The sequence below is a fragment of the uncultured Mucilaginibacter sp. genome (genome assembly GCF_913773635.1).
Taxonomy (GTDB): Bacteria; Bacteroidota; Bacteroidia; order Sphingobacteriales; family Sphingobacteriaceae; genus Mucilaginibacter.
Genome location: NZ_CAJYGQ010000003.1, coordinates 230687 through 399237, shown reverse-complemented (window position 1 = coordinate 399237; position 168551 = coordinate 230687). Strand labels below are relative to the sequence as shown.

Below are 168551 nucleotides of genomic sequence, written 5' to 3'. Positions count from 1 at the left end.
CTTGGCACCTATAAAAACGCATATTTCATATCGTGCCAAAAGCATTAAGCAAGACAAACAGCGATTAACCTGTGGTTAAGTTTTCCCCAACTTTACTCAACTGCTGGGGAATTGCGATTCCACAGTTGAGCCCCATCCACTTATTGATGAAGTTTGCGTTAGGGATAGCAGCGAAAAGCCCGGAACGTAGCGTAGCGCAGTGAGGACTTGCAGCAAATAGCCCGGGCCAGATGCAACGCCCAGGTATAAACCGGACTATATTACCAAGTTCTGGGCAGTTTATTAATTCTGCATATTCATCAACTTTTCAACTTCCGGTTCCATGCCTCCTTTTGTCATACTATTCTATTATTAAACGTCTGCAGGTATTTAAGCAAGGCGGCATAAAACTTAAACCAAATATTTTCCGTTACTTTAATTTAAAGAAAGGATAGCACATGCGTGGCTTCGGCTTCTCTAAATATACACCCCGCGAGATACCAAAAGGCGGTTTTGACGAACTTCTGAAACTCTTCCTGGAATTGCTTAATTACACATCGGGCGATGCCGGCGAAGCTTTGCAATGGATGAATGAGCTTGACAAGCAGTATAATATTACCAATGACGAGTACGGCATGGGTGATTTTATTGACGAGTTGAAGCAAAAGGGTTACCTGAGCGAAGACAACGAAAAAGGCGAATTTAATATCACAGCTAAAACCGAGCAAAGCATTCGGCAGTCGGCCTTGGAAGAGATTTTTGGTAAACTAAAAAAATCGGGTAAGGGTAATCACCGTACACCTCAATCGGGTCAGGGTGATGAAAAGAACTCGGAACGCCGTGAGTTTGAGTTTGGAGACAGTTTGGATCAGATAGACATGACTCAATCTATCCACAACGCCCAGGTTAACCACGGCATTGGCGATTTTATGATGACCGAGCGCGACCTTGAAGTGGAGGAGATGGATTACAAAACCCTTACTTCTACCGTGCTCATGATCGATATTTCGCACTCTATGATCTTGTACGGCGAAGACCGGATTACTCCGGCCAAGAAGGTAGCTATGGCACTGTCAGAACTTATAAAAACCAAGTACCCGAAAGATACGCTGGATATTGTGGTTTTTGGTAATGACGCCTGGCCTATAACGCTTAAGGATTTGCCGTACCTGCAGGTCGGTCCGTATCATACCAATACTTACGCAGGGTTAGAACTGGCTACCGATTTGCTTCGCCGCCGCAAAACGCATAACAAGCAAATTTTTATGATTACCGATGGCAAGCCTACTTGTTTAAAGGAAGGCACCAAGTATTATAAAAACAGTATAGGTCTTGACCGTAAGGTGGTGAACAAAACGTTGAACATGGCCGCACAATGTAAACGTTTGAAAATACCTATCACCACGTTTATGATTGCCCGCGACCCGTACCTGCAACAGTTTGTACGCAAGTTTACCGAAACCAACGGCGGCCGTGCTTTTTACAGCTCGCTAAACGGTTTGGGTGAGTACATATTTGAAGATTATATCAAAAACAGACGAAAAACGGTGCGATAATGTGCGAATGCGTAGATATGCGATTGTGCAGATTTTAATAAACATTTACCATTGCTAAAAGCAACAATACTACCATAAAAACTAAATGGACATTAAGAATATAAAAACACTTGGTGAGTTAAAACAAACCGGTTACAAAAGCCGGTCGGTTAAGGAAGAATTGAGAGAAAACCTGATAGCGCAGTTGCAAAAAAAGCACGAAGGCGGCTTTGAGGGCATTATAGGTTTTGAAGATACGGTAATACCCGATTTGCAAACTGCAATTTTATCGCGCCACAACATTTTATTATTAGGCTTGCGCGGACAGGCTAAAACGCGTATTGCACGTTTAATGGTTAACTTATTAGACGAGTATATGCCTTACATTACAGGGTCAGAATTATTTGACGATCCGTTAGCACCAATCTCATGGTACGGGCATAATCAAATTGAATCATTAGGTGATGCCACACCTATATCATGGGTACACCGCTCGGAGCGTTATACCGAAAAGCTGGCCACGCCTGATGTTACCGTAGCCGATTTAATTGGCGATGTTGATCCTATTAAGGCGGCAACTTTGAAACTTACTTACAGCGATGAACGCGTTATTCATTTTGGCCTTATCCCTCGTGCACACCGCGGAATATTTGTAATAAACGAGCTGCCCGATTTACAGGCACGTATACAAGTATCGCTGTTTAACATCTTACAAGAAAAAGACATTCAAATACGTGGCTTTAAGCTACGCCTGCCTTTAGATTTGCAGTTTGTATTTACTGCCAACCCTGAGGATTATACCAACCGCGGCTCAATTGTAACACCGCTTAAAGACCGCATTGAAAGCCAGATATTAACGCATTACCCGCGCTCGGTAGAAATTTCGCGTAAAATAACCCAGCAGGAAGCTTTGTTGACCGATGCGCAACGCAGCGCGGTTGAAGCAGATGGCCTGGTGAAAGACCTGATTGAGCAAATTGCTTTTGAAGCACGTAACTCGGAGTACATCGATAAAAAGTCGGGTGTATCAGCACGCTTAACTATATCGGCTTATGAAAACTTAATAAGCAATGCCGAACGCCGCATGATTATCAATGGCGAGAAAAGCACATTTGTACGCATCTCTGATTTTCTGGGTGTTATTCCGGCAATTACGGGTAAAATTGAGTTGGTTTACGAAGGCGAGCTGGAAGGGCCGGCCAAGGTTGCTAACATCTTAATAGGCAAAGCCATTAAAACGCTGCTGTTGCAATTTTTCCCTGATCCTGAAAAGGCTAAGAAAAACAAAAAAGGCAATCCTTATAACGAGGTAATCAGCTGGTTTGCGGCAGGCAACACATTATCGCTTAATGATGATTTATCATTGGCTGAGTATAAAAAGATGCTTAACTCGGTAAACGGTTTAAAAGATGTTATTAAACAATTCCATCCACGTTTAAGCGAGAACCAGCAATTACTGCTTATGGAGTTTATTTTGCATGGTTTAGCAGAGTTTTCGCAACTTAGCAAAGGCTTTTTAGATAATGGCTTTGCGTTTTCTGACATGTTTGACAGCCTGTTTAACCTGCAGCCTGATGATGAGGACGAGTTAGACGACGACAGGTATTAATCTTAAGTTCACTCTAAGGAGTAATAAATGACAACCAAGCCCTTCCAAAGCAACTCATATCGAGGTAGATTTTGGAAGGGCTGCTTTTTAAAACATACTACAACACATGGAGGGACAAGCCCCTACTATTTTTTTGATTTGTATTGGCCTCATCCTGGCCGACTTGTACATTACCAACGGCTTACGCGAAGGCTTTAAAAAGTGGCGGTTTGTGCAAAGTAAGCTTTTTTTACGCGTTTACTGGGCGGTATCAATTTTGCTTATTACAGGTTTAATAGCCAGTATATATATCAAATTCAGCGTTGGCTTTAAGGGTGCTGTATTACTGCTATTCTTTTTGCTGTTATGCTGCAAGGTGTGTATGCTCCCCATGTTTTTGGTTGATGATATACGAAGATTGTGTTTACGCATTGCCCGTAAACGCAATAAACCCGAGCCTGAGTTTCCGGCAAGCCAGCCTAAACCTGAAACTGACATTACCCGCTCACAATTTTTACTCAAGGCCGGTTTAATAGCAGGCTCTTTACCTCTTGCCGGTTTAAGCTACGGAATTATTAACGGTGTGTATGATTACCGCGTAAGGCGTCGCACCATATATTTGCCTAATCTTCCTAAAAAGTTTGATGGCATTAAATTAGGGCAGGTTTCTGATATACATTCGGGCAGCTTTTACAACAAAAAAGCTGTAGCTGGTGGTGTAGACTTGCTTTTGGGCGAAAAACCCGATTTTATATTTTTTACCGGTGATTTGGTTAATACACTTGCCAATGAAATGCGTGAATATCAAGACGTTTTTACAAAAGTAAAAGCACCTTTAGGCGTTTACTCCGTGCTGGGCAATCATGATTATGGTGATTATGCCTGGTGGCCAAATGCGGCAGCCAAACAAAAAAACCTTAACGATTTGATGCTTACCCATAAAAACATGGGTTGGGATTTGCTCATGAACGAAAACCGACGCTTAAAGGTTGATGGCGAAGAAATTGGTATTTTGGGCGTAGAAAACTGGGGAGCACTAAGCCGTTTTCCAAAATACGGCAAGTTAAATGAGGCTGTTAAAAACACCGATGATTTACCCGTAAAGCTCCTTTTATCACATGATCCGTCACACTGGCGGGCGCAAATATTGCCCAATTACCCTCAAATTGATATGACTTTTTCAGGACATACACATGGAATGCAATTTGGCATACGAACCGAACATTTTCAATGGAGCCCTATTCAATTTGTGTATAAAGAATGGGGTGGTTTATACCGCGAGGGACTACAGCAAATTTATGTTAACGTTGGTTATGGCTTTTTAGGTTACCCGGGCCGGGTAGGTATTTTGCCGGAGATAAGCATATTTGAACTTCGTTCAGGTACTGATCCCAAATTAGGATAGGGTTACTATTATATGGTAGGGTTTAGTAACACTTTATTTGAATTAGGTGTTATGATGTTGCAGCCATAAATGACAACATTTTACTTTGACTTCCTTATCATTGCATAATCAATGAAAAAATTCATGCAAGCCGGCTTAGATGCATTGCTGTTTAGCAATGTATTTATGGCACTTTGTGCGGTTGCACAGGGCATGGTTACATTTCATATTATAGGCTCTAAACCATCCTTACCTGTTCTCGCTTTACTGTTTGCCTCTACTCTTGGCCTGTATAACTTTTGTATACTTATCATTCGCCCCAAAAAGCCCGAATCATCACCTTACAGGCGGGTTCGCTGGTTTTTTAAACATCATAGCTTAATGATAGGCATTACGGTTGCCTGTTTGCTTAGTCTCGTTCCGCTGTTTTTCCTGCTGGCAAATCAATCAAAACTACTGCTTTTGTGTCTTGCTGCGCTATCTTTTGGTTATGGCTTGCCGCTATTCAGTAACAAAGGGCGTAAAACCGGACTGCGTAACATACCTGGTTTAAAAGCATTACTAATTACTTTGGTTTGGGTGCTTAGTTGTGTATTGCTGCCAATTTTTGAAGCTAAATACACCATGAATATAGCGGTATCAAATACTAACACAATTATTATTTTAGCTAAACGCTTCTTATTCATTGCAGCATTAACAGTACCTTTTGATATACGCGATTTATTTCAGGATCAAATTGCCGGTTTAAAAACTATCCCGGTTGCCTTTGGCGAAAAGACAGCCTATATTATTTGTCAGTTTTTGCTGGCGGGCCATATTATTTTACTGTTGCTGCTCCGTAATTACCGTCTTACATCTGATTTTTTTGCCTTGTCATTAGTTGCCGTTCTTACAGGCTGGCTCATTTTCAAATCAAACTGGCAGCGCAACGAATACTATTACTTTTTTTACCTCGATGGCGTACTCATTTTACAGTACGTTGCTTTACAAGCATTTCAAATGTTTTAAAAATGGCTGTGGGTTATGATAATGCTTCCTGGTTTTATGAAAAGCTGTCGAAACTGGTATTTGGACAAGCACAAATCAGAGCACAGGAGTACTTTCTTAGCCAAATAAGTAGTGATGCACACATATTAATTATAGGCGGAGGAACGGGACAGATACTTGAAAGCCTAACCAAAGTTCATCCATCGGGTTTGAGTATTGCCTACGTTGAAATTTCGCCAAAAATGATGGCTTTATCACGTAAGCGCAACACGGGTAAAAACATAGTTGAGTACTACACCGAGGATATATCTCAGATATCCTTCAATCAAAAGTTTGAAGTGATTATTACCGCCTTTGTTTTTGATAACTTCACTGATGAAAACGTAGCCAAGTTATTGCCTCAGGTTAGCAGATGGTGTAAGCCGCACTGTATTTGGCTCGATACCGATTTTCAGCTAACGGGTGCACGTTGGCAAAAATTGATGCTGTACAGCATGTATACATTTTTTAGAACCATTGGCGCCGTAAACGTTAACCAACTACCTGATGTTCAAAACGTTTTCGATGTTTGCAATTATCAGCTTACAGATGAAAAAGAGTTTTACGGCCGTTTTATTTACAGCCGCGTTTATAAAAGGTCATTTTAACCGGTAATTAAAATACCGAAAAAACGCCACGGGTGTAAGGCAAATTGCGTGTAAGCTTTTCCATTTGTCGTTCAAAAACATCTTTAGCCTCAGGCGCTCCTATTTCGTTCATCAGCTTTGTGTAGGCCCAAAGCACTTCGCCATCGGCTCCATTGGCAATTTTAAGCGACATGGTTACCTCGGCAGTTTTATTGTAACCAAATATCGCAGCGGCAACTATGCCTACGTTAGGCGTATTTTCCTTTCTTAAAAAATCTCCGTAAATAACGGCATCTACGCCAAGCGCTTTGGCTACTTCGTCCTTACCATACATATCTAAGCTCCCCTCCATTCCTGCTTGCTTAAGCAATTGATTTGTTTCCTGTATGTTCTGAAAACGCACCTTATACTTGAAAAACTCCTTAATTAAGGCCGTGTAAACATCAAATTGAACCTGTTTGGAAAGTTCAGCTTCGTTACGCAGGTGAGCTGTGGAATCAAAGTCTTTAGGAGTTTTACGGTAAGCAATATGTGTATCAAACGGAAGAATAGCAACTGTGCGATGTGCTTTAATGGCTTGCTTAAGCTTAGGACTTTTATATACTTCTTTACCCGGTTCAAGCAACTGGGCGTTACTATGTAAGCAGGCTAAACTCAGCATTAATATTATCAACACTTTTTTCATGACAAGATCTGTAGGTTTTTACAACAGACTATTTCAAATGAAAAAGGTTACACATCATCATGAAAAAATATAACAATTTGCTTTACGCATAAAAAAGCCGGATAACAGTATATGCTATCCGGCTTAAGATTTAAGTATTACAGTTAATTACTATTTCTTTAAACCAATTTCTCTTAAACGCTCGTCAAGATATTCGCCTGCTGTCATATCGCTGTACACCTTAGGATGCTGGTCATCTATGGTGCTTTCCAGGCTGGTTAAGTCCATTGCCGATTTTGGGTGCAGGAAAAACGGTACCGAAAAACGCGAAAATTTCATTTGCTCGCGCGGAGGGTTAACCACCCGGTGCGTTGTTGATTTAAGTTTGTTATTAGTTAAACGTTGCAGCATATCGCCAACATTAACAACAATATCCTCACCATGTGCTTTAATAGGGAACCATTCGTTATCACGCGTTAACACTTCCAAACCATCGGCACTTGCACCTATAAGTAATGTAATCAGGTTAATATCTTCATGGGCACCGGCACGCACTGCATCGGGTGCCAGGGCATCCGGGTCTTCAATAGGAAAATAATGTAACGTACGTAGTATGGAGTTACCGTTATGAACCTTATCATCAAAATAGTTTTGCGGTAAGCCCAGATAAATGGCTATTGCCTCAAGCAACATAATACCGGTGGCTTCCAGCTTTTGATATATTTCACGTGTTACGGTGTTAAAATCAGGCAACTCATCTACATATACATTATCAGGGTATTGATCTTTAACAGGATCTCCGTCAGTAACCGTTTGTCCAATTTGCCAAAACTCCTTTAAGTCGGGCACCTTAAACCCTTTAGCGGTTTCCTTACCCTTGCTGGTATACCCACGCTGGCCGGCAAGCTCGGGCTTTTCATATTTTAGCTTTGTTTCTTCGGGCAATGCAAAAAGTGCTTTAACCTGCGTATACAAACTATCTATAAGCTCTTTGCTAAGCCCATGATTAGTGATAGTAACAAAGCCTGTTTCATTAAATGCACGGCCTATGGCATCAGAAAATGCCTTGCGGCTTTCAGTATCTCCGTTTTTATAAGAGTTTAAATCAAGCCGCGGAATATTTACTGTACTCATAACAATCAGTTTAAGGTAATATGATGTAAAATTATCTAATAAAGCTAATAAGCAGGTAGCGTTGATAAAATTTTATTTGCCCGGCTGCCGTTTAAATATAATAACAAACGCTTTACACAATAAACATTCACAGGCATTAAACGCTTTTGCTTCAACGGTGTCGAACATTGCAAACACCAGTTAACACAACCAACATGAAAGGTTTACTAAAATATATAAGTATATGCTGCCTGGCATTCATCAGCATTGCTGCCATGCCTCAACAAACAGCAGCACAAGGCGGGCAAATAAGCTTTCAGGATTTTTATGACCAGCTTTCGCCCTTTGGTACCTGGGTGGATGACCCTGAACACGGAACAGTTTGGGTACCTGATGTAGACCAGGACTTTAAACCGTATGCTACCAACGGGCATTGGGTAATGACCGAATATGGAAACACCTGGGTATCAGATTATGAATGGGGCTGGGCAACGTTTCATTACGGCCGTTGGAAATTTGATGATTACTACGGTTGGGAATGGATACCGGGTTACGAGTGGGGACCAGCATGGGTTGACTGGCGCAGCGGCGATGATTATTACGGATGGGCACCGCTAGGGCCCGATGCCAATATAGATGACGCTTATTATTACGCCGATGAACCATCATATGATTACTGGACCTTTATACCACAGGCCTATATTTACAGTCCGGTAGTGTACAATTACTATGTACCGCGTACCCGCATTTCAGTATTTTTTGGCCGCACCAGGTTCATTAATAACTTTTACAACTACAACAATTACCGGTACGTATGCGGGCCGCGCCGCGTTGATATTGAACGTGCAACTCGCACAAGGGTTAACGTTTATAACGTACGTAACATAAGCAGGCCAAACCGCAATTATGTAGTCAATAACAACACCATTAACATTTACCGCCCGGTGGTACGCCGTGGTGACAATGCACGACCCAACCGCGTTATTGACGGCAATGCCTACCGCAACGCTAACCCGGGTGCCCGTATAGGTAACAGAAACGGCCGCTTTACCAACCGCGATAATGCATCGCGACTGGCAAACATTGCACGCAGCAACAACACAGATAATAACAGGTTTATAAAAAACAACAACGATGCTGACAGAGCGCGTCCGGCTCGTCCGTCGACTGATAGAGTACCTAATCGTACCCGTGATGAACAGGATTGGCGCCGCAAACAACAGGAAGGCCAATCCTCAGTTACTGATCAGCAAGCTCTACAGCAACGTAACGAGAGAGAGCGTGACCGCCGTAATAACGAGAACAACAATTCGGAAGGCAGACGACCAAGACCGGCTCAAGGTCAAATGACTGATGAGCAACGTCAGCAATTTGAACAGCGCAGACAGCAACGCGATCAGCAAAATCAGCAGATGACTGATGAACAACGTCAGCAGCAAATGGAACAGCGCAGGCAGCAACGCGATCAGCAAAACCAGCAGATGACTGATGAGCAACGTCAGCAGCAAGAGCAACGCCGCCAGCAAATGGAACAGCGCAGACAACAACGCGATCAGCAGAACCAGCAGATGACTGATGAACAACGCCGCCAGCAAATGGAACAGCACAGACAGCAACGCGATCAGCAAAATCAGCAGATGACTGATGAACAACGTCAGCAGCAGCAGGAACAACGCCGCCAGCAAATGGAACAGCGCAGACAGCAACAAGACCAGCAACGTCAGCAGCAGCAAGATCAACAGCGCCAACAACAAGAACAGCAACGCCAGCAACAACAGGAGCAACGTCGCCAACAAATGGAACAGCAGCGTCAGCAGCAGCAGCAGGATCAACAGCGCCAACAACAAGAACAGCAACGTCAGCAACAGCAGGAGCAACGTCGCCAACAAATGGAGCAGCAGCGTCAGCAGCAGCAGGATCAACAGCGCCAACAACAGCAAGGACGACAAAGACCAGGACGTCCGTATTAAATAACCTTAGCCTGGCGTTTAACTACGCCAGGCTTTTATTATAATATCTCCCCCATGAAGTTTTTAAAATGTATTTGGGTTGTGCTTATACTTGCAACCTCAACAGCTTACGCGCAAAATAATAACGAAATAGCGTTTACAGCTACATCATGGAATGAAGCATTGAAACAAGCAAAAGCGCAAAACAAACCCATTTTTGTAGATGCATATGCTACCTGGTGCGGCCCCTGTAAAATGCTAAAAGCCACCACTTTTAAAAATAAAGATGCTGCTAAATTTTATAACGCCAATTTTATAAATGTTGCACTTGACATGGAGCGGGGTAATAACCCCAAACTTGCGCAACAGTGGGGCATGCGGGCCTACCCTACCCTTATTATTTTTAACAGCGACGGTAAGATACTGCTCAATACTGTTGGATTTATTACGGCCAAAAATTTACTTCGTTTTGGCGAAGAAGGTCTTAAAAGACAATAGCACAAAAAAGTCGGACAACTCTCGCAGTAATCCGACTCTACATCTACCTATGAAAAACAGCCCTTTGAGTAGGGCAGTTATATAAATGCAACACTTGTACCAATGCTTAAAACCTTATTTTAAGCTTAATTTAAGGCAAGCAAAACGGAAAGTATATTTTTTATGAGGAAATATTTACTGTGATTGTAGAAATACATGCTTACGTATTTACTCTCATTGACAACTTGAAAATCTGCAGACAGTTATTTACCAGCGTTAATCAGTTTAGGTATTTAATGAGATTTAGCAGTTTAAGCAGAATTGATAATGCAAAAAAAAGTCGGACAACTCTCGCAGCATCCGACTCTACATCTACCTATGAAAAACAGCCCTTTGAGAGGGCACATTAGTATAGACAAATCTTGTACCAATGGTTTAATTACCTATACCACAAACTTAATTTATTGCTTCAAACGATTCATCTGTAGAATAAAGAGCAATTAAATTCTCAAAACGGGAAAATTTAGCTACACAATTATTGCATATGACCATCAGTACGCGTCCCTACTGAGCTTGTATCTCTTCTAGCCGATGCTGTATCCCTGGCGTTGGATGGTCCTCCAAATTTGTTGTTCGGGTCTTCGTGGCAGGCAGTTAAAATTGTGAGCCACATTGCAAATAATATATATTTAGCTTTTTTCATCTTTAGTGGTTTTAAAAACAACTCGCAAACAAACAGTTTGTTCATACTCTTCGCCAGAAAAATGCCTTCGCGTTAAGTTTAATACGTATTTATCGTTAATTATTAAACTATAAATAAGATAGTATGTTAGCTATTTATGGAACAGGCCGTATTTCTTTTAGCTACAGACCCCAATGAACCTTGCCGCGACGTAATACACTCGCGCGATACCGACTTGAAGGTGAAAGTGTACTGCGTAACAGACGAAAGCTTTACGCCAGACCCTGATGAAATTCAGCTTTATGCCTACGCTAACAACAGGCTATACGCCTTTGAAACCATTAATATTGCACCTGATGATGCGCTGGATGTGGTAAGCGCTATACAGTGGTATGCCACCTACATAAAATTTCCGGAGATGGAAATTTTACCTGAAGACCCGCGAATGGATCAGGATATTGCTATTTGATACGTATTGTGGATAACCTACTTACGTTCGGTAACAACACGCTGCCCGATCTTTGCAATAGGTTAACAAAAATAGACAATGATCTGGCAACCATTGTCGAAAATTTTGGCTATCCGCCCTATTGGTCGCGCAGCAACACTTTCGAATCACTGGTACATATCATACTCGAGCAGCAAGTTTCGTTAGCATCAGCTCTTGCCGCTTTAAATAAGCTTAAAGACAATATACAACAAGTAACGCCTGCCAGATTTTTGCTGTTAAGTGATGAGCAATTACGCGCCTGCTACTTCAGCAGGCAAAAAACCACCTATGTACGAAACCTTGCCGAAAACCTGCTGTGCGGAGCTATTGACCTTGAGGAATTGGAGAGCCTGCCTAACGAAAAAGTTCGCCTACGCCTTACAGCATTAAAGGGAATAGGTAACTGGACCGCCGACATTTATCTGTTAATGGTTTTGCATCGTACAGACATCTTTCCAATTGGTGATTTAGCTATTATAAACGCCCTTAAAAAGTTAAAAAACTTACCGGTTCAAACACCTAAAGAGGAATTATTGCAAATAGCCGAACAATGGAGACCTTACAGGAGCATAGGAGCAATGCTGGTATGGCATTACTATCTATCGTGTTAAAATTACTCTATACTCCGCTGAACATTGAGAAACCACCATCAATATAAACAACTGTGCCTGTAACAAAGGCTGATGCATCGCTCAGCAACCAAATTAAGCCACCTACAAGCTCTTCTGGCTTACCGAAACGTTTATAAGGAGTATTCTGGAGTACAAGATTACCACGCTCAGTGTAGCTGCCGTCACTATTAGTTAAAAGGGTGCGGTTTTGATCGGTTAAAAAGAAGCCTGGTGCTATTGCGTTCATTCGCAAAGTATCGCCATAACGGTTAGCTGCCTCAAGCGCAAACCATTTGGTGTAAATATCAATGGAGGCTTTAGCCATACTGTAGCCCAAAACCTTGGTTACGGCATGTTGTGAAGCCATTGATGATATGTTAACAACGCTACCTCTGCCACCTTTGGCCATAACTTCGCCGAAAACCTGTGTTGGCACAATGCTGCCCCAAAGGTTTAAATCCATTACACGACGCATGCCATCAAGATTCATGGAAAACAAATCGGTTTCGGGTGTAAGCACAGCTCCCGGTATACTACCGCCAGCGCCGTTAACCAAACCATCAATACGCCCGTATGTATCAACTACTTTATTGCGCGCAGCTAATAGGTCCTGCTCATTCATTACATCGGCTACAAGGGCAATGCCTTGCCCTCCCCTGGCTTTTATAGCATCGGCACGTTGCTGTGCAATATCTTCTTTACGGCCCAAAATGCCTACAATACCGCCTGCATCGGCTATTCCATTGATAAAGGCCTCACCTAAAACGCCAGTACCACCGGTTACTATAATTACCTTGTCTGTTAAAGAAAAGTTGCTCATGATGTAATAATATAAAAAGCCACTTAGTTAACTAAGTGGCCCGGCAATATACAAAATCATATGCCTAAACTGGCTCTTTTGGTTTGGTGCTAAGTTTTGTTAAACGCTATTCAACCGTCCAAATGGCATCAACAAACCATTTTTTGCTATCAAAAAAGTGCTGGACTGGCTTAAAGCCCGATACTGAAGCCATATAATCGGTTTGACCTAGAGTGTACTTTTGTGAAATCTCCATATAGATGTACTCATCTTTAGTGAAGGTTACTGTTTGGTTACACAAACTAACTTGTTGATCGGCCAAACTAATTAAATAGCTTTTACAAGCACCTGTCTCAGGGTCATAAGTAGGGTAATGCTCAAATTTAGAAAGGTCGAAGTTTGCACCCAGTTCGCTGTTTATACGGGTAAGTAAATTTAAATTAAAATTACGCGTATGTCCTTCGGCATCGTTATAAGCTGCCAAAATAGTTTTGGGATTTTTTTTCAGATCTACGCCCATCAGTACACTATCGCCTTTGGCCAAATGGTTACGCAACTCAATACAAAATTGCTGAGCATCACTTACTGGCATATTACCAATATTTGATCCTAAAAACAAAACCACCTTACGGCGTGGAGATAGCTCAGCTGCTTCTTTAAGCATGTGAAAATACTCACCTGTTAAACCAATTAATTGTAAGCCTGGTAAGGTAACGGGTAAGGTTTCTTTAAGATAATTAATTACATGCCCCGAAATATCGATAGGCACATATCTGAAATCGGCACTCTCATTAAGTAAATGGCGCAGCAGGTGTGTAGATTTCATAGCGTCTCCGGCACCCAACTCAATTAAATCAAACGGACTATCATCTGCTATCATGGCTTTAGCCAGTTCTTGTGTTTGTTGCGTAAAAATCTCCAGCTCACAATCAGTTGGATAGTATTCGTTACTACCCATAATTTGCTGGAAAATTTCATCGCCGGCAGAATCATAAAAATACTTTGGTTGCAAAAATTTTGGTACCGCTTTTAAGCCTGCTATAACATCGTCGCAAAACTGCTGGTTAAATTCCTGCTCGGCAACGGAAGTATCGGTAAGTACATTGTTCTCAAAATTTTTCATAGGTTAGATTATTGGTATTACTTGGCCAAACGTATGCCGGTAAAGTGCCAGCGCAGGTTAGGGTGAAAAAAATTTCGGTAGGTTATGCGGCTATGTCCGGGTGGTGTGGCTTCTGATGCCCCGCGAAGCACCTTTTGGTTCACCATAAACTTCCCATTATACTCGCCAATTGCACCCGGAGCCTTGCTAAACCCCGGATATGGTAAATATGCACTTTCCGTCCACTCCCAGCTTTTGCCCCAGTTGAATTGCGTGGCAGCAACTTCCCATTCAAATTCGGTTGGCAAGCGCATCCCCTTCCATGTAGCATAAGCGTAGGCTTCATAAAAGCTTACGTGCTGAACGCTATGGTGCAGGTTCAATGCCTCCAGGCCTCTAAAGGTATAAGTATGCCACTCCCCATCAATTTGATGCCAGTACATGGGCGCGGTTACATTATTAGTTTTAACCCAATCCCAGGCTTCGGCATGCCAGTAACGAAAATCCTGATAACCGCCGATGTTTATAAATTCCAGGTACTCGCCGTTGGTAACCAAAGCGGCACTGATTTGATAAGCGTTAAGATACACCTTATGACGGTTTAACTCATTATCAAAGCAAAAGCCATCGCCGGTATGTCCTACCTCATAAACACCTTCGTTTACATTAATAAAGCCATCCTGCTCTGTAATTTCAGGCGATGAGTATTGCGGGTTATATGCAGGGAACAATGGGTTATGCCCTAAAATGTACTTTATGTCGTAATACAGTAATTCCTGGTGCTGTTCCTCATGGTTAAGTCCTAATATAAATAGTTCTTCAACTTCCGGTGATGTCTCCTGGCACAAAAATTTGTAAATAGCCTCATCAACATACTCACGGTAGCGGTAAACATCAAGCACTGTGGGCCTGCTCAGGTTACCTCTGTCAGTACGTATAACTCGTGCACCAACTGTTTCATAATAACTGTTAAACACATAGTTATAATCAGGATTGTAATCCTGATAGCCCATAACATAAGGCTTAAGTATAAAGGTTTCAAAAAACCATGTGGTGTGCCCAATATGCCACTTAGGCGGACTAACGTCCACAACGGGCTGCACCACGTAATCTTCGGTTTGAAGGTAACTGCAAATATCTTCGGTGCGGCGGCGCACGGTTTTATAACGCTCGGCTAAAGTCATGTAAAGTTAATTCCTATCCAAAAAGTGTTTTAGGTCTGAAATTGTTTTGATGCCCAATTCATCGGCTTGTTGCCTGCGCATCATTAAAGCATAAGCATTGTTAAAGCCAATTGGTTTTAGCCATTTTACGCTATATTTTTTATTGAACTCCTGCTGCACATAATTATATGTTTTTTCTTTATTGGAAGTTATTTGCTGCAGCTTAACTGCAGGCGGCTGCAGCAGCACAAGCAAACCCGTACCGGTATATTCGGGGTAAAAGTCAATTTGATTATTAGTAAGTGCGTCAAAACATATTTTAGTGCCACCCAAGCCGGTTTTGGCCGATGTAGTGTAGTTAGTATTACCTTCAATTAGCATTCGGTACATTTCGGCTAAAATGTATTGCTCTCCAAAAACTTTTGAGCCTATACGAATTACGCCCGCTTTACCTTTACGGCTTGGCTTAAACATATTGTTAGCCACTAAAAAATCTTTAGCTACACGCTCTGGCGTTTGATGCAGTTGGTCGGTGCGATAGTTCAACTCGGTCATTACCGAATCGTTGATGTGGCCGGCAAGCAGGTTAAGTGCATCCTCAAGGCCGGGGTATTTTTGCAGCGCATCCGCCCTTACAATAGGTGCAGCGTAGTAGGGTGGAAATATCTTTTTATCATCATCAAGCACCGTTAAATTAAAAGCCTTCAGCCGGCCATCAGTAGAGTACCCGCTTATAACATCAATCTGCTTTTCGAAAGCCGCTTTGTACATCACAGCATCGTTTATAACGGTGGTATGAATTTTAAGCCCATACTTTTGCTGCAGGCCAAGGTTACCATCTTGCCGACCCATAAACTCGGGCGTAAAGCCTGCAGTAAGTTTACCGCCCGATGCGGATGGAACAAGATAGTACACGGCAAACGCAACTATAATTACCGGCAGGGCAAACAAGGCATACTTCAACTTTTTAAAGCTTACACGCTGCACAACCGATAGCAGCACATCAAACAAAATGGCCAATAGTGCCGCCGGAATGGCACCTGCCAAAATCATATTACTGTTGTTAAGCGATATGCCACCAAATATAAATTCACCTAAACCGCCTGCGGCAATATAAGAGGCCAGCGTTGCTACACCTACATTGATAACTGTTGCCGTACGTATGCCTGCTAATATAACCGGCATAGCCAAGGGCAGTTCAACCTTAAATAGTATTTGCCGTGCACTCATACCCATAGCCAGGGCTGCTTCTTTAACAGATGGTTCTACACCTGTTATACCTGTATATGTATTACGAATAATGGGTAACAATGCGTACAAAAACAACGCTACAATAGCCGGTGTAGCACCAATACCCAGCAACGGAATCATAAAGCCCAATAAGGCTATACTCGGAATAGTTTGCAACACACCCGCAATGCCTAATACCGTACCAGATAGCTGCTTTTTACGGGCAATGAATATACCCAGCGGCAAGCCGACAATAATGGCAATCAATAATGAAACCAGTGTTAAACCGATGTGCTCTAATGTTTGGCTTAACAGCTTATCGCTTTGCTGCTGCACAAATTGCCATAGGCTTTGTTGTTGCTGGTTCATGCAGTTAATGTGTTTTGATAATGGTTATACGCGGCCATCAATTGCTCAAACGTTACCAATTTTACCTCATTTGTTTGTGCCGACTTGAGCATTATTTGTTTGACATCTCCTTTAAGCTTCTGGATGGCCTGCCAGATGCTTTCATTTGTATTAAGCGGCAAACCAGAGTCTGGCAAATCATGAGCAGATGGCAAGCTGTACCAAACGTCATGCAAGGTTATAGCCTTTAACTCAAGCTGTAGGCGTTGTGCCTTTAAAAAATTACGTACAAAGTCGTTTTCCGGTTTAAATAGCAGTTGAGCAGGTGTGCCCATTTGCACAATCTGCCCTTTATCCATAATGGCAATACGGTTACCTAATTCAAAGGCTTCGTGCACATCATGCGTTACCATTACAATGGTTTTACGCTGCAATTCATCCAGCTCTTTAAATTCTTCCTGTATTTTGGTGCGTGTAATATTATCAAGTGCACCAAACGGTTCGTCCATTAGTAAAACCGGAGCATTGGTCATGAGTGCACGCGCCAGGCCAACCCTTTGCTGCTGACCTCCGCTTAGTTGTGAAGGGTACTTGGTTAATAAATCAGTAGAAAGATGTAGCTTTTGAAGCAACTCATGTATACGGTTTCGTGTTTTTTCTTTATCCCACTTTAAGAGGCCGGGTACTATGGTAATATTCTCTGCTACGGTATAATGCGGAAACAGCCCGTTGTTTTGTAAAACGTAACCTATATTCCGGCGTAATAACTCGGGCTTTTGAGCAGTGATATCTTCTCCACCAATCCATATTTTACCGGCAGTTGGTTCAATAAGACGATTGAGCATCTTTAGCGTAGTTGTTTTACCGCAACCGCTGGTACCCAGCAAAATCAGGTTATCACCCTCAGCTACTTCAAATGAAATGTTATCAACAGCCATAACCTGGCCGTATTGTTTGCTGAGGTTTTGAACCCTGATCATGCTTTAAAGGTAGTGAAACCACTTGTAAATACTCACTCTTGTGAGGAGCACTTAAGATGATTTTTTGATTAGATTTATTTAAAGTCAATGCTTTACAACATTGCCTTTATCGAATAACTATTTATCGTCTAACGTCATGAATAAATTATTCAATGATTCGGAATATGTTGGATGAGCAAACACACAATAACGAATACGATCATAAGTGATGCCTCCCTGCATAGCCATTTGCAATACCGACATTATCTCACCTCCTTCTTCAGCAAGAATAGCTACGCCAAGTATCTCCTTTGTATCGGCGTTTACAATGGCTTTCATGAGTCCGCGTACCTCTCCCACCTCAACGGCACGGGCAACGCTTTTCATTTTAAGTACAGCAACCCTGTAGTTAATACCCTGCTTTTTTGCTTCCTCTTCGGTTATACCCACGCGGCCCAACTGCGGATCGGTAAACATGCAATATGGTACCGGCCTATCTTCGGTGGTTAAATCTTCATTCATTAAAAGGTTACGCCAAACAACAGTAAAATCGTTATAAGCAATATGCGTAAAGGCCGGCCCACCGTTAACATCACCTAAAGCATATATACCGGGCAAGTTAGTTTGCAGTTTATTGTCAACCTTAATGAAACCCTTATCATCAACCTCTATACCCGATGCTTGTAAATTCAACGCTTGGGTTTGTGGTTTACGGCCCGCAGCTACCAGCACATGGCTTACTTCCATTTGCTCGGTGCGTCCGTTTATATTTAAGGTTGCTTGTATGCGGCCATGAGCATCTTTTTCAAATTTAGTGGCTTGGGTGTTGGTAAATACCGCTATTCCTTCCTCCTCCAAAAAATTATGAACCTCGCGCGATACGTCTTCATCTTCGTGGCTCATTATACGCGGACCGCGTTCAAGTAAAGTTATCTGGCTACCAAAGCGCCTGAACATCTGACCAAACTCTAAGCCTATGTAATTACCTCCAATAACCAAAATGTGTTGTGGTACCGTTTTTAATTCAAGTATGCTTGTTGACGTAAGGTAATCGATACTGTCAAGGCCTTCAATATCCGGAATTACGGTTTGCAAACCTACGTTAATGAAAATCATGTCAGCTGTTATTTCCGCACTTGCACCATCATTAAGGTTTACGGCAACTACCTTATGGCCACTAAAACTAGCTTCACCAAACAACAAATCAATATTCGGATCTTCCTCCAAACTTTTTTGATTGCCGCTGCGCGAATGCATTACAATGTCATCCTTACGCTTTTTAATTTGAGGCATATCAATGCTATAGCCATCAACATGCACACCTAAGTTGTTACAACGCCCGGCAAGATAAGCCGCCCTGGCTGATGCCACCCATGTTTTTGTTGGCGTACAACCATCATTTACGCAAGTACCGCCAACCAAACGCTTTTCAATAATAGCCACCTTTTTACCGGCCTTGGCCATTTTACGCGCCAGCGGACTACCAGCCTGCCCGGCACCTATTATTATAACGTCATACTGTTTCATGCGGTAACTTTTACTCCCTTCCAAAATGCTACGTAGCCTTTGATTTGCGCAGCAGCATCTTTAGGCTCAGGGTAATACCAGGCAGCATCAGGGTTCTGCTTTCCATCCACTTTGAGGTTATAGTAAGATGCCTTGCCCTTCCATGGGCACATAGTATGCGTATCACTCTCGGTTAAAAATTCCTTATTAACGCTATCAACAGGAAAATAATGATTATTTTCTATAACAATGGTTTGATCGCTTTCGGCAATTACCTGGTTGTTCCACGAGGCTTTCATAATTAAAAATTGCTGGGGTTATGAATGCTGTAGCAACACTCAGTTCAACAACAGAAATAAATTGAATTAAGCACATTTTGTTTTCAGGTACACATTTAAAGAATAGGAATAAAAAAATGTAAAAAAATTGGTGAATTATTTTTTAATTTTTCAGATAAACGTCTATCTTTGCAGTCCCAAAATAAGGGATTGTTCTTTAACTTGTAAGCGTAAAACATGATGTAAATCATTACTGCGCATTACCAATTTAACAATTGGTCCATTCGTCTAGGGGTTAGGACGCCAGATTTTCATTCTGGAAACAGGGGTTCGATTCCCCTATGGACTACATTGGTGAGGTATAAATATTTAGGTTAAGTGTTTATTATCCGCCAGTTTAAATTTAATAATTGGTCCATTCGTCTAGGGGTTAGGACGCCAGATTTTCATTCTGGAAACAGGGGTTCGATTCCCCTATGGACTACTAAAATCTTAAAAGCTGCTTACATTGTAAAGCGGCTTTTTTTATGCCTCAGCTACAAATTTAAGTACCATATCATACAGGTTTAGCTGCCATTATTATATCTTTAAGCTTTCGCCCTACATTAAAGCAATCAAGTAAACCAAATACTTTGTTAAGTTTATGGCAAATCACAACGCAAATAGCACTACTACAACGGGATTGATGCTATTAAAGGAGGCACAAACCTATTTACCTGCACTATACATTTTAATGGTTGGCATGGGAATGCTGTTTGAATACCATAAGTACAAAATATTCCACATCAACATATTCCAATATGCCGATATATTTGATTTTTTGATTGCCCCGTTTCGGGATCCTACAATTTTTGCCTTTATCCTCTTATCTATAATCATCGTATCAGCTTTATACACGTGGGATAATCACATGAGGCTCAATAAGCCGGCTCAATATTTAAAACTTTCGTTTGGACTGGTGACCAAACCTTGGTTTAAGCCGGTTCACCATATTGCCTTTGCAACCCTGTTTTTGTTTTACCTGTACGTATCATCAACTGCAATTGCCCAAAACACCAAGCGTAAAACACTCAATCAAAAGCAGCAAATTGCAATAAGGCTGGATGACAATAAATGGATAAAAGCGCAACTGATAGGTAAAACCAAAGAAATGATTTTTATTTACAAGGATAGTAAGGTCTCAATTTTACCTGCCGGAAGCGTTAGAGAAATGATAGTAGCAGGGAATTAGCAATTATGTGGAGGCAAATTAAATAAATATGCTAAACAACGACACGTTTGCCTTAAATGCAGCGTCTTGGCTTTATGAACCGTGTACTTCTTGTCTTCATTAGCCTTCTTGTAAGCCGGTATGCATTAGCTCAGGACTACGTTGCTGATGCAGATAAACTTGCTGCTATTATACAGCAACTACCATCTTATAAAGACCAGATTAAAGGTGATCAAAAACGCTTGTTTGACGCACAAATACAACAAGTAAAACGCGATATCATGAAGGCAAAAGATCCCTATTCAAGGTTCTATGCCTTATCTCAACTAATACTGCCGCTTAGAGATAACCATCTTTATTTCAGCCAAGCCCCGCCTGTTGATATTACTGTTCCATCTTTAAAAGACACAGCATTCATGAACCGATATCGCGGTTCGGTATGGTTTAAGCAGGCACTAAGCAGTAAACTGAACATCGACTCGATAAGTAAAGCTTTATCAGCTACTCCAGCAGACAGCGTTGAGGGAATTTATCATTATGGTGATGCGTTATCTATGGCCTTATACCGCACCACAAAGCGAGACAGCTTAGTAGGCGTAATTACCGATAGCAAAATAAAAACATGGCAACCAGGGCAAATAGCCATGGTGCTGAAAGAATATCAGCCCAAACGCTTCAAGGCCTACACGCTGCATGTTTTGCAAAAAACATGGGGACTGCTTTTAAATGAAAAGCTGATGCATGGTATGCTTACTGAATCGCACTGGAAAAAGTTTAAGAACCAGTCCGACTTTGTGAACATTAAATCAACAGAACCACTTTTTAAATTCAAAAACATTGGCCCGGGTATTAATTATCTACGCTTAGGCAGCTTTGCAACATCCAACAAAAGCCTTGCAAACAGCACTGATTTTTACAATACCATAAAAGATAGCTTAACTGCGCCCACCTTAATTGTTGATTTAAGAAACAATGGCGGCGGGGGTTTTAAATCATCGGGTAAGTTTTTGAAGCTACTTGAAGCATACATCAGAAAAGGGCGCATATATGCATTGATAAACAATCGTACTTTTAGTAACGCGGAGCAATTTGCTATTAAGCTATCACAATTAAAAAATGTAACCTTGCTTGGCGAACCTACAAATGGCACGTTAACCTATGGCAATAATACCGGAGTGACGGAAACTTTACCATCGGGCGAGTTTAAGCTTTATATAACCGACATGCGTGATGATGGAAATTACCTTCCTTTTGAAGGTGTAGGTGTAAAACCGAATACGCTACTTAGTGCGCAAAGCGATTGGATACTGCAAACCATTCAGCTTATCAACAAAAAATAAAAGGTCAACCATGTAATGGTTGACCTTTTATAAAGTATGATATGTTTTAGTACTTCCTAATAATAAACTTAAACGCTCTCTTTTTGTAAAAGTGCCGGTATAGTTTTCATAATGAGTTTTACGTCATTAACCAAGCTATGATTTTGGGCGTAAACGTTGTCGAGCATCAGGCGTTCCTCTTCGCTCATATCGCCTTTACCGCGCTTCTCTACCTGCCATAAACCAGTAATACCTGCCGGAGCGTGAAAACGCAATGCATATTTATCAGTAGTAAGCTTTTCAGCTTCGTATAATGGCAACGGGCGGTTGCCTACTATGCTCATGTCTCCAATAAATACATTCCACAACTGTGGTAATTCGTCAATACTGGTGTTACGTATAAAGTTGCCTACACGGGTAATACGAGGGTCGTTCTTTATCTTGAAGAATGCCGACCCGCCGGCAGTCTTTTTATTGTCAATGTATTCACGTTCGCACCAATGTACATTATCAGCATACATAGGAAACTGACATTTGCCCGAATTCATACAATCGGCGCACAAAAATGAAGTATTTTCGATTACTTTTTCTTCTTTTACCCCTGCTTGTTCCTTTTTTGCCGCGGCATCAGTATCGTATTGATTCAGGTGCTTCAGATCTTTCAAACGCTGATCGGCGTTTACATACATTGACCTGAACTTATAAAACTTAAACACCTGGTAACCCGTACCTACCCGCAATGAGTAATAAAATGCCGGTCCTTTTGATTCAAGCCTTACCAACAAATACACCAGCAAAAAGAATGGCGATAAAAACAACAGCGCCATTCCTGAAAAGAAAATATCAAAAGCACGCTTACCTGGCGGAATGCTGTAATTTACGTTAAGGGTTTTTGTTGTCTCCTGGCGTAGGGCTTTCCAATAATCAATAAGAAAGTTTACGCGGGTTTCAATGTTTTGAGTTGACACAGGGTTGGTAAACACATCGGCCACGCCGGCATCAAGCGCAAGCTGCCTTAGGTTAGCATTAAAATGGTTAACAATTAAAAAGAAGGGAACATTACCCATGTTGTTCTTTTTAAGTGTTTCGAGCAGCGTAATGCCTGATGATGCTAAAATTTCATCTTGCGAAATAATTGCTGCAATGTTAAGTTTATTTTCCTGCCAGGCCGAAAACATTTGCATTCCGTTTTTGAAATGCATCAGCTGCCTGTCTTTAAAATTACACTGGTTAATGGAGATGGTTAGCTCATCACTCAAATTAATCAGCGCAATTACCTGCCGTTGCTGAGTGTAGGGTTGGCTCATAAACTTTGCACATTCTTTCCAATTCTTCTCAATATCGCTCTTACACGTGCTTCAAGTTCGGCCGGGTTAAACGGCTTTACAATAAAATCGTCGGCACCGGTATTTAAACATCTAACCCGCACCTCAGAGCTATCCTCGCCCGATACGATAATTACTGGAATTGATTTAAAAAAGTCGCTGCTGTGTAGTTGCGTTATAAGATCTAACCCGCTTAGGTTAGGCGTATTTAAATCTGAAATAACCAGATCGGGTATATTACCGTTCTGTAAAAACGACAGCGCCTCAAGCGCCGAAGGGCATATCTCTATTTCGTAAGATTTACCTAAAAACTTACGAAGTATGAGCTGCATGTAATTGTCGTCTTCAACAATTAATATTTTGGTTTGTCCCGTGTCTGAAAATCCCATGCGAGTGGATTTGGTATTTGTGCTTAATAGGTTGTTAATAACAGGTATCATACTAACTTGTTTATATACCTTGTTACGAAATTTTTAATGTAAAGGTTCTGTAATTACAAAATTGTTATGAAAAAAACACTCGTTTAAAACGCTTTAGTATCGCCTTCCATAAACCGCCATCAATTTGCAGCCTGCGGTCAGTTGTCCAAACAATTGATTGCGGGCTTGTAACGCGGTGTATACTGCCAAAACCTTTATTTTTTAATTTTAATGCCAGGTAACCATCTTCATTGGTACCGGGCGGGTGATTAAAACTGTCTACCTGCAGCCCTTCTTCGCGCCTGAAACCCGAATCGAAACCATAAACATTTACCGCCTCATTTTTAAAATACTGGTTGTAAACCCTGGTTAAGTCAGATAGGTGCTCATAAAAAAAGTAAGTAAAACGACCTGTGCTACCCACGGGTATAAATGAAAACAAGCCGTGTGTAATGGCAACTTTCCTGCTTTCATCTGCCAGCGGCTTAATCATCTCCTCTATCCAAAACTTGGGGTAAATGGTGTCAGCATCGGCATTTAAAATGTATTTACCTTTTGCTTCGGCCAACCCACGATTGCGGGCTGGTGTAATACCCTGCGTTGTTTCTAAAATACAGTTTACGCCGCAGGCTTTTACCAGTTCTTCTGTTTTATCTTTAGAGTTGTTGTTAATTACATTGATTTCAACACTCCACTTTGTTTCATTGTTACAAAGGGATGCCAAGGTTTGCACAATGGTATCTTCCTCATTGTAAGCCGGTATCGATATGGTTACATCGGGTACTGCTGAGTTTTTACGCAACTTTTGGTAAGCCTCACGCACCTTTGCAGGGTCTTGCTTATTGTAGAAAAAATCGCGCACATAAGCAGGTATCGAAACAGGTCTCATAAAACGAAGCAAATTATAATTTTTCCTTTAACTTTTTATATTTTTTATAAGCTAAACTACTCATTTAATGGAAAATTAATACCAACAGAGCTTTTTAGAGTCTTTGAGTACAATCAGGCTTTTTTAGCTTTAATAACGTTATACGCAAAATGCATATATATGGTGCATTTAATTACAATAAATTTTACTCTCCTATAATTAACTGTTTATGTGCCTTTTACAGCAACATCACTAACCTATACCGGGCATTGCTTAATTATTATTTAATTTAGCCCAATGAGTAAGCAACAACCAACCATTTTAGTAGTAAATGATGATGGTATTACCGCACCCGGTATAAAAGCATTAATGGAAACTGTACAGCAGCTGGGCCGCGTAGTAGTTGTAGCACCCGATAGCCCGCAATCGGGTATGGGGCACGCCATAACCATAGGCAAACCATTACGGTTAGACCGGGTGGAGCTTTATGACGGCGTTGAAATGTACAAATGTTCGGGCACACCGGTTGACTGTGTGAAGCTGGCAGTAAACCGCATATTCCGCGGCAAAAAGCCCGATTTATGTGTGTCAGGCATAAATCACGGGCTTAACAATTCCATAAATGTTCTTTACTCGGGCACAATGTCGGCCGCGGTGGAGGGAGCGATAGAGGGTATTCCATCTATTGGCTTTTCGCTGGATGATTACACCCTGCAGGCAAACTTTAAACCATGCCTACCGTATGTAAGGCAAATTGCTGAACAGGTATTGCAACGTGGGCTACCTTCAGGTACATTACTTAATGTGAACTTTCCGGCGGGTGATAACCTTAAAGGCATAAAGGTGTGCAGACAGGCGCATGGTAAATGGGCCGAGGAGTTTGATGAACGTATGGATCCGCATAAAAGACCTTATTACTGGCTTACCGGCGAATTTCAATTAAACGACCAGGGACAAGACACCGATGTTTGGGCGCTTGATAACAATTATGCATCAGTGGTTCCGGTGCAATTTGATATGACTGCTCATCATGCCATATCGGTTTTAAACAGTTGGGGACTGTAAGCTTGAATCGTGTCAGTTTACAGCGGCGGTTAAGCTGGCGCGTTTTGTAAACACCGGTAACTTAAACGTACCTTTACTAAATGTTTAACAAAAATTCATTGCCTTTAGGCATTTTAGCCGGCTGCATACTGCCGGGTATAGCCTGGCTTATTTTTGAAGTCATATACAAAGGCACCGTAATTATGAACCGACCTGCCATGCCCTATCTTATTGCCATAGGCTTAAATTTGTTACTCATCAGAATCTTGCACTCAAAAGGTGCCGAAGACACCGGCCGGGGCGTTATGCTGGCCTCATTTATTTGCATGGTACTGGTTGTTATTTTTAAAATAAGGCTTTAAGCAAATGAAGTACTATTTGGTAGCGGGCGAGGCATCGGGCGATTTGCATGGTGCCAACCTTATGAAAGCTTTAAAAGCGGAAGATGCGCAGGCAAACTTTCGTTTTTTTGGCGGCGACTTAATGCATCAGCAAGGCGGAACTTTAGTTCAGCATTACAGCACAATGGCTTACATGGGCTTTGCCGAGGTGTTGATGAATATACGCACCATTATGCGCAATATGAAAACCTGTAAGCATGATATTGCTGCGTGGCAACCCGATGTTCTGATACTGATTGACTTTCCGGGATTTAACTTAAAGATTGCCGAGTACGCCCAAACTTTAGGTTTAAAGGTATGCTTCTATATATCGCCAAAAGTTTGGGCCTGGAATCAAAAGCGGGTGCATAAAATAAAACGCGTAGTTAATCACCTGTTTTGTATACTCCCGTTTGAAGTTGCCTTTTACCAGCAATTTGGCATGAAGGTGGATTATGTAGGCAACCCTTTATTGGATGCCATTGCCGCATTTATACCCGATCCGCATTTTATTGAGAACAATAATTTCGGTCATAAAAAAATAATTGCCCTGTTACCCGGAAGCCGTAAACAGGAAATAAGCCGCCTGCTGCCTGAAATGCTAAACATTGCCAAAAATTTTACAGATTACCAGTTTGTAATTGCCGGTGCGCCATCTTTTAGTGCCAATTACTATCAGCAATACATTGGCACCTGTAATATTCCGGTTATTTTTAATAGCACTTATGATTTGCTGCACCATGCGCACGCGGCCGTTGTAGCATCAGGAACGGCAGTGTTAGAAGCTGCTTTGTTCAATGTGCCCCAAGTTGCCGTATATAAGGCCCATCAATTTATGATTACGGCAGCACGCATGTTTTTAAAAATTAAATATATTACGCTGGTTAACCTGATAATGGACAAGCCGGTGGTAAAAGAACTTATACAGGAAGACTGCAATACGAACACCATTAGTGCTGAACTTGAACGTTTGGTGCAGGGCAATTACCGTGAAGCTATGCTTAACAATTATGAAGAGCTGGATTCAAAAATGGGGCAACCTGGTGCTTCGGCTAAAACGGCCAGGCTTATCATAGGATACCTATAAATAAACAAAGCTCCGGCATACGCGGAGCTCTATTGTTTTCATAGGTGATGAAAAAAGCTTTATATAGGTAGATATGTAAATGCTTTATTATGCAGCAGCATTTAATTGCTTGCTAATGAACTGCGATTTGCGTTTATGCGCTTTTAAATCGGCAAGTAGTAAGTTTCTTAAATCTAAGTCAAACTGTTTCATCAGCTTGCTTTCGGTGTTTTGTTTAGCGTTTTTCATGGTAGATGCAGGGTTGATGAGTGTGTAATATATTAAGCAGCCGAAAGGCCTTTTTTAGTACTTATGCTTTGTTTGATAGTATCAATTAACTGATCTTTTGCATTTTTAACCGTTTTTAAGTCCTCCATTAACAGGGCTTTTAATTCATTGTCAAAACGGGCAACCAGTTTGCTTATTGGGGTTTTGCTGTTAGTTTTCATCGTTTCTAAGTTTTAAGGTCAAAAAATTAATTACTCTGTTTTTTTCTCTTTATCAATGTGATCAGTTTCGCTCAGGTTATCTTTTCGGCGCTTTGCCTCTTCAAACTGCCTTTGCACTTGTTCCTGATCGCGCGAATCTGACGGTTGCTCAGGATTTTGAGGATTTTCCCACTCTTGCCCTTGTTGTTCGTCCGGATTAGTTTGATCAGCGGTAATCATATCGTTGTATTTGTTTAATCTTACTCTAATAGGGTGCCAAACTAACCAACACAACCTAAATTATTTTACAAACAACTGATTATTAGGCACAAAATTTACATTACCAGCACAACTGCGCGCTGTTAATGATAGCTAAACTGATACAGGAGGAAACGCCGACTGTATGATAATTGCAAATTTTGTACAGTGCAGCAGCTAGGCTGTAAGCTTTTTTGAACTCGAAAGGTGAACTAACAGTACAATTACGGACAGTATAATTCCAATAGCGCACACACCTTGCCAGTGGTAAACACCCCATATTTTTGCCGCGAAAAACGTGCCTGCAGAACCGCCTGCAAAATAAGAGACCATGTAAACGGTATTGATACGGTTACGAGCCGAAGGATTTAAACCGAATATGATTGCCTGATTAGATATGTGTGTAGCCTGAACACCCATATCCATGAGAATTACGCCTATAACCAGGCCGATGATGCTTTTACCAAAAAACATGAAAATTACAAATGACACCAACAGCATTAACAATGTATAGGTTATAAGCCGGTAAGGGTTAGCTTTATCACTAAGCCGGCCAATAAGTGAGGCTGCAAGCGCACCAAAGGCGCCTATTAAACCAAAAGCACCGGCCACTGCACTACCTTCGTTGAAAGGCGGCTCGCGGAGTAAAAAAACGAGGGTTGTCCAAAATGCACTAAAACAAGCAAAGCATAACGCACCTCTTAATGCAGCTAACCTTAACTCAGGCTCTTGTTTAATTAATGTAACCAGTGATTGCATTAAGCTTTTGTAATTACCTGAGTGTTGAGGCTCAACCTCTGGAACAACAAAAGCAATAAGCAGCCACATAACCATCATTAAAGCGGCTGCTATGTAAAACATGGCGCGCCAGCCAAAATGTTCACCTACAAAACCACTTACCGTACGCGATAACAGTATACCTATTAAAAGCCCGCTCATGATAAAGCCTATTTTCTTACCACGCTCTTCGGGGTTAGCTAGATGTGCTGCCAGGGGCAACAAAATTTGCGGCACAATAGAGGTAACACCAACTAAAAAACTTGCGCCCGCCAAAATCCAAAATGATTTTGCACTTGCTACCATTAATAAGGCTATAAAAACAAAAGCAAGATCAATCAGCATTAAACGCTTTCTTTTAAACATATCGGCCAGGGGTACAATAAGCAGTAAACCAGCTGCGTAGCCTAATTGTGTAAACATGGCTATTTGCCCGGCTTGCCCGTTTGTAATACCAAAAGCTTGCGCTATATCACCTAAAAGCGGTTGGTTGTAGTATATATTGGCAACCACAAAACCCGTTGCCAGGGTCATGGTCCATAGTATAGTATTAGTTAGCTTATTGCTGGCGGTAGTGTGCATTTTTAAAAAAATGTTGTAAGAAAGCAAAGGTTGCAAACGTTTACCATAAAATACACTTTCAAAATCAGTCAATTGTCAAACTGAACTTTTTGTAATTAACACGTTACAACACGTATATAATTTTAACATTTATTAACATATCATATAATTTCATGACAACTTTGTACAACAATTGGCCGCTTGATGAATAATTTGCAATTATTTTGAAAAAACATTTTGCAATCAAACTAGAAAGTGTTACTTTTACACCGTATTCAAAAGATACACAAAAAAGTCTTCTCATAATTTAGGTTTATAATTGGTTAGTAAAAGCTCCTGCCCATCAGGAGCTTTGCTTTTATACAAACATTTCAAAAGCGCTTACCACCTCTCTTTTTTAAATACAACTATTAAGCAATAACTTCATACTTTTACAACATCTGATGAAAAACTCTTTTTTGAGTAGCCCTGTTACACCACCTTGATTAGTAATTAGCCAATCACTTCTCCTTACTACATAAGGAACAATTATTCATTCAATTACTATTTTTTACAGGCTACTATACTAAAATTGATATAGCCTCACAACATAAATATCTTATGGCTGCTCTATTTCGCTTATTTGATTTTTCACAAAAAGTTAATTATAAAAATGAGGTTTTGGCTGGTTTAACCGTAGCCATGACCATGATGCCCGAATCTTTATCATTTGCAATACTTGCAGGTTTTCCACCATTGGTAGGATTGTATGCTGCTTTTATTATGGGTTTGGTAACTGCCGTATTAGGCGGAAGGCCCGGACTAATATCGGGCGGGGCAGGTGCTACTGTAATTGTGCTTATTGCACTTATGAAATCGCACGGTATTGAATACGTATTTGCAGCCGTTGCGCTGGCTGGTGTATTACAAATTACGGTTGGTATTTTTAAACTAGGCAAATTTGTACGCCTCGTGCCTCAACCGGTTATGTATGGCTTTGTAAACGGACTGGCAGTAATAATTTTCACTGCCCAATTTGAACAATTTAAAACCATAGTAAACGGACAATCAGCATGGTTGAGCGGTACACCGCTTTTAATTATGAGTGGTTTGGTTGCGCTCACCATTGCCATAATTATTATACTGCCGCGCTTTACTAAAGCTGTACCGCCATCGTTAGTAGCAATAATTATAATTTACGTTATTGTTTTAGTATTAGGTATACCAACTAAAACCGTTAAAGACATCGCTGCCGTAAGCGGAGGCTTCCCCCCGTTTCATATACCGGCTATACCTTTTAGTTTAGATACGCTTAAACTCATATTTCCTTACTCTCTTATTATGGCGGGCGTAGGTTTAACCGAAGGCCTGCTCACCTTAAACCTTGTTGATGAAATGACAGCAACGCGTGGCAACAGCAACCGCGAGTGTGTAGCACAAGGCACGGCTAACATATTCAACGGTTTCTTTTTTGGCATGGGTGGCTGCCCTATGATTGCGCAAACACTGGTTAACCTATCGGCGGGGTCACGTGCAAGGCTTTCGGGCATCATAGCTGCCTTAACAATTTTGTGCATTATACTTTTTGGAGCGCCTGTTATTGAGCGGGTACCCATGGCCGCATTAACGGGAGTAATGATCATGGTAGCCATTGGCACATTTGAGTGGGCAAGCTTCAGAGTGATTAATAAAATGCCAAGGCAAGATGTATTTGTTGGGATTTTAGTAGCGCTCATAACCATTTGGCTGCATAATCTTGCACTGGCAGTGCTTATAGGCGTAATAATTTCGGCGCTGGTTTTTGCCTGGGAAAGTGCAAAACGTATTAGAGCTCGTAAGTATGTAGATGAGCAGGGCACTAAACATTACGAAATTTACGGACCACTCTTTTTTGGATCAATTTCAGCCTTTAATGAAAAGTTTGATGTAAATGGCGACCCCGTAAACACCATCATCAGCTTTAAAGATAGTCGGGTTGCAGACATGTCGGCAATAGATGCGCTTAACAAGTTAACCGAGCGCTACCACCAGGCTGGTAAAAAACTTCAACTTCAGCACTTAAGTGCCGACTGCCGTAAGTTGCTTAAAAACGCAGATGATGTTATTGAAGTGAACATTATTGATGACCCTGAATATACCGTAGCCACTGAAAGATAATTTGTTGCAGTCATTTTTATATGGATGGTGCACTTTATTCAGCACCATCCATATAAATGCTTTTGTGTAAATGTGGTTAACTTATTTGCCTGTATATACTAGGCAGGTTACGGCCAAGCTCATTATAATCAAGACCATAACCTACTACAAATTCATTCTCAATTTCAAAGCCAACGTAGCGCAGCTCCTCTATCGATGTTTCGAGCTTGGCAGGCTTCAACAGTAATGAACACACCCGTACCGAGGCAGGGCTATAAAGCTTTAATTTCTCAATTAAATATGCCAACGTGTTGCCGGTATCAACAATATCTTCAACAATGATCACATGTCGTCCGCTTATATCAACACTTATATCAATATCTTCACGAATTTTATGTGTAGAGCTGGTGCCTCCAAAGTAAGAAGCAAGTTTGGTAAATGTAACTTCGCACGGAATGTTTACCTGCTTAATGAGGTCAGAAATAAACATAAAGCTACCGCTTAAAACACCAATAAATATAGGTGAGCGGTCGGCATAGTCGGCGTTCAATTGCTCGCTCATTAAATTTATGCGTTTGGCAATAGCATCGGCTTCAATTAGCGGTTCAAATGTGAGGTCGGCAATTTTCATCATGCTCAATTTTATTAACAGAAATAATGGTAAATGTAAATTTAACTATAAAAAGTATTACATTTTATACACAATAATACGCAATAGCCCGCTATTCACACTATCGGCTACTGATAATATTTAGCGTATCTTTGTCCCTCCATGATAGATTACCAGGTACATACACTTGGCAATGGCATAAGACTATTGTTCAAGCACGCACCATCAAATATAACCCACACCTGCTTTATTGTAAATGCCGGTGCCCGCGATGAAAGCCCGGGCAAAGATGGCCTTGCGCACTTCATTGAACATTTGTTGTTTAAGCAAACTGAGCGTCGTAATACCAATCAAATTTTGAACAGGCTCGAACTGGTTGGCGCCGATTTAAATGCCTACACCACCAAAGAGTACACCTGTATACATGCCTCATTGCTTAAAGAGCATCTTGAACGCACCATTGATTTATTCGAAGACATTCTTTTTCACTCTACTTTTCCTGAAGAGGAGCTTACTAAGGAGCGAAGTGTTATTTTGGATGAGATTGCATCGTACCAGGACCAGCCTGAAGAAGCCATTCAGGATGATTTTGAAAGCTATCTTTTTAACGGCCACCCACTTGGCAATAACATATTGGGTACCGAAGATACTGTACAGAGCTTAACCCGCCCCGACATTGATAACTTTACCGCTGCCAACTATAATACACATGAAATGGTATTTGCCGTAACCGGCGACTATAGTTTTAATAAGCTTGTAAAACTTACCGAAAAATACTTCGGCAGTATCAAAGAAAACAAGGCTGTAAAAAACCGCGTTGCTCCCGGCGCACCTCAAAGCCAGCTTATAAAAGTTCAAAAGCCTATTTCACAGCTGCATGGCATTATTGGCAACGTGGCATTCAGTTCATCTCATCCGCATAAAAGCGGTTTATTGCTGGTAAACAACCTGCTTGGAGGCATGGGCATGAGCAGTCGGCTTAACCTTGAAATACGCGAGAAATACGGTATTGCTTACACTATCGAATCAAACTATACACCGTTTACCGATACAGGCATATTTACCATATACTTTGGCACAGACGAAGAAAAGGCAGGCAAAGCCTTAAAGCTAATACACAAAGAACTTAGAAAATTGCGCGAAAATAAACTGGGCACCCTACAATTGCATCAAGCCAGGCAAAAGTTTATAGGGCAAATTGCGCTTGCTGAAGAAAACCGCCTGAGCCTTATTATATCAATGGCAAAAAGCCTTATTGACTTTAATTGCATTGATACCCTGCAACAGGTATTTGATAAAATAAATGCAGTGACTGCCGAGCAAATTTTAGAGATAAGCAACCAGATTTTTGATGAGCAAAGCCTGCTTACCCTATTGTTTGAGCCCAAAGATTAATATTAGCTATTGCCTTTCGGGCGGGCAGGCCTCTGCTCCTATCTTGTAACCGTCTTTGGTAAACAAGAAGCTCATGGGGTTTTCCGGATCCTTAATAATTTCAAGAAGAATAAATCCCCAGCGCTTCCAAAAGTTTTCTAATACCTGTCCGTACGTTTTATTTTGCCAATCATCAAAAACAGGCCGGCCGCTTGTGCCTCTTAAGGCATTGGCTTCTATAAAAATCTCGTTGCCAATGGGCATTATTTCATACTCGGGTAAACGGTTGAATAAAAATGCCGAGTAAAATATCTTTGCACATACTTCCTCAAATTGAATGGGATGCAACGTATCATTCTCAATTTTGCTAATTAGTTCCTGATGATAACGACGATTAGCTCCATTATCCTGCAGGCATATAACTAAGCCGAAATTTTGTATACGTAATGAAAAGGTAAGTGTATTGATTTCGTCGCGATACGAAAACTCGTTCTCAGGGTTATCAACCTTGAACAAAAACAGGCTATACGGGCTAAAACCATCAAATTCGATAGGCTGATTAAGGCTTTGCAGCATTAAGTGCAGGTGACTAAACTTGTGCTTTAACCCTTCCGATAAATGAAAGGATTCACCCTGCGCGTGTTGTTGCCTTATACCGGCCTGCAACTCGTTAAAAATAATACCGTAAAGTAATTTGCCTGCCCATTGAAATAGTTTTAATGGCTCTAACTCTTTAACAGCGTCGTATCCGGCCAAAAAAGCCGTTTCAATTTCACTTTCAAGAGGTGCAATGTATTGCTCATTAACAGCCGACGAGCATGGCAACTTTAAATCTTTATAACCTGTGTAGCTTTCATCCAGCAGCTTTATTACCTTATCTTCAAGATGATACCGCGTCATAAGCCAGGTTGGAAAAACCTGAATCTTTTCTTCCTCAGATGTTAACGGTTGCCCGGTTAAAAAACAATTGCGGTTACTAAAACTAAAGCGCTCAAACGGGTTATATAAATTTGCCGGCATGTTGCAAAGATACGCACCGCACCTAAATCATCATTTATAACCAGTAGATGTAATATGTATAAATTGTAAAATGATTAGTTTAGATAACATGATAATCACTTATAAGCCTTTTGAGCTACTGCTGAAACACCGTTTTACAATAGCTCATTTTTCGCGTACGTATACCCCAATCATGCTTGTTAACATAAATTATGAAGGACATACCGGATACGGCGAGGCGTCTATGGTTCCGTATTTGGGCGAAAGCATAGAATCGGCTACGGCATTTTTGAAAAGTATTGATACTTCAAAACTAACTTTTCCATTCGATTACAATAAGATTACTGCTTATCTTGACAGCATTGCACCTGGCAACCCAGCTATAAAGGCAGCTGTTGACATTGCGTTGCATGATATTGAAGGTAAGCTTTTAAATAAACCCTGCTGGCAATTATTAGGAAGCAACGCCCAAACAATGCCTGTTACAAGCATAACTATTGGCATTGACAAACCCGAGATACTATTGCAAAAAGTAGAGGAAGCTGCAGGCCTAAAGGTAATTAAAGTGAAGTTAAGCGGCGAGGCAGATAAAGTGCTTATTAAAACGGTACGCTCGGTTACTGATGTACCCTTATATGTTGACGCCAACCAGGGCTGGACAAACCGTGAGGCAAGCCTTGATATGGTGCACTGGTTATTTGAACAGGGCGTAAAGCTTATTGAGCAGCCTTTTGCAAAAACAGATTTGCACAGCAATGCCTGGCTTACCCAGCGAAGCCCCATACCAATAATTGGCGATGAAGCTGTACAACGCCTGCCTGATGTTGAACTAGCTGAGGGTATATACCATGGAGTTAATGTAAAACTGATGAAATCGACCGGAATGCATGAGGCAAAACTCATGATAGATAAAGCCCGTAAATTAAATATGAAAGTTTTGATTGGCTGTATGAGCGAAACCAGTTGTGCCACCCTTGCCGCTGCCGCTTTGGCCCCGCAATGTGATTGGGTTGACTTGGATGGCCCGCTTCTGACCAGTAATAACCCATTTGAAAATCCGGTTATGTTTGACGGCAAATGGGCATTGAGCAACGCACCTGGTTTAGGAGTACAACTACCTGTTGCTTAATTAGTTTACTTTGTATAAATTGCAGCCATTATAAACCAATTATAAACTTTTATTTTATGCGCAGCGGACTAACCTTTAAAAGGATAGTTACAGCCTTAATTATAGTTTTGCTTATATCAGTGTTAAAAAACTGGAAAGATGTAAAGCGAGGCTTTATTGATGGCGTTAACGATGGTAGAGCTCATACTGCCAAAACCAGGTAAACTATCACTTACAGCAATTGTAAGCTTCAAAAAAAGGGTGACAAAGCAACAGGATGAGTTTTGTTGCTTTGCCACCTTTTTAATTATCTATTTCTTTGATGCAGGCTTTTGCATGGCACGCACTTCTTTCATAAGCGTGATTTTAAGCAGAAAAAATATAATGCCAACAAAAGCACCGCCTACAATAAACTCCCAGCGCCCGTGGGTAACGCCCCAGTATATGGTGTACAGGCTTATTAAAATGCCAATAGTATACAGTACGTTTAACAGAAGCTTAAAGGCCATATTAATAAACGCTTATAGTAGGATCAATTTCCTGTTGCCAGGCAAGTATACCGCCCTTTAAATTATACAGGTTTTCATAACCTTGTTGCTCCAATTGCATAACAGCCATAGCGCTACGCTTTCCACTACGGCACATAATTACAACAGGTTTATCTTTGCTTATCTTATCAGCTTCAATAACAACGCCGCTTAACGGAATATTATCGCCCTCAAGGTTCGACATCTGGTATTCAAAGTCTTCACGCACGTCGATCAGTTGAAAATCTTCGCCGTTTTCTTTCATCCTTTTCAGGTCTTCTACAGTAACTTCTTTCATGGGTGCCAAATTTGAGGTCAAAGGTATAGTTTTAAATCCTAAAAATTCAGTCGTAAAAGTGTAACATTCAGCAGCCAGCGGCGTTTCACATATATTTACAGCACAATTTTTGTACATTAGTTATAGATGAGAAAAGTAACCCGTTTTTTTTGGTTCTGTTCGGGAGCGCATATTGAAACCCTTAAAAAGTATCCCATTGAGCACAACAGGTACTTTGGTATAGGAGCCACTATTTTCTTTACGGCTTTATTTGCTTCTTTGTCGGGTGGTTATGCTATGTACTTTGTGTTTAGCGGTAACACCTTTGCTACCATATTCGCGTTGCTTTTTGGTGTTATGTGGGGGCTGGCCATTTTTAACATGGACCGCTACATTGTATCGAGCATAAATAAGCAAGGCAGTACCAACCAGCAGCTTTTACAAGCCACCCCGCGTATATTACTAGCCATTATGATTGGTATGGTTATTTCTCGTCCGCTGGAGCTTAAAATATTTGACAAAGAAATAAGAAGTAAACTGAAAGAGGCCTACATAAAAGGGCAAAACCGTAAAATTGATACGCTGCAAAAAACATACTCGCAAAAGTATGCTATGGAGCTAAACAAAAATACAGACCTTAAAAAGGAAAAAGACTCTTTGGAGCGTGATATTAACCGTTCACGTGTGCAGCTTAACCAGGAAGTTTTTGGCGATAAAACCAACCAAACATCAGGCATTACAGGTTACGGCACTTATGCAAAGCAAAAAGAAGCCGTTTTGCAGGAAAAGGAGGCACGGTTAAAAACTGTTACAGAAGATTTGGGACGCATGGAACAATACCTGGGCCAGCGTAAAGATTTTGAAGGCTTAAGTAATACCAGATTGTTTAACAACAAGCAATTGGACAGCCTGGCTGATATTGCCGGTTTTGCCGATCGTAACTGGGCGCTTGGCCAATTATCATTCAGGCAGGATGGTACCCGCGACTTGGACACTTATATGGCGCAGTCATTTATTGGCTACCTATTTATATTGTTTGAATGCTTACCTGTATTTGTAAAATTAATGAGCCCTAAAGGCCCTTATGATGTTGCCGTTGCACGTCTTGCCGAAGCTAATATTCATTACGCCGAACGTGATAAAGACCGCGAAATACTGGTAACAGACGAGGTGTTTGATCACCAGGTTGGGGCAGATATCAACAAGAAGAAAAAGATAATTTCGGCGCAATCTGACTATGACCTCGAGAGGCATAATTACGATTAAAAATATGACTAAATAAAAAACGGCTAAGGAATACTTAGCCGTTTTTTTGTGCTTAAACCATAGTATGTCTAAGCTAATATTTTAAATTGAAGTTATGCCTTTTTAACCTTTACAGCGTTTAAGCCTTTCGGGCCTTTTTCCACCTCAAACGTTACTTTATCACCTTCTTTTATTTGTTCAATTATACCATTAATGTGAACAAATACGCTTTCCTGTGATTGTGCATCGCGTATAAAGCCGTAACCTTTTCCATCATTGAAAAACGATACCTTTCCCGTTCTCACTATATCAACCGGAATATCTTCCTGCTTAGGAGTTCCTATTCTGATTTCGTCAGATGATATAGCTTTTCTCTTAGTCGGATCTGGTGGAGTTGATGTGATGTTGCCATTCTCATCTACATAAGCCATCATATCTTCCAGGCCTCTTCCCTTTACCGCATTTGCTTTACGCTCTTCTGCCTTTTCACGCTTATCGCGTTGTTTTTTTAATCTCTTTTTTTCGTTTTCTTTTTTACTGAATGTTTCTGCCGATCTACCCATATTTTACTTAAATGATGAATAAGCTTCTGAATTTTTCAAAAGCTGTTGCCCCCCGTCCTTTACCGGTGAGATTTTTTATTTTGTGTGAAGTATTTAAAAAAGTACTTGTTTCATTAACAAAAAAGCTGCTTCAAAACTTATTTTGCCAACTAAGGACAACCTGTTTGCTAAAGTTATCCTATCAACATTACGCACCCGGTTGATGTAAGTGATGTATAAAGATTTATGCTATAAATGGCTACACAATTGTTAATATTTGTGACAAGCAAGAAATAGCCAGGTGCCTTTATTTAAGATATGAGTACAAGATACGAATTTATTTTGGAACGTTATACTCTTGGTAAAATTACTTAAATAAAACCTAACATTTATGACATTTTAGAAACCTTACCAACCACAAAGGGTCAGCATTTTGAAAATACCGACCCTTAGCAGTAATATTTTAAACTTATTGAGGTTATTTGGCTAAACGGTAAACTTCGCTTCCGGCCAAAAGAAAACATCCTAAACCATAATCTTCAAAATCAGGGATATGATCATAGCTTACTGGTTGTCCGTCTTTAGGCTCTTTACCCGTACCCTGTACATAGCCTAACATACCATCAGGGTGTATACATTCTTTGCTCATGGCATTCCATGCTTTTGTTATTACAGGGAGATATTTCTTTTTACTGATGATACCATTTTTTACTCCCCATGCCATGCCATAAGTAAACAAAGCTGTACCGGTAAGCTCTTTACCACCATAATTGGCAGGGTCCATTAAACTAACGTTCCAGTAGCCATCGGCGCGTTGTAATGGCACTAAGGCCTCAAGCATATCTTTCAGCATGGTTACATACTCTTGGCGATGAGGGGCGCTTTTAGGCATTACTTCAAGTACACGCACCATGGCCGCTACAACCCATCCATTACCACGAGACCAGTAGCAATTTGCGCCGTTAGGTTCTTTATAAGGTGGCACAAAATCCTTATCTCTCCACCAAAGCTTCTCAGCCGAATTATAAAGTCCGTTGCCACCGTGCTTGGTTTTTGAGTAATTATAAATTTCGTACATACGCTCGTAGTAACGGTTGTCTTTATATATGGTGCCTAATTTGGCAAATACAGGCATTGCCATTTGCAAAGCATCTATCCAGTGCCAGTCATCAATTTTCTCACCGGTCATCATCTTGTCGATGTTTTGCTTAGTAGGCTCAATGTACTCCGCCTTTTTATCCAGCTCATATAGTTCAAGGTAAGTTTGGCTGCAGCACTGGTTATCGGCATTGCGGGTGTTTAATCCATCGCGTGGCTCCCACTTATGATGATTTGACCAGTCTAATGCATACTTCAGATATTGCTGCTGCTTGCTGATTTTATACAATGCCATTAGGCCTTCATAATAAACAGCGCGTGTCCATAAATTACTTGTACGTACCCGGCCAACGTTGGTAACAGCACCCGGATCGGGCCATTTTTTCATAAAGTACTGATTGGCCAAAGCCATATCAATTACTACTTTATTTTTTGACGGCAGCTTTTGCGCTTCAGCGCCTTTAAAAGGAGCTACCAGCATTAAACCTGCGATTATTGCCAGAACGGAAAACTTACTCTTCAGCATATTTATAGTTTATATATTCATTTTTGTTGGGGCCACAAACGCTACCCGTTCTTAACAGCAGCAAGGCAGCCACATACTTGCCGGTCATTTAGGCCAAGACAGTGCTATATTATCAGTGATAGCGAATGTACATTCCACCCCTCTCCAGGTAACACCAACCGCCTATTTAATACAAATAAAAATGAAAGCAGAGGTTTACCTATAACCAGTTATATACAATGACGCTTTAAACAGGCTTTACCCTTGCTTTAACAGGAAATTTAAACGCGGGAAGTTACTTGTTAAGATAACGACTTAAACCAAAACCCTTTGCCTGCTTTATACCCATAGCTACCAATTTGGCATTTAAAACAGCTCCGGCTTCAATGGTATGTGTATGATCTTTATCATTAAAATAGGTTGCTTTAACTTTTGCTTCTCCTTCGGCGTCGTATTTATCCGCTACTAATGTATTCAGATCAATAAACGTTGCTCCTGCCTGTCTAGCCGCTTCGGCAGCCCATTTGCCGTAATCATTAGTACTGCGTACTACTTTACCGTCTTTCCAGCTGTTACGCGGAATAAGTGAACAAACTGCTACAGCAGCACCTTTGGCTTTTGCTTCGGCAATCATTTTACGCAAATACCAGCCATAGCTATGTATAACTTCTGTTTTTTTGGTAAGTGGGTTATATAGTTCTTGCTGCTCGTCGCCGTTACTTTTAATGGTGCCGCGCGCGCGTGACGAATCTACCAGCGGGCTGGAATCATTATGCCCGAACTGCATAATCACGTAGTCGCCCGGTTTAATTTTTTCGGCTACTTTGTTCCACCAACCCTGTGTTTGAAATGTACGGCTGCTGGTTCCGCCCAGGGCATCATTTTCCACGGTAATTTTTGTGGTATCAAAGTGGTTGGCCAAATAGCTGCCCCATCCCCATAAACCACCATCACCTTTCCCTTTACCATTTTTTACGGTAGAGTCGCCAACGAGGTATAACGTTGGTTTAGGTTTTATAATGAACGAAAATAATGCACCTGCTGCTGTAATAACAACTAATGCAAAAAGTACAGACCGGGTATATTTGTTAAGCATATTACTTTTTTAAATATTTATTTAACGTAATCGATTTATTGGCTTTGATACCTTCTACCACAGATTGGGCGTTTACAGTAGCACCTGCCTTATTGGTATGGGTATGATCGCCGGGAAAAAATTTCTTAACAGAATCAGCTCCCCACTTATCATACTTATCGGCCGATATGCTGTTCAGATTAACAAAGGCAACGTTCTCTTGCTGAGCAACCTCTTTAGCCCATTTGCCGTAACTGCTATCGGCACGAAGCACTTTGCCATCTTTAAACTGGTTGCGTGGTATCATTGACAGTACAATAGGTGTAGCTCCTTTAGCCTTTGTTTCACGAATAAACTTGCGCAAATACCAACCGTATGTATGAACGGTTTCCTTAACACCATCTTTCCAGGTAAGTTCAACAGTTTCATTGCCGGTACCGCGCAATACGCCTCTGTAGCCGGCCTTATTGGTATCAGGCTTACTACCCTCGTTATGGCCAAATTGCATCAACACGTAGTCGCCTGGTTTTAACATGGAATCAACTGTATGCCAGCGATTTTCCTTAATAAAGGTACGTGTGCTGCGACCGGCCATGGCTTGGTTATTTACGCTGATTCTATTTTCATCGAAAAAGCTTCCTAAAATTGAGCCCCAACCCCACTGCACTTTATCGTTGTTATGCACGGTTGAATCGCCGATTAAATAAATAACCGGCTTAGACGGCTGCCTGAAAGCCTGCGCTATAACAAGAACCACAAATGCACAAATAGCAAGTTTTAATATCTTTTTCATTTAAGCTTATTGGATTGATTTGAAACTACTTAGTTTAAATATGGTTTATTAAGGTATAACTAATTGGGTACCATCATCGGCGAAGACAGTACTGTTATTCCATTTATTACGGGCTTTCTCATTTAAGCATGCTTGAGTGTGTCTTTAGAAAAGTAGAAGACCTTTGCCAATTATTGATTAATTACCATCGGGTTTGATAGATGAGTTTTTTGGACTTAACGGCCAGTTAAAGGCATCGGGAGCATCAGGCTTTTTGGGCTCAAAACCAGGCATATCTACCAGGTATTTCTTTAATTTTAAGTTACTTGCCTTAATACCCTGAACCACGCACTTTGCTAATTCATATGCCCCGTAAGGGTTGTAATGCGTATTATCTTCAAGTGGCTTTGTTTGCCCCGGGAAGGTATTTGCAGGGTAATGTACAAATCCTTTTTTTGATGGCTCAACACCCCATGCATCATAAAGGGTGGTTGTCATGGCGTTTAAGTCAATCAGAGTAACACCCTCCTCTTTAGCCACCTTACGTGCCGCAGCAGGATAATCGCCCAGCGTATTTACGGTTTTACCGTTTGCATCAAATGAGCGACGCGCTGTTGAAGTTACAACAACAGGGATAGCGCCTTTTTGACGTGTGCGGCTAATGAATGTTTTTAAACGTTCGGTGTATGATTTATATGCACCATCATTGGGCCCTTTTTCTTTTTGATCATTATGGCCAAACTCAATGAATAAATAATCGCCGGGTTTAATAAGGCTCATTACTTTGTCTAACCGTTTGCTGCCCATAAAACTGCCCAGCGTTAAACCCGATTCGGCATGATTAGCAACAGCTACCCCTGGTTTAAAAAATCTTGGAATCATTTGTCCCCATGCGGCCCAAGGTTCGTCATCCTGATCAACCACGGTAGAGTTACCGGCAAGAAAAACGGTTATTTGATTATTGACTTTTTCAATTTGCAATGCTTTAATAGCTGGAATCTGGTCAAATTCAAGCGTTAGCTTATCATCCCAGTCAAGTTTGCCATTTTCACGGGGTTTAAGACTTACCCTGCTGCTATCGCCAATCTGAGGTTTACGTACATTGACGATAAAGCTTACAGTTTTATTCTCACCCGGCTTAGTAGCTATGTTTTCGAGCATTAACCTGCGCGATTCGGCCTTAACCGTTGTTAGGCTTGCATCGTTTCCGCCCAATATTAAAGTTACCTTGTAGTTTCCCTCGGGCACGGCCACCGAGAAATAAAAGGGCTGATTGGAAGTAATGTAATCACCTTTCTTGTCCTTGCCATTAATTGCCTGTGCGCTGGTTTCAAAATCAAAACCATACGTACCGTCAAATTTGTAATCTGCGGCAACCTGGGTATAACCTGCAGCCTTTTGCTGCCGGTTAAAGCTAAACTTGTATGATGATGTTTGAGCCCACGCAATACTTACGCCCATAACGAAGAACGTTAACAAAAACATAAAGCGTATGTATAGCGGTTTAAGCTTCATTATTACAATACTTAGATTTATACAAAATGGATGGCAGGCATTAGCCGCCGGTAATTGGCTTGGGTCAAATTTATTTTACCTGCAAAGCAAACGTATCCTGTACCATCCTGAAAAGGGCACATAATTGTAGCTGTTGCCGTGTTTATAACAGCAATAATACATTAACGCAAGGAGATCATTCAACCAACGGTTTTAATACCTTACCACAAAAACTTCACAGCTAGGTTTTGAAGCATTAGATAAATCGCCGTTACTTTATAGCTTTCAGTTTATCAAGTTCGGCTTGGGTTACTTTGAATATTGTTCCATGACGTATACCCGATGGTAGATTAATGCTATCAGATATGTCTTTCCAATTTTTTAAATCGGTTGATGATACCGCGCCATATTTGTGATTGCGGTACTTGTCAAAATAAACAATCCACTCATTTCCCTTTTGCAATGCTGTTGGCCCTTCTGCCCAATAATTTCCGGTTATTTTATCACCATCCTGTTTGTAAGGACCGGTTATTTTATTGGCGTAAGCTATCTTAATGTTTTTTTGCTCAGGCTTTAGGCGCTCATCTTTAAAAAACATAACGTACTTTTTGCCGTATGGAACTATTGTAGCATCAATTACATTAAAGCCCGGCTCGTAAAGCAGCTTTACATCGCTGAAAGTTTTAAAATCTTTGGTAAGGGTATAATACATACGATGATTATAACCGGCTTCTACCGTTGTATCGGTAGCATAGCGCCCTTTGATAGTGGTTGCCCAGTAAATCATATACTGCTTATTTTTGGCATCATAGGTAATTTCAGGTGCCCATGAGTTACGCGCACCATCTTCTTTGGCCATAACCGGAATAAATTGCTGGTTAGACCAATTAATAAGATCTTTTGAATTGGCGTAGCCAATACCTTTATCGGCCCAGCTTACCGTCCATACCATATGGAATAAACCGTCGGCACCGCGTATAATGCAAGGGTCGCGCATGAGGCGATCTTTGGCTACTGCCGGTTTCAAAAACGAACTGTCGTTTTTAAGTGCTGCCCACTGCAGGCCGTCATTACTGTAAGCCAGGTGCAGGCCATCTGCACTATTGCCTTTAAAGTAGCAAAAAATATAAGCGTCATTACTTTGTGCCATAAGGTTAAACGCCGAAAGCAGCAGCAATAATAAAAGGTACAAGCTTCTCATGTAAAGTTTTGTTTGGTTAGCTTTCAAAGGTAGTGAGATTAGGCAAAGCCCAAAAAGTTTAACTGTCCTACACTGTCTGCCTTAATAAGGCACTTTAAGTATATTTAATTTTAATTTGCGAAGGGCGCAAAATGCCCTTGTAAACCAACCATAAATCAACATTTTTTGTAATGAAAGCATTTAAAGCCACATTACTGCTGTGCAGTGGTTTAGCAGCCTGCAACTTTGCATTTGCCCAAAAAGTAAATGATGTAGTAACCCCGTTGCATGCCATGAAGGTTAATTACCCTACGCCTTATGATATTACTACACCTGAACAGGTTAAACAAACCCTCGACCGTATACTCAATTATTTAGATAAAAACACACCGCCACAATTGGTAAAGCGCGGCACCAATCAGCCGATTGCACTTAATGCCATTGACACCAATACCACATTTAAACCGGGCGATTTTAGGCTTACAAGCTACGAGTGGGGCGTTACTTACGCAGGCATGCTTTTAGCCGGGCAAGCTACGGGCGACACCCGCTACACAGCCTATACCCAAACGCGCCTTAATTTTTTAGCCGACGCTATTGCGGCATTTAAAAAAACCGGAAAAACGGTAGCGCGTCGTAATCCGCTACATTCTGTGATGGAACCTGGCGCACTTGATGATTGTGGAGCTCTATGCGCTGCAACGGTTAAAACAATTGGTACAGCGGGAGCATCGGCCAACTTACGCCCTATGGCCGATAACTTTATAAACTTTGTGAGTAACAAGCAGCAGCGCTTTAATGATGGTACCCTGGCCCGCAACAGGCCGTTAAAAAACACGCTATGGCTTGATGATATGTTTATGAGCGTACCTGCCATCGCGCAATTTGGCAAGTTAACCGGCAATAGTAAGTATTACGATGACGCCGTGAAACAGGTATTACAATTTAGCAAGCGCATGTTTAATAACGAAAAAAACGTTTACATGCATGGCTGGGTACAAGAAATGGATGTGCATCCGCAATTTCACTGGGGGCGCGCAAATGGCTGGGCTTTTATGGCCATGACCGAACTTTTGGATGTGCTACCGCAAAGCCATCCGGGTTATGCTGCTGTTTTACAGCAGTATCAGTCATTGGCTAAAGGATTGGTATCTTACCAGTCGGGTACAGGGTTTTGGCACCAGTTACTTGACCGTAATGACAGTTACCTTGAAACATCAGCTACGGCAATTTATGCTTACTGCCTGGCACGGGGTATAAACAACAGATGGCTTAACGGCCGCGCTTATGGCCCAGCAGCGTTACTTGCCTGGAATGCTACTGCTACCAAGGTAAACACACAAGGGCAGGTTGAGGGTGTTTGTGTTGGAACAGGCATGGCTTTTGACCCGGCGTTTTACTACTATAGGCCTGTAAACGTATACGCAGCACATGGCTATGGCCCGGCGTTACTTGCAGGTGCAGAAATCATTAATTTACTTAAAAACCACACCTTTGAAGTTAATGACAGCGCTGTAATGATGAAAAACTAAAAAACAGCTTAAAATAAGAAAGGGGCGCAAAACTGCTCCCCTATTTTATTTACATCAACCCTCGTTCTCTGAGTTCCTTGCGTCGTTCTTTCTCTAAACGTTTACGTTCGCGGTCAGCTTCCTTTTCACGCTTTTTAACGGCATCAATTGAATCTTGTATAGCTTCTTTTTTCCTGTCGGTACTATCTTTTTTACCACCGCCAAATAAGCGTTGAAAAAAGCCTGGCCTCTTTTCATCATCTTTCGGCTCTTCAACAACACCAGGCATAATCATACCATCTCCATCCGGGTCATCAGGGTTATGCTGCAGCAGGCTATCGGCAACAGCGGTATCAATAGGTGCCATTTTTTGTCTCAGACCTTCGCGTAAGCGCACATTGTAAAATCCGTAGGCGCTGCTATCAGGCTGGGTAAGGCCGCGGCGAGCCATCAGGTTTCCTATGAGCCTGAAATATCCATGCAGCCTGTACCTCAGCGAGCCATCGGGCTCGAAGGCATACAAACCATTTTTAGGATTAGGCACAATGCTGGCCAGGTAAATACTTTCGCCAATATTAAGCTCAGACGGGTGCTTGGCAAAATAGTAACGTGCGGCCTCGCCAATACCATAAATGTTACGTCCCCATTCAATAATGTTGAGGTAAACCTCCAGCATTCGGTCTTTGGTCATTACATCGCCGTTTACAATGAGCCATACAATTAATATCTCTTCAAACTTACGGGTAAGAGTTTTTTGCCGGCTTAAAAAGGCATTTTTAACCAATTGCATCGAAATGGTACTTCCACCACGCTTAAAGCGCTTCTCTTTAAAATCTTCAGCTATTGATTTCCTTAATGATTCTTGCACAAAACCCTTGTTTGTATAAAACGACGGATCTTCGGCGGTCATTACTGCGTTGCGTAAATCAGGAGAGATTGAATGCAATGGCGTGTAGTTGGAGTTTGCAGGCGATATATTACGCGGTGGCATAGGCTTTCCGCGCTCATAAGGCGTGTAAACAAACTCCCGGTTAAGACGGCCAAGATCTACCTTGCCAAACTTCAATATCCTGAAGTCTTTTTTAGCCAACCCCGATTCAAATTGAACGTTATCCGGATCAGTAGTGTTAAGATACAGGTGGGCGTTATAACGAAGCTGCCCAGCTACCTCAATACCTTCCAATGATTCAAATAATCCTTTAGGAAATGAATCGAAGAAGTTTTGAGCATCCTGCCAATCAGTATGAATTTTTACGGTATATGCCTTAACCGGGCGTATTTGATACTTGATATATGGATGAATGTCTAATTTCTTTACATGTATTACCGACGAGCTGTCTAATGACACATACCTGTCACCAACAAATAAATTGGCATCAATTGAACCATCGGGCACAACAACATCAGTATCAGAAAGCGCAGGGTGATTAACCAGCATGTTCTTTACCGCCAGGTAAGTGTAAACCTGGGTTTGATCATCGCTGGCTTCAACCTTGTTTAAACGTGTTGTAAGCGTATCAAAATTAAATTTCAGCTTGAACTTTTTTTCCAGCAGCGGAAACTCCACCTTCTTGCCTTCAGCGTAAAGCTTAACGTCTATTTCTTTATCACCCGGATGCAGTTTGCCCGCAAAATGCCATATGGACTCGTTGTCATTTACATCAATAGTTGACATCAGGTCTCCATCATCAATCTTGGCCGATTTTGCCAAAAGATTTATATGCGTACTATCATCCTCAAAACTCATTTTAAAATTTTGAAGGTCAAGGTTTTCCGGAATTTTGTAGAGTACCTGATTAATAAGATTATCAACCAACTCATTCAAGCCTGAAGATGATTTGGTTTTAGTTGAGTCTCTCTTACGGTGAAATAAAAAATCGAAGTTGCGCTGCCCTTTCTTATCAATCAGGTTTAAATACCCGTCTTTAAGCTTTACATCAGCAAGTTTAATATCACCGGCTATTAAAGGCATGAGCTTTACACTGATTTCGAAGTTATTTATGCGCACCAAGCTGTCGCGCTGCTCGGGTACAACGGTAATATTATTAAACGCAACCGTGCTCAAACCGGTAAACTTGGCCGTGCCTATTTTTACATCTAAATTATAATCACGTTTTGCTTTAGCCTTAGCTTTGTAAATGGCTTTTTGAAGCAAAGCTTCACGTTTTGAGTACGCTACAAAGCCGCCAACAATAAGTATGAGTAATAGTGCACCGGCTACAATTCCGGCTATACGAAGGTATTTTCTAAAGTCAGGGCGATGCATTAGGTAAATTTTTCCAAAACTAAATCTTATCGGCTATAAAACGATTTTCGAACCACAATTATTTCTCTAACAAAAGCAAAGCGCACCTGTTTTAGTATTTTTGTGCCATATTATAAACATGCAAATAACAAAAGAACAAGTACTACAAGCCCTTAGCCATGTAGAAGAGCCGGATTTGAAAAAAGATCTGGTAACGCTGAACATGATTCAGGATGTACATATAGACGGTAATAAATTAGCCTTTTCGGTAGTATTAACTACTCCGGCATGCCCGTTAAAAGGTTTGATAGAGAATGCCTGCCGCAATGCGATAAGCCATTTCATAAGTCCCGAAATTGAAGTTACCGTTAACATGACCTCGCAGGTTACCACGCAAAAAAACACCGGCGTGCCGGGCGTTAAAAATATAATTGCGGTAGCATCAGGCAAAGGTGGTGTTGGTAAATCAACCGTGGCCGCTAACCTTGCTTTGGGTTTGGCTGCAACGGGTGCGCAGGTTGGCTTAATTGATGCTGATATTTACGGCCCATCGGTGCCTATTATGTTTGGCCTTGAGGGTGCACGCCCTAATGCAACACAGGAAAATGGCAAAACCCGTATTGAACCTATTGAAAAATATGGCATAAAGCTATTGTCAATAGGCTTCTTTACAGACCCTAACCAACCAGTGCCATGGCGCGGACCAATGGTTTCAACAGCCGTTAAACAGTTGTTTAACGATGCCGACTGGGGCGACCTTGACTATTTGGTAGTTGATTTACCTCCAGGAACCGGCGACATACATATCACCGTAACTCAAAGCTTCCCTATTACCGGGGCCGTAATTGTAACCACACCGCAAAATGTGGCGTTGGCTGATGCTAAAAAGGGCGTTGGTATGCTTATGATGGAATCAATCAATGTGCCTATACTAGGCGTGATCGAAAACATGTCATACTTTACACCTGCCGAGCTGCCTGAAAACAAGTACTATATTTTTGGACAAGGTGGTGGTGCTAAGCTTGCTGAACTAGTTGGCGCTCCATTTTTGGGCGAGCTACCGCTGGTAAAAAGTGTTAGTGAAAGCGGTGATGCCGGCAAACCGGTTGTACTTACTGAGGATGGTGTTACCAGCGCTGTTTTTAAAGATATTGCCGAACGTGTGGCACAGCAAATATCAATCAACAACGCAAAGGCTACAGGCTATGCCGATGTAATAAATCGTTAAAAATTAATATCTTTACATTAATAATTTGATAAACATGAGTTTAGTTGAAGAGGTAGAAACAGCGCTTGACACCATACGCCCATATCTTGAAGCCGATGGCGGCAATGTTTCGGTGGAAGAGATTACTCCTGAAAAAGTGGTGAGGCTTAAGTTGCTTGGCTCATGCGGTTCATGCCCTATGAGTATTATGACCTTAAAGGCCGGAATTGAACAGGCTATAATGAAAGCTGTACCAGAAATTACTGCTGTTGAAGCCGTAAACCTAACCGATATTGATGACCCTAACGCCGTGTTACCGGCAAACATGCGCTAATGTTAAAAGGTGTTAAATGCTGCAGAGCATACATCAGTTGATTATATTTTTGCGTTATTAAACTATTGTAAACCCGGCAACGTATAAATTGTTGGGTTTTTAAACGTGTATGAGAAAGTGTTTACTGGTAATGGTTATGAGCCTGCTTAGTGCAGTGGCTGCCTTTGCACAAAAGGCTGATAAGCCACTTGTGCAGTTTACCGGTATAACCTACAATGCCGATAGTTCAAAGATTATTGTTCCGTATGTAACGGTTACCAACCTATCTAACAAAAACTCTGTTGTTATAGCTAATTACAAAGGCTACTTTTCCTTTGTAACGCATGAAAATGATACGCTGCAGTTTACTGCTGTTGGTTACGCACCTTTAGAAATGGTTATACCTGCAAACAGGGAAAGTAAAAGCTATACGGTGAAGGTGATGATGAAACCTGAAATAATAGCTTTACCGGCTTTCCATATGTTGCCATGGGCCACAACTGATGAGTTCAGGAAAGACTTTCTGACCATGAAACTGGCCGACGATGATTTAGAACTTGCCCGTAAAAACTTAAATAAAACTCCGCTTACCGGCGTATCGTACAGTGCAATGCCGCGTGATGCTAACGAAATACAATCGGCCGTTGCTCAGGATATGCATCAGCGTATACTTAATTCGCACTCGCTTATACCCAACCCGTTACTCAACCCTATTGCCTGGGGTAGCTTAATTAAATCAATTACCGCGGGCGATAAGAGCCGAAACAGCAACTAACGAAGATTAACTCTAAGGCCTTAAAGCCTGGAATTATAAAAAGTAAAAGCGACGCTGCTTAATCAACGTCGCTTTTGCTTTTTTATGCCTCAATAAAGTTATCTACCTTTTTTAGCGGCAGGGAACTTCATTTTATAATCAACCTTTACGGCACCTTTAGAAATATCATTCAGTCGCTTTTCAATTAACCTTTTGCGTAGCGGGCTTAGCTTGTCGGTAAATAGCTTTCCCTCAATATGGTCATACTCATGCTGAATTATACGTGCCGCCATGCCGTTAAAAGTCTCCTCGCGATGCTGCATCTCTTCATCAAAGTAGCTTAAACGCACTTGTGGCTTACGGTATACATCTTCGCGAATATCAGGAATACTAAGGCAGCCTTCGTTAAACGGCCATTCTTCGCCGGTTTCTTCAACTATTTGCGGATTGATAAATGCCTTTTTAAAGTCTTTCAATTCAGGCTCTTCATCATCAAACGGGGTGGCATCAATTACAAATAATCGTTTTGATAAACCAACCTGCGGAGCGGCCAATCCAACGCCGCGTGCGTTGTACATGGTTTCATACATATCGGCAACCAGTTGTTTAAGACCGGCAATTTCCTGAGGTTCAAAGTCAGTGGCCTTTTTTCTTAAAACAGGATCGCCATAAGCTACAATGGGCAATTTCATAACTGCAAATTTACAGATTTTATGCTTTTTAAAAGCATGGGGGCATTCAATGTTAATCACTCTTGTGTAAATACCAGTTGATAACCAAGTTTTATTAACCATGTTTTCATGAGCGTTAACAATTATCTGCAGGTATGGAGCCGTAATTGGATGCGATTATCCATCAAACCACTTAGCATGCTTACATAGAGTTAACCACTTAATCAAGTGCTGCTATGGTGAGATTGATGATGTTATTAAAAAAGTCTTTGTTGGTGGTTGATTTAGCCGTTACCCGCATGCCTTTTAACGCATTGAGTACAAACCTTGAAAGCGATATTGCATCATGTTTGCTACTCACCTCGCCGTTTTCCTGGCCGGATTGTATCACCTGGTAAATTGCTTTTTCCATTTGCTCGTCGTTGCGGCAAATTACCTCGTTAACCTCCTTATTGGTTGATGCCACCTCAATTTCGGCATTAACCATAAAACAACCACGTTGCTGGCTGTCATCGGTTAAATCATTTGTGGCTAGTTCCAATAAATTCTTTATAGTTTCTTTGGCAGATTTGCCGCTGCTGATGATATTCTGAATTTTGGCAGCACCCGAAAGCTGGTAGCTTTCAAGCGTTTTAAGAAAAAGCGTATGCTTATCTGTATAAGTGTCATATAGGCTTGACCTGCTTATGCCCAACGTATCTACCAAATCCTGCATGGATGTGGCGTTATATCCCTTTTGCCAAAATAGTTGCATGGCCTTACACAATACTTCGTTTTCATCAAAATCTTTACTTCGTGCCATAACAATAAATAGCTTTGCCTACAGTAAGACAAAGCTATTTAAATTTAGTTAGTTATTAAACCAACAATTAACGTACGCCGCCGCTTGCAAGCAGTATTTCGCCGGTTAGCCAGCGTGAATCATCAGAGGCCAGGAATACGGCAACACCAGCAATATCATCTGGCTGGCCAAGGCGACCTAGTGGCGTGGTGCCAACAATCTGCTTTTCAAAATCGCTACCAATAAACCCGGCTGTGTGCGTACCCTCTGTTTCAACCATACCTGGGTTTATTGAGTTTACTCTTATTTTACGGCTGCCTAATTCTTTAGCTAATACGCGTGTAATACCATCAACTGCTCCTTTGGTAGCAGTGTATATTGAACTTGCCGGCGGTGCAAGACTGGTAATAGCCGAACCTATGTTTATAATACTGCCCCCGTTTGTGGAGAAGTGTTTAACCGCCCCCTGTGTAGATAATAGCAAACCCAAAACATTGGTATTAAACTGATGGTGAAAATCTTCGGCGGTAACCTCTTCAATAGCACCAAACTTGTATACACCCGCGTTATTTACCAATACGTCTATAGCACCAAATGCCTCAACGGTATCAGCAAAAAGTTTGGCTACCTCCTGCTCATTTGTTACGTTGGCTTGCAAGGCAATTGCCTTGCCGCCTGCTGCCACAATATCAGCAACTACCTGCTCAGCACCAGCTTTTGCCGATGCATAATTTATTACAACGCTTGCACCTTGCGCTGCAAGGCTCTTAGCTATACCAGCACCAATTCCTTTTGATGCCCCGGTTACTACTGCTACTTTATTTTCTAGTCTTTTCATTTTTGAAACAATGCCCCCTTATTGGAACAATCGTTCCGCAAATGTAAAATCAAAACGGAACGAACGTTCCAAAATAAATTTATATGAGTTATTGATGACACTTTGAGCGTTGCCTTGTTCCTATTGAGACATTTTTGTATGTTTGATATAAGCCCTTGATATGGATAACCGCATAAAATCATTAAGACCTTTTATTGGTGCCAAAAATTTTGACGAGTCGCGCAGCTTTTACCGCGACCTGGGCTTTACTGAAACCAAACTTGAGCCAAAACTATCTGTCTTTCAGTTAGAGAACACAGCATTTTATTTGCAGGATTATTACGCAAAAGACTGGGTGGACAACACCATGCTATTTTTGGAAGTGAATAACGTTGAGCGTTATTATGAGGAGCTTAAAGCACTGAATTTATCTGACAAATACAGCAGTGTTAGGCTACAACCTATCAGGGTAATGGGTTGGGGAAGCGAGTGCTTTCTTCATGATCCGTCTGGCATATTATGGCATATCGGTCAGTTTAACCAGTAGTCATATTCAATATGAATAAGCGGTATAAATTTTATAATAAAAAAAGACCGGCTTTAGTTAAAAGCCGGTCTTTTTTTTATTGTGCATCGTAAATTACAACGCGGTCAAAGTATACCCTGAATCCTTCAAGGAAAGCTTTATGCAAAGGGTGCACCTGGTATACGTCGTGTCCGGCCATATCTTCAAACAACAATATAAGGCTGAAAGTATAAGTTGTGTCAACAACAGCACGCTCAATTGGGGCTGGCGTACCAATGTGCAAGGTTTTAACAGTTTCAACTCCTGCAAGTGTTTCCAAGCTTGCGCGGAAAGCTGTTTTTTGTTCGTCGGTTGTATCGGCTTTAAGCCAAAATATTACGTGGTGTGCTAACATGATTAAATTTTTTCCAAATATATTTATTGATTTATATTAAACGGTGTTTAACAACCTACACATTGCTCTCCAATCATCATTTATCTTTCGAAATAAGTGTTGTTTAAGCATTTTGACCCAATACAGACCTGCTTATTTAAATGAGGTGTATATATTTGCCCCTTTGGTAAAAAAAACTGTATGTTAAAAATTTGCTGCGTAGGTCATATTACATTAGATAAGGTTGTTAACTTAAACGGTGTTAAACACCTATCGGGGGGTACATCCTATTACTTTTCGAAAGCCTTGCAGCACATGGATGTTAGTTATGGTTTGGTAACATCGCTTGGGGAGTCGGAAATGGCGGTTGTAAACGAGCTCCGGTCTGGAGGTACAACTATCAAAGCTTTCAACAGTAAACATTCCGTATACTTTGAAAACACTTACAGTGCAAATCAAAATCACCGTACCCAACGCGTATTACAAAAGGCCGACCCTTTTTTAATTGAGCAGTTAGATGATATAAATGCCGAGGTAGTTCATCTCGGGCCGCTTCTTGCCGACGATTTTGCATTAGATACCATCAAATTTTTAACAAGCAAGAGTAAGCTGTCTTTAGATGCACAAGGCTACCTGCGCGAAGTGAGAGATTGTGAAGTACATGCTATAGACTGGCCCCAAAAGCAGGAAGCACTTCAATACATACACACTCTTAAAGCCAATGAGCATGAGCTTGAGGTGTTAACCGGCAAAACCGATATTAAAGCCGGAGCACTTATGCTGGCAGACTGGGGCGTTAAAGAGGTAGTTATTACCTTAGGCAGTTTAGGTTCTGTTATTTATGCTGATGGGGTATTTTATGACATACCTGCTTATGTGCCTGCAACCATAGCCGATGCCACCGGTTGCGGTGATACGTATATGGCCGGCTACCTTTACCGCCGCGCCAAAGGCGATGATATTGAAAAAGCAGCAAACTTTGCTGCTGGTATGGCCGGATTGAAAATTGCGCAGTCAGGCCCTTTCACCGGCACAAAGGATGACGTTTATAACTTCATTGCCTCTTTTACTAACTAGTCCTTTTTACGGTCTTTGTTAAACCCTATTTTCACTTTGCCTGTTTCATCTTCCTTTGCTGCAAGGTGAAGCACAATACCCCTGTATCTGCGTTTCTTTAGTTCTTCCTTGTCAGTTATCTCCGCATCCTTTTTAGGATTACGTAATGGCACATCAAATGCTATGTTAGTACCTTTTGTAAGTCCGTAAACACCCGCTATGTCGGCGTTGAGTACGCTGGAATTTAACTGCATAGGGTTGATAATGATCTTATCGCCCTGAATATCAAACTTAGCATCAAGCTTAGGTATTTCAATATTTTTTAGATCGCGAAATGGGAAAGCAAACTTGCCTACTTTAATTAACGGCTGGTAATTAAGTAATGCACTGTTGCGCAAGCTTACATAGGTTGTGCCATGTATTGAACGTGGAACCAGTGAGCCATTGTCCTTTATTCCTCCGCTTATGTTTGCTTTGGCAGAGAGGTAACCCTTTAAGTTTTCATAAGTAATATCCTTTATTCCGAAATTATCAAATGAATAAAAGAACTGACGAATGTCAACGCTGCTAACGGTAGTATTTATGTTGAAATTATTAAGGTTGTTTCCCTGCATTAACTTACCGTTTAAGCGCAAAGCTCCGTTTGCATGTTTTAAACCAACATCTTTAATTATAATACCGTCGCCAGTGGTAAGCAGGTTAGCGCGTACGTCAGTTGCCAAAAACTTTTTGTAATAAACCTTGGCAACTTCCATATGCATTTCCACGTTTCCTTTATCTAACACGTTACCTAACTGGTCAATAATGTTACCGCTATTGCCACTTCCTCGGCGCACTGTTCTAGTTTGCACTTGCTTACGAGTACCTAAAAAGCCTAAAAATTCTGCCAGTCTTAACTCCGGACTTTTAATGTTCCAGGTAAGAAGCATTTTTTCAGGAGCATCGTAGTAAAAATTTAGGAAATTGTTCACACGCCCGTTCATCATTACCACGCTGTGCCCGCTTTGCACCCGTATGTTATTTAGTATTAAATCATTCTTTACAAAATTCAGCGACAGGGAGGTATTCTTAAATGCCAGGTTACGCGGCAGGTAAATGGCATCGGCATTCCTGAAATTAATTACACCTGCTATAACCGGCTTATTCAACCTGTAGTTAACAATGTCGGCCTTATAGTGCAAATCCATGTTAGCCGTACCTTTGCTAAATTTGGCAATATCATCAAGCATATAATTGAAGTTTGCCAAAGGAAAATTTGATTTAAAGTTCCCGGTTGCAATAGGTTTTTCAAGATTGATGATACTGCCCGTGTCAATTAAAAACGGCAGGTGATTGTAACGCCCCGTAAATTTAAACAGCCTTATAGCGGAGTTTGCATCATTAAAACCTTTACCTTTTTCAACCTCGTTGGTAAAAACCGCGTTAAAGTTACAGCTATCTATCTGGCCGCCCGGTATAATCAGTGTGTTGTTCCTAATGGTTCCGGCTACGTGCAGGTACGGGTCGCCCTCACCCAGGCTACCTGCAATAGTGGTTTTTAAGTCAATTGGCTTGGCGAGGTTAAATTTATCAAGTGTCTTCTTAATATTATCTGCAAGGAGCAATGACGCACTGCGCCACATTATTTGATTAACTATAAGATGTATGGCAAACGCTGTTTCCTTTTTGCCGGTATCAAACATGGCATTAAGCTGAAATATGTCGTAACCAATTTTCAATCCTTTTGACGATATAAATATCTTATCAGTTTCGTTGTTAAACCCGGCCATCATCTGGCCCGATATAAGCTTATCCTTAATAAAACTTCCCTTTTTTGTGTTGAATGCAAGGCTACGGGCCATTACATCCAGTTGCAAAGCTGCACGCCAACCACTATCAGGGTAAGCCATTTTTCCGGAAAGTTTATTTATGTCAAACGAAAAGAGCTTATTGTTAGCCTGGTTATTTACAGCAAAGCTTACGTTACTGAGCGAAAACTTTCCAAACTCGGCAGAACTACCGCTATCATCATCAGGCTTATTTGTCTTAGGAGCGCTTTTCTTCTTTTTAAATACCGAAGTATTGCTATAGCCCGTACTGTCTTTATATAACTCAATGGCAGCGTTATTTATCCCAATATTACTAATACGTATGGTACCACGCAGCAGTGCCGCAGTATTTATTGATACATCGAAATCTTTGGCTGAAAGCAGGGTGTGTTTATGTTCGGCCCAACGCTTGTCTTTTATAGTTACGTTTTTGAGTGATACTGAAATGCCAGGAAATCCTTTAAAAAAAGTAGTTTCCATGTCGCCAATAGCCAGGTTACCATCGAGGTTTTTATTCAGCGTTGATGTGATTAACGATAGCACTTTAGCCTTATTTGAATTGATGTAAATAAACAATCCTACAGAGAGAAGCACAAAAAGCAAAACAACACCGGCAATTACTTTAAGTATGATTTTTAACCATTTAGGCATTGGGAAACGGAATTTAAGTTAAAAGCCTGAAACCTTACATTTTGTTTGCTTGCAGAACTTGCATGTTTAAAAGAACGCGTTACTTGTAATTACCACGGTAACAATTCTATAACAGAGCGGCCTGCACTGTCCTGAAAGCAAGCAAGGCTGTTTGATTTAATTGTAGCTTAGTATTACCAATTATAATTGAACATACAGGCGGTTTTAGCTTGGTTCACTCTTTTTAAATCATGATAACAAAAATATTAACCGGCATTACGCTGCTTGCAGCAGGTATATTTTTTACCGCAAATGCCCAAATAGGCAAACGGTTTCCGTCTGAACGTAAAGTGGTTAAAGACCCGGTTACAGGTACCATGCTTACTTTTTTAACCAGCACCCCGGCGGGCGACAGTAAAATTTATCAAACGCATCCGCAATGGACTTCAGACGGGCAATGGCTGGTTTTTCGCTCAAACAGGGCAAAAGGTGAAGCTTTAGCTGTAAATGAAAAAACCGGCGATATGGTACAGATTACCGAAGGTGGGTATACCGGCATGCTTAACCTGGCGCGTAAAAGCATGAAGCTGTATTTGTTACGCAGGGTTGATACTCAAACTGAAGTTCAGGGCCACAGGGCACCAACTGCTATGCAACTGGTGGAGATGGATTTGAACAAAGTTTTAACAGACAGCAACGCGGGTAAAATGCAAAAACTATCTACCTATCAACGTGTATGTGGCACTATACCCGCAGAAATGGGTGCAGGTGGCGACATGGCTTTAGATGCTGACGAAGATAAAATCTATTTCCACGTAGGCCGAACTGAGGCAGCTAAGCATATGCAGCCCGGCACCAAGGTTGAAAACGCCTTTGGCCCGCGTAATATGGGTGCCGGTCCCAACGGCCTGGCGAGCATGAACGTTAAAACGGGCGAAGTAAAATACATTGTCACCGTACCATTTCAAATTGGACACATACAGGTAAACCCATGGGTTGCGGGCGAAATTATCTTTTGCTGGGAAACCGGAGGAAAATCTCCGCAGCGTACGTGGACTGTAATGGCAGATGGCACCGGTTTGAGACCACTTTACCCGGAAGCGCCCTATGAATGGGTTACTCATGAGGCTGTAATTACGCCCGATGAGGTAGCCATTGCCATTATGGGCCATCGTAAAATACCAGGGACTAACGCCCAGGGTGAGCCGGGTACTGCAGTTGGGGGAGCCAACCCGGGGCAGGAAAGCGCCTGGGGCCCCTCAGGAACACGCGAAAAACCAACAGGTTTAGGCATAGTAAACATTCACACCCGCGAAATGACCATTGCCGGCCAAACTCCAAGTGGCAGCGGCTTATGGCATGTAGGCGGCTCAAAGGACGGACGATGGGCCGTTGGTGATGATTTTTCGCGTAGTGTATACCTTATTGACAGGCACAGCCGTGAGATGATTATGCTATCAACCGGTCATAAAACTACCGCCGCCGATCACCCTCATCCAACCTTCAGCCCCGATGGTACTAGGATAGAAATACAATCAGCCATGCTTTCAGAAGACGGCAGATCAATGAACATTTGTATAATTCCTGTACCCGACAACTGGTTAAAACGAACTTATAAATAGATGCTAATTTCAAATGGTAAAAACGCTTTAACAAAAGGGATTTGAAATATTAGCGCACAGTTGTATAGCCGCTGTTTATTGCTTGCTTTTATTTTGCTTAAGCCAATAAGTAATGCCTATTTGAACAGACTTGTTGCTCTGTATATAATTTCCTATAGTATTATTTACCTTGTAAGGCGGCAAGCCTATATAACGTGCATCTATACTAAATTGCTTAAAGTTAATGGCTATGCCTCCTGTTAGGCCAAGGCTTACCCTTTTCGTAAGCACAGGGCTGCTTACCAATGTATCAATCGTTTTAGTATACCCCAAAGTATCTCTTAAACCGGCCACAGCTCCAAATGAATACGATTGATTACCAAGCTTACCCGCAAAGCTGGCAATGGCCCCAGCCTTAATACTAATGAGCTTATTTACTCTATAAGTGAGTATAAGCGGAATATCGGCGACTAAAACTTTGTGTTTTTCATTCACAGTAAATGCCGAAGATGAGTCGGGCCTGAAAAAGCTTGGATGAGAATAGCTGCCAACAACCTGGCGGCCAAAATTAACAAGTATACCTGAACCTATAAGCAAACGTTGTGACAAGGCCAGGTTGGATGTTAAACCACCATAAACGCTAGTGTTTTTAGCAATATTAAGTCCGGCTTCAACTCCGATATTAAAGCTTGGGGTATTAAGTTCCTTACCTGATGCGCCTTTCCATCTACTTTGCTTTCCGGTTTTCGCAAATAATGCAGTTCGATCACTTTCAACTTTTCCAGGCAACCAATGCGCTAGTATGGGAGGCTGAAATGCGTTCATTTCATGACCCTTTTTATTGCCAACAAACACCTTTTGAGGTGCTTCTTCTTCCATAGCAATGGAGGATTGATTTACAACATCCCTGTAATTAATTAATTGTTGCGGGAAGTGAGCGGTTTCTTGTTGAATACGCTTAAGCTTTTGCAAAGAGTTATAATCAATGTTGTTGGCTATGCCGCTTTGTTTCTTAATTTCACTAGCATTCAATTTATTAGTTGTAATTGCCTTGAAAGTCCTTTCTTTGAGAAGATAATCATTCCCTGACGGGTATCCAGGCTTATTACTCCTGCCTGCTAATGCTCTTGTGCGTAAATCAGCAATTGACTTGTCTTCTCCAATTGACACTGAGTCTTGTTCATTTAAACTATCCTCATTAGTAGCTGGTGTTGATGTGTTAAGCGTATCTACTGACATACTTGTGAACTCTGCTAAGCTATCACTTGCTATTGAATCACTTGCTGAAGCCTTGCGTCTTTCAATGCGCTCCTTTTTTTCAATTGTTTTATCCTTCACCCTTTGTTTAATTGGGGGCTTAACAGCAAACCAAGTGGCTGCTCCTACCATTGCCGCAGCGGGCAAAACATAACCAACAACCGATATTACTTTTGCAATTAACGGCTTTGTAACTGCCGGTGCAGTAGTTGCGGGGGGCTGCACAGGCAGGTGTACATCCAACATTTTTTGCATACCCAACCAAGCTGCATCGGCATCGGCTCTTACAGGCAGTTCATTTAATTTTTTACGCCAAAGCTTATTATACCATGCTGAATTTTTCATGTTGCCTTGTTTGATTTTTCAGTTGGTTTGTTAAGTTGATTGTTTGACGGCTGCAATAATTCTCTTAACTGCTTTTTAGCTACTGACAAATGCCAGCGCGATGTACTTTCAGAGATGTTCAATTGCTCACCAATATCGTAATGTGAGTATCCTTCAATTACAGCAAGGTTGAATACCAGTTGAGTAGATGCGGGCAGGGTACGTATTGCCAACAGCACATCATCCACATATAGCTTTTCCAAAACCGCTGGTTCTACAAAAGCTTCGTCAATAACATCATTTGTATTCGCTACGTTATTAAAGCGCGCTTCTTTCCGGGCCAGGTCAATGCAGGCGTGCATCATAATGGTGTGTATCCAGGCGCCTAATTCACCCTTTTGTTCATCGTAAAAGTCAATGTTTTGAAAAACCTTAAGAAAACCTGTATTTAAAGCTTCATACGCCAGTTCATCTGTGGATAGGTATCGACAACAAAGCTTAAGCATATCTGCATAAAAAAACTTGTACAAAGCTTCCTGCTCCGGGCGCCTGTTGGCTTTGCAGCCCTCAATTATACCGGGCATTTGCTTGGTAGATTTGCTCATTAAATATTCAGATAACAATAGGCGTGCAGCAACTGCTACTATACCCTACGTAAGTCAACTGCAAAACGCTGGGCAAAATGTGAAATTTATTTTAAGGTCGGCTTACCCAGCATTTTTCATTCTCGCTGCGTAGTAAAGAATATATAAACCTTAAATCATGCACAGCATCAATCAAAAATATACCGAAGGTCTTTTATACTTTTATAAGCTATCATATAAAACAAAAAATAAAGCCTTAATCAGTACTATTAAGCGGCTATTTAAACGCAAACCAAAAACCAATGACTTTTGCAACCGTTACCCCGAAAAATTCACTAACCCCGACCATTATCAATGGCAGGGAGGCCGCCTGCTTACCCGTAACGAACTGGAGAAATTGACAGGCAAATAGCTCAATAACACGTTTCATCACATTTTAAAGCCGGTTGGTCACATTTATTTTTAAGCGGCTAGGATGCTGAGTAAGATTGCAGCATGAAATTTAAACACCTCGAAATTGCCTTAGCCACATTATTGCTGCTCACTCATACTTTTGGGCTGCTTAACACTGCCGATAGCTACATGCACGGCTATTTTACTGCTGATTCTTTTGATGCAGATGTTTTTAGAAAGCATGGATACGTATTTAAGTTTACTAACAATTTTTTATGGCCATCAATTATTGAATACCTGGCTTATTACCTGTCATTTGTATGGGTGGCCTGTATGCTGCCAAATTACTACCTGAGTAAACAAAAATGGGGAAAAGCCATACTTACCATTGCAATTGCATTTGTGGCGGCTATGGCATTATTTTGTGTCAACTATACATTACGCTTTCCTTACCATAACGATTTACTTTACCGGGCAATTGTTAAAAAATTACCCCAGGCTACCATTTGGTTTGAAGCGCTGCTGGCTTACCAGGCAGCAAAACAATTAATAAACTGGTTGCTTACGCAAAAAAAATATGCCTACTCGCTTACACGCATGCGTATAAGCCGCGAAACAGCTTACTTTTTAATGCTGTGGACAACACTGATGGTTGGGTGTTTTATATTAAAATCTCATGTGAGCGTAACGTTTTTTATAGGTCTTATTGTACCATGCGCCTTTTTTTGCCACATAGTTATAATGTATTGGCTTATACCGCAATACTGGGATAAAAGAGCCGAACGAATGGGATTTTGGTTTATCTTATTGCTGGTTACGCTTGGTATAAATTTACCGCTTACCGGTGCATTTGCCTACAAAGCCACGTACTCGGGCGTAACGCGCATAATTTCATTCCTGGTGTTTTGGTTTGGACAGCTATTACTTATAACGCCGCTTAGCTTTTATATCTATCAATACCGTAAAAGCTTGCAGGCTGAGCTCAGCGGTTTAAGAACAGATTTGGGTGCTTCAACAGCAAATTTGCAGTTTTTGCGCTCACAGATAAATCCGCACTTTTTATTTAATGCGCTTAATACCCTTTACGGTTTAGCCCTTACCGAAAAAGCTGAAAAAACAGGTGAAGGCATACAAAAATTGGGGGATATGATGCGCTTTATGTTGCATGAAAACACTTTGGAACGCATTGCATTAACGCAAGAAATTGATTACCTGCAAAACTATATTGATTTGCAAAATATGCGCACAGCATCTTCACCGCTTATTAATATCACCACTGATATGAATGTAGAAGCCGAAGGGTATTTCATAGCACCAATGCTACTAATTCCGTTTGTAGAAAACGCATACAAACATGGCATCAGCCTGAATGAAGAATCGTGGATAAACATAAACTTGCAAATAACCGACGGCACGTTACAATTTGATGTGCAGAACAGCATACATCAACGTGCTACCAACGATCCTGAAAGTGCCCGCTCAGGCATTGGTCTTGAAAACGTACGGCAGCGCCTGCAGCTGCTTTATCCGCAAAAGCATGAACTGGTTATACGCCAAAAGCCAAACGAATTTTTCATTTATTTAACCCTTAACCTCAATTGAAAAACCTTATCACAATTTCTTTAACTATTGGCGTCATCATTACTCTTTTGCTTACTCCAAGTGAAACCCTGGCGCAATTTCAGCTGAGCGGTAAAGTTGAACACCTGCAGCAAGCCGACACTATTCAGTTGAATATCCCATATTTATACGGATATTACTATGAAAATATTAAGCAGATACGGTTAGACAAGCAAGGAAATTTCACAGCTGATATTCCCCTTAGTACCACCAAGTTTGCTACGCTGATGTATCATAGTAGGTTATGGACTATTATGATGAAGCCTGGAAAACAACTAGAGGTAACCATCAATGCAACTGATACCACTTTAAGCACGTTCAAAGGATCGATAGCTGCCGAGAATAAGCTATTGTATCAGGTTAATGCGGGGCAGAAACCTGCTTTTATTGCCGCCGGTACACGTGGAAATAACAGCTATGCTAAAGGTACTGTAGCCGAAATAACCGAAAAGGTAATTAAACCGCAATTAAAATTAGGTGAAACACGGGTTACTCAGGTACGGGCATCCGCACTCAACACCGCCGACAAACGCCTCATAGCGCAGGAAGTACGTACCGAAACCCTCAACTGGCTCAACTTTTTTGCGCGCGGCATTATGAACGTCAACAAAGCCGATTTGATTGGATTATACAAATTACTATACGGCAGCATTAAACCCGAACCCGATGTACTGCCCGCCGGGCCACAATTTTACCAGTTTGCTGATGATTATATTGGCTACATGGAATCGCAGGCGGTAATATATATGCAAGGGCTTGATAAGGCCAAAGCCAATATAACGCCTGTACCCTACTTTAATGTTTCTTTCGATGATGCCATTGCACTCGCTAAATCTAAAGGTAAATTGTATGTAAACTGGTTAGCAGTAAAAAACACCTATAATAAACCTGTAGCTGAAGCGATGCTCGCACAATTTATAAACGCTAAATGTTCTGAAAAAGATCTTACCGAGGCTCGGCCGTTAATGGATGAAATGATTAATCTGTATCCGCAAAGTAAATACCGCCCTCAACTGGCCGCGCGTATTGCGAATATGCAAAGTGCTTTGGTTACCAACAAAAGTAACGAGGGCATACACATAATTGAAGGATTCGAGAAAATAAACTCGATATACGAAATAGTTAACCGATACAAAGGCAAGGTAGTATACCTTGATATATGGGGTACCTGGTGTGGCCCCTGCCGTGATGAGTTACGTTTTGTGCCCGAACTAAAAAAGCAATTTGAGGGCAAAAATGTAGTTTTTATCTATTTGGATATGGACGATGATATTAAAGATGTACACTGGCGTGACTTTATTATGGTAAACAACATGACCGGCATACACCTGCGTAAAAGCAATGCCGATATTCAGAAGTTTTGGGATGAGCTGCAGCCTGACAAAAACAAGCAGGGTTCTTACCCAACTTATTTTATATTTGATAAGAGCGGAAAAGCCATTATAAATGATATTAAACGCCCGAGCAATAAAACGCTGTTATACCAACAAATAGCACAATACCTGTAAATGATAAACGCCATAGCCATTGATGATGAACCCTTTGCACTGGAGGTTATACGGTTGCACGCGGCAAAGGTGCCGTTTATGGAATTGGGGGCATGTTTTACCAATGCCTTTGAGGCTATTGCATACCTGGCGCAAAACCCTGTTGACTTGCTTTTTTTAGACATTAAGATGCCCGATATATCGGGCATCGAACTAATGGAAAGTTTACAGGTTAGGCCGCTGGTTATTTTTACCACTGCCTATGCCGAGCATGCCGTGCAAAGCTATGAGCTTAATGCAGTTGATTACCTGCTTAAACCGTTTGCGCTCACACGCTTTTTAAAGGCCTGCCATAAGGCTAATGATTTACTTCAATCACGTAAAGCCGAAAAAATACCTGCAAGTAGCATTTTTGTAAAATCAGGTTATGAAACGGTACGTATAAATTTTGACGATATACTTTTTTTAGAAGCCGCCGGAAACTACGCAACCTTTATTTTAAACGACGATAAACGCATAACAAGCCGCTTAACTATCACTGAGGCAACTGAGCTTTTGCCTGCAGGCATGTTTGCAAGAGTACACCGGTCTTACATTGTTAATACAAACAGGATAGACAGAATGGAACGGCATCAGTTACATATTGGAACGCACAAGGTGCCGGTTGGAAATTATCCCTTACCAACGTTGGACAAACTCAACTAAACACACCCTTTTATGCTGGCCGCTGCAAAGCGTATTTGAATTAATTTAAACATAGAAAGGCCGTTTCGGATAAACTCCAAAACGGCCTTTAATATTTTATTATCAGCTACGCTACTAATCTAAAACGGTAATTAAACGCGTTTTGATTTGATACGTGCAGCTTTACCGGTAAGAGCGCGCAAGTAAAATAATTTAGCGCGACGAACTTTACCAAAGCTGTTAACTTCAATTTTATCGATGTTTGGCGAGTTGATTGGGAAAATACGCTCAACACCAATACCGTTTGATACTTTACGTACGGTAAAGGTTTCGGTGCTGCCTGCGCTGTTACGTTGAATAACTACACCTTGGTATAGCTGCACACGCTCTTTGTTACCCTCTCTGATTTTATAGTGTACAGTTACAGTGTCGCCTGATTTGAATGCAGGAACTTGCTTTTTTTCAACTGACTGCTCTTCAACAAATTTAATTAAATCCATGATTTTAAGCTCTTAATGCGATTTTTAACCCGTAAAAATCGGATTGCAATAATAGGTATATTTTTTTGATTTTAAAAGACGATTTTGAAAATAATTTATTTGATGTATATAATTCTAAAGCACTGATGTGCAAATAGTAAAACCACTTAACATACATCAAATAAACGCGCTGTCAAACCTCTGCATTTACGCCTCGAAAATGCTATTCTCCCAATAAATCGGGACGGCGCTGGCGTGTGCGTTCCAATGATTGCTCAAAGCGCCACTTTTCAATTTCAGGAGTGTTACCACTCAACAAAACATCGGGCACACGATGCCCATTCCAATCGGCAGGCCGGGTATATACCGGCGCATCTAACAATTCACCCTGAAAAGAATCTGATAAGGCAGAAGTTTCGTCAGATAATACGCCGGGTATCAGCCTCACTATAGCATCAACCAAAACCGCAGCTGGCAATTCTCCGCCTGATAGTACGTAATCACCTATAGACAGCTCACGCGTTACAAATAAATCCCGCACGCGCTGATCAATACCTTTGTAATGCCCGCAAAGTATAATTATGTTGCCTTTAATGGAAAGCTCATTAGCAATACCCTGGTTAAGGGTAACACCATCAGGTGTCATAAAAATCACCTCATCATAATTGCGCTCACTTTTCAGCTTTTCAATACAAGCAGCAAAAGGTTCTATCATCATTACCATGCCGCTGCCACCACCGTAAGGATAGTCATCAACATTTTTATGCTTAAGCGATGAATAATCGCGCAGATTATGTACATGTATTTCGGCAATGCCCTTTTTTTGCGCACGCTGTAATATAGAGTGAGCAAAGGGACTTTCAAGCAAGCCGGGCAATACGGTAAGAATGTCAAAACGCATGATAATGTATTTTATAATAAAGAATGCACGAAAGACTGACTAAGACAACGCTGCTTACCCATTTAAATAAACATCTAACAAGCCCTCAGGCAAGTCAAGGTAAACTTCCCCTCCCTCTATATCAATACCTTTAATAAACTCCGTGTTAAGCGGGAATAACACTTCGCGGTTTTGATAATGCACAGTAGCAATAACTTGTTGAGGATATTCGGTAACATCCGTTATTTCGCCAAGTTCGCCCTGGGTTTCGTCAATGGCTATAAAGCCTTCCAAATCCATCAGTGTAAAATCATTAGGATCTTTTTCGGGCTTAAGTTCATTGGGCAGGTACAAATCTTTTTTAACCAACGGAGATGCCTTATCAATGTGGTCAACGTCTTCCAAAAAAAGGTAAGCCGTGTTAGCCTGCGGATACTTGATCTGGCTTACAAAGTAGGGCACCAGTTTACCTGCCACGTCAAAAAATATGGCTTTAAAGTCAATATCCTGCACCCCGTCAAAATCAACATATACCTGCAGTTCGCCCTTAAGTCCGCGGGTTTTGGTTACGGTACCTATTCTGAAATAGTCTTCTGTTTTCATAAGCCTTTAAACACTTAACCTTTTAAAACAGCAATAGCGAAACAACAGGGTTGTTTCGCTATTGCGTAAATTGATGAACTTTAAAATTACTCAGCAGCAGTTTCTTCAGTTGATTCTTCTGCAGCACCTTCTTCAGTTGCCGGAGCCTCTTCTACTTCTTCAGCTACAGGAGCATTTTTAGCAGCGATAGCTGCAGCTCTGTCTTCATTCTTTTTAGCTTCAGCAGCTAACGCAGCTTTACGCGCATCAGCTTTAGCTGTACTTAAGCTATCTTTTTTACCAGTGATTTGACCTGATTTATTTTCAGTCCACTCAGCAAATTTAGCATCAGCCTGCTCTTGAGTTAATGCACCTTTTTTAACACCACCTTGTAAGTGTTTTTTGTACATTATACCTTTATAAGAAAGGATAGCACGACAAGTATCGGTTGGTTGTGCACCATTGCTTACCCATTCAAAAGTTTTATCGAAGTTGATGTCGATAGTAGCCGGATTAGTGTTAGGGTTGTATGAACCTATACGCTCAATAAAACGACCGTCACGTGGAGCACGTGCATCTGCCACTACGATGTAGTAAAAAGGTTTTCCTTTTTTACCGTGTCTTTGCAATCTGATTTTAGTTGCCATTCTTTTTTTCTTTGATTATGTATTCAACATTCCCCCGGAGCTATTTCTGCGGGGACGCAAAGATAGAAATTAAATATTTAAAGTACAAGAGTGCAATAATATAGATAGTATTATACTATCATCTTCAAAACAAAAAAGACCGTAAGCTCAGCCAACGGTCTTTTTATTTTGATGTAAGAATATTTACAGTGATAAAATATCTACAATTCTCAACAAGTTACTGTCAATATCGGCATTATGCTTAATTGCATTCTCAAATGGTGTATAGGCTATTTGACCGTTGATAACACCAATCATTTCGTGGCTATGACCTGCCATTAAAGCCTCTACTGCTGCAACACCTACACGGCTGGCCAGAACCCTGTCCATACAGGTTGGATGACCGCCGCGCTGCATGTGGCCCAGTACTGATACGCGGGTATCATAGTTAGGGTACTTTTCTTTAATTAAACGGCCAATTTCAAACGCACCGCCGGCCTCATCACCTTCGGCAACGATTAATATTTTCGAAGATTTATCACGACGGCCTTGCTCTAAACGCTGATAAAGCGCCTCAATGTTAGTTTTGGTTTCAGGAATAAGGATAGCCTCTGCTCCTGATGCAATACCGGTACGCAGAGCAATTAAGCCCGAATCACGACCCATTACCTCAACAATAAATAAACGGTCATGTGATTCGGCCGTATCACGAATTTTATCTACAGCCTCTACCACGGTATTTAAAGCGGTATCATAACCAATAGTAAAATCGGTTCCTTGTAAGTCGTTATCAATGGTGCCCGGTAAACCAACAATAGGAATACCAAACTCATTACTGAATACTTTAGCTCCGGTAAACGTACCATCACCGCCGATACCTACCAGGGCATCTACCCCGTAACGCTTAAGTTGCTTATAAGCTTTCTGACGACCTTCAGGCGTACGGAATTCCTCACTACGTGCAGTTTTTAAAATGGTACCGCCGCGTTGAACAATGTTGGCAACCGACTTCCTGTCCATCGGAAACAAATCGCCGGTAATCATGCCTTCATAACCACGGCGTATGCCGGTTACTTCAAGGTTATAATATAATGCCGTTCGTACCACGGCGCGTATAGCCGAATTCATACCGGGCGAATCTCCGCCCGAAGTGTAAACACCAATATTTTTAATCTCTGCCATTGTTTTTCTCATAGGCGGCTTTGCCGCTGTCTAAAAATTCAATATAATTATTAACGTTATAATTAGCGCCTTGTGGTGGCACAAGTACATCGCCTTTTGCATTAACGATTACGTAATACGGCTGCGAATTTACATTAAATTTCGAAGCTTCATAATCGCTCCACTTATTTCCTATTGTTTTGATAGTCTTTCCGCTAAAATCAGACACATGCTGCTCATTTTTAGGCAGTTCAGCTTTTTCGTCTACATAAAGCTCAAGCAATATGTAATCTTCGGCTAAACGCTTGTGTACCTGCGGATCGCTCCAAACCTCGTTCTCCATTTTACGGCAGTTAGCACAAAACCACCCTGTAAAATCGATTAAAATGGGCTTATTTAACTCCTTCGAAACCTGCAAAGCCTGTTCCATGTCATACCACTCGTTTAAGCCGGCATGTTTACCACGGGCAAATAAGTCTTCATATTTTTTTTGCTTAACAGATACCGCGGGGGCCTGAGCAACCTGATTACCGCTTGTTCCGCCGTTACTCAGCACAAAATCCTGAGTAGCCGGAGGCGGCAAAAATCCGCTGATTACCTTTAACGGAGCGCCCCATAAACCAGGTATCATGTAAATGGTGAATGCTAATACGCCTATAGCAATAAACGTACGCGGAACAGATAAATAGGGCAAATCACTATCATGCGAAAACTTAATTTTGCCAATAAGATACAGGAACATCAATAAGCCCAACGCAATCCATAACGACAGGAACACTTCACGGTCAAACCAGTTCCAGTGGTAAGCCAAATCAACCCCTGATAGGAATTTAAGCGCAAAGGCCAGCTCCAGGAAGCCTAATACAACCTTAACGCTGTTTAGCCATCCGCCCGATTTTGGCAGTGATTTTAACAGAGAAGGGAATAAAGCAAATATGGTAAACGGAATTGCCAGTGCCGATGAGAAACCAAGCATACCCATTATTGGGGCAAGCCTCTCTCCTTTTGAGGTAGCTTCTACCAGTAAATAACCAATAATAGGTCCGGTACATGAAAAGGATACTACTGCAAGTGTAGCGGCCATGAAAAATATGCCTGCAATTCCGCCTTTATCTGAGTTGGCATCAAGCTTATTTGCAAGTGAGCTTGGTAGCTGCAATTCAAAAGCTCCCAAAAAAGATATACCAAACACCACCAGTAATAAAAAGAAAAACAAGTTAAATATGCCACTGGTAGCTAATTCGTTTAAAGCATCAGAGCCAAATATTATCGTAATAATTAGGCCGAGCGCAACATAAATTACAATAATTGATATGCCGTAAATAAGTGAGTGCATTATACCCTTACTACGCGAGCCGGCCTTTTTTGTGAAAAAGCTAACCGTTAATGGCAGCAGTGGATATATACAAGGCATAATAAGCGCTGCAAAGCCTCCTAAAAAGCCCTCAATGAATATTTGCCAAAGTGTTTTAGGCTTTTCGGCAGGTTTAACTGCTGTGTTTGTGCTTGCAGCTTTGGGCGCCGATGGTTTTACTACAGCGGTATCGGCGGCCTTTACCTGGGGTTTAGCCGGCTCAACATCAGTAAACTCAATACCTTCTGTTGAAACGGTATCAGCATTCTGAAAAGCAGCAGCTTTAGCGTGGGCTGCAGGCATAAAAAAGCTTAGCCCTGCAATGAGGGCTATAATAACAACAAAAAACAGGCGACTATATTTTATACTCATTATTACAGCGCCTTATTTTACAGTTACACTAAACGCTACTTCATCAGGAGGTAAACATTTACGATCGTTACAGCTCATAAATTCAACCTTGCCTTTAACAGTGGCCGCACCTGCTTTAAGCTTAACTTTTTGCTGAAAAACAACTGAGTTTTCGAAAAAGCCAATATTCATTTTAAACTGATCATCATATTTACTGATTACCTTAGGCTCAATAGTTTTACCTACAAGAGTATAATCTTTACCTAGTGTAAAAGTAAAGGTTGTAGCAATAGGCCCACCCTCTTTAATATGCTGAGAATAAATGTGCCATCCTGGTTCAATGGTAGCTTTAACAAGCACTATGGCTTCGGTAGCGCTTATTTTCTTTGCGGCATAGCTCCATTTAACCGGTTCATCAATTTGGGCAAAAGCTGCAACTGTCAAAAACAGGGCAACCATCATTAATAATACCTTTTTCATTAGGGTTTATTTATTTAAAAATTCAATCTCTTTTAAATTGTACTCAGCTGTAACGCCGTTACAGTTAACCTGCAGTAAACCTGTTTTACTTACGCCGGTAATTGTGCCGCCAAATATAGCATCTTGAGCCTTAAAGCTTCCGGGTTTGTTTAACCAATATAAAGTATTAAGGTAAGCTTCCTCTATCTGACTTTCATCACCGGCCTTTAGTTTAATGTACCACTGGCCAATATGGTTGCAAATGTCAAACATTAACGCTTTTAAATCATAATCTTTATGTAATATCTGCTTTAGCGATACCGCATTAGGTACCCAATCAGGAAAAGCGTGTTGGTTTATATTAAGCCCTATGCCGGCAACCGAGCTTTTTATTTTGCCACCTTGCACCTGGTTTTCAATTAAAATGCCGCCTAACTTTAAATCATTAATGTAAATATCATTCGGCCACTTAATTTTAAGGGCCTTACCAACCAATGGAGACAAAGCATCATAAACACCCAAACTTACTATGCGTATAAGGTTAAATTGATTTTCAAGCGGTAAAAATGAGGGCAGTAACAGCAGGCTGAACGCTAAGCTTTCGTTAGCCGAACTATACCACCGGTTTAGCTGTTGACCCCGTCCTGCAGTTTGGCTCTCTGCCAATATGACTGTACCTTCGTTTACTGGCTCAGTATTTGACAATAGTTTTTTTAAGAATGTATTTGTTGAGTCAACTTCTTTAAGGGTAACCAAATTTTGTGCAACAATTACTTCTGAAAATTTGTTATTTTGCAAAGTATATAAGTCTAAATAATATTTCTTACATTCAAATCGTTCAAAATTAAAGGTTTTTAATGGTAAAAAACAAAGCGTTAAGTGAATCTGCCTACCTATCTGAATTAGCCATACACGGCATACAGGAAAAGAAAGGTAACGACATAGTGAGATTGGATTTGCGAAACATCAAAAGCTCCGTATCTGATTATTTTGTAATCTGCCATGCCGATTCAACTACACAGGTAAAAGCCATTGCCAACAGTATAGAAGACGAAATTTATAAAGCAACGCAACAGGAGCCGTGGCGCAAAGAAGGACTGGAGCATGCCGAGTGGATTTTACTGGACTACATTGATGTGGTAGTGCATGTTTTTAAGACAGACAAGAGAGAGTTTTACGGCGTAGAAGACTTGTGGGGAGACGCCGAGATAAAGTATTATAAAAGCGCCTAACCATCTGCTTTTTAAATTCATCTATCTATTTAAATGATGGTTATGTTTGAGCTCTATTAAATAAAATGAAAGACACTAAATCAGATAATAAGCCCCGTTTCAGAAGGGTTCCGAATAGAAAAATTACTCCAAAGCCACCTCGTTTTAACTTCATGTGGATTTACGCCATTGTTATTTTGGCGTTATTGGTGGTTCCTTACATATTAGGTGGCAGCCCGGGCACTAAAATTGACTTCAATCCTGCCTTTGTTAACATGCTACGCAATGGTGACGTTGAAAAAGTTGTTGCTTACAAAGATGGCGAACGTACTATTGCCGAGGTATATATTAAAAAAGACAGCCTTAACAAACCTGAATATGCTAAGCTAAAAAACCAGCGCTCGTTGAGCATGAATGCCAACAACCCGCAGTTTTATTTTACTGATGCTTCATTTGATAGCATGAAGCAATCAATTTTAGCTGCTGAAAAAGACTTGCCTGATAACGCCAAGGTGCCAATTCAATTTGAACCTGCGCATGATAGCTGGCTGTCAAACTGGCTGGTACAAGGCATTATTATGCTGCTTTTAATGGCCGGTTTATGGATATTCATTATGCGCCGCATGAGTGGTGGTGCAGGTGGTGGCCCGGGTGGTCAGATATTCAACATAGGTAAATCAAAAGCTACCTTGTTTGATAAAGAGGCGCAAATAAACGTTACGTTTAATGATGTTGCCGGTTTACAGGAAGCTAAAGAGGAAGTAATGGAAATTGTTGACTTCCTTAAAAACCCCAAAAAATACACCAATCTTGGTGGTAAAATACCAAAAGGTGCGCTTTTAGTAGGTTCACCGGGTACAGGTAAAACCCTAATGGCAAAAGCTGTTGCGGGCGAAGCCCAGGTGCCTTTCTTCTCACTTTCAGGTTCTGATTTTGTGGAGATGTTTGTAGGTGTGGGTGCATCACGCGTACGCGATTTGTTTAAGCAGGCAAAAGACAAAGCACCATGTATCATTTTTATTGATGAGATTGATGCTATTGGCCGTGCCCGCGGTAAAAACAATATTGTAGGTGGTAATGATGAGCGCGAAAACACATTGAACCAATTATTGGTAGAAATGGACGGCTTTGGTACCGATTCAGGTATCATTATACTTGCCGCAACCAACCGCCCTGATGTATTAGACTCTGCATTATTACGCCCGGGACGTTTTGACCGCCAGATATCAATTGACAAACCGGACTTGATTGGCCGTGAGCAAATATTTAAAGTGCACTTAGGCCCTTTAAAACTTGCTGAAGGTGTTGATGCCAAAAAACTATCAGCACAGACCCCAGGTTTTGCCGGTGCCGAAATTGCCAACGTTTGTAACGAAGCTGCCCTTATAGCTGCACGCCGTGACAAGCCATCGGTTGATATGCAGGATTTTCAGGATGCTATTGACCGCGTAATTGGTGGTTTAGAGAAAAAGAATAAAATCATATCGCCCGAAGAGAAACGCATTGTTGCTTACCATGAAGCCGGACATGCTATTGCAGGCTGGTTCCTTGAACATGCCGATCCATTGGTTAAGGTTTCTATTGTTCCGCGTGGTGTTGCCGCTTTAGGTTATGCCCAGTATTTACCGAGGGAGCAGTTCCTGCATACAACGGAGCAGTTAATGGACGAGATGGTGGTATCAATGGGTGGCCGCGTGGCAGAGGACATTGTTTTTGGCCGTATATCAACCGGTGCACTGAGCGATTTGGAACGTATTACTAAACTTGCCTACGCCATGGTGAAAATATATGGAATGAACTCAAAAGTGGGTAACCTGTCGTTTTACGATCCTCAAGGCGAATACCAGTTTAACAAACCATACTCTGATACTACTGCAGAATTGATTGACGCTGAGGTACGCCAGATGGTTGACGACGTTTATCAACGCACCAAAAACCTGCTTACTGAAAAACGTGATGGTTTAGAGTTACTTGCTGCCAAATTGCTAGAGAAAGAAGTATTGTTTCAGCAGGACCTAGTGGAATTGCTAGGTGAACGCCCGTTTGACAACCGTACTACTTACGATAAATTTGTAAACGGAGAGGCAGCCCTAAACCCTGAGACTGACAATAATGCCATTCCGGAAAGCGTAACCAATCCGGAGACTGCCCGCATAGACGGCACATCTGAAAACAATTAATATAATTTCTTTTTATATTTAAGCCGCTATGCAAATAGCGGCTTTTTATTTTTTATGATGAAGGATAACACTACCTCGAAAGAAAAAATGTTAAAAAAGGTGCGCAAGGCACTTCTTGAACGCCGCGACAATCCATATCCTAACCTCGAAGATCAGCCGTTATATGCAGCCCCCACTGACGACGATTTGCTGGAAGTAATGTTTGCCGAGGAGTTTTTGGCAGTGGCAGGGCAATTCGTTTTTTGTGAAGATGAAATACAGTTCATTGAATCATTGCTTAACCTGGCCGAGGAAAGGAACTGGCATAAAATATACTGTTGGGAGCCGCGCCTGCAAGAAGTGTTAGAGCAGTATGGTTATCCATACTATGAAACCGATAAAGACTTTGACCAGGCTGAGGTGGGCTTTACGCTTTGCGAAGCGCTTGTTGCCCGCAATGGCAGTATATTATTGAGTAATGCAAGCATGGCAGGCCGCAGGTTAAGTATTTATCCACCTGTGCATATTGTATTGGCTTACACATCACAATTGGTGCTTGATTTAAAAGACGGTTTTAAGCTTATAAGCGATAAGTATGGCAGGCACCTGCCCAGTATGATTACAACCGTTACCGGCCCTAGCCGTACAGCTGATATTGAAAAGACTTTGGTACTTGGTGCACATGGCCCTAAGGAGCTTTTTGTCTTTCTGTTAGATGGATAACGTGGTGTTATTTCATTATAAAAAGAGAAAGCCGCAAATTTATGCGGCTTTCTCTTTTTTCATGCTTATCTGTAAAACATGCTTCTAAAACATAATTACCTATAAACGCTGTTACTTTGCTTGTGCAATAATGCTTTCATTAAGGCGTATGTACTCATCGTTTTTTGCTTCTTTAGCTAATGCTACACCTTGCTTTGCAGTAGCAATAGCTCCAGCCTTGTCGCCTTTTTTAAGTTGAACGCGTGCTTTCCAGTACCTGATGTAGTACGCTTTAGGCGCAGCTTTCTCGGCTTCGTTCATCCAATCTAAAGCTTTGTTTAAATCTTTACCGTTTTCAAAATAGTATTGAGCCGCGCCAAAGTAAGGCTTTTTGTCACCTTTCATGGCTTCATCTATATTGGCCATTATACGGGTATCAATATCGGTTTTCAAGTGAATGGTTACTGCAGTGTTTTCCCATGTTAAAACCAAATCAGCAGTGGTTGCTGCCACGTTGGCAAACTGAGCTGTAAAAGTTTCAGTAAAAGAGGCAGATTTTGCAGGTTTAACTTTAACACGTAATACATCTTCGGCCTGCTTGTATTCATATGCCCCCCATTGCTTGGCAGCTTTGTTTAGTATTATGGTCCATTCCTTTGCATCAGGAATAGTGAACAATGCGTATTCACCCGGCACAACTATTTGTCCTTCTATCATCACTTCATCGGTAAAAGAAATTGTAGTTGCAGAGTTGGCCCCGGTACGCCAAACAGCACCGTAAGGCTCTAATGCGCCAAATATTTTACGGCCTTTGGTATTAGGACGTGAATAACTTAAAGTAATTTTACCCAGCCCGAACTCTTGGGTTAATGTTTGTGCAGTGCTTGCCTGTGGCAATTTCAAAGCGTTTTGAGCCTGTGCTGTTGTTGCACCACCTAAAGCTAATGTTAAGCAAACAAGGGTGTAAAGTTTTTTCATATTCTGAATCTTATCAAGTCAAATATACGAAGTGTTGTATAACACAGTAACTCAATGCTCATAATATGACTAAAAATAAAAAGCCCCCCAGTCTTGCACCGGGGGACTTTCAACCTAAACCTTATCACAATTAAATTGGTAAGTTTACCAATTCGTGTACAATATTACAATTCCTGTACCAAACTACAACAAAGTGTAACATTTTTTTTAAAAATCTTTTTGGCTGATTTTAAGGCACTTTTATCAAACCTTGAAAATTTTAAATGTTACAACATTTATGAGTGCCAATTTACTGTACTTTTTTAACTACAAAAGTGTCGATGATTTTATACCGCCTCGCTAATTTTACGCTTACGCAGGTAGCTATCAAAAAAGTAAAGTGCCAGTACCAAATCAAAAAACAGGAAACCGTTTAGCACATTGCCACTAAATAAGTTTTTTAACTCTGACGTGCGAATAATGGGTACATTTATTTGATTTGCGGCCCCTGCAGACCAATTTGCGTTTGCTAAAGCTATTACCACTAGGGTCGTTATAGTTAGTACAAAAAACGCAGCTATACCCTTAATAACCATAGTATTAATAGAGGACTTAAGTGGCTTTTGAGCTTCCTCTGCCCGTACCTGCTCCATCACATTATAAGTAAAAGCCATAGGTGGCGCATCTAACTCTATATCCTGCAATTCAAGATTAAATGCTTTAATTTCTTCAAACTTTAACCGGTAGGCTTCATCAGTAGCAATTAAATGTTCAATAACCTCACGTTCCTGCGGTGTACAGGTGCCGTCCACATAATTCCACAATTGTTCTTCAAAATTCCTCATAACAACTCGTTCACCTCATGTTTTAATGAGCCTTCCAGTTTTTCTTTTAAACGCTGGCGGGCCCTGAATAGTTTAACCTTAACGTTGTTAGGCTCAATACCTAAAGTTAGCGCAATTTCTTCCAATGATTGTTCGCCTTTATAAAACAATGTAATAATAGTGGCATCATCTGGTAGCAATTGCTCAATAGCCTTATTTAAATAATATGACCTTGACTTATTTTCGGCAAGGTTATTTTCAAACCCTGTATTTTGGTTTTCAACCTGTATAAAGTTATTTTCATCGTCTATTGATGATGTATCTAACCTTCGCTTGCGTAAAAATGTCATGGCGGTTGTATAAACAATACTGTATAGCCATGTGGTAAATTTGCTTTGCCCTTCAAAGTTTTGCAATGATCGGTAAGCCTTTACAAAGCTGTCTTGCGCAACCTCCTCGGCATCTTCACGGGTTTTAGTAAAACGCATAGCCAGCGTGAATACAAACCGCTGGTGGCGCTTAACCAAATCAGCATAGGCGGATTGGTTGCCACTTAAAGTTTGCTCAATTAACTCGATATCTGAAAGCTTGCTTTGCATTTACAACATCTATGACCACATGTTATTTAAAGAGGTTACACCTAATGTGATAAAAAAATTAATTATACATGTAAGGTGTGCAATAGCATTAATAGTGTACTAAGCGTTAATGCAAACTCAGCCTGTAATAATCCGTAAAATATATTTAGAAAATTTTTGAAATTGGTGTAACCTCCTTAAAAATCGTGTGGTCATAGTATACAAATCGCCGCAGTTGGCGAGGAAACAAACATTAACAACTTTAAATTTAAATACCATGGACGGCACCTTAGCATTAATGATCCCTATTTTAGTTCCACTTGGCATGTTTGCCATGATTTTTGGAATTGTTTACCTACACAAACGCGAAAAGATGGCCATGATTGAACGCGGTATGGATCCACGCAGATACAAGCCACAATCAGCACCTTATCAAAACTTGAAATGGGGTCTGCTTTTAATAGGAACAGGTTTAGGATTGTTTTTAGCCTTTTTATTAGACAGAACGGTTTTTCAAACATCAAAATCAGAAAGCCCCGCTATTTACTTTGCCCTTATAGCAATTTTTGGAGGCATAGGTTTATTCCTGTCATTTGTAATTGAAAAGCGTGATACCATTGACAAGGGCAAACCATCAATTTATGTAGAAGACAACAAAAGCCTGTAAATGCAATTCTTTGAAGCAAGTAAGCATCTTCTTATAAAGAGGAGGCTTTTTGCTGTTTACAGGTATCGCTCTTTTATAATATTAATGTGGTGCATTTCGTGTCCTGCCATTATAAACAGTAACGCCCTCACTGAAACCGGCTGTCCGTTGGCTACACCCATCAATGACAAGTGATGATCTTTAATTGATTTAAACAGGAATATGTTAGCCTCGCGCACGGCTTTAAATTCTGCAGCAATACTTTGCAGGGTACGGTTGCTTACATCGCTTTGTTCAACATAGGCGTTTTCATCAAACCCTGGTAGCGCTGTGCTATCCCCTCTCATGAAGCACAGCAGCCTGAACGCAAATATCCGCTCTGCATCAATCATGTGGTTCAACAGCTGCTTAATTGTCCATTTGCCCGGTGCGTAGGCGTAATTCCCCTTTTGCTCGTCAATAATAGAAGTGAAAAGCTCATAGGTACTGTCCTTTAAACGGGTAAGTGTTTGAATAATATTTCCGGCAGTAATTGCCGCGTTAACGTATCCGGAATAAAATGGAGCGTATTCGCCGGGCTGAGGTTGCGTTATCATTCTTCTCTACTTCTGAGTATAATTCTGAAGGTGGTACCTTTCCCTACTTCCGAGTCTTTCACAAAAATTTGTCCGTTGTGGTAGTTTTCAACCATGCGCTTGGTTAATGAAAGGCCAAGTCCCCAGCCACGTTTACGTGTAGTATACCCCGGCCTGAAAACCGTAACAAACTTGGAACGTGGGATGCCTTTACCCGTATCAGTAACATCAATATAAACCTGGTTACGGGCTTTGCTTGCCAAAATATCAACCTTAATACTGCCCTTACCTTCAATGGCGTTAACTGCATTTTTAAGCAAATTCTCAATTACCCAATCAAACAACGGAATATTAATGCCTGCTTTAAGATAGCGATCGCCGGTAACTTCAAAAGTTATTTTATCAGTAACCCTAATGCGGAAATAATCCACAAAATCATTAATAACTTCAAACACTGAGTGCGCCTCTAACACAGGTTTCGAACCAATTTTTGAAAACCTGTCGGCTACTATCTCCAAACGCTTAACATCATTGCTCATTTCAGCAATCAGCGGGTCTTCCTCTGCATTAAACTTATCTTTTAAAAGCTCAATCCATGCCAGTAATGATGATATAGGCGTACCTAGCTGATGCGCTGTTTCTTTGGCCAAGCCTACCCATACCTGGTTTTGCTCAGATTTACGCGAGGAACTGAAAGCCGAATAAGCAACGCCTAAAAATATAGCAATGATGGTTAACTGCACATAAGGAAACACACGCAATTGACTAAGTAGCACTGACTCTTTATAATAAACCAACCAAAATGTTTCTCCCAAGCCGGGTATGTCCATTTTTACCTTAATGGGCTCATGCTGGGCCTTCATTATGGCAAGTTCATTTTCAAAATACTTTATATCATAAACTGGCTGCTTTTTATTACCGTTCTCCTGCTCGGGTGGCATTTCAATAAAGGTTTTTGTGGTATCAAGACCACGGGCAAACTTAAAATCGCCTTTATCATCAGTTACTATTGCCGGTACGGTAAGACTATCGCGTACAACAAATACGAAGTTTAAATGATCTTCGTCAACAGTTTTGAAAACCTGCTTCATGGCCTGCGCCCAAACCTGTGCACGCGTACGTTCGCTGGTGGCAATATTTTTTGCCAGATATTGTGTATACAACAAAGAACTGCCTGCAATTAACACGGCAAAAAACAATAACAGGTATTTCCAGCGCTTTTTTCGTTGGTAGGGGTTGCTCATGAGTTGCCCAAATATAGTTCTTTAGTTGCTTAGTAGATAAGTCCGTTAATAATGCCCTGAATGATGATTTTGTTTGATGATGTACTAAACGCTTCCGTTTAATACAAAATATGCCTGCTACATTACACGAATTTTCAACAAATAAATTTATAATACAACGGTAATTAACCACTTACTCATTAACGCATTCACTTGCTCACTGCTTATATTTGCCCTTATGTTACAACAAAAAGTAAGGGTACGTTTTGCGCCAAGCCCTACGGGTGGTTTACACCTGGGCGGGGTACGTACCGTATTGTTTAATTATTTGTTTGCCAAAAAAAACAACGGCACCTTTATTTTACGTATTGAAGATACCGACCAAACCCGGTATGTACCGGGAGCCGAAGAATATATAGTTGACTGCCTTAAATGGTGTGGCCTTATACCTGATGAAAGCCCCCTGCATGGTGGCGAATACGCCCCTTACCGCCAAAGCGAACGCAAACCGCTTTACCGTGAGTATGCCGAAAAATTGGTTATGCATGGCTATGCCTACTACGCCTTTGATACCCCCGAAGAATTGGAGCAGAAACGTAGCAACGTCCCAAACTTTCAATATGGTATGGCGTACCGTAACGAAATGCGAAATTCTCTTTCGCTATCGCAACATGAGGTTGATGCGCTGCTTGATGCAGGCACGCCGCATGTAATACGTATAAAAATGCCTGAAGATGAAACCATATCATTTAATGATATGATACGCGGGCACGTAAGCTTTGACACCAATACTATTGATGATAAAGTTTTGCTCAAGGCTGATGGTATGCCAACTTATCACCTTGCAGTAGTGGTTGATGATTACCTGATGAAAATATCGCATGCTTTCAGAGGAGAAGAATGGTTGCCGTCGGCACCTGTGCATCTTTTGTTATGGGAGTATTTGGGCTGGAAAGAGCATATGCCACAATGGGCGCACCTGCCATTAATTTTGAAACCCGACGGGCATGGTAAGTTAAGCAAACGCGATGGCGCACGTTTAGGATTCCCGGTTTATGCAATGAATTGGACTGATGCTAAAACCGGCGATTTAACTGAAGGCTTCCGCGAAATAGGCTTTTTGCCTGAGGCATTCCTCAACCTGTTAGCCATGCTTGGGTGGAACGACGGTACAGATCAGGAAATATTCACGCTTGATGAGCTGATTGAGAAATTCTCGATGGAGCGCATTAGCAAAGCAGGGGCAAAGTTTGATTTTGAAAAAGCCAAATGGTATAATGCCGAGTGGATAAAAAAACTAGCCCCCGAACGTTTAACGGCTGAAATAAAACCTGTTTTAGCTACCAAAGGTGTTGAGGTTACAAATGACGCGTATCTTACGGCTGTTATTGAATTGATAAAGGACCGCATTGTGTTGCTTAATGATGCCTATGAACATGCCTGGTACTTTTTTAAGCAACCTGAAGAATATGATCTGGCATCAGTAAAACCGAAATGGAATGAAGCGAAATCAGATTTGTTTGATGCATTCATTAGCCATCTGAATCAAAGCAGAGCTTTTGATGCCGCCACTCTTGAGGCCGACTTTAAAGCGTTGTTAACCGAAAAGGGCTTGAAACCCGGTGATGCAATGTTACCGTTACGTATAATGCTGGTTGGCGGCAAATTTGGCCCGCATGTTTTTGATATCGCTGCCCTGCTAGGAAAAGAGGAAGTAATTAAACGTATTAAAAACGGACTGAAAGCTTTTAACGCTTAATATTAACCGCAAGCTCTCAAGCTTACTTACATAAAAAGCTCCACTATTAGTTGGAGCTTTTTTTATTTATAGTTTTAAGAAAGTTTAGCAGGTATGACTCTTATGAAGCTAGGCTATCAGCCAAAGATTTTGGCAGCAACTTATCTGCCAGCCATGCAAGCAAAACCACGCTTAAACAGCCTATTGCATTTAGCCACAGGTAAGCCATTGTTTCGGTGTAGCCGCAGTATATTACAATAACCTCAGCAAACAGGGCGGCTATAAATACAGCATTTCCACGTATTTTTTTTAAATAAAAGGCTACCACAAACACACCTAATATTACACCGTAAATGTAAGACCCCAGTTTATTTACCGCTTCAAGCAAGTTGCCCAATTGCCCTGCATACAATGCCATCAGAAGACAAATTATACCCCAAAAAACAGTAGCCAAACGTGATGCCGTTACATACTGCCCATCGGTGGCGTTTTTATTTATTACGCGCTTATAAATATCAATTACGGTAGTTGATGCCAACGAGTTAAGCGCACTGGCTGTTGAACCCATGGAAGCCAGAAATACAATTGCTATTAAGAGGCCAATTAAGCCACGCGGCAGGTAATGGGTTACAAAATTCAGGAATACGTAGTTGGTGTCGTTTACATCGGCCAGCTTATTATTTTGCTTCATTAGCGCAATGCCACGGTTACGCAAAGTATCTGTTTGAGCTTGCGCCGCATGCAGCCTGCCTTCGGCAAAATAAATAGCATCGTTGTTATTTGTGTTAAGCGCTTCCGTTAGCTTCGTGGCAGCCTCTTTACGTTGTTTAAAAGCATCGGCGTATTGCTTTTCAAGCGTATGATATTGAGTGGCATACCTGCTTTTCTTCACTTGGTCTACCTCGTTTTTATTAAAAAACATAGGCGGCTGGTTAAACTGGTAAAAGCTAAATACTAAAACACCAATAAGCAGTATAAGAAACTGCATGGGAATTTTTATTAGCCCGTTCATGAGTAAACCCAAACGGCTTTGCCCTACCGAGCTACCTGTTAAATAGCGCCCAACCTGGCTTTGATCAGTACCAAAATAGGACAGCTGCAAAAAAAAACCACCAATTAAACCGCTCCAAACATTGTATTGGTTTTTTGCATCAAACTTCCAGTCTATTGCATTTATCCGCCCTAACTTACCAGCTATTTGCAGTGAGTTCTTAAAATGAACCCCATCCGGAAGCATCATCACCACCAGCACTCCGGCCAGAAACATACCGGCAAATATTATACTCATTTGCAGCATTTGTGTATATGATACAGCCTTAGTGCCACCCCAAACCGTATATACAATTACCAGCGTACCAATAAACAGCGTAGTATACACTACGTTAATTTGTAAAATGGCCGAAAGTATTATAGAAGGCGCGTAAATGGTTATGCCTGTTGATAAGCCTCTTTGTATAAGAAACAAAAATGCTGTTAAGGCCCGCGTTTTTAAGTCAAAGCGCTGCTCGAGGTATTCATAAGCGGTATAAACCCTAAGCTTATGGAATATAGGTACAAAGGTTATGCAAAGCACTACCATGGCTAGTGGTAAGCCAAAGTAAAATTGCACAAAGCGCATCCCGTCTGAATAGGCAAGCCCGGGTGCCGAAAGGAAGGTTATAGCACTGGCCTGGGTAGCCATAACCGAAAGCCCGATATGATACCAGGGCAATGACCGCCCTCCAACAAGGTACTGATCGAGGTTTTTACTGCCACTGCTTTTGTATATGCCGTAAGCAATAATTACAAGCAGCGTGACCGCTAAAACAATCCAGTCAATTACACTCATCTAAAATAAATAGTGATGAGCCAAAATACAAAAATTAAAAAAACCAGCCATACGATAATGATACCGTAAAACTGGTTCCAGTTTTTTATAAATGAAGGTAATTCTTTCTCCTTATCAGAATTATACATCGTGGCGGCCTCTTACCAAAAACTTGATAAATAAGGCAGCAGTTAATAATCCCAATACACCACCAATTGGGATGTAAATAGCACCTCTATCAACAATAAAACCAACAAATAAGCCGGCTAAAAGAGCTACAATATAATAGTATTGATCGTTTGATTTATCTTCTTCGTGGTGTGACATAGCAATGTTTAATTTCTTAAACGCAAAAGTAGCTGATTTGCTTACGTATGCAAAATTTCTTTTATTTAAACGGCCGGTTAAGGGTAAATAAAAATCACTTTATGGTTTTATCTATAAAAGAACGCATTACATTTGCAAAGCATCGTATTATACAAGTTAACAACACGTTTTACTTTCATTTATACCTGTATTAATCTATGAAAAATATAAAGCTGGCACTACTAGCCTTTGTACTAATGGTAAGCACAGCAACAACGCTGAAAGCTCAAAAGAAAAATAAGGTGAACGCAAAAAAGCAGGTTGAGGAAACGGTAGAAAGCCTGCGTAAGCTTATGCTCAATCCGGATAGCGCCCGCCTGTCGGCCGCAGCGTCTGAAAAGTTAACGTTTGGACATTCAGGCGGAAAAATTCAAAACAAACAGGAATTTTTACGTTCATTTTTAACCGGCGAAACTGATTTTACCAGCCTGGATTTCACTGATCAAACAGTAACCGTTTCGGGCAGTACAGCTATTGTACGCCATACTCTGGCCGGTGCAACAGCCGATAAAGGTAAAGCCCCTGGCAATGTAAAACTTTGGATAATACTGGTATTTCAAAAAGTTAAAGGACAATGGATTTTACTGGCGCGCCAGGCGGTAAAACCCCCGGTAGCGTAATTTTCAACTAACAATATCATCATACATACATAATGAGCGATTTATTAAACTTATTTGATCTTACAGGCAAAACTGCGCTGGTAACCGGCGGCAACAAAGGTATTGGCAAAGGTATGGCTATTGGTTTGGCCGAAGCCGGTGCTGATATTATTGTGGTATCGGGTTCAATTGCCTTAGAGGGCAGTGATGTAGAAAAAGAGGTAACTGCATTGGGCCGCAAGTTTAAAGCTTACCAGGCTAACCTTGGCAACCGCGAAGGCCTGTACGATTTTGTAAATAAGCTTTTGGCCGAAAACCCGCGCATAGACATTCTAGTAAATAACGCAGGCACTATTATGCGTAAGCCCGCTGCCGAACATCCTGATGAGTATTGGGACAATGTATTATCATTGAACCTTGACGCACCGTTTATACTTGCGCGCGAAATTGGCAAGCACATGATTACGCAAGGTAGCGGCCGTATTATTTTCACCTGTTCGTTACTTAGCTTTCAGGGTGGTATAAATGTACCTGGATATGCAGCAAGCAAAGGCGCCTTAGCCAGTTTGGTTAAAGCGTTAGCCAACGAGTGGACCTCAAAAGGAGTAACCGTAAATGGTATTGCTCCTGGCTATATTGCTACTGATAACACCGAAGCTTTGCGTAACGATCCTGACCGCAGCAAAAGCATACTTGACCGTATACCGGCCGGCCGCTGGGGCGAACCGCAAGACTTTAAAGGACCAGCAGTGTTCCTGGCATCAAAAGCCGGCGACTATGTAACAGGCCACCTGCTTACCGTTGACGGCGGCTGGATGGGGAGATAAGCTAAGAGTCAGGAATCAAGAGCCACACTCTTTAATTTCAACTTTACACTCTTGTCATTTTGAAATTAGGAGAAATCTTTCAAAGCGATAAGCTAAGCAATAGTAATAGATTTCTCATTCCTCAAAATGACAGGTTTTATAATAAACATACAAACTAATTGTAATGGAAATAAGATTTGAACATAGCAAGAAAGAAGTAAGCCGTATGACTACCGAGGAACTACGCGAGTCGTTTCTGGTAGAAAATTTGATGCAGGCTGATAAATTAACCACCGTTTACTCACATTACGACCGTACCATCGTTGGCGGCGTAAAGCCGGTAAACACCGAAGTAACTTTAGATAATCATCCTGAATTGCGGGCCGAGTACTTTTTGGAGCGCAGAGAAATTGGCATAATTAACGTTGGTGGTAGTGGCGTTGTTGTTGCGGACGGCGTTACCTATAATGTTGAGAAAATGAGCTGCGTTTATCTGGGTAAAGGCACTAAAGATGTTAGCTTTAAAAGTGTTGATGCTGAGAATCCTGCAGTATATTATTTACTATCAAATCCGGCACACGCTAACTATCCAAACCGCTTAATGACTAAAGAAGAAGCGGCCCCGGTTCAGTTAGGTGACATCACCACATCAAATAAGCGTACAATTTATAAATACATACACTTAGATGGCATACGCAGCTGCCAATTGGTAATGGGTTTAACTGTGCTTGAAACAGGCAGCGTTTGGAACTCTATTCCGCCGCACACGCACACCCGCCGTACCGAAGTTTACTTTTACTTTGATTTACCGGAGAACCAACGCTTATTCCACTTCATGGGCGAACCACAAGCCACTAAAAGTTTGGTAATGCAAAATCACGATGCTGTAATATCGCCACCATGGAGCGTACACTTTGGTTGCGGAACCAGCAACTACGCATTTATTTGGGGTATGGCCGGAGAGAACCAGGTTTATACCGATATGGATCCCTTAGCAGTGGTTGATGTGAAATAAAACACAATCTGTAATAATAAACTAATGCCGTTTCAACTAACGAGAAATCTATAAGTAGATTATTCTCCAAGTTGAAACGGCATTTTGCTTTAAAGATGACTAATAAAGCCTTTATACAGCATCTTCAATAGTATCCCCGGCACTCATGCTCTCAGTTGTGTGTTGTAAAAAAGCATACCACTGTTGCAGCTTATCCATCAATTCATCGGTTTTCACCGGTTTACTTATATAATCATTCATTCCTGCCAGTAAACATTCTTCACGGTCGCCTTGCATGGTATTAGCTGTAAGCGCAATAATTACGGGCTGAGCACCAAATGCCTTACGTATTACTGTAGTAGCTTCCAGGCCATCCATTTCGGGCATTTGCATGTCCATCAGTATTATATCAAATTTAGCTGAACGACATGCAGCAACTGCCTCCAGTCCGTTTTCAACAATTTGAGGCTGATAGCCCAGTTTGCTTAAGATGTGCTTAATAACATTCTGATTTATTTTGTTATCCTCAGCAACTAATATGTTAAGCGGGTTACGCTGTGCAAAATCAACACTCAGGCGGCTTTTAGTAACCTTCTCCTCGGTATTTTGCTGACTTTTAACCGACAGGCTGTTGAATACATACCGGTTCAAATCATCTTGCCTAATGGGTTTATTAAGTACATATGTAAACAATTTACCATGTTCACGTGCATGCTCATGCCCTATTGAACTAAGCAGGATAATAGGTATAGCCGGATACTGCTTTTTAATACTTTCTGCCAACTGCACACCATGAATATCAGGCATCTGCGCGTCTGTGATTATTAAATCAGGATTAAGCTGATTAGCCATTAATTCAATGGCTTCCATACCCGATTTGGCAATTACAGGTTTAAGTTTCCAGTTTTCAAGCTGATCTTTTAAAATTTTACGATTAATGGCATGATCATCAACTACCAAAACTTTTTTACCCGCCTGATCTAACATCAGCGGAGTTACCGTAGTTTGCAAAACCTTAACGCCCGGTTTGGTTTTAATGCTGAATGTAAATGTAGATCCTTTACGGTCTTTACTGCAAACGCTTATATCGCCTCCCATAAGCTTCACCAGCTTATCGCATATAACCAAACCCAAACCTGTGCCACCGTACTTTCGAGTTGTTGATGAATCAACCTGAGTAAATGCCTTAAATAAGCGGTCTATTTTTTCGGGAGGAATGCCAATACCCGTATCCTTAACCTCAAATCTGAGTTCTATTTCGCCATAGGCGTCTTCAGGTTCGCTTTGCTCTACCTTAATTATAACTTCACCATAGGTGGTAAATTTAAGCGCATTGCCCACCAGGTTGGTAAGCACCTGCTGCAACCTTACCTTATCGCCCACAATTTGCGCCGGTACGCGCTTATCAACCAGGTAAGCCAGCTCAATACCTTTTTGTGATGCCGTTTTACCAAATATGTCAAGCACGTCCTCAATACAGTAATGTAAGTTAAAGTCTTCACGCTCCAGCTCCATATTACCAGCCTCAATTTTCGAGAAATCAAGTATATTATTAATCAACACCAACAGGTTTTCACCGCAGTTGTTAATGGTATCGGTATACATGCGTTGCTGGTCAGTAAGGGCAGTTTCGGCCAATAAACCCGACATGCCTATCACACCATTCATGGGCGTGCGTATTTCATGGCTCATCATGGCCAGAAAAATACTTTTTGCCTGGTTAGCTTTTTCTGCCTCTTCTTTGGCATCAATAGCTTCTTCCTGTGCAGCTATGGCTTCTTCCTGCGCAGCTACCGCCTCTTCGCGTGCCTCTTCGGCCTCGCGGTGTGCAACCTCAAGTTCTTCATTTTTTTGCAGTAGTTGGGCGTTATATAAAGCAAGTGCTTCAGCATTACGCTGACGCTCCATATTCAACATGGCCTCTTTATGCAATTCGCCCAGTTCAATAGCCTGTTTAACCTGTATTTTTCCGTATTTATCTAACTGGTAAGCCCAAAGTCCACTTATGAAAAATATAACACAAGTAAGGGACAAATGAATAATAATGGTTTGCAAATCCAAATCATCAACCTGTGTAACGTAAGCACCATCAACCCCTATATGCTGCAAGTACCCAACCGTAGCATGATGTATGCCTACTACAATGAGCATAGGAATTTGTAAGCGCCAGTTTTGGTAAGTTATTAGTACGGCGCTACCTATAAATGCAAAAAAATGCATTTCAAACATACCATGCATCTGGTATATAAATTGTGCCATAAAAATACCCAAAACGGCACTCAATACATATTGGTACAGGTTTGACTTTGGCAAAAGAAACTTTACGCTGTAATATGCCGAAAGACATAGCGTGGTAATCCACAGTGCCATGCTCAGCGTATCATAATATAATGAAAGCCCAACTCCTGCTGCCGCATAAGCAACCAGAAAATAGTCCATAAGCTTGTCAGAGCGCTTTTTGACTTCTGCGCTCAGTTTTTCCTGATATTCGTTATTGGACATTTCTTTCTGCTTTTAAATTTTCTGCCAGGCTGCATCCGTATGCTTTGGTTGCCATGGGCAACGTTGCCACCGGCATATGCTGCAATACATCGGTTAATGCCAAACGGGCGTATTCGGTTTTTTTATCGGTACAGTACCGGCTGCTATTGTAATTACCGCGGTACATGAGTTGGTTTTGTGCATTTAAAATTACTGCCTGAGGTGTCGAGTAAACGCCGCACGCTGTAGCAAGCGCAGCATTTTTAAATACAGGCACGTTAAGATCATACCTTTGCCTCACCTCTTGTTCTGTTATTTGTTTTTTAGTAACAAGTACAACGGCAAAATCAACCTCGTTACCGTATTGTGCTATTAATGATTTTACATGCTTAAGGTTGAACCTCGAACATGGACAATCGGGATTGAAAAAATGAAGCAGCACAGGCCTGGCTTTAGTTGTTCTTACACCATTTGGAAGCTTAATTATAGTACCGTTGCTTACCGCCTTGTAATTTACTGGTACAGGGGTAGGCAAAGTGTAACGATATTCATTATACCAAAACAAGCCACCCACCGCTATTACAAGCAACAACAACCATATGCCAACCAATAGCTTCCTCATTTCAATACGTGTGCAAGGCCAACTTGCGAAGGCTTTTTCTTTTTCAATCTGTTAAAATGTTATTTGCCTATAATACAAGGCATTCTTCAAATATATTACAATTAATTATTCCCTTTTAATACTTTAACACAACCTTTAAGAGATTAATCATTGGTTACATTTTCAGTAATCAAAAGGCAATTTTAACCTTTATTGCTTGCGGTTATAATTCAGGTTATGTGTTAAAACATCAGTATGTACTAAGTGTTTTAAATTTAAAGTTGCAGGATGTGATTTAACCTCCGAAAATATTAAGGTGTTTAAATTCTCTATCTTTGTACAGCTCAGCAATAAGCAATATGTTCGGATTATTTAAAAAGAAAGCCTCTCAGGCTGTTAAAGCAGACTTTGATTACGATTTTGTTTCGGTAGATATGCACTCGCATGTTTTACCCGGCATTGATGATGGCGCGCAAACTGTAGAGGATTCAGTTATACTCATTAAGGAAATGATGGCTTTAGGCATTAAAAAAATAATTGCCACACCACACATCATGGCCGATTATTTCAGGAACAATGCACAAACCATTAATGATGCACTTAAAAAACTGAATGATCATCTTCAAAGTGAGAATATTGACATTATAGTAGAGGCTGCTGCCGAACATTACTTTGATGAATACTTTTTAAAGCTTATTGAAACAGACTCATTAATGCTTATTAAAGACAAGTATGTTTTATTTGAACTGGCTTTTACGGCTAAGCCGCCTAACTTAATCAACACCGTACAAAAAATAACAGATAAAGGCTTAACACCTATACTTGCCCACCCCGAGCGTTACCCTTACTTAACCATTGAAGAGGTTGAAATGATGCGTAACTGGGGATGCCGCATTCAGCTTAACACCATAAGCCTTACCGGCTATTACGGCAAGGAAGTTAAAGCTGCAGCCGATGCGCTGGTTGATGCCGGACTTATTGATTTTATATCAAGCGATATGCACCATCCGCGCCATGCCCAGGCCTTAAAGGTTGCCCTGCAAACATCGGGGTTAAAGAAACTGAAGGACAGCGGAAATTTGCAAAACATTTCGCTGCTGTAGAGTTCAAGATAACACCTTTCCTTGCTTTTTGGAATTGGTATAAATAAGCATTAAATACACACCTTTTTTAAAAAAACAGGTAGCTTGGTATATACAATCCAATTTACCTATGAAAGACCTCGACAAAGGCTTTCAGGCTGATGAAAACCATGAGCCGAAAGAAAATGCAAGGCGTGATTTTTTAAAGAAATCGTCGCTGCTTACTGCTGTAGCTTTAACGCCGGGTGTGGCCGTGAAAGCTGCAGAAAACCACCTCGACGAAAAAGTTGCTGCTGCATTTGAGAAAATGCCTGTCAATATCATCGTGAACGGAAAGCCTCACAAGCTTTCTATCGAACCACGGGTAACGTTACTTGATCTACTTCGGGAGCAACTTCATCTTACGGGCACCAAAAAAGGTTGTGACTACGGGCAATGTGGTGCATGCACCGTACATGTTGACGGGCAGCGCGTAAACTCATGCCTTACCCTTGCCATGACGGTTGACGGTAAAAAGGTAACCTCCATTGAGGGTTTGGCCAAGGGCGATGAGTTGCACCCCATGCAGGAAGCTTTTATTAAGCACGATGGCTTTCAGTGCGGTTATTGCACGCCGGGACAAATTATGTCGGCAGTGGCTTGTATCCGTGAGGGGCATGCCAATTCTGAAACCGAAATACGCGAGTACATGAGCGGCAACATATGCCGTTGCGGTGCTTACCCCAACATAGTAAACGCCATACAGGAAGTTAAAAACGGAGGGCAGCAAGTATGAAACAGTTTCAGTACATACGCCCGGCCACACAGCAAAGCGTTTTAGACGCTATTACTAAACCAGGAGCCAGAATTTTAGCTGGTGGCAGCAACCTTATTGATTTGATGAAACGTGGCGTAACCTCGCCGGATAAATTGGTTGATATTCAAAAGCTGCCATTAAAAGGTATTAGCAAGAGCACCGGCAACGTAAGTAGTATATCAATAGGCGCCCTGGAACTTAATAGTGCAGTAGCAGAAAACAAACTGATAAAAGAAGAATTTCCTTTGCTTTCCATGGCTTTAAATGCCGGTGCATCGCCGCAATTGCGCAACATGGCAACCGTTGGTGGCAACATGATGCAACGCACCCGTTGCACTTATTTTTATGACACCGCTATGCCTTGCAACAAGCGTGAACCGAATTCGGGCTGTGGCGCTATGGAGGGCATTAACCGCATGCATGCCATTTTTGGCACAAGTGAAAAATGCATTGCCGTGCATCCAAGTGACATGTGCGTTGCCTTGGCAGCGTTAGATGCATCTGTTGAGGTAAAAAGCAAGAAAGGAACAAGGTATATTCCGTTTACAGAGTTCCATCGCCTGCCGGGCGAAACTCCGCAACTTGATAACACCTTAACTACGGGCGAACTAATTACCCGGGTAATCATACCTCATAACAATTTTGCGAAAAACAGTTACTACCTCAAAGTGCGTGACCGCGCATCATACGCTTTCGCACTTATTTCGGTAGCCGTGGGTTTAGATATACAGGGAGGCAATATCAAGGAAGCGCGCTTGGCTATGGGAGGTGTTGCACATAAGCCATGGAGATTAAAAGCTGCCGAACAATTTTTGAAAGGCAAGCCAGCTACGGTTGCTAATTTTGAACAGGCTGCCAGCCTGGCTATGCAAGGCGCTAAAAGTTTTGGCCATAACGACTTTAAATTGAAAATGGCACCGGCAAGTATTATTGAAGCCTTAAGCAACGCTGCCAAATTAAGTTAGTAAGCCAATTACCTACAATCACCATGAAACAACAAGCTCAACATACTCCCCCATTTACCGAGGGTATTAACCGGGTAGATGGCATAATGAAAGTTACCGGTGCTGCAAAATATTCTGCCGAATATGAGTTGCCGGGCATGACCTATGCAGTATTTGCCATAAGTAACATTACTAAAGGAATAATTACCTCTATTGACATTAAAGCAGCCGAACGTGCGCCGGGCGTTCTTGCAGTGCTAACCCATTTAAATGCCCCCAAAGTACCGGGCTATGAATCAGGAAAAGATCCGAGTAAGCCACCTACTACCGGCGGCCCGCTTAAATTTTTTGTTGACAATACGGTAAAATACAATGGCCAGCCTATTGCTATGGTAGTGGCCGACAGCTTTGAAAGGGCAACCTATGCCGCATCTCTTATTAAGGCACAATACAAAAAGGAGCAGCACGAAACAGATACCGAGAAAAATAAATTTAAAGCAGCTGCGCCAAAAGGCGGACGCAATGGAGGCGACTATAAGCGTGGCACGCCTGATGACTGGAAGACAGCAGCGGTTAAGGTTGAGCAGGAATATGTTGTGCCTATAAATGTACATAACCCTATGGAGCTGAGTGTAACGCTTGCCCACTGGACAGCCGATGATAAGGTAACTGTATACGCCAAAACACAGGGCGTAAAATCAACTCAGAATGCAATAGCGCAGGCTTTTAAGCTACCGGTTGAAAACGTACAGGTAACTACCAAGTTTGTAGGTGGCGCGTTTGGTAACGCCCTGCGTACCTGGCCTCACGAAATTGCTACAGTGCAAGCGGCAAAATTGGTTAAACGGCCGGTAAAAACGGTTTTAACCCGCGAGTTACAATTTAATACGGTAGGTTACCGCCCATACACCTGGCAAAAAGTAAGCATGGGTGCATCAGCCGATGGTAAGCTTACCGGCATAATACATGAGGCAACCGCCCAAACGTCAAGCTTTGAAGAGTTTACCGAGGGCACTGTAAATATGACACGCTTTATGTACGCCTGCCCAAGCGTTGGTACGGTATACAAAATTACACCGCTTGATGTAAATACCCCTACCTGGATGCGTGGACCGGGTGAGGCAACGGGTGCCTTTGCACTTGAATCGGCCATGGATGAACTTGCCGACAAACTGGGTATTGACCCTATTGAGTTGCGTATACGTAACCATGCCGATACCGACCCTGAAAACGGCAAACCTTTCAGCAGCAAAAACCTTAAAGAAGCTTATGAGATGGGAGCCGATAAAATTGGATGGAGCAAACGCAAACTTAAGCCGGGCACGTTAACCGAAGATGGCTGGCTGATAGGTTACGGCATGGGTACAGGTGTATTTGGCGCCGGAAGAGGGCGCGCTACCGTTAAAGCAGCTTTGCTTGATAGTGGCACATTGCTTATTCAAACTTCAGTTACCGATATTGGCGTGGGAACAGGCACTGCCATGACTCAAATTGCTTCAGAAATATTTACAGGCATACCCGTTAAAAAAATTAAATTCGAGCTGGGCGATTCATCGCTGCCACCATCACCAACGCAAGGTGGCTCAACTATAACCTCAACTGTGGGCGGAGCTGTGCATGATGCCTGTACACAACTGAAAGAGAAGTTTCAGCAACTTATTGGCAACGGCGGTACGGATAAGCCAGACTATGTAAAGGTGTTAAAAGAAAAGAACCTGCCACAACTGGAGGTTACTGTAACATCATCAGGCAGTACAGAAATGCGCAATTTTTCAAGCTACTCCTACTCGGTGCACTTTGTTAAGGTGAAAGTACATCCTAAAACGGGCGTTGTGCGCGTAGATAATGTTGTATCGGTGGCCGACTCAGGCCACATTGTGAGTCCGAAAACCGCACGCAGCCAAATTATTGGCGGGGCTATTGGAGGTATAGGCATGGCATTAATGGAAGAGGGCATTATGGATCATAGGTATGGCCGCTACGTTAATAATAATTACGCCGATTATCATGTGCCAATAAGTGCCGATATTCCGCAAATTGATGCTCTTTTTGTAAACAAGCCCGATTACCGTGTTAACCCTATGGGAGCAAAAGGCATGGGCGAAATTGCCCTGATAGGCATGAGTGCCGCAGTTGCAAACGCCGTTTACAATGCTACCGGCAAACGCATAAGGGAGTTACCAATTACCCCCGACAAGTTGCTGGCATAAATCTTAACAATAAAGGGCAAAATTATTCGCCCTTTATTTTTAGCTATCAGTTTACGCCCTCAGTTGTCATAATTACTCTCTTGATTGTTCCGTCGGCGTTGTAATACAGGTTATCAATACAAACTGATCGGTGAAAACTACCATGATCGGGAGTTAACGCACCGTTATGATAAATAAAGTAGTCTTTGCCTTTAAAGGTAATAATAGCCTGATGGTTGGTATTTGAATTGCCGGCTATCTCATTAATAATGCCTTTGTACTGCCATGGGCCCTTGATACTTTTACTCATGGCATAGGCAATTTTTTCAGGAAACTCGGTTGCGTATGAGAGGTAATACCAGCCTTTACGCTTGTGAAGCCACGGAGCCTCGGTAAACTTGGGCAAACCTTCTACCTTAATAATGGATCCGTCTAACTCCGTCATGTTTGATTTGAGTTTAGCGTAGTGGCAAGTTGTGTTACCCCACATCAGGTAGGCCTGGCCGTCATCATCAATAAAAACAGTTGGGTCAATATCGTCCCAGCTAATTTTAGCTTCGGTGGTCATGTCGTTTGTAATGATGGCTGATCCTCTAGCATCCTTAAACGGCCCTAACGGATTATCAGCTACTGCTACACCAATGGCCTTTCCGTGTATGCTGCCATGCGTAATAGCCACATACCAATAAAATTTACCGTTACGCTCAATTACCTGCCCAGCCCAGGCATCACCTTTGGCCCAGGCAAAGTCAGATGCCTTAAGCGGCACTGCGTGCTCGGTCCAGGTTTTCATATCGCTTGTCGAAAAAACGGCCCAATCATTCATTACATACCGTGCCTGTTCTTTAGGCGCTACATCATGACCGGTATACAGGTACACCTTGTCTTTATAAACCAATGCAGCCGGATCGGCGGTATATTTATGGGTGATAACCGGATTACCTACCGACTTAAATGTAGTATCGCTGCTGCGAAAAACGTTGTTAGCTTTTTGAGCAACGGCGGCCGAACCTATGCTCATGAGCATGACTGCATTTAAAGCAAATAAATTTATACGTTTCATTAATAATTGGTGTGAAATTGCGTGGCTATATTGAGGCAGACAAATTACACTTTATGCCAAAATGATACAGAATAATTACACAAATTACATGATAGTTCAGGATAGATGTAAATGCATGAGTAAGTACATTGTGCCACAAAACCAATAAAATCTTAGTTAACTAACCGTACTTAGCTTTTAGCCGTAGCAATTTTCCAATGTGCAATTACTGTAATGTAATGCCAAATTGTGAAATGTCAACTACTGATAATAAAGTATAATCAATCGGTTGTTCAACGTAAACTGTTACTATTTATGACATTGAACAATTACCCTGCATTAATTTCACGTTTTAAAACAGCATTGGTAATACTGCTGGCTACAGCAGGTTTGCAGATATCTGACACTTATGCACAAGGCAGGCAGGTTAAATACCTATCGGGTAAAGACAATCGCACCAATACCATGTGGGACTTTTATTGTACCGGCGGACGCAAAAGTGGTTACTGGACCAAAATTGCGGTGCCTTCATGCTGGGAACAACAAGGGTTTGGCAGCTACAACTATGGCCGTGATTATAAAACATATGGCAAAAACTTCAGATTTGCCGATGAGCAAGGCATTTATAAACTGAATTTCCAGGTGCCGCAGGCCTGGAAAAATATGGATATTTTTATTGTGTTTGAGGGCTCAATGACCGATACGGAGGTAAAAATAAACGGCAAAGCAGCGGGCGAAAAACACCAGGGGGCGTTTTATGAGTTTAAGTATGACGTTACCAATAAACTTAAATATGGCGCCAGTAACCTGCTTGAAGCAAGGGTAAGTAAAATGAGTGCAGATGCATCGGTAAATAATGCCGAGCGTTTGGCCGATTACTGGGTTTTTGGCGGCATATTCCGCCCTGTGTATTTAGCCGCATATCCTAAGCAGCACATTAACCGCATCGCTATTGACGCTAAAGCCAACGGCGATTTCAAAATGGAGGTTTACCCTGAACACGTTAAACAAAACCTGCAATGGGTAGCACAAATCAGCGATGCGAAAGGAAAAATTGCAAAGTCGGTTTCAGGAACTGTTAAACCGGCCGATTCTGTGGTCTCTATAGCTACCAATGTTTCAAACCCGCTGTTATGGAATTCAGAAACACCTAACCTTTACAAGGTCAATGTAGCGTTAAAATCGGCAGGAAAAATCATTCATCAACACTCCGAAAAATTTGGCTTCCGTACCATTGAGGTACGTAAAGGTGATGGCATTTACCTTAATGGTGTAAACATTAAAATGAAGGGCATAAACCGCCATAGCTGGTGGCCCGAAACCGGACGTACGCTTAATGACGATATTCAGCTGCAAGACGTTAAGATTATGAAGGAAATGAACATGAACGCCGTGCGCATGTCTCATTACCCGCCCGATAAAAAGTTTCTTGAAATATGTGATTCATTAGGCCTGTATGTGCTTGATGAGCTTGCCGGCTGGCAAAAAGCATACAGCACTGCTGCCGGCAAAAAGCTGGTTAAGGAAATGGTAATACGCGACCTTAACCACCCATCAATTATTTTTTGGGATAACGGTAACGAGGGCGGCACCAACAAGGAACTCGATCAGTATTTTACTCAATACGACTTTTCTAAACGCCCGGTTATTCACCCGCATCATCGTCCGGGTAACGCATTTAACGGTATTGACTGTAACCACTATGAGGATTACTACAGCACTAAGAGCATACTGGCCGATAGCAACATTTACATGCCTACCGAATTTTTGCATGCGCAGGATGATGGTGGTGCAGCAACAGGTTTAGCCGATTTTTGGGATTTGCATTGGAAATCGCAACGCTCGGGCGGAGGCTTTATATGGGCTTTAGTTGACGAGGGCATAGTACGCACCGATCAAAATGGAATTATTGACGTAAACGGTGTTAACGCACCTGATGGTGTAGTTGGCCCTCATCGCGAAAAGGAAGGAAGCTTTTATGCCATGCGCGAGATATTTTCGCCCGTGCACATAACGCTTAAAGATCTTCCTACGGGTTTTTCAGGTAGTATACCGGTGGAAAACCGTTTCCATTTTACCAACTTAAGCCAGTGTACGTTTAACTGGGAGCTGATTGATTACCGTAAACCCAATGAGCAAAACGGCGGCTACACGGTGAAAAAGAAAGGTGTTGCGCTAAGCCCATCTGTAGCGCCACTGGCTTCAGGAAATGTGCAAATCAACCTTCCGGCCGACTGGAAAAGCTACGATGCACTTACCTTATCAGCTTATGATCCGCATAAAGACCTTGTTTACCGCTGGGTGTGGAAAAATAATAATGAGCGCTTACTGAATAATGTTATAAGCTTTACCGGCAAAGACCAGGTAAAAGTTACCGAAACCGATTCTACGCTTTTGTTAAAGGCCGGCTCTATGGGTATAACCTTTAATAAAAAGAACGGACAAATTGTAAACATGACCAACAACAGCGGCGATCCTTTCCTGTTTAGCGGAGGCCCTATGCTGGTAAGTGGTTCATCAGCATTCAAAGATATTAAGCACCGCCAGGAAAATGATGGCGAACTGGTTGAAGTTAGCTACACAGGCGACCTAAAATACGCCCGCTGGAAAATATTTAACAGCGGTTGGGTAAGTCTTGATTATGAATACGAGCTAAAAGGAGATTATCCTTACGCAGGTATAACATTCAACTATCCTGAAAATTATGTTTTAGGTGCAAAATGGCTGGGCCGCGGCCCATACCGCGTGTGGAAAAACCGTTTGCAAGGGGTGGTTGACGATGTATGGAGCAATACCTATAACAATACGCAAACAGGTAGTGCGCCATGGATATTCCCTGAGTTCAAAGGCTATTTTGCCAACATTACCTGGATGGAACTTAACACCGTACAAGGTAAGTTTATGATTGCCGCCAAGGAGCCCGATTTGTATGTTCGTTTGTTCGACTTTTATGGCCTATCGGGCGTAAAACCGTTTCCGGCTTTGCCGTCAGGTAATTTATCTTTCCTTGATGCTATACCGCCGTTAGGTACAAAACTGGCTTTAAATATCGATGGCAATACATCAAAACTTGGTCCTAACAGTGAGCCTAACCATATTAACGGCACAATCAGGCGCACCTTATACTTTTATTTTGGCCAGCTTGAGCAGGAAGGTAAAGGAAAGCAAAACTTTACTCGTCCGGTTAAGGATGAATTGTTTTAAATTTTTATCTCACAACCAAGCCGAAGCTTGCGTTAGGGATAGTAGCGAAAAGCCCGGAGAGCAGCGTAGCGAAACGAGGACTTGCAGCGGATAGCCCGACCCGGAGGGAAACGCCCAAATGAAGTTAAAAGTTAATATTGTTGTCATTTGAACGACAGTGAGAGTGCTTTTTAAACCATAAGTTATCACTTGAAAAGCATTTATTATCACTCGCAATGGCGTGTGTTAATTATAGAAGAAGAAAGCATGCACAAAGTAGCCTTTAAAATGAAGCTGAAACCCGGCTTTAAAGATGAATATAAAAAACGCCATGATGAAATATGGCCTGAGTTATCGGCCTTGCTTAAAGCTAACGGCATAAGTGACTACACCATTTTTTTGGATGAAGAAACCAATACATTGTTTGGCGTTCAAATACAATCAGGGCAATCATCACAGGATTTGGGCAGCACCGAAATTGTACAGAAATGGTGGGCTTACATGGCCGATATCATGGATACAAATCCCGATAACTCACCGGTAAGTACGCCGCTTACTAAAGTTTTTCATTTAGACTAACGCTCATTTTACAATATATGTTAGCAAAGAAATTTTTGTTTATAAGTGCGTTTTGCATAGCAGCAACTGCCGCAGCAGCACAAACCAAACAACCGTTAATTTGGCCTAAAGTTACAGCCCAAACTCGCCCCTGGACCCGCTGGTGGTGGATGGGAAACGCCGTAGACCAAAAAAATATAGGCATGCTGCTAAACAAATATCAGCAGGCCGGTTTCGGTGGTGTTGAAGTAACTCCTATATACGGTGCAATAGGTTATGAAGGCCGGTATATCGACTTCCTGTCGCCCAAGTGGATGGATATGCTCAACTATACTGCCGGCACAGCTGCAACGCTGGGTATGGGCGTTGATATGAACACAGGCACGGGCTGGCCTTTTGGCGGCCCACAAATTAAAACGACTGATGCCGCTACCAAACTCATTATACAAACTTATAAGCTTAACCCGGGCGAAATTGTTAAGGAAGCCATACGTGTTAACGATGTAAAGCAGCAGGGCATAGCCGTTTTGCAGGCCTTGGTAGCGTATGATGAAAAAGGTAACGCTACCGATTTAATGAGTAAGGTAGATGCAGACGGCAATCTCAATATGCAGCCAGTCACATCAAAAACAGAGGTTTTTGCAGCATTTGCGGGCAAAACTCTGCAAAAGGTAAAACGGGCAGCTCCGGGCGGCGAGGGTTTTACTTTAAATCATTTGTCAAAATCAGCAACTGATGTCTATTTAGCCCGCTTTAACAATGCCTACAAAGGCCGCCAACCTAAAGTGCGTGCTTACTTTAATGATAGCTATGAGGTTTACGGTGCAAGCTGGTCGCCAGAGTTATTTGATGTTTTTAAAAAAGACCACGGCTATGACTTGCGCATGCATGTACGCGAGCTGAACAGCAAAGAAGAAAATGAAACCGTTGGCCGCGTAAAAAGTGATTACCGCGAAACTATGAGTAACATGCTGCTGCATAACTTTACTCAAAACTGGACTAACTGGGCACATAGCCTCAAAAGCATTACCAAAAACCAGTCACACGGATCGCCGGGTAACCTGCTTGATTTGTACGGTACCGTTGATATACCGGAGTGCGAAACCTTTGGCTCAAGCAAGTTTCCTATACTTGGTTTACGCCGCGATAGCGCTGATGTGCGTAATGTAGACCCCAACCCCATCATGTTGAAATTTGCTTCATCGGCAGGGCATGTAAACGGCAAACCGCTTATATCAAGCGAAACCTTTACATGGCTTACCGAGCATTTTAAAACATCATACTCACAGTGCAAACCCGAAGTTGAACAGATTTTTCTGTCGGGCGTAAACCATGTGTTTTATCATGGCACAACCTATTCGCCTGGTGATATCAAGTTTCCGGGATGGTTGTTTTACGCCTCAATGAACATGGTACCTGATAACAGCTTGTGGAGCCATGCCAACGGGCTTAACGGCTACATAACCCGCGTTCAATCAGTATTACAGGCTGGCAAGGCCGACAATGAAGTGTTGATGTACTGGCCCATATATGATGCATGGAACCACCCCAAAGGGTTAGACATGCCCATGGCTATACATGATATTAACGAGTGGCTTATTCCAACCGCGTTTTATAAAAATGCCGTTAAACTGCAAAAGCAAGGATACAGCATTGATTTTGCTTCAGACTTAGCCTTAAATAAAAGTTCAGGCAGCAAAGCTGGCATTAAAACAAGCGCCAATGCATTATACAAAACATTGGTAGTGCCTGAGTGTACCATGATGCCTAATGGAACACTGCAAAGCATATTAAAGCTGGCAGAGCAAGGCGCAACCATTATATTCCAGAAGTTACCTGAAGATGTACCCGGCCTAGCTAAAGTAGATGAACGCCGCGCTCAGCAAAAGCAAATTTTGGCCGCGCTGAAATTTACTAGTGACGGCAGCGGTGTAAAACAGGCAAACGTTGGCGCTGGCAAGGTATTGCTGGCAGATAATTTAGATAATGCACTTACTTACGCCAAAATTCCGGCCGAAAAACTGGTAGAAAGTGGTTTACAGTTCATACGCCGCAATGTGGGGGGTAGTAAATACTATTACCTGGTTAACCATACCGCTAAAGCAATTGATACCCGCATTCCGCTGAATGGCATTTTTGCATCGGTAATTACAATGGATCCTCAAAGCAGCGCTTATGGCTTGGCATCCTCGGCTACAGTGAATGGCAAAACCAATGTGAGGGTGCAACTACAATCGGGCGAGGCCATGATTTTATTTGCCAGTACACAACCTAAAACAGGCATATCCAAGTGGCCTTATTTGGAAAAAGTAACCGGCGAAATAGAATTAAAAAACCCATGGACACTACAATTTACTCAAGGTGGCCCGGTTGTGCCGGCTGCTAAAAGGCTTGAGAAACTGAAATCATGGACGGATTTAGGTGACACTGATGCCGTCAACTTTTCGGGAACCGGTGTTTATACCAACACATTTACCGTTCCGGCTAAAACCGGCGGCCAGTACGTGCTTGATTTAGGCCAAGTTGATGAAAGCGCCCGCGTTTGGATAAACGGTAAAGAGGTGGGCATTTTATGGAGTATTCCGTTTAAAGCCCGGGTTGGCAGCTATCTTAAAACCGGTGTAAATACAATCAAGGTTGAGGTTGATAACCTAATGGCCAACCGCATCCGTTACATGGATCAAAATAAAATGGAGTGGCGTAAATATCATGAAATTAACTTTGTAAACATCAATTACAAGCCATTTGATGCCAGCAACTGGACACCTATGCCATCGGGACTGATAGGGCCTGTTAAAATTATAAAATATTAATAAGTTCATATCACAAGCAACCGCACTTGCGGCTGCTTGTGATATACTTTTAGCGCTTTAACATCCCTCCTCTTGTACCTGCGTACAAACGTTCAATTGCCTGCTTGGTAAGTTTCAAAATTTACTTAATTTAACCGCAGATTATAAATCTGCTATCTAAACTCCATAAGCAATTTTTTGTGAAAAAAATTAACCCTCAGGGGCTGAGTTTGTGACGCACACCTTTTTAATTGTAAACTTGACAATTTATGAGAATTAAATTTCTTGCCGCTTGCTGCGCTTCTGTGCTCTCTTTAAATGCAGTTGCTCAAAAAAGTCAGCCCGTAGTTATTAACGCCGATAAGTTAATGGCCAAAATACAGCCAACTATGTGGGGCGTATTTTTTGAGGATATAAACCTTGGTGCTGACGGAGGCTTATATGCCGAACTTATTAAAAACCGCTCGTTTGAATTTACCACGCCGTTAATGGGCTGGACGGTAAAAGGCAAAAAAATAAACGAAGGCGATGTACTTGTGCTTAACAGGCAGGAAGCTGCAGAAAACAATCCGCGCTTTTTAAGGGTAAATTTAAAAGATGCTGATGCCCCAACCGATGCAACCCTTACTAATGAAGGATTTAGAGGAATAGGTATTAAAAAAGGTTTGCGTTATAACTTTTCGGTAATGTACCGCCAGGCATCCAAAGGCCTGAAAATGCACTTGCAGCTACTTGATGAAAACGGCAAATCAGTGGGCAGTGGTATGCTTAACCCGGAGCAAAGCGGAACCGCCTGGCATAAACAAACTACCGGCTTTACCACCAACACTGATGTAAAAAAAGGAAAATTTCAAATTTGGTTTGAAGGAAGCGGAAGTATTGATCTTGACATGATATCGCTTTTCCCGGCTGATACCTGGAAGCAACGCCCCGGTGGCTTGCGTGCCGATATGGTACAGATGCTGGCCGATATGAAACCAGGCTTCGTACGCTTTCCGGGTGGATGTATTGTGGAAGGTCGTGACCTGGCAAACCGTTACCAGTGGAAAAAAACAATTGGCCCTATTGAAGAGCGGGAGTTAATTATGAACCGCTGGAACACCGAATTTAAACACAAACCTGCACCCGATTACTTTCAATCTTTTGGTCTTGGCTTTTTTGAGTATTTCCAAATGTGTGAGGACATAGGTGCCGAACCACTTCCTATATTAAATTGCGGCATGGCTTGCCAGTTTAATACTGCCGAGCTTGTACCAATAGATCAGTTAGGCCCTTACGTGCAGGATGCATTGGATTTGGTTGAGTTTGCAAATGGCCCGGTAACATCCACCTGGGGTAAAAAACGTGCTGACATGGGACACCCGGCACCATTTAACCTTAAAATGATGGGCATTGGTAACGAAAACTGGGGGCCTCAATATTTAGAACGCCTGGCCATTTTCACCAAAGCCATGAAAGAAAAATATCCGGCCATAAAATTAATTAACAGTTCGGGTACTGATCCTGATGGCGCACGTTTTGACCTGCTTAACAATGCGCACCGTAAAAATAAAGCCGATTTTGTTGACGAGCATTACTATCGCTCACCCGAGTGGTTTTTTAGCAACGCTGCCCGTTATGACAGCTATGATAAAAACGGCTCGAAGGTTTTTGCCGGAGAATATGCTGCACACACTAAAAATGAACCAAACGGACCCAACATCAACAACTGGCGTGCAGCCCTTGCCGAGGCAGCATTTTTAACCGGCCTTGAGCGCAATGCAAGTGTTGTTAATATGGCGTCATACGCACCGTTATTTGCTCATACTGATGGCTGGCAATGGTCGCCCGATATGATTTGGGTGGACAATACAAGCATATACGGTACGCCGGATTACTATGTACAAAAACTATACTCGCTTAACAAAGGCACCAATGTGGTTGATATTAAGCAGGGTAAAAAGATAATTGCCGGTCAGGATAGTTTATATGCATCAGCCGTAATAGATCAGAATAAAAATGAACTTATTATCAAGATAGTTAATGCTTCAAACAAAGCAAAAGCTCAAAACTTGCAAATAAAAAGTGGCAAAAAGCTGGGAGCTACCGCTATTGTTACATCAATGAGCAATGATTTAAAGGCAGTTAACTCTTTTGACGCCGCTACAAAAGTAAGCCCGGTTGATGAACGTGTAAGCTTGAAAGGTAAAACGGTAACGCTTGAGCTTAAACCTTATTCATTCAACATTGTACATATCCCGTTAAAGTAAAAAGCTTGCATAAATAATGGAGTAGTATCAGCACAAAAGGTTGTGAAATATTTTAACTTTCCTTTTAAAATATTTCACAACCTTTTTGTGTATATCATCGTATAACAGCACAACCTAATTATTTTAAATTTATTGTGCGTATGACCGATATGCGACTTTACACCTCGCTGTCTAAATTCAGATATTTGGACAGGAACTATTCCTTTAAATACCTTTTCATAGCCTTTGTAGGCGTTCACATTCCTTTAATTGGTATTATCACATTCATTACCCTGTCTGATTTTACTTCACTCACGCCGGGCATGGTAATTTTATCAACCCTTGGCTTTACGCTGGTAGCTTGTGCGGTAACCTTACTTATGCAGAATGCCCTGGCACGCCCCATTGTTGAAACCAAAAATGCGCTTATTGATTATTTAAGCAACAAAAAGCTGCCGCAACTACCAACAGATTTTAAGGACGAGGCAGGCCTGCTAATGAGTAATACCTGCACCGCTTTGCAGGAGTTAGATAACCTGATTAAAGAGAAGCGCGATTTTATTTATCTGCTTTCTCACGATTTAAAAACTCCACTGCACAATGTGTTGACTATCACGCATTTGATGAAGGAAGACACTAATAACGACTCAAAAGAGGAGTTTATTAATTTAATAAGGCAATCTACCCAGTATCAGCTCCAGCTTATCACCTCTGTTTTAAACTTAGCCACTAGCGAGTTTACTGAAGGTAACGAGCCGCGTGTACTGTTTTTAGAACCTATGCTTAGCAAAGTGCTTAAAGACCACTCAACCAGTTTGCAAAACAAAAAACTGCAGATTCTTACTGATGTAGCACCCACCATACAAATTAAAGTTAATGATGAGCTGTTTAGTATGGCGTTAAGCAACTTAATAACAAACGCTATTAAGTTCAGCCGGCGCAATAGCGAGATAATGATACGCGCGGCAGTTATGGATGATCATATCATGATCAGGGTAATTGATTATGGAATAGGTTTTACTGCTGCAAATGCGCCTTCGTTCGAACCATTCACAAAATCGAGTAGGAGCGGCACTATGGGCGAAAGTTCAAACGGCTTGGGACTCTACTTCACCCGTAAAATAATTAAATATCATGGCGGCAGCCTTATTGCCGAAAGTGAGGGCGATGGCAAAGGAGCTAAATTTATTATTAAACTTCCGTTGCCTGCTTAGTAAATACAAAGGGGGCATTACTAGCCCCCTTAATTATTATTGGTAGTTTTCTCTTACTTTGCTGGTTGCTCTTGAAACCGCTTCATCTGTATATTGTTTAGCTTTCTCCATCCATTCCGGAGCTTTTTCGTTCCAGTCATCAATGATAGATTTGCCGTCTTCTTTACGTTTCTCGGTTACGTATTTAATGCCGTAGGCTGCTGCTGCGCCTACAATGGCCCATTTTAATAAACCCATTTTATTTTCGACTTTAAGTTGTTTACTACTAATTATTTCGATAATTAAGTAGCAAGTTTAATGCCAATAAAATTATACGTTAATGATACTTTTGTAACGAATTAATTCAAATTACAACACGTCGCGACGTATGACGTACGTGCGTGCTAATATATCATGTAACGACTGGCGGTATTGCGTAAAGAAAATTGATACAGTACCCAAACCGTATAAACCTATTGATAACAGCTTGGCTAAACCTCTTATAACGGCTTTAAGTACGCTGATTTTTTGCCCGTCGGCATCAACAACCACCAGGCGGCAAAGGTATTGGCCTAAAGTGCTGCTCAATGGCAAACTACATAAAACAATATTGTATACTATTAAACCCACAGCGTAAATTTCCTGTAACCATAGCATCAGGTCAACATTTTTTACATCCCATTCGGTTATTTTGTACGGCAGTTTGTCGGCAAAAATATTGAGGCCAATTCCGATAACGAATGATATGGCGAAATGATCTATAAAAAAGGCAAGGAACCTAATGCCAAAACCTGCTAAATTGGTTTCGGTTGGAAAAAAATAACCTTCAAAACGGAAGTATTCTGAAAAATCGGCTAAATCGGCAGCACGTTCCCACTCAGAGCCGGGCGTACGCACCAAATCATCGGGTTCTAAGCGGCCGTCTGTTAATTCATCAAACGTAAAAGGGCCTTTCTCCCCCTTTTCATCCTTTACAAAAAACTCATCCATAAATACTCAACGCCTTAAGCGGGGCAAAGTTACGTGTTCAATTACGAACTCATGGCATAAACAACAATATTTACGCCGAACTTAGTATTGTCTTCAGCTAAAAAGCGCTTGTTTCTGAAGTCGTAATCCCATTCGCAGCCGTAATCTTTATTACTATACAGCACACCAATGCGCCCGTTTATAGTAATAGCTTTTAAATAGTCGTGCACTAAATCATCGCCCCAACCATTAAGTTCAAACGAAGTATTGGGTGGGCCCTTTTCAAACGTAAAGAATGATCGATACAGCTCATGATTGTTAGGGATTTTTTTTAACGCCTGTGGGCCGAACAATGAAGCCATTTGCGCCTCAAATGATTTGGCAAACAAGCCGTCAATGTCATGATTACAGTCATCTACAAACACAAATCCACCGTTTTGCACATACTTTTTAAAGTTAGCACGCTCTTGAGCATCAAACTGCACCAGCTTATGCCCGCTCAGGTAGCAAAAAGGTGAATTAAAAATATCAGGACTGCTTAAGGCAATTACTTTTTCCTTGGTGTCAATAGGTATGGTGGTATACTCCAACAAAGAGTTGAGTATATTAGATGGCATACGCTGATCGGTATCCCAATCGCCCGAATGGTAGCTTAAACGGGTAAAAGTAAACTTAGCGCTTAATGACATTTGCGTTAAAAACCTAAAAGTAGTACAAAATTTTGTCGGTATACCGTTTTTAATTACATCGTTTGTAAATTTTTGAATACTTAATTCAAATTTTTATAAAATAATTCTGCTTTTAATCTCAAATCACAATATATTGTGATGCCTGATGCATTAACCAAATGTTATTTGGTAATAATACGGCATAATATGCCTGCTTTAACGAAGCACGCTACTTACCTTAATACTTTTAAGCTTTGGAACTAACAGAAACTCACGTTAAATCACTGCTGGCAAAACTTCCGCAGTTAAAAACCGAAATACAAAAAGTAATTGTAGGACAAGAGCATATTCTGGACGAGCTTTTGGTAGCTTTTTTAGCGGGAGGCCATGCGTTGTTAGAGGGTGTTCCGGGTTTGGCCAAAACACTATTGGTTAAAACCATGTCTCAGGCGCTACACCTATCATTTCGCCGTATACAATTCACGCCCGATTTGATGCCTACTGATATTATTGGTACGGAAATTTTAGAAGAAGACCATGCAACTGGTAAGCGCTTTTTTAAGTTTAACAAAGGGCCGCTGTTTGCCAACATTATACTGGCCGATGAAATAAACCGTACGCCTCCTAAAACGCAATCAGCCTTACTGGAAGCCATGCAGGAGTTTGAAGTAACTTACGGCGGGCAAACCTATCCGTTAGATAAGCCTTTCTTTATTCTGGCTACACAAAACCCTATAGAGCAGGCAGGAACATATCCGCTGCCCGAAGCACAATTAGACCGTTTTTTACTTTTAATACAAATAGGCTACCCTACCGAGCAGGAAGAGTTTGCCATATTAAACCGCACTACAGGCACTGCCAAAGCAACCGTTAACCCGGTTATAACAGCCGAGGAGATACAACAGGCTCAGGCCTTGGTAAGGCAGGTTAGCATTAGCGAAGATTTAATACGCTACGTTAGCTTGCTAATTCGTGCCACCCGACCGGATACCTCTACTTATAGCTATGTAAAGGAGTGGGTACGCTGGGGAGCCGGCCCGCGCGCGGGGCAGGCATTAATATTAACCGCCAAAGCAAGGGCGCTGTTAAAAGGCCGGTACGCTGTTATTATGGAAGACATTCATGCTATGGCTACGCCGGTATTACGCCACCGCGTGCTAATGAACTTTAAGGCTGAAGCCGAAGGCATCACATCAGACAAGGCAACAGAAGAGTTGATTAGGCTAATAGAAAGACCAAAGGTGTAAAACTAAGAGACAATAACCAGAGGCCAAGGTTAAAAGGAAGAGCTTTACCACCATTTCTTCTCAACAAGGGAAAAAATACAGTTACTTAAGCAACGCTTAGCAGCCTTAACAAATTTTCCGTTATACTAAATGACAATTTAAATAGGAAAAAAACTAAATCGAACATCCGGACTCCAAATTTAAAACAATGCTCGATCCTAAAGTACTAACTACCATCAAAAACCTGCCGCTGTTAGCTAAATCAGTGATTGACGGGTTTATGAATGGTTTTAATAAAAGTACTGTAAAAGGGCCGGGCTTAGAGTTCAGTCAGTACCGCAGCTACCAACCCGGCGACGATTTACGCTGGCTTGACTGGCGCATGTTTGCCCGCAGCGACAGGTACTACATCCGAGAGTCGGAAGTTGAAACAAGCATATCGGTAAGGTTTTTAATTGATGCCAGCGCCTCCATGAACCATAATGATGGTACCATGACTAAAATTGACTATGCACGTTACCTGGCTGCATCATTGGCTTATTTAGCCAACCTACAGGGCGACGCTGCGGGTTTATACATATTTAAGGAAGGTGGCTTATTTTCATTAGCTGCCAAACCAGACCCGCAACATTTACAGCGGCTGTATCATCAGTTGGAAAACATTGAGCCGGCTGGTACTTTCACACAGCCCATACATTACAAAGAGCTTTTTGCAGGTGCCAGGCGTAAAGAATTGCTGGTTTTTATCACTGACATGTATCAACCCGAAGGTGAAATTTTTAAACTATTAGACTCACTGGCAGCATTGAAGCATGAAATAATTGTTTTTCAATTAATGGCGCAAAATGAACTCGACTTCGATTTCAAAGGCTACTCAGCTCTCGAAGATTTGGAGACAGGTGAGGTGATACAGGTTGGAACCCAGGCCAAACAACAATATAAACAGGCATTACAAACACATTTAGAAAACATACGCATGCAGCTATTGGGCAAGCGTATAGTTTACCGTATGATTAGCACTGCTCAACCTTTGGATGAGGCGTTGCAGGCATTTTTGGTGCAAAGAAATAAAGGCGTTTAAAACACAATGTTCCAATTTTTAAATCCCGTATGGTTTATTGGCGGTGCAGCGGTTATTATACCGGTGTTAATACACTTGTGGAATATCCGTACAGGCAAAGTACTTAAAGTAGGCAGCATTACGCTTATTGAGGCTGCCTCACGCAAAAGCAGCCGCAGTTTTAAATTGCTTGATATTTTGTTATTTATATTACGTTGCCTATTACTGGTGTTATTGGCTTCCTTACTAGCCTCTCCCGTTTGGCAAAAGCGGGTGCAGGCAGCTAAAGCAAAAGGCTGGGTGCTTATTCCACGCGAAAGACTTAGCGAAACCTATCAAAAGTTTAAACCGCAAATAGACTCGCTAACTCAAGCCGGCTACGAATTTCATTACTTTAATTATGGCTTTGGCAAATCTGACCTAAAACAAATTTTCCTGCACCCTAAAGATTCCATAAAAGCTCAAAACTCAACTATAGGCAATTACTGGAATTTAGTTAAAGAGCTTGATTTAAAAGCAGACACCTCCCTCCATATTTGCTTATTTACACCAAACCAAATCAAACATTTTAAAGGCAAAAAGCCCAATGTGGCACTCAACCTTAAATGGCAAACCTATATTCCTGCCGATTCGGTAATCACATGGATACACGATGCATGGTTCACGCCAAACGGCAATATAAGGGTAGTGCAGGGCAAAAGCACGCCATCGGGCAATACCTTTTCTTTTGAAAACGTAAAAGCTAATAATGGCTCAAACGAGTTTTACATTATTCAAACAACGGGCGGCAATGCAAGTGTTAAGCTTAACAACAGCAAACTACCAGCAACTTACATTAATACAAAAACCTTACAGGTAATTATTTATACCAACAACAATAAGCTTGACGCCAACTATCTGAAAGCCGCACTACAGGCCGTAAGCCAATTTAGCCAACGCAATATCAGCATTAAAATAGTGAGTAGTGAAGGTGCTATCCCAAAAAACGCTGACTGGTTGTTTTGGCTATCAGATAAACCAGTTGGTAATGTATTGGCACAAAATATATTCACTTATCAAAGCGGTAAAGTAACCAACATTAATACCTGGACGAGCAACGCAGGTGCGTTTGCCACTTCACTGGCTGAGGATGACAAAACTCAGCTATTTAGAACTATAACAGCGGCCAATGTTAAAGGCATACCTGTTTGGCAGGATGGCTTTGGCAACCCGGTTTTAACCACTGAGCAGCAAGGTTCAAAAAAGCTTTACCGCTTTTACAATCGCTTTAACCCAGCATACAATAATTTAGTGTGGAGCAGCAATTTCCCGGCATGGATGCTTCAACTAATGATTGATGAAAAACCGCTAAACCCTGCTTATGACAAGCGCACTTTAAGTGCGTCACAATACAGGCCCCACATTAGTACTAATCAAACGGCAAGTACGACAGCTAAAATTACCGAGACAAAAAGCCTGAGCCGTTATTTTTGGCTTGCGCTCATTATTGTATTTGCGGCCGAACGTTGGTTGGCTCATTATAAACCTCACCCTTCAGTTGCATAAATGGAGCAGGCAGCAATACATAAACTACATCAAATGCGGCAACGCTATATTTGCTACCAATTGGCAGCAGGGGTGTTTGTTGCTATTGCATGTGCTTTGCTGGCAGGCAGTGTGAGTTACTATTTGCTGCCCGGCAAAACTATAATAGCGGCCATATTAGTATTCTTAACGGTGCTTGCAGTAGTAACATTCATATACCGCCCCTGGAAAACAAGTTTAGAAATCATTTGCCGCTATCTCAACTTTTATTTCCCACAACTTGAAGAGAGCAGCCAACTGATAATTAAACCTGCAGACAATCTTAATTTACTGGAGCGATTGCAGGTGAGTAAGTTAGAAACCGCCATATTACAATTATCCGAAGAGCCGGCTGCGTTTATGCAACAACTAAAAAAAGCAGCATGGTTACTTGCAGGTGCTTTAATTATCAGTATTGCTATTTTAAAGCTAGGTAAGTTTAGTAAAATCACAGGCGGGGCCGATGAAGTTAACACGAACCAATCAACACAAAAAAACCTGCCGCCCGAAAAAGTACTACCTCAAATAGACGGCGTATTGCTTAAGATTGCTCCTCCCGCTTATACGCGCAAGACAACACGTACGCAAGACAAATTCACTATCAACGCAGAAGAAGGTGCTTTGGTTAGCTGGAACATCAGCACCAATATTGACGTTAAAGATGTGTTTTTACTATTTAATGAACGAGAGAAGATAGCACTAAGCAGCGTAAATAAAACAGATTGGCAGGCACGCAGAATAATCACCAAGCCCGGCTTTTACCAGGTAAGTATTAATGGAAAATCATCAGACCTGTATCAAATTCAGGTTATTAAGGATGCCATTCCTGTTATTCACATCAAGTCACCCAAACAGTATACTCACATTGATGCGGGCGAAGCACAACGTGTAGCCATTAACACCACCGTTACCGATGATTATGGCGTTAACAATGCACAAATTTTTGCAACCATAGCCAAAGGCAGCGGCGAGTCGGTAAAATTTAAAGATACGGTTTTCAGTTTCAACACACCGTTTTCGGCGCATAGTCGCCGCTATGATCTGCAACGCACTATTGATCTGCCCAAACTCAATATGGAACCGGGCGATGAATTGTACTTTTACATACAGGCCCTGGACACGCACCAGCAGAAAAGCCGTACTGATGTACTCATCGTTTCCATTCAGGACACGGCCCAATTGTTAAGCATGGACGGCATTGTAGCGGCGGCCAACATTAAACCTGAATACTTCCGCAGTCAGCGACAGATCATTTTGGATACCGAAAAGCTACTTAAAGAAAAAGACAGTCTTAGCACCGCCGCCTTTAAAAACCGCTGTAACGAATTAGGCACCGATCAAAAGCTGCTGCGCTTACGCTACGGCAAGTTTCTGGGCGAAGAAGATGAAAGTGGGACCGAAGGAGAAGATAACCAAGAAATTGGCAAAGCCGAAAATTTTGGCAACGCCAAAATGGTAATGGATGCATTTACTGATAAGCACGATAATGCCGAAGACGCCACTTTTTTAGAGCCTGCGGCCAAGTCACAACTTAAAGCTACACTAAATGAAATGTGGAAGGCCGAACTGCGGTTGCGCCTGTACAAACCACAGGATGCATTGCCTTTTGAGTATAAAGCCTTACGCCTGCTTAAAGATCTACAACAAAAATCGCGCTCGTACGTGGCTAAAACCAATTACAATCCACCACCCATTAAGCCCGAAAAACGACTAAGCGGCGATTTAAGTAAAATAGCAGAGCCGGTTAACCAACAAAAAATAAAACCTGCTACAGATAAGTTTGAGATACTGAAGAAAGCAGCAGTAGTTTTAGAGCATTCCAAACACCAGGTGTTAACCTTAGCCGACAAACGCATTTTGGAACTGGCCGCTCAGCAACTGGCGCAGCAGGCATCAACGCAGCCGGGAATTTATTTAAAAGCGGTTAGTGCCGTACGCCGCATATTGGCATATAACAAACAAATATTGGCAAGCGACCGCGCCCTGGTAGAAAAAGCTATTCAAAGAAGCCTGCCTGAAAGCAAAATAAAGCCATCGGCAACAGGCACTACTGCTGATATGGGTTTGGGCCAACGTTATTTTAACAACTTAAACCGGTAAACGAATATGAGCTGGATTTTAACAGTTGTCATTATATGCCTTTTATTATCACTGTTGTTTACCTGGCAGGAGTTTAGCCGTGCCGATAAACGCCGTTTGATTTGGCGTATTATAGCCGTTTGTATTGCGGTTGGCGCATTGGCCTGTATTACTTTGCCGGTGAGTTACACTAAGCAAACCAATATTAGCGAAGACACCAAGGCTGTACTCCTCACCGAAGGTTTCAATATTGATAGCATTCCCGCTAAAGTTGCTGTGTTCACTATTGATAAGGCTATCCAAAAACAATACGCAAAGGCCAAACTTATTGGCAGTACCGAAGAACTGATTCACTGTAAACCTACAGTTACCCATCTACAAATACTGGGACATGGTTTAAATAAATATGAACTGGAGCCACTTAGCAAATTGCATGTAAGCTTCAATGCGCCCGAACCAGCTACCGGATACACGTCAGTTAACTGGCCCGCTAAAATTAAAGCGGGTGATATATTTTCATTACAAGGTAGCTACCTTAATAAGTATAAAAGGCCTGTTAAATTATTGCTTAAAGGATTGAATACATCGCTCGATTCGACAAGTATAGCTCCCGGCACATCTTCGTTTCAACTTAGCACTACACCAAAACTAACTGGTCCTGTGGTCTACCATCTTTTGGCCTTATCCGGCTCCGATACTTTAAGTAATGACGCGGTACCAATACAAATATTACCTACCAAACCCCTAAAAGTGTTGCTGCTGAATGCTGCGCCAAACTTTGAAAACCGATTTCTTAAAAACTGGCTGGGCGAAAACGGTTATGCCGTAGCTACCAGGGCAACCATCAGTAAAGATAAAAGCAGCACTGAGTTTGTTAATATGAATAAGCTGAATTTGCAACGTATCGATGCCGGCATTTTAAACCGTTTTGATTTGGTGGTAGGCGACCTCTCTACCCTGAAAACGCTGTCAACAGCCGAGGCTTTGGCACTGCGTAATGAGGTAACTCAAAAAGGACTTGGTGTTATTGTGAAAGCTGATAGCTCGTCTAACGTACCTTCATGGCTCCAACGCGACTTCCCCGTGAGTACGTTGAATTTAAAAGAGCAGCCTATAATTGCGTTGACATTACAAGGTAAAGCCACTAAAACCGCTAAACTTAATATCGATGCATCATACATCAACTATCGTAATAACACGCAAACCCTCGTAGCCGATGCACAAAATTATGGTTTAGCTGCTACAACTATTGCAGGTGGCGGCAAAATTGTTTTCACTACGCTTAACCATACTTATGCCTGGTTACTAAACGGCAACCTAAACGATTACGCAGCACTTTGGTCTTTACTTATAAATAAGGCTGCAAAGCAATCATCAACTATTCAAAGTTACAAAGTGGATACGCCCGTACCTAATATTGGGCAACCTGTTGAGCTTATTTATAACGGCACAACATCAGGAGAAGAGACTTCAGTAAATAATGATAGAATATCACCTTTACAGAGCGAAATTTTACCCTATCGGTGGAAATTAAATTACAATCCATCAACAACTGGCTGGCAACGAACCAACTTTAATACGAAAGGCGAAGATTGGCTGTACATTTATGATACTAAGCACTGGAAAAGTATAAAAAACTTAATAAAAGCAAACGAAACGAAAGAATTTGCCGCTAAATCAAATCAAAAATCATCTGTAACAAAACAAATACAGCAAAAAACACAGTCAGAAGTTCCAAAATTCTGGTTTTATGTGATTTTATTATTAGCTTGTACATTCTTATGGATAGAACGCAAGTTTTCCATTCAGCTCTGAAAAAAAACTATTAAACTCAAACTATAACTAACTGCAAAAGGAGGATTAAACCTTGAAACGTAGAAATTTTATTTACCTCTCGGGCGTAGGTGCCGGTGCTATGATGCTGCCTAACCTGCCCGCCTTCGGTACGCCTATTGACCCGGCCGAAGCACTGAACCAGGTAGACGCACGCATTAAGAAAGAGCTTGCCGATGTTGCCCTTAACATGGCAAAATCAAAAGGCGCTTCTTATGCCGATATTCGTATTGGCCGCTACCTTAACCAGGCTGTTGTTACCCGCGAAACCCGAGTACTTAATGTGGCTAATGCCGAATCATACGGCGTAGGCATACGTGTATTGGTTAATGGTTGCTGGGGCTTTGCAGCTACCAACAACGTAACCAAAGATGGTATAGCCAAAACTACCGAACGGGCTGTAGCCGTAGCTAAGGCTAACGCTAAAATTGGCGGCAAACCTGTTCAACTGGCTCCTCAAAAAGGCTTTGGCGAGGTTAGCTGGAAAACACCGATTGAAAAAAACGCATTTGAGGTTCCTATTAAGGAAAAGGTAGACCTACTGATGTCAGTAAACGGCGCTGCACTGGCCGGTGGTGCAAACTTTGTAAACTCAACCATTTTAGCCATTAATGAGCAGAAGTTTTTTGCTTCTACCGATGGTTCATACATCGATCAGGATATTCATCGTCTGTACCCTAACTTCAGCGTTACAAAAATTGATGCCGCCAAAGGAGCATTTGAAACACGCGCAGCTTTAAGCTCACCGGTAGGCATGGGTTACGAGTATTTAAACCCCGTTGAATCTGAAAAAGTAAAGGGTATTGTTACCCGGTACAAAAACAGGTACGACATGCTGGAGGATGTTAAGAACGCTACCAAGAATGCAACAGAAAAAGTCTCGTCAAAATCAGTTGAGCCGGGCAAATACGACCTTGTGTTAGATCCGTCGCACTTGTGGTTAACCATTCACGAATCGGTTGCTCACCCTACCGAGCTCGACCGTGTGTTAGGCTACGAAGCAAACTATGCAGGAACCAGTTTTTTAACCGTTGATAAACTTAAATCGGGCAACTTCCGCTTTGGCAGCAAAAACGTAAACGTAGTGGCCGATCGCAGTCAGAAAGGCTCACTAGGTGCAGTAGGTTATGACGATGAAGGCGTACAACCTAAGCAGTTTGATATTGTAAAAGACGGAATCTTAACCAATTTCCAAACCATACGTGATCAGGCGCATGTTATTGGCCTTAAAGAGTCGCAAGGCTGCTGCTACGCTCAAACCTGGAGCGATGTACAGTTTCAGCGTATGCCTAACGTATCACTGGCACCGGGCAAAGCCAAGTTGAGTGTCGATGACATGATTAAAGGTGTTGAAAAAGGAATTTATATTGTGGGTAACGGTTCATTCTCTATTGACCAGCAGCGTTATAACTTCCAGTTTGGCGGTCAGCTGTTTTATGAAATCAAGAACGGAAAAATTGTAGGCATGCTTAACGATGTAGCTTACCAGGCAACCAACCAGGAGTTTTGGAATTCATGTGCAGCTGTTTGCGATGAAAGCGACTACCGTTTAGGCGGCGCTTTCAATGATGGTAAAGGCCAGCCGGGCCAATCTAACGCAGTATCGCACGGCTCATCAACCACCAAGTTTACCGGTGTGAATGTAATTAATGTTAAACGTAAAATTGGATAATTAAGATATGCCCATACTTAGCAAAGAAGAAGCACAGGCTTTATTAAAGAAAGTGCTTAGTTATTCAAAAGCCGAAGCTTGTGAAGTAAGCCTTGGCGGCAGCGAAGGCGGCAATATACGCTACGCTTTAAACGCAGTATCAACCGCCGGAGATATAGGTACCCTGGGTTTAGCAGTAAGCTCTACCTTTGGCAAAAAAACCGGAACGGCTACCATAAATGAATTCGATGATGCATCGTTAGAAAAAGTAGTGCGCCGTTCAGAAGAACTGGCACAACTGGCTCCACCCAATCCGGAGTATATGCCACCGTTGGGACCGCAAACATTTAAAGATGCCGCCACATATAATGATCAGACAGCCGCTATGACCCCCGAAGGCAGGGCCGAGCTGGTTGCCAAAAGTTTAGAGGTAACCAAAGCTGCAAATTTACAAGCCGCCGGTTTCCTTGAAAACTCTACAGATTTTCGCGCCGTGATGAATTCAGCAGGTTTGTTTGCCTACAACAAATCAACCGATGTTACATTTTCAGTAACTACCCGCAATGCTGAGGGAACGGGTTCGGGTTACGCAGCACGCGGCTTTACTGATGTGAGTAAGCTGGACACCTTTGCCGCAACAAAAATTGCTGCTCAAAAAGCAACTGGTTCAGTTGGTGCGCGCGCCATTGAGCCAGGTAAATACACCGTTATTTTAGAGCCTACCGCTGCTGCCTACATGATGGAAAACATGTTTAGGTTTGATGCACGCAGCGCTGATGAAGGCCGTAGCTTTTTAAGCAAAAAAGGTGGAGGCACGCGTTTGGGCGAAAAATTACTGGACGAAAAGGTTACTATTTATTCAGATCCTTTTAATGCTGAATTACCTTCAGGAACCTGGACCGGCGATGGCTTGCCTTTAGAAAAAACTTACTGGTTTGATAAAGGAGTGGTTAAAAACCTGAGCTATTCACGCTACTGGGCCGAAAAGAAAGGCGTAAAACCACAGCCCGGCCCAAGTAATATTATTATGGAGGGTGGAACACAATCACTCGAAGAAATGATTAAAAGCACGGAGCGCGGCATTCTGGTATCGCGCCTGTGGTACATTCGTATGGTTGACCCTCAGGTATTGGCCTTAACTGGTCTTACCCGCGATGGTACGTTTTATATTGAAAATGGCAAGATAAAATTCCCCATCAAAAATATGCGCTTTAATGAAAGCCCGGTAATTATGCTCAACAATGTAGAAGCCCTCGGCAAACCCGAGCGCGCCATCAGTGTAGAGAGCTACCGAAGCTATCTTATTCCACCAATGAAGATCAGGGATTTTACCTTCTCGTCTTTGTCAGACGCGGTATAAAAACAAAAACGCCTCTCAAATTGAGAGGCGTTTTTGTTTGAGGATATTAAAGGAATTTAAACTTCCTGATCATTAATAATCGGTGCTGTAGCTGCAGGCTCGTCTTCAATAACAACGCCCATTGAACAGAACTTGTCTACACGTTCGCTAACCAGTTCGTCAATGTTACGGTCCTTAAGTGTTTTTAAATCTTTTACCAGTTGCTTTTTCAATACTGATGCCATGGCAATCGGATCCTGATGAGCGCCGCCAAGAGGTTCTTTAATAATACCATCTATCAGCTTGTTTTTAAACATCTCATTCGAGGTCAATTTAAGCGCTTCGGCAGCACGCTCTTTGTAATCCCAGGTACGCCACAGGATAGATGAGCATGACTCCGGCGAAATTACCGAGTACCAGGTATGCTCCAGCATGTAAACTTTATCGCCAATGCCAATACCAATAGCACCACCTGATGCACCTTCGCCAATAACCACACAAATAACCGGCACTCTTAACACCGACATTTCTAAGATGTTACGGGCAATAGCTTCACCTTGTCCGCGCTCTTCAGCTTCAAGGCCAGGATATGCTCCGGGGGTATCAATAAGGGTAATAACCGGTTTATTAAACTTTTCGGCCATTTTCATCAGCCTCAAGGCTTTGCGGTACCCCTCGGGGTTGGCCATACCAAAATTACGGTACTGGCGGTCTTTAGTGTTTTTACCTTTTTGGTGACCGATAATCATGGCAGTTTGGCCTCCAATGGTACCCCATCCGCCTATAATGGCTTTATCATCTCCCACGTTGCGGTCGCCGTGCAGCTCAATAAAGTCATCACACATCAGCTCAATATACTGTAAGGTATACGGGCGATCGGGGTGACGCGATATCTGCACTTTTTGCCATCCGCTAAGGTTGGTATATATCGTTTTTTTAGCTTCTTCAAACTTGTCCTGCAACTCGTTCAACGTAGCCGACATATCAACCTTGGTCTTTTCTTCAACCTGTCTTATTTTTTCTATCTGCGTTTGCAAATCAGAAAGCGGCTTTTCAAAATCAAACGTAATTTTCATAATCCTTTGTAACGGGGGGCTAAGTTAAGCAAATTGAACGCAAATATTGCTAATTAAGGTTTTTTGAGCTTCCAGTACTGTTTGGTTTGCTGCGGGTTGAGCGCATTATAAGTATTATAACATGCCATTAACACTGAGGTGCGGTACTCACCCTCATATAAACCATAGCGATTACCGTAAAAGGCAATACTTCCTTCATCAACCTTTTGCGTGGTAAACAAATCATCAAGCTTTTTCTCGTTACGTATAACCGATTGACCAATCTCCGTTTTCTTCAGTTGCAGGTACTTACTTATCTCGGTAATCTTCTTTACCTGCTCAGGCGTTAGCTTCAAATCTTTTTTATACTTAAGCACGTCATCTGGCATAGGGTAGCGATTTAGTGTAGCCGGCAAAGCCATAGTTTCTAACGTCGGACCTTTCTGATAGTCAACGTACTGCTTCAACGTAAGGGTTTTAATAACCGAGGGCGTTACTGAACTATCTGTTTGGGCTTTTGCTGATACAATCCCTGTTAACAAACCGCACGCAACGAGTAATTTTTTAAACATAGGCGCAAATGTAATTGCTTCAAAAAAATGTAGAATTTTATAAAAATACAACTATTGGTTAATACATTTTATTGTAACAGGCGTTTTAAAGGCACTATATCAATTACTTCCATCCCATCTGTAACAGATGTATGACGCATTAATCCTTTGCGTATAGATATACTCCAATCATCATAATTACAATAAGCACATTATGAAAAAGATAATTTTAAGCATAGCATTATTAGCATCGGTTGTAGTATCATTAAGTAGCTGTATGGTTGAACAGCAACGTCGTGGCCGTGGCCGCAATTATGATCGCTACCATCGCCATTACGACAGGCACCATGGCCCGTATGACAACAATGGTTACCGTCGCCACTAATAAAACTAAAACCCGGGTTTTGACTGATCCCGGGTTTTACTTTTTTAACCTATACATTTTCAAATCAAGCCCTCAAGCTCTTGGAATATCGGAATCATTAGCTTACCCTTTTCCGTGAGCGAATACTCTATATGCAGCGGCTTTGTTTGTAAAGTATGTTTACATAGTATACCGGCCTCAGCCAGTTCTTTTAATGCGGCAGATAACGATTGCTTATTACTACCATCCAGTTGGCGCAACAAATTATTAAACCTTAAAGGTGCTATTGTGGCCAACTTAAAAAGCTGAGGCTTCCACTTGCCTGATAACGTTTTTAATAAGGCTTGTGCCGGGCAATTGTCATCGGTGTTATCGGCGTTTAAGGTGGTCATGTTTTTCTGACTAATTGATAGTGTTTACGATATTGATCAATTTTGCGCAATGTACAAACGGTTGCGTCACCAAGCAAAGCAAACGCTTTACAACTTGCCAACCGTTCACTTAACAACAGATGACTACACCACTAGATAGCAATCCATTACTTTGCAACATTGAAACCGGTATTTGCGAAACACCAGCGCAGGAAAACAACGTTCAAACCATACCGGTAGAAAAAGGTAGCAAGCCACTGAAGCTGCTGTATTTTACCGACCCTATTTGCTCATCGTGCTGGGGTATTGAACCGCAACTACGAAAGTTAAAGCTAGAATACGGACACATCCTTGAGGTAGAATACCACATGGGTGGCCTCCTACCCGATTGGAGCTACAACAGCGGAGGAATAAGCAAACCTTCAGACGTAGCCCACCATTGGGATGAGGTTAGCCTGCACTATGATATGCCTATTGACGGTGATGTGTGGCTGGAAGATCCATTGGATTCATCTTACCCACCTTCAATTGCCTTAAAGGCAGCCCAATTACAGGATAATACAAAGGCCGTAGCTATGCTACGTATGATGCGCGAAATGGTATTTCTTAAAAAAAAGAATATTACCAAATGGGAGTTTATCGAACAAGCAGGAAACCTTGCGGGTTTAGAATTGAATAAACTACAGAACGACTTTAACAACACCGCAAAACTTTCCTTTCAGCAAGACCTTGACCTGGCCAAAAGCCTTAGCGTAAGAGGTTTTCCAACCATGTTTTTTAACGATGCGTTGGGTAATAGTGAACGGGTATATGGCTCAAAACCATACGATGTTTACCAAACAGCTATCAAAAAGCTTGTTCCGCAGGTGGATAGGTTTGCGTATGCAAGAGACTGGCAGAGCCTGTTTGGCGTTTACCCTACCATGACTACCAGAGAATTTGCTGAATTAAGTGAAATAAGCAAAACGTATGCTAACGTTATTTTGAACGACTTGCTGCAACAAGGCCTACTAAGCTGCTACCAATGCAAAAACGGCGACTTATGGATGTTGAGCGGTAAATAATTACTTATTCTCCGGCGCTATGATGCCATTTTCGGTTGCAACGGGTAAATTCCGGCGCGACCATTCGCTCCATGAACCTACGTAGAGTTTCGCTCCTGTTAAACCGGCCTGCTCTAAAGCCAGTAAGGTATGGCAGGCCGTAACACCAGATCCGCAATGCACAATTACCTGTTCGGGCTTAACATCACCGAATACTTTTGCATAGTTAGCTTTCAGTTGCTCAGGCGATAAATAGCGGTTACCCTCGCCCATGTTGGTATTATAAGGCACGTTAATGGCTCCCGGAATATGACCGGCTATTAAATCAAGCGGCTCGGTTTGTCCTAAATAACGTTGAATTTCACGTACGTCAATCACCATACGGCTGCTATCTTCCGCAGCGGCTTTAACTTCTTCAATATCCGCGGTACCGCTGAAACCGTGCTTAATCTGGTATTGTGTTGCCTCGGGCGGTGCGGATATATCGGTGGTAACATTTAACCCGGCATCCTGCGCTGCCTGCAAACCTCCGTTAAGCACCTGCACTTTTTCATGTCCTACCGAGCGTAGCATCCACCAAAAGCGGGCCGCAGGATTGGCTCCTGCTTTGTCGTCATATACAATTACATGAGTATCGGGCATAATGCCCAGGCTACCTAGCAGGCTGGTAAAGCTATTTAAATTGGGCAAAGGGTGACGGCCACCCATAGCAGCATTTTCTGTATGCGAGGCTAAATCTTCCAGGTCAATATAAAGCGCCCCCTCAATATGGCCCTGTTCATAGCGTTCGCGGCTGTTGCCAAACCCACGGGCATCTATCAGGGTAAATGAGTACGGGTCTAACTGTTGTAACGCTGTTGCTTCAATTAAAGGCTTCATAAGCTGGGCTGATGTTTTAAATCAAATATATAAAAGCAACGGGTTAACTAATCAAAATATTCTCGCCAAACTTTGATGATACCGTAGTTGCCTCACCATTATCAATACTGATGATCAGTGAATGGTCGAACGCAATCTGTTCAATAATTTTTATTTGTGTGCCAATATTGATCTGCAACTTATGCAGGTATTTCAAAAACTCACTGCTGGTATCGCGCACGGCGGCTACACGATAGCTACCGCCCACCTTACCATCGGCCAGTGAAGCCGAGAAAGATTTGGCCATTTTACCATTGGCTTTGGGTATAGGGTCGCCGTGAGGATCGTACTCCGGGAAACCCAGAAATTTTTCTAACCTGTCGGCCAGGTCGTGGTATTTGATATGTTCAAGTTCTTCGGCTATATCATGTATCTCATCCCAACGGTACTCTAGTTTTTCGAGTAAGAAAACTTCCCACAAGCGGTGCTTACGTACAATTTGTATGGCATCTTTTTGTCCCTGCGGAGTGAGCTTCACCCCTTTCTTTTTGTCATACTCAATAAGCTGTTTATCGGTTAGCTTACGTATCATATCAACTACCGATGCAGGGTTGTTTCCCAACGCTTCGGCAATGGCACTGGTTGATATTTTTTTATTATCGGGCATTTGCGATAGCCTGAAAATAGCCTTCAGGTAATTCTCTTCTGAAAAAGTATTCATTTAGATGTATGACTTAGCCAAATCAAACTTATGGAAATAATTTCTACAAATTATAAAATTAGGCAAACCTAATTTTATAATTTTGCTTTATCTATTTATATAATTAGCAATGGCAAAATACTTTTACTTATTCATCACATTGTCAATACTGTACTCTGCAACATTTGCGCAAACTGGAAGCATTGAAGGGCAGGTAACATCTTTGAATGATGGGCCTATTGGTTTTGCTTCAGTTACTATACTTCATAAGACTACCGGTACCCGCACGGCAAACAATGGCCATTACGAGTTAAGCAATCTTGCTCCCGGGCAGTACACCATCGTATTCTCATCATTAGGGTACCAAAAGCAGCAGCTTAACGCAGAGGTGAAAGGCAATGCTGCAACCGTGCTAAATGTAAGCTTGGTAAAAAGCGAATCGAAACTAAGCGATGTGATAGTAACCGGCGTAAGCCGAGCCACCGAGGTACGCAAAAACCCCGTACCTGTAGCTGTAATGGCTAAAAAGGATATGGACAGGCATGTGAATAACAACATTATTGATGCGGTAATTAAAGGCGTACCGGGTGTAAGTGCCGTTACTACAGGACCTAATGTGTCTAAACCATTCATTCGTGGTTTGGGCTACAACCGGGTGCTTACCCTATATGATGGTATACGGCAGGAAGGCCAGCAGTGGGGCGATGAGCATGGTATTGAAATAGACCAGTATGGCATTGCCCGGGCTGAAGTGGTAAAAGGTCCGGCCAGTTTATCTTACGGCTCGGATGCCTTGGCGGGTGTAATTAACATGATACCCTATTTACCCAATTATGAAAACAATGCCCTTAAAGGCGATTACACAGTAGACTACCATACTAATAACGGTCTCATAGGTTCATCATTAGGACTGGCTTACAAGCGTAACGAGTGGCGATTTACTGCCCGCGGAACCGGTAAACTGGCGCATAACTACAAAAACAGCGTCGACGGCAGAGTGTACGGAACAGCTTATAACGAACTCAACCTATCGGCCATGGCACGGGTTGATAAAAAATGGGGCTATACGCAATTTGCTGCCACATTGTTTAACAATAAACAAGAGATACCCGATGGCAGCCGCGACTCACTAACCCGACGCTTTACCCGGCAGGTATTGGATGACGGTGATGACATAAAAAACCGTCCCATTGTTCCGGAAAATGAATTGAAAACTTACAAGCTTAATCCGCTTTACCAGCATATACAGCATTACCGCTTTTACAATAGCAGCCAGTTTAATGTAGGCGAGGGCAATATAAATGTGTTACTGGGCGGGCAACAAAGCGTCCGCCGCGAATACAATCATCCTACGCAGCCCAGCCAGCCGGGTTTGTATGTGGTGTTGAATACGCTTAATTATGATGTAAAGTACAATCTGCCTCAAATGGCGGGTATTGAAACTTCGGTTGGCGTAAACGGCATGTATCAAACCAACCGCAGTGAAGATGCCACCGATTTCCCAATACCCGATTATAATTCGTTTGATATAGGCGCGTTCATCTTCGCCAAAAAAAGCTTTGGCCCTGTTGATATAAGCGGAGGTTTAAGGCTTGATAACAGGCAGATTAAATGGGATAATTTTTTTGTGGCCGATAATCCGCAAAACGGATTTCAGAAGCATGTTACCGGAGCCGATACTGTAGGTACTTATCTACAATTCCCGTCGTTTAGCAAGGAATATAATGGCTGGTCGGGCAGTTTAGGGTTAACTTACAATGTAAGCGAACGGCTATTACTTAAAGCCAACATTGCCCGGGGATACCGTGCACCAAATATTACCGAAATTGGTTCCAACGGCCTTGACCCCGGTGCACACATCGTGTACCTGGGTAACCGCACCTTTAAGCCCGAGTTTAATATTCAGCAGGATATTGGCATAATTGCCTACCTTAAAGATGCCGACATCAGTGCCGAACTTTTTAACAACTATATTTACAATTATATATACCAGGCACGTTTAAACGATGCTAACGGACAGCCTGTAATTATTGTGCCCGGCAATAGCACCTACCAATACCAGCAATCAGAAGCCCGCCTCTATGGTGCCGAGGCAACCATAAACTTACACCCAGAAAAGTTAAAATGGTTTTGCTGGAACAACAGCCTTGCTTATGTTACTGGACTTAACAAAAATCCCGAATTATTGGCCCGTGCAGGTAATGATGCGAAATATCTGCCATTTATTCCGCCTTTACATTTACGCTCTGAGATGCGCGTAAACTTATCGCAGGAATCTAAAACCTTCAGCAAGCCATACGTAAAGATTGAAGCCGATGCCTATGCCACCCAAAACCGCTTTTACGCTTTGGATAATACAGAAACCGCTACACCGGGCTACACGCTTTGGAACGCAGGCTTAGGGTCGGGAATTAAAAACAAGACCGGCAAAACGGTAGTGGATGTCTTTTTACAGGTGGATAATGTTTTCGACAAGGCGTATCAATCTAATCTTAACCGGTTAAAATATTTTGAGTACCATCAAGCTTCACCAAATGGACGTTCGGGTATTTACAATATTGGCAGAAATGTGAGTTTGAAAGTGATTGTGCCGTTGTAACAAGGCACGCACTTAGTGTGCTGCTGATTTAGAAAAAAGATTGATAACCAAAACGCCTGCTATAATAAGCGCCATACCCAGAACAGCAGGCAAGTCAAGTTTCTGCTTATAAATAACCACGCCCGCTATTGAAATAAGTACAATACCCACGCCCGACCAGATGGCGTAAGCAATACCCATATTAAGTACTTTAAGCGTTAAACTTAAAAAGTAAAACGCCGAGGCATAACCCACCACCACTAAAACCGACGGCCAAAAGCGGCTAAACTGATCGGAGGCCTTAAGGGCGCTGGTTGCAATAACTTCAGAAATAATGGCGATGAAAAGGAATAAGTATTTCATATTGTATTAGGCAAACATAGTGAAACTTTTATTCCAAGCGTTTTTATTGCTGCAATGCCGTTATAAACCTGTTCATCAACTTAAATAAACTATTGTATTTATTAAGCGGCAGGGTTTTACTAACATCAAATACGTCATGATAGGCTTTAATGCCTCCCATGGTGTAAAAGAAGAAAGCTGGTACTCCTTTCTCTGTAAACCAGTAATGATCACTGTTGGCTGCCTTTCCGCGTGAAACAACTTTAACCAGGTAATTGCCTTGCGCATTAATTTGTTTGAGCAACTCAAATTGTTTAGGATATATGGTCGCGTTTACCACAGTTATGCCCTCCTCGCCGGTACCGGCCAAATCGGTATTCACTAAAAATTTAATATTATTTAGCGGGATCAGAGGATTCTCAGTAAAAAATTTCGAACCTAAAATGCCGGCTTCTTCACCTGCAAAGCAAATAAATGCTAGGGTATATGGCTGCGGATATGCAGCGTAATGCTTAGCCAAACTAAGCAACAAGCTAACACCGCTGGCATTATCATTGGCTCCAGGGAAATAAGTTGTGCTACCCATGCCGCCTAAGTGATCGTAATGTGCGGTAATTACAATAACCGAATCAGCCTTGGTGGTCCCCTTCACCACACCACAAATATTATTGGCCTTAAAGTCTTCTACAAACTTGTTCTCGATGTTTACACCTATGCTTGTTGGAACTTGTTTAAGAGCTTTTTTATCAATTTCAATGGAAGTATAATCGGCTACCTCTTGCGATATAGACCAGGTAAGTTTATTCTTTACAGTAAGGATAATATGATTCTCAACATCAAGAAAGGTTACGCTGTCTTGTTGTACCAAATTTCCGTGGGCCTTTATACTCCGGCTTTCAGGTGCCACAATAAAATCACGACCGGGTGTTAATGCCTTTCCGTTTATGTTCAGCTCCATCTTACCCGGAAAAGTATTTACATTAAAGCTGAACGGCTGCATGAAGTCCTTACTACTCATAGGCTTTAAGCCGTAGCTTTTAAACTCATGAGCTATGAATACCGCTGCCTTACCCATACCATCATTAGTGTAGCCACGCCCCCAAAAATGTTTTGATGTGAGGGTATCAACCATGCGACGCGCAAATATGGAGTCTTGCGCGATGGTTGCTTTTGTTAATAATATCAAAATAAGGCTTAGTAAGTATTTCATAAGGTTTAGCTTAAGACATGGGAGCAGCGCTAAGTAATAGCAATTTAAAATCTGACTTTAAACCTTATTTTACAAACTGCTTATAGCGCATCAAAGCCTCAACAAAATAATAATCGGCATAGGTTAGGGGTACATCAACCTCAGTACCTTGAGGCTTGTGACCAACACTGTGCTGTAATATAAAGCCGCCGTTGGTTCCTTGAGGGGCTTTGTAAGGTGCTGTAAATAAATTTTTGAGCATGGTTTGAGCCGCGCTGAAATAGGTTTTGCCCTCGGCAAGGCTGGTGTAGCGACAAAGCTCCAGCAGTGCCGAAGCCATAACTGCACCTGCAGAGGCATCGCGTAATGCATTTGGAATGTCGGGTGCGTTAAAATCCCAGTAAGGTATTTTGTCTTTAGGCAAACTAGGGTGATTTAAGATAAAAGAAGCAATATGATTTGCCTGTTCTAAATAGCGTTTGTCTTTAGTTTCGCGGTACATTACTGTGTAACCGTATAAGCCCCAGGCCTGACCACGAGCCCAGGCTGATTCATCGGCATACCCCTGTGCAGTTTTCTTTTTTTGCACCTCGCCGTTCAGCGGGTTGTAATCAATTACATGATATGAACTATAATTGCTGCGAAAATGATTTTTCAACGTAGTGTTGGCATGGGTTACCGCAACCTTGTAAAATGATGAATCGCCGGTTGTACGTGTAGCCCAAAATAGCAATTCAAGGTTCATCATGTTATCAATAATAACCAGGTACTCCGGTTTCTTTGAATCCCATGATTTTATTGCTTTTACTTTAGGATCAAACCTGGTTAGGAGTGATTTTGCGCTGTTGATGAGAATTTCTTTATATTCAGGCTTGGGTGCAATTTGCAGTGCATTGCCAAAACTGCAATACATCATAAAGCCTAAATCATGTGTAGTTTTATTGAATTGCTCTTTTTTTAACCAGCCTAGCATCATCTCTGCATCATCAAGCAGCGCTTCATCTTTGGTTTCCTTATATAAATACAGCAAAGTGCCGGGCGTAAAGCCACTACACCACCATCCTGAATTACTGGTTTCCAGGCTATCGGTTTTAGCATAGTAGGTTTTAGGGAAACGTTCGGGCTTAATACGCTTCATTTGCAGTTTATACTGTTTGGCCGCATCCTGAAACTGCGATTTGAGCGTTTTTGAAAAGGCTTTATCAGCTTTGAATGTGTTTAATTCTTGTGCATTAGCTGATGTAAGTACCATCAAGCCCAAAAGGCATCCCGTTAACACCGATTTTGTGAATAGCATTTTTGTTATTTGGTTGTTGGTTTCCATTGCAGTACCTGCACAGCTGAAGGTGGATTATTGGCCTTACCTTCGCCATCAATTTGGGTGGTTTGTTGTATGAATAAACTGAGTATGCCCTTGTTTTTCCACAGTTCAGTATCGTAAGTAGGTTCCCATGAGCCTACCTGCTGTTCGGTTAGGTTTGACACCTGCCATTTATTTGCTGCTAAGTTGTTGTTAATAGCAATCGACACCTTATTACCCCGCTCCTCGTCTCTGAAAATTAAACCGGCAGCCATACTTTTACCGTTTTTCCAGGCAATTATTTGTGGGCGTGATACAGGTATACGTTTGGTACCAGTTCCGCTCAGACTAAATGGTGTAGTACGAAACTTTAAATTGCGGGTATGCCAACCATGTTTATCTTTAAAAACTAATTGGTACTGTGGCACGGTTTCGCCTTCCGCGCGCCAATATGTGGCGATGTAAGGGGTTCCGTTCGCATCAGCAAACATGGATGTTTGATTAATGAGCTCGCTCTTTTCAGAAATTTTGCAAGCATACTCGGCATTGGAGGCCGTTATAGGTAAAGCATACGCTTGACCGGTAGATTTAAGCCATGTTTTACCTCCATCTTTTGAGCATGCATAAGCCATGTCGTGATTACTTGCCACGTCGGGAGTTTCGCGCCATACCCATGATAAGTGAATATTTCCTTTTACATCTGTAGCTACCTGCCAGTAGGCACTTCGTTTACCCTCACCGTCAATCAGATTCTCCTGCAATCTCTTCCACTTTCCCGAGTTATAATCATAGCAGTTAATAACCAAACTTCCGTTACCCGACCCTCCATCACGATAGTAGAACAAAAGATTGCCGTTATCCAGTCGATAGAACTCAGGATAGCTTACCCTACCTTCTTTAAGGCCAACCATATTTTGTTTGCTGCCCAATTGCAACGCGCCGGGTGCTGTACTTTTGGCATAATTTAACTGATTGTTGTGCTGCCCCCAGGCAACGTGCAGGAATCCGGCACCATCAATCATAATGCTTATGCTTCTGTGTGCATCGGCAGCATCACCCTGATATTGTGTTTTTTGTACCTGCCAGTTATTTTCACCAATAGTATGCTTTGCAATAACTACATATTTGGCGCTGTCATAAAAAGCAGCATACTGCGTATTATTAAAAGTCACCAAAGCATTTTTACGGAATATAACCGTATTCACGGAGTTATTTGCCCAACCGTTTGAGGCAATTGTTGACATCACCGCCCGCTGTTGTGCAAAAGAACAAGCAGCAGTTAATAAGGTAATTAACCCTATAAAAGAAGTACGTAAAAAGCTAAGCATCTACAATTTGGTTGTAATGCTAAATACGTCATTTTAAAACATAATACCGAACCTTAAGCATTTTTACTTTTTGGATAGTGAGCCTATCATATGGCGTTTTTTTAACCCTTTAAACTTGTCAAGTTATTCAAAAAAAAGTGAATAAATACGAAATAGCCATACCACTCTATAACAGACGTAATCTTTGCTGACTATTTGTTTAAAAGTTGCTTTGATACCATTAGGCGGGATGCCACCTGCACTCACCGTTAGCTTACCGGCCAAAAATGCGGGTTTGCTCTAAGATGTAGTGACCATAAATCTCTAGATTTAAAGTGAACAACACAGTTATATAAAACCTGCTTTAATGAACAAAGTCTTAAAGCTTTTAAGTGCCCGTATCGGCACCCGCAGTTTTAAGCCAGTTATGTGTCATCTGGCTAAGGCGCTGCCGGTCTTCGTCAATTAAGCCAAAAAAAAACGGAGCAAGGTTATTTGCTCCGTTTAAAAATATAGTTGAACAACCTATACGGCCTTATAATTAACAGTAAAAGTTTTACCTTTTTGTATGGTTATTTCGTAGTATCCACCGGCAGTAGCTCTTACTGCTGCGTCATTGCATCCAGGCTTGGTTTTACTTTTAATGCGGAGTGTACCTGTACCGGTATCGGCAGTTACTTTAATTTGTGTGGTACTAACCTTTAGCTTGATGTCGCCTTTAGGGGTTGGAATTGTTCCTTCCATCCATTGTAAACCACCCAATTTTGGCTCAATTAAGTATTGCGAGTAAGCCGGTGCCGTTGGCTTTACTCCTAAATAGTATTTACCCAGCAAGTAAATAGGGCTGGCTCCCCATGCATGGCATAAGCTTTTGCCAAACGGACGGCCGTACATAGCATAATGCTCTGCTCCTTTTTTATCAGGATTATATTCTTCCCAAAATGAGGTTGCGCCCAGGTTGAGCATGCCGCCCCAATAATCTTTCATTTGCTTTAGCACATAATCCTGCTCGCCCATGGCGCAAAGTGCTTCCAGCTCATAAAAACGCATGTATGGAGTTACAATTTTTTGCACTTTATCATTCATCAGCACGTATTTTTTAACGTCCTGCTTTTGGGCTTCGGTAAAGTAATTGAAGAAGATACCAAACATGTTGGCATAGCGGGTAACGTTGGCGGTTTGCTTACCGTTTACGCGGCTGTGTACCAAGGCATGTTTTTGTGCATTCCAGTAATAGGTAAACAGCTTTGCTTTTAAGTCCTTAGCCAGTGCACCGTATTTGGCCGAACCTTTAGTATCTTTCATAATGTTGGCACAAAGCGCCATGCTCTCTAAACTGCGGCATAAAAGCATTTGCTCAAAGCTTACTTCGCCTTGTTTACTCAGGCCATCGGCCCAGTCAATGAATACCCAGTCGCCGGTTAAGCCCTGCATCAGGCCGTCTTTATTGCGGCGCGACAAGCAATAATCCATCATGCTTTGCATGCGTGAGTATGATTGTTTAATAAACGCTTTATCGCCGGTGTGCTGATAGTAATCATAAACACTGATAAACCAGTAGAACGTATAATCCATAATGGTATTAATGTGACTGGTTACCGGGTCTTTACCACGTAACGCGCTGATGGTACGGGTTACCGATGGCGAATCAAAGTACAGATAATAGTTCATCAGGTAACTCTGTGCCGCATCGCCCGACCATATCCACCTGTCGCGTTTAATACCATCGATAAAAAACTCGCGGGTGTTCAGCTCCATAGTATAAGCCGAAACATCCCAAATCTTGTTAATCTGCTCGTCCGAACATTTAAAGCTTCCCCGCTGCTCAACCGGCAGGTATTCATACAGCATTGATACATCTCCAATGCTCACGTTTTCATCAAACACCACATTTACATAACGGAATGCACGCGAACCATCAAAGGTTAGGTCGCCACTTTTATCTTGGTTTACTTCAAACTTGTCTACCAGTTCACCGCCATCAAGGCTCATGGCTTCTTCCCTACTTTCGCCAAAATAAAGGGTTACGTTGCCTTTACCTTTTACATCATGCAGTTTTACAAAGCCAAATGTTTCTTTACCAAAATCAACAAAAATAGAGCGTGCTTTTTTATCTTTTGATACCGCCTGTTGTGGTTTAACCGGCAAACGAAAAGCCGATGGTGAGGTGTTGGCCTCATTAAAGTTCCATGAACCAGCCTGTAAATATTGCGTAGCCGATATATCCGACGTTTTGCCCGATGCATCAATCCACTCCTTATCTTCAAAGGTCACCTGCCAGGTATTATCAGTTACCACGTGAGCACTTTTCACAAAAACTGCCGGTACCGCAGCCTGATTATACACCTTTAGGCTGATGCGGTGCTTACCTGCAGGCAAGGTTATTTTCTTAGGATAACCGGCAACGGCTTTTCCATCAATTTTAAGATTGTATTGCCCTTCAACGGCTATCTCAGCTTCCTCTGACGATGCAATGTTGTAATCTTTATGGAAATCTATCAATACATAATGACTGTCCAGTTTCCAAAATGGCGGAAAAAAGGAACCACGCTCGGTACGGCGGTTTTGCATTTTGTTGCTTAACCAAATTTCGTAATCGCCTGGGTACCAAATCCAGGTGGCTTTGGTTTGGGCTTGCACTTCGGTAACAAATAAGGCAATAAAGCACAAGATAGCTATGGCACAACGGCCTAAACGGGTTAAAATCAGCGCGTTTTTATTCATGTTGATATTTAAGTTAATGGCAGGTAGCCTGGAGTTAACTTTCGGTAAGCAAGATTACAAAATATTATCAGCAAACCGTTGGCTTAATGCCGCCAATTGCATTTGGCCCGCCAAAATAGTATTGGTTTACATCCGAAAACAAACTTTGGGAGCTTGAAAATTTAATTACCGGCAGCGGGCGTAGAAAAAAGCCACGAAGAGCTATGCATAAATATAAGGTATAGTTAATTATAGATGACCAACGCACCGACTGTTGAAACATTTGCGCTTTTTATTCCTTAATGTAGCTATACCCAATAGGGCTATTTAAATACTTAATACCTATGAAAGCATTAGTATTTTTTGATACCGTTCCGCATGATACAGCACTGGCCATTGAACTCGACCGTGAAATGGAAGAATTGGGCTGGAGTCCGCTCGAAACCTTTTCATATGCCTTTGAAAAAGAGTTTGAAGCAGATTATTACGAGATAGAAACTCAGCTTATAGCTAACGTTGATGCTGCCACATTTGAAGCAGAATGGCAGGATGTAAAATACATGTACATGATTGGCGTTGAGGAGCCAAAATTTGGCTTATCAAAAGGGCAATAACTTTGAATACAAACAAGAAACGGCCTGCTGAATAGCAGGCCGTTTCTTATGATGTCCCGGTGTGTATAAGGTAAACTTCGGTAAGCATTGAAATACCGTTGCTATTTTGAGTTGCTTGTACTAAAACTCTCCCATCAAGCAATCAAAACTACCAACCGAACATGTACACACTATAAAGAATTTGTGATGTTTGAATTAATATTTGCTGAGCAATGGTTATGTTATGGGTCCATTGGTTCATCAGCATCTGTTTGCAATGCTGTTACCAACGGGTAAAATTCCAATGCGGTATCTGAAAGTCGCTTACCCAACTTGTAAGGCACATAGCCAAGCTCTTTAAGGCAACGCTGCTTCATATTAGCAATAAAGTCGTTTTGGTATTTATCGGTTATAATTAAGCCTGGTTTTTCAAACGGCATACCATATCGAAATATCAGGCGGGCATCATTACGTAAGTTGGTAGTTGTGTGGCGTGCGTGCGGTTCAATAATAACTGCATAGGCAGGCACATGCAGCACATTAATCATGTATTTGCGCATTTCAACCGCCTCGTTATACTTAGTTTTAAAAGGATGCACCGCTCCGCCAGAAACCACAACAAAAGGAGCCTTATTTGCAAAGTATTGCCGTGCAGCTGTTTTGCAACGAAGCATTCCTTCACCGCTTAACGGCGTTGTTAAATTATCAGGCCCTGCACCTGGTACCAAAATGTGCGAGTAAGAATAAGCTGTCCATTTAGTTTGCTTTATTCTCTCAGCAGCAAGCTTATTAGCTGTGCTTACCATAGGTTCATAATCGGCCGAATGACGGCGCTCGTTTACTTCGAGATAGGTCAGCGCCGCATGCAGCGATGGCTTAAAAAACAAATCGCTTTTCTTAACGGCCTCAACAACTTCACTTGTACAATCAAACATCAGTGTATAGTATGAACGCTTATTGATATCGTAGCTTATAGAATCAATTTGAGGATAATTCGGTTTCTTCGCTTCCGCATAAACGCTTATGATGTAGTTTACACAGGCAGCATCCTGTTCCCAGGCTTTTACCAGTAAATCAACAGGAGCTAAATCATTATATCTGATATACATTCCCGATGGTATGAGATGCATTTTTATGAGTACATCAAGCGCATTACCCGCCTTATACAAAACTTTGAGCCTGTTACTAACTACTCCAATCTCCTGGCTTGTAAACTTTACAACGCCGGGCAGGCACAATGCATCTTTACATTCTGAAAGCGATGATTGTAAAGCACTGTGTTTAGCCGCAGTTAGTTTTGCCAATTCAACATCCGCTTTTAATAAGTTGGTAACGGCCTTATCTTCTTCAAGCAACGTGAGCAGGTAGCAATTTTTCGACTTTACCCAATCACTTCCCGACAATGGCTTGTAACCTGGCTGCGCACCCATAAACTGACTGAAACTCGCATTACCAATCAGTAACCATACAAACAGCATCAAACATCGCTTCATATATATACCTTTACTTTACTGCAAAATAACACCATTAATTTAAAACGGCTGCCAGTTAAAGCACCCTGATATTAAAACAAAGAAAGCGTACCGTTCGGGTACGCTTTCTTTTCAAACTGTTTAGTTAAGCAGTGCTAATTACAATTAATATCTTTCAACCCTAAACTCAGAAACTCCGCCCTTTAGTTTTAAGTAAATTTTATTAGTTGCGTTTTCAAAACCGGGCGTAACGTAATGAGTGTTACTCACCTTTGTAAAGTCATCAAAATGCTTTGAGGTGAGTCCGCCATGCATTTCAATATCACAGCCTGCATTTTTTGGAACCATAATTTTTGTTTCGGAAGCACCTGCATGTACGCTCACATTGGTAACCGGCATATTAGCTGCCAACTTAATATCAGTAGAAGTTGCTCCCCCATTAATGTCAACATTGCGCACTTTGAACTTGGTTAGGTCAAAATCAATTTCGGCAGCGCCACCTTTAAGCTCTATATCCCATACCGGGGCCAGGTTTAAGCCAATTGAAACTTTATTCATGCCGCCGTCGCCGAAATTAAATTTTTGATTGTGCTTGCTCATGCTAAAATCAACAACCGTAATTGAATCCTCTTTGGTTGTACTTAAGCCATAGTCGCCAAAATGTTCACGTGCTTCAGCATGAAATAAATCATTGGTTGTATCTTTAAGTTCATAAGTTGTACCGCCACCTGCTATTTCTAACCTGGCTACTTTAGTACCGGCAACGAATGCTTCTGAATAGGTGTTGCTGTTACGGGTTGATTTAACATCGCCGTCGCGGTCTGAATCATCATCGTTGTCATTATCGTCAAAATTAAACTGCCAGCCCGGTAATGATTGATTGCGCGGTCTTGTACCCGAATAAACAATCAGGCCAACGCCAATTACCAAAACCAAAACTTTAACAATTACAGCCCATGCAGCCTTAGTATTAGACAGAAGTAAATTCACACCGCCAATTACCAGAAATATTGGCCAGAGCTTCCAAATGTTCCACCAGCTAAAGTGTATAATATTAAAACTGTTAAGTAAGAACACGACACCGATAATAACCAATACCAGTCCCGAAAATAATCTATCGCTTTTCATTGTATTATTCAATTGGAGGTTTAGGATCTAAATCTTTCTTTTTGCCTGATGTAAACACAAGCATTATACCTATCACTATAAGCGGAACAGGCCAAAGGTGTTCAAAATCCCAATAAGGAATTAAATCAAGCTCATCAACGGTAAGTATAATTCCTAACAGTATAAGCATAACACCTGCAATTACAGGGGCATTACTTTTTTTTGCCGGCTTGCTTTCAAAGGTAAAGGGCGGCACCTGCTCTCCCTGCGGAGGCATGGTGTAATCAACTTCTGGATTGTAAAATGCAAAAGGCTTTTTGGGTAATACAATCATTAAAATAATGTAAATAATTATACTGCCACCTTTAAGAAATAAGGCCAGTAAAAACACAGCTCTTACTATTGATACATCTATATCTAAGTATTGCGCCAGTCCCTGGCAAACACCGCCAATCATTTTGTTCTGCTCGTCGCGGTAAAGTTTTTTATGTTGAGTGTACATTTTTTTAAGCTTTAATGGTTCATTTTAAATCTGTCCCGATACCGGCTTTATCACAATTTCATCAGTGTTAGCGCCAACACTCATGTTGTAAGCAGTAAGTACGGCGGCGGCTACATCTTCTGGCATCACAAACCGGGATGGGTGCACTTCCGTTCCGGCCCAGGAGCCTGTTAATGTTGAGCCTGGCAGTACAGCGGTTACTTTTACTTTGTAAGCCTGCATCTCGAGCTTCATTACAGTATTAAGACTATACAACGCAGCTTTTGTTACACTATATGTTCCGGCATTTATTGCAGGGCTTTTTGATGCTGCAGAACATATATTAAAGATGTGACCTTTTCCCTCCTGCTGCATTTGCCTGCCAAAAAAACGGTACAGCTCATAAGCCGGCATTACATTGGTGTTAAATAAGGTATCAAAGGTGCTATCATCATCATTTAACACGGTTGATGGTATAAATGCGCCAACATTGTTTACCAATATATTTATAAAGCCAAGCTTATCTTGAGCAGCTTGGGCAAATGCACGCACATCGGCGCGCTTGCTGCAATCGGCAACCTGGGTATGTACTTGTATTTCAGAGTTAATTTTGAGTAGTTCTATCTGCAGGTTTTGCAAATCTTTAACATTGCGCGAACAAATTGCCATACTTATTCCTTGTTTAGCAAATGCGAGCGCTATAGCGCGACCTATGCCCTGCGTGGCACCGGTTATGAGGGCGTTTTCCATGTTTTAAATGTAAATCAAATTAGCTTACCCTGTAAACGGTGAGCATAAAAATGTATTTTTAACGCACATATATACCAACATTACATGTTCACTACTTTAGGTAAATATATTTTACTGATACGCTTAAGCTTTAAAAAGCCCGAAAAGTTCTCAGTGTACTGGGGAGAAATCATGCGCGAAATGGTATCTATAGGCATTGGTTCTATGGGCATCATCAGCATTATATCAGTGTTTATTGGTGCTGTGGCTACCATACAGGTAGCTTTTCAGCTGGCCAGTCCGCTGGTACCACGTAGTATTGCAGGCAGCATCTCGCGCGATTCAACCATCCTCGAATTTAGCCCCACCATTTCGGCACTGGTACTTGCCGGCCGTGTAGGCTCAAGCATAGCGTCACAAATTGGCACCATGCGCGTAACCGAACAAATAGATGCGCTTGAAATTATGGGCGTAAATGCACCGGGTTACCTGATAGCACCTAAAATATTTGCAGGTATAATAATGGTGCCCATGCTGGTAATTTACTCTATGGTTTTGGGCATTTTAGGCGGATACTTGGCCTGCGCCATCACCGGCGATATTGCTACTACCGACTATGTAATGGGTTTACGCGACGGCTTTCAACCTATTATTATACAGGTGGCATTGGTAAAAGCATTCTTTTATGGCTTTATTATTACTTCAATATGTGCTTACCAAGGTTTTTACACCAGCGGTGGCGCTTTGGAGGTAGGTCAATCAGCTACAACCGGCGTAGTTTATAGCTGTATATTCATTTTATTTGCCGATTTAATTATTACAAGCGCAATGTTATGATTGAGATTCAGGATATATATAAAACATTTGGCGATAACGAGGTTCTTAAAGGCATTACTGCAACCTTTGAGGCCGGTAAAAATAATCTCATCATTGGTGGCTCAGGTTCGGGTAAAACCACTTTGCTAAAATGCATTGTAGGGTTGCACGAGCCTACTAAAGGCAAAGTAATTTTTAACGGTGAAGACTTTACCACAATGAGCTTTGAAGAACGTGTGCCTATAAGAAAACAAATAGGTATGCTTTTTCAAAACTCGGCACTGTTTGACTCTATGACGGTAGAGGAAAACATCATTTTCCCGCTCAATTTATTTACAGACATGAGCAAGTCCGAAAAGCTCGACCGCGCTAATTTCTGTTTGGAGCGGGTAAACCTTAAAGATAAGAACAAATTATACCCTTCAGAACTATCGGGCGGTATGAAAAAGCGTGTTGGTATTGCACGTGCTATTGCCATGGAGCCTAAGTACTTGTTTGTTGATGAGCCTAACTCGGGCCTCGATCCTAAAACGTCTATTGTAATTGATGAGCTGATTAACGAGCTTACCCAGGAATATAAGATCACCACAGTAATAGTTACCCACGATATGAACTCTGTTATGGGTATTGGTGATCATATTATCTTTTTACATCAAGGCAAAAAAGCGTGGGAAGGCACTAATAAAGACATTGCCCACACTGATAACCAGGAGCTAAATGACTTTGTGTTTGCCAGTAAGTTCACACAAGCAGCTAAGGAAAAATTGTAATTTTAGTTTATAGATGATGGTTCATAGTTAATAGCCGAAATTGAGTTATTGAATCTACTATGAACTATCCCGTATGAACCATGAACTACCAATAAAATGGTTTTTGTACCTTTGTGCTCATATCTGAAAAAAGTACAAAATGATCCAACTTCTTACTCCAACGCACTGGAAAGATTATGAACTGATTGATTGCGGCGACTTTGAAAAGCTGGAGCGCTTTGGTAACGTTGTTTTAATACGACCTGAGCCACAAGCGGTTTGGAACAAAACTTTTTCAGATGCGGAATGGCAAAAGCGCCATGATATTCGCTTTAAAGGCCGTTCGGCCACAGCAGGTGAATGGATAAAGAAAAACCCTAAAACACCAGACCGTTGGCATATTGAATACAAAAACGGTGATGCTGCCATTAAACTACGCATGGCCATGACCTCGTTTAAACACGTAGGCGTATTTCCGGAGCAGGCGGTGAACTGGGATTATATTGCAAAAAACATTAAACGTTTTAAAACGCCTAAACCCAAGGTGCTTAACTTGTTTGCTTATACCGGTGGTGCATCGTTAATTGCACAATCTGCCGGGGCAGACACCACACACGTTGACTCTATTAAGCAGGTAGTAAGCTGGGCTAATGAAAACCAGGAAATATCAAACCTGAAAGATATACGCTGGGTAGTTGAAGACGCGCTTAAATTTGTGAAGCGCGAAATTAAACGCGGCAAAAAATATAACGGCATTATTCTCGATCCTCCTGCCTATGGCCATGGCCCTAATGGCGAAAAGTGGAAGCTGGAAGATCACATTACTGAGATGATGAACGATGTGATGCAATTGTTGGATCCGCAGGAGCACTTCCTCATTCTCAATACATATTCGCTTGGCTTTTCATCAGTTATAGTAGAAAACTTGATAAAAAGCGCTAACCCCAAAGTTGAAAACCTGGAAATTGGGGAGCTGTATTTACAGGCTACGGCGGGCCCTAAATTACCGCTTGGCGTGTTTGGAAAGTTTTATAAAATTTAATTTTATTTTAAGGGGAAGTAACCGGGGCAATATTTATATTTACAACGTACCAATAAGTAAATAATTTTATTGGTACTAAAATATTACATACTGCAAGTTATAAGGCCTGCATGGCTACCTTTATGATGAAATTTAAAACGCTGCTCTTTTCTTCGTCTGTCCTGTTATCATCATTTGTATTATTTACAAATTGCACCGGAAACAGCAAGCCAAGTGCTACAACTACCAAAACAACCACTACCACCACTACAGAAGACACCACTGTAACCAAAGCTGGAATTGCACCTATTGATACTGCCAAGTATGATAGCCTGTTAGTACGTTTAGCCAATGGTGATACGACCGGCCGCTGGCCAGTTAAAAAACAACCTTATCCGGTTGCAGGTGCCATACTTCCATTTAAACGTGTTGTGGCATTTTACGGCAATTTGTTCAGTAAAAAAATGGGTATTTTGGGTGAATTACCACCAAAAGAGATGCTTGCCAAGCTAAAAACCGAAGTTAAAGCATGGGAAAAAGCAGACCCTAAAACTCCTGTTCAACCGGCTTTGCATTATATTGCAGTAGTAGCCCAGGGTGCTGCAGGTTCTGATGGTAAATACCGCTACCGTATGCCTTTTAAGCAAATTGATACCGTATTATCTATTGCTAAAAGAGGAAATGCCATTGTGTTTTTAGATGTTCAGGTTTCATTAAGTACTATTCAAACCGAACTTCCGTTGCTGGAAAAATACTTAGCTATGCCTAACGTTCATTTCGGCATGGACCCTGAATTTTCGATGAAAGATGGCAGCAAGCCAGGCAAAAAAATCGGAACCTTTGATGCTGCGGACATCAACTTTGCCAGCCAGTATTTAGCCGGATTAGTAAAAAAATACAATCTGCCTCCTAAAATGCTTGTTGTACACCGCTTTACCCGTAAAATGGTAACTAACTACAAAAACATTAAACTGCGCCCTGAAGTGCAAGTTGTTATTGACATGGACGGATGGGGAGAACCAGACCTTAAATTAGGTACCTACCGAAATCATATTTTCCCTGAGCCTGTACAGTTCACCGGTTTCAAACTTTTTTACAAAAACGATTTAAAGAAGGCACCGCACCATATGCTTACGCCTGATGAAGTTTTGAAATACAAACCGCAACCTATTTATATACAATACCAGTAGTTCAATTTAGTAAAAACATTGCTGGATGTGGCATAGCCCGGTTGGAAAACTAACCGGGCTTTTGTTTTCAATAGCCATAAACTAATAGCATATAAAGCCTTATAACTGGTGCCACTTCTATAGGGCATCTGCTGTCAATTCCGTCTACAGTTAGATATAAACAATCTATCTAATAACGGAAGGCATTTTTATGGTACGCCGAAATCATTTACAGCCTAACGCAGTGCCTTGCATTTCCAATGCTTTATCAATTACATTCTGAAATAATGGCGCTAACTCAAAAGGATTAATAATCAAGGCACTTGAACCGTAGATAATGGCATAAAAAAAGGCCCTTCTATATTATACAGAAGGGCCTTTTTTATAAGCTTTGAGCAATTATTGCTTAGGTGCAGTAGCTGGTTTCTCCGGGGCTTTGTCAATCAAATCCATAAACTGATCAAGTTTAGGTGTAATGATGATTTGCGTACGACGGTTTTTAACTTTACCAGCTTCGGTGTTGTTATCGGCAACCGGGTTGTACTCACCACGGCCAGCGGCTGTTAAGCGTTTAGGGTCAACGTTAAACCTTGTTTGCAAAGCCTGAACAACTGACGATGCACGCAGCGCGCTTAAATCCCAGTTGTTACGAATGTTGGTTTGCTTAATAGGCACATTATCCGTATTACCTTCAATCAATACTTCGTAGTCTTTATAATCGGTAATAATTTTCGAAATTTTGGTAAGTGTTGCGTTGGCTTTGTCAGATATTTCATAGCTACCTGATTTGTAAAGCATGTTATCAGAAAGTGATATGTAAACCACACCTTTTAACACTTGTACGTCAACATCTTTCATTTCCTCGCGGCTTAATGAGCGGGTAAGGTTATTAGTTAACACCATGTTAAGCGAGTCGCTTTTATTTTTGCTGTTAACTAACTGCTGAATGTATTTGTTAGATGAGTTTATTTCATCAACCAGTTTAGATATGTTAACGTTACCCTGTCCTGATGATGTTAAACACTTATCTAAAGCAGCCTGTAATGATGCCAGGTTCTGGCGTCCGGCAGCTATCTGCTCTTCAAGGCTTTTGTTTCTTACATTAGCGTTTGAAAGCTCTTGCTGGCTGTTAAGAAAACGCACGTTCAAATCGCGGTGTTTATTTTGCAGTGTGTCGTAATTTGACTGCAGCTGAGTATATTGCTTTTTACTCACACACCCTGCCGACGTTAACAGTATAGCTATCAACGCCGCCGGTAATAATTGTAGTTTCATGATATTTTTCTTTTAAATTGAACTAAGGTGAATGTCGCTCGCAAAATACTGCTTTAAAATGATTTATAAATTTTAAGCCTGATAATTTGCGTTGACAAATTCACAATTCCACTCAATCGTTAACTAACATTTTGTTATTGTTATTGTTTGCCGGCTCTGTAAAGGCGCTATAAGTAGGTGCAAATTAACATTGCACGCAACGTACTTTTAAGTTTATAGTATTATAAATCAACAACTTACAATCATTTCACTAAAAGTCACGATAACACTGTGTAACATTTTACTTAATCAGGCGTCTATGCCTTCAACCATAGCTTACCTATAAGGTAGGCTGTATTTTTATTCACAATTTATTTACTACATGAAAAAAGTTCTATTAGGATTAGCTTTAGCAGCTGGAATTTCTGCTAACTCATTCGCACAATCAGGGTCATCTGAAAACAAAGGCGGTTTTAGCATTGGCATTGAAGCAGGCTTACCAGTGGGTGACGCCGCTGATTTTTATAGTGCTGTGCTAGGTGCTTCGTTAAAGTATGAGCATCCTGTAGCTGAAAGCACTTTCATTACCGGTTCTGCAGGTTACAATGCATTTTTGACCAAGTCACGCTACAAAGATCTTGGATTTGAATCTACATCAGGTGCAATACCTGTTAAAGGCGGCATTAAGCAAATGCTTGGCAGCGGTTTCTTTGGCGAAGCTCAATTAGGTGCGGCATTCAGCACTTCAAGTGGCGGCGGTACTGCATTTATTTACGCCCCAGGTTTAGGTTATAACTTCAGCCCATCTGTTGATGCAGGTGTACGTTACGAAGCCTGGTCAAACAATGGCACAACAAGCCAGGTAGGTTTACGTATTGGCTTTAAATTTTAATTAAAGTAATTGATTTTGTTACAATAGAGCCCGGTGATACCGGGCTCTATTTATTTTGGCGCACCTCTATTATTGCATTCACATTCAGCAACGCTGCAATAAAACCTTCCTTATCTTGCGGAGACATATAAATTTCGTCGTATTTGTTGTACTCAATAACGCAGCCATTAGAGGCCAAAGCGGGCTTTAATCCTGCATACAACGTTTTATTAACCGTTATTATACGTATACTGCTTATACTTATTTTGCCATGTATTGGCCCAGAACGATAGCTAAGCTCATCGCCGTTTATTACATAGTAGGTAGCAAACCACGACCATACAATGAATACCACAACCATTGCAAGTAATATAAGTAACCACTGCCCGGGGCCACCTTGCTGCAAAATTAAAGCGCTGCTGAAAAGCAGTAAAGCTATGGCTCCCCACAGCGCCAACGCAACAAATATGCTTCTTGCCGATTTAAACTTCACAACTATTTGAAATTAAATACAACATTAGCCTTAGGGTTATCAAGTTTGGTACTTTTGCGCTCACCGTTAACAGTAACGTGCAGCATGTTAATTTGCTCAGGATGCTCGCTGTAAAGCAAATCATCAAATACCTCAATTTTTTGAACGCTGCTTATGCCTTTAATTTCGAAGTAGCTCCATGCGCCATCCTCCTGTATTTCATAACCTATGTAATCAGGCACTAGTAATTTACCATCTGCCTTTAAAATCAAGTGCTTACGTACGTACTGACTAATAAGCTGGTTCATTAGTTGCTTGTTTGGCGGCTTCACTATATCAAGCTTCACCTTGTTTTGCTTTTCAAGTACATGTTCAAGGTCATCATAAAACATGCGGCAGCTTATTTCAACTGATTGGGTTTTGGCATTATGGTTTACTTCCGTTACGCTTACGTAAAACGGATGAAACATTAACAATAAGCTTTTAACGAATAATAGTAACATTGCTGATTCAAACATCTCTGTTTACACAAATTAAGGTATTATTATCGGCATTATTTATTTTTAGCCGATGCAAGACTTCGCTATGTATTTTGAACTTGGCTGGCAGCACATTTGCGACTGGCAAGGTTACGATCATATTTTGTTTGTTACCGTGTTATGCGGCACTTACCTGCTGGCAGACTGGCGCAAGGTACTCATACTGGTTACGGCCTTTACGTTAGGGCATTCCATAACGCTGGCTTTAAGCGCACTTGACATTGTTAAAGTTAACTCTTCGCTTATTGAGTTTCTTATTCCGGTTACTATTGTAACAACAGCAGTCATCAACATTGTAAAAAAGAAACGGTCACCGGCTACGCTTCGTATAAGTTACATACTGGCTTTATTTTTTGGACTTATACATGGCCTGGGCTTTTCCAACTATCTTAAAAGTTTGCTTGGTAAAAGCACTAACATAACATCACAACTGCTGGCGTTTAACCTGGGCCTTGAGTTTGGGCAGGTTTTGATTGTTCTATGCATCTTAACGATATCATTTATTTTACTTAATATCCTTAAAATTCAAAGGCGGGAGTGGACATTGTTCCTCTCATCTGCTATATTTGGAATAGCGTTCATAATGTGCATTGAACGCCTTGCTCTAATTCATTTCAAATGAAAAAACTTTACTTTACTCTGGCCGCAACGGTACTGTTTTTGTCTGCTTTGCAAGCACAACAAATACAGTACAACCCCGGCAGTAACCACGGCAATAAATTTGAACAGTTGGGCAGTACATTGCTGGCCGATCCTAACATGTACCGTTCGGCATCGGGTGCACCCGGACCAAAATACTGGCAGCAAAAAGCCGACTATGACATTGTTGCCAAACTTGACGATGACAAGCAACGCCTTGACGGCATCGAGACCATTACTTACTATAACAACTCGCCCGACCCGCTTACTTACTTATGGCTGCAGTTAGATGAAAACGAGCATAAAAAGGACGCCGAGAATGCAAAGTTTGACGGCAGCACCATGCAAGAAAAAATGAGCCTGCGCCAATTGCAAGCTATTATGGGCCATAACCTCGATTTGGGAAACCATATAGTGAGCTGTAAAGATGCATCGGGCAATAATTTAAAATACACTATTAACCAAACTATGATGCGCATTGAGCTGCCCAAAACGCTGGCTCCGGGTGCTAAGTTTGTGTTTAAAATAGTTTGGTGGTATAACATATCCGATCGTTTAACCATTGGCGGCCGCGGTGGTTACGAATATTTTCCTGAAGACAAGAATTATCTTTATACCATGGCGCAGTGGTATCCGCGTATGGCCGTCTATAGCGATTTTCAAGGCTGGCAAAACAAACAATTTACCGGTCGCGGAGAGTTTGCCTTAACCTTTGGCGATTTTAAAGTAGCCATCAACGTTCCTGCCGACCACGTTGTTGATGCTACCGGCCAATGTTCAAACTATAGCCAGGTGCTTACTGCAGCACAATATCAACGTTGGCAAAAAGCGCAAAGCTCTTACAAAGAACCTGTTGAGGTAGTTACCCTTGCCGAAGCTAAAAAGGCTCTACAAGGCCATGCTACCACCCGCAAAATATGGAACTGGCATGCCGAAAACGTACGTGACTTTGCCTGGGTGTCATCACGAAGGGTAGTTTGGGATGCCATGGCCGCACAAATTGATGGTGGTCGTAAGGTAATGGCAATGTCGGTTTACGGACCAGAGGCTTATCCGTTATACCGTCGTTACAGTACTAAAGTAGTGGCGCATACAGTGAAAACCTACAGCAAATATACCATTCCGTATCCTTACCCCTGCGCTACTTCGGTTGAGGCCAGCAACGGTATGGAGTACCCAATGATATGCTTTAATTACGGTCGTGCTGAAAAAGACGGCACCTATAGCGAGGCCACAAAAAATGGCATGATTGGCGTAATTATTCACGAAGTAGGTCATAACTTCTTCCCAATGATTGTGAACTCCGATGAACGGCAGTGGACATGGATGGATGAAGGATTGAACACCTTTTGCCAATTTTTAACCGAACAGGAATGGGACCCCAACTTTCCGAGTAACCGCGGACCGGCTTACAAGATTGTTGATTACATGAAGCTGCCTAAAAATGAGCTGGAACCTATCATGACCAACTCAGAAAACATACAACGCTTCGGGCCAAATGCATACGCCAAACCAGCTACCGCTCTTAATATTTTGCGCGAAACGGTTATGGGTCGTGAGCTGTTTGATTACTCGTTTAAAACCTATGCACAACGCTGGGCTTTTAAACACCCTACTCCTACTGACTTTTTCCGCACTATGGAAGATGCATCTGCCGTTGATTTGGACTGGTTTTGGAGAGGTTGGTTTTATGGAACAGACCCGGTAGATATTTCAGTAGACAGTGTTAAGTACTATCGTCTGAACACCAAGAACCCACAAACTGAAGGCACTTATGACCGTGCGCAGTTTGATAAAAATTTAACCAACATTAGTACCACCCGTAACAAGGAAGCAGGCACCCGTTTTGCGGTAGAGGCCGACACCGCTTTGCAGGATTTTTACAGCAAATGGGACAGGTTTGCAGCTACGCCGGCAACTGATAAAACCTACAAAGCCATGTACGATGCTTTAAGCCCTGAAGAGCGTAAATTATACGATACAAAAAATTACTTTTATGAAGTAAGCTTCAGCAACAGAGGAGGCCTGCCTATGCCACTTTTTATTGAATGGACCTACACTGACGGAAGCAAGGAGCTTGAAAAAATATCGGCCTATATATGGCGCCATAACGAGTTTAACGTAACCAAAGTGTTTGCTAAAACCAAAGAGGTAAAGGGCATTAAACTTGATCCTTACCGCGAAACGGCCGACATTAATGAAGGCAACAACAGCTGGCCGCGTGAGTATACTCCTACCCGCTTTGAATTATTTAAACAGCAGAACACTATAAGGGGAGCAAGCACTGGCGGCAATCCTATGCAGGAAGCCCGAAAGACTAATCCATAAATAAAAAGAGCCGGCTGTGATAGCCGGCTCTTTTTATTTATTATTTACTCAGGTTTGATAAAGGCTCAACCTAAAAATGATACCTCACAAACGCCTCCATTGCTTCATACTCGGCAAGGCCTAGTTTGTTATATTTATCTGCCGTATCGCGGTTGCGGTCTTCGGCACGTACCCAAAACTCGCGGGCATCATCTCCAGGGAACACCGGACGGTCTTTTTGTGACTGATGCTTAAATATAGCGTTACGCTTGCGCGAAACCTCCTGAGGAGAGAGCGGAACAGCCATTTCAATTTCATGCGTTTCAAATTCATGCCATGCTCCGCGGTATAACCAAAGCCAGCAATCTTTAACCCAATCTTCGGTTTGTTTTAAACGCTGCAAGGCTTGCAATATAATATTGAAGCAAACAATGTGTGTTCCATGCGGATCGGCAAAATCACCGGCCGCAAATACCTGATGCGGTTTAACCTGCTGTAACAGCTCCATGGTAAGTTCAACGTCTTTATCAGTTACAGCATTTTTTTGCGTTTTCCCGGTTTCATAAAACGGCAAGGCCATAAAATGAATTTGGTTATCAGGCAAGCCTGCATAGCGCGCACCCGATATTGCTTCTGTTTTGCGTATAAAGCCTTTTACATCTCTTATTTCGCGGGTATCAACCTGGTTAGGTTGCTTTTGCTCTAAAAAAGATCTCATTTGCTCGTATATACCCGTGAGATGAGCAGCATCATCGCCTATACTCTTGTTAAAATCGATGGCAAACTCCATGTACCTTAAAACATCATCATCCCAAACGGCGGTGTTACCTGATGTTTGGTAAGCTACATGTACTTCATGCCCTTGATCAACCAAACGTATAAAAGTTCCACCCATTGATATTACGTCATCATCGGGGTGGGGTGAAAAAACTATAGAACGCTTGCGTGCAGGCTCTGCCCGCTCCGGGCGCTGCGAATCGTCGGCGTTGGGTTTACCTCCTGGCCAGCCAGTTATGGTATGTTGTATCTTATTGAAAATATCAATGTTTATGTTGTACACCGGCCCTTGCTCAACGGCCAGCTGCGCCATACCATGATTGTTGTAATCTTCTTCGGTAAGCTTTAAAACCGGCTTGTTTAACTCATTAGCCAGCCATATTACTGCTTTCTTTTTCAGTTGCTCGCTCCAAACACAGTCTTTAACCAGCCATGGCGTATCAAAACGGGTAAGTTCTGATGCGGCATCCTCGTCAAGTACAAACTCAACATGGTCAGAAAGTTGCAGATAAGTAGCCGGAACTTCACCTGATATTTCACCTTCAACAGCCTTTTTAATAATGGGTGCCTTTTTGCGGCTCCAGGCCATCAATATAATTTCGCGTGCTTTAAATATGGTTCCAATACCCATAGTAATTGCTTTGGTAGGAACATTTTCTTTTCCTCCAAAATCGCGCGAAGCATCGCTACGGGTTAAGTTATCGAGCGTAACCAAACGAGTACCTGAGTTTGGTGCCGAACCAGGCTCATTAAAACCGATGTGTCCGGTACGGCCAATTCCTAAAACTTGTAAATCGAGGCCGCCAAATTCTTCAATTTTCTTTTCATAGTTTAAGCAAAATGCAGCCACCTCTTCAACAGCAAGCGTACCGTCGGGTATATGAATGTTGGCTTTATCAATGTCAATATGACTGAATAAGTTCTCATACATAAACGTTACGTAACTCTGCTCGGCGTGCGGTTGCATGGGGTAATACTCGTCGAGGTTAAAGGTAACTACGTTATAAAAACTTAGTCCCTCTTCACGGTGCATGCGCACCAACTCGCGGTAAACGCCAACAGGTGTAGCACCGGTTGCCAAACCCAGCACCGCTTTTTCAGATGCTTGTTGTTTTGCCTTTATTAAAGTTGCAATTTTTTGGGCCACATACAACGAGGCCTCCTTTTGACCTGGATAAACATTAACCAGCAGTTTCTCGTAACGCGTTTCTTCTAATAAGTTTAATCTTGCCATTGGTTGAATTGATGTTAGCTAAAACTCAAGCCAAGGTAGATATGCTTTTCAACATAATGAAGAAGAATGTTGAAATTGTAAAAACGCTTATAAACTTAGTCGGATTCGTTTTAATAACTAAAAGGCAATTCCAAACTGAAATCCTATTGTAAACGAGGTAGGCTTATCATTACCAAAGCGCAAAGGCATTGGCACAGCTGCAAACATGCTACTGCTTTTACCTTTAATAATTACTTTATTTAAAACAGGTGTAACCCCATACCGGCCTGAGGTTTCAAAAGCAGCACGGCCAGCAATTGTAAAACCGCTTCCCACAGCAATTAATAATCCCGGATGAAACGTAAAATTAGCCATTTTACTTGTTCCATTTTCGGCACGTATAGTGGGCACAAATTCAGCCGAAAAACCTATACGCTGACTTTTCCAAATGTTTATTCCTACCGGCATACCCACTATGTAATGGTGATTAAAATTTGTTTCAGTTCCGGCATTACTGAAAGTAGCAATAGGATGAAGAATGCCAACGTATCCTGAAATTTTAGGATAATTTTGCAATACACTGTTTTGTGCATAAGAAAACGCACTTATATACAGTAACATTATTGTATAAAATATTTTCATACAGGCAATATTAACCTGCCCGGAATACTGAAAATAGAATTGATTTAACGCTTTTGTACTTTCTTTACCTGTGTAACACTTTTACGGTAGTTGAGCGGGTTCTGTCCTACCTGCCTTTTAAACGTTCGGTTGAAATGACTTTGATCTGAAAAGCCTGTTAGATAGGCAATTTCGGTTAAAGAATATTGCTCATTCTCCATTAACTGGATGGCTTTGTCAATACGTAATTTACGCATATATTCTCCAAAGCTTAAATTATCAAAGTACTTAGAGAATTCACGGGAAAGATAGGCCGGATTTATCTCCAGTTCTTGAGACGCCTGCTGTAAACTCATTGTCATGTTGGTATCTAATTGATCCTGTATCATTTCACGTAGGATTTTGGCCCAAGCTGGCGCTTTCTTACTTTTATCAACTTTCAGGTATTGATTATACACCTGAAAAAGTAAATCTTCAATTGGCCCTCCTTGCGTGTGTTTAAGTTTATACAGGTGCTTTGCCCAACTATACAATCCATCATAAATAGTCATGCCCAATTCTAAAAGCTCTCTATCATTCTTAATATTGTAGTTTAAGCCTGAAAAGATTGCTTCCAAACCTGCAGACTGTGGTGCAAAATCATGCCTATCTGTATCGGCACCCCTTACAATGGCGGCAATTCTATCCAACGCCTCATCTTTTAAATTATGCTTCTTAATGATATAGTCAAAGGTACAGCGGTCCTCGTAATGGCTGTATTCAACACCCGGCATATCAAACGGTATGGCTTTTATTTCAGCTGCTTTTTGCAAAACTTGCTGATGAGGGGCAAAAATTATTTCAGCATCAGGGTCAATAAAGCGCTTAATTAGCCATGGGCAGGCAATTCTATCAATCTTCGGCCGATCACGCGTTATCCATATCATACCTGAATTTACAAACTATTTCCAGTTTAAGATAAACTCGCGTTGTACATCGCAATATTAATATGACAGCCGTTTGGAAATAACGCTTCTTATTCTTTCAATCACAATACAGAATTGACAGTTAAACTAAGTCAGAAGGCACAGTTACTATTCAACTACGTTTGAAGTGGAATATTGAAAAACGATGATAAAATTTGGGCGGAGAGGGAGGGATTCGAACCCTCGATACGCTTTTGACGTATACACACTTTCCAGGCGTGCTCTTTCGACCACTCAGACACCTCTCCAAAAAAATGTTTGCAAATGTAAACTAATAGGTGTTTATACACAACAAAAAAGCAAAGCCCCGCTACTGCGGGGCTTTGCAAGCAAAACTTCAACTAATATAAAAACCCTATGCATTTATCCTGCAACCACCAGGGAAATACATTTTCAAGACCTGCGTACCTATCAAAGGTTTAAACCCCCTCTAAATTTAATGATGGCAAACAGTCACTTAAATTATTTTAGTATGTTTGCGATTGCTTGCCTTAATGGGTAAAAAGTACACTTAAATAAACTGTTTGCTAAGTTTTTAATGCTGAGCCTTAACGAAATAAAGAAGCCCATTGCTGCTGAAATTGATGTTTTTGAAGAGAAGTTTAAGGCTTCGATGCAAAGCTCGGTTCCGTTGCTCGATAGGATAACGCATTATATTGTAAAGCGCAAAGGCAAGCAAATAAGACCCATGTTTGTATTTTTTGCCGCCAGCTTGTGTGGGGGCATAAATGAGGCTACTTATCGTGGTGCAGCACTGGTGGAACTGGTTCATACCGCCTCACTTGTGCATGATGACGTGGTAGATAATGCTTACCAGCGTCGTGGCTTTTTTTCCATTAACGCTTTATGGAAAAATAAGATAGCTGTTTTAGTTGGTGATTTTTTACTAACCAAAGGCATGCTGCTGTCATTAGATCATAATGACTTTGATCTGCTAAAAATACTTTCAAATGCCGTAAAGCAAATGAGTGAAGGTGAATTGCTGCAGGTTGAAAAAGCACGTAAGACCAATACCGACGAAGGCATCTACTACGAGGTGATAAGACAAAAAACAGCATCACTTATAGCATCTTGCTGTGCCTGTGGGGCGGCCTCTGCCGGCGCTGATGCTGATACCATTGAAAAAATGCGACTGTTTGGCGAAAAAATAGGCATTGCCTTTCAAATTAAGGACGACATGTTTGACTTTGGCACTGATGATGTTGGCAAGCCGTTAGGCATCGATATTAAAGAGAAGAAGGTAACCCTGCCACTTATTTACGCTTTAAACAACGTATCATCAGCTGAAAGAAAAAAAATTATAAGTCTGGTAAAAAACCATAAAGACAACCCCGAAAAGATAAGCCAAGTTATAAGCTTTGTAAAACAAAACGGGGGACTGGAATACGCCGAAACTCAGATGCAAAAGTACCAAAACGAAGCATTTGAAATTCTTAACACCTTCCCTCCCGGGGAAGCCCGGACAGGCCTTGAACAGCTGGTAAGGTATACCACCGAGCGCAATAAATAACGCCACAACACTACTTAAAAACTTAGTACTGTTATAGGTGTTACCTATTGTAGCTGTATTATTATATCATAAATTTAACAGCCATGAGCATTAAGGTTGACAAATTGACCAAAGTTTACGGTTCGCAAACAGCAGTAAATGGCATAAGCTTTACTGCCGGCCCGGGTGTGCTTGGTTTTTTAGGGCCAAATGGTGCAGGCAAATCAACCACCATGAAAATGCTTACCGGCTTTGTTCCGCAATCGTCGGGCTATGCAAGTGTATGCGGTTTTGATACGGTAAAAAACAGCATTGAAGTAAAACGGCGTATTGGTTACTTACCCGAAAGTAACCCGCTGTATATGGATATGTATGTTAAAGAGGCGCTAAGCTTTATGGCAGGCATACACCAGTTGCCAAACGCCGACAGCCGTATAAAAGAGGTAATTGAACAAACCGGCCTCACGCCCGAACAACATAAAAAAATACATCAGCTATCTAAAGGTTACAAACAAAGAGTAGGTATAGCACAGGCAATTTTGCACAACCCTGAGGTGCTTATTCTTGATGAACCAACTTCAGGACTCGATCCTAACCAGCTCATAGGTATAAGGCAACTCATTCGTGATTTGGGTGCTACAAAAACTGTGATTCTTTCTACCCACATTATGCAAGAAGTTGAGGCTACCTGCAGCCAAGTAATTATCATTAATAAAGGCAACATTGCAGCAAATGACACACTGCAAGGATTAAAAGAGGAGCATTTGGGTAAATCTTTGGAAGAAATCTTTATTTCGCTCACCAATTAAGTTTTACGCAAACTGGTAGTAAGTTTGTGCCATACTTAATCCTTTTATAAAATATAGAACAGCTTGCTCTTAGAACTGCTTACAAATTTGGATTGTAGCGTTTTAATATAATCTTATAAAGATAAAAACCCCTGCCTTTTATATAAAGCAGGGGTTTAGTCTTTATAGGTAGATATGTTTAATTTTTTATTGGAAAGCGTAACGGAAGCCTAAGCCAAAGCGTGCTGCGGCTGTACCAACATTATTACTCAATCCGATTGCTGGTCTCCAGTCAAATACAAGGCTTATAGGAGCCGATTTAATTTTGTAATCTAAACCAGCAGCTGGTCTTAAATACCAGGTTGAACCACCGTCATAAAGAGCAACCTGCGGACCTAAGCCGATATACCATTTCAATTCAGGAGCTTCTCTGAATGGCTGATGATAGTTGTAAGAACCGCCAATCCATGTGGCATCTCCGCCAAATAATAAATCTCCTTGTATAGCATCATTTGGGCTAAAGAAATGTTTAATGCTTGGACCAACCAAAGTTGAACCATCGCCAAAATCAATTCCTAAACCTAAGGCAGTAGTGTAACCTGAACCTCCTCGTTGTGCATACGTGTTTGTAGTGGCAAATAAAGCTGCAATAGCGGCCAAAAGGATAAATTTCTTCATAAAAATAGATATGTGTAAGAATTTAAAATTTGTAACTACCGAACAACATTTATGCCATAAGGGTAGTAAGTCTATAATAAACTTATGAATATGAACTTTGTAGCAAAAAGCAAAACAATATTGTATGGTTTTGGTTACACCTACGATTTATCAAAAAAACTATGAAAAAAATATTACTTACATTAACTCTGGCATTATTAGTTACTGCCTCTTTTGCACAACGCAAACGTTCATCAGCTGCTAAGCTTGGTATTGGTTTAGATTTTGGTGTGCCTATTGGTGATTTTGCCGACATACACAGCATTGGTTTTGGTGGTGCCGGTAAAGCTGAATTACCTTTATCATCAAATTTCTTCTTTACAGTAACAGCTGGCTACATTAGCTATTATTATGATAAACCAGTGCGTGACGCAATTAAAGCAGTAGGTGGCGATACCTATTTAGGATTTGTGCCTTTAAAAGCTGGTGGTAAATACTATTTTTCTCCAAATTTTTATGGCGAGGGTGAAATTGGTGCACGCATAGGTACTAATAAAGGTACAGGTACTGCATTTGTGTATGCTCCCGGACTTGGATTCTCGTTCCCGGTAAGCAACGGTCATGATATTGATTTTGGTGCCCGCTTTGAAGGATGGACTGTTGACGCAAATGCTCAGCAATTTGTATTTAGAATTGCTTACAAGTTTGGCTTGTAGTTTTAACTTTACACTTTACAGAAAGCCTTGATTGATATATTTAATCAAGGCTTTTTTGTTTAAAAACTTATCATTTACTTTACTGCTTACGCAACAATATGCCCGCAATGGTTAAGCTAAACCTGTTTTTTATATTAGTCTTTTTATCAGTTGTAGCCAATGCCCAGACAGACAGAAAACCGGCCATTAGCTTAGGCCCTGAACTAAACGTACCTCAACGCAGCGGTTACACTATTGGCTATGGCGCATCGGCAAATTTCGAACTTCCGGTAGCGGCCAGCGTCAATTTAATGGTTGCTGCAGGGTACCACCGTTATAACCATAAAAACTTTGGGTTTAATAATTACATAAAGCCTGGCCCCGATTACTTCACGCCGCTAAAAGCAGGTGTAAAATACTACCCTGATGCCAAACTGTACCTTGCGGGCGAACTGGGTACCGTTTTTAACAACAAAAATAATAGTGGCAGTACAAGCAATTTGTTTGCTTACTCATTAGGAACAGGATTTTTATTGCCTGTTAACAGCGAAAAAACCAATCATGTTGATATTGGCCTGCGGTTTGAAAACTGGTCACAAAACCGGCTCAGGCAGTTTGCCATAAGGGTTGCTTACCGCTTTCATCTTTAATACATATCGCTAAGCAATTGCAAACGCTCTTTTCTAAAAATCTTAATTAACCCACAATTAAACAGATGCTGCCTTACCGGCTTAATTTTTTTTAAACAACATCAACCTTTCAAGCCTTTTACATTTATGCTCAGCATCTTAAAAAAAGAAATCAGTTCTTACCTCAGCTCCCTGGTTGCTTATGTAACTATAGGAGTATTTTTACTGGTGCTCGGATTATTCTTATGGGTCTTTCCAGAGTCGAGCATACTGGAGTATGGTTACGCTGGCCTGGAAAGCTTGTTCAGTACTGCGCCTTACCTGTTTATGTTCTTGATACCGGCTATAACCATGCGTTCGCTGGCCGAAGAACGCCGTGAAGGTACCTTAGAATTATTGGCCACGCGTCCGCTTACCGATTGGCAAATAGTAGCGGGCAAATATGTAGCCTGCCTGTTGCTGGTTTTATTTGCACTGCTGCCAACATTGCTATATGCATTTTCGGTTTGGATACTGGGCAACCCTCAAGGCAATTTAGATACGGGTGCAGTTATAGGCTCATACATAGGCTTATTTCTATTAGGAGCTGTTTTTGTAGCGGTTGGTTTATTTGCATCATCGGTTAGTAAAAACCAGATCATTGCATTTACCATTGCGGTATTTATCAGCTACCTTTTATACAGCGGGTTCGATTCGGTAAGCCAGTTGCTATCACTTCAGAATTGGGATATACAAAATTTAGGTATTACCCGCCATTATGATTCGGTAAGCCGTGGCGTGCTCGACACGCGCGATTTGGCTTACTTTTTAGTTTTAACAGGATTTTTTTTAACACTTACGCTTTTGGTAGTAACCAATCAGCGTCAAAAAAAACTGCAACACACTGCGCTACCAGTCATAGCAGGTTCACTTGTTGCAATCATCATACTTTCATTATTAACCTTCACCCGTATTGATTTTACCAAAGAGAAGCGCTTTACACTTTCTGATGTAAGCCGCGGTGTGATGGATACCCTGCCCCAGCCTGTTAAAGTAACTGTTTACCTTCAGGGCAAAGACTTGCCCGGCGGAATGAAAAGATTACAACAGGCAACTCGCGACATGCTGAGTGACCTGAAAGCCTACAGCAACCGCCGTTTACAATTCGAATTTATAAATCCCTTAGATGGCTTAAACGAGCAGGAACAGGAACAAACCATTCAGGATCTTCAAAGTAAAGGTGTTGAAGCTACCAACCTCAGCGTAAAAACCGACAACGGGGTATCGCAAAAAATAATCTTTCCAACAGCACTGGTAAACGCCGGCGATAAAAGTATTGGTGTAAAACTGCTGCAAACGCGTATTGGCCTCTCGCCCGATGAAGTGCTTAACAACTCTATTCAAAACCTTGAATATGCGTTTACCTCTGCTATAAAAAAAGTAGTTTCAGGTGGCAGGCCACGCATTGGATTCACAGAAGGCCATAATGAGCTGAATAACGTACAGCTCAATGATGCCCTTCAAACCCTTTCAGACGGCTTTGAGGTAGGCCGCATTAACTTACAAACCATGCCGTTTTCCACACTGCAAACCATGAAATTGTTAGTGGTGCCCAAACCTGACAAGCCGTTTAACGAGGTTGAAAAATTTAAAATAGATCAATACCTCATGCGGGGCGGCAGTATTATTTGGGCTATAGACCAGGTAAGTGCCGAGCTTGACAGTTTGCGCGGGCACGGTGGTGAGCAGCTTGCATTTCCAAAGCAATTAAATATTGATGATCAGCTGTTCAGGTACGGAGTGCGTATTAATTATGACCTCGTTGCCGATTTAAATTGTTCACAAATACCGGTTTCCACGGGCAATGCAGGTGGTCAGGCTCAAATACAAATGTTACCATGGCTTTTTTACCCGGTTTTTATGCCGCTTGGCAGTCATCCAGTAGTTAAAAATTTAGAAGGCATACGAAGCGAATTTGCAAGTACCATTGACTTGCTGCCGGTTAAAGGTATACAGCAAACGGTGTTACTTGCTTCATCACCGTATAACAAAAAGATTACAGCACCCCATGCGCTCTCTTTACAAGCGCTTGAGCAGGAGCCAAACCCCAATGAGTTTAAAAGCCAGCCTAAAATTACAGGTGTTTTACTGCAAGGAAGCTTTAATTCTGCTTTTGTTAACAGACCAGTTCCTGCCGGTATTACTGAAGCTATTGAAATTGTACCGCATAGTAAGGCAGCAAAAATGGTGGTATTAAGCGATGGCGATATCATCAAAAATCAGGTTGGAAGTGATGGCTCTCCGTTTACTTTAGGGTTTGACCGGTATACACAGCAAACCTATGGCAACAAAAATTTACTGTTAAATTTGGTTGACTACCTTACTGATGATACCGGACTTATAGCCTTGCGTAACAAAGAAATAAAACTGCGTTTGTTAGACAGGGCTCGTCTCCGCACAGAGAAAACGTACTGGCAAACCATTAATACAGTGGTACCTGTTGCGGTGTTGTTAATTTTTGCAATTTTTCAACAATCTTTACGGAAACGCAAGTATGCCCGTTAAAATTTTATACTTTTGGATGGACTAATACTTGTTTATGAGATTCATTGTTTCGACGTTAACTTTACTGAAGCAATTGCAGGCTGTAAGCGGCGCTTTAAGCAGCAGCACAGTGTTGCCAATACTGGAAAACTTTTTATTTGAAATTAAAGAAGGCAACCTTACCATATCGGCTACAGATTTGCAAACGAGCATGACTACGTCATTATCGGTAGAAGCAAAAGAGAATGGTCGTATTGCTATCCCATCACGCATTTTACTTGATACGCTGAAATCATTACCTGAGCAGCCTATTGCTTTCTCGGTAGATGACAAAACCTTTGCTATTGAGATAAGTGCCGGTGATGGAAAATATAAGCTAAGTGGTGAAAACGGTGAGGATTTCCCAAAAATTCCTGTTGTTGAAAACGCATCGTCAGTTAACTTACCGGCATCTGTTTTAGCCGAGGCAATTAACAAAACTATTTTTGCTGTAAGTAATGATGAGTTGCGCCCTGCCATGACAGGTGTATTTTGCCAGCTGTCAACTTCATATTTAACTTTTGTATCTACTGATGCGCACAAGTTGGTTCGTTACCGTCGTAAAGATGCACAGGCCGCCAGCAATACATCATTTATATTACCAAAGAAAGCATTAAACCTGCTAAAATCGGCTTTGCCATCAGAAGATGTTAATGTATCTGTTGAATACAATAATACCAGTGCTTTCTTCAAGTTTGGTAACATTAACCTGGTGTGCCGTTTAATTGATGAGCGTTACCCTGATTATGAAGCTGTAATACCACAAAGCAACCCTAATAAGATGACTATTGACCGTCAGTCTTTCCTTGGTTCATTACAGCGTGTGGCCATTTATGCAAATAAAACAACACACCAGGTACGCTTAAAAGTTAGCGGAAGCGAGTTAAATATATCATCAGAAGATATTGATTTTGCTAATGAGGCGCATGAGCGCTTAAGCTGTCAATACGAGGGCGACGATCTTGAGATTGGCTTTAATGCCCGTTTCTTAATTGAAATGCTTAAAAATTTAAGCAGCGAAGAAGTAGCATTGCATATGTCAACTCCTAACAGGGCAGGTTTGCTATTGCCTCAAGGCGGTGATGAAAACGAGGATGTGCTGATGCTGGTTATGCCGGTGATGCTTAATAGCTATGCATAAGTTTTAACTTAATTATAAATCCAAATTAAAGTCCGGTTACCAAACCGGACTTTTTTAGTTAGCCGTATATAACAAACCGTAGAAAAAGCAGTTATAAATTCGGATATGTATAAAAAAGCCAATTTAACCGTTTTAATTGCAACAGTTTTGCTGGCTTTTTGCTCGTGCGTAAAAAATGATCCTCCGGTTGCCAATCCGGGCACGGTGAACTTAAATGTAATTAATGCTATTACCGATACATCTATCGTAATTAATTATTACATAAATGGCGCACGTCAAAACAGTGTTACAGGTATTTACCCATTGGCAAACAGCGGTTATAGCGCAGTAAACCGCGGAGAAACCGTGATTGCTTTCAGGCGTTTGTTTGATAATCAGAACTATAACTATGCCGATACACTTTTTACTCTTCCGGTAAAGCTTGATTCGGCTGCCTCAAATGTGAGCTATTCTTTATTTTTAAGCGGCCTCAACCGCAATTCGGCTTTTTTAATAAAAGACACGCTTGCATCCGACGCTAAAAATGCCCTATTGAGATTTGTACCTGCAACACAGGAGATGCCGCAGGTGAGGGTTTATTTAAATGATACTTTAAGATTTACCAGCAGTAGTTTTAAGGCTGTAAGTGCTTTCATACCTGTAGGTAACGGAAAAAAAACAATCAGAATATCGCCTTTGAATACCAACGAGGTTTTGTATACATCGAATATAACTCTTAACGCCGGCACCATTTACACGCTGTTTAGTCAAGGAAGGCGCAATAGTTTCAGGGCAGGTTTAATCGTAAATCAATAAACATGTTAAAAAAGAACACTATATTTTATAGTTTATTTACACTTAACTTTTTATTACTTGCGTTGCCCATGCTAAGCTCATGCGGCAAAGAAGATGACACTACCCGAGCTGCCTCCGATATAAGAATACAAATACTTAACCTTAGTCCCGATGCATATCCGGTACAATTGTTTATTAATGGTGGCGGATTAAACCGTTATAGCTACAACACAACGCCCGCTTATTTTTACCTCACTTCTGACCAGGCCAGATTTCCACTTCAACTGCGCTCCACCCGTACCGATGATAATGGCGTAACACTCAGCTCAGATTCTGTGACTTTGCCTAATACGCGTTACAGTTTATTTTTCACCGGTTTGCGTTCAGAAAAAACTTTAAGAACAATATTAACTGTTGATGATACTGCTTCATTACCGCCTATAGGCAAGGGTGGCCGGGTACGCTTTGTAAACACTGCCGCCCGTAATACAGGTGCTCATGATATTTATGCCAACGGAGTAGCTATCATTAGGAATGTTGGCTTTGCCGAAGTGTCAAACTATTTCACATTGCCACCCGGCAATTACAACTTCAGAATTTATCCGGCAAATACCTCGGCCACCAGCCTTGCCGAACTCAATAACATTACCGTTCAGGATGGCCGGCTGTACACCATTTACTCGCGCGGAATAGTAGGCCGCGCCCCTACTGATAGTGCTGCATTCAACATAGCGGTGCTTGCCAATAACCCGCCGGAAAATAACCGGTAGTGTGCAAATATTTGTTACTTTTACGCCAAACTGTAACAACGGTGGAAATTATAAAAGAACTTATTGACTTTATTTTGCACATTGATAAGCATCTTGTGCAAATAACCAGCCAGTACCAAGCCTGGACTTATCTCATCCTCTTCGTTATCATCTTTGCTGAAACGGGCTTTGTAGTAACACCGTTTTTGCCCGGCGATTCACTGCTATTTGCTGCAGGAGCTTTAATAGCTACCGGTAGCTCAGGTCTTGATATTTACCTGCTGGCTATTTTACTTATTATTGCTGCATTTTTAGGCAACACAGTAAACTACCAGCTAGGCCATTATTTAGGAGCACGCGTTTTTAAGCCCGAAAATAAAGTACTTAAACTTGATTATTATCTTAAAACCAAAGCTTTTTTTGATAAGCATGGCGGTAAAGCGGTTATATTTAGCAGGTTTATGCCCATCATCAGAACTATAGCACCATTTGTAGCGGGCGTTGGGCGTATGCCATTTGGCCGTTACAGTTTGTATAACATTGTTGGAGGGTTTGCCTGGATTGTAACCTTCTTATTTTTAGGTTATTTACTAGGTAACGTTCCGTTTTTCAAGAAAAACTTTTCGCTGATAGCACTGGGTATAGTTGTAGTGTCGTTACTTCCGCCTATATGGGCAGCATTACGGAGCAGGTTCTCGCGTAGCGCGTAATGATGATGATTTTACCTCAGGCAGCGGTTTGTTAACTGTGCCGTATGCGGGTAATACTGCAATCTTTCCAATTTTATACAAAGCCGCTTCATGAGCGGTTTTTTGTTTTACGGAGTCGGCCAGCAAATCAGTTAGCTTACCTAAATCAGGCTGGCCTGCATCAACCCAAGCCGAATACCAATAGCTTCCTGTGTTAAGAATGGCTATACGCAACCGCCGCTGTACCATACCTTTTAATGCTGTGTGATAAGCACGGCAGTAAGCAGCCGAAAAGTCTTTTATTTTGCGCTTACCGCGCAATATGGTCTCATACTTCTCATTGGCCGGAAACGCCCTATCAACCAAACGCTGTACACGCAACACCGAATCGGTGCATTTAAAGGAGCTCCTGCATAGTATAAACGCCTGCCATAACGGATTCTCAATGTAGCGCGCCTTACCTACGTTGTAATTATAAGTATTGCCAAACTGCTCGGGTAAACGGCTTTCCCATAAAGCATGTAGCCCGCTTTGGTGGGTTAGTTGCCCATCGTGGTTCATTGTTGTATGCAAGGGTACACAAGCGTCAGCCACGTAGTGGCCTAAGTAAGCCGAGTAATGCCTTATTAATGATGTATCATGGCTTTTAAATGCATCAACAAGCTTATAGTAGTTGTACTGAATTGTCCAGGGAAGTGTACCATATTTATATAAGGTATCGGCCGAATATTTTTTGATGGCATCTTTCCACTTTTGTGGTACGGTATGAAAGGGATCTTTACCGTAATGATCGGCATCAAAAAAGTGCCTCGGTATTTCGGCCGAATCAACATAGCGTCGTTTATCGGCACTAATTGCATGTTCAGTAATAAATTCAATATTTGCCCGGTAAAAGGCACTCATTGAGGCAGGGAGGGTATAAACAGCTACTCTGTTTATTCTGAAATGAGCGTAAAAACCCCACGAACTCATCAGGAAAAGCAACGCAGTATACAGCATTAAACGCACTGAAAATTTCACCTTGCACTTTTCATTTATAAACCCTTGAAATAGTTGTGTTAATTCTTTTAAGCTAATTAACGAACAAAACCCGTGGCAAACAAATACTATAACACCATGTTTTACGTACTTATACAAATAACACGGTTGCTATACAACCCAATTTGTTCATCTTAAAATCATCTATGAAAAATTTCACTTCTGCATTTAAAATTACGGCTCGTTATGCATTTATGAGTTTGTTAAGTTTAAGCCTTTTCTCTTCCTGTAAAAAAGACGACCCTTACAATTTTGAAGAAACCCTGCATTCACGTGTTAACTTAATTAATGCAAGCCCCGATGCTCCTGCCGCACGTTTATATGTTGATGATGTATTACGCACCCCTAACGGTGTAAATTTTGGTGAGGCATCAGGCTACTATGATACATTTTCGGGTACGCAGGATGTAATCATCAAATCTGCTTCGGGCGAGGCAACGCTTGCTACCACCAATGCCGGCTTTGATGTAGAAACAAGTTACACTTACATGCTTATCGGTCAAAACAGTGCATTGAGCGTATTGGCCGTTACTGATGATTTGGCGGCACCTGCATCAGGTAAAGCTAAAATAAGATATGTAAACGCATCGCCAAACTCATCGGGCGTTACACTTAACAACGGAAGCACAGTATTGGTAGGCGCACAAAACTTCAGAGGTGTTGCGGCAACTACCGAGGTTAATGCTGGCAGCTATACTTTACGTGCTTATAACACTGGTGCGTTTCCATCAGCCGCAGCAACAGTAAACCTTGAAAGCGGTAAAATTTATACTGTTTATGCAAAAGGCCTGGTTGGCGGAACCGGCAACCAAGCATTTAGCGTGGGTGTATTTACCAACAAATAGTCCTGTGCAAACTATATAACGTGCTGAAAATTATTTTGTAAGAGATTTGCAACTTGTAAATATTTGTACTACATTTGCAGTCCGAAATTAAAAAAGATAATTAGCTAAAATGGCAAATCATAAATCAGCAATTAAAAGAATCAGGGCTAACGCTGCGAAGCGTCTGCGTAACAGATATCAGGCTAAAACTACGAGAAATGCTATCAAAAAGTTAAGGGCTTCTACCAGCAAAGAGGAAGCTACTCCTTTATTGAGCAAAGTAATTTCAATGCTTGATCGTTTAGCTAAGAAAAACGTAATTCACAAAAACAAAGCATCTAACAATAAGTCAAAACTGACTAAATTTGTTAACGGCTTAAAATAATATTTCAGTTTTATGCTGATATGGCCGCTTCATGCAAATGGAGCGGCTTTTTTTGTTTGCAGTTTACAAACGTAAAAAACAGGTTATACAACCATGTTCAATGAGCAGCATATTTAAAAGCTGTATATTGGTTGTTTAAAACTGTATTACTTATTCACTCAAGCAAATGAGAAAACTTTTACTACCTGTTTTGCTGCTAAGCTGTGCTGCTGCCAATGCTCAAAACAGCAAAGCACTTACGGTTACTGATTATGAACGGGCCGAAAAGTTTATGGGCTACAACACGGCTCCGCTTATTGACGGAGCAAACGTACGCCCTAACTGGTTCACAGGAGATAGCTTTTGGTATCGCAACCTTACCCCTAAAGGCTCAGAGTACATAATTGTTGATGCGGCAAAAGGCACACGCAACCTCGCATTTGATCATGATAAATTTGCCAGCGAACTATCAAAGGCCACTCAAAGCACATTTAAGGCCGAAGCGCTGCCTGCAAGCATTAGCTTTACTGACGATGGTAATTTTGCGACCGTTTACGCAGGTAATAAATACTGGAACTACAATCTCCAAACGGGTACTTTAAGCGAAAACACCAACCCTGCTCAAGGCAACCGTAGCGCAACTATGAACAGGCGTAACGCTATGGCAGGTGGCGTCATTTCGCCTGATGGCAAACGCATGGCTTATATTAATGATTATAATCTTTGGGTACGTGATTTAGCCACAGGTAAACAAACCCAGCTAACAACCGATGGCGAGAAGGACTTTGGTTACGCAACAGACAATGCAGGCTGGTCGCATAGTGACGCTGCCATTCTGAAATGGTCGCCCGATTCTAGAAAAATAGCCACCTTTAAGCAAGACCAGCGTAAAGTTGGTGACATGTACCTCGTAACAACAAATGTAGGTACGCCTGCCCTGAAAGCATGGAAGTATCCACTTCCCGGCGATAAGGATATTGCCATGATTCATCGTTGCATTGTAGAGGTGGACAACCCCAAAGTAATAATGCTTAAGGTAGAAGCAGACCCTCACCGCGCTACCTTAAGTGATGATATTTCAAGCAGCGGCTCGTTAGATGATGTAAACTGGAGCGCCGACGCTACTCAACTGGCCTTCGTATCAACATCGCGCGATCACAAACAGGAAAAGGTGCGTATTGCCAACGCAGCAACAGGCGCGGTGCGTGAGGTTTTTGAAGAGGTTGTACCCACACAATATGAATCAGGCTGGGGAAGCATTAACTGGCGCTACCTGCCCCAATCAAACGAAATAATTTGGTTTTCAGAGCGCGATAACTGGGGACACCTTTATTTATATAATGCAGCTAACGGCAAACTTAAAAACCAAATAACCAAAGGCAATTGGGTTGTTACACGTTTACTTAAAGTAGATGAAAAAAACAGGCTCATTTACTTTGTAGCTAACGGGCACGATAAGATAAACCCTTACTTTAGCCATGTTTTTAAAATCGGTTTCGATGGCAAAAAACTTACTGATTTAACGCCTGAAACCGGCTTTCATCAGGTTACGTTTTCACCATCAGGCAACTATTTGGTAGATACTTACTCACAACCTAACGTTGCGCCTGTTACAGTACTGCGTAATAAAAACGGCAAAGTAATTACTACTGTACAAAAAACAGATGTATCAAGGCTTAGTGCATCAGGTTGGAAAGCGCCCACTCCCATTACAGTGAAAGCACATGATGGCAAGACTGATTTGTACGGTTTAATGTTTACACCCACCAACCTTGACCCAAGCAAAAAGTATCCTATCATAAACTACATTTACCCTGGTCCGCAGGGTGGCAGTATGGGCGGCAACTGGGGCTTTTCGGCTGCCCGTGGCGATCACCAGGCTCTGGCCGAACTTGGATTCGTAGTTGTACTTATAGAAGGCACAAGCAATCCGCTTCGTTCAAAAAGCTTCCATGATATGGCTTATGGTAAAATGTCAGAAAACACACTACCCGATCAGGTTACCGGAATGCAGCAACTGGCTCAAAAGTATCCGTACATTGATATTAACAGGGCTGGTATGTGGGGGCACTCGGGTGGTGGTTTTGCTACTGCATGTGCTATGTTTAAATATCCAGACTTTTTCAAAGTAGGTATATCAGAATCAGGCAATCATGACAACCGTAACTACGAGGATGATTGGGGTGAACGCTATATTGGCTTACTTACCAAGGACGCAAGCGGCAAATCAAACTATGAAGACCAGGCCAACCAAAATTTTGCAAAAAATTTGAAAGGAAAACTGATGCTGGCTCATGGCATGATGGATGACAACGTACCTCCTTACAACACGTTACTTGTTGTGGAAGCACTTGAAAAAGCAGGTAAAGACTATGACCTAGTAATATTTCCTAACAGCGCGCACGGCTATGGCCAATACAGCTATTACATGACCCGCAGGCGCTGGGATTATTTTGTGCGTTACCTGATGGGGGCTGAAACGCCTAAAGAATACCAATTAAAACCACAAATTGATATAAGATAAAATCAGCCTACAGGGCTTAGCAATTAACTGCTTTACCTGTAATATAAAGGCCATAGTGAAGTTTCACTGTGGCCTTTTATATTTAAGCTTTGTTGAATTGAAAGCTTTGGCTAACATTCAAGGTATTGCACTGATGATAAATTTTCAATAGTTTCAAGCCGTGGAAGCATATGAAAGCAAAATAAGCATAAAGGCCTGGGCAGAGGAAGACCGTCCGCGTGAAAAACTTAACAGCCAGGGACGCCGTGCGTTAAGTGATGCCGAATTGATTGCTATTTTGATTGGCTCGGGCAGCCGTACCGAATCGGCAGTTGAACTAAGCAAGCGAATTTTGCACCATTATGATAACGACCTGCAAAAGCTTGGGAAGGTTTCAGTTGCTGAGCTTTCGAAATTCAAAGGTATTGGTGAGGCAAAAGCAATATCCATTATTGCGGCACTTGAATTGGGCAGGCGACGTACCGATACCGATGTAAAGGTGCCTGAAACTGTAGCCGGTAGTAAAAGTGTTTACCAAGTTATGAAAAGGCATTTAGTTGATTTAAACCATGAGGAGTTTTGGATTTTACTGCTAAGCCGAAGCTGCAAAATTATTTCTAAAGAGTTAATTAGCAAAGGTGGACTTTCAGGAACAGTTGCCGACCCTAAAATAATCTTCCATGTTGCCCTGCAACATCAGGCATCCTCCATTATTTTAACCCACAATCATCCTTCGGGCAACCTTAAACCCAGCCAGCAGGATATTGATTTAACCCGTAAAATACACCAGGCCGGAAAAATTCTGGATATAGGCGTTCTCGATCATTTAATTATTACCGACGGCGGCTATTTTAGCTTTGCCGATGAAGGGCTGATTTAATGACTAAATGCCCAGGCTTTAAGCTAGGGGCAAGCTAAAGTAAAATGTAGAACCAGCACCAGCTTCACTTTCTGCCCAAATTTTGCCGTCATGGCGGTTCACAATTTCGGCGCATAAGTAAAGCCCTATACCAAACCCTGATATGGTTTGTGTTTGGTTGTTATCTACCCGGTAATAGCGCTCAAATAGTTTTTCTAAATCCTGCATTTTTATGCCAATTCCCTGGTCTTTTACGCTCACACGTATTACACCATCTAGTATCTCACACCCAACTTTGATGTGGGTATTACGTGGCGAATATTTTATTGCGTTACTTAACAGATTTGATATAACAGTTCCTATTTTTTCCCTGTCGGCGTTTACGTTATGGCTGTCGCATTGATGCAAACTAATGCTGTGACTTGATGTAGTAAGCTGTGTTTCTTCAACCATATCATGTACCAAAGTAGCTAAGTCAAAGATCTGCTTATCTAAATGGATTTTACCTGATTCCAACCTCGAAACATTAAGGAAGCCGTTGATCATGGTAGTCATTTTTCTAACCTGAATACTTACCTTATCCAATGCATTTGTAGTGAAGCTATCACTGCTGTTACGAGCCTTTGCATGCAACATTTGAACGTAAGCACTTAATGATGTGAGCGGCGTTTTAAGCTCATGGCTTACCATGCCTATAAAATCATTTTTACGCTGCTCATCCTGCTTTTGCTCAGTAATATCAATAATTACGCCCGAAAAGTAGGTTACACCGCTTTTGTTATCATCATTTAACCGGCCCGATGCTCTGATCCAACGTATCTTCTTGTCATGGTGCCCAATTACCGGGTGTTCAATATTATATACCTCACCGTCAGCAATTGCCTTGGCAACTGCCTTTTCAACCAAAGCACGGTGTTCATCGGGTATACAGTTAACTGCATCTGCGTAATCAACCACATCATCGGCATAAAAGCCAAACAGCTCTTTCATCCTGCCCGATACCCTGAACTCGCGGGAGTTGATATCCAAATACCATGTGCCTACCCTTGCAGCCTCTATAGACAAGCGCAACATCTCTTCGGCCTGTTCAACAGTGTTGCGCGCCCTTACCTGCTCTGTAATTTCGTTAGCAACTACCATTATGCTAAAGGTATTGCCATTATTATCCTTTATAGGATGATATACATAGTTAAAGTAGCATTCTTCTAAAACACCCCCGCGTACTAATAGTACTTTTGCTTCATCTCCTGAGTAAGGAACACCGCTTTCATAAACGTTTTGCAAAAGCCCTATATAGGCCTGCCCTTCCAACTCCGGAAGGGCAATATGCAATGGCAAATTCAATATAGCCTTATCTTTACCCCAAACCTCCAGCAACTTGTTATTAGCTGCTTCAACAATAAGGTCTTGACCGGTAATTATACCAATGGCTACAGGCGCATCAGCCACCATATAGCGTATACGAGCTTCACTTTCTGCCAGCTGAGCAACAGTGCGCTGCAAACTTTCTTGAGTATGCGCTAACTCTTCGTTAGTAGTCACCAATTCTTCATTAGCGGCTGCTACTTCCTCGTTAGTTGCTGTCAGCTCCTCGTTTAATGATTGCTGTTCGCTATAGCTCTTCTCCAGTAATAGCCGGTTCTCTACTGTTTCTGTAATATCTTCGGCCGCTACAATTATGCCCGTAACATTACCATCGGCATCAAAAACAGGATCATAATAAAAGCTTACGTATTTTTTTACAGCTCCTTTTGGCGTATCAAGAAGAAAAGCTTCCTCTTCTTGCCCATATGATGTACCGGTATTATAAACGCGGGTTAATAATCCGGGAAATGGTTGTCCTTCCAATTCAGGGAGTACATCAAGCAGCCTTTTGCCGGTTACTTCCTCTATACTTTTTCCCCATAGCTTAACTAATTGCTGGTTGGCGACGTCAATAACCCAATCACGGCCACGTAGTATCATCAAGGCATAATGAGCCGACATTACCAGGTTGCGTAAGCTGTGTTCACTTTGCTCAATTGCCTTGCGTGCCTCAACCTGCGCTGTAACATCAACAGCCGATTGAACAATGCCTTTTATTTCGCCGTTTTCATACAATGGCCGGTATGATACATTAAAAAAGCCGCGTGACTGCTGCCCGTTGCGTTTTAATACAACGGGTTGCTCATGACCTTTCCATTCAATGCCGGTTTTGAGGACCTCATTTAATTTATCAACTATAGGTTGCCCAATAAGCTCGGGAATTACTTCCAGCAGGGGCTTGCCTTTGACATCCGCCGTGCGGTCTATCATATCAAGCATAGGCTGGTTAAAAATATCAAATAGCAACTGCGGGCCACGCAGTACCAGCATAGCAACGGCCGATTGTTCAACCAACTGCCTGAACCGAGATTCGCTTTCAGTAAGAGCCTGAGTACGACTGCTGATGCGATCTTCCAGTTCATTATTCAAATCGGCCAGATTTTGCTGAGATTTATGCAACTCATCATTAGTAGCACCCAGTTCTTCATTAGTTGCAGCAAGCTCTTCATTTAAAGCCTGCTCGCGTTGCAAGGCTGTGCTTAAACTAAAGTTATAACCGTTATTAAGTATAATACCCGCATAATTGCCAACAGATGCGAGGAAATGCTCATAGTCATTATCCAGCTTTTTCCTGGGCGACACGCCTAACACCAAACTTCCTTTAACATTGGCCTCGCCCCCGCTTATAGATACAACGTACGCCTCACGGCAAGTTTCGTTCCATTCACTTGTTACAGGCTCCGCTAGCTCATCAAGGTTTTCAATATGCTCCGGACTGCTGCTAACCATCACCTTTTTAACTGCCGCATCAAATATGTGTTGATTAAGGGGCAGGTTTGTACTTACAACAGTTTGCCCGGCCTCAGGTACATTAATATTGCCTGACAGCTGCAGTTTATAAAATGGAATATCGCTACTGCAGGTGGCTAAAATTTGCTGTATAATGGCAAGGCTTTCCTGCACACTATGCGCACTGTTAACAGCATGCTGCAGGCTTTGCAAAATCTTATTACGCCTATCGTTAATTACCTTGTAGGTAGTTTCAATAACTGCATTAAATACACCCTCAACAACACCATCTTTATTTATAATGGGCGAAAGCGTGTAATCAAAATAACATTCTTCGGTATAGCCATAACGGCGCATCAGTAATAATGCATCAGGCTTGCGTATGGATTGACCTTGGTATAATACGCCTTCAAACTCGCTGTTTAAGCCATCCCAAATTTCGGCCCAGGCAACTGCACCGGGTTTGCCCAAAGTCCATGGGTGTTTATCACCAGGGATAGAGCTGTAAGCATCATTATATAATAATATATACTGAGGGCCCCAGTATATTGCAATTGGAAAGCCTGAATTAAGACTTA

The 168551-nt window shown here is 41.7% G+C and carries 157 protein-coding genes and 3 tRNA genes (1 of these 160 cut by a window edge); 80 read left to right on the top strand and 80 right to left on the bottom strand.

The window, feature by feature from the left end:
* Nucleotides 1-437 precede the first annotated feature (437 nt).
* From QZ407_RS03195 to QZ407_RS03175, 5 genes are all read left to right on the top strand, one after another.
* Nucleotides 438-1535, top strand: coding sequence for a VWA domain-containing protein (locus tag QZ407_RS03195; protein WP_295767642.1), 1098 nt, complete (start codon nt 438-440; stop codon nt 1533-1535).
* An 85-nt stretch (nt 1536-1620) separates the two neighbouring features.
* Complete coding sequence (locus QZ407_RS03190; RefSeq protein WP_295767641.1) at nt 1621-3123, top strand: sigma 54-interacting transcriptional regulator; 1503 nt, start codon at nt 1621-1623, stop codon at nt 3121-3123.
* Nucleotides 3124-3229: 106 nt separating this feature from the next.
* Complete coding sequence (locus QZ407_RS03185) at nt 3230-4507, top strand: metallophosphoesterase (protein ID WP_295767640.1); 1278 nt, start codon at nt 3230-3232, stop codon at nt 4505-4507.
* Between the two features lie 111 nt (nt 4508-4618).
* Nucleotides 4619-5494 carry a hypothetical protein gene (locus QZ407_RS03180; RefSeq protein ID WP_295767638.1) on the top strand — a complete coding sequence of 292 codons (876 nt, stop codon included), beginning with the start codon at nt 4619-4621 and terminating at the stop codon, nt 5492-5494.
* Nucleotides 5495-5496: 2 nt separating this feature from the next.
* Nucleotides 5497-6120, top strand: a complete 624-nt coding sequence (locus QZ407_RS03175) for a class I SAM-dependent methyltransferase (RefSeq protein ID WP_295767637.1) — start codon at nt 5497-5499, stop codon at nt 6118-6120.
* Nucleotides 6121-6127: 7 nt separating this feature from the next.
* On the opposite strand, the gene QZ407_RS03170 is transcribed toward QZ407_RS03175, so the two are convergent.
* Nucleotides 6128-6784, bottom strand: a complete 657-nt coding sequence (locus QZ407_RS03170; RefSeq protein ID WP_295767636.1) for a hypothetical protein — start codon at nt 6782-6784, stop codon at nt 6128-6130.
* 150 nt (nt 6785-6934) lie between these two features.
* Nucleotides 6935-7897 (bottom strand): 2-oxoglutarate and iron-dependent oxygenase domain-containing protein, encoded by a 963-nt coding sequence (locus QZ407_RS03165; RefSeq protein WP_295767635.1) that lies wholly within the window; start codon nt 7895-7897, stop codon nt 6935-6937.
* Between the two features lie 194 nt (nt 7898-8091).
* Here QZ407_RS03165 and QZ407_RS03160 point away from each other — a divergent pair, with 194 nt between their 5' ends.
* Entirely contained in the window at nt 8092-9846 is a 1755-nt protein-coding gene (locus tag QZ407_RS03160) for a DUF6600 domain-containing protein (RefSeq protein ID WP_295767634.1), read from the top strand.
* 54 nt (nt 9847-9900) lie between these two features.
* Nucleotides 9901-10323 carry a thioredoxin domain-containing protein gene (locus QZ407_RS03155; RefSeq protein ID WP_295767633.1) on the top strand — a complete coding sequence of 141 codons (423 nt, stop codon included), beginning with the start codon at nt 9901-9903 and terminating at the stop codon, nt 10321-10323.
* A 514-nt stretch (nt 10324-10837) separates the two neighbouring features.
* Here the strand turns inward: QZ407_RS03155 and QZ407_RS03150 are convergent.
* A complete protein-coding gene (locus QZ407_RS03150) occupies nt 10838-11005 on the bottom strand; it encodes a hypothetical protein (protein ID WP_295767632.1) in 168 nt (55 codons plus the stop codon).
* Nucleotides 11006-11141: 136 nt separating this feature from the next.
* Between QZ407_RS03150 and QZ407_RS03145 the strand changes: the two genes are divergently transcribed.
* Entirely contained in the window at nt 11142-11453 is a 312-nt protein-coding gene (locus QZ407_RS03145; RefSeq protein ID WP_295767631.1) for a hypothetical protein, read from the top strand.
* 8 nt (nt 11454-11461) lie between these two features.
* Nucleotides 11462-12085, top strand: coding sequence for a DNA-3-methyladenine glycosylase 2 family protein (locus QZ407_RS03140; RefSeq protein WP_295767630.1), 624 nt, complete (start codon nt 11462-11464; stop codon nt 12083-12085).
* Nucleotides 12086-12092: 7 nt separating this feature from the next.
* Here QZ407_RS03140 and QZ407_RS03135 read toward each other — a convergent pair whose 3' ends face one another.
* The 7 genes from QZ407_RS03135 to QZ407_RS03105 all read right to left on the bottom strand — a co-directional run bounded on the left by QZ407_RS03135 (nt 12093) and on the right by QZ407_RS03105 (nt 19491).
* Nucleotides 12093-12905: an SDR family oxidoreductase gene (locus QZ407_RS03135; RefSeq protein WP_295767628.1), complete on the bottom strand. Its 813-nt coding sequence runs from the start codon at nt 12903-12905 to the stop codon at nt 12093-12095.
* A 106-nt stretch (nt 12906-13011) separates the two neighbouring features.
* On the bottom strand, nt 13012-14007 hold the full coding sequence (locus QZ407_RS03130; protein WP_295767627.1) for an L-histidine N(alpha)-methyltransferase: 996 nt from the start codon (nt 14005-14007) through the stop codon (nt 13012-13014).
* A gap of 17 nt (nt 14008-14024) precedes the next feature.
* Nucleotides 14025-15170, bottom strand: a complete 1146-nt coding sequence (gene egtB / locus QZ407_RS03125; protein WP_295767626.1) for an ergothioneine biosynthesis protein EgtB — start codon at nt 15168-15170, stop codon at nt 14025-14027.
* 6 nt (nt 15171-15176) lie between these two features.
* Nucleotides 15177-16748, bottom strand: coding sequence for an ABC transporter permease/substrate-binding protein (locus QZ407_RS03120; protein WP_295767624.1), 1572 nt, complete (start codon nt 16746-16748; stop codon nt 15177-15179).
* On the bottom strand, nt 16745-17707 hold the full coding sequence (locus QZ407_RS03115) for an ATP-binding cassette domain-containing protein (RefSeq protein WP_295767622.1): 963 nt from the start codon (nt 17705-17707) through the stop codon (nt 16745-16747). Before QZ407_RS03115 ends, QZ407_RS03120 begins: the two co-directional genes overlap by 4 nt.
* Before the next feature lie 117 nt (nt 17708-17824).
* On the bottom strand, nt 17825-19213 hold the full coding sequence (locus QZ407_RS03110) for a mercuric reductase (protein WP_295767620.1): 1389 nt from the start codon (nt 19211-19213) through the stop codon (nt 17825-17827).
* Entirely contained in the window at nt 19210-19491 is a 282-nt protein-coding gene (locus QZ407_RS03105; RefSeq protein ID WP_295767618.1) for a DUF427 domain-containing protein, read from the bottom strand. The genes QZ407_RS03110 and QZ407_RS03105 overlap by 4 nt, the downstream gene beginning before the upstream one ends.
* A gap of 256 nt (nt 19492-19747) precedes the next feature.
* Here QZ407_RS03105 and QZ407_RS03100 point away from each other — a divergent pair.
* The 4 genes from QZ407_RS03100 (at nt 19748) to QZ407_RS03085 (ending at nt 22020) form a co-directional block, all read left to right on the top strand.
* Nucleotides 19748-19819, top strand: a tRNA-Glu gene (locus tag QZ407_RS03100).
* A 63-nt stretch (nt 19820-19882) separates the two neighbouring features.
* Nucleotides 19883-19954, top strand: a tRNA-Glu gene (locus QZ407_RS03095).
* A 159-nt stretch (nt 19955-20113) separates the two neighbouring features.
* Nucleotides 20114-20701: a hypothetical protein gene (locus QZ407_RS03090; RefSeq protein WP_295767616.1), complete on the top strand. Its 588-nt coding sequence runs from the start codon at nt 20114-20116 to the stop codon at nt 20699-20701.
* Nucleotides 20702-20775: 74 nt separating this feature from the next.
* A complete protein-coding gene (locus QZ407_RS03085; RefSeq protein WP_295767614.1) occupies nt 20776-22020 on the top strand; it encodes a S41 family peptidase in 1245 nt (414 codons plus the stop codon).
* Nucleotides 22021-22088: 68 nt separating this feature from the next.
* On the opposite strand, the gene QZ407_RS03080 is transcribed toward QZ407_RS03085, so the two are convergent.
* The 3 genes from QZ407_RS03080 to QZ407_RS03070 all read right to left on the bottom strand — a co-directional run bounded on the left by QZ407_RS03080 (nt 22089) and on the right by QZ407_RS03070 (nt 24632).
* Nucleotides 22089-23306, bottom strand: a complete 1218-nt coding sequence (locus tag QZ407_RS03080; RefSeq protein WP_295767612.1) for a sugar transferase — start codon at nt 23304-23306, stop codon at nt 22089-22091.
* Nucleotides 23303-23713: a response regulator transcription factor gene (locus tag QZ407_RS03075; protein WP_232336513.1), complete on the bottom strand. Its 411-nt coding sequence runs from the start codon at nt 23711-23713 to the stop codon at nt 23303-23305. Before QZ407_RS03075 ends, QZ407_RS03080 begins: the two co-directional genes overlap by 4 nt.
* A gap of 115 nt (nt 23714-23828) precedes the next feature.
* Nucleotides 23829-24632 carry a glycosyltransferase family 2 protein gene (locus QZ407_RS03070; protein WP_295767607.1) on the bottom strand — a complete coding sequence of 268 codons (804 nt, stop codon included), beginning with the start codon at nt 24630-24632 and terminating at the stop codon, nt 23829-23831.
* A gap of 276 nt (nt 24633-24908) precedes the next feature.
* Between QZ407_RS03070 and surE the strand changes: the two genes are divergently transcribed.
* The 3 genes from surE to lpxB all read left to right on the top strand — a co-directional run bounded on the left by surE (nt 24909) and on the right by lpxB (nt 27122).
* Nucleotides 24909-25676 carry a 5'/3'-nucleotidase SurE gene (surE, locus tag QZ407_RS03065; protein ID WP_295767604.1) on the top strand — a complete coding sequence of 256 codons (768 nt, stop codon included), beginning with the start codon at nt 24909-24911 and terminating at the stop codon, nt 25674-25676.
* An 80-nt stretch (nt 25677-25756) separates the two neighbouring features.
* Nucleotides 25757-26017, top strand: coding sequence for a hypothetical protein (locus QZ407_RS03060; RefSeq protein WP_295767603.1), 261 nt, complete (start codon nt 25757-25759; stop codon nt 26015-26017).
* Between the two features lie 4 nt (nt 26018-26021).
* On the top strand, nt 26022-27122 hold the full coding sequence (gene lpxB, locus QZ407_RS03055) for a lipid-A-disaccharide synthase (RefSeq protein ID WP_295767602.1): 1101 nt from the start codon (nt 26022-26024) through the stop codon (nt 27120-27122).
* Between the two features lie 87 nt (nt 27123-27209).
* Here lpxB and QZ407_RS03050 read toward each other — a convergent pair whose 3' ends face one another.
* The 4 genes from QZ407_RS03050 to QZ407_RS03035 form a co-directional block, all read right to left on the bottom strand.
* Entirely contained in the window at nt 27210-27350 is a 141-nt protein-coding gene (locus QZ407_RS03050) for a hypothetical protein (RefSeq protein WP_295767601.1), read from the bottom strand.
* Between the two features lie 32 nt (nt 27351-27382).
* Nucleotides 27383-27550: a hypothetical protein gene (locus QZ407_RS03045; RefSeq protein WP_295767600.1), complete on the bottom strand. Its 168-nt coding sequence runs from the start codon at nt 27548-27550 to the stop codon at nt 27383-27385.
* A 30-nt stretch (nt 27551-27580) separates the two neighbouring features.
* A complete protein-coding gene (locus QZ407_RS03040) occupies nt 27581-27769 on the bottom strand; it encodes a hypothetical protein (RefSeq protein ID WP_295767598.1) in 189 nt (62 codons plus the stop codon).
* A 195-nt stretch (nt 27770-27964) separates the two neighbouring features.
* Nucleotides 27965-29146 carry an MFS transporter gene (locus tag QZ407_RS03035; protein ID WP_295767597.1) on the bottom strand — a complete coding sequence of 394 codons (1182 nt, stop codon included), beginning with the start codon at nt 29144-29146 and terminating at the stop codon, nt 27965-27967.
* Between the two features lie 579 nt (nt 29147-29725).
* Between QZ407_RS03035 and QZ407_RS03030 the strand changes: the two genes are divergently transcribed.
* A complete protein-coding gene (locus tag QZ407_RS03030) occupies nt 29726-31261 on the top strand; it encodes a SulP family inorganic anion transporter (RefSeq protein WP_295767595.1) in 1536 nt (511 codons plus the stop codon).
* 76 nt (nt 31262-31337) lie between these two features.
* Here the strand turns inward: QZ407_RS03030 and hpt are convergent, their stop codons facing one another.
* Nucleotides 31338-31874 carry a hypoxanthine phosphoribosyltransferase gene (hpt, locus tag QZ407_RS03025; protein WP_295767593.1) on the bottom strand — a complete coding sequence of 179 codons (537 nt, stop codon included), beginning with the start codon at nt 31872-31874 and terminating at the stop codon, nt 31338-31340.
* A 141-nt stretch (nt 31875-32015) separates the two neighbouring features.
* On the opposite strand from hpt, the gene QZ407_RS03020 reads away from it, so the two are divergent.
* Nucleotides 32016-33245 (top strand): pitrilysin family protein, encoded by a 1230-nt coding sequence (locus QZ407_RS03020; protein WP_295767650.1) that lies wholly within the window; start codon nt 32016-32018, stop codon nt 33243-33245.
* A gap of 6 nt (nt 33246-33251) precedes the next feature.
* Here QZ407_RS03020 and QZ407_RS03015 read toward each other — a convergent pair whose 3' ends face one another.
* Entirely contained in the window at nt 33252-34244 is a 993-nt protein-coding gene (locus QZ407_RS03015) for a hypothetical protein (protein WP_295767591.1), read from the bottom strand.
* 70 nt (nt 34245-34314) lie between these two features.
* Between QZ407_RS03015 and QZ407_RS03010 the strand changes: the two genes are divergently transcribed.
* Complete coding sequence (locus tag QZ407_RS03010) at nt 34315-35352, top strand: dipeptide epimerase (RefSeq protein ID WP_365334518.1); 1038 nt, start codon at nt 34315-34317, stop codon at nt 35350-35352.
* Between the two features lie 56 nt (nt 35353-35408).
* Entirely contained in the window at nt 35409-35555 is a 147-nt protein-coding gene (locus tag QZ407_RS03005) for a hypothetical protein (RefSeq protein ID WP_157540744.1), read from the top strand.
* Nucleotides 35556-35642: 87 nt separating this feature from the next.
* Here QZ407_RS03005 and QZ407_RS03000 read toward each other — a convergent pair whose 3' ends face one another.
* Both QZ407_RS03000 and QZ407_RS02995 read right to left on the bottom strand, forming a co-directional pair.
* A complete protein-coding gene (locus QZ407_RS03000; RefSeq protein WP_157540743.1) occupies nt 35643-35840 on the bottom strand; it encodes a DUF6358 family protein in 198 nt (65 codons plus the stop codon).
* Nucleotide 35841: 1 nt separating this feature from the next.
* Complete coding sequence (locus QZ407_RS02995) at nt 35842-36156, bottom strand: rhodanese-like domain-containing protein (protein WP_295767588.1); 315 nt, start codon at nt 36154-36156, stop codon at nt 35842-35844.
* A 126-nt stretch (nt 36157-36282) separates the two neighbouring features.
* On the opposite strand from QZ407_RS02995, the gene QZ407_RS02990 reads away from it, so the two are divergent.
* Entirely contained in the window at nt 36283-37401 is a 1119-nt protein-coding gene (locus tag QZ407_RS02990) for a DUF4407 domain-containing protein (RefSeq protein ID WP_295767586.1), read from the top strand.
* A gap of 92 nt (nt 37402-37493) precedes the next feature.
* Here the strand turns inward: QZ407_RS02990 and QZ407_RS02985 are convergent, their stop codons facing one another.
* The 6 genes from QZ407_RS02985 to QZ407_RS02960 form a co-directional block, all read right to left on the bottom strand.
* A complete protein-coding gene (locus QZ407_RS02985; RefSeq protein WP_157540740.1) occupies nt 37494-37943 on the bottom strand; it encodes a cold shock domain-containing protein in 450 nt (149 codons plus the stop codon).
* A gap of 457 nt (nt 37944-38400) precedes the next feature.
* Nucleotides 38401-39546 carry a glycoside hydrolase family 88 protein gene (locus QZ407_RS02980; protein WP_295767585.1) on the bottom strand — a complete coding sequence of 382 codons (1146 nt, stop codon included), beginning with the start codon at nt 39544-39546 and terminating at the stop codon, nt 38401-38403.
* Between the two features lie 274 nt (nt 39547-39820).
* Nucleotides 39821-40621, bottom strand: a complete 801-nt coding sequence (locus tag QZ407_RS02975; protein WP_295767584.1) for a GDSL-type esterase/lipase family protein — start codon at nt 40619-40621, stop codon at nt 39821-39823.
* 1 nt (nt 40622) lies between these two features.
* The gene (locus QZ407_RS02970) at nt 40623-41393 is read right to left on the bottom strand and encodes a rhamnogalacturonan acetylesterase (protein WP_295767583.1); all 771 of its coding nucleotides are present in this window, start codon (nt 41391-41393) and stop codon (nt 40623-40625) included.
* 177 nt (nt 41394-41570) lie between these two features.
* A complete protein-coding gene (locus QZ407_RS02965; RefSeq protein WP_295767582.1) occupies nt 41571-42887 on the bottom strand; it encodes a rhamnogalacturonan acetylesterase in 1317 nt (438 codons plus the stop codon).
* Between the two features lie 250 nt (nt 42888-43137).
* Nucleotides 43138-44067: a glycoside hydrolase family 43 protein gene (locus tag QZ407_RS02960; protein WP_295767581.1), complete on the bottom strand. Its 930-nt coding sequence runs from the start codon at nt 44065-44067 to the stop codon at nt 43138-43140.
* Between the two features lie 170 nt (nt 44068-44237).
* On the opposite strand from QZ407_RS02960, the gene QZ407_RS02955 reads away from it, so the two are divergent.
* Entirely contained in the window at nt 44238-45578 is a 1341-nt protein-coding gene (locus QZ407_RS02955; RefSeq protein ID WP_295767579.1) for a glycoside hydrolase family 88 protein, read from the top strand.
* A gap of 49 nt (nt 45579-45627) precedes the next feature.
* On the opposite strand, the gene QZ407_RS02950 is transcribed toward QZ407_RS02955, so the two are convergent.
* Nucleotides 45628-47823, bottom strand: a complete 2196-nt coding sequence (locus tag QZ407_RS02950; protein ID WP_295767576.1) for a transglycosylase domain-containing protein — start codon at nt 47821-47823, stop codon at nt 45628-45630.
* Nucleotides 47824-47941: 118 nt separating this feature from the next.
* Between QZ407_RS02950 and QZ407_RS02945 the strand changes: the two genes are divergently transcribed.
* The 3 genes from QZ407_RS02945 to QZ407_RS02935 all read left to right on the top strand — a co-directional run bounded on the left by QZ407_RS02945 (nt 47942) and on the right by QZ407_RS02935 (nt 50097).
* The gene (locus tag QZ407_RS02945; protein ID WP_295767575.1) at nt 47942-49030 is read left to right on the top strand and encodes an Mrp/NBP35 family ATP-binding protein; all 1089 of its coding nucleotides are present in this window, start codon (nt 47942-47944) and stop codon (nt 49028-49030) included.
* A gap of 34 nt (nt 49031-49064) precedes the next feature.
* Complete coding sequence (locus tag QZ407_RS02940) at nt 49065-49343, top strand: NifU family protein (protein WP_295767574.1); 279 nt, start codon at nt 49065-49067, stop codon at nt 49341-49343.
* A 109-nt stretch (nt 49344-49452) separates the two neighbouring features.
* Nucleotides 49453-50097, top strand: a complete 645-nt coding sequence (locus QZ407_RS02935; RefSeq protein ID WP_295767572.1) for a hypothetical protein — start codon at nt 49453-49455, stop codon at nt 50095-50097.
* Nucleotides 50098-50195: 98 nt separating this feature from the next.
* Here QZ407_RS02935 and def read toward each other — a convergent pair whose 3' ends face one another.
* From def to QZ407_RS02920, 3 genes are all read right to left on the bottom strand, one after another.
* Nucleotides 50196-50768: a peptide deformylase gene (gene def, locus QZ407_RS02930; RefSeq protein WP_295767570.1), complete on the bottom strand. Its 573-nt coding sequence runs from the start codon at nt 50766-50768 to the stop codon at nt 50196-50198.
* 199 nt (nt 50769-50967) lie between these two features.
* Complete coding sequence (locus tag QZ407_RS02925) at nt 50968-51549, bottom strand: TetR/AcrR family transcriptional regulator (protein WP_295767569.1); 582 nt, start codon at nt 51547-51549, stop codon at nt 50968-50970.
* Between the two features lie 67 nt (nt 51550-51616).
* Nucleotides 51617-52366 (bottom strand): glucose 1-dehydrogenase, encoded by a 750-nt coding sequence (locus QZ407_RS02920; RefSeq protein ID WP_295767568.1) that lies wholly within the window; start codon nt 52364-52366, stop codon nt 51617-51619.
* A gap of 160 nt (nt 52367-52526) precedes the next feature.
* Here QZ407_RS02920 and QZ407_RS02915 point away from each other — a divergent pair, with 160 nt between their 5' ends.
* Nucleotides 52527-52892, top strand: a complete 366-nt coding sequence (locus tag QZ407_RS02915) for a VOC family protein (RefSeq protein ID WP_295767567.1) — start codon at nt 52527-52529, stop codon at nt 52890-52892.
* Between the two features lie 76 nt (nt 52893-52968).
* On the opposite strand, the gene QZ407_RS02910 is transcribed toward QZ407_RS02915, so the two are convergent.
* Nucleotides 52969-53265 (bottom strand): Dabb family protein, encoded by a 297-nt coding sequence (locus QZ407_RS02910; protein ID WP_295767565.1) that lies wholly within the window; start codon nt 53263-53265, stop codon nt 52969-52971.
* A 180-nt stretch (nt 53266-53445) separates the two neighbouring features.
* Between QZ407_RS02910 and QZ407_RS02905 the strand changes: the two genes are divergently transcribed.
* On the top strand, nt 53446-54321 hold the full coding sequence (locus QZ407_RS02905) for a PfkB family carbohydrate kinase (RefSeq protein WP_295767563.1): 876 nt from the start codon (nt 53446-53448) through the stop codon (nt 54319-54321).
* Here QZ407_RS02905 and QZ407_RS02900 read toward each other — a convergent pair.
* Entirely contained in the window at nt 54318-56759 is a 2442-nt protein-coding gene (locus QZ407_RS02900; protein WP_295767562.1) for an AsmA family protein, read from the bottom strand. The genes QZ407_RS02905 and QZ407_RS02900 overlap by 4 nt on opposite strands.
* A gap of 230 nt (nt 56760-56989) precedes the next feature.
* Here QZ407_RS02900 and QZ407_RS02895 point away from each other — a divergent pair, with 230 nt between their 5' ends.
* A complete protein-coding gene (locus QZ407_RS02895; protein WP_295767560.1) occupies nt 56990-58360 on the top strand; it encodes a hypothetical protein in 1371 nt (456 codons plus the stop codon).
* A gap of 75 nt (nt 58361-58435) precedes the next feature.
* Here QZ407_RS02895 and QZ407_RS02890 read toward each other — a convergent pair whose 3' ends face one another.
* Nucleotides 58436-59941 (bottom strand): hypothetical protein, encoded by a 1506-nt coding sequence (locus QZ407_RS02890; protein ID WP_295767558.1) that lies wholly within the window; start codon nt 59939-59941, stop codon nt 58436-58438.
* Nucleotides 59938-60525 (bottom strand): sigma-70 family RNA polymerase sigma factor, encoded by a 588-nt coding sequence (locus QZ407_RS02885; RefSeq protein ID WP_295767557.1) that lies wholly within the window; start codon nt 60523-60525, stop codon nt 59938-59940. The genes QZ407_RS02890 and QZ407_RS02885 overlap by 4 nt, the downstream gene beginning before the upstream one ends.
* A gap of 157 nt (nt 60526-60682) precedes the next feature.
* Here QZ407_RS02885 and QZ407_RS02880 point away from each other — a divergent pair, with 157 nt between their 5' ends.
* The 4 genes from QZ407_RS02880 to QZ407_RS02865 all read left to right on the top strand — a co-directional run bounded on the left by QZ407_RS02880 (nt 60683) and on the right by QZ407_RS02865 (nt 64709).
* Nucleotides 60683-60916: a hypothetical protein gene (locus QZ407_RS02880; RefSeq protein WP_295767556.1), complete on the top strand. Its 234-nt coding sequence runs from the start codon at nt 60683-60685 to the stop codon at nt 60914-60916.
* An 83-nt stretch (nt 60917-60999) separates the two neighbouring features.
* Nucleotides 61000-62499: a histidine kinase gene (locus QZ407_RS02875; protein ID WP_295767555.1), complete on the top strand. Its 1500-nt coding sequence runs from the start codon at nt 61000-61002 to the stop codon at nt 62497-62499.
* Nucleotides 62496-64025, top strand: coding sequence for a TlpA disulfide reductase family protein (locus QZ407_RS02870; protein ID WP_295767553.1), 1530 nt, complete (start codon nt 62496-62498; stop codon nt 64023-64025). The genes QZ407_RS02875 and QZ407_RS02870 overlap by 4 nt, the downstream gene beginning before the upstream one ends.
* Nucleotides 64026-64709: a LytTR family DNA-binding domain-containing protein gene (locus QZ407_RS02865; protein ID WP_295767550.1), complete on the top strand. Its 684-nt coding sequence runs from the start codon at nt 64026-64028 to the stop codon at nt 64707-64709.
* A gap of 131 nt (nt 64710-64840) precedes the next feature.
* On the opposite strand, the gene rplS is transcribed toward QZ407_RS02865, so the two are convergent.
* The 8 genes from rplS to QZ407_RS02825 all read right to left on the bottom strand — a co-directional run bounded on the left by rplS (nt 64841) and on the right by QZ407_RS02825 (nt 71378).
* Nucleotides 64841-65188 (bottom strand): 50S ribosomal protein L19, encoded by a 348-nt coding sequence (gene rplS, locus QZ407_RS02860; protein ID WP_157540714.1) that lies wholly within the window; start codon nt 65186-65188, stop codon nt 64841-64843.
* A 202-nt stretch (nt 65189-65390) separates the two neighbouring features.
* Entirely contained in the window at nt 65391-66068 is a 678-nt protein-coding gene (trmD, locus tag QZ407_RS02855) for a tRNA (guanosine(37)-N1)-methyltransferase TrmD (RefSeq protein ID WP_295767549.1), read from the bottom strand.
* Nucleotides 66069-66122: 54 nt separating this feature from the next.
* Nucleotides 66123-66650 (bottom strand): ribosome maturation factor RimM, encoded by a 528-nt coding sequence (gene rimM / locus QZ407_RS02850; protein WP_295767548.1) that lies wholly within the window; start codon nt 66648-66650, stop codon nt 66123-66125.
* Between the two features lie 86 nt (nt 66651-66736).
* Nucleotides 66737-67276 (bottom strand): 30S ribosomal protein S16, encoded by a 540-nt coding sequence (locus tag QZ407_RS02845; protein WP_295767546.1) that lies wholly within the window; start codon nt 67274-67276, stop codon nt 66737-66739.
* Between the two features lie 183 nt (nt 67277-67459).
* Nucleotides 67460-68437: a 6-phosphofructokinase gene (gene pfkA / locus QZ407_RS02840; RefSeq protein ID WP_157540710.1), complete on the bottom strand. Its 978-nt coding sequence runs from the start codon at nt 68435-68437 to the stop codon at nt 67460-67462.
* Complete coding sequence (locus QZ407_RS02835; protein ID WP_295767545.1) at nt 68424-70142, bottom strand: thioredoxin family protein; 1719 nt, start codon at nt 70140-70142, stop codon at nt 68424-68426. The genes pfkA and QZ407_RS02835 overlap by 14 nt, the downstream gene beginning before the upstream one ends.
* A 12-nt stretch (nt 70143-70154) precedes the next feature.
* A complete protein-coding gene (locus QZ407_RS02830) occupies nt 70155-70601 on the bottom strand; it encodes a protein-disulfide reductase DsbD N-terminal domain-containing protein (protein WP_295767543.1) in 447 nt (148 codons plus the stop codon).
* 6 nt (nt 70602-70607) lie between these two features.
* Nucleotides 70608-71378, bottom strand: coding sequence for a biotin--[acetyl-CoA-carboxylase] ligase (locus QZ407_RS02825; RefSeq protein WP_295767541.1), 771 nt, complete (start codon nt 71376-71378; stop codon nt 70608-70610).
* Nucleotides 71379-71437: 59 nt separating this feature from the next.
* Here QZ407_RS02825 and rsfS point away from each other — a divergent pair, with 59 nt between their 5' ends.
* The 3 genes from rsfS to QZ407_RS02810 all read left to right on the top strand — a co-directional run bounded on the left by rsfS (nt 71438) and on the right by QZ407_RS02810 (nt 74673).
* A complete protein-coding gene (gene rsfS / locus QZ407_RS02820) occupies nt 71438-71812 on the top strand; it encodes a ribosome silencing factor (RefSeq protein ID WP_295767539.1) in 375 nt (124 codons plus the stop codon).
* Nucleotides 71813-71877: 65 nt separating this feature from the next.
* On the top strand, nt 71878-73971 hold the full coding sequence (gene ftsH, locus QZ407_RS02815; RefSeq protein ID WP_157540705.1) for an ATP-dependent zinc metalloprotease FtsH: 2094 nt from the start codon (nt 71878-71880) through the stop codon (nt 73969-73971).
* Between the two features lie 57 nt (nt 73972-74028).
* Nucleotides 74029-74673 carry a lactate utilization protein gene (locus tag QZ407_RS02810; RefSeq protein WP_295767648.1) on the top strand — a complete coding sequence of 215 codons (645 nt, stop codon included), beginning with the start codon at nt 74029-74031 and terminating at the stop codon, nt 74671-74673.
* Nucleotides 74674-74784: 111 nt separating this feature from the next.
* On the opposite strand, the gene QZ407_RS02805 is transcribed toward QZ407_RS02810, so the two are convergent.
* The 3 genes from QZ407_RS02805 to QZ407_RS02795 form a co-directional block, all read right to left on the bottom strand.
* Complete coding sequence (locus QZ407_RS02805) at nt 74785-75630, bottom strand: DUF2911 domain-containing protein (protein ID WP_295767538.1); 846 nt, start codon at nt 75628-75630, stop codon at nt 74785-74787.
* A 326-nt stretch (nt 75631-75956) separates the two neighbouring features.
* Nucleotides 75957-76454 (bottom strand): hypothetical protein, encoded by a 498-nt coding sequence (locus tag QZ407_RS02800; RefSeq protein WP_295767537.1) that lies wholly within the window; start codon nt 76452-76454, stop codon nt 75957-75959.
* Nucleotides 76451-77032: an RNA polymerase sigma factor gene (locus QZ407_RS02795; protein WP_295767535.1), complete on the bottom strand. Its 582-nt coding sequence runs from the start codon at nt 77030-77032 to the stop codon at nt 76451-76453. Before QZ407_RS02795 ends, QZ407_RS02800 begins: the two co-directional genes overlap by 4 nt.
* Before the next feature lie 256 nt (nt 77033-77288).
* Here QZ407_RS02795 and QZ407_RS02790 point away from each other — a divergent pair, with 256 nt between their 5' ends.
* Complete coding sequence (locus QZ407_RS02790; RefSeq protein WP_295767534.1) at nt 77289-77678, top strand: DUF6249 domain-containing protein; 390 nt, start codon at nt 77289-77291, stop codon at nt 77676-77678.
* A 56-nt stretch (nt 77679-77734) separates the two neighbouring features.
* On the opposite strand, the gene QZ407_RS02785 is transcribed toward QZ407_RS02790, so the two are convergent.
* Together QZ407_RS02785 and QZ407_RS02780 are read right to left on the bottom strand one after the other, a co-directional pair.
* The gene (locus tag QZ407_RS02785; RefSeq protein ID WP_295767533.1) at nt 77735-78253 is read right to left on the bottom strand and encodes a DinB family protein; all 519 of its coding nucleotides are present in this window, start codon (nt 78251-78253) and stop codon (nt 77735-77737) included.
* Nucleotides 78250-79476 carry a HAMP domain-containing sensor histidine kinase gene (locus tag QZ407_RS02780; RefSeq protein WP_295767532.1) on the bottom strand — a complete coding sequence of 409 codons (1227 nt, stop codon included), beginning with the start codon at nt 79474-79476 and terminating at the stop codon, nt 78250-78252. Before QZ407_RS02780 ends, QZ407_RS02785 begins: the two co-directional genes overlap by 4 nt.
* A 217-nt stretch (nt 79477-79693) precedes the next feature.
* Here QZ407_RS02780 and gltX point away from each other — a divergent pair, with 217 nt between their 5' ends.
* A complete protein-coding gene (gene gltX / locus QZ407_RS02775; RefSeq protein WP_295767531.1) occupies nt 79694-81214 on the top strand; it encodes a glutamate--tRNA ligase in 1521 nt (506 codons plus the stop codon).
* A 100-nt stretch (nt 81215-81314) separates the two neighbouring features.
* Here the strand turns inward: gltX and QZ407_RS02770 are convergent, their stop codons facing one another.
* The gene (locus tag QZ407_RS02770) at nt 81315-83021 is read right to left on the bottom strand and encodes a sodium:solute symporter (RefSeq protein ID WP_295767530.1); all 1707 of its coding nucleotides are present in this window, start codon (nt 83019-83021) and stop codon (nt 81315-81317) included.
* A 120-nt stretch (nt 83022-83141) separates the two neighbouring features.
* The gene (locus QZ407_RS02765; protein ID WP_295767529.1) at nt 83142-83327 is read right to left on the bottom strand and encodes a hypothetical protein; all 186 of its coding nucleotides are present in this window, start codon (nt 83325-83327) and stop codon (nt 83142-83144) included.
* A gap of 197 nt (nt 83328-83524) precedes the next feature.
* On the opposite strand from QZ407_RS02765, the gene QZ407_RS02760 reads away from it, so the two are divergent.
* From QZ407_RS02760 to kduI, 3 genes are all read left to right on the top strand, one after another.
* Nucleotides 83525-83986 (top strand): nuclear transport factor 2 family protein, encoded by a 462-nt coding sequence (locus QZ407_RS02760; RefSeq protein ID WP_295767528.1) that lies wholly within the window; start codon nt 83525-83527, stop codon nt 83984-83986.
* Nucleotides 83987-84018: 32 nt separating this feature from the next.
* A complete protein-coding gene (locus QZ407_RS02755) occupies nt 84019-84792 on the top strand; it encodes an SDR family NAD(P)-dependent oxidoreductase (protein WP_295767527.1) in 774 nt (257 codons plus the stop codon).
* 163 nt (nt 84793-84955) lie between these two features.
* Nucleotides 84956-85786 (top strand): 5-dehydro-4-deoxy-D-glucuronate isomerase, encoded by an 831-nt coding sequence (gene kduI, locus QZ407_RS02750; RefSeq protein ID WP_295767526.1) that lies wholly within the window; start codon nt 84956-84958, stop codon nt 85784-85786.
* Nucleotides 85787-85897: 111 nt separating this feature from the next.
* On the opposite strand, the gene QZ407_RS02745 is transcribed toward kduI, so the two are convergent.
* Both QZ407_RS02745 and QZ407_RS02740 read right to left on the bottom strand, forming a co-directional pair.
* Entirely contained in the window at nt 85898-88267 is a 2370-nt protein-coding gene (locus tag QZ407_RS02745; RefSeq protein ID WP_295767525.1) for a response regulator, read from the bottom strand.
* Nucleotides 88257-88868 (bottom strand): thioredoxin fold domain-containing protein, encoded by a 612-nt coding sequence (locus QZ407_RS02740; RefSeq protein WP_295767524.1) that lies wholly within the window; start codon nt 88866-88868, stop codon nt 88257-88259. The genes QZ407_RS02745 and QZ407_RS02740 overlap by 11 nt, the downstream gene beginning before the upstream one ends.
* Nucleotides 88869-89206: 338 nt before the next feature.
* Between QZ407_RS02740 and QZ407_RS02735 the strand changes: the two genes are divergently transcribed.
* From QZ407_RS02735 to QZ407_RS02720, 4 genes are all read left to right on the top strand, one after another.
* A complete protein-coding gene (locus QZ407_RS02735; protein ID WP_295767523.1) occupies nt 89207-89950 on the top strand; it encodes a CpsB/CapC family capsule biosynthesis tyrosine phosphatase in 744 nt (247 codons plus the stop codon).
* Between the two features lie 109 nt (nt 89951-90059).
* Nucleotides 90060-90704: a (2Fe-2S)-binding protein gene (locus QZ407_RS02730; protein WP_295767522.1), complete on the top strand. Its 645-nt coding sequence runs from the start codon at nt 90060-90062 to the stop codon at nt 90702-90704.
* Nucleotides 90701-91690 carry a xanthine dehydrogenase family protein subunit M gene (locus QZ407_RS02725; RefSeq protein ID WP_295767521.1) on the top strand — a complete coding sequence of 330 codons (990 nt, stop codon included), beginning with the start codon at nt 90701-90703 and terminating at the stop codon, nt 91688-91690. The genes QZ407_RS02730 and QZ407_RS02725 overlap by 4 nt, the downstream gene beginning before the upstream one ends.
* A gap of 23 nt (nt 91691-91713) precedes the next feature.
* Entirely contained in the window at nt 91714-93879 is a 2166-nt protein-coding gene (locus QZ407_RS02720; protein WP_295767520.1) for a xanthine dehydrogenase family protein molybdopterin-binding subunit, read from the top strand.
* A gap of 46 nt (nt 93880-93925) precedes the next feature.
* Here the strand turns inward: QZ407_RS02720 and QZ407_RS02715 are convergent, their stop codons facing one another.
* Nucleotides 93926-94921 (bottom strand): glycoside hydrolase family 43 protein, encoded by a 996-nt coding sequence (locus QZ407_RS02715; RefSeq protein WP_295767519.1) that lies wholly within the window; start codon nt 94919-94921, stop codon nt 93926-93928.
* Nucleotides 94922-95215: 294 nt separating this feature from the next.
* Between QZ407_RS02715 and QZ407_RS02710 the strand changes: the two genes are divergently transcribed.
* The 5 genes from QZ407_RS02710 to QZ407_RS02690 all read left to right on the top strand — a co-directional run bounded on the left by QZ407_RS02710 (nt 95216) and on the right by QZ407_RS02690 (nt 104875).
* Nucleotides 95216-98104, top strand: coding sequence for a glycoside hydrolase family 2 TIM barrel-domain containing protein (locus tag QZ407_RS02710; protein ID WP_295767518.1), 2889 nt, complete (start codon nt 95216-95218; stop codon nt 98102-98104).
* Nucleotides 98105-98293: 189 nt separating this feature from the next.
* Nucleotides 98294-98662 (top strand): L-rhamnose mutarotase, encoded by a 369-nt coding sequence (rhaM, locus tag QZ407_RS02705; protein WP_295767517.1) that lies wholly within the window; start codon nt 98294-98296, stop codon nt 98660-98662.
* Between the two features lie 17 nt (nt 98663-98679).
* On the top strand, nt 98680-101454 hold the full coding sequence (locus QZ407_RS02700) for a glycosyl hydrolase (RefSeq protein WP_295767516.1): 2775 nt from the start codon (nt 98680-98682) through the stop codon (nt 101452-101454).
* Between the two features lie 248 nt (nt 101455-101702).
* On the top strand, nt 101703-103682 hold the full coding sequence (locus tag QZ407_RS02695; RefSeq protein ID WP_295767515.1) for an alpha-L-arabinofuranosidase C-terminal domain-containing protein: 1980 nt from the start codon (nt 101703-101705) through the stop codon (nt 103680-103682).
* Between the two features lie 140 nt (nt 103683-103822).
* Nucleotides 103823-104875, top strand: coding sequence for a HAMP domain-containing sensor histidine kinase (locus tag QZ407_RS02690; protein WP_295767514.1), 1053 nt, complete (start codon nt 103823-103825; stop codon nt 104873-104875).
* Between the two features lie 36 nt (nt 104876-104911).
* Here the strand turns inward: QZ407_RS02690 and QZ407_RS02685 are convergent, their stop codons facing one another.
* From QZ407_RS02685 to QZ407_RS02675, 3 genes are all read right to left on the bottom strand, one after another.
* On the bottom strand, nt 104912-105112 hold the full coding sequence (locus tag QZ407_RS02685; RefSeq protein WP_157540682.1) for a YtxH domain-containing protein: 201 nt from the start codon (nt 105110-105112) through the stop codon (nt 104912-104914).
* A gap of 111 nt (nt 105113-105223) precedes the next feature.
* The gene (locus tag QZ407_RS02680) at nt 105224-105844 is read right to left on the bottom strand and encodes an RDD family protein (protein WP_295767513.1); all 621 of its coding nucleotides are present in this window, start codon (nt 105842-105844) and stop codon (nt 105224-105226) included.
* 41 nt (nt 105845-105885) lie between these two features.
* Nucleotides 105886-106512 (bottom strand): DUF4159 domain-containing protein, encoded by a 627-nt coding sequence (locus QZ407_RS02675; RefSeq protein ID WP_295767512.1) that lies wholly within the window; start codon nt 106510-106512, stop codon nt 105886-105888.
* Nucleotides 106513-106745: 233 nt separating this feature from the next.
* On the opposite strand from QZ407_RS02675, the gene QZ407_RS02670 reads away from it, so the two are divergent.
* From QZ407_RS02670 to QZ407_RS02640, 7 genes are all read left to right on the top strand, one after another.
* Nucleotides 106746-107738: a MoxR family ATPase gene (locus tag QZ407_RS02670; protein WP_295767511.1), complete on the top strand. Its 993-nt coding sequence runs from the start codon at nt 106746-106748 to the stop codon at nt 107736-107738.
* Between the two features lie 187 nt (nt 107739-107925).
* Complete coding sequence (locus QZ407_RS02665; RefSeq protein ID WP_295767510.1) at nt 107926-108798, top strand: DUF58 domain-containing protein; 873 nt, start codon at nt 107926-107928, stop codon at nt 108796-108798.
* A gap of 6 nt (nt 108799-108804) precedes the next feature.
* Nucleotides 108805-110322 (top strand): BatA domain-containing protein, encoded by a 1518-nt coding sequence (locus QZ407_RS02660; RefSeq protein ID WP_295767509.1) that lies wholly within the window; start codon nt 108805-108807, stop codon nt 110320-110322.
* A 33-nt stretch (nt 110323-110355) separates the two neighbouring features.
* Nucleotides 110356-112440 carry a DUF4175 family protein gene (locus tag QZ407_RS02655; RefSeq protein ID WP_295767508.1) on the top strand — a complete coding sequence of 695 codons (2085 nt, stop codon included), beginning with the start codon at nt 110356-110358 and terminating at the stop codon, nt 112438-112440.
* Between the two features lie 6 nt (nt 112441-112446).
* Nucleotides 112447-114234 carry a hypothetical protein gene (locus QZ407_RS02650; RefSeq protein WP_295767507.1) on the top strand — a complete coding sequence of 596 codons (1788 nt, stop codon included), beginning with the start codon at nt 112447-112449 and terminating at the stop codon, nt 114232-114234.
* Nucleotides 114235-114286: 52 nt separating this feature from the next.
* Nucleotides 114287-115924: a TldD/PmbA family protein gene (locus tag QZ407_RS02645; RefSeq protein WP_157540674.1), complete on the top strand. Its 1638-nt coding sequence runs from the start codon at nt 114287-114289 to the stop codon at nt 115922-115924.
* 7 nt (nt 115925-115931) lie between these two features.
* Entirely contained in the window at nt 115932-117263 is a 1332-nt protein-coding gene (locus tag QZ407_RS02640; protein ID WP_295767506.1) for a TldD/PmbA family protein, read from the top strand.
* Between the two features lie 56 nt (nt 117264-117319).
* Here the strand turns inward: QZ407_RS02640 and QZ407_RS02635 are convergent, their stop codons facing one another.
* Complete coding sequence (locus tag QZ407_RS02635) at nt 117320-118318, bottom strand: acetyl-CoA carboxylase carboxyltransferase subunit alpha (RefSeq protein ID WP_295767505.1); 999 nt, start codon at nt 118316-118318, stop codon at nt 117320-117322.
* Between the two features lie 53 nt (nt 118319-118371).
* Complete coding sequence (locus QZ407_RS02630) at nt 118372-118869, bottom strand: hypothetical protein (RefSeq protein ID WP_295767504.1); 498 nt, start codon at nt 118867-118869, stop codon at nt 118372-118374.
* Between the two features lie 193 nt (nt 118870-119062).
* Between QZ407_RS02630 and QZ407_RS02625 the strand changes: the two genes are divergently transcribed.
* Nucleotides 119063-119233, top strand: coding sequence for a hypothetical protein (locus tag QZ407_RS02625; RefSeq protein ID WP_157540670.1), 171 nt, complete (start codon nt 119063-119065; stop codon nt 119231-119233).
* 59 nt (nt 119234-119292) lie between these two features.
* Here the strand turns inward: QZ407_RS02625 and QZ407_RS02620 are convergent, their stop codons facing one another.
* Complete coding sequence (locus QZ407_RS02620; RefSeq protein ID WP_295767503.1) at nt 119293-119604, bottom strand: helix-turn-helix domain-containing protein; 312 nt, start codon at nt 119602-119604, stop codon at nt 119293-119295.
* A gap of 119 nt (nt 119605-119723) precedes the next feature.
* Between QZ407_RS02620 and QZ407_RS02615 the strand changes: the two genes are divergently transcribed.
* Nucleotides 119724-120647, top strand: coding sequence for a DsbA family protein (locus tag QZ407_RS02615; RefSeq protein WP_295767502.1), 924 nt, complete (start codon nt 119724-119726; stop codon nt 120645-120647).
* On the opposite strand, the gene QZ407_RS02610 is transcribed toward QZ407_RS02615, so the two are convergent.
* The gene (locus QZ407_RS02610; RefSeq protein ID WP_295767500.1) at nt 120648-121505 is read right to left on the bottom strand and encodes a sulfurtransferase; all 858 of its coding nucleotides are present in this window, start codon (nt 121503-121505) and stop codon (nt 120648-120650) included.
* A 43-nt stretch (nt 121506-121548) separates the two neighbouring features.
* Complete coding sequence (locus QZ407_RS02605) at nt 121549-122205, bottom strand: metal-dependent transcriptional regulator (protein ID WP_295767498.1); 657 nt, start codon at nt 122203-122205, stop codon at nt 121549-121551.
* 109 nt (nt 122206-122314) lie between these two features.
* Here QZ407_RS02605 and QZ407_RS02600 point away from each other — a divergent pair, with 109 nt between their 5' ends.
* Nucleotides 122315-124783, top strand: coding sequence for a TonB-dependent receptor (locus QZ407_RS02600; protein ID WP_295767496.1), 2469 nt, complete (start codon nt 122315-122317; stop codon nt 124781-124783).
* Nucleotides 124784-124795: 12 nt separating this feature from the next.
* Here the strand turns inward: QZ407_RS02600 and QZ407_RS02595 are convergent, their stop codons facing one another.
* The 5 genes from QZ407_RS02595 to QZ407_RS02575 all read right to left on the bottom strand — a co-directional run bounded on the left by QZ407_RS02595 (nt 124796) and on the right by QZ407_RS02575 (nt 131624).
* On the bottom strand, nt 124796-125125 hold the full coding sequence (locus tag QZ407_RS02595) for an SMR family transporter (RefSeq protein WP_295767495.1): 330 nt from the start codon (nt 125123-125125) through the stop codon (nt 124796-124798).
* A gap of 43 nt (nt 125126-125168) precedes the next feature.
* A complete protein-coding gene (locus QZ407_RS02590; RefSeq protein ID WP_295767494.1) occupies nt 125169-126314 on the bottom strand; it encodes a M28 family peptidase in 1146 nt (381 codons plus the stop codon).
* Nucleotides 126315-126378: 64 nt separating this feature from the next.
* Nucleotides 126379-127590 (bottom strand): glycoside hydrolase family 88 protein, encoded by a 1212-nt coding sequence (locus QZ407_RS02585; RefSeq protein ID WP_295767493.1) that lies wholly within the window; start codon nt 127588-127590, stop codon nt 126379-126381.
* A gap of 5 nt (nt 127591-127595) precedes the next feature.
* Nucleotides 127596-128921, bottom strand: coding sequence for a BNR repeat-containing protein (locus tag QZ407_RS02580; RefSeq protein ID WP_295767492.1), 1326 nt, complete (start codon nt 128919-128921; stop codon nt 127596-127598).
* Nucleotides 128922-129425: 504 nt separating this feature from the next.
* On the bottom strand, nt 129426-131624 hold the full coding sequence (locus tag QZ407_RS02575) for an alpha-rhamnosidase (RefSeq protein ID WP_295767490.1): 2199 nt from the start codon (nt 131622-131624) through the stop codon (nt 129426-129428).
* A gap of 323 nt (nt 131625-131947) precedes the next feature.
* Between QZ407_RS02575 and QZ407_RS02570 the strand changes: the two genes are divergently transcribed.
* Nucleotides 131948-132217, top strand: coding sequence for a hypothetical protein (locus QZ407_RS02570; protein ID WP_295767489.1), 270 nt, complete (start codon nt 131948-131950; stop codon nt 132215-132217).
* Between the two features lie 221 nt (nt 132218-132438).
* Here QZ407_RS02570 and QZ407_RS02565 read toward each other — a convergent pair whose 3' ends face one another.
* The 4 genes from QZ407_RS02565 to QZ407_RS02550 form a co-directional block, all read right to left on the bottom strand.
* Nucleotides 132439-133689 (bottom strand): YdcF family protein, encoded by a 1251-nt coding sequence (locus QZ407_RS02565; RefSeq protein ID WP_295767488.1) that lies wholly within the window; start codon nt 133687-133689, stop codon nt 132439-132441.
* A gap of 144 nt (nt 133690-133833) precedes the next feature.
* Nucleotides 133834-134796, bottom strand: coding sequence for a DUF5668 domain-containing protein (locus QZ407_RS02560; RefSeq protein ID WP_295767487.1), 963 nt, complete (start codon nt 134794-134796; stop codon nt 133834-133836).
* A gap of 4 nt (nt 134797-134800) precedes the next feature.
* Complete coding sequence (locus QZ407_RS02555) at nt 134801-135277, bottom strand: PspC domain-containing protein (protein WP_295767486.1); 477 nt, start codon at nt 135275-135277, stop codon at nt 134801-134803.
* Nucleotides 135278-135301: 24 nt separating this feature from the next.
* Nucleotides 135302-136006 carry an SDR family oxidoreductase gene (locus QZ407_RS02550; protein WP_295767485.1) on the bottom strand — a complete coding sequence of 235 codons (705 nt, stop codon included), beginning with the start codon at nt 136004-136006 and terminating at the stop codon, nt 135302-135304.
* A gap of 84 nt (nt 136007-136090) precedes the next feature.
* Here QZ407_RS02550 and QZ407_RS02545 point away from each other — a divergent pair, with 84 nt between their 5' ends.
* The 4 genes from QZ407_RS02545 (at nt 136091) to QZ407_RS02530 (ending at nt 139761) form a co-directional block, all read left to right on the top strand.
* Complete coding sequence (locus QZ407_RS02545) at nt 136091-136822, top strand: ABC transporter permease (protein WP_157540653.1); 732 nt, start codon at nt 136091-136093, stop codon at nt 136820-136822.
* Nucleotides 136819-137571 (top strand): ABC transporter ATP-binding protein, encoded by a 753-nt coding sequence (locus QZ407_RS02540; RefSeq protein WP_295767484.1) that lies wholly within the window; start codon nt 136819-136821, stop codon nt 137569-137571. The genes QZ407_RS02545 and QZ407_RS02540 overlap by 4 nt, the downstream gene beginning before the upstream one ends.
* A gap of 139 nt (nt 137572-137710) precedes the next feature.
* Nucleotides 137711-138592, top strand: coding sequence for a class I SAM-dependent methyltransferase (locus QZ407_RS02535; RefSeq protein ID WP_295767483.1), 882 nt, complete (start codon nt 137711-137713; stop codon nt 138590-138592).
* A gap of 125 nt (nt 138593-138717) precedes the next feature.
* Complete coding sequence (locus QZ407_RS02530; RefSeq protein WP_295767647.1) at nt 138718-139761, top strand: hypothetical protein; 1044 nt, start codon at nt 138718-138720, stop codon at nt 139759-139761.
* 378 nt (nt 139762-140139) lie between these two features.
* Here QZ407_RS02530 and QZ407_RS02525 read toward each other — a convergent pair whose 3' ends face one another.
* Nucleotides 140140-141015 (bottom strand): flagellar motor protein MotB, encoded by an 876-nt coding sequence (locus QZ407_RS02525; protein ID WP_157540648.1) that lies wholly within the window; start codon nt 141013-141015, stop codon nt 140140-140142.
* Between the two features lie 361 nt (nt 141016-141376).
* Between QZ407_RS02525 and QZ407_RS02520 the strand changes: the two genes are divergently transcribed.
* Complete coding sequence (locus tag QZ407_RS02520) at nt 141377-141886, top strand: hypothetical protein (RefSeq protein WP_295767482.1); 510 nt, start codon at nt 141377-141379, stop codon at nt 141884-141886.
* A 46-nt stretch (nt 141887-141932) separates the two neighbouring features.
* On the opposite strand, the gene QZ407_RS02515 is transcribed toward QZ407_RS02520, so the two are convergent.
* Entirely contained in the window at nt 141933-142358 is a 426-nt protein-coding gene (locus QZ407_RS02515) for a PH domain-containing protein (protein ID WP_295767481.1), read from the bottom strand.
* Nucleotides 142359-142360: 2 nt separating this feature from the next.
* The gene (locus tag QZ407_RS02510) at nt 142361-142840 is read right to left on the bottom strand and encodes a DUF6702 family protein (RefSeq protein WP_295767480.1); all 480 of its coding nucleotides are present in this window, start codon (nt 142838-142840) and stop codon (nt 142361-142363) included.
* Between the two features lie 67 nt (nt 142841-142907).
* On the opposite strand from QZ407_RS02510, the gene QZ407_RS02505 reads away from it, so the two are divergent.
* Nucleotides 142908-143498: a HupE/UreJ family protein gene (locus QZ407_RS02505; protein WP_295767479.1), complete on the top strand. Its 591-nt coding sequence runs from the start codon at nt 142908-142910 to the stop codon at nt 143496-143498.
* Nucleotides 143495-145843 carry a M1 family metallopeptidase gene (locus QZ407_RS02500; RefSeq protein ID WP_295767477.1) on the top strand — a complete coding sequence of 783 codons (2349 nt, stop codon included), beginning with the start codon at nt 143495-143497 and terminating at the stop codon, nt 145841-145843. The genes QZ407_RS02505 and QZ407_RS02500 overlap by 4 nt, the downstream gene beginning before the upstream one ends.
* A gap of 70 nt (nt 145844-145913) precedes the next feature.
* On the opposite strand, the gene nagB is transcribed toward QZ407_RS02500, so the two are convergent.
* The 4 genes from nagB to QZ407_RS02480 form a co-directional block, all read right to left on the bottom strand.
* A complete protein-coding gene (gene nagB, locus QZ407_RS02495) occupies nt 145914-147833 on the bottom strand; it encodes a glucosamine-6-phosphate deaminase (protein ID WP_295767476.1) in 1920 nt (639 codons plus the stop codon).
* 117 nt (nt 147834-147950) lie between these two features.
* Complete coding sequence (locus tag QZ407_RS02490) at nt 147951-148454, bottom strand: hypothetical protein (RefSeq protein WP_295767475.1); 504 nt, start codon at nt 148452-148454, stop codon at nt 147951-147953.
* Nucleotides 148455-148498: 44 nt separating this feature from the next.
* Entirely contained in the window at nt 148499-149359 is an 861-nt protein-coding gene (locus tag QZ407_RS02485; RefSeq protein ID WP_295767474.1) for a chromate resistance protein ChrB domain-containing protein, read from the bottom strand.
* A 199-nt stretch (nt 149360-149558) separates the two neighbouring features.
* Nucleotides 149559-149646: transfer RNA gene (locus tag QZ407_RS02480), tRNA-Ser, on the bottom strand.
* A gap of 290 nt (nt 149647-149936) precedes the next feature.
* Here QZ407_RS02480 and QZ407_RS02475 point away from each other — a divergent pair.
* Nucleotides 149937-150908, top strand: a complete 972-nt coding sequence (locus QZ407_RS02475; RefSeq protein WP_295767473.1) for a polyprenyl synthetase family protein — start codon at nt 149937-149939, stop codon at nt 150906-150908.
* An 83-nt stretch (nt 150909-150991) separates the two neighbouring features.
* Entirely contained in the window at nt 150992-151696 is a 705-nt protein-coding gene (locus QZ407_RS02470) for an ATP-binding cassette domain-containing protein (RefSeq protein ID WP_295767472.1), read from the top strand.
* A gap of 186 nt (nt 151697-151882) precedes the next feature.
* On the opposite strand, the gene QZ407_RS02465 is transcribed toward QZ407_RS02470, so the two are convergent.
* Entirely contained in the window at nt 151883-152353 is a 471-nt protein-coding gene (locus tag QZ407_RS02465) for a hypothetical protein (RefSeq protein WP_295767471.1), read from the bottom strand.
* Nucleotides 152354-152514: 161 nt separating this feature from the next.
* On the opposite strand from QZ407_RS02465, the gene QZ407_RS02460 reads away from it, so the two are divergent.
* The 7 genes from QZ407_RS02460 (at nt 152515) to QZ407_RS02430 (ending at nt 159592) form a co-directional block, all read left to right on the top strand.
* Nucleotides 152515-153048 carry a hypothetical protein gene (locus tag QZ407_RS02460; protein WP_157540637.1) on the top strand — a complete coding sequence of 178 codons (534 nt, stop codon included), beginning with the start codon at nt 152515-152517 and terminating at the stop codon, nt 153046-153048.
* Nucleotides 153049-153146: 98 nt separating this feature from the next.
* Complete coding sequence (locus QZ407_RS02455; protein WP_295767470.1) at nt 153147-153677, top strand: hypothetical protein; 531 nt, start codon at nt 153147-153149, stop codon at nt 153675-153677.
* A gap of 126 nt (nt 153678-153803) precedes the next feature.
* Nucleotides 153804-156200: a gliding motility-associated ABC transporter substrate-binding protein GldG gene (gene gldG, locus QZ407_RS02450; protein ID WP_295767469.1), complete on the top strand. Its 2397-nt coding sequence runs from the start codon at nt 153804-153806 to the stop codon at nt 156198-156200.
* Nucleotides 156201-156234: 34 nt separating this feature from the next.
* Nucleotides 156235-157359, top strand: coding sequence for a DNA polymerase III subunit beta (gene dnaN, locus QZ407_RS02445; RefSeq protein ID WP_295767468.1), 1125 nt, complete (start codon nt 156235-156237; stop codon nt 157357-157359).
* Nucleotides 157360-157464: 105 nt separating this feature from the next.
* A complete protein-coding gene (locus QZ407_RS02440; protein WP_295767467.1) occupies nt 157465-158154 on the top strand; it encodes a DUF4397 domain-containing protein in 690 nt (229 codons plus the stop codon).
* A 2-nt stretch (nt 158155-158156) separates the two neighbouring features.
* Complete coding sequence (locus QZ407_RS02435) at nt 158157-158903, top strand: DUF4397 domain-containing protein (RefSeq protein WP_295767466.1); 747 nt, start codon at nt 158157-158159, stop codon at nt 158901-158903.
* Between the two features lie 41 nt (nt 158904-158944).
* Nucleotides 158945-159592, top strand: a complete 648-nt coding sequence (locus QZ407_RS02430) for a DedA family protein (RefSeq protein WP_295767465.1) — start codon at nt 158945-158947, stop codon at nt 159590-159592.
* On the opposite strand, the gene QZ407_RS02425 is transcribed toward QZ407_RS02430, so the two are convergent.
* A complete protein-coding gene (locus tag QZ407_RS02425) occupies nt 159563-160591 on the bottom strand; it encodes a zinc dependent phospholipase C family protein (RefSeq protein WP_295767464.1) in 1029 nt (342 codons plus the stop codon). The genes QZ407_RS02430 and QZ407_RS02425 overlap by 30 nt on opposite strands.
* A 164-nt stretch (nt 160592-160755) precedes the next feature.
* Here QZ407_RS02425 and QZ407_RS02420 point away from each other — a divergent pair, with 164 nt between their 5' ends.
* The 4 genes from QZ407_RS02420 to radC all read left to right on the top strand — a co-directional run bounded on the left by QZ407_RS02420 (nt 160756) and on the right by radC (nt 165180).
* Entirely contained in the window at nt 160756-161454 is a 699-nt protein-coding gene (locus QZ407_RS02420) for a DUF4397 domain-containing protein (protein WP_295767463.1), read from the top strand.
* Nucleotides 161455-161563: 109 nt separating this feature from the next.
* On the top strand, nt 161564-161818 hold the full coding sequence (rpsT, locus tag QZ407_RS02415; protein ID WP_157540629.1) for a 30S ribosomal protein S20: 255 nt from the start codon (nt 161564-161566) through the stop codon (nt 161816-161818).
* A 166-nt stretch (nt 161819-161984) separates the two neighbouring features.
* Nucleotides 161985-164321: a S9 family peptidase gene (locus tag QZ407_RS02410; protein WP_295767462.1), complete on the top strand. Its 2337-nt coding sequence runs from the start codon at nt 161985-161987 to the stop codon at nt 164319-164321.
* Between the two features lie 160 nt (nt 164322-164481).
* Nucleotides 164482-165180 (top strand): DNA repair protein RadC, encoded by a 699-nt coding sequence (gene radC, locus QZ407_RS02405; RefSeq protein WP_295767461.1) that lies wholly within the window; start codon nt 164482-164484, stop codon nt 165178-165180.
* 18 nt (nt 165181-165198) lie between these two features.
* Here the strand turns inward: radC and QZ407_RS02400 are convergent, their stop codons facing one another.
* Nucleotides 165199-168551 carry the 3' portion of a PAS domain-containing protein gene (locus QZ407_RS02400; RefSeq protein ID WP_295767460.1) on the bottom strand. It continues 130 nt past the right edge of the window, so 3353 of the gene's 3483 nt are visible here — the last part of the coding sequence; the start codon falls outside the window, past its right edge; it ends in the stop codon at nt 165199-165201.

Bases quoted from the DNA above. Each gene is read 5' to 3' on its own strand.
- QZ407_RS02440 (WP_295767467.1), top strand. From the start codon at position 157,465: ATGTATAAAAAAGCCAATTTAACCGTTTTAATTGCAACAGTTTTGCTG.
- QZ407_RS03195 (WP_295767642.1), top strand. From the start codon at position 438: ATGCGTGGCTTCGGCTTCTCTAAATATACACCCCGCGAGATACCAAAA.
- QZ407_RS02655 (WP_295767508.1), top strand. From the start codon at position 110,356: ATGCGGCAACGCTATATTTGCTACCAATTGGCAGCAGGGGTGTTTGTT.
- QZ407_RS02810 (WP_295767648.1), top strand. From the start codon at position 74,029: ATGAAGGATAACACTACCTCGAAAGAAAAAATGTTAAAAAAGGTGCGC.
- QZ407_RS02745 (WP_295767525.1), bottom strand. From the start codon at position 88,267: ATGTCCAATAACGAATATCAGGAAAAACTGAGCGCAGAAGTCAAAAAG.
- QZ407_RS03090 (WP_295767616.1), top strand. From the start codon at position 20,114: ATGGCAAATCACAACGCAAATAGCACTACTACAACGGGATTGATGCTA.
- QZ407_RS02805 (WP_295767538.1), bottom strand. From the start codon at position 75,630: ATGAAAAAACTTTACACCCTTGTTTGCTTAACATTAGCTTTAGGTGGT.
- QZ407_RS03110 (WP_295767620.1), bottom strand. From the start codon at position 19,213: ATGAAACAGTATGACGTTATAATAATAGGTGCCGGGCAGGCTGGTAGT.
- QZ407_RS02990 (WP_295767586.1), top strand. From the start codon at position 36,283: ATGAGAAAAGTAACCCGTTTTTTTTGGTTCTGTTCGGGAGCGCATATT.
- QZ407_RS03160 (WP_295767634.1), top strand. From the start codon at position 8,092: ATGAAAGGTTTACTAAAATATATAAGTATATGCTGCCTGGCATTCATC.
- ftsH (WP_157540705.1), top strand. From the start codon at position 71,878: ATGAAAGACACTAAATCAGATAATAAGCCCCGTTTCAGAAGGGTTCCG.
- hpt (WP_295767593.1), bottom strand. From the start codon at position 31,874: ATGATGAAAATTGCCGACCTCACATTTGAACCGCTAATTGAAGCCGAT.
- QZ407_RS03000 (WP_157540743.1), bottom strand. From the start codon at position 35,840: ATGGCCTTTAAGCTTCTGTTAAACGTACTGTATACTATTGGCATTTTA.
- QZ407_RS03165 (WP_295767635.1), bottom strand. From the start codon at position 7,897: ATGAGTACAGTAAATATTCCGCGGCTTGATTTAAACTCTTATAAAAAC.
- QZ407_RS02890 (WP_295767558.1), bottom strand. From the start codon at position 59,941: ATGAAAAATTCAGCATGGTATAATAAGCTTTGGCGTAAAAAATTAAAT.
- QZ407_RS02680 (WP_295767513.1), bottom strand. From the start codon at position 105,844: ATGGATGAGTTTTTTGTAAAGGATGAAAAGGGGGAGAAAGGCCCTTTT.
- QZ407_RS02565 (WP_295767488.1), bottom strand. From the start codon at position 133,689: ATGAAGCGATGTTTGATGCTGTTTGTATGGTTACTGATTGGTAATGCG.
- nagB (WP_295767476.1), bottom strand. From the start codon at position 147,833: ATGGCAAGATTAAACTTATTAGAAGAAACGCGTTACGAGAAACTGCTG.
- QZ407_RS03005 (WP_157540744.1), top strand. From the start codon at position 35,409: ATGCGCAGCGGACTAACCTTTAAAAGGATAGTTACAGCCTTAATTATA.
- QZ407_RS02470 (WP_295767472.1), top strand. From the start codon at position 150,992: ATGAGCATTAAGGTTGACAAATTGACCAAAGTTTACGGTTCGCAAACA.
- QZ407_RS02845 (WP_295767546.1), bottom strand. From the start codon at position 67,276: ATGGCAACTAAAATCAGATTGCAAAGACACGGTAAAAAAGGAAAACCT.
- QZ407_RS03130 (WP_295767627.1), bottom strand. From the start codon at position 14,007: ATGAAAAATTTTGAGAACAATGTACTTACCGATACTTCCGTTGCCGAG.
- QZ407_RS02410 (WP_295767462.1), top strand. From the start codon at position 161,985: ATGAGAAAACTTTTACTACCTGTTTTGCTGCTAAGCTGTGCTGCTGCC.
- egtB (WP_295767626.1), bottom strand. From the start codon at position 15,170: ATGACTTTAGCCGAGCGTTATAAAACCGTGCGCCGCCGCACCGAAGAT.
- QZ407_RS03060 (WP_295767603.1), top strand. From the start codon at position 25,757: ATGTTTAACAAAAATTCATTGCCTTTAGGCATTTTAGCCGGCTGCATA.
- QZ407_RS02940 (WP_295767574.1), top strand. From the start codon at position 49,065: ATGAGTTTAGTTGAAGAGGTAGAAACAGCGCTTGACACCATACGCCCA.
- QZ407_RS02790 (WP_295767534.1), top strand. From the start codon at position 77,289: ATGGACGGCACCTTAGCATTAATGATCCCTATTTTAGTTCCACTTGGC.
- QZ407_RS02875 (WP_295767555.1), top strand. From the start codon at position 61,000: ATGAAATTTAAACACCTCGAAATTGCCTTAGCCACATTATTGCTGCTC.
- QZ407_RS02975 (WP_295767584.1), bottom strand. From the start codon at position 40,621: ATGCTTAACAAATATACCCGGTCTGTACTTTTTGCATTAGTTGTTATT.
- QZ407_RS02895 (WP_295767560.1), top strand. From the start codon at position 56,990: ATGATAACAAAAATATTAACCGGCATTACGCTGCTTGCAGCAGGTATA.
- def (WP_295767570.1), bottom strand. From the start codon at position 50,768: ATGAAATTGCCCATTGTAGCTTATGGCGATCCTGTTTTAAGAAAAAAG.
- QZ407_RS02620 (WP_295767503.1), bottom strand. From the start codon at position 119,604: ATGACCACCTTAAACGCCGATAACACCGATGACAATTGCCCGGCACAA.
- QZ407_RS02490 (WP_295767475.1), bottom strand. From the start codon at position 148,454: ATGAAAATATTTTATACAATAATGTTACTGTATATAAGTGCGTTTTCT.
- QZ407_RS02730 (WP_295767522.1), top strand. From the start codon at position 90,060: ATGAAAGACCTCGACAAAGGCTTTCAGGCTGATGAAAACCATGAGCCG.
- QZ407_RS03105 (WP_295767618.1), bottom strand. From the start codon at position 19,491: ATGAAAGCCTCGTGGAACAACCAGGTAATTGCCGAAAGCGATCAAACC.
- lpxB (WP_295767602.1), top strand. From the start codon at position 26,022: ATGAAGTACTATTTGGTAGCGGGCGAGGCATCGGGCGATTTGCATGGT.
- QZ407_RS02575 (WP_295767490.1), bottom strand. From the start codon at position 131,624: ATGAATAAAAACGCGCTGATTTTAACCCGTTTAGGCCGTTGTGCCATA.
- QZ407_RS02660 (WP_295767509.1), top strand. From the start codon at position 108,805: ATGTTCCAATTTTTAAATCCCGTATGGTTTATTGGCGGTGCAGCGGTT.
- trmD (WP_295767549.1), bottom strand. From the start codon at position 66,068: ATGCGTTTTGACATTCTTACCGTATTGCCCGGCTTGCTTGAAAGTCCC.
- QZ407_RS02590 (WP_295767494.1), bottom strand. From the start codon at position 126,314: ATGAAATACTTACTAAGCCTTATTTTGATATTATTAACAAAAGCAACC.
- QZ407_RS02435 (WP_295767466.1), top strand. From the start codon at position 158,157: ATGTTAAAAAAGAACACTATATTTTATAGTTTATTTACACTTAACTTT.
- QZ407_RS02465 (WP_295767471.1), bottom strand. From the start codon at position 152,353: ATGAAGAAATTTATCCTTTTGGCCGCTATTGCAGCTTTATTTGCCACT.
- QZ407_RS03185 (WP_295767640.1), top strand. From the start codon at position 3,230: ATGGAGGGACAAGCCCCTACTATTTTTTTGATTTGTATTGGCCTCATC.
- QZ407_RS03155 (WP_295767633.1), top strand. From the start codon at position 9,901: ATGAAGTTTTTAAAATGTATTTGGGTTGTGCTTATACTTGCAACCTCA.
- QZ407_RS02965 (WP_295767582.1), bottom strand. From the start codon at position 42,887: ATGAAGCTTAAACCGCTATACATACGCTTTATGTTTTTGTTAACGTTC.
- QZ407_RS02760 (WP_295767528.1), top strand. From the start codon at position 83,525: ATGAAAAATATAAAGCTGGCACTACTAGCCTTTGTACTAATGGTAAGC.
- QZ407_RS02485 (WP_295767474.1), bottom strand. From the start codon at position 149,359: ATGATATGGATAACGCGTGATCGGCCGAAGATTGATAGAATTGCCTGC.
- QZ407_RS02500 (WP_295767477.1), top strand. From the start codon at position 143,495: ATGAAAAAACTTTACTTTACTCTGGCCGCAACGGTACTGTTTTTGTCT.
- QZ407_RS03080 (WP_295767612.1), bottom strand. From the start codon at position 23,306: ATGAGCCAACCCTACACTCAGCAACGGCAGGTAATTGCGCTGATTAAT.
- QZ407_RS03085 (WP_295767614.1), top strand. From the start codon at position 20,776: ATGAACCGTGTACTTCTTGTCTTCATTAGCCTTCTTGTAAGCCGGTAT.
- QZ407_RS02765 (WP_295767529.1), bottom strand. From the start codon at position 83,327: ATGTCACACCACGAAGAAGATAAATCAAACGATCAATACTATTATATT.
- QZ407_RS02600 (WP_295767496.1), top strand. From the start codon at position 122,315: ATGGCAAAATACTTTTACTTATTCATCACATTGTCAATACTGTACTCT.
- QZ407_RS02945 (WP_295767575.1), top strand. From the start codon at position 47,942: ATGCAAATAACAAAAGAACAAGTACTACAAGCCCTTAGCCATGTAGAA.
- QZ407_RS02770 (WP_295767530.1), bottom strand. From the start codon at position 83,021: ATGAGTGTAATTGACTGGATTGTTTTAGCGGTCACGCTGCTTGTAATT.
- gltX (WP_295767531.1), top strand. From the start codon at position 79,694: ATGTTACAACAAAAAGTAAGGGTACGTTTTGCGCCAAGCCCTACGGGT.
- QZ407_RS02915 (WP_295767567.1), top strand. From the start codon at position 52,527: ATGGATAACCGCATAAAATCATTAAGACCTTTTATTGGTGCCAAAAAT.
- QZ407_RS03115 (WP_295767622.1), bottom strand. From the start codon at position 17,707: ATGATCAGGGTTCAAAACCTCAGCAAACAATACGGCCAGGTTATGGCT.
- QZ407_RS02525 (WP_157540648.1), bottom strand. From the start codon at position 141,015: ATGAAACTACAATTATTACCGGCGGCGTTGATAGCTATACTGTTAACG.
- QZ407_RS02995 (WP_295767588.1), bottom strand. From the start codon at position 36,156: ATGAAAGAAGTTACTGTAGAAGACCTGAAAAGGATGAAAGAAAACGGC.
- QZ407_RS03015 (WP_295767591.1), bottom strand. From the start codon at position 34,244: ATGCCGGCAAATTTATATAACCCGTTTGAGCGCTTTAGTTTTAGTAAC.
- QZ407_RS02720 (WP_295767520.1), top strand. From the start codon at position 91,714: ATGAAACAACAAGCTCAACATACTCCCCCATTTACCGAGGGTATTAAC.
- QZ407_RS03045 (WP_295767600.1), bottom strand. From the start codon at position 27,550: ATGAAAACTAACAGCAAAACCCCAATAAGCAAACTGGTTGCCCGTTTT.
- QZ407_RS02455 (WP_295767470.1), top strand. From the start codon at position 153,147: ATGCCCGCAATGGTTAAGCTAAACCTGTTTTTTATATTAGTCTTTTTA.
- QZ407_RS02675 (WP_295767512.1), bottom strand. From the start codon at position 106,512: ATGTCATTAAGCGCTAAGTTTACTTTTACCCGTTTAAGCTACCATTCG.
- rplS (WP_157540714.1), bottom strand. From the start codon at position 65,188: ATGGATTTAATTAAATTTGTTGAAGAGCAGTCAGTTGAAAAAAAGCAA.
- pfkA (WP_157540710.1), bottom strand. From the start codon at position 68,437: ATGGCAGAGATTAAAAATATTGGTGTTTACACTTCGGGCGGAGATTCG.
- QZ407_RS02530 (WP_295767647.1), top strand. From the start codon at position 138,718: ATGAAATTTAAAACGCTGCTCTTTTCTTCGTCTGTCCTGTTATCATCA.
- dnaN (WP_295767468.1), top strand. From the start codon at position 156,235: ATGAGATTCATTGTTTCGACGTTAACTTTACTGAAGCAATTGCAGGCT.
- QZ407_RS02910 (WP_295767565.1), bottom strand. From the start codon at position 53,265: ATGTTAGCACACCACGTAATATTTTGGCTTAAAGCCGATACAACCGAC.
- QZ407_RS02900 (WP_295767562.1), bottom strand. From the start codon at position 56,759: ATGCCTAAATGGTTAAAAATCATACTTAAAGTAATTGCCGGTGTTGTT.
- QZ407_RS02970 (WP_295767583.1), bottom strand. From the start codon at position 41,393: ATGAAAAAGATATTAAAACTTGCTATTTGTGCATTTGTGGTTCTTGTT.
- QZ407_RS02905 (WP_295767563.1), top strand. From the start codon at position 53,446: ATGTTAAAAATTTGCTGCGTAGGTCATATTACATTAGATAAGGTTGTT.
- QZ407_RS02540 (WP_295767484.1), top strand. From the start codon at position 136,819: ATGATTGAGATTCAGGATATATATAAAACATTTGGCGATAACGAGGTT.
- QZ407_RS02690 (WP_295767514.1), top strand. From the start codon at position 103,823: ATGACCGATATGCGACTTTACACCTCGCTGTCTAAATTCAGATATTTG.
- QZ407_RS02615 (WP_295767502.1), top strand. From the start codon at position 119,724: ATGACTACACCACTAGATAGCAATCCATTACTTTGCAACATTGAAACC.
- QZ407_RS02550 (WP_295767485.1), bottom strand. From the start codon at position 136,006: ATGGAAAACGCCCTCATAACCGGTGCCACGCAGGGCATAGGTCGCGCT.
- surE (WP_295767604.1), top strand. From the start codon at position 24,909: ATGAGTAAGCAACAACCAACCATTTTAGTAGTAAATGATGATGGTATT.
- QZ407_RS02520 (WP_295767482.1), top strand. From the start codon at position 141,377: ATGAAAAAAGTTCTATTAGGATTAGCTTTAGCAGCTGGAATTTCTGCT.
- QZ407_RS02955 (WP_295767579.1), top strand. From the start codon at position 44,238: ATGAAAGCATTTAAAGCCACATTACTGCTGTGCAGTGGTTTAGCAGCC.
- QZ407_RS02830 (WP_295767543.1), bottom strand. From the start codon at position 70,601: ATGAAAAAGGTATTATTAATGATGGTTGCCCTGTTTTTGACAGTTGCA.
- QZ407_RS03180 (WP_295767638.1), top strand. From the start codon at position 4,619: ATGAAAAAATTCATGCAAGCCGGCTTAGATGCATTGCTGTTTAGCAAT.
- QZ407_RS02960 (WP_295767581.1), bottom strand. From the start codon at position 44,067: ATGAGAAGCTTGTACCTTTTATTATTGCTGCTGCTTTCGGCGTTTAAC.
- QZ407_RS02635 (WP_295767505.1), bottom strand. From the start codon at position 118,318: ATGAAAATTACGTTTGATTTTGAAAAGCCGCTTTCTGATTTGCAAACG.
- QZ407_RS02800 (WP_295767537.1), bottom strand. From the start codon at position 76,454: ATGAGGAATTTTGAAGAACAATTGTGGAATTATGTGGACGGCACCTGT.
- QZ407_RS02725 (WP_295767521.1), top strand. From the start codon at position 90,701: ATGAAACAGTTTCAGTACATACGCCCGGCCACACAGCAAAGCGTTTTA.
- QZ407_RS02835 (WP_295767545.1), bottom strand. From the start codon at position 70,142: ATGAGTATAAAATATAGTCGCCTGTTTTTTGTTGTTATTATAGCCCTC.
- QZ407_RS02715 (WP_295767519.1), bottom strand. From the start codon at position 94,921: ATGAAACGTATAAATTTATTTGCTTTAAATGCAGTCATGCTCATGAGC.
- QZ407_RS03150 (WP_295767632.1), bottom strand. From the start codon at position 11,005: ATGAAAAAAGCTAAATATATATTATTTGCAATGTGGCTCACAATTTTA.
- QZ407_RS02880 (WP_295767556.1), top strand. From the start codon at position 60,683: ATGCACAGCATCAATCAAAAATATACCGAAGGTCTTTTATACTTTTAT.
- QZ407_RS02885 (WP_295767557.1), bottom strand. From the start codon at position 60,525: ATGAGCAAATCTACCAAGCAAATGCCCGGTATAATTGAGGGCTGCAAA.
- QZ407_RS02640 (WP_295767506.1), top strand. From the start codon at position 115,932: ATGCCCATACTTAGCAAAGAAGAAGCACAGGCTTTATTAAAGAAAGTG.
- QZ407_RS03175 (WP_295767637.1), top strand. From the start codon at position 5,497: ATGGCTGTGGGTTATGATAATGCTTCCTGGTTTTATGAAAAGCTGTCG.
- QZ407_RS02695 (WP_295767515.1), top strand. From the start codon at position 101,703: ATGAGAATTAAATTTCTTGCCGCTTGCTGCGCTTCTGTGCTCTCTTTA.
- QZ407_RS02585 (WP_295767493.1), bottom strand. From the start codon at position 127,590: ATGCTATTCACAAAATCGGTGTTAACGGGATGCCTTTTGGGCTTGATG.
- QZ407_RS02625 (WP_157540670.1), top strand. From the start codon at position 119,063: ATGAAAAAGATAATTTTAAGCATAGCATTATTAGCATCGGTTGTAGTA.
- QZ407_RS03120 (WP_295767624.1), bottom strand. From the start codon at position 16,748: ATGAACCAGCAACAACAAAGCCTATGGCAATTTGTGCAGCAGCAAAGC.
- QZ407_RS02595 (WP_295767495.1), bottom strand. From the start codon at position 125,125: ATGAAATACTTATTCCTTTTCATCGCCATTATTTCTGAAGTTATTGCA.
- QZ407_RS02535 (WP_295767483.1), top strand. From the start codon at position 137,711: ATGATCCAACTTCTTACTCCAACGCACTGGAAAGATTATGAACTGATT.
- QZ407_RS02460 (WP_157540637.1), top strand. From the start codon at position 152,515: ATGAAAAAAATATTACTTACATTAACTCTGGCATTATTAGTTACTGCC.
- rpsT (WP_157540629.1), top strand. From the start codon at position 161,564: ATGGCAAATCATAAATCAGCAATTAAAAGAATCAGGGCTAACGCTGCG.
- rimM (WP_295767548.1), bottom strand. From the start codon at position 66,650: ATGAAAACAGAAGACTATTTCAGAATAGGTACCGTAACCAAAACCCGC.
- QZ407_RS02925 (WP_295767569.1), bottom strand. From the start codon at position 51,549: ATGGCACGAAGTAAAGATTTTGATGAAAACGAAGTATTGTGTAAGGCC.
- QZ407_RS02865 (WP_295767550.1), top strand. From the start codon at position 64,026: ATGATAAACGCCATAGCCATTGATGATGAACCCTTTGCACTGGAGGTT.
- QZ407_RS03030 (WP_295767595.1), top strand. From the start codon at position 29,726: ATGGCTGCTCTATTTCGCTTATTTGATTTTTCACAAAAAGTTAATTAT.
- QZ407_RS03050 (WP_295767601.1), bottom strand. From the start codon at position 27,350: ATGAAAAACGCTAAACAAAACACCGAAAGCAAGCTGATGAAACAGTTT.
- QZ407_RS02510 (WP_295767480.1), bottom strand. From the start codon at position 142,840: ATGTTACTATTATTCGTTAAAAGCTTATTGTTAATGTTTCATCCGTTT.
- QZ407_RS03070 (WP_295767607.1), bottom strand. From the start codon at position 24,632: ATGAGACCTGTTTCGATACCTGCTTATGTGCGCGATTTTTTCTACAAT.
- QZ407_RS03145 (WP_295767631.1), top strand. From the start codon at position 11,142: ATGGAACAGGCCGTATTTCTTTTAGCTACAGACCCCAATGAACCTTGC.
- QZ407_RS02555 (WP_295767486.1), bottom strand. From the start codon at position 135,277: ATGTACACTCAACATAAAAAACTTTACCGCGACGAGCAGAACAAAATG.
- QZ407_RS02735 (WP_295767523.1), top strand. From the start codon at position 89,207: ATGTTCGGATTATTTAAAAAGAAAGCCTCTCAGGCTGTTAAAGCAGAC.
- QZ407_RS03190 (WP_295767641.1), top strand. From the start codon at position 1,621: ATGGACATTAAGAATATAAAAACACTTGGTGAGTTAAAACAAACCGGT.
- QZ407_RS02685 (WP_157540682.1), bottom strand. From the start codon at position 105,112: ATGGGTTTATTAAAATGGGCCATTGTAGGCGCAGCAGCAGCCTACGGC.
- QZ407_RS02950 (WP_295767576.1), bottom strand. From the start codon at position 47,823: ATGCATCGCCCTGACTTTAGAAAATACCTTCGTATAGCCGGAATTGTA.
- rsfS (WP_295767539.1), top strand. From the start codon at position 71,438: ATGGTAAAAAACAAAGCGTTAAGTGAATCTGCCTACCTATCTGAATTA.
- QZ407_RS02785 (WP_295767533.1), bottom strand. From the start codon at position 78,253: ATGATAACGCAACCTCAGCCCGGCGAATACGCTCCATTTTATTCCGGA.
- QZ407_RS02985 (WP_157540740.1), bottom strand. From the start codon at position 37,943: ATGGGTAGATCGGCAGAAACATTCAGTAAAAAAGAAAACGAAAAAAAG.
- QZ407_RS02780 (WP_295767532.1), bottom strand. From the start codon at position 79,476: ATGAGCAACCCCTACCAACGAAAAAAGCGCTGGAAATACCTGTTATTG.
- QZ407_RS02545 (WP_157540653.1), top strand. From the start codon at position 136,091: ATGTTCACTACTTTAGGTAAATATATTTTACTGATACGCTTAAGCTTT.
- QZ407_RS02935 (WP_295767572.1), top strand. From the start codon at position 49,453: ATGAGAAAGTGTTTACTGGTAATGGTTATGAGCCTGCTTAGTGCAGTG.
- QZ407_RS02505 (WP_295767479.1), top strand. From the start codon at position 142,908: ATGCAAGACTTCGCTATGTATTTTGAACTTGGCTGGCAGCACATTTGC.
- QZ407_RS02740 (WP_295767524.1), bottom strand. From the start codon at position 88,868: ATGAGGAAGCTATTGGTTGGCATATGGTTGTTGTTGCTTGTAATAGCG.
- QZ407_RS02630 (WP_295767504.1), bottom strand. From the start codon at position 118,869: ATGTTTAAAAAATTACTCGTTGCGTGCGGTTTGTTAACAGGGATTGTA.
- QZ407_RS02475 (WP_295767473.1), top strand. From the start codon at position 149,937: ATGCTGAGCCTTAACGAAATAAAGAAGCCCATTGCTGCTGAAATTGAT.
- QZ407_RS02605 (WP_295767498.1), bottom strand. From the start codon at position 122,205: ATGAATACTTTTTCAGAAGAGAATTACCTGAAGGCTATTTTCAGGCTA.
- QZ407_RS03075 (WP_232336513.1), bottom strand. From the start codon at position 23,713: ATGGGATTTTCAGACACGGGACAAACCAAAATATTAATTGTTGAAGAC.
- QZ407_RS02650 (WP_295767507.1), top strand. From the start codon at position 112,447: ATGAGCTGGATTTTAACAGTTGTCATTATATGCCTTTTATTATCACTG.
- QZ407_RS02420 (WP_295767463.1), top strand. From the start codon at position 160,756: ATGAAAAATTTCACTTCTGCATTTAAAATTACGGCTCGTTATGCATTT.
- QZ407_RS02560 (WP_295767487.1), bottom strand. From the start codon at position 134,796: ATGAAAAGCGATAGATTATTTTCGGGACTGGTATTGGTTATTATCGGT.
- kduI (WP_295767526.1), top strand. From the start codon at position 84,956: ATGGAAATAAGATTTGAACATAGCAAGAAAGAAGTAAGCCGTATGACT.
- QZ407_RS02795 (WP_295767535.1), bottom strand. From the start codon at position 77,032: ATGCAAAGCAAGCTTTCAGATATCGAGTTAATTGAGCAAACTTTAAGT.
- QZ407_RS03170 (WP_295767636.1), bottom strand. From the start codon at position 6,784: ATGAAAAAAGTGTTGATAATATTAATGCTGAGTTTAGCCTGCTTACAT.
- QZ407_RS03035 (WP_295767597.1), bottom strand. From the start codon at position 29,146: ATGCACACTACCGCCAGCAATAAGCTAACTAATACTATACTATGGACC.
- QZ407_RS02980 (WP_295767585.1), bottom strand. From the start codon at position 39,546: ATGCTGAAGAGTAAGTTTTCCGTTCTGGCAATAATCGCAGGTTTAATG.
- QZ407_RS03135 (WP_295767628.1), bottom strand. From the start codon at position 12,905: ATGAGCAACTTTTCTTTAACAGACAAGGTAATTATAGTAACCGGTGGT.
- QZ407_RS02700 (WP_295767516.1), top strand. From the start codon at position 98,680: ATGTTAGCAAAGAAATTTTTGTTTATAAGTGCGTTTTGCATAGCAGCA.
- gldG (WP_295767469.1), top strand. From the start codon at position 153,804: ATGCTCAGCATCTTAAAAAAAGAAATCAGTTCTTACCTCAGCTCCCTG.
- QZ407_RS02610 (WP_295767500.1), bottom strand. From the start codon at position 121,505: ATGAAGCCTTTAATTGAAGCAACAGCGTTACAACAGTTAGACCCGTAC.
- QZ407_RS02710 (WP_295767518.1), top strand. From the start codon at position 95,216: ATGACATTGAACAATTACCCTGCATTAATTTCACGTTTTAAAACAGCA.
- QZ407_RS02580 (WP_295767492.1), bottom strand. From the start codon at position 128,921: ATGCTTAGCTTTTTACGTACTTCTTTTATAGGGTTAATTACCTTATTA.
- QZ407_RS02755 (WP_295767527.1), top strand. From the start codon at position 84,019: ATGAGCGATTTATTAAACTTATTTGATCTTACAGGCAAAACTGCGCTG.
- QZ407_RS02665 (WP_295767510.1), top strand. From the start codon at position 107,926: ATGCTCGATCCTAAAGTACTAACTACCATCAAAAACCTGCCGCTGTTA.
- QZ407_RS03040 (WP_295767598.1), bottom strand. From the start codon at position 27,769: ATGATTACCGCTGATCAAACTAATCCGGACGAACAACAAGGGCAAGAG.
- QZ407_RS02570 (WP_295767489.1), top strand. From the start codon at position 131,948: ATGAAAGCATTAGTATTTTTTGATACCGTTCCGCATGATACAGCACTG.
- QZ407_RS02920 (WP_295767568.1), bottom strand. From the start codon at position 52,366: ATGAAAAGACTAGAAAATAAAGTAGCAGTAGTAACCGGGGCATCAAAA.
- QZ407_RS03010 (WP_365334518.1), top strand. From the start codon at position 34,315: ATGATTAGTTTAGATAACATGATAATCACTTATAAGCCTTTTGAGCTA.